At 71.0% G+C, this 228255-nt stretch carries 219 protein-coding genes, 4 tRNA genes and 1 pseudogene (1 of these 224 running past the window's edge); 96 read left to right on the top strand and 128 right to left on the bottom strand.

Going from position 1 to position 228255, the window contains the following annotated elements; translation table 11 throughout:
- A protein-coding gene (locus SOM35_RS03260) for a proline dehydrogenase family protein (protein ID WP_320514363.1) crosses the window boundary here: on the bottom strand, positions 1–2729 show its 5' portion. Its footprint begins 829 nt before the window's first position; the window shows 2729 of its 3558 coding nt (coding positions 1–2729); the start codon lies at positions 2727–2729; its stop codon lies off the left edge, out of view.
- Between the two features lie 118 nt (positions 2730–2847).
- On the opposite strand from SOM35_RS03260, the gene SOM35_RS03255 reads away from it, so the two are divergent.
- Together SOM35_RS03255 and SOM35_RS03250 are read left to right on the top strand one after the other, a co-directional pair.
- Positions 2848–3333, top strand: coding sequence for a MarR family winged helix-turn-helix transcriptional regulator (locus SOM35_RS03255; protein WP_181439376.1), 486 nt, complete (start codon positions 2848–2850; stop codon positions 3331–3333).
- A gap of 64 nt (positions 3334–3397) precedes the next feature.
- Complete coding sequence (locus tag SOM35_RS03250; protein WP_320514362.1) at positions 3398–4561, top strand: PP2C family protein-serine/threonine phosphatase; 1164 nt, start codon at positions 3398–3400, stop codon at positions 4559–4561.
- Between the two features lie 205 nt (positions 4562–4766).
- Here the strand turns inward: SOM35_RS03250 and SOM35_RS03245 are convergent, their stop codons facing one another.
- The 5 genes from SOM35_RS03245 to SOM35_RS03225 all read right to left on the bottom strand — a co-directional run bounded on the left by SOM35_RS03245 (position 4767) and on the right by SOM35_RS03225 (position 13206).
- The gene (locus tag SOM35_RS03245; RefSeq protein ID WP_320514361.1) at positions 4767–10280 is read right to left on the bottom strand and encodes a discoidin domain-containing protein; all 5514 of its coding nucleotides are present in this window, start codon (positions 10278–10280) and stop codon (positions 4767–4769) included.
- Positions 10281–10402: 122 nt separating this feature from the next.
- Positions 10403–11278: a serine hydrolase domain-containing protein gene (locus tag SOM35_RS03240; RefSeq protein WP_221849057.1), complete on the bottom strand. Its 876-nt coding sequence runs from the start codon at positions 11276–11278 to the stop codon at positions 10403–10405.
- A gap of 25 nt (positions 11279–11303) precedes the next feature.
- Positions 11304–12014 carry an anti-sigma factor family protein gene (locus SOM35_RS03235; protein ID WP_320514360.1) on the bottom strand — a complete coding sequence of 237 codons (711 nt, stop codon included), beginning with the start codon at positions 12012–12014 and terminating at the stop codon, positions 11304–11306.
- A complete protein-coding gene (locus tag SOM35_RS03230; RefSeq protein WP_253466101.1) occupies positions 12011–12520 on the bottom strand; it encodes a sigma-70 family RNA polymerase sigma factor in 510 nt (169 codons plus the stop codon). The genes SOM35_RS03235 and SOM35_RS03230 overlap by 4 nt, the downstream gene beginning before the upstream one ends.
- Before the next feature lie 2 nt (positions 12521–12522).
- Positions 12523–13206, bottom strand: a complete 684-nt coding sequence (locus SOM35_RS03225; protein ID WP_301221838.1) for a YceI family protein — start codon at positions 13204–13206, stop codon at positions 12523–12525.
- Positions 13207–13363: 157 nt separating this feature from the next.
- Between SOM35_RS03225 and SOM35_RS03220 the strand changes: the two genes are divergently transcribed.
- Positions 13364–14239, top strand: coding sequence for a DUF808 domain-containing protein (locus tag SOM35_RS03220; RefSeq protein ID WP_320514359.1), 876 nt, complete (start codon positions 13364–13366; stop codon positions 14237–14239).
- A gap of 19 nt (positions 14240–14258) precedes the next feature.
- Here SOM35_RS03220 and SOM35_RS03215 read toward each other — a convergent pair whose 3' ends face one another.
- The 3 genes from SOM35_RS03215 to SOM35_RS03205 form a co-directional block, all read right to left on the bottom strand.
- Positions 14259–14753: a hypothetical protein gene (locus tag SOM35_RS03215; RefSeq protein ID WP_320514358.1), complete on the bottom strand. Its 495-nt coding sequence runs from the start codon at positions 14751–14753 to the stop codon at positions 14259–14261.
- Positions 14743–15393 carry a hypothetical protein gene (locus tag SOM35_RS03210; RefSeq protein WP_320514357.1) on the bottom strand — a complete coding sequence of 217 codons (651 nt, stop codon included), beginning with the start codon at positions 15391–15393 and terminating at the stop codon, positions 14743–14745. The genes SOM35_RS03215 and SOM35_RS03210 overlap by 11 nt, the downstream gene beginning before the upstream one ends.
- A 444-nt stretch (positions 15394–15837) precedes the next feature.
- Positions 15838–16776, bottom strand: coding sequence for a helix-turn-helix transcriptional regulator (locus SOM35_RS03205; RefSeq protein ID WP_320514356.1), 939 nt, complete (start codon positions 16774–16776; stop codon positions 15838–15840).
- A gap of 207 nt (positions 16777–16983) precedes the next feature.
- Between SOM35_RS03205 and SOM35_RS03200 the strand changes: the two genes are divergently transcribed.
- On the top strand, positions 16984–18861 hold the full coding sequence (locus tag SOM35_RS03200; protein ID WP_320514355.1) for an adenylyl cyclase: 1878 nt from the start codon (positions 16984–16986) through the stop codon (positions 18859–18861).
- A 98-nt stretch (positions 18862–18959) separates the two neighbouring features.
- On the opposite strand, the gene aroQ is transcribed toward SOM35_RS03200, so the two are convergent.
- The 3 genes from aroQ to SOM35_RS03185 are packed head-to-tail and all read right to left on the bottom strand — an operon-like array spanning position 18960 to position 21575.
- Positions 18960–19643 carry a gamma subclass chorismate mutase AroQ gene (gene aroQ, locus SOM35_RS03195; protein ID WP_320514354.1) on the bottom strand — a complete coding sequence of 228 codons (684 nt, stop codon included), beginning with the start codon at positions 19641–19643 and terminating at the stop codon, positions 18960–18962.
- Positions 19640–19915, bottom strand: a complete 276-nt coding sequence (locus SOM35_RS03190) for a hypothetical protein (RefSeq protein ID WP_221849065.1) — start codon at positions 19913–19915, stop codon at positions 19640–19642. The genes aroQ and SOM35_RS03190 overlap by 4 nt, the downstream gene beginning before the upstream one ends.
- A gap of 7 nt (positions 19916–19922) precedes the next feature.
- Positions 19923–21575 carry a glycoside hydrolase domain-containing protein gene (locus SOM35_RS03185; RefSeq protein WP_320514353.1) on the bottom strand — a complete coding sequence of 551 codons (1653 nt, stop codon included), beginning with the start codon at positions 21573–21575 and terminating at the stop codon, positions 19923–19925.
- A 214-nt stretch (positions 21576–21789) separates the two neighbouring features.
- Here SOM35_RS03185 and SOM35_RS03180 point away from each other — a divergent pair, with 214 nt between their 5' ends.
- From SOM35_RS03180 to SOM35_RS03160, 5 genes are all read left to right on the top strand, one after another.
- Positions 21790–22500 carry a TetR family transcriptional regulator gene (locus SOM35_RS03180; protein ID WP_320514352.1) on the top strand — a complete coding sequence of 237 codons (711 nt, stop codon included), beginning with the start codon at positions 21790–21792 and terminating at the stop codon, positions 22498–22500.
- A 122-nt stretch (positions 22501–22622) separates the two neighbouring features.
- A complete protein-coding gene (locus tag SOM35_RS03175; protein ID WP_320514351.1) occupies positions 22623–23639 on the top strand; it encodes a 2-keto-3-deoxygluconate permease in 1017 nt (338 codons plus the stop codon).
- On the top strand, positions 23636–24814 hold the full coding sequence (locus SOM35_RS03170; RefSeq protein WP_320514350.1) for a four-carbon acid sugar kinase family protein: 1179 nt from the start codon (positions 23636–23638) through the stop codon (positions 24812–24814). The genes SOM35_RS03175 and SOM35_RS03170 overlap by 4 nt, the downstream gene beginning before the upstream one ends.
- Positions 24815–24822: 8 nt before the next feature.
- The gene (gene pdxA, locus SOM35_RS03165) at positions 24823–25818 is read left to right on the top strand and encodes a 4-hydroxythreonine-4-phosphate dehydrogenase PdxA (protein WP_320514349.1); all 996 of its coding nucleotides are present in this window, start codon (positions 24823–24825) and stop codon (positions 25816–25818) included.
- A 1-nt stretch (position 25819) separates the two neighbouring features.
- On the top strand, positions 25820–26599 hold the full coding sequence (locus tag SOM35_RS03160; protein WP_221849071.1) for a DeoR/GlpR family DNA-binding transcription regulator: 780 nt from the start codon (positions 25820–25822) through the stop codon (positions 26597–26599).
- Here the strand turns inward: SOM35_RS03160 and SOM35_RS03155 are convergent.
- Both SOM35_RS03155 and SOM35_RS03150 read right to left on the bottom strand, forming a co-directional pair.
- Positions 26596–26802, bottom strand: coding sequence for a hypothetical protein (locus tag SOM35_RS03155; protein ID WP_111075399.1), 207 nt, complete (start codon positions 26800–26802; stop codon positions 26596–26598). The two genes, SOM35_RS03160 and SOM35_RS03155, sit on opposite strands and share 4 nt — an antisense overlap.
- A gap of 125 nt (positions 26803–26927) precedes the next feature.
- Positions 26928–27977 (bottom strand): LacI family DNA-binding transcriptional regulator, encoded by a 1050-nt coding sequence (locus tag SOM35_RS03150; RefSeq protein WP_320514348.1) that lies wholly within the window; start codon positions 27975–27977, stop codon positions 26928–26930.
- A gap of 197 nt (positions 27978–28174) precedes the next feature.
- On the opposite strand from SOM35_RS03150, the gene SOM35_RS03145 reads away from it, so the two are divergent.
- The 7 genes from SOM35_RS03145 to SOM35_RS03115 all read left to right on the top strand — a co-directional run bounded on the left by SOM35_RS03145 (position 28175) and on the right by SOM35_RS03115 (position 34367).
- Positions 28175–29077 carry a polysaccharide deacetylase family protein gene (locus SOM35_RS03145; RefSeq protein ID WP_253466074.1) on the top strand — a complete coding sequence of 301 codons (903 nt, stop codon included), beginning with the start codon at positions 28175–28177 and terminating at the stop codon, positions 29075–29077.
- Positions 29077–29451, top strand: a complete 375-nt coding sequence (locus SOM35_RS03140) for a hypothetical protein (protein ID WP_320514347.1) — start codon at positions 29077–29079, stop codon at positions 29449–29451. The genes SOM35_RS03145 and SOM35_RS03140 overlap by 1 nt, the downstream gene beginning before the upstream one ends.
- Positions 29448–30509, top strand: coding sequence for an asparaginase (locus tag SOM35_RS03135; protein WP_320514346.1), 1062 nt, complete (start codon positions 29448–29450; stop codon positions 30507–30509). Before SOM35_RS03140 ends, SOM35_RS03135 begins: the two co-directional genes overlap by 4 nt.
- A gap of 80 nt (positions 30510–30589) precedes the next feature.
- Complete coding sequence (locus tag SOM35_RS03130) at positions 30590–31939, top strand: MFS transporter (protein WP_320514345.1); 1350 nt, start codon at positions 30590–30592, stop codon at positions 31937–31939.
- Positions 31936–32733: an SDR family NAD(P)-dependent oxidoreductase gene (locus tag SOM35_RS03125; RefSeq protein ID WP_320514344.1), complete on the top strand. Its 798-nt coding sequence runs from the start codon at positions 31936–31938 to the stop codon at positions 32731–32733. The genes SOM35_RS03130 and SOM35_RS03125 overlap by 4 nt, the downstream gene beginning before the upstream one ends.
- A complete protein-coding gene (locus SOM35_RS03120; RefSeq protein WP_320514343.1) occupies positions 32733–33479 on the top strand; it encodes an SDR family NAD(P)-dependent oxidoreductase in 747 nt (248 codons plus the stop codon). Before SOM35_RS03125 ends, SOM35_RS03120 begins: the two co-directional genes overlap by 1 nt.
- Positions 33480–33503: 24 nt before the next feature.
- Positions 33504–34367 (top strand): NAD-dependent epimerase/dehydratase family protein, encoded by an 864-nt coding sequence (locus SOM35_RS03115; protein ID WP_320514342.1) that lies wholly within the window; start codon positions 33504–33506, stop codon positions 34365–34367.
- A gap of 2 nt (positions 34368–34369) precedes the next feature.
- On the opposite strand, the gene SOM35_RS03110 is transcribed toward SOM35_RS03115, so the two are convergent.
- Entirely contained in the window at positions 34370–35344 is a 975-nt protein-coding gene (locus tag SOM35_RS03110) for a DNA-3-methyladenine glycosylase family protein (protein ID WP_320514341.1), read from the bottom strand.
- A gap of 72 nt (positions 35345–35416) precedes the next feature.
- On the opposite strand from SOM35_RS03110, the gene SOM35_RS03105 reads away from it, so the two are divergent.
- The 4 genes from SOM35_RS03105 to SOM35_RS03090 all read left to right on the top strand — a co-directional run bounded on the left by SOM35_RS03105 (position 35417) and on the right by SOM35_RS03090 (position 39146).
- On the top strand, positions 35417–36445 hold the full coding sequence (locus SOM35_RS03105) for a 6-phosphofructokinase (RefSeq protein WP_111075393.1): 1029 nt from the start codon (positions 35417–35419) through the stop codon (positions 36443–36445).
- A gap of 143 nt (positions 36446–36588) precedes the next feature.
- Positions 36589–37566 carry an MDR family oxidoreductase gene (locus tag SOM35_RS03100; protein WP_320514340.1) on the top strand — a complete coding sequence of 326 codons (978 nt, stop codon included), beginning with the start codon at positions 36589–36591 and terminating at the stop codon, positions 37564–37566.
- A gap of 87 nt (positions 37567–37653) precedes the next feature.
- Positions 37654–38322 (top strand): GntR family transcriptional regulator, encoded by a 669-nt coding sequence (locus SOM35_RS03095; protein WP_290158063.1) that lies wholly within the window; start codon positions 37654–37656, stop codon positions 38320–38322.
- 38 nt (positions 38323–38360) lie between these two features.
- The gene (locus SOM35_RS03090) at positions 38361–39146 is read left to right on the top strand and encodes an ABC transporter ATP-binding protein (RefSeq protein ID WP_320514339.1); all 786 of its coding nucleotides are present in this window, start codon (positions 38361–38363) and stop codon (positions 39144–39146) included.
- 39 nt (positions 39147–39185) lie between these two features.
- Here SOM35_RS03090 and hemL read toward each other — a convergent pair whose 3' ends face one another.
- The 11 genes from hemL to hemE all read right to left on the bottom strand — a co-directional run bounded on the left by hemL (position 39186) and on the right by hemE (position 49211).
- Positions 39186–40520: a glutamate-1-semialdehyde 2,1-aminomutase gene (gene hemL / locus SOM35_RS03085; protein ID WP_320514338.1), complete on the bottom strand. Its 1335-nt coding sequence runs from the start codon at positions 40518–40520 to the stop codon at positions 39186–39188.
- Positions 40517–41572: a porphobilinogen synthase gene (hemB, locus tag SOM35_RS03080; RefSeq protein ID WP_320514337.1), complete on the bottom strand. Its 1056-nt coding sequence runs from the start codon at positions 41570–41572 to the stop codon at positions 40517–40519. The genes hemL and hemB overlap by 4 nt, the downstream gene beginning before the upstream one ends.
- Positions 41569–42306 carry a uroporphyrinogen-III synthase gene (locus SOM35_RS03075; RefSeq protein ID WP_320514336.1) on the bottom strand — a complete coding sequence of 246 codons (738 nt, stop codon included), beginning with the start codon at positions 42304–42306 and terminating at the stop codon, positions 41569–41571. The genes hemB and SOM35_RS03075 overlap by 4 nt, the downstream gene beginning before the upstream one ends.
- A 76-nt stretch (positions 42307–42382) precedes the next feature.
- Positions 42383–43429 carry a hydroxymethylbilane synthase gene (gene hemC, locus SOM35_RS03070; RefSeq protein WP_320514335.1) on the bottom strand — a complete coding sequence of 349 codons (1047 nt, stop codon included), beginning with the start codon at positions 43427–43429 and terminating at the stop codon, positions 42383–42385.
- 29 nt (positions 43430–43458) lie between these two features.
- The gene (locus tag SOM35_RS03065) at positions 43459–44694 is read right to left on the bottom strand and encodes a ferrochelatase (RefSeq protein ID WP_181439292.1); all 1236 of its coding nucleotides are present in this window, start codon (positions 44692–44694) and stop codon (positions 43459–43461) included.
- Positions 44691–45461 carry a hydrogen peroxide-dependent heme synthase gene (hemQ, locus tag SOM35_RS03060; RefSeq protein WP_258376734.1) on the bottom strand — a complete coding sequence of 257 codons (771 nt, stop codon included), beginning with the start codon at positions 45459–45461 and terminating at the stop codon, positions 44691–44693. The genes SOM35_RS03065 and hemQ overlap by 4 nt, the downstream gene beginning before the upstream one ends.
- 141 nt (positions 45462–45602) lie before the next feature.
- The gene (locus tag SOM35_RS03055; protein WP_320514334.1) at positions 45603–45842 is read right to left on the bottom strand and encodes a DUF3618 domain-containing protein; all 240 of its coding nucleotides are present in this window, start codon (positions 45840–45842) and stop codon (positions 45603–45605) included.
- A gap of 50 nt (positions 45843–45892) precedes the next feature.
- Complete coding sequence (locus SOM35_RS03050) at positions 45893–46351, bottom strand: phage holin family protein (RefSeq protein WP_111075385.1); 459 nt, start codon at positions 46349–46351, stop codon at positions 45893–45895.
- Positions 46348–46614 carry a hypothetical protein gene (locus SOM35_RS03045; protein ID WP_111075384.1) on the bottom strand — a complete coding sequence of 89 codons (267 nt, stop codon included), beginning with the start codon at positions 46612–46614 and terminating at the stop codon, positions 46348–46350. The genes SOM35_RS03050 and SOM35_RS03045 overlap by 4 nt, the downstream gene beginning before the upstream one ends.
- A 117-nt stretch (positions 46615–46731) precedes the next feature.
- A complete protein-coding gene (locus SOM35_RS03040) occupies positions 46732–48084 on the bottom strand; it encodes a protoporphyrinogen/coproporphyrinogen oxidase (RefSeq protein WP_320514333.1) in 1353 nt (450 codons plus the stop codon).
- Positions 48081–49211, bottom strand: coding sequence for a uroporphyrinogen decarboxylase (gene hemE, locus SOM35_RS03035; protein WP_320514332.1), 1131 nt, complete (start codon positions 49209–49211; stop codon positions 48081–48083). Before hemE ends, SOM35_RS03040 begins: the two co-directional genes overlap by 4 nt.
- 74 nt (positions 49212–49285) lie before the next feature.
- On the opposite strand from hemE, the gene SOM35_RS03030 reads away from it, so the two are divergent.
- Together SOM35_RS03030 and SOM35_RS03025 are read left to right on the top strand one after the other, a co-directional pair.
- Positions 49286–50581: a glutamyl-tRNA reductase gene (locus SOM35_RS03030; RefSeq protein WP_320514331.1), complete on the top strand. Its 1296-nt coding sequence runs from the start codon at positions 49286–49288 to the stop codon at positions 50579–50581.
- A 29-nt stretch (positions 50582–50610) separates the two neighbouring features.
- Positions 50611–51024, top strand: a complete 414-nt coding sequence (locus SOM35_RS03025) for an NUDIX hydrolase (RefSeq protein ID WP_320514330.1) — start codon at positions 50611–50613, stop codon at positions 51022–51024.
- Positions 51025–51063: 39 nt separating this feature from the next.
- Here the strand turns inward: SOM35_RS03025 and SOM35_RS03020 are convergent, their stop codons facing one another.
- Positions 51064–51339, bottom strand: a complete 276-nt coding sequence (locus SOM35_RS03020; protein ID WP_320514329.1) for a hypothetical protein — start codon at positions 51337–51339, stop codon at positions 51064–51066.
- A 168-nt stretch (positions 51340–51507) separates the two neighbouring features.
- Between SOM35_RS03020 and SOM35_RS03015 the strand changes: the two genes are divergently transcribed.
- Entirely contained in the window at positions 51508–52257 is a 750-nt protein-coding gene (locus SOM35_RS03015; RefSeq protein WP_320514328.1) for a DUF4232 domain-containing protein, read from the top strand.
- 76 nt (positions 52258–52333) lie between these two features.
- The gene (locus SOM35_RS03010; RefSeq protein ID WP_320514327.1) at positions 52334–52837 is read left to right on the top strand and encodes a hypothetical protein; all 504 of its coding nucleotides are present in this window, start codon (positions 52334–52336) and stop codon (positions 52835–52837) included.
- A 75-nt stretch (positions 52838–52912) separates the two neighbouring features.
- On the opposite strand, the gene SOM35_RS03005 is transcribed toward SOM35_RS03010, so the two are convergent.
- Genes SOM35_RS03005 through SOM35_RS02995 form a run of 3 tightly spaced genes read right to left on the bottom strand, consistent with a single transcriptional unit; the run spans position 52913 to position 57392 of the window.
- The gene (locus tag SOM35_RS03005) at positions 52913–53896 is read right to left on the bottom strand and encodes a serine hydrolase (protein WP_253465987.1); all 984 of its coding nucleotides are present in this window, start codon (positions 53894–53896) and stop codon (positions 52913–52915) included.
- Positions 53896–55860 carry a M13 family metallopeptidase gene (locus SOM35_RS03000; protein ID WP_320514326.1) on the bottom strand — a complete coding sequence of 655 codons (1965 nt, stop codon included), beginning with the start codon at positions 55858–55860 and terminating at the stop codon, positions 53896–53898. Before SOM35_RS03000 ends, SOM35_RS03005 begins: the two co-directional genes overlap by 1 nt.
- Before the next feature lie 47 nt (positions 55861–55907).
- Positions 55908–57392, bottom strand: a complete 1485-nt coding sequence (locus SOM35_RS02995; RefSeq protein WP_320514325.1) for a hypothetical protein — start codon at positions 57390–57392, stop codon at positions 55908–55910.
- Positions 57393–57508: 116 nt separating this feature from the next.
- On the opposite strand from SOM35_RS02995, the gene SOM35_RS02990 reads away from it, so the two are divergent.
- The gene (locus SOM35_RS02990) at positions 57509–58861 is read left to right on the top strand and encodes a uracil-xanthine permease family protein (protein WP_320514324.1); all 1353 of its coding nucleotides are present in this window, start codon (positions 57509–57511) and stop codon (positions 58859–58861) included.
- 74 nt (positions 58862–58935) lie between these two features.
- Here SOM35_RS02990 and SOM35_RS02985 read toward each other — a convergent pair whose 3' ends face one another.
- Positions 58936–59601, bottom strand: a complete 666-nt coding sequence (locus SOM35_RS02985) for a GAP family protein (protein ID WP_320514323.1) — start codon at positions 59599–59601, stop codon at positions 58936–58938.
- A gap of 80 nt (positions 59602–59681) precedes the next feature.
- Between SOM35_RS02985 and SOM35_RS02980 the strand changes: the two genes are divergently transcribed.
- Positions 59682–60998 carry an MATE family efflux transporter gene (locus tag SOM35_RS02980; protein ID WP_320514516.1) on the top strand — a complete coding sequence of 439 codons (1317 nt, stop codon included), beginning with the start codon at positions 59682–59684 and terminating at the stop codon, positions 60996–60998.
- A 24-nt stretch (positions 60999–61022) separates the two neighbouring features.
- Here SOM35_RS02980 and SOM35_RS02975 read toward each other — a convergent pair whose 3' ends face one another.
- The 3 genes from SOM35_RS02975 to SOM35_RS02965 all read right to left on the bottom strand — a co-directional run bounded on the left by SOM35_RS02975 (position 61023) and on the right by SOM35_RS02965 (position 63763).
- Positions 61023–61718: a hypothetical protein gene (locus SOM35_RS02975; RefSeq protein ID WP_320514322.1), complete on the bottom strand. Its 696-nt coding sequence runs from the start codon at positions 61716–61718 to the stop codon at positions 61023–61025.
- A gap of 35 nt (positions 61719–61753) precedes the next feature.
- On the bottom strand, positions 61754–62224 hold the full coding sequence (locus SOM35_RS02970; protein ID WP_320514321.1) for a DUF2087 domain-containing protein: 471 nt from the start codon (positions 62222–62224) through the stop codon (positions 61754–61756).
- A gap of 294 nt (positions 62225–62518) precedes the next feature.
- Positions 62519–63763, bottom strand: coding sequence for a LacI family DNA-binding transcriptional regulator (locus tag SOM35_RS02965; RefSeq protein ID WP_320514320.1), 1245 nt, complete (start codon positions 63761–63763; stop codon positions 62519–62521).
- A gap of 54 nt (positions 63764–63817) precedes the next feature.
- On the opposite strand from SOM35_RS02965, the gene SOM35_RS02960 reads away from it, so the two are divergent.
- The 5 genes from SOM35_RS02960 (at position 63818) to SOM35_RS02940 (ending at position 70236) form a co-directional block, all read left to right on the top strand.
- The gene (locus SOM35_RS02960) at positions 63818–65161 is read left to right on the top strand and encodes an MFS transporter (RefSeq protein WP_320514319.1); all 1344 of its coding nucleotides are present in this window, start codon (positions 63818–63820) and stop codon (positions 65159–65161) included.
- A gap of 81 nt (positions 65162–65242) precedes the next feature.
- Positions 65243–65938, top strand: coding sequence for an endonuclease NucS (gene nucS / locus SOM35_RS02955; protein ID WP_320514318.1), 696 nt, complete (start codon positions 65243–65245; stop codon positions 65936–65938).
- A gap of 124 nt (positions 65939–66062) precedes the next feature.
- On the top strand, positions 66063–66737 hold the full coding sequence (locus SOM35_RS02950) for an HAD hydrolase-like protein (RefSeq protein WP_253465961.1): 675 nt from the start codon (positions 66063–66065) through the stop codon (positions 66735–66737).
- Positions 66734–68005 (top strand): MFS transporter, encoded by a 1272-nt coding sequence (locus SOM35_RS02945; RefSeq protein ID WP_320514317.1) that lies wholly within the window; start codon positions 66734–66736, stop codon positions 68003–68005. The genes SOM35_RS02950 and SOM35_RS02945 overlap by 4 nt, the downstream gene beginning before the upstream one ends.
- Before the next feature lie 137 nt (positions 68006–68142).
- Complete coding sequence (locus tag SOM35_RS02940; protein WP_320514316.1) at positions 68143–70236, top strand: ArnT family glycosyltransferase; 2094 nt, start codon at positions 68143–68145, stop codon at positions 70234–70236.
- A 15-nt stretch (positions 70237–70251) separates the two neighbouring features.
- On the opposite strand, the gene SOM35_RS02935 is transcribed toward SOM35_RS02940, so the two are convergent.
- The 7 genes from SOM35_RS02935 to SOM35_RS02905 form a co-directional block, all read right to left on the bottom strand.
- Positions 70252–71091, bottom strand: coding sequence for an SDR family oxidoreductase (locus SOM35_RS02935; RefSeq protein ID WP_320514315.1), 840 nt, complete (start codon positions 71089–71091; stop codon positions 70252–70254).
- A gap of 99 nt (positions 71092–71190) precedes the next feature.
- On the bottom strand, positions 71191–71847 hold the full coding sequence (locus tag SOM35_RS02930; protein ID WP_320514314.1) for a nucleoside/nucleotide kinase family protein: 657 nt from the start codon (positions 71845–71847) through the stop codon (positions 71191–71193).
- Positions 71844–72593, bottom strand: a complete 750-nt coding sequence (locus tag SOM35_RS02925; RefSeq protein WP_320514313.1) for an FAD:protein FMN transferase — start codon at positions 72591–72593, stop codon at positions 71844–71846. The genes SOM35_RS02930 and SOM35_RS02925 overlap by 4 nt, the downstream gene beginning before the upstream one ends.
- Positions 72590–73084 carry an FMN-binding protein gene (locus SOM35_RS02920; RefSeq protein ID WP_320514312.1) on the bottom strand — a complete coding sequence of 165 codons (495 nt, stop codon included), beginning with the start codon at positions 73082–73084 and terminating at the stop codon, positions 72590–72592. Before SOM35_RS02920 ends, SOM35_RS02925 begins: the two co-directional genes overlap by 4 nt.
- A complete protein-coding gene (locus tag SOM35_RS02915) occupies positions 73081–74550 on the bottom strand; it encodes a ferredoxin reductase family protein (protein WP_320514311.1) in 1470 nt (489 codons plus the stop codon). The genes SOM35_RS02920 and SOM35_RS02915 overlap by 4 nt, the downstream gene beginning before the upstream one ends.
- Positions 74551–74678: 128 nt before the next feature.
- The gene (locus SOM35_RS02910) at positions 74679–76097 is read right to left on the bottom strand and encodes a sensor histidine kinase (RefSeq protein ID WP_320514310.1); all 1419 of its coding nucleotides are present in this window, start codon (positions 76095–76097) and stop codon (positions 74679–74681) included.
- The gene (locus SOM35_RS02905; RefSeq protein WP_290157277.1) at positions 76094–76774 is read right to left on the bottom strand and encodes a response regulator transcription factor; all 681 of its coding nucleotides are present in this window, start codon (positions 76772–76774) and stop codon (positions 76094–76096) included. Before SOM35_RS02905 ends, SOM35_RS02910 begins: the two co-directional genes overlap by 4 nt.
- A 211-nt stretch (positions 76775–76985) precedes the next feature.
- On the opposite strand from SOM35_RS02905, the gene SOM35_RS02900 reads away from it, so the two are divergent.
- Entirely contained in the window at positions 76986–77450 is a 465-nt protein-coding gene (locus tag SOM35_RS02900) for a DUF2231 domain-containing protein (RefSeq protein ID WP_320514309.1), read from the top strand.
- A gap of 40 nt (positions 77451–77490) precedes the next feature.
- Here SOM35_RS02900 and SOM35_RS02895 read toward each other — a convergent pair whose 3' ends face one another.
- On the bottom strand, positions 77491–78009 hold the full coding sequence (locus SOM35_RS02895; RefSeq protein WP_320514308.1) for a hypothetical protein: 519 nt from the start codon (positions 78007–78009) through the stop codon (positions 77491–77493).
- A gap of 187 nt (positions 78010–78196) precedes the next feature.
- On the opposite strand from SOM35_RS02895, the gene SOM35_RS02890 reads away from it, so the two are divergent.
- Positions 78197–79525: a PP2C family protein-serine/threonine phosphatase gene (locus tag SOM35_RS02890; protein WP_320514307.1), complete on the top strand. Its 1329-nt coding sequence runs from the start codon at positions 78197–78199 to the stop codon at positions 79523–79525.
- On the opposite strand, the gene SOM35_RS02885 is transcribed toward SOM35_RS02890, so the two are convergent.
- Entirely contained in the window at positions 79509–79922 is a 414-nt protein-coding gene (locus SOM35_RS02885; RefSeq protein WP_320514306.1) for a MarR family winged helix-turn-helix transcriptional regulator, read from the bottom strand. The genes SOM35_RS02890 and SOM35_RS02885 overlap by 17 nt on opposite strands.
- 53 nt (positions 79923–79975) lie before the next feature.
- Between SOM35_RS02885 and SOM35_RS02880 the strand changes: the two genes are divergently transcribed.
- Positions 79976–80752, top strand: coding sequence for an alpha/beta fold hydrolase (locus tag SOM35_RS02880; protein ID WP_320514305.1), 777 nt, complete (start codon positions 79976–79978; stop codon positions 80750–80752).
- Between the two features lie 22 nt (positions 80753–80774).
- Here SOM35_RS02880 and SOM35_RS02875 read toward each other — a convergent pair whose 3' ends face one another.
- The 10 genes from SOM35_RS02875 to SOM35_RS02830 all read right to left on the bottom strand — a co-directional run bounded on the left by SOM35_RS02875 (position 80775) and on the right by SOM35_RS02830 (position 91014).
- Positions 80775–81215: an NUDIX hydrolase gene (locus SOM35_RS02875; RefSeq protein ID WP_320514304.1), complete on the bottom strand. Its 441-nt coding sequence runs from the start codon at positions 81213–81215 to the stop codon at positions 80775–80777.
- A gap of 149 nt (positions 81216–81364) precedes the next feature.
- Positions 81365–81775, bottom strand: coding sequence for a hypothetical protein (locus SOM35_RS02870; protein WP_320514303.1), 411 nt, complete (start codon positions 81773–81775; stop codon positions 81365–81367).
- 161 nt (positions 81776–81936) lie between these two features.
- Complete coding sequence (locus SOM35_RS02865; protein WP_320514302.1) at positions 81937–82773, bottom strand: alpha/beta fold hydrolase; 837 nt, start codon at positions 82771–82773, stop codon at positions 81937–81939.
- A gap of 70 nt (positions 82774–82843) precedes the next feature.
- A complete protein-coding gene (locus SOM35_RS02860; RefSeq protein ID WP_320514301.1) occupies positions 82844–83560 on the bottom strand; it encodes an alpha/beta fold hydrolase in 717 nt (238 codons plus the stop codon).
- A gap of 139 nt (positions 83561–83699) precedes the next feature.
- Positions 83700–86447, bottom strand: coding sequence for a LuxR family transcriptional regulator (locus tag SOM35_RS02855; RefSeq protein WP_320514300.1), 2748 nt, complete (start codon positions 86445–86447; stop codon positions 83700–83702).
- A 71-nt stretch (positions 86448–86518) separates the two neighbouring features.
- A complete protein-coding gene (locus SOM35_RS02850) occupies positions 86519–87382 on the bottom strand; it encodes a hypothetical protein (RefSeq protein WP_320514299.1) in 864 nt (287 codons plus the stop codon).
- 106 nt (positions 87383–87488) lie between these two features.
- Positions 87489–87833 (bottom strand): S1 domain-containing protein, encoded by a 345-nt coding sequence (locus tag SOM35_RS02845; RefSeq protein WP_320514298.1) that lies wholly within the window; start codon positions 87831–87833, stop codon positions 87489–87491.
- A 7-nt stretch (positions 87834–87840) separates the two neighbouring features.
- Positions 87841–88950, bottom strand: coding sequence for a chorismate synthase (gene aroC, locus SOM35_RS02840; RefSeq protein ID WP_290157270.1), 1110 nt, complete (start codon positions 88948–88950; stop codon positions 87841–87843).
- A 95-nt stretch (positions 88951–89045) separates the two neighbouring features.
- The gene (locus SOM35_RS02835; protein ID WP_221849375.1) at positions 89046–89633 is read right to left on the bottom strand and encodes a TetR/AcrR family transcriptional regulator; all 588 of its coding nucleotides are present in this window, start codon (positions 89631–89633) and stop codon (positions 89046–89048) included.
- A gap of 61 nt (positions 89634–89694) precedes the next feature.
- A complete protein-coding gene (locus SOM35_RS02830; RefSeq protein WP_320514297.1) occupies positions 89695–91014 on the bottom strand; it encodes a carboxylesterase family protein in 1320 nt (439 codons plus the stop codon).
- A 155-nt stretch (positions 91015–91169) separates the two neighbouring features.
- On the opposite strand from SOM35_RS02830, the gene SOM35_RS02825 reads away from it, so the two are divergent.
- The 3 genes from SOM35_RS02825 to SOM35_RS02815 all read left to right on the top strand — a co-directional run bounded on the left by SOM35_RS02825 (position 91170) and on the right by SOM35_RS02815 (position 93848).
- Positions 91170–91970: a sugar phosphate isomerase/epimerase family protein gene (locus SOM35_RS02825; protein ID WP_320514296.1), complete on the top strand. Its 801-nt coding sequence runs from the start codon at positions 91170–91172 to the stop codon at positions 91968–91970.
- Positions 91967–93076: a Gfo/Idh/MocA family protein gene (locus SOM35_RS02820; RefSeq protein WP_111075347.1), complete on the top strand. Its 1110-nt coding sequence runs from the start codon at positions 91967–91969 to the stop codon at positions 93074–93076. Before SOM35_RS02825 ends, SOM35_RS02820 begins: the two co-directional genes overlap by 4 nt.
- A 172-nt stretch (positions 93077–93248) precedes the next feature.
- Positions 93249–93848, top strand: a complete 600-nt coding sequence (locus SOM35_RS02815; RefSeq protein WP_320514295.1) for a hypothetical protein — start codon at positions 93249–93251, stop codon at positions 93846–93848.
- A 102-nt stretch (positions 93849–93950) separates the two neighbouring features.
- On the opposite strand, the gene SOM35_RS02810 is transcribed toward SOM35_RS02815, so the two are convergent.
- The 10 genes from SOM35_RS02810 to SOM35_RS02765 form a co-directional block, all read right to left on the bottom strand.
- Positions 93951–94613, bottom strand: a complete 663-nt coding sequence (locus tag SOM35_RS02810) for a hypothetical protein (RefSeq protein WP_320514294.1) — start codon at positions 94611–94613, stop codon at positions 93951–93953.
- Positions 94610–95476 carry an ATP-binding cassette domain-containing protein gene (locus tag SOM35_RS02805; protein WP_320514293.1) on the bottom strand — a complete coding sequence of 289 codons (867 nt, stop codon included), beginning with the start codon at positions 95474–95476 and terminating at the stop codon, positions 94610–94612. Before SOM35_RS02805 ends, SOM35_RS02810 begins: the two co-directional genes overlap by 4 nt.
- Positions 95477–95599: 123 nt before the next feature.
- A complete protein-coding gene (locus SOM35_RS02800; RefSeq protein WP_320514292.1) occupies positions 95600–96148 on the bottom strand; it encodes a hypothetical protein in 549 nt (182 codons plus the stop codon).
- 35 nt (positions 96149–96183) lie between these two features.
- Positions 96184–96834, bottom strand: coding sequence for a TetR/AcrR family transcriptional regulator (locus tag SOM35_RS02795; RefSeq protein WP_253465888.1), 651 nt, complete (start codon positions 96832–96834; stop codon positions 96184–96186).
- A 56-nt stretch (positions 96835–96890) separates the two neighbouring features.
- On the bottom strand, positions 96891–97901 hold the full coding sequence (locus SOM35_RS02790; protein ID WP_320514291.1) for a diacylglycerol/lipid kinase family protein: 1011 nt from the start codon (positions 97899–97901) through the stop codon (positions 96891–96893).
- 212 nt (positions 97902–98113) lie between these two features.
- The gene (locus SOM35_RS02785; protein WP_320514290.1) at positions 98114–98680 is read right to left on the bottom strand and encodes a MarR family winged helix-turn-helix transcriptional regulator; all 567 of its coding nucleotides are present in this window, start codon (positions 98678–98680) and stop codon (positions 98114–98116) included.
- Positions 98681–98769: 89 nt separating this feature from the next.
- On the bottom strand, positions 98770–98952 hold the full coding sequence (locus tag SOM35_RS02780; protein WP_111075333.1) for a hypothetical protein: 183 nt from the start codon (positions 98950–98952) through the stop codon (positions 98770–98772).
- Between the two features lie 201 nt (positions 98953–99153).
- Positions 99154–100035, bottom strand: a complete 882-nt coding sequence (locus tag SOM35_RS02775) for a manganese catalase (protein WP_320514289.1) — start codon at positions 100033–100035, stop codon at positions 99154–99156.
- Between the two features lie 52 nt (positions 100036–100087).
- A complete protein-coding gene (locus SOM35_RS02770) occupies positions 100088–100924 on the bottom strand; it encodes an SDR family oxidoreductase (RefSeq protein WP_320514288.1) in 837 nt (278 codons plus the stop codon).
- A gap of 108 nt (positions 100925–101032) precedes the next feature.
- The gene (locus SOM35_RS02765; RefSeq protein WP_320514287.1) at positions 101033–101773 is read right to left on the bottom strand and encodes a TetR/AcrR family transcriptional regulator; all 741 of its coding nucleotides are present in this window, start codon (positions 101771–101773) and stop codon (positions 101033–101035) included.
- A 99-nt stretch (positions 101774–101872) separates the two neighbouring features.
- Between SOM35_RS02765 and SOM35_RS02760 the strand changes: the two genes are divergently transcribed.
- The 3 genes from SOM35_RS02760 to SOM35_RS02750 all read left to right on the top strand — a co-directional run bounded on the left by SOM35_RS02760 (position 101873) and on the right by SOM35_RS02750 (position 104401).
- Positions 101873–102730, top strand: a complete 858-nt coding sequence (locus SOM35_RS02760; protein WP_320514286.1) for an NmrA family NAD(P)-binding protein — start codon at positions 101873–101875, stop codon at positions 102728–102730.
- 113 nt (positions 102731–102843) lie between these two features.
- Positions 102844–103542, top strand: a complete 699-nt coding sequence (locus SOM35_RS02755; protein ID WP_320514285.1) for an SDR family NAD(P)-dependent oxidoreductase — start codon at positions 102844–102846, stop codon at positions 103540–103542.
- 70 nt (positions 103543–103612) lie between these two features.
- The gene (locus SOM35_RS02750) at positions 103613–104401 is read left to right on the top strand and encodes an alpha/beta fold hydrolase (protein ID WP_320514284.1); all 789 of its coding nucleotides are present in this window, start codon (positions 103613–103615) and stop codon (positions 104399–104401) included.
- 127 nt (positions 104402–104528) lie between these two features.
- Here the strand turns inward: SOM35_RS02750 and SOM35_RS02745 are convergent.
- A tRNA-Leu gene (locus tag SOM35_RS02745) sits at positions 104529–104615 on the bottom strand.
- An 85-nt stretch (positions 104616–104700) separates the two neighbouring features.
- On the opposite strand from SOM35_RS02745, the gene SOM35_RS02740 reads away from it, so the two are divergent.
- From SOM35_RS02740 to pknB, 7 genes are all read left to right on the top strand, one after another.
- Positions 104701–105381 (top strand): DUF3662 and FHA domain-containing protein, encoded by a 681-nt coding sequence (locus SOM35_RS02740; protein ID WP_320514283.1) that lies wholly within the window; start codon positions 104701–104703, stop codon positions 105379–105381.
- The gene (locus SOM35_RS02735) at positions 105378–105944 is read left to right on the top strand and encodes an FHA domain-containing protein FhaB/FipA (protein ID WP_111075328.1); all 567 of its coding nucleotides are present in this window, start codon (positions 105378–105380) and stop codon (positions 105942–105944) included. The genes SOM35_RS02740 and SOM35_RS02735 overlap by 4 nt, the downstream gene beginning before the upstream one ends.
- A 6-nt stretch (positions 105945–105950) precedes the next feature.
- On the top strand, positions 105951–107321 hold the full coding sequence (locus SOM35_RS02730) for a Stp1/IreP family PP2C-type Ser/Thr phosphatase (RefSeq protein ID WP_320514282.1): 1371 nt from the start codon (positions 105951–105953) through the stop codon (positions 107319–107321).
- Positions 107318–108757 (top strand): FtsW/RodA/SpoVE family cell cycle protein, encoded by a 1440-nt coding sequence (locus tag SOM35_RS02725; RefSeq protein WP_111075326.1) that lies wholly within the window; start codon positions 107318–107320, stop codon positions 108755–108757. Before SOM35_RS02730 ends, SOM35_RS02725 begins: the two co-directional genes overlap by 4 nt.
- On the top strand, positions 108754–110208 hold the full coding sequence (locus SOM35_RS02720) for a peptidoglycan D,D-transpeptidase FtsI family protein (protein WP_111075325.1): 1455 nt from the start codon (positions 108754–108756) through the stop codon (positions 110206–110208). Before SOM35_RS02725 ends, SOM35_RS02720 begins: the two co-directional genes overlap by 4 nt.
- Positions 110205–111935: a protein kinase domain-containing protein gene (locus tag SOM35_RS02715; protein ID WP_320514281.1), complete on the top strand. Its 1731-nt coding sequence runs from the start codon at positions 110205–110207 to the stop codon at positions 111933–111935. Before SOM35_RS02720 ends, SOM35_RS02715 begins: the two co-directional genes overlap by 4 nt.
- 153 nt (positions 111936–112088) lie before the next feature.
- Complete coding sequence (pknB, locus tag SOM35_RS02710) at positions 112089–113939, top strand: Stk1 family PASTA domain-containing Ser/Thr kinase (protein WP_320514280.1); 1851 nt, start codon at positions 112089–112091, stop codon at positions 113937–113939.
- A 187-nt stretch (positions 113940–114126) separates the two neighbouring features.
- Here the strand turns inward: pknB and SOM35_RS02705 are convergent, their stop codons facing one another.
- The gene (locus SOM35_RS02705) at positions 114127–114765 is read right to left on the bottom strand and encodes an anthranilate synthase component II (protein WP_111075322.1); all 639 of its coding nucleotides are present in this window, start codon (positions 114763–114765) and stop codon (positions 114127–114129) included.
- 83 nt (positions 114766–114848) lie between these two features.
- Here SOM35_RS02705 and SOM35_RS02700 point away from each other — a divergent pair, with 83 nt between their 5' ends.
- Positions 114849–115103, top strand: coding sequence for a cell division protein CrgA (locus SOM35_RS02700; protein WP_110902913.1), 255 nt, complete (start codon positions 114849–114851; stop codon positions 115101–115103).
- A gap of 1080 nt (positions 115104–116183) precedes the next feature.
- On the opposite strand, the gene SOM35_RS02695 is transcribed toward SOM35_RS02700, so the two are convergent.
- Positions 116184–117035 (bottom strand): rhomboid family intramembrane serine protease, encoded by an 852-nt coding sequence (locus SOM35_RS02695; RefSeq protein WP_221849361.1) that lies wholly within the window; start codon positions 117033–117035, stop codon positions 116184–116186.
- Between the two features lie 5 nt (positions 117036–117040).
- Positions 117041–117580: a peptidylprolyl isomerase gene (locus SOM35_RS02690; protein ID WP_111043631.1), complete on the bottom strand. Its 540-nt coding sequence runs from the start codon at positions 117578–117580 to the stop codon at positions 117041–117043.
- 114 nt (positions 117581–117694) lie between these two features.
- On the opposite strand from SOM35_RS02690, the gene SOM35_RS02685 reads away from it, so the two are divergent.
- On the top strand, positions 117695–118270 hold the full coding sequence (locus SOM35_RS02685) for a hypothetical protein (RefSeq protein WP_111075320.1): 576 nt from the start codon (positions 117695–117697) through the stop codon (positions 118268–118270).
- Between the two features lie 526 nt (positions 118271–118796).
- Here the strand turns inward: SOM35_RS02685 and SOM35_RS02680 are convergent.
- From SOM35_RS02680 to dnaA, 10 genes are all read right to left on the bottom strand, one after another.
- Positions 118797–118869, bottom strand: a tRNA-Ala gene (locus SOM35_RS02680).
- A gap of 53 nt (positions 118870–118922) precedes the next feature.
- A tRNA-Ile gene (locus SOM35_RS02675) sits at positions 118923–118999 on the bottom strand.
- Between the two features lie 72 nt (positions 119000–119071).
- Positions 119072–119479 (bottom strand): DUF3566 domain-containing protein, encoded by a 408-nt coding sequence (locus SOM35_RS02670; RefSeq protein ID WP_110902908.1) that lies wholly within the window; start codon positions 119477–119479, stop codon positions 119072–119074.
- Positions 119472–122156, bottom strand: coding sequence for a DNA gyrase subunit A (gyrA, locus tag SOM35_RS02665; RefSeq protein WP_253465853.1), 2685 nt, complete (start codon positions 122154–122156; stop codon positions 119472–119474). Before gyrA ends, SOM35_RS02670 begins: the two co-directional genes overlap by 8 nt.
- A 112-nt stretch (positions 122157–122268) precedes the next feature.
- Positions 122269–124290 carry a DNA topoisomerase (ATP-hydrolyzing) subunit B gene (gyrB, locus tag SOM35_RS02660; RefSeq protein WP_320514279.1) on the bottom strand — a complete coding sequence of 674 codons (2022 nt, stop codon included), beginning with the start codon at positions 124288–124290 and terminating at the stop codon, positions 122269–122271.
- A 133-nt stretch (positions 124291–124423) separates the two neighbouring features.
- A complete protein-coding gene (locus tag SOM35_RS02655) occupies positions 124424–124924 on the bottom strand; it encodes a DciA family protein (protein WP_204610591.1) in 501 nt (166 codons plus the stop codon).
- On the bottom strand, positions 124924–126141 hold the full coding sequence (gene recF / locus SOM35_RS02650) for a DNA replication/repair protein RecF (protein ID WP_290157083.1): 1218 nt from the start codon (positions 126139–126141) through the stop codon (positions 124924–124926). Before recF ends, SOM35_RS02655 begins: the two co-directional genes overlap by 1 nt.
- Positions 126142–126178: 37 nt before the next feature.
- Complete coding sequence (gnd, locus tag SOM35_RS02645) at positions 126179–127063, bottom strand: phosphogluconate dehydrogenase (NAD(+)-dependent, decarboxylating) (RefSeq protein ID WP_204610594.1); 885 nt, start codon at positions 127061–127063, stop codon at positions 126179–126181.
- Positions 127064–127133: 70 nt separating this feature from the next.
- Positions 127134–128294, bottom strand: a complete 1161-nt coding sequence (dnaN, locus tag SOM35_RS02640) for a DNA polymerase III subunit beta (protein WP_320514278.1) — start codon at positions 128292–128294, stop codon at positions 127134–127136.
- Between the two features lie 456 nt (positions 128295–128750).
- Positions 128751–130208, bottom strand: coding sequence for a chromosomal replication initiator protein DnaA (dnaA, locus tag SOM35_RS02635; protein ID WP_414648538.1), 1458 nt, complete (start codon positions 130206–130208; stop codon positions 128751–128753).
- A gap of 471 nt (positions 130209–130679) precedes the next feature.
- Between dnaA and rpmH the strand changes: the two genes are divergently transcribed.
- The 8 genes from rpmH (at position 130680) to SOM35_RS02595 (ending at position 135749) form a co-directional block, all read left to right on the top strand.
- Positions 130680–130817 (top strand): 50S ribosomal protein L34, encoded by a 138-nt coding sequence (gene rpmH, locus SOM35_RS02630; protein WP_043595303.1) that lies wholly within the window; start codon positions 130680–130682, stop codon positions 130815–130817.
- Positions 130818–130835: 18 nt separating this feature from the next.
- Positions 130836–131186 (top strand): ribonuclease P protein component, encoded by a 351-nt coding sequence (gene rnpA, locus SOM35_RS02625; RefSeq protein WP_320514277.1) that lies wholly within the window; start codon positions 130836–130838, stop codon positions 131184–131186.
- On the top strand, positions 131183–131548 hold the full coding sequence (yidD, locus tag SOM35_RS02620) for a membrane protein insertion efficiency factor YidD (protein WP_253465848.1): 366 nt from the start codon (positions 131183–131185) through the stop codon (positions 131546–131548). The genes rnpA and yidD overlap by 4 nt, the downstream gene beginning before the upstream one ends.
- Positions 131549–131556: 8 nt before the next feature.
- Entirely contained in the window at positions 131557–132531 is a 975-nt protein-coding gene (yidC, locus tag SOM35_RS02615) for a membrane protein insertase YidC (protein ID WP_320514276.1), read from the top strand.
- Complete coding sequence (locus SOM35_RS02610) at positions 132528–133085, top strand: Jag family protein (protein WP_320514275.1); 558 nt, start codon at positions 132528–132530, stop codon at positions 133083–133085. The genes yidC and SOM35_RS02610 overlap by 4 nt, the downstream gene beginning before the upstream one ends.
- Positions 133082–133744 carry a 16S rRNA (guanine(527)-N(7))-methyltransferase RsmG gene (gene rsmG, locus SOM35_RS02605; RefSeq protein ID WP_320514274.1) on the top strand — a complete coding sequence of 221 codons (663 nt, stop codon included), beginning with the start codon at positions 133082–133084 and terminating at the stop codon, positions 133742–133744. The genes SOM35_RS02610 and rsmG overlap by 4 nt, the downstream gene beginning before the upstream one ends.
- Positions 133745–133839: 95 nt before the next feature.
- A complete protein-coding gene (locus SOM35_RS02600) occupies positions 133840–134772 on the top strand; it encodes a ParA family protein (RefSeq protein ID WP_166780580.1) in 933 nt (310 codons plus the stop codon).
- Positions 134772–135749, top strand: a complete 978-nt coding sequence (locus tag SOM35_RS02595; RefSeq protein WP_320514273.1) for a ParB/RepB/Spo0J family partition protein — start codon at positions 134772–134774, stop codon at positions 135747–135749. The genes SOM35_RS02600 and SOM35_RS02595 overlap by 1 nt, the downstream gene beginning before the upstream one ends.
- A 1606-nt stretch (positions 135750–137355) precedes the next feature.
- Here SOM35_RS02595 and SOM35_RS02590 read toward each other — a convergent pair.
- The 6 genes from SOM35_RS02590 to SOM35_RS02565 form a co-directional block, all read right to left on the bottom strand.
- Positions 137356–137865: an RES family NAD+ phosphorylase gene (locus SOM35_RS02590; protein WP_320514272.1), complete on the bottom strand. Its 510-nt coding sequence runs from the start codon at positions 137863–137865 to the stop codon at positions 137356–137358.
- Positions 137866–138002: 137 nt separating this feature from the next.
- Positions 138003–138965, bottom strand: coding sequence for a D-alanine--D-alanine ligase family protein (locus tag SOM35_RS02585; protein ID WP_221849353.1), 963 nt, complete (start codon positions 138963–138965; stop codon positions 138003–138005).
- Between the two features lie 45 nt (positions 138966–139010).
- Positions 139011–140312: an aminotransferase-like domain-containing protein gene (locus SOM35_RS02580; protein WP_111075306.1), complete on the bottom strand. Its 1302-nt coding sequence runs from the start codon at positions 140310–140312 to the stop codon at positions 139011–139013.
- Between the two features lie 220 nt (positions 140313–140532).
- Positions 140533–140859, bottom strand: a complete 327-nt coding sequence (gene trxA / locus SOM35_RS02575; RefSeq protein WP_110902894.1) for a thioredoxin — start codon at positions 140857–140859, stop codon at positions 140533–140535.
- Between the two features lie 83 nt (positions 140860–140942).
- A complete protein-coding gene (gene trxB / locus SOM35_RS02570) occupies positions 140943–141938 on the bottom strand; it encodes a thioredoxin-disulfide reductase (RefSeq protein WP_320514271.1) in 996 nt (331 codons plus the stop codon).
- A gap of 79 nt (positions 141939–142017) precedes the next feature.
- Positions 142018–146241 carry a DUF6049 family protein gene (locus SOM35_RS02565; RefSeq protein ID WP_320514270.1) on the bottom strand — a complete coding sequence of 1408 codons (4224 nt, stop codon included), beginning with the start codon at positions 146239–146241 and terminating at the stop codon, positions 142018–142020.
- 110 nt (positions 146242–146351) lie between these two features.
- Between SOM35_RS02565 and SOM35_RS02560 the strand changes: the two genes are divergently transcribed.
- The 19 genes from SOM35_RS02560 to SOM35_RS02470 all read left to right on the top strand — a co-directional run bounded on the left by SOM35_RS02560 (position 146352) and on the right by SOM35_RS02470 (position 166076).
- Positions 146352–147785, top strand: coding sequence for a CCA tRNA nucleotidyltransferase (locus SOM35_RS02560; protein ID WP_320514269.1), 1434 nt, complete (start codon positions 146352–146354; stop codon positions 147783–147785).
- A 145-nt stretch (positions 147786–147930) separates the two neighbouring features.
- Positions 147931–148320, top strand: coding sequence for a 30S ribosomal protein S6 (gene rpsF / locus SOM35_RS02555; RefSeq protein ID WP_110902892.1), 390 nt, complete (start codon positions 147931–147933; stop codon positions 148318–148320).
- 3 nt (positions 148321–148323) lie between these two features.
- On the top strand, positions 148324–148914 hold the full coding sequence (locus SOM35_RS02550) for a single-stranded DNA-binding protein (protein WP_111075302.1): 591 nt from the start codon (positions 148324–148326) through the stop codon (positions 148912–148914).
- Between the two features lie 47 nt (positions 148915–148961).
- The gene (gene rpsR / locus SOM35_RS02545; RefSeq protein WP_056121021.1) at positions 148962–149219 is read left to right on the top strand and encodes a 30S ribosomal protein S18; all 258 of its coding nucleotides are present in this window, start codon (positions 148962–148964) and stop codon (positions 149217–149219) included.
- 14 nt (positions 149220–149233) lie between these two features.
- Complete coding sequence (gene rplI, locus SOM35_RS02540; RefSeq protein WP_111075301.1) at positions 149234–149686, top strand: 50S ribosomal protein L9; 453 nt, start codon at positions 149234–149236, stop codon at positions 149684–149686.
- A gap of 228 nt (positions 149687–149914) precedes the next feature.
- On the top strand, positions 149915–150208 hold the full coding sequence (locus SOM35_RS02535) for a WXG100 family type VII secretion target (RefSeq protein WP_111075300.1): 294 nt from the start codon (positions 149915–149917) through the stop codon (positions 150206–150208).
- 75 nt (positions 150209–150283) lie between these two features.
- Positions 150284–150595 carry a hypothetical protein gene (locus SOM35_RS02530; RefSeq protein ID WP_221849349.1) on the top strand — a complete coding sequence of 104 codons (312 nt, stop codon included), beginning with the start codon at positions 150284–150286 and terminating at the stop codon, positions 150593–150595.
- Positions 150595–152034: a hypothetical protein gene (locus tag SOM35_RS02525; RefSeq protein WP_320514268.1), complete on the top strand. Its 1440-nt coding sequence runs from the start codon at positions 150595–150597 to the stop codon at positions 152032–152034. Before SOM35_RS02530 ends, SOM35_RS02525 begins: the two co-directional genes overlap by 1 nt.
- A gap of 317 nt (positions 152035–152351) precedes the next feature.
- The gene (locus SOM35_RS02520) at positions 152352–152645 is read left to right on the top strand and encodes a WXG100 family type VII secretion target (protein ID WP_111075297.1); all 294 of its coding nucleotides are present in this window, start codon (positions 152352–152354) and stop codon (positions 152643–152645) included.
- Between the two features lie 77 nt (positions 152646–152722).
- Positions 152723–153031: a hypothetical protein gene (locus SOM35_RS02515; protein WP_111075296.1), complete on the top strand. Its 309-nt coding sequence runs from the start codon at positions 152723–152725 to the stop codon at positions 153029–153031.
- The gene (locus tag SOM35_RS02510; protein WP_320514267.1) at positions 153031–154680 is read left to right on the top strand and encodes a hypothetical protein; all 1650 of its coding nucleotides are present in this window, start codon (positions 153031–153033) and stop codon (positions 154678–154680) included. The genes SOM35_RS02515 and SOM35_RS02510 overlap by 1 nt, the downstream gene beginning before the upstream one ends.
- A gap of 11 nt (positions 154681–154691) precedes the next feature.
- The gene (locus SOM35_RS02505) at positions 154692–155297 is read left to right on the top strand and encodes a hypothetical protein (protein ID WP_290157098.1); all 606 of its coding nucleotides are present in this window, start codon (positions 154692–154694) and stop codon (positions 155295–155297) included.
- Entirely contained in the window at positions 155294–156037 is a 744-nt protein-coding gene (locus SOM35_RS02500; RefSeq protein WP_320514266.1) for a hypothetical protein, read from the top strand. Before SOM35_RS02505 ends, SOM35_RS02500 begins: the two co-directional genes overlap by 4 nt.
- Positions 156034–156972 carry a hypothetical protein gene (locus SOM35_RS02495; RefSeq protein WP_320514265.1) on the top strand — a complete coding sequence of 313 codons (939 nt, stop codon included), beginning with the start codon at positions 156034–156036 and terminating at the stop codon, positions 156970–156972. Before SOM35_RS02500 ends, SOM35_RS02495 begins: the two co-directional genes overlap by 4 nt.
- Positions 156972–161714 (top strand): FtsK/SpoIIIE domain-containing protein, encoded by a 4743-nt coding sequence (locus SOM35_RS02490; RefSeq protein ID WP_320514264.1) that lies wholly within the window; start codon positions 156972–156974, stop codon positions 161712–161714. Before SOM35_RS02495 ends, SOM35_RS02490 begins: the two co-directional genes overlap by 1 nt.
- Positions 161715–162156: 442 nt before the next feature.
- Positions 162157–163521 (top strand): replicative DNA helicase, encoded by a 1365-nt coding sequence (gene dnaB, locus SOM35_RS02485; protein WP_111075290.1) that lies wholly within the window; start codon positions 162157–162159, stop codon positions 163519–163521.
- Between the two features lie 504 nt (positions 163522–164025).
- A complete protein-coding gene (locus SOM35_RS02480; protein ID WP_320514263.1) occupies positions 164026–165030 on the top strand; it encodes a hypothetical protein in 1005 nt (334 codons plus the stop codon).
- Positions 165031–165305: 275 nt separating this feature from the next.
- Complete coding sequence (locus SOM35_RS02475; protein WP_320514262.1) at positions 165306–165872, top strand: hypothetical protein; 567 nt, start codon at positions 165306–165308, stop codon at positions 165870–165872.
- 87 nt (positions 165873–165959) lie between these two features.
- Complete coding sequence (locus SOM35_RS02470) at positions 165960–166076, top strand: LPXTG cell wall anchor domain-containing protein (protein WP_146249867.1); 117 nt, start codon at positions 165960–165962, stop codon at positions 166074–166076.
- A gap of 176 nt (positions 166077–166252) precedes the next feature.
- Here SOM35_RS02470 and SOM35_RS02465 read toward each other — a convergent pair whose 3' ends face one another.
- The 4 genes from SOM35_RS02465 to SOM35_RS02450 form a co-directional block, all read right to left on the bottom strand.
- Entirely contained in the window at positions 166253–166951 is a 699-nt protein-coding gene (locus tag SOM35_RS02465; protein WP_111087044.1) for a hypothetical protein, read from the bottom strand.
- A 566-nt stretch (positions 166952–167517) separates the two neighbouring features.
- Positions 167518–168543, bottom strand: coding sequence for a toll/interleukin-1 receptor domain-containing protein (locus SOM35_RS02460; RefSeq protein ID WP_320514261.1), 1026 nt, complete (start codon positions 168541–168543; stop codon positions 167518–167520).
- A gap of 80 nt (positions 168544–168623) precedes the next feature.
- Positions 168624–169100: a GNAT family N-acetyltransferase gene (locus SOM35_RS02455; RefSeq protein ID WP_320514514.1), complete on the bottom strand. Its 477-nt coding sequence runs from the start codon at positions 169098–169100 to the stop codon at positions 168624–168626.
- Between the two features lie 51 nt (positions 169101–169151).
- Positions 169152–169673, bottom strand: a complete 522-nt coding sequence (locus SOM35_RS02450) for a DUF4265 domain-containing protein (RefSeq protein ID WP_320514260.1) — start codon at positions 169671–169673, stop codon at positions 169152–169154.
- A 152-nt stretch (positions 169674–169825) separates the two neighbouring features.
- On the opposite strand from SOM35_RS02450, the gene SOM35_RS02445 reads away from it, so the two are divergent.
- Entirely contained in the window at positions 169826–170326 is a 501-nt protein-coding gene (locus tag SOM35_RS02445) for a GNAT family N-acetyltransferase (protein ID WP_320514259.1), read from the top strand.
- 95 nt (positions 170327–170421) lie between these two features.
- Here SOM35_RS02445 and SOM35_RS02440 read toward each other — a convergent pair whose 3' ends face one another.
- Positions 170422–170952, bottom strand: coding sequence for a hypothetical protein (locus SOM35_RS02440; protein ID WP_320514258.1), 531 nt, complete (start codon positions 170950–170952; stop codon positions 170422–170424).
- A 382-nt stretch (positions 170953–171334) separates the two neighbouring features.
- Between SOM35_RS02440 and SOM35_RS02435 the strand changes: the two genes are divergently transcribed.
- From SOM35_RS02435 to SOM35_RS17380, 3 genes are all read left to right on the top strand, one after another.
- The gene (locus SOM35_RS02435; protein ID WP_320514257.1) at positions 171335–171847 is read left to right on the top strand and encodes a P-loop nucleotide/nucleoside kinase family protein; all 513 of its coding nucleotides are present in this window, start codon (positions 171335–171337) and stop codon (positions 171845–171847) included.
- A gap of 152 nt (positions 171848–171999) precedes the next feature.
- On the top strand, positions 172000–173436 hold the full coding sequence (locus SOM35_RS02430; RefSeq protein ID WP_320514256.1) for a carboxypeptidase regulatory-like domain-containing protein: 1437 nt from the start codon (positions 172000–172002) through the stop codon (positions 173434–173436).
- Positions 173348–173905: an allophanate hydrolase-related protein gene (locus tag SOM35_RS17380; RefSeq protein WP_414648547.1), complete on the top strand. Its 558-nt coding sequence runs from the start codon at positions 173348–173350 to the stop codon at positions 173903–173905. Before SOM35_RS02430 ends, SOM35_RS17380 begins: the two co-directional genes overlap by 89 nt.
- 909 nt (positions 173906–174814) lie before the next feature.
- On the opposite strand, the gene SOM35_RS02425 is transcribed toward SOM35_RS17380, so the two are convergent.
- The gene (locus SOM35_RS02425) at positions 174815–175342 is read right to left on the bottom strand and encodes a hypothetical protein (protein ID WP_320514255.1); all 528 of its coding nucleotides are present in this window, start codon (positions 175340–175342) and stop codon (positions 174815–174817) included.
- A gap of 107 nt (positions 175343–175449) precedes the next feature.
- Here SOM35_RS02425 and SOM35_RS02420 point away from each other — a divergent pair, with 107 nt between their 5' ends.
- From SOM35_RS02420 to SOM35_RS17370, 4 genes and pseudogenes are all read left to right on the top strand, one after another.
- Positions 175450–176550, top strand: coding sequence for a hypothetical protein (locus tag SOM35_RS02420; protein ID WP_320514254.1), 1101 nt, complete (start codon positions 175450–175452; stop codon positions 176548–176550).
- A 25-nt stretch (positions 176551–176575) separates the two neighbouring features.
- Complete coding sequence (locus SOM35_RS02415) at positions 176576–177007, top strand: hypothetical protein (RefSeq protein WP_320514253.1); 432 nt, start codon at positions 176576–176578, stop codon at positions 177005–177007.
- Positions 177008–177052: 45 nt separating this feature from the next.
- Positions 177053–177337 (top strand): restriction endonuclease, encoded by a 285-nt coding sequence (locus tag SOM35_RS17375; protein ID WP_414648537.1) that lies wholly within the window; start codon positions 177053–177055, stop codon positions 177335–177337.
- Positions 177316–177423 (top strand): annotated as a pseudogene (locus SOM35_RS17370) (transposase); the annotation flags it as partial. The gene SOM35_RS17375 and the pseudogene SOM35_RS17370, both read left to right, overlap by 22 nt.
- A 211-nt stretch (positions 177424–177634) precedes the next feature.
- Here SOM35_RS17370 and SOM35_RS02400 read toward each other — a convergent pair.
- Positions 177635–178204: a helicase associated domain-containing protein gene (locus tag SOM35_RS02400; protein WP_320514252.1), complete on the bottom strand. Its 570-nt coding sequence runs from the start codon at positions 178202–178204 to the stop codon at positions 177635–177637.
- A gap of 168 nt (positions 178205–178372) precedes the next feature.
- Here SOM35_RS02400 and SOM35_RS02395 point away from each other — a divergent pair, with 168 nt between their 5' ends.
- The 3 genes from SOM35_RS02395 (at position 178373) to SOM35_RS02385 (ending at position 182378) form a co-directional block, all read left to right on the top strand.
- Positions 178373–179233 carry a hypothetical protein gene (locus tag SOM35_RS02395; RefSeq protein ID WP_320514251.1) on the top strand — a complete coding sequence of 287 codons (861 nt, stop codon included), beginning with the start codon at positions 178373–178375 and terminating at the stop codon, positions 179231–179233.
- 74 nt (positions 179234–179307) lie between these two features.
- Positions 179308–180297 carry a tyrosine-type recombinase/integrase gene (locus SOM35_RS02390; RefSeq protein ID WP_320514250.1) on the top strand — a complete coding sequence of 330 codons (990 nt, stop codon included), beginning with the start codon at positions 179308–179310 and terminating at the stop codon, positions 180295–180297.
- On the top strand, positions 180294–182378 hold the full coding sequence (locus SOM35_RS02385) for a hypothetical protein (protein ID WP_320514249.1): 2085 nt from the start codon (positions 180294–180296) through the stop codon (positions 182376–182378). Before SOM35_RS02390 ends, SOM35_RS02385 begins: the two co-directional genes overlap by 4 nt.
- 101 nt (positions 182379–182479) lie before the next feature.
- On the opposite strand, the gene SOM35_RS02380 is transcribed toward SOM35_RS02385, so the two are convergent.
- The 3 genes from SOM35_RS02380 to SOM35_RS02370 form a co-directional block, all read right to left on the bottom strand.
- Positions 182480–182553 (bottom strand) — tRNA-Pro (locus SOM35_RS02380).
- Between the two features lie 138 nt (positions 182554–182691).
- Positions 182692–183294, bottom strand: coding sequence for a DUF2238 domain-containing protein (locus SOM35_RS02375; RefSeq protein WP_320514248.1), 603 nt, complete (start codon positions 183292–183294; stop codon positions 182692–182694).
- Positions 183291–184127, bottom strand: coding sequence for an endonuclease/exonuclease/phosphatase family protein (locus SOM35_RS02370; RefSeq protein WP_320514247.1), 837 nt, complete (start codon positions 184125–184127; stop codon positions 183291–183293). Before SOM35_RS02370 ends, SOM35_RS02375 begins: the two co-directional genes overlap by 4 nt.
- 70 nt (positions 184128–184197) lie before the next feature.
- Here SOM35_RS02370 and SOM35_RS02365 point away from each other — a divergent pair, with 70 nt between their 5' ends.
- Both SOM35_RS02365 and SOM35_RS02360 read left to right on the top strand, forming a co-directional pair.
- Positions 184198–185673, top strand: coding sequence for a hypothetical protein (locus SOM35_RS02365; RefSeq protein ID WP_320514246.1), 1476 nt, complete (start codon positions 184198–184200; stop codon positions 185671–185673).
- A gap of 71 nt (positions 185674–185744) precedes the next feature.
- Entirely contained in the window at positions 185745–187931 is a 2187-nt protein-coding gene (locus SOM35_RS02360; RefSeq protein ID WP_320514245.1) for a RecQ family ATP-dependent DNA helicase, read from the top strand.
- 80 nt (positions 187932–188011) lie between these two features.
- On the opposite strand, the gene SOM35_RS02355 is transcribed toward SOM35_RS02360, so the two are convergent.
- The 7 genes from SOM35_RS02355 to SOM35_RS02325 all read right to left on the bottom strand — a co-directional run bounded on the left by SOM35_RS02355 (position 188012) and on the right by SOM35_RS02325 (position 195042).
- The gene (locus SOM35_RS02355; protein WP_320514244.1) at positions 188012–188887 is read right to left on the bottom strand and encodes an oxidoreductase; all 876 of its coding nucleotides are present in this window, start codon (positions 188885–188887) and stop codon (positions 188012–188014) included.
- 40 nt (positions 188888–188927) lie between these two features.
- Positions 188928–189455 carry a hypothetical protein gene (locus tag SOM35_RS02350; RefSeq protein ID WP_320514243.1) on the bottom strand — a complete coding sequence of 176 codons (528 nt, stop codon included), beginning with the start codon at positions 189453–189455 and terminating at the stop codon, positions 188928–188930.
- A gap of 229 nt (positions 189456–189684) precedes the next feature.
- Positions 189685–190521 carry a hypothetical protein gene (locus tag SOM35_RS02345; RefSeq protein ID WP_320514242.1) on the bottom strand — a complete coding sequence of 279 codons (837 nt, stop codon included), beginning with the start codon at positions 190519–190521 and terminating at the stop codon, positions 189685–189687.
- Between the two features lie 57 nt (positions 190522–190578).
- Positions 190579–192099 (bottom strand): ribosome biogenesis GTPase Der, encoded by a 1521-nt coding sequence (gene der, locus SOM35_RS02340; RefSeq protein WP_221850587.1) that lies wholly within the window; start codon positions 192097–192099, stop codon positions 190579–190581.
- A gap of 72 nt (positions 192100–192171) precedes the next feature.
- Positions 192172–192867 (bottom strand): (d)CMP kinase, encoded by a 696-nt coding sequence (gene cmk / locus SOM35_RS02335; protein WP_111075528.1) that lies wholly within the window; start codon positions 192865–192867, stop codon positions 192172–192174.
- Positions 192868–193031: 164 nt separating this feature from the next.
- Complete coding sequence (locus SOM35_RS02330; RefSeq protein WP_320514241.1) at positions 193032–194171, bottom strand: prephenate dehydrogenase; 1140 nt, start codon at positions 194169–194171, stop codon at positions 193032–193034.
- A gap of 118 nt (positions 194172–194289) precedes the next feature.
- Complete coding sequence (locus tag SOM35_RS02325; protein WP_252727797.1) at positions 194290–195042, bottom strand: pseudouridine synthase; 753 nt, start codon at positions 195040–195042, stop codon at positions 194290–194292.
- 207 nt (positions 195043–195249) lie between these two features.
- Between SOM35_RS02325 and SOM35_RS02320 the strand changes: the two genes are divergently transcribed.
- Positions 195250–196683, top strand: a complete 1434-nt coding sequence (locus tag SOM35_RS02320; protein WP_320514240.1) for a hypothetical protein — start codon at positions 195250–195252, stop codon at positions 196681–196683.
- On the opposite strand, the gene scpB is transcribed toward SOM35_RS02320, so the two are convergent.
- The 9 genes from scpB to SOM35_RS02275 form a co-directional block, all read right to left on the bottom strand.
- A complete protein-coding gene (scpB, locus tag SOM35_RS02315) occupies positions 196610–197350 on the bottom strand; it encodes an SMC-Scp complex subunit ScpB (protein WP_320514239.1) in 741 nt (246 codons plus the stop codon). The two genes, SOM35_RS02320 and scpB, sit on opposite strands and share 74 nt — an antisense overlap.
- On the bottom strand, positions 197340–198233 hold the full coding sequence (locus SOM35_RS02310; RefSeq protein WP_414648546.1) for a segregation and condensation protein A: 894 nt from the start codon (positions 198231–198233) through the stop codon (positions 197340–197342). Before SOM35_RS02310 ends, scpB begins: the two co-directional genes overlap by 11 nt.
- A complete protein-coding gene (locus tag SOM35_RS02305) occupies positions 198217–199095 on the bottom strand; it encodes a ParA family protein (RefSeq protein ID WP_221850583.1) in 879 nt (292 codons plus the stop codon). The genes SOM35_RS02310 and SOM35_RS02305 overlap by 17 nt, the downstream gene beginning before the upstream one ends.
- Before the next feature lie 127 nt (positions 199096–199222).
- Positions 199223–200044: an SseB family protein gene (locus SOM35_RS02300; RefSeq protein ID WP_320514237.1), complete on the bottom strand. Its 822-nt coding sequence runs from the start codon at positions 200042–200044 to the stop codon at positions 199223–199225.
- 4 nt (positions 200045–200048) lie between these two features.
- Positions 200049–200795, bottom strand: coding sequence for a bifunctional 1-(5-phosphoribosyl)-5-((5-phosphoribosylamino)methylideneamino)imidazole-4-carboxamide isomerase/phosphoribosylanthranilate isomerase PriA (gene priA, locus SOM35_RS02295; RefSeq protein WP_320514236.1), 747 nt, complete (start codon positions 200793–200795; stop codon positions 200049–200051).
- A gap of 20 nt (positions 200796–200815) precedes the next feature.
- Entirely contained in the window at positions 200816–201454 is a 639-nt protein-coding gene (gene hisH, locus SOM35_RS02290) for an imidazole glycerol phosphate synthase subunit HisH (RefSeq protein ID WP_111075489.1), read from the bottom strand.
- A complete protein-coding gene (gene hisB / locus SOM35_RS02285) occupies positions 201451–202053 on the bottom strand; it encodes an imidazoleglycerol-phosphate dehydratase HisB (protein ID WP_111122092.1) in 603 nt (200 codons plus the stop codon). Before hisB ends, hisH begins: the two co-directional genes overlap by 4 nt.
- On the bottom strand, positions 202050–203156 hold the full coding sequence (locus SOM35_RS02280; RefSeq protein ID WP_320514235.1) for a histidinol-phosphate transaminase: 1107 nt from the start codon (positions 203154–203156) through the stop codon (positions 202050–202052). The genes hisB and SOM35_RS02280 overlap by 4 nt, the downstream gene beginning before the upstream one ends.
- 96 nt (positions 203157–203252) lie before the next feature.
- A complete protein-coding gene (locus tag SOM35_RS02275; protein WP_111075491.1) occupies positions 203253–203615 on the bottom strand; it encodes a LysM peptidoglycan-binding domain-containing protein in 363 nt (120 codons plus the stop codon).
- Positions 203616–203871: 256 nt separating this feature from the next.
- Between SOM35_RS02275 and lexA the strand changes: the two genes are divergently transcribed.
- The gene (gene lexA / locus SOM35_RS02270; RefSeq protein ID WP_111075492.1) at positions 203872–204516 is read left to right on the top strand and encodes a transcriptional repressor LexA; all 645 of its coding nucleotides are present in this window, start codon (positions 203872–203874) and stop codon (positions 204514–204516) included.
- 73 nt (positions 204517–204589) lie between these two features.
- On the opposite strand, the gene hflX is transcribed toward lexA, so the two are convergent.
- A complete protein-coding gene (hflX, locus tag SOM35_RS02265; protein WP_320514234.1) occupies positions 204590–206134 on the bottom strand; it encodes a GTPase HflX in 1545 nt (514 codons plus the stop codon).
- Positions 206135–206195: 61 nt separating this feature from the next.
- On the opposite strand from hflX, the gene SOM35_RS02260 reads away from it, so the two are divergent.
- The gene (locus SOM35_RS02260; protein ID WP_320514233.1) at positions 206196–206807 is read left to right on the top strand and encodes a class I SAM-dependent methyltransferase; all 612 of its coding nucleotides are present in this window, start codon (positions 206196–206198) and stop codon (positions 206805–206807) included.
- Positions 206808–207009: 202 nt separating this feature from the next.
- Here SOM35_RS02260 and dapF read toward each other — a convergent pair whose 3' ends face one another.
- The 14 genes from dapF to SOM35_RS02190 all read right to left on the bottom strand — a co-directional run bounded on the left by dapF (position 207010) and on the right by SOM35_RS02190 (position 221949).
- Entirely contained in the window at positions 207010–207900 is an 891-nt protein-coding gene (dapF, locus tag SOM35_RS02255) for a diaminopimelate epimerase (protein ID WP_111075494.1), read from the bottom strand.
- Positions 207897–208928: a tRNA (adenosine(37)-N6)-dimethylallyltransferase MiaA gene (gene miaA / locus SOM35_RS02250; protein ID WP_320514232.1), complete on the bottom strand. Its 1032-nt coding sequence runs from the start codon at positions 208926–208928 to the stop codon at positions 207897–207899. The genes dapF and miaA overlap by 4 nt, the downstream gene beginning before the upstream one ends.
- Positions 208915–210444 carry a tRNA (N6-isopentenyl adenosine(37)-C2)-methylthiotransferase MiaB gene (gene miaB / locus SOM35_RS02245; protein ID WP_320514231.1) on the bottom strand — a complete coding sequence of 510 codons (1530 nt, stop codon included), beginning with the start codon at positions 210442–210444 and terminating at the stop codon, positions 208915–208917. The genes miaA and miaB overlap by 14 nt, the downstream gene beginning before the upstream one ends.
- Before the next feature lie 142 nt (positions 210445–210586).
- Complete coding sequence (locus SOM35_RS02240; RefSeq protein WP_320514230.1) at positions 210587–211507, bottom strand: regulatory protein RecX; 921 nt, start codon at positions 211505–211507, stop codon at positions 210587–210589.
- The gene (recA, locus tag SOM35_RS02235; protein WP_110904761.1) at positions 211504–212556 is read right to left on the bottom strand and encodes a recombinase RecA; all 1053 of its coding nucleotides are present in this window, start codon (positions 212554–212556) and stop codon (positions 211504–211506) included. The genes SOM35_RS02240 and recA overlap by 4 nt, the downstream gene beginning before the upstream one ends.
- Positions 212557–212832: 276 nt before the next feature.
- Entirely contained in the window at positions 212833–213057 is a 225-nt protein-coding gene (locus tag SOM35_RS02230; RefSeq protein WP_111075496.1) for a DUF3046 domain-containing protein, read from the bottom strand.
- Between the two features lie 70 nt (positions 213058–213127).
- Positions 213128–213436 carry a helix-turn-helix domain-containing protein gene (locus tag SOM35_RS02225; RefSeq protein WP_110823882.1) on the bottom strand — a complete coding sequence of 103 codons (309 nt, stop codon included), beginning with the start codon at positions 213434–213436 and terminating at the stop codon, positions 213128–213130.
- A 154-nt stretch (positions 213437–213590) separates the two neighbouring features.
- Entirely contained in the window at positions 213591–214106 is a 516-nt protein-coding gene (locus SOM35_RS02220) for a CinA family protein (RefSeq protein ID WP_320514229.1), read from the bottom strand.
- The gene (pgsA, locus tag SOM35_RS02215) at positions 214103–214735 is read right to left on the bottom strand and encodes a CDP-diacylglycerol--glycerol-3-phosphate 3-phosphatidyltransferase (protein WP_320514228.1); all 633 of its coding nucleotides are present in this window, start codon (positions 214733–214735) and stop codon (positions 214103–214105) included. Before pgsA ends, SOM35_RS02220 begins: the two co-directional genes overlap by 4 nt.
- Positions 214736–214739: 4 nt before the next feature.
- Positions 214740–217754, bottom strand: coding sequence for an FtsK/SpoIIIE family DNA translocase (locus SOM35_RS02210; RefSeq protein ID WP_320514227.1), 3015 nt, complete (start codon positions 217752–217754; stop codon positions 214740–214742).
- A 102-nt stretch (positions 217755–217856) separates the two neighbouring features.
- Positions 217857–219533, bottom strand: coding sequence for a ribonuclease J (locus SOM35_RS02205; protein ID WP_111075499.1), 1677 nt, complete (start codon positions 219531–219533; stop codon positions 217857–217859).
- A 47-nt stretch (positions 219534–219580) separates the two neighbouring features.
- Entirely contained in the window at positions 219581–220558 is a 978-nt protein-coding gene (gene dapA / locus SOM35_RS02200) for a 4-hydroxy-tetrahydrodipicolinate synthase (RefSeq protein ID WP_111075500.1), read from the bottom strand.
- Between the two features lie 51 nt (positions 220559–220609).
- Positions 220610–221125 carry a dihydrofolate reductase gene (locus SOM35_RS02195; protein WP_221850571.1) on the bottom strand — a complete coding sequence of 172 codons (516 nt, stop codon included), beginning with the start codon at positions 221123–221125 and terminating at the stop codon, positions 220610–220612.
- Positions 221125–221949: a thymidylate synthase gene (locus SOM35_RS02190; protein WP_320514226.1), complete on the bottom strand. Its 825-nt coding sequence runs from the start codon at positions 221947–221949 to the stop codon at positions 221125–221127. Before SOM35_RS02190 ends, SOM35_RS02195 begins: the two co-directional genes overlap by 1 nt.
- A 41-nt stretch (positions 221950–221990) precedes the next feature.
- Here SOM35_RS02190 and SOM35_RS02185 point away from each other — a divergent pair, with 41 nt between their 5' ends.
- Entirely contained in the window at positions 221991–222893 is a 903-nt protein-coding gene (locus SOM35_RS02185; protein ID WP_320514225.1) for a TIGR01777 family oxidoreductase, read from the top strand.
- 54 nt (positions 222894–222947) lie between these two features.
- Here SOM35_RS02185 and SOM35_RS02180 read toward each other — a convergent pair whose 3' ends face one another.
- Positions 222948–223355 carry a tetratricopeptide repeat protein gene (locus SOM35_RS02180; RefSeq protein WP_221850595.1) on the bottom strand — a complete coding sequence of 136 codons (408 nt, stop codon included), beginning with the start codon at positions 223353–223355 and terminating at the stop codon, positions 222948–222950.
- A 47-nt stretch (positions 223356–223402) separates the two neighbouring features.
- Positions 223403–224149, bottom strand: a complete 747-nt coding sequence (locus tag SOM35_RS02175; RefSeq protein ID WP_320514224.1) for a 4-hydroxy-tetrahydrodipicolinate reductase — start codon at positions 224147–224149, stop codon at positions 223403–223405.
- Between the two features lie 22 nt (positions 224150–224171).
- On the opposite strand from SOM35_RS02175, the gene SOM35_RS02170 reads away from it, so the two are divergent.
- Positions 224172–224663, top strand: a complete 492-nt coding sequence (locus SOM35_RS02170; protein WP_320514223.1) for a GNAT family N-acetyltransferase — start codon at positions 224172–224174, stop codon at positions 224661–224663.
- A 72-nt stretch (positions 224664–224735) separates the two neighbouring features.
- On the opposite strand, the gene SOM35_RS02165 is transcribed toward SOM35_RS02170, so the two are convergent.
- Positions 224736–225338 carry a histidine phosphatase family protein gene (locus SOM35_RS02165; RefSeq protein WP_111075506.1) on the bottom strand — a complete coding sequence of 201 codons (603 nt, stop codon included), beginning with the start codon at positions 225336–225338 and terminating at the stop codon, positions 224736–224738.
- A gap of 8 nt (positions 225339–225346) precedes the next feature.
- Positions 225347–226681: a M16 family metallopeptidase gene (locus SOM35_RS02160; protein WP_221850566.1), complete on the bottom strand. Its 1335-nt coding sequence runs from the start codon at positions 226679–226681 to the stop codon at positions 225347–225349.
- 248 nt (positions 226682–226929) lie between these two features.
- Between SOM35_RS02160 and SOM35_RS02155 the strand changes: the two genes are divergently transcribed.
- Entirely contained in the window at positions 226930–227601 is a 672-nt protein-coding gene (locus tag SOM35_RS02155; protein WP_320514222.1) for a TetR/AcrR family transcriptional regulator, read from the top strand.
- Positions 227602–227685: 84 nt separating this feature from the next.
- Positions 227686–228213: a YbhB/YbcL family Raf kinase inhibitor-like protein gene (locus SOM35_RS02150; protein WP_320514221.1), complete on the top strand. Its 528-nt coding sequence runs from the start codon at positions 227686–227688 to the stop codon at positions 228211–228213.
- Positions 228214–228255 lie beyond the last annotated feature (42 nt).

Raw genomic sequence — 228255 nt, 5'->3', positions numbered from 1 at the left:
CCGCCGGCGGGCTGCCGGACGACGGTCGTGTCCGTGGTGGCCCTGTTCACCACCAGGGTGCCGGCGGCGACCTGGTCGGTCCAGCGGGCGACCTCGTCGACGTCGAGGGTGTGCAGCGCCTCGACCAACCCGTGGTCGCCGCCGTTCTGGAGCGCGATCGCCTGCTCGAGCGTCTCGACCTGCACCACCCCGAGGACCGGGACGCCGGCCTCCGGGTGGGTGGACGCGCTACCGGGACGGACGCCGACGCGGACGCCCGGGGACCAGAGTCGGCCGGACTCGTCGAGCGGCCGTGGTTCGACGAGCCAGGACTCCCCCGGTGCCAGCTCGGTCAGGGCGGCGCGTGCGGCCCCGGTCGGCTCGACGACCAGCGGCCCGAGCTGCGCCGCGGGGTCGGTCGGCCACGCGACCCGGAGTGCTCGGGTGGCGTCGGCGAGCTGGCGGAGGAAGCGGCTGTCGGCACCGTCCTCGCCGACCGAGCCGACGAGCACGACGAGCGAGATCGCTGCGCCGGCCTGCCCGGACTGGGTGAACGCCGAGGCGACGACGTCGCGGACGGCCTGGTCGACGTCGGCCGCGGGGGTGACGACGGCGGCCGAGACCGCTCCGGTGTCGGCGAGGAGGGGCAGACCGGCCCGCCACCACCGGAACGACCGGGCGGTGTCGGGCGAGCCGGTGAGCAGCACCCGGTCGACGGCGGGGTGGGCCACCAGGTCGCGGCCGAGTTCGCTGACGTCGAGGTCGACGAGCTGGAGCAGCGAGTGCGGGACGCCGGCGCTCCAGAGGACGTCGGCGAGCACCGCACCGGACCGCTTGGCGAGCGGGGACGGCTTGAGGACGACCCCGCTGCCGGCGGCGAGCGCCGAGAGCACGCCGTCCGCCGGGGTGGTCAGCGGCGAGTTCCACGGGGCGACGACGACCGTCAGCCGTGGCGGGACGAAGGTGGCCCCCACGACGTCAACCAGGTGACGTGCCCGGTCGGCGGCGTGGTGGGCAGCGTCGACGGCACCGCTGACCTCACGGTCCGCCTCGGTCAGGGTCATCGCGGTCTCGGCGACGACGACCTCGACCAGGTCGGCACGGCGGACCTCGAGCTCGTGCGCGACGAGGTCGAGCAGTTCGGCGCGGTCCTGTGGGTCCTGCCGACCCCAGTTGACGCCGGCCTGCGCGGTGCGGGCGATGGTGCGTTCGAGCCGGGGACGGTCGGTGACGCGGGCGCCGCGGATGGTGGCGGTGCCGAGCTGCGAGCGGGGCACGCGGCGGAGCAGGTCGGCGGCCCACTGCCGGTTCGCGTCCACCCCGGCGTCGGTGTCGACGGCGGGCGGGTGCACGGCGCGGATCTCGGGGGCGCCGAGGGGTGCTCGGCGGTCCTGGACGCGGAGGGTGACCGGCGCGGGTTCGTCGAGCGCGGCGACGGCGGCCACGAGCCGGTCGTGTCCGCGCTGCACGGCTGCGGCTCGGTCGTCGTCGCTGCCGCCCGAGGGGGACGGCGACGCTGCTGCACCCTCGCGCAACCGGCGGGCGAGGTACGGGATCGCGGCGTCGAACTGGTCGGGGTGCACGACGGGGGTGAGGAGGGTGACCGTGCCGACGTCGGCGCGGACGGCGTCGAGGACGGTGCCCGTCATGCCGAGGAGCATCTCGACCTCGAGCGCGTCGGTCACCCCACGACGGTCGGCGAGCACGCGGGCGGCTGCGAGCAGGACGGGATCGAGTCCGGCGAGCGCGATCCGGACGGCGTCGGTGTGCTCCGGCGTGAGCGCGGCGTCGAGCAGGCGCAGGAGTGCGGTGTCGATCTGCTGGCGGGTGGCGAAGAGGGCCGAGGGGCGGGCGTGCACGAGGGCGTCGGCGCGTTCCTCGGCCAGGTGGGCGCCGTCGACGAGCCGGACCCGGATGGGTGCGCCGCCGCGGAACCGTCGCGCGGTCGCCCAGTCGGTCAGGGACGCCAGGACGCCGAGGCTGTCCGGCAGCGACGCGGGCAGCGTGATGCCGGCGGTCGTGTGGGTGAACTCGTCCGTGTCGAGCAGCGTCCGGAACACCGCGACGGTCAGGTCGAGGTCGTGCGGGCCGTCGACGAGCAGCGTGACGGTGGTGCCCCCGGCGACGGCTGCGCGGAACACCGGGACGAGCCGGTCGACCGCCTGCACGGTGGCGTCCTCGAGCGACCACGGCGACGTGGGCGGGACGACGTCCGCCACCGCGAAGGACACCGCGGGCACGTCGTCGCGTCCGACCAGGTCGGTGGTCCACGCCAGTCGACGGTCGCTCTCGGCAGGACCGGACACGGTCGGGCCGAGGGGCAGGACGTCGAGGCGGGTGCCCGTGCCGGCGAGCTTGCCGAGCGCGGAGCCGAGTCGGGCCGACGGGGCGTCGACCACCAGGTGTCCGGCGAGTCGGCGGAGCACCCGCCGCGCGGACGGGATGACCGCCCACGGCGCCATCGTCGCGAAGCCCCCACCGACGGTGACGGCGCCGCGGAGGTACCAGGCGAGGAAGTCCGGCACGTCACGGCTGGCCTTCTCGAGGTTGCGGGCGGCGACCTTCGGGTCGTCGGGGCGGATCACCTTGTCGATGAACCCGCGGGCGAAGTCGAGGCCGCGCTCGTCACGCAGGACCTCGGCGAGCCGGGCCGCTCGGGCGTCGGGCTTCACCCCGCGGGAGGCGTCCAGCCAGCGGCCGACGAGGACAGATGCGTCGTCGGTGCAGTCCTGGAGGCGTGCGGGCGGCATGGACTCGATCGTAGGCCGCTCCCCCGACGTCTCCTCGGAGGCGGCCGTGTGCCGTCCAGGAGTCAGCCGAACGGATGATCCCGGGCCGACGAGCTGTGCTCACGGATACGCTGGCCGGATGGTGGAGCACGGCGCTGACGGCCACGACTGGGCCACGTGGGACGCGTTCCACGACGTCTGGCGCGGGCTGGACCGGGCGCTGGACGTGGCCGTGCAGCGGGACGCCGGCATCTCCATCCCCGAGTTCGAGATCCTGATCGGCCTGCACCGCGATCCCGACCACCGGCTGCGCGTCCGCGACATGGCCGCCGGGATCGGCTGGGAGAAGTCCCGCGTCAGCCACCAGGTCACCCGCATGGTCTCCCGGGGGCTGGTCGCGCGTGCCGACTGCCCCTCCGACGGCCGCGGCAGCTGGATCGTGATGACCCCGGACGGTCGGCGCGCGGTCCTCGCCGGCATCCGGGCACACACGGCGGCGCTGGAACAGCTGTTCTGGAGGCCCGTGGCCGGTGACGCGGACACCCTGCGGGCCGTCTCGCACCGGGTCCTCGACGCCCTCGGTCCGGTGGACACGGGCGCGGACGTCGTCCAGGGGGACGCCTGACCTGACAGCCGCGCCGCCCGTCGTGGGAGGATGCCGGGGACCGATCTGTGGGGGGGGAGAGCGCATGGACACCGACGGTTCACGCTCGGCGCGGGCGGCCCTCGTCGCCGCGCTCGACATCGTCGGACTCGCGCCGTCCGAGCGCTTCGACCGGATCGTCCGCATCGCCCGCGAGGTCTTCGACGTCCCGTTCGCGTACGTCAACCTGCTCGACGACACCCTGCTGCACACGCTGACGCCGAACCTGGCCGGCGAGCCGACGTCCGGGCCGCTCGAGTGGTCGTTCTGCCAGCTCACCGTCCAGCGCCCCGGGCCGACGGTCGTGCCGGACACGCTCGCTGACCCGCGCACCGCCGACCTGCCCGGTGTCACCAGCCGCGGCATCCGCTCCTACGCCGGTGTCCCCCTGACCATGCCGGGCGAGCTGACGATCGGCAGCCTGTGCCTGATGGACGTCCAGCCGCGGGAGTTCACTCCGCAGGACGAGGCCGCACTGATCGACCTGGGGCGGTGGACGGAGCAGGCCCTGGCGAAGGGGCTGCAGCACGACCGGCTGCTCGAGGTCGTCGAGGCCCTCACCCCGCCACCCGTCCACGTCCCCGGCTACACGCTGGCCGGACTGAGCGTGCCGTACGGCGACCTCAGCGGTGACGTCCACGACTGGACGGTCGCCGACGACGCCGTGACCTTCACACTCGCCGACATCATGGGCAAGGAGCAGCCCGCCGCGCTGCTCGCGGCCGGACTGCGGGCCGCGCTCCGACAGCACGAGGACCTGCCCCCGGTGGCGGCGGTCGGGGCCGTCGAGCCGCGGATGAGCGAGGACCTCGGTCGGGCCTCCGCGTTCGCGACGCTCTTCCACTCGCGCCTGACGCCGAGCACCGGGCGGCTCGACTTCGTGGACGCCGGGCACGGGCTCGTCGTGCACCTGCACGCGGACGGCACGTCGGAGATCCGGCGGTCGCGGGACCTGCCGCTCGGCCTGCACCCGCAGGGGGTCCCCTTCCGCCTCGGGTCCCTGGTGCTCGAACCGGGCGACGCGCTGCTCGTGGCCAGCGACGGCGCACTCGACCTGGGCGACGGGACGATCGACACCCTGACGGACATCGGGCGGACCTACCGTCGGGCGCCGAGCACGGCCGCGTTCCTCGAGACGGTCCGTCTGCGGGCAGCCGAGCAGGCGGAGGACGACGTCACCGTGACCGTTCTGGCACGCGACGCGCCCTGACCGTCCTGGCTCGCGACGCACACTGACCGGCCAGCGTGCAGGTGCTGGTACCCGAGACCAGGCACCAGCACGAGCGCTCGTGCTCCTGACCCGAACAGGTACAACGAACTGGCGTCAGCATGCCCCGCTCAGCTGGGAGGCGCGATGTCCGTTCACGATCAGCCCCCGAACTGTCCGCGGAACGCGTTGGTCGTCCCCGCCCGGGTCAGCGCACCTCGAACGCGAAGAGCGAGTAGCCGTACTCCGTCGCCCGGTGCACGCCCTGGAACCGCACGTGCCGCCAGGTGCCGGACAGGTCGACCGTGTCGGTCCCGCCGTCGCCGTCGCTGACGGTCGCGATCGTGGTCCAGGCGTCGTCGGCGCTGTTCCGCGCCTCGATCCGGTAGGCGGAGCCGTACGCGTCCTCCCACTGCAGGCTCGCGCGGTGCAGGGGCTCCGCCGAGCCGAGGTCGACGTCCAGCCACTGGTCGTCGGTGTGGCCGCTCGCCCAGCGGGAGCCCGGGTCCCCGTCCGTGGCGTTCCGCGCGGTGACACCGACCGCTTCGTCCGCCGACGAGGTCGTCGGGGCGTTCCGCGCCAGGTCGGGGGTCGGGGCGCCCTCGGTCGAGTCCACGCGGAACTCGTGGAGCGAGTACCCGAACTCCGTGTGTCGTTGCACGCCGAGCATCCGCACGTACCGCGCCCGGACCCCGTCGAGCTGGTGGACCGCGGTCCCGCCGGCCCCGTGGTCCTCGGTGGCGACGGTGCGCCAGACCTCGTCGGTCGTGGAGCGCACCTGGACCTGGTAGCGGTCGGCGTACGCGGCCTCCCAGTCGAGTTCCACCCGGTCGACGGGGACCACGGCGCCCAGGTCGACCGCGATCCACTGGTCGTCGGAGGCGCGGCTGGCCCACCGGGTGGTCCGGCTGCCGTCGACCGCCTGGTCACCGGACAGGTCACCGCGCTCGTCGGAGGACGTCGTCACCGGCTTGCCGACCGCGATGTCCCGCGAGGCGTGCCCGCCGTCGCCGGGCTCCGTTCCGGGGTCGGCACCCGGGTCGGAGTCGGCGGCGTCATGGTCCGCCACGGTCGTGACCGTCGCCTGACCGGACGCGCCGCCGAGCGTGGCGTGCACGGTGGCGGTGACACCGTCGGCCGGAGCGGCCGTGACCGTGCCGTCGCCCGCGACCGAACCGCCGCCGTCGATCGTCCACGTCGGCGCACCGTCGGTGCCGGCTGCCGCCGTCACCGGTCCGCCGTTGCCGTCCGCGTCGAACGCGTAGGCCGTCAACGTGGTGCTGCCGCCGGCCGGGAGGCGCGTGGCACGCGGTCCGACCAGCACCGTCGACGGGGTGATCGCCGAGACCGACGGGGTGCCGTGGACCTCGAACGACCAGATCGAGTAGCCGTACTGCGTGAGCCGGTCGATGCCGTGCATCCGCACGAACCGGGCGGTGCTGCCGACGGCGACGTGGTCGGCTGCCGCCGACGTCTTCGTCACGTCCCGCACGGTGCGCCAGGGGCCGTCAGCGGAGTCGGCGACCTGCAGGTCGTACTCCGCCGCGGCGGCGCCCTCCCACGTGACGTCGACGTCGGTGACGTCGGTCGCGCGGCCGAGGTCGACGGTGTAGTCGACGGCGTCCTGCCCGTGCGCGCTCTCCCACCGGGTCGTCGGGTCGCCGTCGAGCGCCTTGTCCGGCGTGTTCCCCCCGTCGCTCGAGGTCGCGACGGCGGTGGCGTGGCGCGCCTGGTCCGGGACGGTGGCGACCGCCGAGACCACGGCGCTGCCCTCCACCCCGCCGCTCGTGGCGGTGACGTGGCCGGCCCCGCTGCCGGCCGCACGGACGCTGCCGGCGTCGGTCGTGCCTCCCGGCAGGGTCGTGGCCCAGGTGACCGGACCGGACAGGTCGATCGGGTCGCCGTACTGGTCGTGGCCGGCGGCCGCGAACTCGGCCGGCGTGCCGACCACCAGCTGCTCGAACCCGGGCGTCACCGCGATCGACGTGAGCTCGGGAGCCGGCGCGACCCGGAACCGGTACGTGTCACGGACCGACCCGACCGAGGCGGTGACCGTGGCACTGGCGGCGCGTTCCGTGGCCTCGTACGTGCCGTCGGCGGCGATCCTGCCGGTGCTGGCGTCCCAGGACAGTCCGTCGAGCGGCATGGTCGCGCCGTACTGGTCGTACCCGGTGGCCGTGAACCGCGTGGTGGAACCGGGGACGAGCGTCGTCGGGCTGTCCGCCGTGTCGACGACGATCTCGGCCAGGTGGGCGTCGAGGTGGGACGTGATCTGGGTGTGCGCGGGGACGGCGATCTGGCCGATGACCCGCTGGCCGTCGTACACGTCGTACGAGTGCTGGACGTCGTCGGTGTTGTCGAGCACGTACGAGTAGGTGCCGTCCGCCGCGCGGAACACCTGGCTGAGCGGGTCGGAGGTGTGCCGGTCGGTGACTTCGGTGCCCACCGTGCGGTTCGACACGGCCTGGTGGTAGACCAGTCCGGCCATCGACTGGCCGGTGACCGCCGGGTCCTCCGCCGCCCAGAGCGCCTGGTGGATGTCGAGGTACGCGTCCGGGTCGTACTGCGCGAGGAAGCCGAGCACGACGTTGCCGAGTGCGTCCCCCATGTCGCTGAACACGGCGGCCGCGTGGGCGGTGTCGATGCCGGGCCGGTAGTGGGTCAGGTCGACCGAGTACAGCCGGTCGATCGTCGTCTCGTCCGCCGTGTAGCCCGTGGACAGGAACGACAGGAGCGGCGACTTCGTCGGCCAGTCCTTCGGCTGCCGGTCCGCGGTCGGCCCGTCGAGCTCCGCGGGCACGAGGGACGCGGGCAGGGTCGTCGGTGTCCAGTACTCCGCCGGGAAGACGACCTCGCCGTCCGCGTCGGTGCTGACGACGAGCGTGCCGGTCGCCTGGTCGTACAGCGGGTTGGCGGCCGTCTTCGCCGTGACGTAGCCGGGGTGGTTCCGCTCGGCGGCGCGGATCGCGTCCTCGAGCTCGCCGATGGCGGCGTTCCGGTCCTGCGCGATCACGTCGTTGCCGTAGGTCCCGACGCCCCACCACTTCTTGGTGAGCATCTGGATGTGCGCGGCGTTGCCCCCCACGACGCCGTCCTGCCCGACGACCGCCGGGCGCGCCTGCATCATCTGCCGCATGATCGCCTTCGAGAAGTCCGGGTCCCAGCCGAAGTAGTCGAACCAGGGAGCGGTCGGCATCCACTGGATGCCGTAGATCCACGCCGGGTCGCCGGAGAAGTACGTGGCCTCGGCCTGGCCGGAGTCGAACAGGATGCCCGCCTGGCCGTGCCGGTACGCGTCCGGGAAGGCACCGTTGCCGTCGTACGCCTTCGACGCCGGGTTGCCGTGGGCGTTCTGGTAGTAGTCGCGGACCGCGGCACGTTCGGTGACGTACTCCATCGCGCCGGTGGCCTGCATCTCCTCGTTGCCGAGGACGGTGCCGAGCAGGAACAGCCCCGCTTCGGACTGGATCGCCTCGGAGGACGACTCCTGGTTGTTGCCGCCCGGTGACGAGACACCGCCGGCGTTCGAGTGCCCCTCCCACACGCCGAACGTACGCAGGTGCGGGAACCGGTCGTCGTCGCGGTCCCAGTTGGCGTACTGCTTCGTCACCAGGGTGGCCATGCCCTCGTACCGCTTCGCCCAACCGGGATCGACCGCCCCGAGCAGCGCCGTGGCGACGGCGAAGTACCCGTAGTGGAAGTGGTTGTCGTTGAACTGCGCCGACCCGTACGAGTCGCCGAAGCCGATCAGGGCCTTCCACGTCGGGTACATGGCGAAGAAGTGCTCGCTCTCCCCCGTCGAGTAGGTGTACCAGTCGGTGAGCGCTTTCGTGAGCGTGGCCTGCAGCTCCTGCTCGTCGGCGGTGTCGCCGATCTGCTGCGCCACCGTCATGTACTCGGCGAGCTGCTGGACGTCCTTGCCGCCCCAGTAGGTGTCGCCGCCGTACGTGGTCTTCTCGGCGTAGTCGGCCAGGTACGTGCGGAGCACGTCCCGTTCGTCCTGACCCTGCGGCGGCGCACCGGTCGGGGTGAGGCCGGTGAAGGCGTAGTCGAGGGTCCAGCCGTCGTGCCCGATCGTGGTCTCCATCGTGCCGCGCGGGGTGGCGTAGGTGGCTCCGGTGAAGTGCAGGTCGTTCGTCGACTCCGCGTACTGGTGCTGCAGCCAGCCCTGCACGGTGTCGTGGTCCGAGCCCTGCAGCGTGTCCGTCTGCACGGACCACCGCTGCTCGACCTGCCCCGCCGCGGGGTCGTACGAGTAGTCCATCGTGGTGTTCCGTGGCACGGCGAACGCGGTCCGCTGCAGGTCGTCGAGGCTCAGCCCGCTCGTCGGCACAGCACTGAGCACGAGGTACCGGGTCCCGGCGGAGGGGTCGATGGCGGTGCCGCTCCGCGTGAAGGTGGTCTCGTCCGGTGCGTGCACGCCGTACACGTGGTCGCCCTGCCGGATCTCGAACCGGTCGCCCGTGAACGGGAAGCTGATCGGGTCCCCGTCACCGTCGGTGATCGTCGCGCCCGACTGCACCGTCAGCCGTGGGGTCATGCCGTGGTACTCGAACCACTCGTACGGGTTGCCCTGCACGCTCGTGACGTCCATGTACTGGCCGCCCGATCCGGCCTGCGGCATCCGCCAGCTGACGTTCCAGTCGCCCCAGCGGAGCGCGTCCGCCTCGGTCGCGGAGAACGCCGTCGAGAACCGCTGCGCGACCCCGTCCGGCTCGTCCGTCAGGAGCACCTGGTCGACCATCACGTGCGCCCAGCCGGCGGGCAACGAGTCGACGACCCGGAGCTGCGCCTGCTGCCCCGCCCACTTGCTGACGTCCCAGTCGACCCAGCGGAACTGCTCGCTGTCCGCGCCGGTGGCGGAGGCGACGACCTGCCCGCCGACGACGAGCTGCACGGCCTCCTGGTCGGCGTGCTGGCCCCCGGCGATCGTGAAGGCCAGGTGCGCGTGGTCGATCGCGAACGACCCGGAGGTCAGGGTCCCCGTGGCGCTGTCGCCGGCGGTGGTGCCGCTGGCGGCACCCCAGGAGGTCAGGTAGCCGTTGCCGAGCCACCCCGACACCTCGCTCTGCCCCGCCGGGGTCCCGGTCGCCCGGCTGAATGCCGTGCCGGTGCTCGTCCACCCGTCGGGCATGCCCTGCTCGAAGTCCGCGAGGAGCTCGTCCGAGGGGTCCGCCTCCGGAGTCACCGTGCCGCTCACCGTCACCGGCGACTCGAGCTGCATGGCGGTGCCGTCGCTGTTCCACCGCGTCGGGGACGTCAGCTTCGTGCCGTCCTTGCTGTTCGAGGAGACGAACGGGTACGCCCACATGTCGCCGGAGTACTTGCTCACGAGCAGGTCGGTCCACCACTGGTTGGTCGGCGCCGGCTTCCCTGCCTGCGACGGGTCGACGTACAGGTGCTGGTCCACGGTCTTCTGCACGTCGGCGCTGTCGCTGATCGTCGCGGGCGGGGTGGGTGCGAACGACCCGGAGCCGACCCGGGTGCCGTCGGCGGGCGGAGCCGGGACCGCGGCCGGGCTCGGCAGCGCGGTGCTGGCCAGCCGCGCCGCCGGGGTCGACTGCGCGGTGTCCGACGCTCCGGCCGCCCGATCAGCGGCATGCGCAGCGGTCGCGGGTCCGGTGAGCGCGATGACCGCCGCGATCACCAGGACCCCGGACGTCGCGATGGAGCGGGGCGAGGAGCTGCTTCTGCGCGGTCGTTCCGCGTGGCGTCGTGGCACGGAACGACCGTACTGACGGGGTCGCCGGCCGTCAGTCGGCGGAAGTGCGGACCTGAGCCGGATTCACGACCCCAGTTCGGGGGAAGGTCGGCGGGGGCGTCGGCGGGCGCGTCGGCGGGGGCTCAGGCGTCCGCGGCGAGCGCCGCCGCCACGAACACCGCCACCGCGTCCGCCCCGGCGTGGTCGTCCGCCGTGACGGTCACCACGGCGCTCCTGGCCTCGTCGAACAGCAGCATCTGCCCGTACGCGCCGTGCAACCGCCACAGCTGCGCGGGACCGTCCCACCCGGCGAGCGCGTACCGCTCGTACCCGGGGTTCCGCCCCGCGACGACCCAGTCGGTGTGCAGCGCGTCGACCCATCGGGACGCCACGAGCTGTCGACCGTCGACCTGGCCGCGGTCGCGGACGAACCGGCCGAGGCGCGCGAGTTCGGCGGTGTCCAGCCACAGCCCGCCGCCGGCCGCGACGAAGCCGAGCGGGCAGCGCTCCCACTCGGCGTCCGCGATGCCGAGCGGGGTGAGCAGCCGGTCCTGCACGAAGCGGCCGACGTCACCGACCCGGGTCTCGAGCACGCGCATCGCCGTGTAGGTGCTGGCGTTCGCGTACTGGAACACCCGACCGCGGGAGGGCCGCCCGATGAACTCGACGGCCAGGTCCGGCCAGTCGGTCAGGAGCGTCGGCGTCCACGGCAGGTCGACGCCGCTCGTCATGCTGAGCAGGTGCCGCAGGGTGACGGCGTCCACGCCGTCACCGGACCGCCAGCCGGGCAGGAGGGCCGACACCGGTTCGTCGAGGTCGACCAGCCCGTCGTCCGCCGCGATGCCGGCCGCCAGGACGCAGACGCCCTTCGCGACCGACTGCACGTCGCGGCGGACGTCGGGCACCCAGTGGTGCTCCGCGACGTCGTCACCGAGGCGCACGTGCAGGCCGTGGGCGACGAAGCCGGTGCGGGCGACCTCGTCGACGACGGCATCGCGGACGGTCTGCGCACGTGTCACCGGACCATCCTGCCGTGCCAGCGCGTCAGAGGTCGGTCCGCGCCAGCGTCCCCGTCTCGCCACGCAGCCGGACCTCGACGCTCGCGATGTCGGCGCGGGGCACGTCGGTCGTGGCGGACAGCCCGTGGGCCTCCCGCCCGGACGCCGTCCACGACGCGATCCGTTCGTCCGTCCCGTCGGTGCGGACGACCACCAGGTCGTACATCACCGAACCGTCCGCCGACCAGTCACGCCCGCCGTACGAGCAGCCCCAGTCGAACCGGGTGCCCCAGGCCTCGTTGCGCACCGCCAGGTCGACGTCGAACCCGGACTTGCCGGTCAGCGCGTAGCGGTCCGCGGTGGATCCGGTCGACACGGTCGGCGCGGCCGCCTCGGTGCCCGGTGCGTCGGCACGCAGGCCGACCCCGAGCCCCGCGACCACGGCGACGACGACGGCGAAGCCGGCGCTGACGGACACGATCGCGCGGCGCCGACGCCGACGACGCCGGACGCGGTGCGCGACCGAGGCGAGGGTGCTCTCGTGGCCGGTGACGGGCCTCCCGTCCGGTTCCGCGATCTCCACCGCGGCGTCGGCCGGGAGGCGCCCCAGCAACCCCGGCAGACCGGCCAGCTCGGCGACGGCCGAGCGACACGCATCGCAGTGCTCCAGGTGGCGCTCGTACTCCAGGCGTTCGGCCGGCGGCAGTGAGCCGAGGACGTAGGCCGCGTCCCACTCGGCGTAGCGGTCGTCGCTCATCGGGTGACGCCTCTCTCCTGCAGGGCCAGCCGCAGTGCTCGGAGCCCGTAGTGCAGCCGTGACTTCACGGTGCCCTCCGGGAGGTCGTGTCGCCGGGCGATCTCGGGCACGGTGTGCCCGAGCCAGTACGCGTCGACGACCACCCGGCGGTGTTCCGACGACAGCGACGCCAGGGCGTCGGCGACGACGATGCGGTCGAGGACCGCGTCGGTCCGGTCCGCCTCGACCCGGTCGACCGGGTGCTCGGTGCCGTGCTCCCGGCGGTTCCGGGCGGACCGGGCGTCGTCGACGACCAGGTTGCGCGCCACCGTGAACAGCCAGGCGCGGGCGGCGTCCGGTTCCCGTTCCAGCACGGTGGGCCGCTGCCACGCGCGGACCATCGTCTCCTGGACGATGTCGTCGACGTGGGCGGCGTCGCGGGTGAGGTGCCGCACGTACCGGAGCAGTGCGTCGCCGTGCTCGCGGTACAGCGCGCCGAGCAGCTCGTCCGGTCCCGATGCGGCCATCGTCACTTCGCGAGGTCGAGTGAGAACTCGACCGAGCCCTTCGGGTCCACCGTGACGAAACCGAGCGACGGTGCCGTGACGCCGTAGTCCTGGAACGTGACCGGGACCTTGCCGGCGACCTGGACGTCGCCGTCCTTGCCGACCGCGACCTGCGCGTCGGCGCTCACGGACTTCGTGACGCCGTGCATGGTGAGGTCGCCGCTGAGGGTGACGCTCTGGGTCGAGCCGCCCAGGGCGGTCGAGACGTCCACCGGCTTCGTGACGCGGAACGTCGCGGTCGGGAACTGGTCGGTCTGCAGGGCCTTGTCACGGAAGTAGGCGTCGCGCGCGGCCTCCGGCGTGCTGATCTTGCCGACCTGCACGGTGACGGTGGCGTCGGAGAGCTTGCCGTCGGCGACGGTCGCCGTGCCCTCCACCTGCTTCGTCCGTCCGACCACGGTGACATCCTGCCCCTGCAGGACCTCGTGCACCCGGTACCCGGCGTAGGAACCGGTGCCGGACTTCCACGTGCCGTCGGCCGACGCGGCGTCGAGCTTGCCCGCGGCGCTCGGGGAGAGCGACGGTGCGGCGGCGGCGGAACCGTTGACGGCGTCCGCGTAGAGGCGCGGGCCGACGACGACGCCGACCCCCGCGATGACGACGACGCCCGCCGCGATGCCGATGATGACCTTGGTACGAGTTCGCATTCCCATACCCATACCCAGGACACGAGACCGCCGTCGGGATCGTTCACGGATCGGTCGGCTCAGCGGGAACGCCCACCTTGGGCCCACTAGCCTGAGCGGTCGGACAGCCTGCCCGGACGCTGTCCGGACACCGCGCGGACGCTCGAGGAGACCACCCATGTCAGTCGGACTGCTCGCCGTCGTGGACGACATCCTCAGCGCAGCCCTCAAGGCCAGCGCGAAGACCGCGGGCGTCGTCATCGACGACGCCGCCGTCACCCCGCAGTACGTGCAGGGCCTGGCTCCGGCACGCGAACTGCCCGTCGTGGGCCGGATCGCCCTCGGCAGCCTGTTCAACAAGTTCGTCATCATCATCCCGCTGGCGCTGCTGCTGTCGGCGTTCGCCCCCTGGGTGCTGCCGTGGCTGCTCGTCATCGGCGGCACCTACCTGTGCTTCGAGGGGGCCGAGAAGGTCACCGAGTGGTTCGGCGTGCACCACGAGGCCGCCGCGGACGGTGCGGCGAGCGAACCGAAGCTGGTGTTCGGCGCGATCCGCACCGACCTGATCCTCAGCACCGAGATCATGCTCATCGGGCTCGCCAGCCTGGACACCGACCTGGGCTTCTGGCAGACCCTCGGGGCGCTCGCGGTGATCGGCCTCGGCATGACCCTGCTGGTCTACGGCGCCGTCGCGCTGCTGGTGAAGATCGACGACATCGGCCTGCAGATGATGAAGAACCCGGTCCGCCGCACCCGTCGTGCCGGCGCCCGGATCGTCCGCGCGATGCCGGCCGTGTTCCGCGTGATCAGCATCGTCGGCACGGTCGCGATGCTCTGGGTCGGTGGACACCTGGTGATCGCGAACCTCGCCGAGACGTTCTGGGCGGGGCCGTACGAGCTGCTGCACCACGTCGAACACGCGGTCGAGGGCGCTGGACCGGTCGTGACGTGGGTCGTGGACACCGCGGTCTCGGCCATCGCGGGGCTCGTGCTGGGCATGGTCGTCGTCGGGATCGTCCTGGGGATCGGACGGCTGCGGGGCCGCTCGCACTGAGCCGGACCGCGGCAGCGGGTCAGTCCGCAGCGCCGCCGGAGCCGCGGACGGTCAGCTGCCAGGCGCTGTCGGCCGTGCTGTCACCGGCACCGAAGGAGACCCGGTCGACGTGGTGGCGCCAGGTCGCCGGCACCCGCAGGCGGTGCGGACCATCGCCGCACTGCAGTGGTTCGAGTCCGAGGGACCGGGAGGTCGACCGGGCGTCGAGGAGCAGCATCCCGGACATCGTGCCGTCCCCGAAGCAGGAGAACTCCACCGCGTCGACCTCCGCCGGCGCCGCGAAGGTCATCGCGACCGACCCACGCTCGCGCTCCTCGGTCTTCCCGGCGCCGACCTGGGCACTGAGCACCGCGAGCAGGTCGTCGTCGTGCTCCACCGCGGCGTCACTCGAGGCGCTCCATCGATCGACGGCGGCCGGGTCGACCGGCTCCGGGGTGCAGCCGGCGAGGGCCAGCACACCCACCGCGGCGAGCAGCGCCACCATCGGTCGTCCGATCGTCCGCTCAGAAGACATGCGCGACCACGTCGTCGAGGAGCCGGTTCGTCGGGACGCTCGCCTGCGAGATCCGGACGGCGACGTCACCGCGGGTGAAGTACGTGTCGCCGTCGATCACCGGGTACTGCGGGTCCTGGGACGTCTTCTGGCACCTGCGCCCCTGGAGGACGTCGGTGCACTCGTACCCGCTCAGCGCGTCCAGCACACCGCGTGCGGTCGATGCGTCGACCTGGTCGACCTGGATGGACAGGTACGAGATGTCTGCCCGCGGGTCCCGCCAGACGCAGTACAGGCGCTTCCCGTTCGGCTGGAGCACGTCGGTGAAGCCGCTCTTCGGGATGGCGACCGGGTCGCCGACCACGGCCGGGTCGTTGAGCGGTGCGGATGCGAAGGAGTCGTCCCACCTGCCGGCGGTGAGCAGCCCCTGGCACGTCGCGGGGACCGTGCCGCTCGCGTCGGCGGCGGTCGTCGGGGTCGCGGCCGAGGTCGGAGTCGGGCCCAGAGTCGGGGTCGCGGCGGGGCCCGCCGTGACGTCCGGCGTCACGGTCGAGGCCGGAGTGGCGGCAGCGTCGGTCGCCGACGGGGTCCGGTCGGGCCCGGCCCCCTGGTCCTGGGTGCAGCCGGCGAGGGCGAGTGCGACGGCGAGGACTGCCGTCACGGTGCACACGGTGGTCCGGCGCATGTCTGGCTCCCCTCGTCAGCGGTGGTCGAGGGCGTCCAGCGCGGTACCCCCGTGGGGAACCTACCGAGCGACGCTCGTGTCCGTGCGGGAGTACGGGTACGAGCGGCGGAACGTTGCCGGATCGAGACGGATGCCGAGCGACGGGGCCTCCGCCCGCGGCCACGGCGGGGATGGGACACGGGAGGGGTGGGACGAGGTGGCGGATCAGGAGCCACCCCGCCCCGCGGACGCCTCGCCCGAGGGCCAGGACGTGACGCCGACGGTAGCACCTGGACACATCGGGCACGCGGTGCGCGCGATCGGTTCCTCTGGTGGACGAACACCCTGCGACGCCGTCGCCCTGCTGGCACGATGGGCATGCCCCAGAGGTCGGATCAGGGTCCTGGGACGAGAGGGCGGGGGCCTCACCGACCCCCGCCCTCAGCGCATCAGCGTCCGACGCGGCGGCTCGCCGTACGTCTGCCGGTACAGCGCCGTGAAGCGTCCGGCGTTGCTGAAGCCCCAGTCGGCAGCGATGCCCGCGACGGTGTCCCCCCGCGTCGGGTCCCCGGCGACCAGGTCCGCCCGGGCACCGTCGACGCGCGCCAGCCGGACGTACTCCATCGGCGTCTGTCCACGCTCCCGCCGGAAGGCCAGCGAGAGCCCCCGGGGCGACAGCCGTGCCGCGGCGGCGATGTCCGGCACGGTGATCGGCTCCCGCCGGTGCTCGTCCACCCAGGCGGTCGCGCGGCGGACGGCAGCACTCACGGACGCCTCCCGCCGGGGTTCGGTGACCAGACCGAACGCGGAGATCGCACTCACGACGACGAACCGTGACGCCTCGGCGCGGAGCAGCTCGTTGCCGTAGACGTCCGGCGTCTCGAGCACCTGGCGGCGGTACTCCTGCACGGTCCGGCGCCAGAGCCAGTGCCGACCGGCGTCCACCGGTCGCAGGGTGCCCTCCGCCAGGCAGACGCCGTCGTCGTCCCAGACCTCCCGGGCGACCCGGCGGAGCAGCTGCGCCGAGAAGGAGCAGGTCGAGGCGATGGCGTGGTCGACGACGAACTCGAGTTCCTGGTCGGGCGGCATCACGAACGCATCGCCCTCGCCGATGACCTCGTCGCAGCCCCAGGGGTTGAACGCGAAGGCACCCGATCGGACCTCGACGAACATGAGCTCGTCGGTGGCGTCGATGGCGACGTGCACCTCGGCGCCCCACTCGAACTCGGCGAGGGTGACCGGGTCACCGACGATGACGCGCTGCCGGTGCGAGACGACGTCCGAGGTCGCGACGACGCGGTACCCGAACCCCGCACTGATCGCTTCGGTGAGTTCGTCGGCATTCGTCGTCTCCACATCGAGGAACGAAGGACTGCTCATGGTGAGGGGTCTACCACAGGCCCGGGGCGGATGACGGGGCCGGATCATCCGCACAACGAAGGCGCCCGGATCCGTCCCCTGTGCAGTGCCTCGACGGCGTTACGCTCTCGCCACCCCAACCAGCGCGGCCGTCGTCGTCCGCCCCGGTGACAGCGACGTCGCCCCGGGCCCGACGGTGTCCGCACATCTGCAAGGAAGCAGGTCACGGTGAACCCCCTCTCCCCAGCGCCCCTCGGACGGGCCCGAACCCGCCGACGCGTCATCGGCGCGACGGTGGCGGTGGGCGCAGCAGCGCTCGGCGTCCTCGCCACGACCCAGACCGCCGTCGCCGCACCCCCGGCCGCTGCACCGACGACCGACCTCGGCCCGAACGTCCTCGTCTTCTCCCCGGACATGCCCCAGGCGGACATCCAGGCGAAGGTCGACGCCGTCTACGAGAAGCAGGTCGACAACGAGATGGGCACCGCACGGTACGCACTCTTCTTCAAGCCGGGCACCTACGGCTCGGCGGCGAACCCGCTCGACATCCGGGTCGGGTACTCCACCGAGGTCGACGGCCTCGGGCAGGACCCGAGCGGCGTGACGATCAACGGCGGTGTGACCGCGACCGGCCGCAACGGCAGCGGCTCGCTCGACACCTTCTGGCGGTCGGTGTCGAACCTGACCATCCACGTGGTGCCGACCGCCGACGCCTGCCACACCGGCAACGAGATGTGGGCCGTCTCGCAGGCCGCGCCGATGCGACGCGTGGACGTCAAGGACTACACGTCCTTCATGCCCTACTGCGAGGACCCCAACTACGCCAGCGGCGGCTTCGTCGCGGACTCGGAGCTCGAGGGCGGGGCGCTGAACGGCTCGCAGCAGCAGTTCTACGTCCGGAACACCGACCTGGGTGCCGGATGGTCGAACGGCGTCTGGAACCAGGTGTTCTCCGGCGACCTGAACGCCCCCGCGCAGTCCTTCCCGGTGCCGCCGTACACGACACTGACGGCGACCCCGGTCTCCCGCGAGAAGCCGTACCTGTACGTCGACGACAGCGGGGCGTACCGCGTGTTCGTCCCGAGCGCCGCGACGAACTCGGTCGGCACCAGCTGGGCGAACGGGCACACCCCCGGTCGGTCGCTGCCCCTCAGCGACTTCTTCGTCGCGCACCCCTCGGACTCGGTCGCGACGATCAACGCCGCCCTCGCGAAGGGCAAGCACCTGCTCGTCACGCCCGGCGTCTACGACGTCGCGAAGAGCATCTCCGTCAAGCGTGCCGACACCGTGGTGCTCGGCCTGGGGATGGCGACCCTGACCGCACAGGCCGGTGCCGTCCCGATGGTCGTCGGTGACGTCCGGGGCGTCGACATCGCCGGGCTGACCTTCGACGCCGGCCCCGTCAACTCCCCGACGCTGCTGCGCATCGGCAGTGGTCACCACAAGGTCGACCGCGACCCGGCCACCGCCGGCAGCGCCGCCGACCCGACCGCCCTGCAGGACGTGTTCTTCCGCATCGGCGGCCCGCACGTCGGCAAGGCCACGACGAGCCTCGAGGTCAACAGCAGCCACACGATCCTCGACGACATCTGGGCCTGGCGTGCCGACCACGGTGTCGCCGGTTCCGTCGGCTGGACGGTGAACACCGCCGACACCGGCGTGGTCGTGAACGGGGACGACGTCACCGCCACCGGCCTGTTCGTCGAGCACTACCAGAAGTACAACGTGGTCTGGAACGGCGAGCGCGGGCGGACCGTGTTCTTCCAGAACGAGCTGCCGTACGACGCTCCGGACCAGGCCTCCTGGCGCCACCAGAAGGTGAACGGCTGGGCCGCGTACAAGGTGTCCGACAAGGTGAAGACGCACGAAGCGTGGGGTCTCGGCAGCTACATCTTCACGAACGTCAACCCGTCGCTGCACGCGACGCAGTCGTTCGAGGTGCCGGACCGACCGGGCGTGGTGCTGCACGACATGACCACCGTCGCGCTCAACACCAACGCCGGCACGATCGACCACGTCGTCAACGGGCAGGGCTCCGCCGCCACCGGCGCGGTGTCCGGGCAGCCGCAGACCGTGACGCGGTACTCGGACAAGGCGGTGCAGTAGCGAACGCACGCCGACCCACACGACGCGAGCCGAGCCTCCCGTCCGTCATCACGACGGACGGGAGGCTCGGCTCGTCACCGCCCCGCGGCAGCCGTCGGTCAGGCGGTGCAGAACCCGGCGAGCGCGTCGCGGATGCCCTTGCGGTGCAGCGGGTCGAGGTCCGCCGACAGGCGCTTCCGCTCGGCGACCACGAGGTGCGCGCACTGCGGGCTGGCGGCGGTCGCCTGAGCGGCGCCGATCGCCGCGACCAGGTCGGTGTCGATCGCGTCGAGCTGCGGGCGGATCGTCGCCAGGTCCGGCGCGGTCGTCGGAGCGGTGGCGGGGTGGTGCGTCCACGACGTGATGAGGCCGCGCTGGACGACCTTGCTCGCCGCGATCTGCGACCGGACCACCCGGGTGACGAGGTCCGGGTCGACGCCCTGCTGTCGGGCGAGGGACACGGCCTCGTCGACGACCGCCTGCTCGCGCACCGGGTCGGCGATCGGCTTGCCGCTCAGCCACTTCGACTGCGCCACCGGGTCGGCGAGCAGCAGACGGCGGAGCACCAGGGAGCCGACCGCGTCGAGGTGTGTGGAGTCCGTCTGGTCCGCGGCGGCGACCTGCTGCTCGAACGTGGTCGTCGACGCACTCGTCATCGTGGCGGCGCTGGCGGGCGTCGCGGCGAGCACCGCGAGGACGCCGGTCGACGCCACCAGGGCGACGGCCAGCACGACGACCACGGCACGTTGGGTGCGGCTGCGACGGTTGGTGCCCAGCGGGCTCGGGGGCGTGATGGTGTTCATGGGGTCTGGCCTCTCCTGGGGCGGCGGCGGACGCGCCGGACGATGGTGTCGATGAGCGGACGGATGATCTCTTCGTGGAAGGGGTAGGCGTCGACGTGGTCACCGTCGTGGCTGCACCAGCAGTCGACGCGCACCATCTCCTGGAAGTCGGCGAAGACGTAGAGCACCTGGTGTGGGACCGCGGACGACTGCGACGGGCCGGTCGGCGGGCCGACGGGCGGGACCGCGGGCGGTCGGTCCTCGGGCGGGACCGGGGCGGGTGGGATCCGCATGGCCGTGTCAGTGTCCACGCAGGTGCGCGGCCGGCACGCCGGGGTCCCGGCCGGACACCACGACGGCGTCGATCTCGGTGGCCGAACCCCCCGAGCCGATCGTGCGTCCCTGGATCTGGTTGAACGACCAGTTGGACGGCAGCGGCTGGAGCTGGTTGCCGGTCCACCCGGTGGACAGCCCGCCGACGAACGAGAAGTGCCCGAGTCCGGCGTGGCTGACGGCGGAGCAGGTGGCGCGGGAGCCGTACACACCGGCCTTGTGGACGTTCCCGCGGTCCCGGAGGCCCGTGGCCACGCCCCGGAAGTACGGGAGCACCGCGTCGTCGATCTGGGCCGTGCTGGCATCGAGGTCGACGGCGAAGTACAGCGTCGTCTGCTTCGGGATCCCGAGGTGCTTCGCGGCGTCCTGGGCGCGGTGCGCGTCGACGATCCCCTGCGCGAAGGTGAACCAGGACGCCTCGTCGCCGCCCTCCTCGAAGATCGGCCACAGCCCGAGTCCGGCGTCGCCGATCACCCGCAGCTCCTCGGCCGTCAGCGCCTTGTCACGAGCACCGGAGGTCTGCGAGTTCGTCAGGTAGCGCCCGACCACCCGGACGTCGGCGGCGGCCAGCGCCGCGGCCCGGGGAGCGTCGAGCTTCGTGGCCATGTCGGCACCGGTCGTCGCGCGGCCGGCGTCGCCACTGCTCGCGGCCAGCGCGGCCCACGTGCCGAAGTCGCACGTGCCGGTCTGCTCGGCGACGGGGAACGCCTGGAACTGCTGGAACGCGCGGACCACGTCGGCGTCCGCCGCCGTGAAGACGTCGTCGAAGGGGACGCGTTCGCGGTTGAGCACGAGCAGCGCCGTCACCAGCTGGACCCACGGCCCGCTCGCGCCGACGCCGACGACGCTGGCGGACGCGGCGCGCAGACCGGCTGCGGTGCCCGGCCCCCACACCCCGTCGACCGACGCGGACCCGGACGCGATCTGGATCGCCCGGACGGCAGCGGACGCGGTGCTCGTGTCGACCAGGCCGCTCGTGCTGCCGTACGCCCCGCCGTCCGCCTCGGCGTACGTGCGGTTGAGGTACTGCTGGACGGAGCGGATGGTGGACGAGCCATCGGTGGCGAGCCGGATCAGGTCGGTGGTCAGCAGCGCACCGTACAGGTGGGGGGAGAGCGTCGGGACGCCGAGGGCCACACCGAGTTCGGTCCGGAGCTCCTGCACCGCGGCGACGGTCGGGGCGTCCCACGTGCCGGTCGTCGCGACGGTCGGGAAGCCCTTGCAGACGAGCCCGGCCTGGGCCAGCTTCCGCCAGGTCTCAGCGTCGGGTCCGACCTCGTGGCCGACGTCCCCGTGCTGCTCGAGACCCTTCCTGGTGGCCGGTCCCACCGTCGGCACGACGGGCGTGATGCCCAGGAGGGACTGGGTCGCCTGGGCGAGACCGGTGACGGTCCCGGCTCCGGTCTGGCCGTCCTCGGTGACGTGCACCCAGCCGGCGACGTGGCCGAAGGTCGTGTTGAGCCACTTCTGGACGGCGAGGACGCCGGGGTCGGACGCGGTGGTCGCCGCGGACGTGGCGGTCGTGGTCGTCGCCGCTTCGGCGGGGGTGGCCAGGACGGCCGAGGCGATCGGGACGGAGGCGGCGAGGCCGAGGAGCGCAGTGCGGCGGGAGATCTGCACGGTGTGCCTTCCAGGTCGACGGAGCCGCAGGGCGCGCGGGCGCGACGCAGCGGCTGAGGTGGCTGCCAACCTGGCGTCCGAACACGGGAAAGTGCCGAGTTCCACCAGACGATCGTCTGATGAACTGCTCAGTCGGGCCCGACCTGCGACAGTGGTACCGGGCTCGTAGTATCGAGCGGCACGAACCACCCGGGATCGTCGGGCGAGGAGCAGCATGAACCAACGCCAGGCCGCGAAGGCCCGCACACGCCAGCAGATCGTCGAGGCAGCCGCTGCCGAGTTCGCCGAGCACGGCTACGACGGCACCTCGTTCGCGAGCGTCGCCGCCGCGATGAACCGTCCGAAGTCGGCCGTCGGGTACCACCTGTTCCCGTCGAAGCTCGACCTCGCCGCGGCCGTCGTCGAGCAGCAGCAGGCGCGCTGGCTCGAGATGGCGGCCCGGACGACCGAGCCCGCGGGCCTCGCGAACCTGGTGACGATGCTGCTGTCCGCGTGCCTCGACGCACTGCGGTGCCCGGTCGCCGCCGGGGCGATCCGGGTCAGCCAGGAGCTCGGCGAGGCCGGGCAGCCGCTCCCCCGGGCCTTCACGTGGCGGGGGTACACGCTGGAGCACTTCGCCGTCGCCCGAGGACTGGACGTCGACGACCCGGAGGCCGTCCGCGCCGCCGACCTGGTGATCTCGTCGACCTTCGGCGTCCTGCGCACCCGGGCGAGCTCGCGCACGGTGGAGGCCACCGAACTCCAGCTCCGGGACCTCTGGTCGGCGCTCTTCACCGGTCTCGGGATCGCCGGCGCGGACGAGGTCGTCCGCCGCGTGACGCCGGTGTCGGTCGCGGAGCCGGCGAACCCGGCACTGGCCGAGGCGCCGGCGACGGGTGCGGCAGCGACAGATGCAACAGCCGAAGGTGGTGCGCCGACCGCCTGAACTGCGCACAACGAGCATCCTCTGCCTCGTTATCCGCACACAACACGCACGAAGATGCGCGTTGTGTGCAACTCTGGTTTCACCGGGCCGGAACGACCCGGAACGAAACGATGGAGTTGCGTATGTCCGTTCCGATCAAGGCCGCCATCGAGAAGGTCCCCGGCGGCATGATGCTCGTCCCGCTGCTGGCGGGTGCCGTCCTCGCGACCCTCGCCCCCGGCACCGCGGACTTCTTCGGTTCCTTCACCGGGGGCCTCCTCACCGGCAGCACGCCGATCCTGGCCGTCTTCTACGTCTGCATGGGCGCGAGCATCGACCTCCGGGCGACGCCGTACATCCTCAAGAAGGGCGGGGCGCTCTTCGGCTCGAAGGTGCTGCTCGCCGTCGTCATCGGCGTCGTCGCCGGACAGTTCATGTCCGAGCTCCCGGTGCAGGGCGGCCTCCTCGCCGGCCTGTCCGTCCTGGCCCTCGTCGCCGCGTTCAGCGACACGAACGGCGGCCTGTACATGGCGCTGATGGGGCAGTACGGCAAGCCCAAGGACGTCGCCGCGTACTCGATCATGACGATCGAGTCCGGCCCGTTCCTCACCATGCTCATCCTCGGCGTCGCGGGCCTGTCGGCGTTCCCGTGGCAGGCGCTCGTCGGTGCGGTGATCCCGCTGGTGCTCGGCATGGTCCTCGGGTCGCTCGACCCGGCGATGCGGAAGTTCCTCTCCGCGGCGTCCCCCGTCCTCATCTTCTTCTTCGGCCTGGCGCTCGGCTTCGGCATCAGCCTGCAGACCGTCCTCAGCGCCGGCCTGCTCGGCGTCCTGCTCGGTCTGGTCGTGCTGCTGCTCAGCGGCGGCGTGCTGTTCCTCGCCGACCGCCTCACCGGGGGCACCGGCCTCGGCGGCCTCGCCGCGTCGTCGACCGCGGGCAACGCCGCCGCCGTGCCGATGCTCGTCGCCGCCGCGAACCCGGCCTACGAGGAGGCCGCGGGACCCGCGACCGTCCTCGTCTCCGCCGCCATCGTGGTGACCTCGATCGGCACCCCGCTCATCGTCGCCTGGTACGCCCGCCGCCTCGCCGCGAAGCGGACCGGCGACGGCACGGCCACCACGGTCGCCGTCGAGGGCGCTGACAACGGGGCGTCCCGATGAGCCCGTCGGTCGGCCTCACGATCATCGCCGACGACCTGACCGGGGCCGCGGACGCCGCCGGCGGGTACGGGGCCGCCCGGACCAGCGCCGTCGTCCTCGGCCCGGACGTGCCGTGGCCCGCCGCCGAGGTCCTGGCCGTCGACACCGAGAGCCGGTACCTCCCCCAGGAGCAGGCCGCGGCCCTCGTCGCCGCCGTCACCAGCCGGTCGGTCGCGCTCGGCCGTCCGGTCTTCAAGAAGATCGACTCGCTGCTCCGCGGCAACGTCGGCGCCGAGGTCGCCGCGGCACTGGCCGTGGTCGCCGGCGCCGAACGCGCCCTCGCCGTCGTCGCCCCCGCCTTCCCGGGCACGGGCCGCACCACCGTCGACGGGCTCGTCCACGTCGACGGCGTCCGCAACACCGAGGGACCGTTCTCGGGTGACGTGGCCGCCTCGCTCACCGCCGCGGGCCTCCGGGCCGGGAGGCTCGCCCCCGGTCCGACGGACAGCCCCGCGGACCTCGCCGCCCGACTCGACGACCTCCACGCGTCCGGCACGGATGCCGTCGTGCTCGACGCGGTCACCGACGCCGACCTCGAGACGATCGCACGGGCCTCCCGGCTCGTCACCGGCCCCACCCTGGTGACCGGGTCCGGCGGACTCGCCGCGCACATGGTGCCGACGGACCCCGCGACGGTCCCGGCACCGTCCCTGCCGTCGGTCGACCGCGTGCTGGTCGTCGTCGGCAGCTACTCCGGACCGGCGCGGTCACAGATCGACGAACTCGTGCGCCGCGGCGCGGAGCACGTCGAGTTGCGGCACCGCGACGACGGCCAGCAGGCGGCGACGGACCAGATCACGAGCGCTCCCGGTGACGTCGTCGTCACACCCGACCTCGGCATCCCGGTGGACAAGGACAACGCCCTCGACGTCGCCGCGGCCCTGGCGGCCACCGTCGCCCGGAGCGCCCACCGGTTCGGCGCCCTCGTCCTCACGGGCGGCGAGACCGCCCGTGCCGTCCTGGACGCGCTCCACATCGACACCGTCCGCGTGCACGGCACCGTCGAACCCGGCGTCGTCATCAGCAGCCACCCCGACCACCGGCCGGTCCTCGTGACGAAGGCGGGAGCGTTCGGCGACGCCGGCACCCTCGCCCGTGCCGTCCGGGCCCTCCGACAGCAGCACAACGAGAAGTGAGGAACACCATGAAACCGATCATCGCGATCACGATGGGTGACGCCGCCGGCGTCGGACCCGAGATCATCGCCAAGGCGATGGCCGACCAGGCGACCCGGTCGCTGGCGACCATGTTCGTCATCGGCGACCTGCGCCGACTGCAGCTCGCCATGGACGTCGTCTCGAGCACGCTGACCCTGCACCGCATCAACGACCCGTCCGAGGTGACCGAAGACCCGTCGACGATCGACGTCCTGGACATCCCGTGCATCCCCGAGGACCTGGCCTGGGGTGCGCTCTCGGCCGAGGCCGGGCACGGCGCCTTCCTCTTCATCGAGAAGGCCGTCGAACTCGCAATGGCCGGCAGCATCGACGCCATCTGCACCGGACCGCTCAACAAGGCCGCGCTGCACATGGGCGGCCACCAGTTCCCCGGCCACACCGAGATGCTCGCGTCCCTCGCCGGCATCGACGAGGTCTCGATGATGCTGACCGCGCCGAACATGCGCGTCATCCACGTCACCACCCACCTGGGACTCGTCGACGCCGTCGCGGCGATCGACGGCGACCGCGTGTACCGCACCATCGCCCGCGGCAACGACCTGCTCGTCCGCTCCGGCAACGAGCGCCCGCGCATCGCCGTCGCCGCGATCAACCCGCACGGCGGCGAGAACGGCCTGTTCGGCAACGACGAAGAGGCGCAGAAGATCCAGCCCGGGGTCGACCGTGCCCGCGCCGAGGGTCTCGACGTCATCGGACCGCTGCCCGCCGACACGCTGTTCATGCTCGCCAGTCGCGGCGACTACGACCTGGTCGTCGCCCAGTACCATGACCAGGGCCACATCCCGGTCAAGGTGCTCGGGCTGAAGAACGGTGTGAACGTCACCGTGGGCCTGCCGTTCGTCCGGACCTCGGTCGACCACGGAACGGCGTTCGACATCGCCGGGAAGGACATCGTGGACCACGAACCGCTGCTCGAAGCGCTCCGTCAGGCCGCGGACCTCTCCCCGGAGCGCGCCGGCTGACGTGAACGCCCGCGACCGCCGACGCGAGATCGGCCACCTGCTGCAGGAGAAGCCCGTCAACGTCGACGAGCTCGCAGCGGTGTTCTCGGTCTCCGCGTCGACGATCCGGCGCGACCTCGACGCCATGACGCGGGACGGGGACATCGTCCGCACGTACGGCGGGGCGCGGACGATCGGCGGGCCGGAGCGCAGCCTCCAGGAACGCGAGTCCATCGCGATCCGACAGAAGGCCGCCATCGGACGACTCGCCAGCTCGTTCATCGACACCGGGGCCGTCGCCGTCCTCGACGCCGGCACCACGGTCGGCGCCCTCGCCCGCAACCTGGTCTACCGGGAGGGCGTCACCGTCGTCACCAACGGGCTGACCACCACCACCGTGCTCGAGCACAGCACGGGCATCGAGCTCATCGTCGTCGGCGGGCGACTGCGCCACATCAGCTCCGGGTTCGTCGGGCCCTTCGCCGAGCGGGTGATGGCGGACGTCTCGGCGGACGTGGCGTTCCTCAGCGCCGACGGGGTCTCGGCGTCGCACGGGCTCTGCGAGGAGACCCCCGAGCAGGCTTCACTCAAACGGGTGATGGTCGAGCGGGCGCGGGAGCTCTACGTGCTGGCCGACGCCTCGAAGCTCGGCGTCGCGTCGTCGCACTGGTGGACGCGGATCGAGCGGCCGTGGTCGCTCGTCACCGACGACGGAGCGACCGACGAGCAGTTGGCGGCCTTCCGGGCGTCCGAGTTCGTCACGGTGCACGTCGCCCCGACGGAACCGCCGGAGCTGCCCTAGGGGTGTTGCGGCCCGGTCCCCCACGCGGCCCAGGCGTCGAGCTGTGCCTGCGCGTTGCCGAGGGAGTTGTGCGATCCGTGGACCGTGCCGTCCGTGGAGTGCAACTCGAACCCCTGGCCCTGGTCGATCGTGCCGACGACGACCCCGTCGCGGCGGGCGGTCCAGTGCCCACCCGCGTCGTTCCGCCATGTGATGGCCTGCATACGATCCACGAGCGCCGACTTCCTGTTGCGCCGCTCACCGGGACCGACAACCAGTCCTGACGGTAGGCCCGCCACATGTGTGGTCGGACATCTGGACGCGGGTGGGTATGCCTGGACGTCGGTGCTCAGTGCGCCGGGGCCGCCGTCGAGGACCGCACCACGAGCGACACCGGGAGCACCGCGCCGTCCACCGCTCCGCCGCCGATCGCGGCGAGCAGCCGTTCCACGACCACGGCCCCCATCGTCGCCCGCGGGGAGTGCACGGTCGTGAGCGGCGTGGGGAGCTGCGCGACCACCGCGATGTCGTTGTACCCGACGATCGACAGGTCCTCGGGGACGCGCAGGCCGCGCTGGCGGGCAGCACCCATCACGCCGATGGCCGCGGTGTCGTTGACGGCGAAGACGGCGGTGGGTGGGTCGGCGAGCGAGAGCAGGGTGTGCGCCCCGACCACGCCGCCCTCGACCTCGAAGTCGGTGTGGACGACGAGCGCTTCGTCGATCGGCAGGTCCCGCTGCTCGTGCGCCAGACGGAAGCCGGCGACCCGCTCCACCGCGGTGCTGGCGTGACGAGGACCGGCCACGACGCCGATGCGCCGGTGTCCCAGGGCGAGCAGGTGCTCGGTGGCGAGGCGGCCGCCCTCGACGTCGTCGGCGACCACGGCGGGCAGCCAGTCGCCGGGGTGCCGGTTCGTCGCGATGATCGGCACCGACAGGTTGGTCAGCCGCGGGATCTGCGACGACAGGTGCAGGGAGCTGACGATGAGACCGTCGACCCGGCGGGAGAGCAGGAAGTCGACGGCTTCGAGCTGGGCGCCCATCTCGTCCGGCGGCGTCGTGAGCAGCAGCTGGTAGCCGGCGGCACGGGCAGCCGACTCGACGGCCTGGCAGATCGACGCGATGACGGTGTCGGCGAGCCGCGGCATGACGACGCCGATGGTGTTCGACCGCCGGGTGCGCAACGACGAGGCGAGCCGGTTGGGGCGGTAGCCGAGCTCCGCTGCCGCTGCGATCACGCGCTGGGCCGGAGCACTCCAGCCCCGGGCCGGCTCGGTCTGTCGCAGCACCCGCGACGCGGTCGAGACGTGCACCCCGGCGCGCCCCGCGATCGCCTGGAGGTTGACCTCGCCGCGACGACCCGGCGGCTCGTGCCCGACCTGGTCGTCCGTGCTGCCCATCCGCTCAGTGTAAGTGACACATCGTCGCGCCAGCGCCGCAGCGAACGGTTGCAACCGTGCACGTACCGTCCCGGTTGCCGATCTGGCGAAACACGTTCGTTACGTCCGCCGACGCTGACGGAAACAGTCGGATGGCACGCTCTCACCAGTTGCAAACGATTGCACATCTTGCAGAGCAGACGAGAGACGGGTGCCCCATGGTGAAAGAGATCTTCGTGTCCTTCGGCGTCGACATCGACGCCGTCGCGGGCTGGCTCGGTTCCTACGGCGGAGCCGACTCGCCGTCGGACATCCAGCGCGGGATCTACGCCGGCCGCACCGGCGTGCCTCGACTGCAGCGCGTGTTCGACCGTGCCGACATCAAGGCGACGTGGTTCATCCCCGGCCACTCGCTCGAGACCTTCCCCGAGCAGTGCCAGGCCCTGTTCGACGCCGGGCACGAGATCGGCGCCCACGGGTACAGCCACGAGAACCCCGTCGCGATGACGGAGGCGCAGGAAGACGCCGTCATGGAGCGCTCGGTCGAACTCATCACCCGGCTCACCGGCACCCAGCCGACCGGCTACGTCGCCCCCTGGTGGGAGTTGAGCGCGTACACGCCGACGCTGCTGGAGAAGTTCGGGTTCAGCTACGACCACAGCCAGCAGCACAAGGACTTCGTGCCGTACTACTCGATCGTCGGCGACTCGTGGACGCCGATCGACTACGCCCAGGACCCGCACACCTGGATGACCCCGCTGGTGCACGGCCACGAGATCGACCTCGTCGAGATCGCCGCGAACTGGTACGTCGACGACCTGCCGCCGATGATGTTCATCAAGTCGAGCCCGAACAGCCACGGCTTCGTCAACCCCCGCGACGTCGAGCAGATGTGGAAGGACCAGTTCGACTGGGTGTACCGCGAGCTCGACTACGCCGTGTTCCCGATCACGATCCACCCCGACGTGTCCGGACGACCGCAGGTGCTGCTCATGATCGAACGGCTCATCGAGTACATCGGCGGACACGAGGGCGTCCGGTTCGTCACCATGAACGAGATCGCCGACGACTTCCGCGTCCGCTTCCCCTTCGCCCGTCCCGAGCGTCCGCGCGAGTACTGATGTGCGGCGCATGCGGCAGCGCCGGCGGGACGCGCGACGGGTACGCCCGTGGTGTCGAGGACTCGCCGGCAGCACGCAAGCGGGCGCAACTGGCGCTGGTCGCCTGGGGTGCTCGCCTGTTCGCCCCGGAACACGTCCGGGTGCACGAGGCGCCCGGGACCGTCCGGGTGCTCGTCGTCGGACCGACCGGTCAGGGTGTCCTCGCGCAGGGCGTCGACGGGGTGCTGGACGCGGTCGACCGGGTCGGGCCGGGGACCACCGACTGGACCGTCGTGGCGGAGCGGCTGCGTGCCTCCCGTCCGGACGACGACGCCGACTGGACGTACCGGAGCCTCGCGTCGGCGGTGGCCCGACGGTGGGAGCCGGCGCTGTGATCGGCACCACGCTGCCGACGGTGACCTACCTGGCCCTCGGCGGGACCATCGCGAGCATCACGAGCGGAGGCACCGGAGACACGGGAGGCCCCGCTCACCGGCCCGGTGCGGTCCCGCGACTCGACGCCCACGAGCTGCTCGCAGGCGTGCCCGCGATCGCACGGACCGCCCGGGTCGACGCCCACCAGCTCACCCTGGTCCCCTCGCCGTCCCTGGGCTTCGACGACGTGCAGAGCGCCCTCGGAGCCGCACGGCGAGCGGTCGAGGCCGGCGCATCGGGTGTCGTCGTCTCGCAGGGCACCGACACCATCGAGGAGACCGCCTACCTGCTCGACCTCGGCTGGGACCGCCCGGAACCGCTCGTGGTCACCGGCGCCATGCGCCACGCGTCCGCTCTCGGCGCGGACGGGCCGGCGAACCTGCTGGCAGCGGTGCGCGTGGCCGCGGAACCGGCCGCACGGGGGCGCGGCGTGCTCGTCGTGCTCGACGACGAGGTCCACGCCGCCAGCACGGTCCGGAAGGCGCACACGTCCTCGACCGGGGCGTTCGCCTCCCCCGGGACCGGGCCACTCGGCTGGGTCGCGGAGGGGCTGCCCGTCTTCCACGCACCCGCACAGCAGGCACCCGCCGTCACCGACCACGTCGCCCCGCTGCCGCCGGTCGCCCTGCACCGCGTCAGCCTCGACGACGACGGACGCGTCCTCGAGGCGCTCGGGGACCTCGGCTACCGCGGCGCGGTCATCGAGGGCTTCGGCGGCGGGCACGTGGCGGAACGCACCCTCGACGCCGTCCGCACGCTGGCCCGGCGGATCCCGGTCGTCATGGCGTCGCGGACCGGCGCCGGGCCCACCCTCGCCGCGACCTACGGCTTCCCCGGCGGCGAGATCGACCTGCTCGCCGCCGGACTCGTCCCCGCCGGGTACCTGGACGGACTCAAGTCCCGTCTGCTGCTCGCCGTGCTGCTCGCCGTCGATGCTCCACACGACCGGGTGCACGCGGAGTTCCGCGCGCGCGGCCGGGGCTCCTCCCGCAGCACCGTTCCTGATCCCCGTTCCTGATCCCCGTTCCTGATCCACGGACGGAACCACCACGCACGGCCCACCCGATCCGCCAGCACCGCAGCATCGAGAGGAAGACCATGTCCACCACGACCATCCGCGAGCCGGAGGACGTCCAGCTCGACACCGGGACGTTCCCGGCCATCGGCGCCGCCGAGACCAAACGCGGTGCCACCCTGGCGTTCTTCGCCTGGACCCTCGCCGTCTACGACTTCATCATGTTCGGCACGCTCCTGCCCCGGATCGCCGAGGACTTCGGGTGGAACCAGCAGACCGCGCTGCTCGCGAACACCCTCGTCAGCGTCGGGGTCTTCGTCGTCGTCATCCTGGTCGGGCTGTTCGTCGACCGGCTCGGTCGCCGTCGCGGCATGATGGTCACGATCGGAGGCGCGGCGCTGTCGTCCCTGCTGACGGCGGCCTCGACCGGGGTCGCCTCGCTCGTCGGCTTCCGCGCGCTGAGCGGGTTCGGGATGGCGGAGCAGTCGGTCAACTCCACCTACCTCAACGAGGTCTTCGCCCTCACCGAGATCGAGGGCATCCGGAAGCGCCGCGGCTTCTTCTACAGCCTGGTGCAGACCGGATGGCCGATCGGTGCGCTGCTGGCCGCCGCGTTCATCGCCGGGATCAACGGGCTGTTCGGACCCGACTCGTGGCGGATCGCGTTCCTCGTCGCCACCGTCCCCGCGCTGTTCGTGCTGTTCCTCCGCAAGGGCATCAAGGAGACCCCGCAGCACCGTCTCAACACGTACCTGCGGCAGCTCCGGAAGTCCGGTCGCGCCGACGAGGCGAGCCGGATCGCGGCCCGCTTCGGGGTCGTCGAGGACGAGCGACCGTCACTGCGGGCGATCTTCGGCAAGCGCTACGCCCGCAACACCGTCGTGCTCTCGATCGCGTGGATCGTGAACTACTTCGGCATCACCACGACGAGCGTGCTGGGCACCACGATGCTCGAGGACGTGAAGGGCGTCGACACGAGCATGTCGCTGCTGATCATCGTGCTCTCCAACGTCGTCGGCGCCGCCGGGTACCTGTTCCACGGTTGGCTCGGGGACGTCATCGGCCGCAAGACCACCATCGTCGGCGGCTGGCTGCTCGCCGGGGTGTGCTGGACCCTGTTCGTCCTCGGCCCGGACGACTTCGGGTACGTCCTGGTCACGTACATGCTGACGCTGTTCTTCCTGCTGGGCCCGTACGCCTCCCTGCTGTTCCTGCAGGCGGAGTGCTTCGACTCCAGCTGCCGCGCCACCGGTTCGGCGTTCGTCACCGCCATGGGCCAGCCGGGATCGATCATCGGGTCCGCCGTGCTCACCGCCCTCGTCGCCGGGAACGTCGGTCTCGGACCGGCGGCCGTCGTCGTGGGCGCCGGCGGCATGGTCCTCTCCGGGCTGATCATGCTCGCGACCAAGCGCGTGGCGGTGATCGAGCATTGAGCACGCCGCCGTCGGAGGCCGTGTACTCCGAGTTCGCAGGACGGGTCGCCGTCATCACCGGCGCCGCGAGCGGGATCGGCGCAGCACTCGCCGTCCAGCTCGCCGAGCACGGGGCCGACATCGTCATCCCGGTGTTCGCCGGTGACCCGCACGACGCCTCGGTCGTCGTCGCAGCCGTCGAGGCGGCCGGGGGTCGAGCGCTGACCGTCCCCGCCGACGTCCGACGGACCGAGGACGTCGACGCCGTGTTCCAGGCGGCGCTCGACCGATGGGGTCGTGTCGACCACGTCGTCGCCGGCGCCGGCGTGCTCCGTCGGCAGCCGCTCGACACCATGACCGACGCCGCCTGGGACGACATGGTGCAGGTCGACCTCAACGGCGTGATGCGCACCCTCCGCGCCGGCGCGCGCCACCTCGGCGCCGGCGGGTCGATGGTGGCGGTCTCCTCGATCGCGGGCGGCATCTACGGCTGGGTCGCGCACAGCCACTACGCCGCGTGCAAGGCGGCGGTGATCGGGCTCGCCCGGAGCGCCGCCGCCGAACTGGCACCGCGCGGGATCCGCGTGAACACCGTCATCCCCGGCCTGATCGAGACACCGCAGTCGACGGACGCGACGAACTCGCTCGGAGCGGCGGGCCTCCAGGCAGCCGGCGCCCGCATCCCGTGGGGTCGTGTCGGGACCGCGGCGGAGGCGGCGGCCGTGATCCGCTTCCTGCTCAGCCGTGAGGCGCGGTACGTCACCGGACAGGAGCTCGTCGTGGACGGCGGGATGACCATCCTCATGGCCGACTGATGCGCGGCGACGTGTTCGACCTCGACGGAGCCACCGCGCTCGTCACCGGCGGTGCGAGCGGCATCGGGCTCGCGATCGTCGAGGCCTTCGTCACCGCTGGTGCACGGGTCGCCGTCGCCGACCGCGACGTCGATGCCCTCGAAGCGGTCGCCCGGCGGCTGGACGTCCTGACCGTCGTCCTGGACGTCACGGACGATACGGACGTCGAGGCCGTCGTCGCGACCGTCGACGCGGAACTCGACGGCATCGACGTCCTCGTCAACGCCGCCGGTGTCCTCTCCCAGGCGCCGCTCGAGGAGCTGTCCACCGCGGACTGGAACCGGATCGTCGCCGTCGACCTCACCGGCGTGTTCCTGATGATGCGCGCGGTCGGTCGTCTGATGCTCCGCGACGGCGGTGGGCGCATCATCAACCTGGCCTCGCAACTGGCGATCAAGGGCGGGTCCGAGATCGCGCACTACGCAGCCGCGAAGGCCGGCGTCATCGCGCTGACCAAGAGCGCGGCGATCGAGTGGAGCGGGCGGGGTGTCCTCGTCAACGCGATCGCGCCCGGTCCGGTCGTGTCGCCGATGACCGACCGGATGACGCCGCAGTGGCGGGCGGAGAAGGCAGCCGAACTCCCGATCGGGCGGTTCGGTGTCCCGCACGAGGTCGCCCCGACCGCCCTGCTGCTCGCTTCCTCACCAGCGGGCGACCTGTACACCGGGCAGACGCTCGGACCCAACTCCGGCGATGTGATGCCGTGACCGCATCCGTGGGAAGGTCGACAGATGTCAGCACACCAGACCGTCGTCATCGCCGGGTGCGGCGACCTCGGCACCGAGGCCGCCCTCCGCTTCGCCGACCTCGGGTACCGCGTCGTCGGCCTCCGTCGTCGCGCTGGACTCCTGCCGGCGCCGATCGAGGGCCGGAGCACCGACCTCCGGAGTGACGTCCCCGAGATCGACCCCGACACCGCGGTCGTCGTCGTGGCCCTGGCCGCGGGCAGCCGCGACCCGGACGAGTACCGCGCGACCTACGTCGACGGCCTGCGGAACGTGCTCGACGGCATCGACCGATCGGGGGCGAGCCCGCGGGTCGTCCTCGTGTCCTCGACCGCCGTGTACGACGTGTCCGACGGCAGCGAGGTCACGGAGGCGACCCCGGCCGCTGGCGGTACCCCGACGGCGAGGGTCCTGGTCGAGGCCGAGGCACTGCTCCGCGAACGGGCCGCCGCCGCGGTGCTGCTCAGGCTGTCGGGCATCTACGGCCCCGGCCGCGAACGGCTGATCGACCAGGTGCGCTCCGGCAGCGCCCGGCTCGCTCCGGCTGATGCCGCGTCCCCGCACACGAACCGCATCCACCGTGACGACGCCGCCGCCGCGATCGTGCACCTCGCGACGCTGGACGACCCGGCGCCGACGTACCTCGGCACGGACGACGAGCCGGTCCGCCTCGACGACGTGCTGCGGTTCCTCGCCGACGAACTCGGTCTGCCGACACCGGAGCACGGCCCCGCATCGGACCGGCAGGCGGGTGGTGACAAGCGCCTGTCGAACGCGCTGCTCCGCTCGGCGGGCTTCGCGTTCCGCTACCCGACCTTCCGCGAGGGCTACCGCGCGGTGCTGGCCGGCGAGGGCACCCACCACCCCTGAGTTCAGTGGCCCCGGTGGTCCTGGATCGTCATCCGCGGCCCGAACGTCGGCTTCCGGAAGCCCGAGCCCGCGATCAACCGCACGACCCGCTCCCGGTGCCCCCGCCAGGGTTCGAGCAGCTCGAGCATCCCGTCGTCGTCCACCGGTCCGCCGGTGAGCGCCCACCCGACGAGGGCGGGCACGTGGTAGTCCCCGACACTCGGTGAGTCCGGATCACCGTGCGCCCGTTGCGCCGTCTCGGCAGCGGTCCACGGCCCGACGCCCGGGATCGACTGCAGCCGGCTCGCGACGAGTTCGCCGCCCCGGCCCAGGGTCAGCGTCCGCTCGAGCGCCGGCGCGACCTGCACGACGCGCATCACCGTCGCCGACCGTCCGGGTTCGATGCCGGCCTTGTGCCACTCCCAGCTCGGGATCCGCGCCCAGGTGTCGGCGTCCGGCGGGACGACCATGCCCGCCGGAGCCGGTCCGGGAGCGGGCGTGCCGAAGCGCTGCACGAGGTACCGCCACGCCCGCCAGGCCTGGCGGGAGGTCACCTTCTGCTCCATGATCGCCGGCACGAGCATCGCGACGACGGTGTTCGTCCGCAGCAGCCGTAACCCCGGCTGACGGTGTCGAGCCCGGGCGAGGAAGGCATGCGCGGACACGTCGAGCTCGGTCCAGTCGTCCCCGCGGCCGACCAGGTCCGGTCCGTGCGCGACCGCCCACGACGCTCCGGCACCCCAGGCACTGATCGCGACGGTGTCGCCGACGGGGCGCACGAGCACCGACGAAGGCCCATCAGGCGTCCGGAGCGCGAGCCACACGTCGGAGCCGACCACCCGGTGGGCCGGGTCACCGGAGCCGCGCGACAGGGGCCGCAGCGTCGCGACCACGTCCACCGGGCCTCCCGGCCGGTACACGGTGTCCACGCGACCCGCACCGTCGTCCGCGCCGGGACGGACCGCCGGAGCGGCGGCGACGGGACGGACGGAGGGCATGCAGGGATGGTAAGCGGAACCGCCGTCAGACATGATGGGCACGTCCCTCCGGACCCGACCACGGGAGTCACCATGCGCATCGGCATCCTCACCTCCGGCGGCGACTGCCCCGGCCTCAACGCGGTCATCCGCGCCATCGTGCTCAAGGGCATCGCCATCCACGGCCACGAGTTCGTCGGCTTCCGCGACGGCTGGCGGGGTGTTGTCGAGGGCGACATCGTGCCGCTCGGCCGCAAGGACATCCAGGGCATCGCGAAGCAGGGCGGGACGATCCTCGGCACCAGCCGGACGAACCCCTTCGAGGGTCCGAACGGCGGCGTCGAGAACATCACGAAGACGCTGGAGCGGCACGGCATCGACGCCGTCGTCGCGATCGGCGGCGAGGGCACCCTGGCCGCGGCGAAGCGCCTCACGGACGCCGGCCTGCAGATCGTCGGCGTGCCGAAGACGGTCGACAACGACCTCGGCGCCACCGACTACACGTTCGGGTTCGACACCGCGGTGGCGATCGCGACCGAGGCGATGGACCGCCTCCGCACCACCGGCGAGTCCCACTCCCGCTGCATGGTCGCCGAGGTGATGGGCCGCCACGTCGGCTGGATCGCCCTGCACTCGGGCATGGCAGCGGGCGCGCACGCGATCCTCATCCCCGAGCAGAAGACGTCGCTGGCGCAGATCGGCGAGTGGGTGCAGGCCGCCTACGACCGCGGACGCGCACCCCTGGTCGTGGTCGCCGAGGGCTTCGTCCCCGACCACGAGGACACCGCCCACACCGAGCGCGGCCTGGACGCGTTCGGCCGGCCGCGCCTGGGTGGCATCGGCGAGCGCCTCGCCCCGCTCATCGAGGAGATGACCGGCATCGAGACCCGCGCGACGACGCTGGGCCACATCCAGCGCGGTGGCACCCCGACGGCGTACGACCGGGTGCTGTCGACCCGGCTCGGGCTGGCCGCGATCGACGCGGTCGTCGAGGAGCGCTGGGGCCGGATGGTCGCCCTGAAGGGGACCGAGATCGTGCACGTCTCGTTCGCGGACGCGCTCGGCGAGCTGAAGACCGTGCCGCAGGACCGGTACGACGAGGCCGCCATCATGTTCGGCTGATCGCGGGCGGCCCGCGGGCGGGCGCGTCTCGCGCTCAGCGACACTGCTCGGGCGAACGGGCGCGAACGGTGTCGCTGAGCGCGAACCGTCCGGCACGCACCAGGCCCGCACCCGGCCGGGAGGCCCGGGGTAGCGTCGCGCGCATGACCCGCGCCGTCCTCGTGTCCCGTTCCGCCGCCCCCGCCGTCACCGATGTCGACCTGCCCGCCCCCGGCGCCCGGGAGGCCCTGGTCACCGTCACGAGGTCGAGCGTCAACTACAAGGACGGCCTGGCCGTCGCCGGCGACCCCGGCGTGGTGCGGACCGATCCGCTCGTGCCGGGCATCGACGTGGTCGGCACCGTCGCCGCGGTCGGGTCGGACGTGCGGGACGTGGCCGTCGGTGAGCGCGTGGTCCTCACCGGCGCGGGCTCGGGCGAGACCCGACACGGCGGCTGGGCGGAGCAGTGCGTGGTCCCGGTGGACTCGCTCGTCGCGCTGCCGGACGGCATCGACGACGACCTGGCGGCGGCGATCGGCACGGCGGGCTTCACGGCGATGCTCAGCGTCCTGGCGCTCGAGCGGGTGGTCGCGCCCGAGGACGGACCGGTCCTGGTGACCGGGGCCTCCGGCGGGGTCGGCACGGTGGCGATCGCCCTGCTCGCGGCTCGTGGGTACCGGGTGACGGCGTCGACCGGTCGGCCGGAGAACGGCGACTCGCTCCGGGCCCTCGGCGCGACGGACGTCGTCGACCGTGCGCAGTTCGCCGACCCCGGCAAGCCGATGCAGCGGGCGGTCTGGGCGGGTGCGGTGGACAGCGTCGGCGGTGCGACCCTGGCGAACGTCCTCGCGGCGACGCGGTACGGCGGGGCGGTCACGGCGTGCGGGCTGGCGCAGGACACCACACTGTCGACGACGGTGCTGCCGTTCATCCTGCGCGGGGTGTCCCTGCTCGGCATCGACTCGGTCGCGGCGCCACTCGACCTGCGGCAGCGGGCGTGGGCACGGCTGGGGACGGACCTCGACCCGGCGCTGCTCCGGGCGGTGACGCGGACCGTCGGGCTGGCCGAGGCGATCGAGGTCGGCGCTGCCGTGGTCGCCGGACGGGTGCACGGGCGGACGGTGGTCGACGTGCGGCGGTGATCCGCGCCTCCCGCCCGTGAATTTGCAACCGTTTGCGCAATGTCACGTTAGGATTTGAATACCGAACACCTTCTGAAGGAGACCCGGATGCCGGTACCCAAGTCGACCGTCGAGAACTCGCCGCGCAAGCTCCTCCGGGACGTCGTCCTCGAGAAGATGCTCGCGGCCATCCAGGACGGGACCCTGCAGGCCGGCGAACGCCTCAACGACGACGAGCTCGTGGCCTGGCTGGGTGTGAGTCGCACCCCGATCCGCGAGGCGATCGCGAAGCTCGTCGACTACGGCCTGGTCGAGATGGAGGCGAACCGGTACACCCGCGTCGCCTCCCCGACCCGCGAAGCCTACGACGACGCCTTCCAGATGCTCTTCGGCTTCGGTGAACTCGCCGCGCGCTGGTCCTTCCCCCGCTTCGAGGACGCCGACGTGAAGGCGTTCGGCGCCATCCTCGACGACATGCGCGCCCACGCGAAGGCCGAGGACCGCGCCCTCAACGACGACATCGACCGCGCGATCGCGTTCATGGTGCAGAAGTCCGGCAACGAACTGCTGCTCAAGACGAGCGAATCGCTGCTGAACCGGGCGAAGTTCGTCCGGATCGGCGAGCCCGAGTTCGTCTTCTGGGACGTCGAACAGGCCCTCGACGGCTTCCGCGCCGCCGCGAAGGGTCGCGACGGGGAGGCCGGCGGAGCACTCGTCCGCGGACTCGGTCGCGGGATGGCCGAGCACCTCGCCACCGCCCGGGCCGCGAAGGCCTGACCGCCGTCGGGTCCACCGGGGTGCGCGAGGATGACGGGATGACCGACGCTCTCCTCCGCACCTCCGGACTCCGCGTCACCCGCGGCGGCCGCGACCTGCTGCACGACGTCGAGCTGACCGTCCGGGCTGGCGAGCACTGGGCACTGCTCGGCCCGAACGGCGCGGGCAAGTCGACGCTGCTCGCCGTCCTGGGCGCGACCGGACACCCCTCCGCGGGCACCGTCGAGCTGCTCGGGCACCGCCTGGGGCGGGTCGACGTCCGGGAGCTGCGCGAACACATCGGCCACGTCGACCCGCGGCACCGGATGCTCTCGCCGCTCACCGTCCTGGAGACCGTGCTCACCGGGCTGACCGGCACGACCGACCTCATGGTGCGGTGGGAGCCGAGCGCCGAGCAGGTCGCCCGTGCCGAGCAGCACGTCGCCGACGTCGGACTGTCCGCCCGCCGGGACGCCCGCTGGCCGGTGCTGTCGCAGGGTGAACGGGGTCGGGCACTGATCGCCCGGGCGCTGATGGCCGAACCGCGGCTGCTGCTGCTCGACGAACCGGCGACCGGGCTCGACGTCGCGGCGCGGGAACACCTGCTCGAGACCGTCGACGCGCTGCGGGTCCGGCAGCCGGAGCTCGGCAGCGTGATGGTCACCCACCACCTCGAGGACCTGCCAGCGTCCACCTCGCACGCCATGCTGCTGCGGGACGGCGCGGTCGTGGCACAGGGGCGCGCGGACGAGGTCATCACCTCGGCGCGGGTGTCGGCGGCGTTCGACTTCCCGCTGGCCGTCGAGCGCAGCGGTGGGCGCTGGCACGCACGCCGAGCGGACTAGCCGCCCCGCGCCTCCCGCCCGTCCGACCGTTCCGGGGACTCAGGCGGCAGCAGCGGCCTTCGCGGCGGCGGGCAGGGCGTCGAGGATCTGCGACACCGCACGCTCGTCGTGCGCCGCGGTCAGGAACCACGCCTCGAACACACTCGGCGGCAGCGTGATGCCGGAGTCGAGCATGCTGTGGAAGAACGGCGCGTAGCGGAAGACGTCCTGCGCGCGGACATCGTCGTAGTTCCGCGGCGGGGTGTCGGTGAACGCGAACGAGAACAGGTTGCCGGCGTGCTGCACGGTGTGTGCGACGCCCTCGGCCGACAGCGCCTCGCTCGTCGCCCGCGACACCACGTCGGCGGTGCGGTCGAGGTGCGCGTAGACGTCCGCCGTCGCAGCACGGAGCGTGGCGATGCCGGCGGCGACCGCCAGCGGGTTCCCGGACAGCGTGCCCGCCTGGTACACCGGGCCGAGCGGGGCGAGGAAGTCCATCACCTCGCGGCGACCACCGAGTGCGGCGAGGGGCATGCCGCCGCCGATGACCTTGCCGTAGGTGACCAGGTCGGGCTTCCAGCCGGCGCCGTCGGGGACGGTGTTCGACGCCTCGAGACCCCACCAGCCGGCGGGTCCGACGCGGAAGCCGGTGAGGACCTCGTCGACGATGAGCAGCGCACCGTTCGAGCTGGTGATCTGCGACAGCGCCCGGTTGAAGCCGCGGTCGGGAGCGAGGACGCCCATGTTCGCGGCGGCGGCCTCGACGATCACGGCGGAGATGCGCTCGGAGTGCTCCTCGAACGCGCGGCGGACGGCGTCGAGGTCGTTGTACGGCAGCACCAGGGTCTGCGCGGCGGTCTCGGCGGTGATGCCCGCGCTGCCGGGCAGGGCGAGCGTCGCGACACCCGAGCCGGCCTCGGCCAGCAGCGAGTCCGAGTGGCCGTGGTAGTGCCCGGCGAACTTCACGAGCAGGTCGCGGCCGGTGTACCCGCGGGCCAGGCGGATCGCGGTCATCGTCGCCTCGGTGCCGGTGGACACCATGCGGAGCTTCTCGATCGGACCGTCTCCGTCGACCTGCACCCGCTGCTTCACGAGCTCGGCCAGCTCGGTCTCGCCCGGGGTGGAGGCGCCGAACGACAGCCCGCGGGCCGCAGCCTGCTGCACGGCCTCGACCGTGCCGGGGTGGGCGTGCCCGAGGATCGCGGGACCCCACGACGCGACGAGGTCGACGTACTCGCGACCCTCGGCGTCGGTGACGTACGCCCCCTTCGCGTTCACGAGGAACCGCGGGGTGCCGCCGACGGAGCCGTAGGCACGGACCGGGGAGTTCACGCCGCCCGGGATGCTGTTCTTCGCGCGGCCGAACAGCTGGTCGTTGGTCGTCGTCGGGGTCATTCGGGTGCCTTCCCGGTCGTGGCGATGCCGGCGACGTCCGCGGTGCTGCCGGAGGCGCGCAGGCCCGCTTCGTCGTTGAGCTTGCGGGCGATGTCGACCGCGAAGTAGGTGAGGATCGCGTCGGCCCCGGCGCGCTTGATGCCGATGAGGGCCTCCATCGCCGCGGCGTCCCGGTCGATCCAGCCGTTCTGGGCGGCTGCGGTGATCATCGCGTACTCGCCGGAGATCTGGTACGCCCAGACCGGCACCGGCGACGAGTCAGCGGTGCGGGCGAGGACGTCGAGGTAGCTCATGGCGGGCTTCACCATGACGATGTCGGCGCCCTCCTCGATGTCCTGCTCGACCTCGCGCAGCCCTTCACGTCCGTTGCCGGAGTCGAGCTGGTAGGTGCGGCGGTCGCCCTGCAGGGTCGAGGCCACGGCCTCCCGGAACGGCCCGTAGAAGGCGGAGGCGTACTTCGCGGCGTAGGCGAGGAGCGCCGTTCCGGAGTGGCCGGAGCCGTCGAGGGCATCGCGGGCGGCGGCGATCTGACCGTCCATCATCCCGCTCATGCACACCAGTTCGGCGCCGGCCTCGGCCTGCGCGACGGCCATGTCCCGGTACCGCAGGAGGGTGGCGTCGTTGTCGACCGAACCGTCGCTCGCGAGCACGCCGCAGTGGCCGTGGTCGGTGAACTCGTCGAGGCACAGGTCGGACTGCACGACGAGCGCGTCCCCGACCTCTTCCTTCGCCACCCGGATCGCGACGTTGAGGATGCCGTCCGGGTCGGTCGCGCCGGACCCGACGGCGTCCTTGTGCTCGGGCACCCCGAACAGGTTCACGCCGCCGACGCCGACCGACGCGGCCTCGTTGAGCGCGCGGCGGAACGAGTCGAGGGAGTGCTGCTGGACCCCGGGCATGCTCGTGATGTCGATGGCGTCGGTGGCGCCTTCGCGGATGAACATCGGCAGCACGAGCTCGGCGGGGTGGAGCCGGGTCTCGGCGACGAGTCGACGCATCGCGGGGGTGGTCCGGAGACGTCGGGGGCGGACCTGGGGGAAGCGTCCAGTCACGAGTGACCTTCCTGTTCGGGGTGTGGGGTGAGGGTCTCGACGACGGCGTCGAGCAGGGATTCGGCGGACCGCTCGGCCGCGACGACGTGCACGGGCAGTCCGGCATCGCGGGTCTCGGTGGCGGTACCCGGGCCGATGCAGGCGATCCGGGTCCGCGGGTCCAGTGGGGTGAGGCGGCGGGCGACTTCGCGGGCGACGCTGCCGCTCGTCACGAGGACGACGTCCGGCGCCGGGTCGAGGGTGATCGGCCTGTCGCCGGTGCCCACGGTACGGTACGCGACCACATCGACCACCAGGATGTCCCGCTCCCGCAGGCCGTCGACCAGGGTCGGGGCGGCGAGGTCGGAGCGTGGGTGCACGACCAGAGAGTCGGTGTCCGGCAGGGCGGCCACGAGTCCCGCTGCCGAGGCGTCGTCCGGAACCAGGTCGACGGGCCAGCCGGCCGCGCGTGAAGCGCGTGCGGTCGCCGTGCCGACGGCGGCGACGCGGACGCCGGACGGGAGGCCCGCCATCCGTCCCACGAGCACGCGCACGGTGGTCGCACTGGTCACCACGAGCCAGGGGCCCGTACCGGCGGCGGCTGCCGCGCGGAGCTGCGCGATCGCCGCGTCGAGCGGACCGGTGTCGGCCGGCGGCTCGTCCGTGATGAGCGGCACCAGCACGGGCTCGAGTCCCCGCGCCCGAGCGGACTCGGCGACCCGGGTGCCCCAGCCACCGCCACGCGGCACCAGCACGACAGCGCGGTCGGTGGCAGCGGTGTCCGTGGCAGCGGTGTCGGAGGAGCTCCGGGTGTCGTCCGTGGTGCCCGCCCTACTCGGCCGGGCTCGCCAGCCCGGGGCCGGCGGTGTGCCCGGTGTCCGGTTCGTCCGTGCCGGGGCCGCTCGTCGCGGGCAGGTCGGCGAGTTCGGCGGCACCGTGCTCGAGGAGTTCGTCGGCGACCCGGCCGGCGACCGACAGCGCTTCGTCGAGCCGGTCCTGCGCGGAGCCGTCGAGCATCGCCGCGTGCGAGGCCGTGCGGTACTCGGACCCGTCCGGGCTGTACACGGTCGCGGACACCAGGAGCATCTCGGCGTCGATGACGGCCGTCGCCCCGATCGGAGCGGAGCAGCCGGCCTCGAGCTTCGCCAGGACCTCGCGCTCCGCCGTGACGGTGAGCCGGGTCGGGGCGTGCTCGATCTTCCGCAGCGCGGCGAGCAGGTTCCGGTCGTCCTCGTCCGCACGGATCTCCACGGCCAGGGCGCCCTGTCCGGGAGCGCTCGGCCAGAAGCCCAGGTCGAGCAGCTCGGTCGCGGCGTCGAGTCGACCGATGCGCCCGAGTCCGGCGGCGGCGAGCACGATGGCGTCGAGGTCGTCCTCGACCCGCGCGAGCCGGGTGTCGATGTTGCCGCGGATGTCCACGACGTCGAGGTCCGGTCGGTCGGCACGGAGCTGCGCGGCCCGGCGGGGTGACCCCGTGCCGACGGTCGCACCCTCGGGCAGGGTCTCGACCGTCGCACCGTTCCGCGCGACCAGGACGTCACGGGCATCGGCACGCTTCGGCACGGCCCCGATGGTCAGGCCCGGGTACGGCGCGGTGGGCAGGTCCTTGAGGGAGTGCACGAGGACGTCGACCTCGTGCGCCAGGAGCGCTTCACGGAGAGCCGACGCGAAGACGCCGGTGCCGCCGAGGGACGCCAGGGAGGCACGGTTCGTGTCGCCCTCGCTGGTCACGGTGACGAGTTCCACCGGCCGACCGGACGCCTTGGCGAGCCGGTCGGCGATGTCCTGCGACTGGGCGACCGCGAGCCGGCTGGCACGGGTGCCGAGCCGGATCGCGGGCCTGTCACCCGGGGTCTTCGGTGTTGCGGGGTCCTGCACTGCTGGGTCCTTCGATGTGGAGCCGTCGGTCACGGAGCGACGCCGGCGGCGGCGGGCTTGAACCCCGCTCGCACGTTCTCGCAGCAGCCCGGGCGGCACACGTCGTACCAGGGGCCGATGTCGGTCATGTGCGGACGCTCGGCCTTCGGGGTGCCGTTGACCCGCTCGAGCACGAGGTCGACGAGTCCGGAGACGTACGCGGGGTCGATGCCGGGGGTCTGCGTGCGGAGCGACCAGTAGCCGAGCTCGCCAGCGGTCTCGGTGGCTTCCTCGTCGAGGTCCCACATGACCTCCATGTGGTCGCTCACGAAGCCGAGCGGCACGATGAGGACGGCGCGGGTCGGGCCGCCCTTGAGGTCCTCGTTCATGTAGTCGTTGATGTCCGGCTCGAGCCACGGCTGCGTCGGGGGGCCGGAGCGCGACTGGTAGACGAGCTTCCAGGCGGGCTTCGACGTGCCCTGCAGGTGGGCGTGCTCGGGCTGCTCGAGGAGCTCTGCCCACGCCTGGTCGAGGACGACCTCGCCGACGGCCAGGTGCTGGGCCTCGTACGCGCCGTGCTCGTCGAACCCGCGGAAGTCGGGGCCGGACCGGGCGGCGTCGGTCGAGGGGATCGAGTGCGTGGAGAACAGCACCTGCAGCTCGGTCGCGACGTCGAGGCCGTCGTTCTCGGCGATCGCCCGGGCCATGCCGTCGCGGACACCGTCGATGAACGGCCGGACGAAGCCGGGGTGGTCGAAGAACTGCCGGATCTTGTCGATCTGGATGGTGTCGATCAGGCCGGTCTCGTTCAGCACGCGGGCGTAGTCCTCGCGGTACTGACGGCAGCTGGAGAACGACGAGTACGCGCTCGTGGCGATCGCGACGAGCTTCGTGTAGCCCTTGTCGGCCGCCTCCGTGAACGCCTCTTCGAGGTAGGGCTCCCAGTTGCGGTTGCCCCAGAGGACGGGCATGTCGATGCCGCGGGACGCGAGCTCGGTCTCGAGCGCGGCCTTGAGCGCACGGTTCTGCGCGTTGATCGGGCTGACGCCGCCGAAGTGCCGGTAGTGGTGCGCGACCTCTTCGAGGCGCTCGTCCGGGATCCCGCGGCCGCGGGTGACGTTGCGGAGGAACGGGATGACGTCGTCCTGGCCCTCCGGTCCGCCGAAGCCGGCGAGCAGGATCGCGTCGTACGCGGTCGGCTCCTCGACGTGCTCCGGGCCGGACGCCGCCGCAGGGGTGGCGGCGAGGACGGTCTGTCCGTTCGTGATCATGCTGGTGTCGGTCATGACAGCACCTCCGGGAGTTCGGCGGTCGTCACGCGACGACCCGTGTAGAAGGGCACTTCTTCGCGGACGTGCATGCGGGCCTCGGTGTAGCGGAGGTCGCGCATCAGGTCGACGAGGTCGACCAGGTCGGGGCTCTCGAGCGGCAGGATCCACTCGTAGTCGCCGAGGGCGAAGGAGGCGATGGTGTTGGTGAGCACGCGCCGGTACTTGGCACCGGCGACACCGTGGTCGCGGAGCATCTTCGACCGCTCGTCCTCGGGCAGCAGGTACCACTCGTAGGACCGGACGAACGGGTACACCGTGATCCAGGCCTCGGGGTCCTTGCCGCGCAGGAACGCCGGCGTGTGCCGCTTGTTGAACTCGGCTTCGCGGTGCATGGCCATCGCGTGCCAGACCGGTTCGGCGTCCTGGAACAGCGCCGTGCGACGGATGTCCCGCAGCACCGCCTGGATCGCCTGCGCGTCGTCGCCGTGCAGCCAGATCATGACGTCGGCGTCGGCGCGGAAGCCGGAGACGTCGTAGAAGCCACGGATGGTGACACCGCGCTCGGCACCGGCCGCGACGACCGCATCGAGTTCGGCGACCGAGTCGTCACCGCCACGGGCAACCGCGCCGACCGGACGGCGGAACACCGCCCAGAGCGCGTAGGCAGTGAGCAGGTTCGGGTCGATTCCGGAAGCGGGATCCGTCTCGTGCGCTGCGTCGGTGTGTGCCGCGGCGCTGTGCGCGGCGGCGGTTCCTGCTGGTGTGGGCACGTCAGTGCTCATGGATCGGTCGTCCTCCACGGTGGCCGCGAGCACGATCGCCAGCGGCACGGTTGCCAGGGGTGTGGGTCGCCCGTCCCCGTCGCCGAGCGGGCGTCCGGGGCTGCGTTCCACAGTGGCTCGCGGTGGCTCGCCGCCTGTGGTTCACCGTCGTCGGAGCGCCGCTACGACGATACCCCCGACCACTGCCACTCCCGCTGCGAGCCCGGCCAGGTACGGCACCGGGTTCTCGTCCACGCCACGCTTGACCTTCGACGCCGCGATGCCGAGCTGCTTCGGGACGTTGAGCTTGTCCTCGATCGCGTCGAGGGTGTCGAAGAGCTGGGCACGGGTGGCGGCGACGCGGTCGGCGATGGCGCCGTGCTCGTCCTTGGGGTCGGTCACTGGTCCTCCGGTGGGGTCGTGGGGATGACGGGGGTCAGAGGACGACGGGGTCAGAACCGGCCGTCGACGTCGGGCTTGCGGGAGCCGCGCTGCGTCTCGGGGGTCGGCTTCTTGCCGAGGCCCTTGACGGCGTTGACGTCGTTCTTGACGCTGGCGATCGTGCGCTTCGGCGTGATCGGCAGGCCCTTCTTCAGGCGCTTCCAGCCGACGAGACCCAGGATCCCCGCGACGATGAGCATCAGCACACCGAGCAGCAGTGCCGCCAGCCACGCCGGCATCACGGTGGCGAGGCCCATCACCGCGGCGGTGAGGAGCACGCCGATCGCGTACAGCACGACGACGAGGGCGGCGACGAGGATGCCCGCGGCGATGCCGAAGACCTTCGCCTTGCCGATCATCTCGGCCTTGAGGAGCGAGATCTCGCCCTTCACCAGGTCCTTGACGAGGTCGGGCAGGTCCTTGACGAGGCCGAACAGCGACCGCGACTTCCGGTCGCGTGTGTCGGTCATGAGATCTGCGAGCCCTTGTTGGACGACGCCTTCGAGCTCACCTTGCGGACGACCTTCTTGGTCTGCTCACCGATGAAGTCGGCGACGTCGGGCGTGCGGTCCTGCACGAAGCCCTCGACGTCGTGCACGCTCTTCTGCACGCCGTTGCTGTTCCAGACCTTGCCGCTGACGGACTTGATCTGCTCGTACCGCGCCCGTCCGGCTCGCGATCCCAGGACGTACCCGAGTGCTGCGCCGGCGACGAACAGGAGCTTTCCACGCATGAGCGTTTCCTCCGTTGGGTCAGTGTGCTTGGTGATGCACCGTTGCGGGGTCATGCACCGATCGGCATGTGTCCGACGGTTCCCCCAACAGTAGCCCTCGGCGGGTCGGCGGTCCGCTCAGGAATCCAGGATGCGCTCAGCCGCGGCGCGGGCGGCGGTCACGATGCCGGAGAGGCCCCGGCCCGACGACGCCTCGCCGATGCCGACGACGCCCTCGGCCAGTCCGGCCGCCTCGGCGTCCGGCCCGTGCCAGAGCACGCGTGCGGCGCCGACCACGTGCTCCGGTCCGACGCGGAGGCCGAGCAGGGCGGACGCGTCGGTCGTGGCGCGCGTGCTCACCGGTCCGGTGGGGTCGACCGGGAGGCTCGTGGCGACCGGGTCCGCACCCGTCGCGTCGGCAGCGCCGGTCGCCTGGCCGGCACCTGCCGGGGGCAGGGCGTAGCTGAGACGGAGGACGTGCCTCCCGGCCGCACGCTCGGCCAGCCACGGCCACTTGACGGTCGCGTGCGTCAGCGCCTTCGCGGCGACGCCGGCGGCTGCCGGGTGGACGAGCATGCCGGTCCCGCGGGGGGCGTCGTCCAGTTCCGGCCGGTCGACCACCAGCGTGAGCAGCTCGATGCCGGACCGCCGGGGCGCCGCCGTCCGGGCCGGGTCGGCGACCGTGGCGAGGACGTGGTCCGCGGCCAGTCGTTCGGTCCGGCCGTCGGCGGAGGTGGCCTCGACCGCGGCACGTTCGACGCGCGTCGCCCGGGTGTGCAGCCGGACGTCGACGCGGTACGTGTCGAGGTCGGCGACGAGTTCGTCGACCAGGCGGGCGATGCCGCCACGCAGGCCCTGCACGGCGGAACCCGCGACGGCACGCTTCCGGAGCGCGAGCACCGCACGGGCGAGCGAGCCCTCGCGCTGCAGTGCCGCACGCAGCCCCGGGGCGACCCGGTCCGGGTCCAGGTCGTCGGGGTGGGTGGAGTGCACGCCGGCGACGATCGGCACGACCAGGTCGTCGAGGACCTTCGCGCCCATCCGCCGCCGGACCAGCGTGCCGAGGGACGTCGCACGGGCACCGACCGGCGAGGGCAGCAGGGCGTCCATCTGGGCACGCAGCGCCGCCGGGCCACCGACGACGGCGATGACGTCCGCGGCCATCGGGGTGCCCGGGATCCCGAGCAGTCCGGTCGAGGGGATCGGGGCGGTCCGGCCGTCGCGGGTCATCAGCCAGGCCCCGCGGGGGTCCGGCGAGACGATGTCGTTGCCCAGGCCGAGCTCGATCGCCAGCGAGGACACGGCGTCCGTCCGGGTGGCGAACGAGTCCGCGGCCATGTCGAGGTCGAGCCCGGCGACGGTGTGCCGGCGGATCATGCCGCCGAGCTCTCCGGACGCCTCGAGCAGCACGACGTGTGCGCCGCCCTTCGCCAGGTCCCGCGCGGCGACGAGCCCGGCGACTCCGCCACCGACCACGACGACGTCGGTCATGCCGCGGCGCTCCGGGCCTGGTCCGTCCCGTCGGTGTCGCCGGTACCGTCGCCGAGCGAGTGCACGAGTTCGACGACGCGGGTCAGCACGTCCGGGTCGGTCTCCGGCGGCACCCCGTGGCCGAGGTTCACCACGTGCGCCCGGGCCACCCCACCGCGGCGGACGACCGCGCGGACGTGGGCCTCGAGGACCTCCCACGGTGCCGCGAGCATCGCCGGGTCGATGTTGCCCTGCACGGTGACGCCCGTGCCGACGCGCCGCACGGCCTCGTCGAGCGGCAGGCGCCAGTCCACGCCGACCGCGTCGACCGCCTCGGCGTGGCCGCCGACGGTCGCCATGTCGGCCAGGACCTCACCGCTGCCGACACCGAAGTGGATGCGCGGGACGCCGAGGTCAGCGACGTGGGACAGCGCGGTCGCCGAGTGCGGTGCGACCCGCTCGACGTAGTCCGCCCGCGACAGGGAACCGACCCACGAGTCGAAGAGCTGCGCGGCCGAGGCACCGGCGAGCACCTGGGCCCGGAGGAACGCCCCCGAGACGTCGGCGGCCCAGTCCAGCAGGCGCGACCAGGTCTCCGGGTCGGCGTGCATCATCGTACGGGCTCGGATGTGGTCCTTCGACGGACCGCCCTCGACCAGGTAGGCGGCCAGGGTGAAGGGGGCACCGGCGAAGCCGATGAGCGGCGTCCTGCCCAGCTCGGCGACCGTGCGGGCGACGGCCTCGGAGATCGGTGCCAGGGCCTCCGGCTCGAGGCGACCGAGGGCGTCGACGTCGGAGGCGGTCCGGACCGGGGAACCGAGGACGGGGCCGCGACCGGGGACGATCTCGACGTCCACGCCCGCGAGCTTGATCGGCACGACGATGTCGCTGAAGAAGATGCCGGCGTCGACCCCGTGCCGGCGCACCGGCTGCAGGGTGATCTCCGACGCCAGGGCCGGGTCGAGGCACGCGTCGAGCATGGCCGTGCCGACCCGGAGGTCGCGGTACTCGGGCAGCGAACGGCCCGCCTGGCGCATGAACCAGACCGGCAGCGTCTCCGGGCGGTCGCCCCGGAGGGCCCGGACGAGCCGCGAGCCCGCGGTGCGGCCGTCGGCGAGCGGATGGGTGGTCGGGAGCGCGTCGGTCACCCGGTGATTCTCCCACCGCGAACAGGGCGGATCTCCGATCTGGCACTCGGGACGGCGGGGTTACGATTGAAGACGTGCTCATCTGTCTCACGGCGTCGCATCGCAACGCCAGCTTCGACCTCCTGGAGCGTCTGAGCATCGGAGCACCCGCGGCGGCCAGCCACCTCGTCACGGACTCGGACGTCCTGGACGGCGCCGTGGTCCTCGCCACGTGCAACCGGTTCGAGGCCTACCTCGACATCGCCGGTGACGACGAGGCCGCCGTCCGCGCCACGGTCGAGGCCGTGTCGGCAGCGAGCGAGCTGCAGGCGGACGAGGTCCTCGACTCCGTACAGGTCCTGGGCGGCGGCGACGTCGTGCAGCACCTCTTCGCCGTGTCGAGCGGGCTCGAGTCCGTCGTCGTCGGCGAGACCGAGATCTCCGGCCAGGTCCGACGGGCCCTCGAGGACGCCCGCCGCAACGGCACCACCACCTCGGAGCTGGAACGCCTCTTCCAAGAGGCCGCGCACACCTCACGCGGGGTCAAGACCCGCACCCGCATCGGCGCCGCCGGCCGGTCGCTCGTCCGTCTCGGACTCGAGCTCGCCTCGTCGCGGATCACCGACTGGGCCGCCACCCGCGTGCTGCTCGTCGGCACCGGCAGCTACGCCGCGACCACCATCGCCGCCCTCCGCGACCGCGGTGCCGAGCAGATCCAGGTCTTCTCGCCCTCCGGCCGCGCCCCCTGGTTCGCCGCCAAGCACGACCTGGTCGCCGCCACCGACCTGCGCACCGCGATCGGTGCGAGCGACGTCGTCATCACCTGCACCTCGAGCGAGGTCCCGGTGGTCGAGGCGTGCGACCTCGACGACGGTGCCCGACGGATCGTCATCGACCTCGGGCTCCCCCGCAACGTGCACCCCGACGCCGCCGACGTCGAGGGCGTCGAGCTGCTCGACCTCGAGACGATCAGCATCCATGCGCCGATCGCCGAGCTGAACGCCGAGACCGAGGCCCGCGCCATCGTCGACGACGCCGTCTCCCGGTTCCGCGCCCAGGCCCTCGAGCAGTCGACCACCCCGGCGCTCGTCGCCCTGCGCAAGCACGTCTTCGGCATCCTGGACGACGAGATCGACCGTGTGAAGCGTCGCGGCGACACCACCCCCGAGTCCGCGGAGCAGACCGAACGGGCGCTCCGGCACCTGGTCGGTGTGCTGCTGCACCGCCCCTCCGTGCGGGCCCGGGAACTCGGCCGTGCCGGTCGCGGCGACGACTTCACCGGGGCGCTGGACGCCCTCTTCGGGGTGCGCCCGGAGCCGGTCGCGGACGTGCCCTCGGCGGTCGTGCCGCTGGCCTCGCGCGTGCGCGACGACGAGGCGGACGCGAGCTGACCGGCTCGGGTGGGGCGGGCCTCCCGGCCGTGCCCGTCCTGGACGTCAGCGCGCTCCTGCTGGTCCGCGACCGCCGCGTCCTGATGGTGCGCGCCCGTGGGCGCGACGTCCTGTACCTGCCCGGCGGCAAGGTCGAACCCGGCGAGTCCGCCGTCGACGCCGCCGTTCGCGAGGCGTACGAGGAGACCGGCCTGCGGCTCGCCGCCGACGACGTCGACGAGTTCGCCGTCGTCACCGAACCGGCCCACGGGCAGGCACCCGGCACGATCGTCGCGATGACGCTCTTCCTGGCACGGCCGGGAGGCACGCTCGACACCGCCACGCCCGTCGCCTCCGCAGAGGTCGACGAGGTGGAGTGGGTCACCTCCGACGACGCCGGACGCTGCCCGCCGGCCGGGGTCGAGACCCTCCGCCTGCTGACGCAGGCGGGACTCGTCGACTGACCGACCGGCGGGGTGGCCGAGTTACCGGGTGACCGGCCGCTACTGGTCGCGGTCGGTGTAGTGCCCGGTCTCCTCCGGTCCGGCCGGCTGCGACTCGCCGGGGATGTCCGACTCGACGTACTCGCCCGACTCGCCGTCGGGCTCCGGACGGGCCTCGCCGGGGATGTCGCTCGACACGAACTCGCCGGCCGGCTCGTCGTCGGTGACGCGGTGCTCACCGGGGATGTCGCTGTCCACGAACTGGCCGGCGCGTGCGTCCACGCCGTCCGCCCGCTCGTCGTCGCCGCGTGCTGCTTCGTGCTTGCCTGCTGCCATCGGTCTGTGCCTTCCGTGTCCGCACGTCGTCGTCGACGTGCACGATGCCGATCCTGCCCGAACTCCCTGGAGGGTGGTGCGTCAATGGGAGGACGTGCGAGACAGTTCCACGATGGAAGTGGTTGTGTGGCGCCCATGGGACAGAGCAGTCGAGACATCACGAGGAACGTGACCGGATCGCGCCCGGTGCGCGCACTGGTCGGGACGGTGGGTCTGGCGGGGGCGGTCGTCCTCGCGCTGACCGGGTGCACGGGCGGGTCGGGTGGCGGTGGGGGTGCGTCCTCGACACCGGTGTCGACCATGGCGCCGTCCTCGTCGTCGGCACCCTCGTCGTCGGCACCCTCGTCGTCGGCGCCGCCGGTGTCGACTGCGCCGTCGTCGTCCCCTGCGGCGTCGTCTCCGGCCGCGTCGGGCGGTGCCGGTTCGACGGGTGCTGCCGCGGCCGGTCCGGCGGACGGTGGCACGGCCTCCGGGGCGGGGACCTGCGCGGTGTCGACGCTGGCCGGGTCGATCGTCGACGGCGGTGGCGGTGGTGCCGGCAGCGTGTACCTGAACCTGGCGCTGCGGAACACCGGGAACGCCTCGTGCACGCTGCAGGGCTGGCCGGGGGTGTCCTTCGTGGGCGACGGGAACGGCACGCAGATCGGGGCATCGGCGAAGCTCGACCGCAGCGGGGCGAACCCGACCGTCACCCTGGCCGCCGGGCAGACGGCGTACGCGCCGCTCCGCATCGTGCAGGCCAGGAACCTCGAGCCGGGGAACTGCACGACGCAGCAGCCCGACGGGTTCCGCGTCTACCCGCCCGGGTCGAAGCAGTCGCTGTTCGTCGCGTCGACGGCGTACACGGCGTGCCGACAGCAGTCCGCGGAGTTGCTGTCCGTGCGGGCGTTCGTGCCGGAGGGGCAGCAGCAGCGGTAGTGCTGGCGGTGGGCTGGTCGTGGTCCGCGGGCTCGTCGCGGTCCGCGGGCTCGTCGCGGTCCGCCATCATGGGGCGGTGAGCAGCCACCGCATCGTGACCGGGCCCGATGACCTCGAGGGCGGGTGGTTCGTCATCGACGACGAGGTCGAACACCTGGAGGACGTCGACTGGCAGCGCCCGCGCCGCGGACGGCCGGCCGTACCGGACGACGAACGCACGGTGCTCCGGGCGGGTGCGCACACCTTCACCGTCGGGGACACCGTGCAACTCGCCGAGGGCACGGTCCTGGACACCGGGTTCCGCGACGCCGTCCGTCGGTACTGGCGGACCAGCATCGTGACCGTCGTCTCGACGCTCGCCTTCCTGCTCCTGCACCTCGTGCACGTCGGGTGGCTCGACGACGGTGGAGCGGTGGCCCGACGCATCGTGCTCGCCGCGGCGACGGTCCCGATCGTCCTCGTCGTGCTGGCGCTCTGGTCCGTGCTGACCCGCTCACCACACGGGAAGGTCACCCGCGCGATGGCCGGGTGGCGGATGCGTGGGGACTACGACCGGCAGCGCGGGGACGCGGCGTCCTGAACGCTGCTGTGCTGGGGGCGCCGCAGTCGGTGGGTCTGCGTTGGGCGGGCGGGTCTGCGTTGGGCGGGTCTGCGCTCAGCGCTCGGCGGGGGCGTGCACGACCTCGAGCACCTCGGTGCCCATCGTGCGCATCGCCTCGACCACCGCCAGTCGACGCTGCAGCGAGTCGTCCTCGAACCGCACCGTCACGGCGTAACAGACCGACGAAGCCGGGCCACGGAGCACGCCCGCTTCAGCCCGGATGCCCGGCCCGGACCCGGTCACCGCGACGGACTGGAGGCCGTGGTCCAACGCTCGGTGCGCCAACGGATCGAGACCGAACGACCCGGCGACGAGCGACAGGTCCGCCGCCAGCGACAGCCACCCGAGGACCCGGTTCGACACCGTCTGGTCCACGACCTCGCCGAGCGCCAACCCCCGGAACAGCCAACTGAGCTCCCCCGAGGCAGCGACCGACACGTCCGGGGCGTCGTCCGGACCGCGGCGGTCCCGCACCCGGTCGATCAGGGCGGACCGTTCGACACCCAGCGACTCGGCACGGGCACGCACCGCGTCGATCCCGACCGTCGTGAGCAGGGCGTTCGTCGCCCAGGCGTCCGCGGTCGCACCGACCAGCGTGGCGAGGTCCGACACCTGCATGGTCGGTTCCTGCAGGAACTGCCACAGGCCGGCCCCGGTCGCGGTGTCCCGGGCCATGCGCTGCAGACGGTCGCCGTGCAGCCGACCGTCCTCGAGCTGTGCCGCGACCTCGATGAGGAGCAGCACGCGTCCGAGCCCGGAGACCGGTTGCACGAGCCGGTCGTCGATCGCCAGCAGGGCACGACCGGTCGAGGTGTCGATGATCGAGGCGCTGACCCCGGCACCGTCCTGCGCGATGGTGCCGAGCGCCTCCGTCGTGGCGGTGAAGCGCTCGTCCGCCCCGCCGCGGTGCTTGCCACGGCTCCGACCGCCACCGCCGGCTCGACCACCGCCGACGGGACCGTTCCCCGCTGAGCCGTCGTCAGCGGGGCGTCCGGGGCGGCGCCGGCGCGACGAGTGCGGCGCGTCCGGCTCCGTCATCACCAGATGGCGACGCGCTCGGCCGGGGCCAGGTACATCGCGTCACGGTCCGAGACGTCGAAGGTGTCGTAGTAGACGTCGATGTTGCGGACGATCTGGTTGCAGCGGAACTCGTTCGGCGAGTGCGGGTCGATGCTCAGCAGCCGTGCGGCCTCTTCCGGGCGGATCGCCATCCGCCAGGCCTGCGCCCAGCTGAGGAAGAAGCGCTCGGCACCGGTCAGACCGTCGATCACCGGCGGCTCCGCCCCGTCGAGGGAGATCAGGTAGGCCTTCCACGCGATCGACAGCCCACCGAGGTCGCCGATGTTCTCGCCGATGGTGAGGGCACCGTTCACGTGGCCGTCCGGCACCTCGGTCGGCACCAGGGCGTCGTACTGGGCGATGAGGGCCTTCGTGCGCTCCTCGAACGCCTGCCGGTCGGCCTCGGTCCACCAGTTCTGCAGGCGACCGTCGCCGTCGTACTGCGAGCCCTGGTCGTCGAAGCCGTGCCCGATCTCGTGGCCGATGACCGCACCGATGGCGCCGTAGTTGGCGGCGGCGTCACGGCTGGCCTCGAAGAACGGGAACTGCAGGATCGCGGCCGGGAAGACGATCTCGTTGAAGCCCGGGTTGTAGTACGCGTTGATCGTCTGCGGGGTCATGAACCACTCGTCGCGGTCGATCGGCTTGCCGATCTTTCCCAGCTCGCGGTCGACCTGGAACGACGCGATCGCCCGGACGTTGCCGAGCAGGTCGTCGGCGGTGACCGGCAGGGCGCTGTAGTCGCGCCACTTCACCGGGTAGCCGATCTTCGGCGTGAACTTCTCGAGCTTGTCGAGCGCGCGGGCCCGGGTCTCGTCGGTCATCCACTCGAGGCCCGCGATGCTCTGGCGGTAGGCCTCGACCAGGTTGGCGACGAGGTCGTCCATCGTCGCCTTCGAGGTCTCGTCGAAGTGCTCCTCGACGTAGATGCGACCGACCGCTTCGCCCATCGCGCCCTCGACCAGCGAGACACCGCGCTTCCAGCGGTCACGCTGCTTCGGCGCACCCGTGAGCGCGGTGCCGTAGAAGGAGAAGCTCGTCGCCGAGAACGCACTGGTCAGGTAGGGCGCCGACGCGCGGATGACCTGCCAGCACAGCCAGTCCTTCCAGACCGGCAGGGGCTGCTCGCGGAACAGCTGCGCCAGACCGGTGAGGAACGACGGCTGGCGGACCACGACGGTGTCGAACGCTCCGGCAGGTGCGCCGATGGCCTGCCACCAGAGCCGCAGGTCGACGCCCTCGGCGAGCGCCGAGACCTCGTCCCACGGCAGCTTGTTGTAGGTCTTCTGGCTGTCGCGGGTGGCGACGTTGTCCCAGTGCGCCGACGCGATGGCGGTCTCGAGGGCGATGACGTGCTCGGTGCGGTCGCCGCTCTCGTCGTAGCCGGCCAGCGGGAACATCGAGCCGACGAACTCGCGGTACTTCTCGCGGATGTCGGCGAAGCGCTCTTCGCGGTAGTAGGACTCGTCGGGCAGACCCAGGCCGGACTGCTCGAGGAACACGACGTAGGCGTCCGGGTCGCCCGGGTCGTTGTCGACGAAGAGCTGGATGAAGCTCGGCAGACCGAGTCGTTCGAAGCGGCCGACCATGCGCAGGACGTCGTCCTTGTCCTCGATCGCGGCGATGTCGGCGAGGAGCGGTTCGATCGGGGCGGACCCGAGTGCCTCGAGCGCGGTCTCGTCGGTGAAGGACGTGAAGAGGTCGCCGACCTTGCGCTGTTCGGTGCCCGGCGCGGCGCTCTGTGCGCGCTCGATGATCGTGCGCACGGCGGCTTCGGCTTCCTCGGCCAGGACGGTGAACGAGCCGTAGCGGGCCTTGTCGTCCGGGATCGGCGTCTCGTCGATCCACCTGCCGTTGACGTGCCGGTAGAGGTCGTCCTGCGGCCGCACCGACTCGTCGAGTTCGTCGGTACGGATTCCGGTGGTGCCTGCGACGTCGGTCATGCTCACCACGATAGCCACCGAGGCACCGTCCGCCACCCGGTCGGCGCTCATCGGTGTCGGGCTGCGCGTCGGCGGAGCACCCCGGCACACGGCAGCGCGAGCACGCCGAGGAGGACGAGCGCGCCGGCGGTGACCGTCGGGCGGACGAGTTCGGCGCCCGTGTACGCGAGTCGACCGGCGGCAGTGCTGTGGACGTCGGCGTGCAACCGGCCAGCGGTGGGCCGGCCGACACCCGGGCCGGTGACCACACCACCCCCGGCGCCCGTGCCGACACCCGGCCCGCTACCGGCCCCGGATCCGGCCCCGGATCCGGATCCGGGGCGTTCGGGCAGCGCGGGCAGGACCAGGCGGAGGGCACCCTGTTCGACGCCCCCGACCCGCTGCCGTGCGATGACGCTGCCCGCCGGGAGCTCCGCTCGGGGCACGACGAGTTCCCACGCCCGCGCGATGTCGGTCCGGATCGGCGCTCCGGCCATGTCGGTGATCGCGGTCCCGGCCTGGTCCTCGAGCGTCACCGTCCCGCCGGGCTCACCGGTGCCGTGCAGCCGCACCCGACCGTCCGGCAGTTCCTCGACGCCGCCGGCGAGCGCGATCGGGATGGTCACCCGGGTCTCGGTGCGTCCGAGTTCGTCGTCGCCGTCCGCGGTGACGACGGTGATCCGGTCGAAGCGGACGTCGTCCGGGATCGGCAACGAGGCCCGCCATCCGGTGTCGCGGCCGGGCTCGACGACGAGGGGTGAGCCGTCCCCGTCCGTCACCGGGCCGGCGGTGTCGGCGAAGGTGAGGGTGGTACCGACCGGGGCGCGGCCGGCCAGCGTGATGCGCCCGGTCTCGCGTGAGACCGAGGTGGTCTCGACGACCGCGGCACCGGACACCTGGTAGACGTCGTCGACGCCGCCGTTCTGGGTCCCGTCGAAGTACTGCGCCACCTCGATGTGGTGCGCGCCGAAGGCCAGGTCACGGAGGACGACCTGCCAGGAGCCGTCCTCCGCAGCATCGGTCTCGGCCAGGACGGTGTCGGACTCCCGGACCACGAGGTGCGCGTCCGGGTACGCGAATCCCTCGAGCGCGATCGACCGGTCGATGCCGTCGACGGTCGCCAGCATGTCGGGCGGCAACAGGATGAGCAGGTCGACCGGGACCTCGAGGACCTGCCCGGAGACCGCCGAGGTGACCCGGATGACGTGTTCGCCACGGCGGACCCGGACCTGCGCCTCCCAACGTCCGTCGGCGTCACCCTCGGTCCAGACCGGGTCGACGACGTCACCGCCCACCTCGACGCTGGTGCCGCGGTCCACCGTCCCCCGGAGGGTGACGATGCCGGGGCCGTGCGCGATCGAGTGCACGGCCGCCGTGAAGTCGGTGGTGACGCCGACGGCCCCCTCGTGGTGCTGGGCCCCGGACGTCCCCGGAGCACGCTGCCCCGCTGCGGCCGCCGGCTCCGCGGCGAGCGCCGGCAACGCGGTGAGCGCGCCGAGGGCGAGGACAGCAGCGACCGCGGTCGGGGCCAGGACAGGGTGGTTCAGACGCATGGTGCTCCTCGTGACGTTCCACACACCATATCTGGCACGTCGGTTGCCTCGAGTCGTTCTCCACAGCGGTCGAACCCAGACCGCCGCGCTGGCCGTCTGCCCGCTACGGTCATCGCATGGGACTTCCGTGGAAGCTGCACGGCGACGGCCGCACCGTCTCCGCTGCGACGATCGTGGCGCCGGACGAGCGCCTCACCTGGCCCCGCACGATCGGGCTCGGGGTGCAGCACGTCGTCGCGATGTTCGGCGCCACGTTCCTGGTGCCGCTCATCACGGGCTTCCCACCGTCGACGACGCTGCTGTTCAGCGGCATCGGCACGATCCTGTTCCTGCTCCTCACCGGCAACCGGCTGCCGAGCTACCTCGGCTCGTCGTTCGCCTTCCTCGCGCCGGTCGGGGCCGCGACGAAGATCGGCGGCATCCCGCTCGCCCTGTCCGGCATCATCGTCGTCGGCGCACTGCTGGCCGTCGTCGGGCTCATCGTGCACCTGGCCGGCGCCGGCTGGATCGACCGCCTGATGCCACCGGTCGTCTCGGGTGCGATCGTCGCCCTGATCGGCTTCAACCTGGCTCCGGCCGCGCGGGAGAACTTCGTCGCCGCCCCGGTGGTCGCGGTGATCACGCTGGCGGCCATCGTCCTCTGCACGGTCCTCTTCAGGGGACTGCTCGGCCGGTTGTCGATCGTCGTCGGTGTGGTGGTCGGCTACGTCGCGGCACTGATCGGCGGACAGGTCGACCTCAGCGCGGTCACCAAGGCGGACTGGGTCGGCCTGCCGACCTTCACGGCACCCGCGTTCGACCCGTCACAGATGGCCGTGTACCTGGGGTTCCTGCCCGTGGTCCTGGCCCTGGTCGCCGAGAACGTCGGCCACGTGAAGGGCGTCGGGCAGCTCACCGGACGCGACCTCACGCCGCTGACCGGACGCGCACTCTTCGCCGACGGCATCTCGACTGTCCTGGCCGGTGTCGGTGGCGGATCGGCGACCACCACCTACGGCGAGAACATCGGCGTGATGGCGGCGACGCGGGTGTTCTCGACGGCGGCGTACTGGGTCGCTGCGATCGCCGCGGTGCTGCTCGGACTGTCGCCGAAGATCGGTGCGGTCATCTCGACCGTCCCGGCCGGTGTCCTCGGTGGTGCGACCACCGCCCTCTACGGTCTGATCGGCGTGATCGGCATCCGGATCTGGGTCGAGAACCGCGTCGACTTCGCCAAGCCGAAGAACCAGCTGACCGCGGGCATCGCGCTCATCATGGGCATCGCCGACTTCACGTTCCACTTCGGTGGTGCCACGTTCGGCGGCATCATCATCGGCACCATCGCGGCGATCGTCGTCTACCACCTGATGGACCTCATCGGTCGGGCTCGTGGCACCGACCCGGCCAGCCCCGCGGCGACGGACACCGAGCGGGCGGCCACCGGCGGTGTCCCCGTCGAACCCCGCCCGGACAACGCGAAGCGCGGCTGACCGGCCGGAGACGACTGGCCCGACACGACGGGCCAGGCGCGACGGCTCAGATGCGACGGCCCAGGCACGACCACTCAGAGGAGCCCGACGACCCCGGTGACGAGCTGCACCACGCCGAGCACCACGAGGACGACGACGAGGGCGACGGAGCCGCGCTTCGCGATGAACCGCCTCGTGGCCACGAGGACCGGTTCGGCTCGGCGCCCGAGCGCAGCCGCGACCGCGATCGGCAGCACGGCCGTGGACCCCGCGAGCACCACGTAGGCGGTCCCCGCGACGACCAGGCCCGCCACCGACGGGTCCGCGTCGCCGACCACGAGACCGGCCGTCAACGACAGCACCAACGCCTTCGGGTTCGTCACGAACCAGGCCACACCGACGCCGAAGGCCCGCGCCGGCCCGATCGCCGCCATCAGGTCCGACCACCCGGCGCTGCGCGGACGGCCGTCGGGCAGCCGACGCACGGTCCACTGCCACAGCGCGAGTCCGAGGAGCAGCACACCGGCGGCGACCTCGATCACGGCTCGGACGTCGGTCTTCCCGGCTGTGGGAGACGGCAGCCGTTCGCCGAGCAGGACGGCGACGACGAGCGCGGTGGCCACACTGAGGACCCACCCCGTGGCGCACGCGGCAGCGGAGGAGTACCCACCCCGGTGGCCGAGCAGGAACACGACCGAGGCGATCACGAGCGGACTGAGTGCGATCCCCACCACGGCGGGGACGAGTGCGACGACGTCCACACCTCGACCGTAGCCATTGGCAGGATGTCCTGGTGCCCCCTGACTCCGAGGACGAGACCGCGACCGTCGTCGTGACGGCGATCGATGCGCGCCGGGATCGTCGTTCGGTCGACCGTGACATCGTCCGGCTCGCCCTGCCGGCGCTCGGGGCACTCGTCGTCGAGCCGCTCTTCCTGCTCACCGACACGGCCCTCGTCGGGCACCTCGGGGCGACGTCACTGGCGGCAGTCGGCGTGGCGAGCGCGGTCCTGCAGACGGTCACGGGCCTCCTGGTCTTCCTGGCGTACGCCACCACCCCGGCCGTCGCACGCGCTCTCGGGTCCGGTGACCGCCGCGGCGCGGTGCACGCCGGCATCGACGGGATGTGGCTCGCGCTCGGCCTCGGTGTCGTCCTGGCGCTGGTCGGCTGGCCGCTCGCCGGTCCCCTCATCGACCTCTTCGGCGCCGCGCCGGAGGTGTCCGCAGCCGCGACCACGTACCTGCTCGTCTCGCTGATCGGCCTGCCCGGCATCCTGGTCGTGACCGCGTCGACGGGGTTGCTCCGCGGACTGCAGGACACCCGGACCCCGCTCGTCGTCGCCACCGTGGGCTTCATCGCGAACGGCCTGCTCAACGCCCTCCTCATCTACGGGCTCGGGTGGGGCGTGGCGGGGTCCGCGGCCGGCACCGTCGTCGTGCAGTGGGCGATGGCCGCCGTGTACGTCTGGATCGCGATCCGGGCAGCGCGCGCCTCCGGTGCGCCGCTGCGACCGGGTGCATCGGGTGTGGTCCGGGCGCTGCGCTCCGGCGCCTGGCTGTTCCTCCGCACCGCGTCGCTGCGGATCGCGATGCTCACCACGATCGCGTCCGCGACCAGCCTCGGCACCATCGGGCTGGCGACCACCCAGATCGGGCTGACGGTGTTCAGCACGCTCGCGTTCGCGCTGGACGCGCTGGCGATCGCCGGCCAGGCACTGGTCGGTCACGCGCTCGGGGCACGGGACGCCGAGCGCGTCCGGCTGGTGACCGGGAGGCTCGTCCTCCTCGGCATCGCCGGTGGCGTCCTGCTCGGGGTACTGACCCTCGCCGTCAGCGGCATCCTGGGGCCGGTGTTCTCCGACTCCGGTGCGGTCCGGGCAGCGTTGCCGCTCGTCCTGGTCCTCCTGGCGGCCGGGCTGCCGGTCGCCGGGTACGTGTTCGTGCTCGACGGGGTGCTCATCGGCGCCGGGGATGCCCGGTACCTGGCCCTCGCCGGTGTCGTGAACCTGGCCGTGTACCTGCCGCTACTGTGGTGGCTCGGGGACGACCTGGCGTCGCTGTGGGCGGTCTTCTCGTTCGGCTACATCGGCATCCGCGCGGTCACGCTCGGGGTCCGGGCACACCGGCCGGGGTGGATCGCGGCAGCGCTCGCCCGCTGAACCGGAGTACGCCGGACGGCAGGTCTAGGCCTCCGGACCGGTGGCCGGAGCCGTCGATCGATCCGTCGACGGCGACGAGTCGGGCAACGACCGGAGGACACGTTCCGCGCGACGTGCCTCGACCGCGCCCATCGCGCCGATGAGCACGGCCACCACGATCAGGAACGCGAGGAGCCACACGTCGCCGGACGACAGAGCGAGGCCCCAGGCCGACCCGACCATGACGGCTCCGAGGGCGACGAGACCCGGCACGGCCGCCCGCGATGACCGCCGCTGCCACTGCAGGAAGGCGCGGACGAGGGGCGCGCTGTCCGCCGACACCGGCTCGCGACCGGTGATCTGACGCCCCGTCCGTTGCCGCTGCTCACGGTCGAGGACCGCGAACGGACGCTCGTCGGCGGCGGTCCGGAACGGCTGCAGGGTGTGATGCCGACGGGCGACGAACCAGTTCCGCACGGCGAGCACGGTGCCGAGCACCGCAACCGTGACCGGCCCGGGCCACCAGCGTTCGCCGAACACGATGACGGGTACGGCGAGGGTCAGGAGCACCGCGCCGACGGCGATGACACCCGTGGCAGACGGCCCGTGGACGGTCGGCCCGTGCTCGGCGAGCCGATCGGCACGACGGGCCGCTTCGAGCATCGCGGCGTCGGAGGTCGCCGCGGGAGGGGCGCTCGCGGTCGTGGTCACGAGCCCGACCAACCACACCCACCGCGGCATGGTCGGGCCGTTCGCTCCGTCACTCCGTCACTCCGTCACTCCGTGCGGAGCGCGTACGCCGAGCCGTCCGTCGTCCGCGTGAGGACACCCGCGTCGACTGCGTCCCGCCGGACCAGCGCCACGTCGGCGACGAGCATCGCCAGCGCCGCGTTGAGCGTGCTCTCCGGGACACGGCGTGACGGCCCGAGTCGGTCGAACACGAGCCGGACGACTGCGGTCGACACCTGCTGACGCGCACCGGCGTCCAGCGGCAGCGCGGTGATCCGGCCGACGTGCAACACCGCCCGGTCGGACCGGAGCAGCTCGACCGCGTCCTTCGCCTGGCCGAGCAGTCGGGCGTCCACGGCTCCGTCCGCGCCGATCCAGTCGAACCGGGCCACAGCCTCCCGGGTCCGTTCGTCCCCGGGCTCGTGGGCGCGATCGTTCCCGATCCCCGCCAGGAGCTTCGGGGTCATGACGACCGCGATCACCTGTCGCGCCCGTCCCAGCGCCGCCTGCACGTCCATCTCGGTCCCCTCCGTCGTGTGGCTGCGAGGGTACCGAAGCCGCTCCCAGGGCCGACCGCCGCCGGAGGGGAGGCGCGTGTCCAGCCCGGTCCGCGCCTCCCGTCAGACGCCGCGGCCCGCGCGTGAGCGGCTGTGCCGCGCCCCGCGGCCGGCAGCGCCCGCGGTCAGGGCCGCGGTTCGGGGCGGACCCGCACAACCGTCGCCCGCGCGAACCGCGGCATCCCGCGGTTCGGGGTGGCTTCGGTTGGGCGCAGCCGGACGGAACCACGGGCGCGAAGCGCACGCGCCGCGCGCCTACCCCCGCGGGGGCGCCGTCGTGTCGCCGATCTGCAGCTCGGAGCGGAACGAGGCCGGCTCCGGCGCCTCGCCCTCGAGCATCGCGAGCGCGGCCCGGGCGGCCGCCTCGCCCTTCGGTACGAACGGCTGCACGAGCGTCGTCAGCTGCCGGATCGGCGAGCGGTGCAGCAGGCTGTCGTCGACGTGGATGCCGTCGAAGCCGACGACGCTGACGTCCTCGGGGACGCGGAGACCGGCCTCGAGTGCGGCGGAGATCACCCCGACGGCGAGCAGGTCGCTCTGCGCGACGACGGCGGTGGGGGCCTCGAGTCCGGCGGCGAAGAGCGCGGCGCCGGCGATCCGCCCCTCCTCGACGGAGCTGCCGGTGGTGACGACGGCCGGTGCCCAGGGGTAGACCTCGCGGACGCCACGGAGGCGCTCCATCGTGGTGAAGGCGGTGGACGAGCGCTCTCGCTCCGCGTCGACGGGTCCGCGTTCGCGCGAGCTGTCGAGCGGCAGAGCGACGACGGTGACGGCTTCGTGGCCGAGCTCGCGGAGGTACGCGGCCGCCCGGCGGGAGGCGTCGCGGTTGTCGAGGTGGATCGGGACGGCGCCCTCGATGACGTCGGCCTCGATCGCGACGACGGGGATCGCGCGACGGCGGAGGACGGCGACCGCGGGGTCGATCCGCACGTTGCAGCCGATGAGGATGACGGCGTCCATGGGTGCGTCGACGAGCGGGGCCATGCCGCGTTCGTCATCGAGGGGGCTGCGGACCAGGAGGAGCGAGACCCCGGCGGCCCCGGCGACCTCGGCGATGCCGTCGAGCGTCAGGACGTTCACGGGGTCGCGGAAGGCGTCGCTCAGCCGGTCGTCGAGGACGACGCCGATCACGCCGGACCGTCCGCGGCGCAGCGATCGGGCCCGGGGGTCGGGGCCGTCGTAGCCGAGTTCGGCGGCGACGGCGAGGATGCGCTGGCGGGTGTCCTCGGACACCGGGCCGCTGCCGCTGAACGCCAGGGACGCGGTGGACGGGGCGACGCCGGCAGCGCGGGCGACGGCGGCGAGCGTCGGCCGGGAGGCACGCCCCACCCGGGTCCCGCCCGTCGCGTCCGACCGCGGCGGGCGGGGAACGCCGGCCGGGCTGGCCGGGCTGGCCGCGAGGGTCAGGCTGGCCGCGCCGTCCGGGTTGGTCGGGCTGCTCGCGCCGGGCACCGGGGCGCGGTCGTCCGACTCGCCGGGGTCGCTTGCCGTGTCGTCCATCGCTGGTTAGCGTAACGGGCAGACCAGCTCGAATCGATTCGATCGGACAGACCCATGACGACGGCCGTCACCCGCACCGCACCGACGACGCGCGCCTGGCGCAACGCGGTGTTCGTCGTGTTCACGCTCTCCGGGCTCGACATCGCCACCTGGCTCGGCCGGATCCCGAGCGTCCGCGACTCGCTCCACGCCTCGCCCTCGACGATGGGGCTGCTGGTCCTCGGCATGTCCGTCGGGTCGATCGGCGGGCTCACCTTCGCCGGCCACATCGTCGCCCGCCTGGGTGCCCGGCGCGGGGTCCTCGTCGCGTCGGCAGCGCTGGCGCTCGGCCTGGTCGCCGCGGGCGTCGCCGTCACCCTGGGCTGGGGCTTCGCCGCGATCTGGATCTGCCTGATCGCGTTCGGCTTCGGCAACGGCCTGTGCGACGTGTCGATGAACGTTGCCGGTGCGACGGCCGAACGGCTCGGCGGCCGGACGATCATGCCGCTGTTCCACGCCGCGTTCAGCGTCGGCACACTCGCCGGCGCCGGCCTCGGCGCCCTCGCCGAACGCCTGGAGATCCCGGTCGCCCTGCACTTCATCGTCGTCGGGATACTGACCAGCCTGGCGATGATCGTCGCGATCCGCTGGTTCGGTGACGACCGACACGTCGAGCCCGAGGCCACCGACACCAGCCCCGTCGCCCTGCCGGTCTCGCGCTGGGCGGTCTGGCGGCAGCCGTCGACGCTCCTCATCGGCGTCATCGTGCTCGGCATGGCGCTGGCCGAGGGCTCCGCGAACGACTGGCTGCCCCTCGCCATGATCGACGGGCACGGCCTGGAGAACGACGGCGGCTCCGCGGTGCTGACAGTGTTCCTCGCCGCCATGACCGCCGGGCGGATCGCCGGCAGCCCGCTCATCGACCGGTTCGGCCGCGTGCCGGTGCTCCGCGTCAGCGCGGCCGTCGCCGTGGTCGGCCTCGGCATGCTCATCTTCGTGCCGAGTGTCCCACTCGCGATCGTCGGCGTCGTGCTCTGGGGGCTCGGCGCGTCCCTCGGCTTCCCGATGGGCATGTCCGCCGCGGCTGACGACCCCCGCACCGCCGCGGCCCGGGTCAGCGCGGTCGCGACGATCGGCTACGTGGCGTTCCTCGCCGGGCCGCCGATCATCGGGTTCGCTGGGGACCACGTCGGGCTGCTGCACGGGCTGCTCATCGTGTTCGTGTTCATCATCGCGGCGGGCCTGGCGTCCGGCGCAGCGCGCGAGCGGACCGGGGTGGGTGCGGTTGCCACGCCGACCGCCCAGGCAGGCGACGCGCACGGTGGGAGTAGGGCGCGCCTCCCGTCCGACGCGGACCCGAAGACCGAGTCGGCCGACGCGGACCCGAAAGCGGAGACGGCAGACGCCGACCGCCGCTGACACGGGCCCCGCCCCGTGAACCGACCGCCACACGCACCCGCAACCCGCCGGGCAGCACCGGATCCCGGTTAGGCTTCCCGGGTGCGTCTCGTCATCGCCCGCTGCTCCGTCGACTACGCCGGTCGCCTGTCGGCACACCTGCCCCTCGCGAACCGCCTGCTCATGCTGAAGGCGGACGGCTCGCTGCTCGTCCACTCCGACGGCGGCAGCTACAAGCCGCTGAACTGGATGAGCCCGCCGTGCTCCGTCGCGATCGCCGAGCCCGACGAGGACCAGGCCGCCGCCGGCATCACCCAGGTGTGGACGGTGACGCAGAAGAAGACGCAGGACCGCCTGATCGTCAGCATCCACGAGGTGTTCGCCGACGAGTCCCACGACCTGGGCGTCGACCCGGGTCTGGTGAAGGACGGGGTCGAGGCGCACCTGCAGCAGCTCCTGGCCGAGCAGATCGAACTCCTGGGCGACGGGCACACGCTGGTCCGCCGCGAGTACATGACCGCCATCGGACCGGTCGACATCCTGGCGCGGGACGACGCCGGTGCGAGCGTCGCGGTCGAGATGAAGCGCAACGCCAACATCGACGCGGTCGAGCAGCTCACCCGCTACCTCGAGCTGATGAACCGCGACCCGCACCTGCGACCGGTGCAGGGCGTGCTGGCGGCGCAGTCGTTCGCCCCGCAGGCACGCACCCTGGCCGAGGACCGCGGGATCCGCTGCCTGGTGCTGGACTACGACGAGATGCGCGGCATCGAGGGCGGGCACGCCCGCCTGTTCTGACGGGAGGCCCGTCCCGGCCCCGCCCCGCACGCCCGGCCCGGCATCCGGCTGCGGCCCGACCCCGCGTCGCGGCCCGGCCGTCCGTCGCGGCCTGACGGTCCGCCGCGGTTAGGCTGGACAGGTCATGACAAGCAGCCCGGAGCGCCCCTTCACCGCCGTCCTGTTCGACCTCGACGGCACCATCAGCGACTCGGCGCCGGGCATCCTGGAGAGCCTGACGTACACGTTCCAGCAGGTCGGCGTCCCGGTGCCGGACCACGAGACCCTGCTGTCGTTCGTCGGGCCGCCGATCCTCGACACGTTCCGGATCGCGATGGGCATGGACGACGAGCTCACCGAACGCACCCTGTCCGTGTACCGCGAGCACTACCTGTCGCACGGGGCCCTGGACAGCCTGATGTACCCGGGCATCGACGTCGTCCTGCACACCCTGCACGAGGCCGGCGTGCCGATCTCGACCGCGACGAGCAAGCCCGAGACGCCGGCGACGTACATCCTCGAGCACTACGGCCTGACCGGGGACATCGACGTCATCACCGGAGCGAGCGACGACGAGGTCCGCTCCGCCAAGGCCGACGTCGTCGAGGAGGCCCTGCGTCGCCTGCGTGCCCGCGGGTTCGACGTGTCCCGCCCGGTGCTCGTCGGCGACCGGCTGCACGACGTCGAGGGCGCCGCGGCACACGGCGTCCCGACGGTCTTCGCGGAGTGGGGCTACGGCTCCCCCGCCGAGGCCGCGGACACCATCGCGCAGGCGGCGACCCCGCTCGACCTGTTGCCGATCCTGCTGCCGACCGCATGACCACCGGCAGGGTCCGGTCCGGCCTGCGCGGAGCCGCCTGGCTGCTGCCGGCCGCGATCGTCCTGGTCGCCCTGAACTTCCGCGGGCCGATCGTCGCCCCGGCGCCGGTGATCGGCGACGTCCGCGCCGACCTCGGCATGAGCGCGACGGTCGCCGGGCTCCTCACCACGATCCCGGTGCTCTGCTTCGCCCTCGCGACGCCGTTCGCCAGCTGGGTGATCGCCCGCTTCACCGCGGAGCGTGCGGTGTCCCTGTCGCTCGTCATCGTGTTGGTCGGGACCGTCGTCCGGTCGATCCCGCACGAGGCCGCGCTGCTCATCGGCACCGCGGTGATCGGTATCGGCATCACGATCGGCAACGTGGTGATCCCGGTCGTGATCCGCCGCGACACGTCACCGGAGCGGGTCGGCCTGGTCACCGGTGTGTACACGTCGGCGCTCAACGTCGGGTCGATGATCACCTCGCTGGGCACCGCACCGATCGCGGCCGCCTGGGGGTGGCCCGTCGCGATCGCGGTCTGGGGTGTCCTGGCCATCGTCGCGGCCGCCGCCTGGACCTACACGGTGGGCGCGGGCGCTGCCTGGCGCGGCACCGATCACGACCCGGAGCCACTGCCGGTCACCGGGCCGATCGACCAGGTGCTCGACACCGGGTCGGTGCGGACCGTCACGTCGCACGGGGGTCCGGCCGAGGTCGAGACCCTGCCGCACCCCGCCAAGCGCTGGGTGACGTGGGGGCTCATGCTCGCGTTCGGCGGGCAGGCGTTCTCGTACTACGCCCTGACCGCGTGGATCCCGACGCTGCTGCACGACGAGATCGGCTTCGACACGGCGTCTTCGGGCGCGAGCTCGTCGGTGTTCCAGATCCTCGCGGTCGTCGGGGCGCTCGGGGTCCCGGTGCTCGCCAACCGGTTCCGGCCGCGGGTCATCATCGTCCTGGTCGCGTTCTTCTGGCTGGCGATGCCGCTCGGGCTCCTGGTCGCCCCGCAGCTCTGGCTGCTGTGGTCGGTGCTCGGTGGCGCGGCCCAGGGTGGTGGCATCACGATCATCTTCATCGTCATCGTCCGGCTGGTGTCGAACGACGACGACGCCCGCCGGATGTCCGCGTTCGTGCAGGGTGGCGGGTACCTGCTCGGTTCGGCTGGGCCCCTCGTCGCGGGCGCGCTGCACGGGGCCACCGGCGGCTGGACCGCGCCGCTGCTGACCGTGCTGGTCGCGGTGCTGCTGCTGGGCGTCGTCGGGTCGGTGGCGGCGCGGAAGGTCCGCTGACCGGGGCGACCGGGCTGGGAAGACCGGTCCGTCGCTCGGTGTCCGCTGGGTGTCGTCTCAGTGTCCGCCGATGATCAGCAGCGATCTGACGGCACCACCGCGGCTGGTCCATCGACTGGACCGACAGCCTCCCGGACGTGGACGACACGACGAGACCCGCCCGGTGGCGCGACCAACGCCCGAGCGCACGCTGGACCCTCGTCGGCATCCTGGTCGGCGCCCTCGTGCTGTTCTGCTGGAACCTCGGCCGCGGCGGTGACTTCACCTTCTACCAGTCGGCCGCGCGGTCGATGTCCGAGTCCTGGGCAGCGCTGGCCTCCGGTGCCTTCGACCCCGGTGCGACCGTCACGCTCGACAAGCTCAGCGGCTTCGCGGTCCCGCAGGCCCTGAGCCTGCGGCTGCTCGGGGACTCGACCGCCGCACTCGCGTTCCCCCAGGTGGTCGAGGGGCTCGTCACCATCTGGGCGTGCTCGCTCGTCGGACTGCGCTGGGCGGGTCCGGGCACCGGCCTGGTCGCCGCGGCCGCAGCGGCGACGACGCCCGTGTTCGTGTCGATGTTCGCGCACCCGATGGAGGACGCGATGGTCACGGCGGCCCTGGCGGTCGCGCTCTGCTGCTGGCAGCGCTCGGTGCTGACCGGGAGGTGGTGGCCCCTCGTCGCCGCGGGCCTGGCCGTCGGCGTCGGCTTCCAGGCGAAGATGCTGCAGGCGTGGTTCGTCCTCCCCGCCCTGCTGCTCGGCACCTGGCTCGGCTCCGCCTCTGGACGACGGGTCGTGCGGACGTCGGTCCTGGCGGTCGTCGCGGTCGTGTCGTCGCTGTCGTGGACGGTCGCGTTGGCGCTCGCGCCCGCGGGCCAGCGGCCGTGGATCGACGGCACGACGGACGACGACCCGTTCGCCATGGTGTTCGGCTACAACGGGCTGGGTCGGTTCCTGCCCGGGCTGGTCCCGGGTGCGGTGCCCGCCGAGGGTGGCGGCTCCCCGTGGATCCACCCCATCCCCGGCGCGGGCCACGGGACCGGTCTGACGAAGCTCGTCGACCCGCAGTACGCGACGCAGATCGGGTGGCTGCTGCCCGCCGCGGTCCTCGGTGCGGTGCTCGCGCTCGCCTCGCTCCGGCCCCGCACCGGCGCGGTCGGGACCCGTCACACCGGCGCGGACGGGACGCGTCACACCGGCGCGGCCGGTCGGGCCGCCCGGGCGACGGCGGTCACCGTGCTCGTCTGGACCGTCACGGCCACCGCGGTCCTGTCGGTCATGCACCTCCCGCACACCGCGTACGTCGCCGCGGTCGGGGTCCAGCTGTGCCTGCTGGCCGCCTCGGGGTGGCGCGGGGCGGTCGGACTGCTCCGTGCCTCCCGGCCGGTGCCCCGGTACACGCTCGCCACACTGCTGCTGGTCGAGACGGTCTGGTGGCGGTGGCTGGACCGGACCGGCGGGACGCCCGAGGTCCTGGCACTGCCCGCGGTCCTCGCGGGCCTGGCGGCCGCCGCCGTCGCACTGGTGCTCGCGGTCGTCCCCCCGGACCGGTGGTCCGCACGCCGTGCCGGCACGGAGGGCCGGCCCGTCCGTCGGCGCGCGCGGAGCCTGGTCGCCGTCGCGACCGCCGCCGCACTGCTCGCCGGACCGGCCGCGTTCTCGCTGCAGGCCCTGGACGCCCAGCGCGACGGTTCCGGCGAGGACGCGTCCGTCGGGACCGTCGACGGCCTGGCGGCACGCGGCACCCACGAGGACCGCGAGGTCTTCCACGTGTCGGCACCGGCGGTCACCGGAGGGACGACACCGGTGCCGTCGGACACCCGCGTGCTCGTCCGGACCGCGCTGGCGCTCGGCGGCGGGCGGGACGGTCGGCCGCTGTTCCTGTCCGACTCGTGGCGCGTCTCCGCCGGGGTGATCGCCACCACCGGTCGGGCCGTGCTCACCGACGGCGGCTACTCCGGACGCGTCCCCGTCTTCACGGTCGGGCAGGTCGGTGCCGAGGTCCGCTCGGGAGTCCGGCTGCTCGTGGAGCGCACCGGAGCCTCCGCGGACGACCCGGTCCGCCAGTACGTGGCGCACGACCCCTGCCGGCTGGTCCGGCAGGACGGGCCCGGTGGGCGGCCCGGGTCGTTCGATCCGTCGCACCTCCGGTCCGGCGGACACGCGGGTCCGGCCGACCGGGAGGCCCGCCACCCGTCCGGTGCTGCGGCCCACCACCGGCAGACGGGCTGGACCCTCTGGCAGTGCGGCTGACGGGACCGGCGCGGATCAGTCCTCCCGGGCCTCCAGGACCTGACGGAGCGTCATCGGCGGACGGCCGGTGACCCGCTCGACGTCACCGGACACCTTGCGGAGCGACCCGTCCGCGATCGCCGTGTAGGTGCTGACCCAGGCGTCGGCCTGCCACGGCTCGGGCTGCCAGCGCTGCCGGGAGGCGTAGGCCTCCTCCAGGGACTCGCGGTGGTACGACACCGGGCGCCCACGGACCTCGCTGACGACCGACGCCGCCTGCTCGAGGGTGATCGCGGCCGGACCCGTCAGGTCGTACGTGCGGTCGAGGTGCCGCGACGGCTCGCGGAGGACGGCCGTCGCCACGCGTGCCACGTCGGCACGGGCGACCGCGGCCATCGCACCCTCGCCGGCCGGACCGCGGATCACGCCGTCCTCGCCGACCAGGTCCTCGACGAAGTCCAGGTAGAACGAGTCCCGCAGGAACGTGTGTGCCATCGAGGTGTCGCGGATCGCCTGCTCGGTCCAGAAGTGGTCACGACCGAGCGTGAAGGTGGCGTCGGCGGCCGCGCCCTGGAACGACGTGTAGACGACGTGCCGGACCCCGGCGTCGGCCGCGGCCCGGATGACGGTGCGGTGCTGGTCGAGCCGGTCACGGGCCTCCGCCCCGGACACCAGGAACAGGACGTCGATGCCCCCGAACGCGGCGCGGGCCGCCTCGGCGTCGGCGTAGGTGGCGACCGCGACGTCGGCGCCGGGCAGCTCCGGGGCACGGGCGGCGTCACGGACGACCATGCGGAACGGCGTGCCGTCCGCGGCGAGCGCGCGGGCGACGGCGCCGCCGATGTTGCCGGTGGCCCCGGTGATGGCGATGGTCACGTCGTGCTCCTGTCGGTCGGGCGGTGCGGGGGTCGGGCGGTGCGGGGGTCGTGCGGTGCGGGGGTCGTGCGGTGGTGTGGGTCCGTCTCGTGCCCGGCGTCAGGTCCGGACCAGGACGGAGGCCCGGTGCAGGTCCGCCGTGACGCGTGCGGCGTTGACGCCGTCCACCTGCACGGCCCAGGCCCGGGCGGACTCGTGGTCGCGGCCGTGGCGCATGTGCCGGCCGACGAGGCGGTCGATGCGCACGTCGTCGTCGACCACGCAGGCCCAGGTCTCGGTGAACAGTCCGGGCAGCTCGCGCCACGGGGCCGACTGGTCGAGCAGGTAGTTGCCCTCGGAGACGACGAGCACGGTCTCCGGCGGGACGGCGATGCTGCCGGCGACGGGTTCGTCGACGCGGCGGTCGAAGTCCGGCGCCCAGATCGTCTCGGCGCCCTCCGCGTCCGGACCTCCGACCAGCCGTCGGACCAGCGCCACGTACCCGGCCGCGTCGAAGGTGTCGATCGCGCCCTTGCGGTCGTGCCGGCCCAGGGCGTCGAGTGCGGCGTTCGCCAGGTGGAAGCCGTCCATCGGGACCTGGACGGCGACGCCCGGGCCGAGCTGCTCGGTGACCGCGGTGACGACACGGCGGGCGAGTGTCGACTTGCCCGCGCCGGGAGCACCGGCGATGCCGAGCACGCTCCGGCCACCCGCCCCGGCGAGCGCCACCGCGCGTGCGACGGCCTGGTCGGCGGACAGCGGCTCCGGCGTGCTCACGCCCCCATCCTGCTGCATGACCGGGCGGTGAGTCCGGGTGTCGCCCAGGCGCGGCCGTCGACGCCGAACGCCAGGACGTCGACCTTGCCGTCGGCGGTGGTGCGGGCGAGGTCGGCCTCGTCCCCGGCCAGGACCGCGGTGGCGAGGACGTCGGCCGTGACGATGTCGTCGGCCACGACCGTGACCTGCGCGAAGGTCGGGACCGAGCGGCGCCAGACGTGTTCCCCCCGTTCGGCGGTGCCGGAGGTCGCGACCGCACGTCGGGGCGCGTCGAGCTGCACGACGTCGGCCAGGGCGTCGCGCCGGTCCGGGTCGACGACGCCGACCCGCCAGGGTGCACCGTCGTGGGTGCCGCGGACCAGGACGTCACCGCCGGCGCTGAGCATCCAGTCCGGGGAGACGGCGTCGAGCAGCACGCCGGCGTCGCGGACGGCGAGGGCCTTGACGACGCCGGACAGGTCGATGGTCCCGTCCGGGCGGTGCGGGGTGAAGGCACCCGCGGTCCGGTCCCGCCAGGTCAGGGCCAGCGCGTAGACGTCACGGACCTCCTCGGGGGTGTCGGCGAGGCGGAGGGTCCCGGCGGCGACCCGGCTGAGCACCGAAGCGGGGTCGTACCGGCTGTACCGGTGGTCGTACCCGGCGAAGACCGCCCGGACCCGCGCGGCCGTCTCGGCGTCCGCGCCGCGCAGGCTCACGACGGTGCCCATCGTCGGGAAGGTCCGGACCGGGACGGCGGGGACCGTCACAGTCCGGCCTGGTCGATCGCGGACTGCAGGGACGTCGTGTAGCCCTCGCTGGTGAAGGTCGCACCGCTGACGGCCTGGATCTGGGCGGACTGCGCCTGCAGGGCCTCCTGGCGGAGGACCGGGGCAGCTTGGGCGCTGATCGCCACCGATCGGCCGTCCGCGTCGGTGAGCTGTGGTGCGGTGACGTCGGTGATCGTGCCGTCACTGACGACGATGCGCACCTGGAGGGGTCCGTAGCGGGTCTGGGCGACGGCACCGAGGAAGGTGCCGGACGTCGTGGACCCGGACGCTGCCGACCCGGAGGTCCCGCTCGTGCCCGACCCACTCGTACCCGACCCGCTCGCGTCGGTCCCGCTCGTACCCGACCCGCTCGTGTCCGAGGTCGACGTCGGCGGGCTCGCCGTCGTCGCCGTCTGCCCGCCGACCTGCCACCCGATCACGAGCACGGCGACCGAGGAAAGCACGCCGCCGAGGACCGCCCGGGCCCTCATGCGCCGAACCGCTCGTGGTGGATCCGATGCGCGGGCACCCCGGCTCGTCGGGCGTCCTGCACGACCAGGTCGGCCCAGGACTGCGGGCCGCAGACGTACAGGTCCGACTCGAGCAGGTGCGGGAACACCGAGCCGAGGGTGACCCCGCGGCGCAGGTCCTCCTCCGTCATCCAGCTGGGCCGGGACCGGGCGCGCGGCCCGACCATCGCGCAGACAGCGCTGCCGGAGGCGTCGGCGAGCGCCGCGGTCTCCCGCCACAGGTACTGCTGCCGGTCGTCGCTGCCACGCAACAGCACCGTGGCCTCGCCGGGCCGCAGGTCGGTGTCCTCGAGCAGGGCACGGACCGGCGTGATGCCGATGCCGGACGCGACGAGCGCCAGGTACGGCGCGGTCCGGGCGTGCGTCGTGAAGAGTCCGTACGGGCCCTCGAGCGAGACCGCGGCACCCGGTCGGATCCGACCGAGTCGCGCCGAGCCCGCACCGAGGTCGCGGACGGTGATGCGCGCGCGGTCAACGGTGGGGACCACCGAGAACGACACCGGGTGGGCGTGCCACCACGTGGTGCCGGTCCAGAACCGCCACACGCCGTACTGCCCGCCGCGGGCGCCGAGCCGGTCCAGGTCCCGTCCGGCGAGGTGGATCGAGACCACGCCGGGGGCGATGGGTTCGACGGCGACGACGCGGATCCGGTGCCGCAGGCTCACGACGACCGGGACGACGAAGCGGTAGACCGCGATGAGCCCGAGGGACAGGACGTACAGCGCGATCCAGTACGCCCGCTGCCAGGAGCCGTGGGCCAGGACGCTGCCGGCACTGAGCATGTGGGGCAGGGCGACCAGGACGGCGGCGTAGCTGAGCAGGTGGATGCCGTGCCACACCTCGTACGGCAGGCGTCGACGGACGGCGACGAGCGAGCTGACGACCACGAGCACGAACAGCCCGAGGCCCAGGTACGCCAGCGGCATGTCCGGGCTCGAGAACAGCGCGATCGTCTCGGCGACCGGACCGGACCCGTCCGCCGCCGCGTACCCGAGGGTGAGCAGCGCCCCGTGTCCGAGCAGCAGGAAGAGGACCGGCTTGCCGAGGGAGCGGTGCACCGCGATCGCCCGGTCCTGGCCGACGACGCGGTCGAGCAGCGGGACGCGGGCAGCCAGGACGAGCATCACGAGGACCAGGTCGGTCGCGACGAGGCCGGCGACGATCCCGGCGTCGGTCAGGACGCCGCTGACGCCGGTGACGGTGTGGGAGCCCGGTGACACGAGCCACAGGGCGACGGCCACCGCGGCGGAGGCCCAGGTCGCCACCACGAGCAGGTCCGCCATCGCCAGGCGGCGGCGTCCGGAGCGGCGGCGGCGACGTGCGGCGACGTCCCACGGCTCGACGACGGCCGGCGGGTGCGGTGTCGATGGGTGCGATGACCGTGGGACCGGGGCGGTCCTCGGTGCGGGGCGAGCGGTGTCGATCATCGGCTCGTTCCTCTCCAGCGTGTGATCAGGTGCCGTTCAGCATCGGCACCGCCCCTCTCGATCTACCCGGAACGAGCACTGGGGATCGCTCGAGATCTCGAGTGATCGGGGGTGGACGCACCACGTGGTCAGGCCGGCGGGACCACGACGGCGGCGGACGCGCCTCCCGTCCGGCGGTTCGTCAGCGTGGCCGTCCCGCCGGCCTGCCCGGCCAGCCCGCGCACCAGCGCGAGGCCGAGGCCGGCGCCACCCGCCCCGCCGGTTCCGGCTCGGCGGGCGGTGTCCGCACGGGCGAAGCGCTCGAAGGCGACCGGCAGGAACGTCTCGGGGACACCGGGACCGTCGTCCTCGACCACCAGGCGCAGCGCCCGGTCCGGCGTCTGCGCCAGCTCGATCGTGACGGCGGTCGCCGCGGTGCCGTGCGCGAGGGCGTTCGTCACCAGGTTGTCGACGATGCGCCCGAACGCGGCGGGGTCGATGCCGTACCCGACGGTCGGGTCGAGGAGGTCGACCGTGAAGTCGACGTCGACCGGCGCGGCACCCACGCCGTCCCGCGCACCGCCACCGGCACCGGCGGTCATCCGCGCCCGGTCGACGCCCTGCATGACCTCGGTCACGAGCGCCTCGGCCGTCGTGGTCACGGCGGGTGCACGGCCGGTGTCGGTCGCTTCGTCGAGCCGACTGAGCTCCAGGAGGGTCTGCGCGAGTGACGTCAACCGCGCCACGTCCGCCTCGGCTGCCGTCAACGCACCCTCGAGCGCCACGGCGTCGCCGGCGGACCGGTGGGCGAGCTCGAGGCGCGCGGTCAGGGCGGCGAGCGGGGTGCGGAGTTCGTGACTGGCGTCCGACACGATGCGCCGCTCGCGCTCGGTGTTCTCGCGTTGCCGGTCGATGAAGGTGTTCAGCGTCCGGGCGAGGTCCGCCAGCTCGTCGTCCGACGGCCCGACCGGCAGGTGCCCCGCGGTCCGCCCGACGCTGAGGTCCTCAGCTGCCCGACGCATCCGTGACACCGGGCGGAGCGCGATCGTCGACAGCAGCCACGCGGCGAGGCCGAACGCGGTCAGCGCCAGGAGCGTGCCGACGACGAGCGACCGGTCGATGCGCTCGAGCGTCTCGTGCCCGGCGCGGCCGTCCCGCGCCGCCCAGACCACGGAGGTCCGATCGGCGCTCCGGACCGGGACGCCGACGACGGTGACCGGGCCGCGCGGGGTGCGGAGGCGCAGGGTGACCTCGTCGCCCGGCACCGTCGTCGGCAGGGCACGGCTGACCGCGCGGGGCAGGGCGTCCACGACCCAGTCGCCGTCCGCCGAGCGGATCCCGACGAGGACCCCCGCGGCCGGCCGGTCCGGCGCTTCCCCGGGGTTCCCGCGCAGGTCGGAGACGAAGGGTGCGGCGTCGGCGGCGGCGAGCGACCGGTCCGTCTCCAGCGTGGCGTGTGCGATCTGCAGGTGCAGCGCGACCGCGGCGCCGGCGAGGACGACCGCGCCGACCAGCAGGCTGCCCAGCGTGATCCGTGCCCGGACCGACAGCCGGCGCAGCAGTCTCACCCGGCGGTCCCGAGCTCGAGCGCGTACCCGACACCGCGGACGGTCCTGATGCGCACCCCGGCACCGGCCGCGAGCAGCTTCTTGCGGACGTAGCTGACGTACTGGTCGACGATCGTGGGGTCGAAGTGGTCGGCGCTCCCCCAGACCTCGTCGAGCACCTCACGGCGGCTGCGGGCCTCGGGCGAGCCCTGGATGAGGTACCGGAGGAGCGAGAACTCCTTGACGCTCAACGGCAGGTCCCGGCCACGGACGCTGGCCCGGACGGTGACGACGTCGAGCCGGACGTCGGCGGCCTCGAGGACCGTGGCCCCGGCGGCACGGCGACGCAGGTGGGCACGGATGCGGGCGTTGAGCTCGGCGATCGCGAAGGGCTTGGTGAGGTAGTCGTCCGCGCCGGCGTCGAGTCCGAAGACCCGGTCGTCGACGGCGTCCCGGGCGGTGACGAGGATCACCGGCAGGTCCTGTCCCATCTCGCGGAGCCGCCGGCAGATCTCGAACCCCGACATCTCGGGCAGCATCACGTCGATGGCCGCGGCGTCGAACGGTTCGGCGCGTGCGGCGGTCAGCGCGGCGATGCCGTCGGTCACCACCGTGACGACGTGCCCTTCGTCGCCGAGGCCCTGTGCCACGAGGGCACCCATCTCCGGGTCGTCCTCGACCACCAGGATGTTCGCCACGTGGATCCCTTCCGCCCGGTCGGCCGCGCACGGTCGCCCGCAGCACCATCATGCGGCAGCGGCAGCCCGGACCGCACCCACCCGAGCGCGGACGGGTGTTCGTGTGTGGTCTCGAACGAACCGACCCTCCGGCGCGCAGTCCACCAGCGGCGGGCTCCGGTTGCCTGGAACGGCGCGGCCACCCTGGTCGCCCCGGCACGGAAGGTCTGACATGGACTGGCAACTCGGCGGACTCCCGCTCCACCCCCTCCTGGTCCACCTGACCTCGGTCGCGGTCCCCGTGGCCGCGCTGGTCGCGATCGCCGTCGCGGTCTGGCCGGCCGCGCGACGGTGGCTGACGGTCGGCGCACCGCTGATCGGTCTGGTGGCGTTGGTCTCCGTGCCGCTCGCGACGTCGTCGGGTGAGTGGTTGGAGTCACGCGAGAAGGAGACCGCACTGCTCGAGCGGCACACCGAACTCGCCGACGGCCTGCTGCCGTGGTCGATCGCGGTCTTCGCGCTGCTCGTGCTGTGGTGGGGGTGGCACCGCTTCGGCACCGAGCGCATCACGAACCGCGGTGCGGTCCGAGCGGTCGCGGTCGTCGGCCCGGTCCTGCTCGTCGTCGTCGGCGTGGTCTCGCTGATCGAGGTCGTGGTGATCGGGCACGCGGGCGCCGTCTCGGTGTGGAAGGGCTGACGCCGCGCTGACACCGCTCAGCCGCCGTGGCTGACGCCGGTCAGCCGCCGTACTGCGCCGACACGACGATGTTGGAGCCGGACTCGGTGCAGGCGGTCCTGATCGTCCGGACCCGGAGGTCCCAGTCCGCCGTCGTGTCGTCGATCGTCGGCCCCGGGTGCTCCTCGAGGTACCGCTGGGCCCAGTCCACGGCCGGCGACACCTTCACGTCCGAGGTGACGAGGTGCTCGAACCCGAACCGCACCGACGCCGCCAGCGCGTCGAACTGCGCCTGCGTGAGTTCCCCGCGGGACAGGCCGACGTGCGCGTTGTGCGCGACGGTCTCGAGCGCGCTGACCTGGCCGCACGTCGCGGCAGCGCTGTCGTCCTGGTCCATGTCCATGGGCTCCGGGGTCGCCTGCTCCGGGTCCACGGCCGCCGCGGCGGCGGAGGGTGTGCGCGACGGGCTCGGCGCCGCGCCCGCTCCGTCGTCGGCGGAGCACCCGGCGAGGGCGGTCGTCGCGAGCAGTGCGACGGTGACGGCGACGACGGACATCCGGACGGTTCGGTGGTTCCCCATGCGGACGATCCTGGCGGACCGGCCGGGGCCGTCGACGGCTCGATGCGGGATCGAGACCGGTACGAGACCGACTCGTGACCCGTCGGCGACGAGCCAGGAGGCCCGTGGCACGCCGCTCGGACCGGCCGTCTGCCCCACGAACGGGCGCGTTCCCACGGGCCCCTGCTGCCGGTAGCGTCAGCTCCTGATGACGAAGACGCCAACCGGTCGGACCGTCGTCCCGGACACCGCGGTCGACCGAGCGGACGCCGCCTCCGGGCGGACCGGGGCGAGAGCGAACCCGGTGGTCAACCAGGCGGTCATCGTCGTGGTGTCCGTGATCGCCGCTGTGTGCAGCGTGCTGCTGCCCTGGCTGACGGTGACCAACGCGACGAGCATGTGGACCGGGACGGCTCTGGCGGTCGTCGGGCTGGCGTTCGCCGGACTGCTCGCGGCCCGACCGACGCTGATGCGCTTCGAGCTCCTGGTGCCGGCGCTCGACTTCGTCGCGATCGGCCTGCTGCGGTACGGCACGGGTGACGCGCGGTCCCCGTTCCTCGCCGCGGTCCTGCTGCCGGTGATCTGGATCGCCGCCCGACCCGGCCGGCAGAACGTCCTCTTCCCCCTGGTCGGGACCGCCGCGACCTTCCTGGTGCCGGTGCTCCTCGGGCACGCCGACCTGGGCGCGAGCGAGGTCGTGCGGCTCGTCGTCGTGCTCGTGGTCTTCACCGCCGTCGCCGGGGTCACCAACGAGCTCGCCCGGCAGGGCTCCGTCCGCCTGCAGACCGTGCAGGAGCTCCGACGGCAGGCCGAGGCGGAGATCTCCCAGGCGGCCCTGGTCCAGCGGTCCCTGCTGCCCGTGTCGACGGCGGACCTGCCCGCGGCGTTCACCGTCCGGGCCGTGTGCCTGCCGACGCGCTCGGTCGGTGGCGACTTCTACGACTGGTTCCCGACCACCGCGGGCGCGGCCTTCACCCTCGGGGACGTGATGGGCAAGGGCGTCGGTGCCGGGATGATCGCCGCGGTGGTGCGGTCGGTCCTCCGCTCGTCGGTGCGCGAGGGGGCGCCGGACGAAGCGGTGAGCCGCACGGCGACCGGCCTGGACGTCGGTCTGGACGCGCCGGCGACCGAGCAGTTCACCACGTGCTTCCACATGCACCTCGACGTCCGCGGGGTCGCCCGGTGGGTCGACGCCGGGCACGGCCTGGCGCTGGTGCTCCGAGCGGGCGGGGGCCACGAGTGGCTGCGGGGCACGGACACCCCGATCGGCGTCGGGACGAGCTGGACCACCCACGAGACGGTGCTCGACCGCGGCGACGTGGTCCTCGTCGTCAGCGACGGCGTCCTCGACCTCTTCGGCGACGGGCTCGACGCGCTGGACCGGTTCGAGGCGTTCACGCTGACCGAGCCGGACCCGGAACGCCTGGTGTCCCGCCTGGAGGAGCTCGGCCGTGCGGGCCACCACGCCGACGACGTCACGGTGCTCGCGGTCCGCTACGACCCGCAGCCGACCGAGGTCGTCACTCCCCCACGGTGAGGGTGGTCAGCGCGGCCATCAGTGCCGCGCGGCCCGGTTCGTCGAGCGGGGCGAACAGCTCGTCGAGCACCCGGGCGGCCACCCGGTGTCCGTCGTCGAGTGCTTCGCGCCCGGTCGGGGTGAGGGTGTGCACGAGCCGACGCCCGCGTCCTGCCGACCGTTCGATGAGCCCGCGCTCGACGAGTCGGGACGCCAGCGTGCCGAACGCCTGGTCGCTCTGGAAGGTGGCGACGGCCAGGTCGTGACCGGACGCCCCCGGCATCCGGTCGACGGCACGGAGGGCGTCCCACTGCACCAGGCTCACCCCGACGTCCTGCAGGGCGAGGTCCATCGTGCGGTGGTTCCGGTACTGCGCGCGTTTGACCGCCTGGCCGAGGCGTTCGAGGTCCGTCGTCATGGTGCTACGGTATCAACACGTTTAGATCAACATGTTGATTCAGGAGTCCCACCATGCCGAACACCCTCCCCGACGACCTGCCCGTCCTCCGCGCCGGCGACCCCGCCGCACCGACCGCCCTCGTGCTGCACGGTGGCGGTGGACCCCGGACGGTCGCCCCGATCGTCGGGCACCTCGCCGCCACCCGACACGTCCACGCCCCGACGCACCCGGGCTGGGACGGCACCGCGCGGCCGGAGTCGATCGCGTCGATCGCCGACCTGGCGTCGGCCTACCTGACCCGGCTCCTCGACCACGGCGAGCGCGACGTGCTGGTGGTCGGGTCCTCGATCGGCGGCTGGACCGCCCTCGAGATGGCCGTCCAGGCCGCGTCGGACGACCGGTACGCCGGGGTCCTCGGCAGCGTGGTCGTCATCGACACCGTCGGGGTCGTCGTCGACGGGGAACCGATCGCGGACTTCTTCGCGCTCGACGCCCGCGGACTCGCGGAGGTCGCCTGGCACGACCCCGAGCGCGGCCACCAGGACCCGGCACTCGTGACCGAGGAGCAGCGCGCGGTCCTGCAGGCGAACGGGCAGACGATGGCCGTGCTCGCCGGCCGGGCGATGAGCGACCCGACCCTGCTCGGGCGCCTGTCGGCGGTGACCGTGCCGACCCTCGTCGTCTGGGGCGCCAGCGACCGCGTCGTCACCCCCACCTACGGCCGAGCGGTCGCCACGGCCGTCCCCGGTGCCGTGTTCGCCGAGGTCCCCGCCGCCGGACACCTGCCGCACCTCGAGGCGCCCGAGGCGACCTGGGCCGTGCTCGACCCGTTCGTCGCCGGGCACTGACCGACCGGACAGGAGGCGCGGCTCACTCCGTCGTGACGCCCGCCCACCGCAGGGCCTGCGCCACGAGCAACCCATGGCGGTGCGACCCGAGTTCGGCGATCGGGACCCAGGCTGCCTGGTCGGTCGTCCCCTCGGCCTCGTGGCGCAGCGAGCCCCCGACGACCCGGGCCCGGTGCACCACCTGCACGGCCTTCATCGGTCGGCCGTTCCGGGTCTTCCGACGCTCGGGCGGGACCACGTGGGAGCGCACCCCGAGCAGCTCCTCGACGACCACGTCGTACCCGGTCTCCTCGAGCACCTCGCGGACGGCGCCCTCCTCGACGGTCTCGTCGAGCTCCACCCCGCCGCCCGGCAACGTCCAGAGCCCGGCGTCCGGCCAACTCAACCGGGCGAGCAGCACCCGGTCCCCGTCGGTGACGACGGCGTAGGACGCCAGCCGGGTGTCGTAGTCGGTGTACTCCATGACCCGACCATCCCAGGGACCGGGCCGATGCCGGAGCGCCGCGCCGGGCCTCCCGTCCTGGCGACCCGCCCGGCCGGTCCTCCGGGACGCGAGCCACGGGCCGGGCGGCGAGCGAGCGGCTGGTCAGCGAACTGGAGTGATGCCGGCGGTCAGACGACGAACAGGGCGGTGACCAGCGACAGCAGCAGCAGGCACGAGGCCAGGACGGTCGCGACGACGGTCGTCACCCGTGACCGGTCCGGTCCACGCGTGCGTCGCCAGGCGACGACCGTGCACGCCCCGGCGACCAGTGCCAGCGGGAGCACGACGAAGAGGTCCCCGATCCGAGTGATCTCGCGGAACAGGCCGCCGTGTCCGGCTTCGCCCTGGCTGGCGGCGTAGACCAGCCCGGCACCCAGCAGCGCCGACACTCCCAGCACCGCGCCGATGAACGAGGCCGCGAACCCCACGGAGGCGACGACGATCCCCGCGACGGCCCAGGCCGAGCCGCGACGACGCGGTGGTGCGGCCGGCGGTGCGCCCCACACCGGTGCTCCGCTCGCGTTCCCCCACTCCTGCATGACGCCACCCTGCCACGCCGACGACCTGTCACGTCGACGCACGTCGGCGACGAGGTGACGGACGGGAGGCGCGGTGCCGGTGCGCTGGTCGGCCCACCGGTACCGCGCCTCCCGTCCGGTCCGCTGCGGACGCAGCGTCGGCGACGTCAGCCGCAGCGACGTCAGCTGCGGATGAACGCCAGGATGTCCGGGTTGATGACGTCCGCGTGCGTGGTCAGCATCCCGTGCGGGTAGCCCTCGTAGACCATGAGGGTCGCGTCGCTCAGGAGCTCGGCCTGCTTCAGGGCCGCTGCCTGGTACGGGACGACCTGGTCGTCGTCGCCCTGCAGGACCAGGACCGGAACCGTGATCGCCCGCAGGTCCTCGGTCTGGTCGGTCTCCGAGAACGCCTTGATGCCCTCCAGGTGGGCGATCGCACTGCCCGTCATGCCCTGGCGCCACCAGTTGGCGACCACCGGCTCCGACGTCGTCACGCCGGGCCGGTTGAAGCCGTAGAACGGGCCCGATGCGACGGCCTGGAAGAACTCGGCGCGGTTTGCCGTGAGCGCCGCTCGGAACCCGTCGAAGACCGAGATGTCGGTGCCCTCCGGGTTGGACTCCGTCTTGAGCATCAGCGGCGGCACGGCGGACACCAGGACGGCCTTCGCGACCCGGCCCTGCGGCTGGCCGTAGCGGGCGACGTACCGGGCGACCTGGCCGCCACCGGTGGAGTGACCGATGTGGACCGCGTCGTGCAGGTCGAGGTGCTCGACGACGGCGGAGACGTCGCTGGCGTAGTGGTCCATGTCATGGCCGGTGCCGATCTGCGACGACCGGCCGTGACCACGCCGGTCGCTCGCGACGACGCGGTAGCCCTCGGCCAGGAAGTACAGCATCTGCGCGTCCCAGTCGTCCGAGGACAGCGGCCAGCCGTGGTGGAACACGATCGGCTGCGCGTCGGGGTTCCCCCAGTCCTTGAAGTAGATCTCTGCCCCGTCGTCGGTGGTGATGTAGCCCATGTGTGGTGCCCTCCTGTGGTGGTCGTGCGGTGTGGTGGTCGTGCGGTGTGCTGGGTGGGTCGGTGTGGGGTCAGGCCAGCTCGGCGACGGCGTCGGTGATGACGGCGGCCACCTCGGCGGGGTGGGTCTGCATCACCAGGTGCGGTGCGTCGATCTCGACCACCCGGCGGACCCCGGCGCGCTGGTACCCGAACCGCTCGACGTCCGGGTTGATGGTGTGGTCGGCGCTGGAGACGATCCCCCAGGACGGGCGGCTCTTCCACGCGGCGACGGACGCGGGCTCACCGAACGCGACCGCGGACAGCGGGCGTTGCGAGACCGCCAGGACCTCCGCCGTCTCCAGGTCGAGGCCGCCCGCGAAGACGGCGGGGAAGGCCTCGATGGCCACCGAGACGTCCGTGCCGCGCTCGGCACCGTCCACCGGGTACGGCGCGTACACGAGGGCGGCGGCGAGGTCGCTGTCCGGGAAGCCGCCCTGCAGCTCGCCGAGGCTCTCGCCCTCCTCGAGTGCGTACGCGGCGACGAACACCAGCCCGACGACGTTCTCGGCGGCACCGGCGACCGTGACCACCGCGCCTCCGTAGGAGTGTCCGGCGAGCAGGACGGGACCGTCGACCTGCTCGACGACGGACCGGATGTACGCCGCGTCGGCGGACAGGCTGCGGTTGGAGACCGGCGGGACGAGGACCCGGTGGCCCTGCTCGAGCAGGAGCTTCGTGACGGGTGCCCAGCTGGCGGCGTCGGCGAAGGCGCCGTGGACCAGGACGATGGTGGGGGCTCCGGACATGGTGCGTTCGCTCCTTCCCGGTCCGCAGCCCGTGGCGCGGCCCGGCGTCGGTGGTGACCGTGGGGTTCCGCTCAGAAGGTACGAGCGGGCACGACCGGTGCACATCGGTCACGATGACCGAGATCCGCAGCCGGATGACCTAGGGACGAGCGGCCCGGTCCACGGCGTCGCCGTCGTCCTCGGTCGGCAGCACACCGGGCAACTGCTGGCGGGTCGAGATCCCGAGCTTCTGGAACGCCGCGTACAGGTGCGCGCCGACCGTCCGGGGTGAGACGAACAGGTGCTCACCGATGGCCCGGTTGCTCATCCCGCGCGACGCGAGGGTGCAGACGCGGAGCTCCTGCGGGGTCAGCAGTTCGACGTCACGTGCCCCGGCGGCCGGCAACCGCTCGCCGGCGGCACGGAGGGCGTCGCGCGTCCGTTCCTCCCACGTCGGTGCCGGCATCGCCGCGAACAGGTCGAGGGCCGCGTGCAGCACCGCCCGGGCGAGCGTCGTCCGGCGCGCTCGGCGCAGTCGGCGGCCCAGCCGGAGGAGCGCACGCGCCTGGACGTACGGCATCGCCCAGCGCTCGTGCTGCAGTGTCACCCACGCCGACTCGAGCTCGTCGTCAGGGACCAGCGCGAGCCGGGTGTAGTCGACGGCGGTCCGGACGATCGGTGCGTGCCAGCGCGCGTGGAGCTGCTCGAGGTCCGCCAGCCGCTGCTCGACGTCGCCGCGTCGGCCCGACTCCAGCGCGGCGTCGACGAAGTCGTGCGAGGTCGCGACGCCGAACCACGGGTGGTACCCGTCGTGAGCCGGGTCGGACAGGCCACGGAGGCGCTCGAGGGCCTCCGTGGCACGGCCCGCGAGCAGGTCGACCAGCCCCGCAGCCCCACGCAGCGTCGCACGCATCGCCCCGGACCGGAGGACCTGCGCACCCGCCTGGGTCCCGCCGGCGATCTGCTCGGCGTCGGGCATCACCCCTTCGAGGGCGTCGAACCAGGCGAGCGCACAACGAGCCGCCGCCGAGAAACCGGCGTCACCGAGGTCACGGCCGAGCGACTCGGCCTGCTCCGCGAGGGACCGGGCCTTCGCGACGTCCCCGGCCAGGTACGTGGTCATCGAGGTGCCCATCAGTGCCTGCGGGAACGTCCGCAACTCACCACGAGCCCGCATGCTCGCGAGGGCCCGGTCGAGCAGGACCCGGGCGGTCTCGACCTCGCCGACGAGGTTGAGCGCGTAGCCGAGGAGCCACGCCGACTCCTCGTCCTCGGCCGTCGGAGCCGCTGCGAGCGCGCGTTCCATGACGTGGTCGCCGCGGACCACCGGTTCCGTCCGCGCGGCCAGGAGGATCGCCCGCGGGTCGTCGTCGGGCAGCGCGAGTGCCTCGACCACGACGAGCATCGGGTCCCCCGGGTCGGGCTCGGCGGTGTGGTCCCAGGCGATCGCGGCGAGGTGCAGCAGGGCGGTGGTGGCGTCCTCGACGCCGCCGGCCGCCTGCATCTCGGAGACCGCGCGGAGTGCCGGTCCGAGGTCGCCGACGGCGAGCCCCGTCCGGCCGGTGGGCAGGATCTCGGCGAGCCAGGTCGCACGCGCCGCGAGCAACCGGTCCGGCGCCTCGTCGCGGGCTCGCTGCACCAGGAGCGCCGCGTCGGCGATCCGGCCGGACAGCCCGGCGAGTTCCGCCGCGGTGATGCGTCGCTCGACGCGTCGGACGACGTCCGACGTCAGTTCGGCGGCTCGCTCGTAGGCGCGGCTCGCGACGAGCGGATCGGACATCGCCGTCCGTCCCGCACCGAGTGCGGCGATCTCCTCGGCCAGGGCGTCGTCGTGTCCGGTCGTGAGCTCGGCACGCCACCAGACCGTCCGGGTCGGATCGTCCTCGTGTTCGGTGACGAGCGACCGCAGGACCGCGGTGCGCTCGGTCGGCGACGCAACGGCGAGGACCGCCGACTGGACGAGGGGGTGCCGGAACCGGATCGCGCGCGGGGCCTCCCAGACCAGGAGCGACGACGCCGACGCCTGCTCCGTCCAGGTCGGCGGTGGGAACCTCCCGAACGCCCGGGCAGCCACCCGTGCCGTCTCCTCCGCACCCGTGCTGCCGGACAGTGCCACGGCGAGGACCGCCAAGCGGACCGACTGCTCGAGTCCGGCGAAGCGACCGGCGAACTCCTGCTCCACCCGGCCCACCACCGGACGGTCGCGAGCGTGCTCCTCCGACGCCGACCGGCCCAGTTCGCGCAGCGCCAGCGGGTTGCCCTCGGCGCGGAGCACGAGGTCTCGCCGAGCCTGCCCCCGCGGCGCTCCGGGGACGCCGTCGAGCAGCAGGTCGGCGGCCGGCGCGTCCAGCGACGCGAGGTGCAGCCGTCGGACGCCCGGGTCCTCGGCCGCGTCCGAGTCCCGCGTCGTCATGACGATGACCATCGGGTCCTCGCCGACCCGGCGGGCGATCATCCGGAGTGCCCACCGCGACGGCACGTCCATCCAGTGCAGGTCCTCGACGACGACCAGGAGCGGACGTGCCGCGGCGGCGTCGGAGAGCAGGGTCAGCGCCGCCAGTCCGGCGAGGAGCGGCGAGGGCTGCACCCCGGACGTGACCCCGAAGGCGACGTCGAGCGCCCGTCGCTGCGGCTGCGGCAGGTCCGGGATGCCCGCCCGCAGGGGGTACAGGAGCAGGTGGAGCGCGGCGTAGGGCTCGCTGGACTCGGCCAGGGTGCCGGTCGTCGTCAGGACCCGGAGACCTCGACCGTCCGCGTACTCGACCAGGTCGGCGACGAGGGACGACTTGCCGATCCCGGCTTCCCCGTCGACCACGAACGCGGCACCGCCGTCGGTGACGTGACCGACGGCATGTCGGAGGGCGGCGGTCTCCCGCTCACGCCCGATGACGGGCTGCGCCGTCGTCATGGGGTCAGTATGGCAGCGGCACGGTCAGCTCGCGGAGCCGTCGTCGCACCTGATCGTGAGGATGCTGCCCGTCACGCCGGTGGCACGCCCCGGTCCGCCGCAGACAGGTTGTACACGGTGCCGTACCGCAGTGCTCCATCCGAGGCGTCCGCGGTGAACGGGTTGAGGTACTCGAAGTCGTCCTTGGTCAGGGCGAAGCGTTGCCGGATCGCCGGGAACGCGTCGCCCGGAGCGACGGTGTAGGTCGACGGCACACCGTTCGTCGAGGTCGTCGTCCCGGTCGCGTCAGCGCGGGCGCCGTGGTCGGCCACGACGAGACCCGCGCGGGTGTCCGGCACGTCCCAGGTCAGCGGTGCCGCCGCGAGGACGGGGGTGATGCACCCGTCCGGTCCGGCGGTGCCCGTCGCCGAGTCGACGTGGACGACGGCGCTGCGGAGGTAGGACGGGTCGACCTCGAAGGGACCACCCTCGATGCTGATCGGGAGGGACCAGGTGTGGGGCTCGGCGTCGACGCCGTTCATGACGAACCGCCACGAGTCGCTCGGGCAGGTGGCCGTCGTGGCGTACGGCGTCAGGTCGAGGTCGAGCTGACCGGTCGCGGTGGAGTGGAAGTCGTCGATGGTCGCGGTCACCACGCCGTCGGCGGCGGTGAGGACGATCGTCCCCGACGTGCTCCCGTCCGACGAGGCCAACGTCCCCGTCGCGATCACACCCGAGAGCGCCGGGGGCGCCGCAGCCGCGTCCGCGGTCGGCGTCGGCGTCGGCGTCGGCGTCGGCGTCGGCGTCGGCGTCGCCTGCGTCCGTGTCTGCACGTGCGTCGCGGACGGTGCCGGCTGCTCGGCACCGGGCGAGGCCCCGGCGACCGCGCAACCGGTGGCCAGGAACACGATCGCAGCGGAAGCGATGCCGACGGCGGTGACTCGAGTACCCCTCATGCTGGGATGCTCGCAGATCGGATCCCGGTGGCGACACCGGTGCGGGCAGTCGTGACCAACCTGGGACCAGGACGACGCGTCCGAGGACGACCGGTCGGACCGCCGGTCAGCTCGTCGAGCCGTCGTCCCACTTGATCGTCAGGATGCTGCTCATCGCGCCGGGGTCCGACGCCTCGATCGGCCCGTCACCCGACCCGCCGTCGGCCACGACGACCGCGCTCGCCTGCCTCCCGTGCGGCGAGTCCGGGACCTCGTCCCACACCACGGACACCCGCTCGCCCGGTACCAGGTGCCCGAAGTCGCGCCCGACGACCGCGCTGAAGTGCACCCAGACGTCACGCACCACTGCCGGGAGGCCCGGGTCGCCTCCGACGTCCGGGTCCAGGTCGACGACTCCCCACCCCTCCTCGCCGTTCCAGCTCCGGACCGTCCCGGGCGTCGTCGTCGTCATCGGGTCGTCATGCGCTCGGCCAGACCGGGCCCTCGATCGGCGGGACCGGCAACGACACCGCCCCGTCGTACGCCCGGTGGAGCAGCATGTGGTCCATCAGCACGAGCGCCAGCATCGCCTCGACGACCGGCGTGGCCCGGATCCCGACGCACGGGTCGTGCCGGCCCTTGGTCTCCACGACGGTCGGTGTTCCGTCGCGGTCGATCGAACGGCGCGGGGTCCGGATCGAGCTCGTCGGCTTGATCGCGATCGAGACCCGCAGCTCCTGACCGGTCGAGATCCCACCGAGGACCCCGCCCGCGTTGTTGCTCGCGAACCCGTCCGGAGTCAGTTCGTCGCCGTGCTCGCTGCCGCGCTGGCTGACGCTGTCGAACCCGGCACCGATCTCGACGCCCTTGACCGCGTTGATGCTCATCATCGCGCTGGCGATGTCGGCGTCGAGCTTGCCGAACAGCGGCTCGCCGAGACCGGCCGGGACGTTGCGGGCGACGACGTCGATCCGCGCACCACACGAGTCACCGGCGGCGCGGAGTTCGTCCATCCGCTGCTCGAGCTGCGGCACGACCGCGGCGTCCGCGGCGAAGAACGGGTTCAGCGGGATCTGCGACTCGTCGACGAAGGGCACGACGATGTCGTCGAGCTGGCTCATCCACCCGACGATCTGCAGGTCGCACTCGCTGCGGAGCCACTGGCGGGCGATGGCACCGGCCGCGACCATCGGCGCCGTCAACCGGGCGGACGAACGGCCCCCGCCGCGAGGGTCGCGCAGGCCGTACTTGCGCCAGTAGGTGTAGTCGGCGTGGCCCGGACGGAAGGTGTCGAGCAGGTCCGCGTAGTCCTTGCTCCGCTGGTCCTCGTTCCGGATCACCAGCGCGATCGGCGTGCCCGTCGTCCGCCCCTCGTAGACCCCGGACAGGATCTCGACCCGGTCGGGCTCCCGTCGCTGGGTGACGTGCCGGGACGTCCCGGGGCGCCGCCGGTCCAGGTCGTGCTGGATGTCCGCTTCGGTCAGGGGGATCCCCGGGGGGCATCCGTCGACGACGCACCCGATGGCAGGACCGTGTGACTCGCCGAAGTTGGTGACGCGGAACAGTTCTCCGAACGTGCTGCCGGACATGGGTCCTCCAGATCAGTGGTCAGGTGCGCGGTGGCCGGGCGACCCTCGACCGTAGCGCGACGAGCCTGATCGTGGGGCACCCGATCGCGCAGAACTCAGACGAGCGCGACCGCACCCCACCCGGCGCGCATGCGGGCGACGGCCCGGTCCCACCCCGACAGCAGGTCGTTGTCGTCGCGCATCAGCGACTGCACCTGCAACCCCTCGTAGAGGGCGACCAGCTGCTCGGCGGCATGCCGGGGCGACGTCCCGCGCGGCTCGCGACCGGCGACGACGTCCCGCACGAGGGCGAGGGTGATGTCCTCGAACGAGTGGACGTACTGGCTCCGGAACCACCCGGCGGCCGGGTGCGACGGCGCCGAGGCCGCACTGAGCGTGGCGATCCGGATGCGGACGAGCCCCGGATCGGCGAGCCCGGACTGCAGGCGGGCGCGGAGGTACGCGGCAGCGCCGTGCTGTTCGGCGATCGGCCACAGGGACGCTCGGTCGCCGTTGTTCCAGCGGTTCATGACGGCGACGACGAGCAGTTCCCACACCGGGTAGGCGTCGGTGACGTCTGCGGGCGTGAGGTCGGCGAGCGCCGCGACCTCGGCGGGCCCGACGGCATGGAAGTCCGAGCGCCGGAAGGCCTCGATCGCCGCCTGGACGATGCGGGGACGGAGGTCGGCATCGGGCGCGGGCATGAGGACGATCATCCGGCCCGGGCCCGGGTGGCGCGACCGCCAGTTCGAGGGGTGTGGACCGTCAGCCTCGGTCGAACGTCAGCGTCTCGTCGTCGACCGCGGTGACCTGCCCGGTGCGCGCGAACTCCGCCCAGATCGCCCGGTGACCCGGCCCGCGCCGTTCGACGGCGGCCCAGTCCTGCTCCGGCACGAAGCGGCTGCCGGCCCACGCCGCTCGGTCGCCGAGCAGCAGTGGCACGTCGCTCATGTGCACCGCCCCCGTCGGCCGGACGGTCACCCCGCGGTGCAGCCGGTAGACCACGGCCCGACCACCGGCGGCGCGGTGTCGGGCGGCGAAGGCCCGGGCGTCGCGGCCGTAGATGACCTCGCTGAGCGGACGGACGAGCCACCACCGGAGCAGCGCCCGGCCGATCCGGGTGCGCGCGACGGCCGGGAGGCCCGGGATCATCGGCACGTAGAGGGCGGCCTCGTCGGTGGCGGACCCGATGAGCACCTCCACGTGCGGGGCCGCGCGGCGCCAGGCGTCCGGCAGGTCGCGTTCGGCGGGCAGCGGTGCGTGCCCGTACTGCGTGCCGAAGGGCATCCCGCCGCGCAGCCCGTACGGCAGTGCCACCTTCTCGGCGGCCGCCTGCAGCGCGAGCACGTCGTCCAACGCGGTGTCCGGTGCGACGGTCCCGACCGCGCGGAGCATCGCCCGGTTCATCCGCGCTCGACGGCGCGAGAGCCCGAGCGGCGCACTCTGCACGATGGCCCGCTGGAACAGCCCGGCCGTGCCCTCGGCGACCATCAGGTGCGCGATCGCGTCGCCGCCGGCCGACTGCCCGAACAGGGTGATCCGGTCCGGGTCACCGCCGAGCCCCGCGATGTTGGCGTGCACCCAGCGCACCGCCTCGACCAGGTCGAGCAGCCCGAGGTTCGCCGGCACCCGCTCCCCGTCGCCGAGGAACCCGAGCACACCCAGTCGGTAGGTGACCGCGACGACGACGACCCGCTGCTCCTCGGCGAGCGCCCGCGGGTCGTGGATCGGGATGTCCCCGCCACCGACGACGTACGAGCCGCCGTGGATCCACACCATCACGGGCAGCAGTTCGTCCTCGCCGAGGTCCGCGGGCACCGTCACCGACAGGGCCTGGCAGTCCTCGGACACCTCGGCCTCGATCGGGTGGATGAGCTCCTCGAGCACGGGCGTCGCCGGCTGCGGCGGCACCGGCGCGGGGGTGTCGGCGACGAAGTCGGTCGTGAACGGCGGGACCGGCTGCGGTCGCCCGAACCGCTCGGCGCGGGCGTACGGGATCCCGAGGGCGCGCACCACGCCGCCGTCACGGTGGCCGACGATCCGGCCGACGGGCGTGCGGAAGGTACGGGTCGTCGCGGCGGTCACCAGGCAACCGTACGACGGTCCGGGAGGCACGGATCACGTCACACGGGGATGAAAACTACACAGCGGGTGGTTTCTGCGGTAGCGTCGGATCGTCTCGCCGTGGAGCAGTGTCTCCGTCGGCCGCACACCACGTCAGGATCGAAGGAGCCTCTGCAATGCCCACCACCTCTGTGCAGCTGTACTCACTGCGCGACGCGATCGCCGAAGACCTCGACCAGGCCATCGCCCGGGTCCGCGAGATCGGCTACGAGAACGTCGAGCCCTACGCGTTCGTCGAGCGCGCCACCGACCTCGAGCGTGCGTTCGCGGCCACCGGCCTGAAGGCCCCCTCCGGCCACGTCGCCGTGATCGACGCCGACGACACCGCCCCGATCTGGGACGCCGCGGAGCGCCTCGGCATCCACACGGTCATCGACCCGTTCATCCCGACCGACCGCTGGCAGACCGCGGACGACGTCGCGAAGATCGCCGAGCGCGTCAACGTCCTCACCGCCGAGGCCGCGTCCCGTGGCCTGCAGTTCGGGTACCACAACCACCAGTGGGAGTTCACGAACAAGGTCGACGGCCGCACGGTCTACGACCTGTTCGTCGAGCAGCTCGCGCCGGAGACCGTCCTCGAGCTCGACACCTTCTGGGCGACCGTCGGTGGCGCGGACGCCGCCGCCGTGCTCCGTGGCCTCGGCGACCGCGTCGTCGCCATCCACGTCAAGGACGGCAAGGTCGACGGTGACATCCGTACCGCACTGCCCTCGTCCGAGAGCGCCCTCATCGTGCCCGAGGCCCTGCAGCGCGCCTTCGAGAACCAGACCCCGGCCGGCCAGGGCGATGTCGACGTGGCGGGCATCCTCGCCGCGGCACCGCAGGCCATCCGCGTCGTCGAGTTCGACGCGTACAAGGGCGACGTCTTCGAGGGCATCACCGAGTCCCTCACCTGGCTGAAGGACAACGACAAGTGAGCCGCACCGGCATCGGCATCATCGGCGCGGGGAACATCTCCACGCAGTACCTCGAGAACCTGACCCAGTTCGCCGACGTCGAGGTCCGCTTCGTCGCCGACGTGCTGCTCGACCGGGCCGCCGCCCAGGCCGAGAAGTACGGCGTCGCCGGTTCCGGCAGCGTCGACGAGCTCCTGGCCCGTGACGACGTGCAGATCGTCATCAACCTGACGATCCCCGCCGTGCACGCCGAGGTCGACCAGCAGATCATCGACGCCGGCAAGCACGTGTGGAGCGAGAAGCCGATCGCCACCGACCACGACTCGGCCGCGGCCGTGCTGGCGTCGGCGCAGGCGAAGGGCCTCCGTGTCGCGACCGCTCCGGACACCGTGCTCGGCGCGGGCATCCAGACGGCGCTGCGGGCCATCGCGCGCGGGGACATCGGCGAGCCGCTCACCGCGACGACCCTGTTCCACGTGCCCGGACCCGAGGCGTGGCACCCGAACCCGGACTTCCTGTTCGCCACCGGCGCCGGCCCCCTGTTCGACATGGGCCCGTACTACGTGACGACGCTCGTGCACGCGTTCGGCACCGCTTCGCGCGTGCAGGCCGTTTCGTCGAAGTCGCTCGACCGCCGCACGATCGCCTCTGGTGACCGTGCCGGCGAGACCTTCCCCGTCGAGGTCCCGACGCACCACGCAGCGCTCATCGAGTTCGCCGGCGGGCAGTCCGCCCAGTCGACGTTCTCGTTCCAGCACGCGCTGCCGCGGATGGGCTTCGTCGAGATCAACGGCACCCTCGGCACCATCTCGCTGCCGGACCCGAACACGTTCGAGGGCGAGTCGACCCTCTGGCGCTACGGGCACGACGAGCCCGAGACCCTGCCCGCCGTCGGTTCCACCTGGGGCCGTGGCACCGGGGTCGTGGAGCTCGCCCGCGCGATCGCCGAGGACCGACCGGAACGCGCCTCCGGTGCCGTGGCCCTGCACGTCCTGGACGTGCTGCTCGGCATCCGCGACGCCGCCGAGTCGGGTTCCGCCGTCGAGATCACGTCGTCCGTCGACGCGATCCCGCCGCTGCCGGAGGACTTCGACCCGGCCGCCGCGGTCCTGACCGCCGGCGAGTAGCCGCAGCCCCACCACCGGAACGGCCGGCCCTCCTGCAGGGCCGGCCGTTCCGTGTTCCCCGGCGAGGGAGCAGGATGACGGCATGGGCAACGCGTTCTCGACCGGCTGACGCATCGCGCGCGCACGGCGGTCGGAGTTCCTCGACCCGGCGCGGCTCCGACGCCGGACCGTCGTGACCGGCACGGTCGCCGTCGTCTCCGGCACGATCATGGTGATCGCCGATCTGCTCTGGGGCGTCTTCGACGGGCCGTTGCCGCTGCGCCTCCTGGCGATCCTCTGCTTCGCGGCCGCACTCGGGTGCCTGGTCGGGGTGTTCGTCCGGGTCGATCGTCGAGATCTCGACCTCCGAGGCACCGCCACCGGGACCGGCGACTGGCGCCGTGACGAGCGCATCGACCGGCAGTTCGCCGCTCGTCCTCCGGCGATGCTCCCGGAGGACCGCGACGAGGTCCTGGCTCGGGCCGAGCGCACCCTCGGACCGTCGGTCGCCCTCGCGGCCCGGTTCGTCCTGCTGCCGATCGCCTGGGCGCTCGTCTGGGCGGGGGCGCTGCTGTCGGGGCTCGGCTCGCTCGACTCCCCGCTCGTGTTGTTCTGGCCACCGATGCTCATGCTGCTGCAGTCGGCGTCCTTCATCGCCGCGGTGACGGGGATCGGGAGGTCCGACGCCGCACACCGTCGTGCCCTCGCGCTCGAGCCGGCCCCGGTCGTCGACACCCCGGCACGCCGCAACCTCGACCCCCGCGGCTCGAAGATCGGTCTCCCCGGCGACTGACCCCGCGCTCCCACCCCACCTGCCGGCGCTCGGGGCGGAAGCGAACGCGCCCTCGCCGCTGGAGCCGGAGGGCGGACTCCGCCGGTCGGGTTCGCCGTGCGGTCAAGGAGATCGGCGGCGGTACGCCCAGAGGGTCAGCCCGAGGAGGAGCACGTCACCCACGACGAGGAACCCGGCAGGCGGGAGCGCCTCCGACCAGGGCGCTGTCTGCCCGGCCCCCGACAGTGCGGCCAGGACGAGGATGAGCGGGGACTTCGGGATCGCGATCAACCCGATGGTGACGCCCACTGCGAGGGTCCAGGAGAGGCCGGCGCGTGGGATCAACGGTCGGGCGCACGCCTGACCGAGTGCGACTCCGGACAGCGCGCTCAGCCCGTTGATGAGCAGGAGCCCGGTGAGGGTCCTCCCGACGCCACCAGCAGCCCCGTGTGCGGGGTCCGTCGCGATCACACTTCCCACGCTCAGGACAGCGAGGGAGCAGGAGCACCCGAAGGACGTCAGCAGTGTTGCGATCCGGGCCCGGACCATGCTCCCGTGGCTGACGCCGACGACGGTGATCTGACTGATGTCGTCCACGTGGAGCGCGGAGATCGTGATCCAGGTGGTGGCGGGGAACAGGATCAGCGCTGCGATGGACCCGGTTCCGATCGCGTCACCTCCCGCTGAGGAGAAGACACCGACCGTCAAGGCGAACAACACGATCGGAGGTACCCAGCGTTGCGACACCAGGCACCGGGCCAGGACGTACCGGGCCAGTGCGATCACCGTCTGCCTCCCGTGGGTGGGACCGGACCGACGGCCCGCACCGACCAGCCGTCATCGAGCGCCGTCCGCAGGAAGTCGTCGACACGGCCGGCCTCCACGGTGAACGAGACGTCGTCGTCGTGCACGTCCTCGTCCCGGTGCAGCGACACGGTCGCCGCGACCGCTCGGAGTCGATCCCACGAAGTCCGATCAGACGGACGGAGGGTGATGAGGGCGGCGCCGGTCGACGACGCTCGCTCCGGAGTGACCTCCGTGAGCCGCGCGTCCTGTAGTCGGTACTGCACGTCCGGTCGGATCGTCCTCGTCAGCTCGTGTTCGGTGAGGATGATCGCAGTACCCGACGCCACCGCCCGTTCGATCATCGCGTTGACGACCACCGTCGTGTCGTCGTCCAGACCGGTGTTCGGTTCGTCCAGGAAGCACAGGGACACGGGGCTCAGGAACGCCTGCGCGATCGCCACCTTCTGGGCGTTGCCCTTCGACAGCTCATCGAGCATCGACGAGCGCGCGTTCGCCACCCCGAGCTCGTCGAGGAGGGCGAGCGCCCGCGGCTCGGTCTGCCCCCGGCGCTGCCCCCGGAGCCGTCCCATGTGGACGAGGTAACTGAGGGGTGTCAAGTGGTCAGGGGGGACGAACCGCTCCGGGACGATCGCCTTCGGAGCCGTGGTGGTGCGCAGCACTCCTGCCGTCGCGGAAGCGGTTCCGCTCAGCACCCGCATCAACGTGGACTTCCCGGACCCGTTGCCACCGGAGATCCCCACCACCTGCCCCGGCCGGACCTCGAGGTCCACGGCAGAGAAGACGTCGCGTCGGCCGAGGCGCTTGCCGAGCCCGACCGCGGTGAGGACGGGCTCGTGGCTCACTCTGGTTCCCCATCGACTCGACGAGTCCGGACCGTCCCGAACCCGGTCATCAGCGTGCCGCGAAGACCGGCGACACCGCAACCGCACTCGGACACGTGGCCCTCGTCGGGCCCGCAGGAGCGCTCATCGGGGCAGCGGCGCCTCGAGCGGCCGGTCGCCGCCGTACTCCACCACCACCCGGCTCCCGTCGACGTGCAGGTGGAAGACGCCACCGATCGACGCAGGGTCCGTCCTGACCTGGTTGCTGTTCGCCCAGGACCGCTCTCCCGCGGCGGCGCGGAAGGTCCACCCGTCGCGGAAGCCGAGCTGGAGCTGACGTCCGCCGAGGGACCGGTAGTCGGCGACGGTCACCGTGCGACCGGAAGCCGAACCGACGTCGACGTACCGCACCGACCCGCCGAGGGACGAGAGCGCGACGTAGCCGAGCGCGCACGCCACGAACCCGACCGACAGGAGCACCGCCGCCGCGCGAACCGGCGTCCTGCCCGCCCGGCGTGCCGCCCGCGTCAGGTGCCACGCCCAGGTGCAGGCGGCACAGGCCGCACAGAGTGCGCCGACCGACCAGCAGGCCGCCCTGATCGTCTCGGCCCCACGCCCGGCGATGACGAGCTGTGCGTCCGCACCGTCGGACTGCCCGAGGACTGCGCCGCCGACGAGCGCGACGACTGCCATCACGAGAGCGGCCCACCGGATCAGCGCCGACCCGTTCACGTCAGAGCCGAGTTCGCGGTACCGCCACTCCGCGACTCCCCCGCCGGCACGATCCGCTCCAACAACCGCAACACCCGCTCCCCGTCGACCGCGTCCGGGTCCAACAGCCACTGCACCTGCAACCCGTCCGACACCGCGATGCTCAGGCTCGCCAGGTCCTCCGCGTCCAGGTCGTCCCGGATCCGGCCCGACGACTGGTCCCGCCGGATGAGGTCGGCCAGGTCGGCCCGCAGCCGGGTGAACCGCTCGCGCATGAACTCCCGCGTCGCCGGGTGCCCCTCCTGCACGGCGTCGGCCGAGAGGGTCGTGTACAGCTGCACGAGTCCCGGCACGGCGCGGTTGCGGGCGGCACTCTCGCGCATGTCCCCGATCGCGGACTTCATCCGCTCCGGTGCACCCTGTTCGCGCACCTCGTGCTCGCGGTAGACGGCGAGCAACAGTTCGTCGCGGCTCGGGAAGTAGTGCCGGAGCGCCGCGTGCGTGATCCCGAGGGCGTCCGCCACGGACCGCAGCGAGGACGCGTCGACCCCCTGCTCGGCGACCATCCGGATCATCTCGTCGAGGATCTGGGCCCGCCGCTCGGTGCCCTTGCGGTAGCCGCCGCGGCGCGACGGCGTCACTGCGTCGTCGTCCACGGGGTCGGTCATCGTGCCAACTTACCGCTGGAAGGTTTTCGCGGCCAGTAGCGGACGGGAGGCCGGACTCATGCGGGCGCACCGGTGCCGGACGCCGTCCCTCCGCTCCCCGACTGCGCGGAGCGGAGCAGGAGGCCGTGGTGGTGCGTGGTGAGCGTGGCTGCTCGGACGGTGCCGAACGGGTCGCCGTCGAGTTGGATCCGCTCCGGGGTCTCGAGCTCCACGTGCAGGGTCCGAGCGCGGGTCGTCGGGAGCGCTCGGGAGGTCGGGAGCACCCGGGCGATGACCCGTCCGAGCCGGGTGCTGGAGAAGAACCGGTTGAGGGAGAGCGTGTACCCGATCTTGGTCCACCCGAGCCAGCCCTCGGGGCGGAACGCGACGGCGTCCAGGACGCCGTCGTCGGGTTCGGCCCGGGGCAGCAGCAGCACGCCCGCGGTGAGGCTGCCGCAGTTCCCGACGATGACGGTGTGGGCGTGCATCGTCCGGGTCGGTCCGTCGTCCAGCGAGTAGTGGACGGGGATCTGCCGGTTCCCGACGATCGACCGGGCGATGGGGTCGGAGTACGCGACCCATCCGAACCGCTTCTTCACCCAGGCGTTGGTGTCCGCCGCCATGCTGGCGTCGAGACCGATGCCCGCCATCACGAGGAACGCGTGCGTGCTGGTCGCTCCGTCGGCGTCGGTGAGTTCGGCGATCCCGACGTCGATCGGCCGGTCGGAGCCGGTGAACGCCGCCCGCACTGCGCCGGCCATGTCGTTGCGGTGCAGGCCGATGTTGCGGGCGAACAGGTTGCCGGTCCCGCTCGGGACCAGCGACACCGGGATCCCGGTCCCGCGCAGTTCCTCGGCGACCACACGGAGGGTGCCGTCACCGCCCGCCACGAGCACCACGTCCGGCGCGGCGCCGACGGCAGCGCGTGCAGCAGCACGCCCGTCGTCGTCGGCAGCGGTCTCGAACCACCCGGTCTCGGCCCAGCCGCTGCGGGCCGCCTCGGCATCGACGAGCGTCCGGAGTCGTTCCGGGTTGCCCTTCACCGGGTTGACGACGACCGCCGCGCGCAGCGGTGCCGGAGCGTTCATCCGGCTGTCGGCGCTCAGTTGGTTCCTTCGATGGGTGCTGACTCCGGTGCCGGAGCCCCGGGGGCAGGGGTGCGCTCAACGCTAGGGCGGCGGCGGCATCCTGAGCAACTCCACGCGTGGGCAACTCGACGCGTCAGCTTGGCGCGTCAGGTCGCGGTGGCGGACGGGAGGCCCGGATCACCACCCGTGACGCGCCTCCCGTCCGGCGGGTGTCAGGAACCGGCGGCCGGCCCGCCGGCGTCAGCCCCGGTCTCCGGCACCGTGTACTCGTCCACCGGTGTCGGCAGGCCGGCGTCGAGCGCGGCCGTGATCTGCGCGAGGCAGCGTGCCAGGACCTCGTTGTCCTCGGCGGAGAGGTGGTCGATGACCTCGACGACGGCCTCGTGGAAGACCTCGTACGACCGGTCGATCTTGCGGGCGGCCTGCACGGTCGGCTCGAGCACCTGCGCCCGTCGGTCGGTGGGGTGCGGTACCCGGAGCAGGTCACCCTTCTCGACCAGGCCGTCGACGATCTTGGTGACCGAGGCGTTCGAGACCGACAGCATGACGGCCAGGTCCTTCGGGCCCATGCTCCGGCCGTCGCGGTGTGCCTGCAGCATGTAGCGGACGGAGAGGAACTCGTTCTTCGTCAGGCCGCTCTCGCCACGGGCACGTTCCAGCTGGTCCTCTTCGGCGTGCTGCAGCCGGAGCAGGGCGTCGACGGCGGTCTTGGCGGACCGGGTGCGGGGCTCGCGGGCGTAGAGGTGGACGTGCTCGCGGCGGACGACGGTCAACGGCATGGGTCGGTGTCTCCCTCACCCGTCCGGGCGGGTGGTCGTGCTGGTGGGGCGGACGCGGTGGCTCCGGCGCCTGCGGTCAGGCGGTGGGGTCAGGCGGCCGGCGCGACGAAGAAGTCGGCGTAGGACAGTTCGGTGCGGCGGGACAGCAGCGACGGGTCCTCGATCCGCTGGGCGACCCAGGCCTCGATGACGGCCGGGTCGGTCAGTCCCACGCGCGGGTGGGAGCCGCCGAACCGGGTGTCGTGCGACGTGCCGTGGTACGTGCTCTGCATGGGTGCGCCTTCCTCGTCGAGGGTCTGCCGTCGGTCCGTCCGTCCGTCCGGACGTGAGAACTATTTCACGACGTGAACAATGAGGGCAACAAACAGTTCGTCGAGTTGTACAGTTCGCGCATCGAACGACCGCGGAGCCCGGTGGACGCGAACGAGCCCCTCCTCCGACGGAGGAAGGGCTCGTGCGTGGAACGGGTCGGACTACTCCTTGTTGAGCTTGTCCTGCACCGTGCCGGCGATCTTCTCGACCGTGTTCGGCAGCTCGGTCGTGCCGTACAGACGCGAGTCCGCGTGGGTGGGCGGCGGCATCGGCACCGAGGTGGTGGGGCCGTCGTGGTACGAGTACTCGCCCTTGCCGTCGAACGACGGGCCGCTCGCCCAGGAGCCCTCCTTCGCCTGCGCACCGTCGGAGAAGTTGAGGTATTGGTAGTTGACCTCCTGGTTCTCCTTGTGCTGCGGGAAGTTGCTCGGCACCGGCATGGTCTCGAGGCCCTGCTCACGGAGCTCGGCGGCGGCGGTCGCCCACATGTTCTGGTGCATCGTGTCGCGGGCGATGAGGAAGCTCAGCAGGTCCCGGACGCCGTGGTCGTCGGTCATGTGGTAGAGCCGCGCGGCCTGCACGCGGCCCTGCATCTCGGCGTTCTCGTTCGCCGTGAAGTCGGCCAGCAGGTTGCCGCTGGCCGTGATGTAGGAGCCCTGCCAGGGGTTCCCGTTGCTGTCGACCGGACGCGCACCGGCGCCGGCGACGATGGCGTGCTGGACGTCCGTGCCACCGACGATCGCGGCGACGGTGGGGTCGTCCTGGAGGGCGTCCTCGGTGATGCCGAGCGGGGACTTCTCGAGCAGCTGGGCGATCATCGTCGCGAGCATCTCGACGTGGCCCATCTCCTCCGCGCCGATGCCGAACACCATGTCGCGGTACTTGCCTGGGATGTGCATGTTCCACGCCTGGAACTGGTACTGCAGGGCGACGGAGATCTCGCCGTACTGGCCGCCGAGCACCTCCTGGAGCTTCCGCGCGTAGACCGCGTCGGGCTTGTCGGGGGTCGCCTTGAACTGGAGCTCTTGCTTGTGGAAGTACAAATCGTTCTCCTGTTTCCGTGTGGGTTCAGTCGGGCGGGTCAGAGGTGTCAGCTCAGAGGATCGGCGTGCCACCGGTGACGGCGATGCGCGCACCGGAGACGTAGCTGCCGTCGTCGCTCGCGAGCAGGACGTAGACCGGGGCCAGCTCGGCCGGCTGTCCCGCGCGACCCAGGGGCGTCTGCGTCCCGAACTGCTCGACCTGCTCGGCGGGCATCGTCGACGGGATGAGCGGCGTCCAGATCGGGCCGGGCGCGACGCTGTTCACCCGGATGCCGCGCTCCCCGACCAGCTGCGCGAGCGCGGCCGAGAAGTTCGCGATGCCGGCCTTCGTCACGTCGTAGGGCAGCAGCGTCGGGACGGGGTCGTCCGAGTTCACCGAGCTCGTGCCGATGATCGATGCACCGGCGGACATGTGCGGCAGCGCGGCCTTCGTCAGGTGGAAGTAGGCGCTGAGGTTCGTGGCGAGGGTGTGGTCCCACTCCTCGTCGGTGATCTCCTCGAGCGTCTCGTGGGTCATCTGGTACGCCGCGTTGTTCACCAGGACGTCGATGCCGCCGAGCTCCGACACCGCGGTGTCGATGACGCTCCGGCAGTACGCCGGGTCGCTGACGTCACCGGGGAGCAGCACGGCCGTCCGACCGGCGTCCTCGATCCAGTGCCTGGTCTCCTGCGCGTCCTCTTCCTCCTCGGGCAGGTAGGAGATGAGGACGTCGGCCCCCTCGCGGGCGAAGGCGATCGCGACCGCCTTGCCGATGCCGCTGTCACCACCCGTGATGACGGCCCGCCTGCCGGTGAGCTTGCCGGAACCCCGGTAGCTGGTCTCACCGTGGTCGGGCTTCGGCCCCATCGCCTGCTCGGACCCGGGCGGTTGCTGCTGTTGATCGCTCATGTCGCTCCCTGGACGAAGGTCGTCGTGCAGGGGCGATGGTCGGCGCGGGCCGCTGGACGGCCGTCCGGAGTGTTCAGATCACGCGGACGGGTCTGCCGTGCCCGCCGGTCAGGAGGCCGTGGTCACCCGTCCGAGCCACTCCTGCAGCAGCGCCCGCTCCGGGTCCGTCAGCCCGGGGAGCGCGGGGGCGGCGGCACGCACGGCCTGCAGCGCGCCGAGGGGCACCGCTGTGCCGTCGGCACCCTCGTCGTCCGCCCAGGTCGGCGGGTCGGTGACGATGGCTGCCAGGACCGTGTCGAGCATCAGCTCGGGCAGCGAGGACCCGGCGCCGGGCGAGCCGCCCTCCGGTGCACCGCTGGAGAGCATCGTCAGCATCGAGCCGGCACCGGCCGCGCGGATCATCGCGACCGCCTGCTCCTCGGGCACCCGGAGGCGTCCGGCGGCGGCGACCCGGTGCACCCGCGCGCGGAGGACCTCCAGGCCGGCGGCGACCGCCGGGGAGTCGTCGTCCCGGTCCGAGGCGTACAGCAGCCGGAACAGTGCGGGGTTGGCGAGCCCGAAGGCCACCTGCACGCGCCACGAGTCGCGGAGGTCCTCCACTGGGTCCCCGCCACTGCTGGCCTCGGCGGCAGCGTGCTCGGTCTTCGCGGCGACGAACTCCGCCAGGACGTGCTCGGCGACCGCGTCCAGCAGGCCGTCCTTGTCCCCGAAGAGACGGTAGATCGCCGGGGCCTGGACGCCGGCGGCGAGCGCCACGCTCCGGGTGGTGACCGCGGCGGCGCCGTCCTCGGCGAGCAGACGTGCGGCCGCGGTGACGATGCGGGTACGCGGGTCGGGTGCGGCACTCATGGTTCCGATGCTACCGATCGGGCAGTAGCGGTGGTTTCGTCCCCGTGATTCCAGTGGTAACTTCATCGTGTTATCACTGGAAACACGATCGGAGCAGCCATGATCATCGTCACCGGAGCCACCGGACAGCTCGGCGGAGCCGTCGTCGCCCACCTCCTCGAGCAGGTCCCCGCGCGCGAGCTCGCGGTCAGCGTCCGCGACCCGCACTCGGACGCTGCACGTCGTCTGGCCGACCGGGGCGTGCAGGTCCGCCGGGGTGACTTCACCGAGCCGGACACGCTCCCCACCGCGTTCGCGGACGCCAGCCGGGTGCTGATCGTCTCCGGCCCGGCCGACCCCGAGCCGCACCGCATCGCGGTGGAGGCCGCGGTCACCGCCGGCGCCGAGCACATCGTCTACACCGCACACATGGCGACCTCGCCCGACTCACACTTCGGCCCGGCACGACAGCACGCCGTCACCGAGCAGGACCTCGCCGCCACCGGGATCGCCACGACGTCCCTGCGGAACGGCTTCCACGCCTCGAGTGCGCCGTTCATGCTCGGCGCGGGCCTCCGGACCGGCGAGCTCCGGCTGCCCGCCGACGGTCCGGTCGCCTGGACCGCACAGGCGGACCTGGCCGTCGCCGCCGCGATCGCCCTCACCGACCCCGACCGGCTGCACGGCACCACGCCGCCGCTCACCGCGTCCCGTGCACTGGACATGGACGAGCTCGCCGAGGTGGTCTCACGGATCACCGGCAGCACGGTCACCCGGACCGTCGTCGACGAGGACGAGTACCGCGCCGCACTCGTCGCGGGTGGACTCCCGGAGGCATTCGCCCCGATGATGACCGGGTTCTTCGCGGCCGCACGGGACGGCGAGTTCGCCACCGTCGACTCGACGCTCGCCGACCTCCTCGGCCGTGAACCGCGCAGCATCGAGGACGTCCTCACCGACACCCTCCGTGCGCACTGACGGGCGGGTCACGTCGGTCCGATGCAGGCACGCTCCGGACGGGAGGCGCGGGGCGGCCCCGCCACGGGCCTCCCGTCCGACACCCGGCCGGCCACCGGCGTACCGTCACCGACGTGGATCTCCAGCTGCAGGACCGTGTCGCACTCGTCGTCGGCGGGAAGGGGTACATCGGCACCGCCGTCGTGGACCGCCTCCGCCAGGAGGGTGCGACCGTCGTCGTCGCCTCCCGCACCGCCGACACGACCGACGGCCCCACGACGGGCAGTGTCGCGATGGACACCGCCGACCAGGCCGCCGTCGACACGGCGGTCGCCCACGTGCTCGAGCAGCACGGACGGATCGACGTGCTGGTCGTCACCGCGGCCCCGGCGGCGAACACCCTCGACCCCGAGCGCCGTTCCGACCCGGACCAGGTCGCCGCGGCCGTCGACGGCAAGGCCCTGGGGTTCCTCCGGGTGGCGAACGCCGTCCTGCCCGCGCAGCGTCAGGCCGGCTTCGGCCGGGTCGTCGTCGTCAGCGGGCAGAACGCCTACCTGTCGGGGAACATCACGACCTCGTTGCGCAACGCGGCCACGAACGTGATCGCGAAGAACCTCGCTGACGAGACCGCGGGCACCGGCGTGACCGTGAACGTCGTGAACCCGGGGACCGTGCGGGACGAGCCGAACGCCGAGGTCCGGCCCGGCGCCGGCGGCGAGTCCAGCCCGCAGCAGATCGCGGACCTCGTGGCCTTCCTGTCGTCACCGCTGTCGGTGGTGTCGGGCGAGTCGATCTCGATCGCGCACCGCGTCCTGGGCAGCGTCACCGTCTGATCCCCGGGCGCGGACGACATCGCGTCCGTCCCCGCTTCCACTGCGCTTCGGGCGGGTGTTGACTGCCGCCATGCAGCAGGCCCACTCCGCCGACGGAACGCCCATCGCCTGGGAGGCGATCGGCTCCGCCGACGCACCCGGTGTGATCATCACCGGCGGTGCGTTCAGCACCGCCGACGCCGCCCGTCCGCTCGCGCAGGCCCTCGCCGACGTGGGACTCCGCGGAGTGGTCCTCGACCGGCGCGCCCGAGGTGGCTCCGGCGACACCCGGCCGTACGCCCCCGAACGGGAGGTCGAGGACCTCATCGCCGTCGCCACCGCGGCCGGGGGTGTCCGGGCTGCGCTCGGACACTCGTCGGGTGCGGTCCTGACCCTCCGGGCAGCGGCCGGCGGGCTGGACGTCGACCACCTCTTCCTCTCCGAACCGCCCTTCGCCTTTGACGGGTCCCGGCCACCGCAGTCACCGGACCTGGTGGACCGCCTGCAGGCGCACGTCGACGCCGGTCGGCCCGAGGACGCCGTCGTCCTCTTCCAGCGGGAGGCCGTGGGCCTCCCCGACGAGGTGATCGAGCAGATCCGGCACGCACCGATGTGGCCCGCCCTCGTCGACGTCGCCCAGTCGACCGTGTACGACGCGACGATCACCGGCGAGACGCCCGTGCCCTCCCCCGCGATGGCAACCGTGTCGATGCCGGTGACCGTGCTGCGGGGTGGGCGGACCTGGCCGTTCCTGGTCACCGCGACCGACCGGCTCGCCGCGCTGCTGCCGACCGGGAGGCTCGTGGTCGTCCCCGAGTCGCAGGACCATGGTCTGCACCCGGCGGGCACGGCGCGGGAGGTCGCGGCCGCCCTCGGGTGAGCCGGGTGGCCTGGGCGGGCGTGGCTGGGCTGGCTGGGCGTGTCGGCGGATGACCGACCGCCGGAACGACGAAGGCCCCGATCTCTCGATCGGGGCCTTCGTCTGCTCGCTCTTGCGTGAAGAGCTCTGGTGCGCGAGGGGGGACTTGAACCCCCACGCCGTTTCCAGCACACGGACCTGAACCGTGCGCGTCTACCAATTCCGCCACTCGCGCCAGCGACGAGAACACTACCACGCACAGACGGGGCCAGGAGCCAACCACTACCATGCAGAGGTCAGCGACCGAGAACGTGGAGACCATGGGCTTACTGGACAACTTCGAGCGAGGGTTGGAGCGCGCCGTCAACGGCGCCTTCGCGAAGACCTTCCGCTCCGGTGTGCAGCCGGTCGAGATCACCGCGGCCCTGCGGCGTGAACTCGACACCAAGGCTGCCGTGGTCTCCCGCGAGCGCATCCTCGTACCGAACGAGTTCACGGTGCGACTCGCGCCACCGGACCACACCCGCATGCACGACGTCGGGCAGCCCCTCATCGACGAGCTCACGCAGCGGGTGCAGCAGCACGCGGTGGCGCAGAACTACTCGTTCTCCGGCCCGGTCACGATCCGCCTGCAGCAGGACGGCACCCTCTCCACCGGCATCCTCGAGATCGACTCGACCACGGTGCAGCGCGACCTGGCCTGGGTGGCGGTCCTCGACATCGGGTCGCAGCGCCACCACCTCAAGCGCGGACGCACGATCATCGGCCGCGGCACGGACGCCGACATCACGGTCGCCGACACCGGGACGAGCCGGAAGCACGTCGAGGTCCTCTGGGACGGCAAGCACGCGCAGGTGAACGACCTCGGGTCCACCAACGGGTCGAAGCTCAACGGCGAACGCTTCAGTCAGGCCATCCTCGAGCCGGACTCAACCATTGAGATCGGTCGGACCCGTATGGTGTTCCGGGTGATCCCGGAGAACGACGGAGGTGCGCGATGACCACGGGCCTGACCCTGCTCGTCCTGCGCTTCGCGTTCCTCGCGGTGCTGTGGCTCTTCGTCTTCGTGATCGTCTTCGCGTTGCGCAGCGACCTCTTCGGCCAACGCGTCCGTGCGATCCCCACCGACCCCAAGTCCGGCCCGTCGACCCCGACCACTCCGCCGATGCCGGCCGGTGCCGGAACCGCAGCCGCAGCCTCCGGGGCGTCTCCCGGTGCGTTCACCGAGCTGATCGGTCAGGCCAGCGCACCCACCGCCTCCACCGCGGGTCCGGTCGCCACCCGTCTCGTCATCACCGAGGGTGCCCGTGAGGGCATGGAGATGCCCCTCGGCGGCGGCCCGATCACGATCGGCCGCTCCAGCGAGAGCAACGTCGTGATCCGCGACGACTACACATCCACGAACCACGCCCGCCTCGACCTGCAGGGCGGTGCCTGGGTCCTGACCGACCTCGGATCGACCAACGGCACCTTCGTGGGCGGCCAGAAGGTCACCGTCCCCACCACCGTGGCGGAACGCACCCCGATCACCATCGGGACGACGACGTTCGAGCTGCGGCGGTAGTCCCGGATGACGGCTCGCACGCTGAGCGCCGCTGTGTCCCACGTCGGACGCATCCGCGCGAACAACCAGGACTCCGGCTACGCCGGGCAGCACCTGTTCGCGGTGGCCGACGGCATGGGCGGGCACGCCGGCGGCGACGTCGCCTCCGCGATCGCCATCCGGCGCATCCGAGAGGTCGACCGCGAGTTCCCGTCGGCACACGACGCCGAGTTCGCACTGCAGTCGGCACTGATCGCCGCGAACCAGCTCATCACCGAGACGGTGTTCGAGCACCAGGAGCTCACCGGCATGGGCACCACGGTGAGCGCCATGATCCGGGTCGGCGACCAGCTGGCGATCGCGCACATCGGCGACTCCCGCATCTACCGCTGGCGCGACGGCGAACTGCAGCAGATCACCTCCGACCACACGTTCGTGCAGCGTCTCGTCGACAGCGGGCGGATCACGCCCGAGGAAGCCGCGGTGCACCCGCGCCGCTCGGTCCTCATGCGGGTGCTCGGCGACGTCGATGCCGCGCCCGAGGTCGACACCGCGATCATGGACATCCGCCCGGGCGACCGGTGGCTGCTCTGCTCCGACGGGCTGTCGTCGTACCTGGCAGAAGAGCGCATCCGGCACGCGCTCGCGTCCACGATGGACGCCAACCAGGTCACGCAGCGTCTGGTCAAGGAGACGCTCGACCACGGCGCCCCCGACAACGTCACGGTCGTCGTGCTCGACGTCACCGACTCCGAGCCGGGCGAGGACGACGACGCGGCCACCACGGTCGGGTCGGCCGCTGCCCCGCTGACCTTCGAGGCGTCGACCGGCCGCAAGCCGATCCGCCTCCCCACGATCCTGCTGCACCCGCTCAAGGTCTCGGCCGCTCCGGAGGACTCGCACTTCGAGCCGGAGTCGGACCAGTACTTCGCTGAGCTCATCGCCGAGGACCGCCGCCGCCGGGTGCGTCGTCGGGTCTCGTGGTCGATCGCACTCGTCATCGCGATCCTGGCGCTGATCGGCGCCCTCTTCCTCGGCTACCGGATCGTGCAGGACCACTACTACGTGGGCACGGACCGCGGCTCGGTGGCGATCTACAAGGGCGTGCAGCAGTCGATCGGGCCGGTCGCGCTGTCCGACGTCTACGAGGACACCGACATCTCGCTGACCGAGCTCCCCGACTACACGCGTGAGAACGTCCGCTCGACGATCAACGCGACGTCCCTGCAGGACGCCCGCGCGATCGTCGACCGGCTGCGCACCGCCGCCGAGACCGGCCAGGACCAGAGCGGGACGGGAGGCTCGGGAGACTCCCCGACGTCGTCACCGTCCGCCTCCCCCTCGGGGTCCGCAACGCCCCGGTCCCCGTCACCCTCCCCGTCGAGGAGCGCACGATGAGCGCCACGGCCGCACCCTCGTTGACCCAGGCGATCACGATCAAGCTCCGGGAGCCCGCGCGCGCCCGGAACCTCGAGCTCGTGCTGCTCGTCATCGCCTGCGGCATCTGCGGCGGTGCGATGGTGCTCGTGCAGCTCGGCACCAAGGGCCGCGTCTTCGACACCTCGGTGCTCTGGACCGCGGCCTCGATCCTCGGCCTGGCGCTCGTCATGCACGTCATCCTGCGCGTCGTCGCAAAGAACGCCGACCCGTTCATCCTGCCGGTGGCCCTCGTGCTCAACGGCATCGGGATCGCCGAGATCTACCGGATCGACATCCACAACGGCGTCTCCGGGTGGGCGGCGATCGGCGTCAAGCAGATCGCGTGGACCCTGCTGGCGATGGTGTTCGCGATCATCACGATCCTGCTCGTGCGCAACCACCGGTTCCTGCAGCGCTACCGCTACATCTTCATGCTGCTCACCATCGTGCTGCTCCTGCTGCCGATGCTGCCCGGCATCGGCACGAACATCGGCGGTGCCCGGGTCTGGATCCGGATCGGACCGTTCTCGTTCCAGCCGGGTGAGCTCGCGAAGATCACGATGGCGCTGTTCTTCGCCGGCTACCTGGTCACCGCGCGGGACAGCCTGTCGATCGTCGGCCGGAAGTTCCTCGGCATGACGTTCCCGCGTGCCCGTGACCTCGGCCCGATCCTCATCATCTGGGGTGTGGCGATGAGCGTGCTGGTCTTCCAGCGCGACCTCGGCACCGCCCTGCTGTACTTCGGCCTGTTCCTCGTGATGATCTACGTCGCGACCGCCCGGCTCAGCTGGGTCGTGATCGGCCTGGTGCTGTTCATCGGCGGTGCCCTCATCGCGGCGAGCGTCCTGGTCTACGTGCAGGGTCGGTTCGAGCAGTGGCTCGACCCGTTCGACCAGCAGATCTTCCTGCGGCAGACGCAGGGCAGCTACCAGCTCGTGCAGGGCCTGTTCGGCTTCGCCAACGGCGGGATCACCGGCACCGGGCTCGGGCAGGGCCGGCCGTACATCACGCCGGTCGCCAACGCGGACTACATCATCGCCTCGCTCGGTGAAGAGCTCGGGCTGATCGGGGTCTTCGCGATCCTCGGCCTCTTCGTGGTCCTGGTCTCCCGGGGCATCCGCGTCGGCTTCATGGCGCAGGACGACTTCGGCAAGCTGCTCGGCATCGGGTTCGGCTTCACGATCGCCCTGCAGGTCTTCGTCGTCGTCGGTGGCATCACCCGGATCATCCCGGTCACCGGACTCACCACGCCGTTCATGGCGGCAGGTGGTTCGTCCCTCGTGGCGAACTGGATCATCGCGGCGATGCTGCTGCGGCTGACCGACTCGATCCCCGCCGAACAGCGCGTCCAGCAGGGTGCGCTGTCGGAGCGGGGCAACACCGGCCGTGGCCGGTCCAGGAAGGAGCGCCGGTGAACCGCCAACTCCGCGGCGTCTCGACCGTCGTCGTGCTCATGTTCGTCGCGCTCTTCGTGTCGACGACGTCCATCCAGTTCTTCGCGGCGGACTCGCTCCGTGCCGACAGCCGGAACTCCCGAACCATCCTGGACAGTTACTCCACCAAGCGTGGGGCGATCCTGGTCGACGGCAAGCCGATCGCCGAGTCCACCGCGGTGGACGACCAGTACCAGTACCAGCGCAAGTACAACAACGGCGCGCTCTACTCGGCCGTCACCGGCTACTTCACGATCGGCCAGGGCAACTCGGGCATCGAGAGCGCCGAGAACGCCGTGCTGTCGGGCAACAGCGACGACTCGTTCTTCCAGAACCTCAACGCGATCCTCACCGGACAGGACGTCCAGGGCGACAACGTCAACCTGACGATCGACCCCGACGTGCAGCAGGCCGCGTACGACGCCCTCGGCGCGAACACCGGCGCGGTCGTCGCGATCCAGCCGAAGACGGGCAAGATCTTGGCGATGGTGTCGAAGCCGGGCTACGACCCCAACACCCTCACCTCGCACGACACCAAGGACGTCATCGCGCGCTACCAGGCGCTCGAGGCCGACGCCTCGAAGCCGCTGGCGAACCGTGCCATCGCCGGCGACCTGTACACGCCCGGATCGGTGTTCAAGCTCGTGGTCGCCTCCGCGGCCCTGGCGAGCGGCGACTACACGCTCGACTCGACACTGCCGAACCCCTCGACCCTGACCCTGCCGGGCAGCAGCTCGCGGATCAACAACGCCGAGGGTGGCAGCTGTGGCGGCGGCGACCAGGTGAAGCTCCGCGTCGCGATCCAGTACTCGTGCAACATCCCGTTCGCCGAACTCGGCCGGAAGCTCGGCTACGAGACGATCAAGAAGACCGCGGACGAGTACGGTTTCGGCAACGTCATCGACGTGCCGACCTCGGCGACCCCGAGCCAGTACCCGGAGCCCGAGTCGACGGCCGAGCTCATGCTCAGCTCGTTCGGCCAGGCCAGCGACCGCGTGACCCCGCTGCAGATGGCGATGGTCTCCGCCGGCATCGCGAACGGCGGGCGTGTCATGCAGCCGTCGCTCGTCGAGTCGATCGAGACGAGCGACCTGAAGACGGTCGACTCGTTCTCGCCGAAGCAGTACAGCGCCCCGCTGTCGTCCGACGCGGCGTCCGACCTGACCGAAGCGATGCAGAGCGTCGTGAACGCGGGGACCGGAACGAATGCGAAGATCGACGGTGTCGACGTCGCCGGCAAGACCGGCACGGCCGAGGGCGGCACGGGCGATCCCTACACTCTCTGGTTCACGGGCTTCGCCCCGGCCAAGGACCCGGAGGTCGCGGTCGCCGTGGTCGTCGGGAACGGCGGCGGGCTCGGGCAGTCCGGAGTCGGCAACACGGTCGCGGCTCCCGTCGCGAAGAAGGTCATGGAGGCGGTGCTGAACAAATGAGACCCACCAGCGGACTCACCTTCGGTGGGCGGTACCAGCTCTCCTCCCGAGTCGCCATCGGCGGCATGGGAGAGGTGTGGCAGGCGACTGACCTCGTCATCGGGCGCACCGTCGCCCTGAAGATCCTCAAGGACGAGTACCTCGGCGACCCCGGGTTCCTCGAGCGCTTCCGCGCCGAGGCTCGGCACGCCGCACTCGTCAACCACGAGGGCATCGCCAACGTGTTCGACTACGGCGAGGAAGACGGCAGCGCCTACCTCGTGATGGAGCTCGTCCCCGGCGAAGCCCTGTCCACGATGATCGAGCGCGAGCACACCCTGCCCGTCGACAAGGTCCTCGACATCGTCGCCCAGACCGCGAACGCCCTGCAGGCAGCGCACGCCGTCGGCCTGGTGCACCGCGACATCAAGCCGGGCAACCTGCTCATCACGCCGGACGGCCGCGTCAAGATCACCGACTTCGGGATCGCCCGGATCGCCGACCAGGTCCCGCTCACCGCGACCGGCCAGGTCATGGGCACCGTCCAGTACCTGTCGCCGGAGCAGGCGAGTGGCCACCCCGCGTCGCCGTCGACGGACGTGTACTCGCTCGGCATCGTCGCGTACGAGTGCCTGGCGGGTCGTCGACCCTTCACGGGCGAGTCGCAGGTCGCCATCGCGATGGCACACATCAACGACCAGCCGCCCGCGCTGCCGGGGACCGTCCCGGAGCCGGTGGCCGCCCTCGTGATGTCCTGCATCGCGAAGAAGCCCGCCGACCGACCGGCGACCGCGGCGAACCTCGCCCGCGCAGCACAGGCCCTCCGTCGCGGTGACGTCGCAGCGGCGACCGTGGCGGTGCCGGCCATCGGCGGCGCCGGGACGGTCGCGTTCAACCCGCCCCCGGGCAACGACGCCGCCACCGCCCTCATCGGTACCCAGGCGAACGCGCCCGTCGTCGGTGGTGGTGCGCCGCACAGCCCCGCCGGTCCCGAGGACGACACCGAAGAGAAGAAGAGCCGGGCCTGGATCTGGTGGCTCGTCGGCGCCGTCGTGCTCATCGCGGCGATCGTGATCGGTGTGCTCGTCTTCGCGAACGCAGACCAAGACCCCGACCCGTCCGCGTCCCAGAGCAGTGCTCCGTCGCAGACGAGGTCGCAGGCGCCGAGCCAGGAACCGTCGGCAACCCCGACCGAGGCCCGGACGACGATCAACCCCGCCGACTACATCGGGCGGGCGACCGACCAGGTCCAGACGGAACTGCAGAGCATGGGCTTCGCCGTCCAGGTGCAGGACGGCGACCCGGCCGAGACCGCCGAGCAGGCGAACACGGTGCAGTCGATCAGCCCCACCGGCAGCCTGTCGGACGGCGCACTCATCACCCTGCGTGAGTACACCGCGCCGCCGTCGGTCAACAAGCCGAACACCCCGAGCGCCGGCGCGGTCTCCGCCACCGGAGCCGTGACGTTCAGCTGGTCGACCGCCACCTGCCCGACCGGGTACACCGTCTCGAAGTACTCGTGGACGGTCTCCGGCGGCAAGGACTCCAGCGGCGCCACGAGCGGTGACACCTCGGAGACGTCGGTCGACATCCAGGCCGACCAGGCCGGCGACGACGTCACCCTGTCCTACACGGTGACGTGCGGCAACCTCGCCGCGTCGAGCACCTCGGACCCGGCCACCGCCACGTGGGTCGCCCCCGTCGAGCCGACGGACGCGCCGACCTCGACGGCGACGCCGCAGGACTGACGCACCACCTGCACCACCCCCGCGAGGCCCCGGCACGGAACGTGTCGGGGCCTCGCCACGTTCCGGTAACGGTTGCTCGTGGAGCACGGCCAGCCAGCGTCCCCCCAGAGACCCCTGCCGTACACTTGCCCGGACGGACATTCGGAGGAGTACGTGCCTGAAGGTGTGACCGCGGGGATCACGCTCCTCGCCAACCGGTACGAGATCGGTGACGTCATCGGACGCGGCGGCATGGCCACCGTGCACGTGGGTACCGACACGCGACTGGGCCGGCGAGTGGCCGTGAAGCTGCTCAAGCCGAGTCTCGCGAACGACCCGGCGTTCCGCACGCGCTTCCGGCAGGAGGCGCAGGCGGCGGCCCGCATGGCCCACCCGACGATCGTCCGTGTCTACGACGCCGGCGAAGAGACCGTGCGCGAGTCCTCGGGCGCCGAGGTGCAGGTCCCCTTCATCGTCATGGAGTACGTCGAGGGCCGCCCGCTGAGCGAGATCGTCGCCGAGGGTCCGGTCGTGCAGGAAGAAGCCGCGCGCATCGTCGAGGGCATCCTCACCGCGCTCGAGTTCTCCCACCGCGCCGGTGTCGTCCACCGCGACATCAAGCCCGCGAACGTCATGATCACCCACTCGGGCCAGGTCAAGGTGATGGACTTCGGCATCGCCCGCGCCATCACGGACACGTCGGCCACCGTGGCGCAGACGACGTCGATCCTCGGCACCGCGTCGTACTTCTCCCCGGAGCAGGCCCGCGGCGAGGTCGTCGACGCCCGCACCGACCTGTACTCGACCGGCATCGTGCTGTTCGAGCTGCTCACCGGACACCCGCCCTTCCGTGGCGCCTCCCCGGTCGCCGTCGCCTACCAGCACGTCAGCGAGCAGCCCGTCGCGCCGTCCACGATGACGTCGACGGTCTCGCCGGCACTCGACGCCGTCACCCTGCACGCCCTCGTGAAGGACCGCACCCGTCGGTTCCAGAACGCTGCGGAGTTCCGCCGCGACCTGCAGCAGGCCGCCGCCGGACACGTCCCGATCTCGAAGAAGAAGCTCGCGGCCGCGGCGGCGGACGACGCCGCCCTGCTGTTCGGGGTCAACCCCCGTGCGGCAGCCAACGCCGACGTCGCCTTCCGCGAACTCGACGACACCTCGGAGCGCCGACCCCAGCGGACCCAGAACCGGCCTCCGGTCGCCTGGATCTGGCTCGGGATCGTCCTCACCATCGCGGTCATCGCCGCCGTCGCCTACTTCGTCGCGAACCTCGAGCCGGGCAAGCCGCCGGTCAGTTCGTCGATCAAGGTACCGAGCGTCGCCGGCCAGACCTACGACCAAGCCCAGGCGACACTCGAACGTCGCGGGCTGAAGGCGGCGCGCGACGACGAACCCTCGGACAGCGTCGACAAGGACGACGTGATCCGGACCGTCCCGGACGCCAAGACCTCCGTTGCTCGTGACCAGGAGATCCGGGTCGTCGTGTCGACCGGTCCGGAGCAGATCGCCGTGCCGGACGTCCGGTCGCAGACGCAGGACGCCGCGACCAAGGCCCTGGACGCTGCGGGCTTCTCGGTCGGCGCGGTCAGCTCGGACTACTCGCCGACGGTGCCCGAGGGCACGGTCCTGAGCAGTGACCCGGCGTCCGGCGTCACCCAGGCCAAGGGCTCGGTCGTGAACCTCGTCGTGTCGAACGGCAAGGTCCAGCTGCCGGACGTCACACAGCAGCCGTTCGACACCGCCCGGTCCACGCTCGCCGGCAAGGGACTCACCGTGCAGCCCGCGCCGTCGTACGCCTGCACGGGCACCACGGTGACGCAGCAGAGCGTCCCCGCGGGCGACGTCCCCCAGGGCACCACGGTCACGCTGACCTACTGCGCAGCCTCGGCACAGCCGCAGCGGCAGCCGTCGCGCCAGCCGGCACCCGGTGGCGGCACGTCGAACGGCGGCGGTGCGGCCACCGGTGGCGGCGCGACGAACGGCGGCGGCGGATCGCTGAACCCGGGCGACGGCGGCAACTGACCACTCGGGTCGGACGTCCTGACGGCGGCCGATCAGGCCGAGGCGAACAGCGGGGCCGACACGACCGGCGCGCCGCGACCGGTCAGCCGACTCGGCTCGTCAGGCCGGAACGGCCGGTCGGGCCGACTCCATCGACCTGGCCGGAGCGTGCCGATCGTCAGCCGTCGGGCGGTCAGCCGTCGGCTGGTCAGCGTCCGGAGATGAGCGGGCCGAGTCCGGCAGCCCGCTCGGCGGCGCCACTGAGGCCCGCCGTCTCGAGCCAGTTGCCGACCATCCGGTAGCCACCCTCGGTGAGGACGGACTCCGGGTGGAACTGCACGCCGTAGACCGGTGCGCCACGGTGCTGCACACCCATGATGACGCCGCCCGCGGTCCGCGCCGTGATCGTCAGCTCGTCCGGGACCGTGCCGTCGACGATCGCGAGCGAGTGGTACCGCGTCGCCGTGAAGGGGTGGGGGACACCGGTGAACAGCACGCTGTCGTCGTGGTCGACCTGCGACGTCTTGCCGTGCATCAGCTCGTCGGCGTGCGTGACCGTGGCGCCCAGGGCCTCGGCGATCGCCTGGTGTCCGAGGCAGACGCCCAGCAGGGGCTTGTCCGCCGCGATGGCGGCACGCACGGTCGGGATCGAGACGCCGGCGTCGGCCGGGGTGCCCGGGCCGGGAGACAGCAGGACGCCGTCGTACTCGGCGATCCGGTCGGCGATCTCGCTCTCCGGGAAGGCGTCGTTCCGCACGACGTCGGTGTCCGCGCCGAGCTGCTGGACGTAGCCGTTGAGGGTGTACACGAAGCTGTCGTAGTTGTCGACGACGAGGATCTTGGTCATTGGCCGTTCACCGTACTCGTGGGGGATGTGAGTCACGTCCGACGAGGCCGGAACTCACGCATGGTGACGGTAGGATACCGGCCATGGCCATGGACAAGGACCGCACCAAGCCCGCCCGGACGACCCGAGCCGACTCGGTCGACACCGCGGGGGACCAGCCGAACCCCGTGTGGTTCAAGCCCGTCATGTTCGGCTTCATGCTGATCGGACTCGCATGGGTCATCGTCTTCTACGTCTCCGGCGGCACGCTCCCGGTTCCGTCGCTGAACTCCTGGAACATCCTGATCGGCTTCGGCATCATGTTCGTCGGCTTCCTCATGACCACGCGGTGGCGCTGACCACCCGCTCGAACGCTTCCTCGACGCCCGTCGCACCGGTTCCGGTGCGGCGGGCGTCGTCGTTCGCGCCAGCACCAGCTCTGGTCGGCTCTGTCCACAAGCAACCGGCGCGAGGGCGTCCCGGTCGGGAGGCTCAACCCCGTTCTCCACAGATCCGTATGTTCTCCACACGGTTGTCCCCACCCCCGCCCCGGAGTTCTCCACAGGCTCCTCCACAGTGGGGATAATCACACGCGTGTAACTCACCGATCTATCCCCAGCTGTGGACAACTCGGCGGAGGGGTGTGGAGAACGAGGCGGTGGGCACGGGACCTGCCGGATCTCGTCGTGGTCGGGACGCCATTCGAACGCTGGTCTGCTCTAGGCAAGCGTCACTCGCGCCCAGCCGGCGCCGCACCGCTGCAGGGCACGGCGCGTCCCACCGTCGCAACCTGCACGGCTCAGCTCGCCACCGCGCAACCCGCACGCCACCGCAACACCGCACGGCGCGACTCGGTGCGTGTCAGCACCACACGCCACGGCACGGCCCAGCCCGCATGGCGCCGGAACACGGCACGGAACGAGACGGGACGGAACGGCGCGCCGAGGCAAGTCTCGGCCCGGGACGGGACGGGACGGTACAGCGAGACTCAGCGGGTCTCGCACGATGCGGCACGCCCATCCCGACACAGGAGGGGACCGCGGGTCTCGGCACCACACGGCACACCCATCCCGACACAGGACGGGACCGCGGGTCTCGGCACCACACGGCACACCCATCCCGACACAGGACGGGACCGCGGGTCTCGGCACCACACGGCACACCCGCCCCGGGACGGGAGGGGAGGGCGAGCCTCGGCACACCCAGCACGGCACAGGAGGGGACGGCGAGCCTCGGCATCACGGCACACCCAGCACGGCGTGGCGTGGCATCACAGCCAGGCACGTCACGGCATCGGCGTTCGGCGTTCGGCGTTCGGCGTTCGGCGTTCGGCGTTCGGCGTTCGGCACGGCATCGGAGCCCGAGACGGATCAACATCACGCACCAACGACAGAACGCCCCGTCGCGAGAGCGACGGGGCGTTCTGGTGTATCCAGGCGTCAGCCGGTGGTGACCGCGTACCCGACGAAGCAGAGCGCGATGGCGACCACGGCCTCCAGGGCGAGCAGCGTCATCTGCAACCCGCGCTGCCGGACGTTGCGCGTCCGCGAGAACACGAACCCGGTCACGAAGCCGGCGAGCACACCGCCCACGTGGGCCTGCCACGAGATGTTCGTGCCGGGCAGGAACCCGATCACCAGGTTGAGCCCGATGATCACGAGCAACTGCACGGCATTGTTGCCGAGGCTGCGCTGCAGCACGAAGAACGCCGCGAACAACCCGAAGATCGCTCCCGAGGCGCCGACGACCCATGTCCCCGGAGCCAGGAACGTCACGAGCATCGAACCGGCGATGCCCGAGATGAAGTAGAGCGCCAGGAACCGCCACGTCCCCAACATGTTCTCGAGCATCCGTCCGAAGATGAACAGCGCCCACATGTTGAACAGGATGTGGAAGACGCCCGAGTGCACGAACAGCACGGTGACGATGCGCCACGGCTGGGTCGGCAGCAGGGCCGAGTTGTACGCGAGCCACTGGCTCAGGAACCCACCCGACAGACGGTCGAGCAACCAGATGGCGACCGAGACCGCGATGAGGACGACGGTCCCCTTCTGGTCGAGCATCGCGAACCGGCGCCGAGCGACCGTCAGGCTGCTCGGACCGGAAGCGCGACGGTTCTCGGTGAACTTCGCCCGCTGCTCACGCACGCACTCGGGGCAGTGCACCCCGACCGCTGCCGGCGTCTGGCACTCCGGGCAGATGGTCCGCCCGCAGCGCTGGCAGAGCACGAAGCTCTGCCGGTCAGGGTGCCGGTAACAGGTGTTGGACGAAGCCGAGGTGGAGTCGGTCACTCGGTTCAGACGTCCTCGACGTCGATGCTCTGGATGACGACGTCCTCGACCGGCTTGTCGCGACCGTCGGTCGGGACGCCCTCGATCGCGTCGACGACGGCACGGGACTCGTCGTCGGCGACCTCACCGAAGATGGTGTGCTTGCCTTGCAGCCAGGGAGTCGCCACCGTGGTGATGAAGAACTGCGAGCCGTTGGTGCCACGGCCACCCTGCAGGCCGGCGTTCGCCATGGCGAAGATGTACGGGTTCTGGAACGTGAGCTCCGGGGAGATCTCGTCGTCGAAGCGGTAGCCCGGGCCGCCGATGCCCTGGCCGAGCGGGTCGCCGCCCTGGATCATGAAGTCCTTGATGATGCGGTGGAAGACGACACCGTCGTAGAGCTTGTCGGTCGACACCTTGCCGGTGCCGGGGTGCGTCCACTCCTGGGTGCCGGTCGCGAGACCGACGAAGTTCTGGACGGTCTTCGGTGCGTGGTTGCCGAACAGGTTGACGCGGATGTCGCCCTTGTTGGTGTGGATCGTTGCGACAGCGGTGTGCAGAGACATGACCCGATTCTCGCATGTGCCGCTGGATGTGCACGGGACCCACAGCCGGGGTTCTGTGACCTGTCAGGCGCTCGGGTGGCAGGATGGGGTCACGTCGAGCCATGGAGGTACCGAATGTCGATCGAGATCCCGCGCAAGCGCCGGAAGCAGATCAAGAAGCTCAAGGGCAAGACCGCCTCACTGCTCGGTGAGCAGCGGAAGGTCCTGGAGCACGCGAACGCCATCCTGACCGAGGCCCGTGAGCACGCAGCAGATGCTGCGCGCAAGGACTTCGCTCCCCGAGTGCAGAACGCGATCGACAACGGGCTTCGTCCCGCGGTCGCGACCGGGGTGCACGCTGCGACCTCGGCAGCACAGAACGCCTCGCACCGGTTCCAGTCGGAGGTCGTTCCCGGCCTCATCTCCACCGCTGGCTCCGTGCTCAGCGTCGGGGACTTGGCGAAGGACCCCCGCGTGCAGAAGATCGTGAAGGAAGCACAGAAGCGCAGCAAGACCGCGCGCAAGGCTGCCGGCAAGTACGTTCCGGCCGTCGCACCGAAGAAGGGCATCGGTTTCGGTGGGGTCGCCCTCATCATCGTCGGTGTCGTGGCAGTCGCCGGTGCTGCGTACGCCGCGTACCAGACGCTCCGTGCCGACGACGACCTCTGGGTCGCCGATGACGCGGACAACGCGGGCAAGCCCGCCGCCTGATCTCCTGGTTCGCTCGAAGGGCCCCGGCACCGCGCCGGGGCCCTTCGTCGTCCCCGGGGTGCGCGTGCCTTCGCCCGCCGGACCCCGCCCACTCCCCTTGCCCCTCGCCGCGAGGTCGCACAACACGCCGCTTCCCACCCGCCGACGTCGCACAACGTGCCGCCGCACGTCGCCGGCCCCGGCAGATCAGGCGACCTCGGCGAGGCCACACTGCAGGTCCTGCGACCTCAGCGCCCCGCGATAAGCGCCGCCCGACCGGTCAGGACACCCCGCAGGAGATCCGCCCACCGGTCACAAACCGTCGCCTGGAGGCCCGCCAACCGACGACTCGTGACCGCTCGACGCCAGACCCACGGCGAGTCGGCAGGACGGGGAGCACGCCGACCACCGAGACCGGCGAAGTGCGGGCGACCTGACCCACCGGACGCACGCAGCCACGACGACCGCGCCGCAGGGGCGGCGGCGCGTATGGGCACAGAACGAAGCCCCTGGGCAGCGACACAGTCGCAACCAGGGGCTTCTCGAGTGGAGCCTAGGAGATTCGAACTCCTGACATCTGCCTTGCAAAGGCAGCGCTCTACCAACTGAGCTAAGGCCCCGAAGCGACCGAACGGGCCGCAACGCCGAGACTTCCGACGCGGGAGTTGAATTGTGGTGGGGCTACAAGGACTTGAACCTTGGACCTCTTCGTTATCAGCGAAGCGCTCTAACCGCCTGAGCTATAGCCCCTCAGACCGGATGAAAGCTTACCCCACGATCGCGCCGGAGCGAAATCGAGCGAGTCGGCCCACCCGGACCGGGTCAGTTGTTGGTGAAGCCCACGAGCACGCCGCCCGTGATCCGCACGCTGAGGTTGTACAGGACGCTGACGATGGCGCCGAGCACGGTCCCGACGACGACGTTGAGGATGCCGACGACGATCGAGAACCCGAGGACCTGGCCCAGCGAGAACTGGTCCATGATCGAGTAACTGTTCTGACCGGTGACGTCCTTCAACAGGCTGTCGATCTGGTCGAACACACCGGTCTGGTTGAGGATGACCCACACCAGCGCCGTGGCGACGACGATCACGATCGAGCCGGCCAGGGCGATGAGGAAGGACAGCTTCACCATCGACCAGAAGTCGACGTAGACCAGGCGGAGTCGGACCTGACGAGTCCCGACGGGCCGCTTCGCCTTCCGCTGGAGCTTCTCGGCGACACTACTCATTGCTTGACTCGTCCTCTCCGGCCTCGACAGGCGCGGCGTCGGTGGGCAGTGCGTCGGTGGAGACTTCCTCCACGAGCTCTGCGTCGGCGGCGTCGGCGACCGCTTCGTCCGGGCTGACGGTCTCGACCGGGCCTGCAGGCTCGATCTCGGCGTCCTCCTGGTCGTCCAGGTTCCGCTCACTGTTGCGGGCCACAGCGATGATCCGGTCGTTCTCCGCGAACCTCGCGAAGACGACCCCCATCGTGTCCCGGCCCTTGGCTGGGACCTCGGCCACGGCAGACCTTACCACCTTGCCCGATTGCAGCACGACGAGCACCTCGTCGTCCTCACCGACGATCAGGGCACCGACCAGGTCGCCTCGATCGGCGGCCAGACGGGCCACCTTGATGCCGAGACCACCACGGCCCTGGATGCGGTACTGGTCGACCGAGGTGCGCTTGGCGTAGCCGCCCTCGGTCATCACCCAGACGAAGCCGTCGTCCGAGACGACCGATGCCGACAGCAGCGAGTCGTCCCCGCGGAAGGACATGCCCTTCACGCCGGAGGTCGAGCGACCCATCGGGCGGAGCGTGTCGTTCGTCGCGGTGAAGCGCAGCGACATGCCGTGGCGCGACACCAGGAGCAGGTCGTCGTGCTCGTCGACGAGCAGTGCGGACCGGAGCTTGTCTCCCTCGCGGAGGTTGATCGCGATGATGCCGCCGGTGCGGTTGGTGTCGTACTCGGTGAGCGCCGTCTTCTTCACGAGACCCTGCTCGGTGGCGAGCACCAGGTACTGCGCCGCCTCGTAGTCGCGGATGTCGAGGACCTGCTGGATCTTCTCGTCCGGCTGCATGGCCAGGAGGTTCGCCGAGTGCTGGCCCTTGGCGTCACGCCCGGCTTCCTGCAGCTCGTACGCCTTGGCCCGGTAGACGCGGCCCTGGTCGGTGAGGAACAGCAGCCAGTGGTGCGTCGTCGTCACGAAGAAGTGGTCGACGACGTCGTCCGCGCGGAGCTGGGCGCCACGGACACCACGTCCGCCGCGGTGCTGCGAGCGGTACTGGTCGCTGCGGGTGCGCTTGACGTACCCACCGCGGGTGATGGTGACGACGACCTCTTCCTCGGGGATGAGGTCTTCCATGCTCATGTCGCCGTCGAAGCCGAGCATGATCTCGGTGCGACGGTCGTCCCCGAAGCGGTCGACGATCTCGGTGAGCTCGTCGATGATGATCGTGCGCTGGCGCTCCGGTCGGGCGAGGATGTCCTCGAAGTCGGCGATCTTCAGCTCGAGGGCCTCGGCCTCCTCGTGGATCTTCTGGCGCTCGAGGGCGGCCAGACGACGCAGCTGGAGTTCGAGGATCGCGCGTGCCTGAATCTCGTCGACGGAGAGCAGCTCCATCAAGCCGTTGCGGGCCTCCTCGACGTCGGGCGACCGGCGGATGAGCGCGATGACCTCGTCGAGGGCGTCGAGCGCGGCCAGGTAGCCGCGCAGGATGTGCGCACGCTTCTCGGCCTCGCGCAGACGGAACTGGGTGCGGCGGACGATGACCTCGACCTGGTGGTCGACCCACGCGCTGATGAACCCGTCGAGCGCCAGGGTGCGGGGCACCCCGTCGACGATCGCGAGCATGTTCGCGCCGAAGTTCTCCTGCAGCTGGGTGTGCTTGTACAGGTTGTTGAGCACGACCTTGGCGACCGCGTCACGCTTCAGCACGATGACCAGGCGCTGCCCGGTACGACCCGAGGTCTCATCGCGGATGTCGGCGACGCCGGCGAGACGGCCGTCCTTGACGAGCTCGGCGATCTTGATCGCCAGGTTGTCCGGGTTGACCTGGTACGGCAGCTCCGTGACGACCAGGCAGGTGCGGCCCTGGATCTCCTCGACGCTGACGACGGCGCGCATCGTGATCGACCCGCGACCGGTCCGGTAGGCGTCGACGATCCCGCGGGTGCCGAGGATCTGCGCGCCGGTCGGGAAGTCCGGGCCCTTGATGCGCTGCATCAGCGCTTCGAGCAGCTCTTCACGCGTGGCGTCGGGGTGCTCGAGCGCCCAGACCGCACCGGAAGCGACCTCGCGGAGGTTGTGCGGCGGGATGTTCGTGGCCATGCCGACCGCGATGCCGACGGAGCCGTTGACGAGCAGGTTCGGGAACCGGGCCGGCAGGATCGACGGCTCCTGGGTGCGACCGTCGTAGTTGTCCTGGAAGTCGACGGTCTCTTCCTCGATGTCCCGCACCATCTCGAGGGCGAGCGGGGCCATCTTGGTCTCGGTGTACCGCGGGGCCGCGGCGCCGTCGTTGCCGGGCGAACCGAAGTTGCCCTGGCCGAGCGCGAGCGGGTACCGCAGCGACCACGGCTGCACGAGGCGCACCAGGGCGTCGTAGATCGCGCTGTCACCGTGCGGGTGGAACTGCCCCATCACGTCGCCGACCACACGCGAGCACTTCGAGAAGGCCCGGTCCGGACGGTAGCCACCGTCGTACATCGCGTAGATCACGCGGCGGTGCACCGGCTTGAGGCCGTCGCGGACCTCCGGCAGGGCACGACCGACGATGACGGACATCGCGTAGTCGAGGTACGAGCGCTGCATCTCGAGCTGCAGGTCGACCTGCGAGATGCGGTCACCGGAGACGACGATGTCCCCGCTGTCGCCGTGCACGATCTCGGGCTCGTCGGCGCCGTTCTCGTTGTCGTCAGCCATGTGCTTGCGTTGCCTTCCTTGACAGCCTGGAGGCTCGTCGTCCGTTGGTCGCGCCGGGCGCGACCACGAGGGGTCGGGTCGGGTCGACGCGGCTCACGCCGCGCCTCCCGGCCTAGATGTCCAAGAAGCGGACGTCCTTCGCGTTCTGCTGGATGAACTGGCGACGGGCGTCGACGTCCTCACCCATGAGCGTGGCGAACACGCTGTCCACCGCGGCGGCGTCCTCGAGCGTGACCTGCAGGAGCGTCCGGGTGTCCGGGTTCATCGTGGTGTCCCACAGCTCCTTGTAGTCCATCTCGCCGAGGCCCTTGTAGCGCTGGATCCCGTTGTCCTTGGGGATGCGCTTGCCCGCGGCGATGCCGGCCTGCAGCATGGCGTCGCGCTCCCGGTCGCTGAACACGTACTGGTCGGCCGCGTTCGTCCACTTCAGGCGGTACAGCGGCGGCTGCGCGAGGTACACGTAGCCGCGCTCGATCAGCGGACGCATGTAGCGGAACAGCAGCGTGAGCAGCAGCGTGGTGATGTGCTGGCCGTCGACGTCGGCATCGGCCATCAGCACGATCTTGTGGTACCGGGCCTTGTCCGGGTCGAAGTCCTCACCGATGCCGGCGCCGAACGCCGTGATCATCGACTGGATCTCCTGGTTGGCGAGCGCGCGGTCGAGCCGGGCCTTCTCGACGTTCAGGATCTTGCCGCGCAACGGCAGGATCGCCTGCGTCATCGGGTTGCGGCCCTGCACGGCGGAACCACCGGCGGAGTCGCCCTCCACCATGAAGATCTCCGACAGGGTCGGGTCCTTCGACTGGCAGTCCTTCAGCTTGCCGGGCATGCCGCCCGACTCGAGCAGGCCCTTGCGCCGCGTGGTCTCGCGCGCCTTGCGGGCGGCGAGGCGCGCCTGGGAGGCCTGGATCGCCTTGCGCACGACGTCGCGCGCCTGCGTCGGGTTGCTCTCGAACCAGTGCGTGAGCTCGGCACCGACGACGCGCTGCACGAAGCCCTTGGCCTCGGTGTTGCCGAGCTTGGTCTTCGTCTGGCCCTCGAACTGCGGTTCGCCGAGCTTGATGGAGATGACGGCGGTGAGCCCTTCGCGGATGTCGTCACCCGTGAGGTTGTCGTCCTTCTCCTTGATGATCTTCGCTTCGCGGGCGTACTTGTTCACCAGGTACGTCAGCGCGGAACGGAAGCCCTCTTCGTGGGTACCACCCTCGTGCGTGTTGATCGTGTTCGCGAAGGTGTGGACGCTCTCCTGGTAGGAGGTGTTCCACTGCATCGCGACCTCGAGCGCGATCTTGCGCTCCGGGTCCTCGGACTCGAAGCCGATGACGTCCGGGTGGACCAGGTCGGCCTTCTTCTGGGCGTTGAGGTACTCGACGTAGTCGGCGAGACCACGCTCGTAGCGGAAGGAGTCCTTGCGGGCCTCTTCGCCCTCGGCCGGGGTGCGCTCGTCGACGAGGGTGATGCGCAGGCCCTTGTTGAGGAAGGCCATCTGCTGGAAGCGGGTGCGCAGCGTCTCGTAGTCGAACTCGACCGACTCGAAGATCTCGGCGTTCGGCCAGAAGGTGATCGTGGTGCCGGTCTCGTCGGACGCTTCGTCCTGGGACAGCGGCGACACCGGGACACCGTCGGTGTAGCTCTGGCGCCAGACGTGTCCCTGACGACGGACCTCGACGTCGAGCTCGCTCGAGAGCGCGTTCACGACGGAGGAACCGACACCGTGCAGACCACCGGAGACCGCGTACCCGCCGCCGCCGAACTTGCCGCCGGCGTGCAGGACGGTCAGGACGAGCTCGACCGTCGAGATGCCCTCGTTGGGGTGGATGTCGACGGGGATGCCACGGCCGTTGTCGATGACACGGACGCCGCCGTCTTCACGGATGGTGACGTCGATGGTGTCGCAGTACCCGGCCAGGGCTTCGTCGACGGAGTTGTCGACGATCTCCTGCACCAGGTGGTGGAGACCACGTGGGCCCGTTGACCCGATGTACATGCCCGGGCGCTTGCGGACGGCCTCGAGGCCCTCGAGCACCTGGATCTGGTCTGCGCCGTACGATGGTTCGCTCTGCGGGGCCTGCTCCTGCGGCTGGGCCTCGTCACTCTGCGGGTCTCGCTGGTCGTCGTCAGATTCAGGTGTCATGTCGGGAGTGCTCCTGCCTGCGCGCGGAACGCCCGCACACTGCACTCCCCAGTCTACCGCAGCGAGGCCCGGGTCCGGGGGCCGTACGCCCCACAGAGCGACGAATCTCAGACGGATGGATGATTTCGTCTGGTCAACCGTAGGTATCGCGAGGGCCGCGCCCCTGGACCGACCTGAGGCCGCGTTTCCATGTGGGGGCGTCGGGTCCGGAAACCCGGATCGACTCGACGCCCGCCGCCGGGTACCGCTGGGCGATGGTCGTCGTGACCGTCCCGCGCATGAGTCGCAGCTGCGTCGCCCAGGCCGTCGAGTCGCACCGGATGACCAGGGCGCCGTCCTCGATCGTCACCGGGGTGGAGTGCTTCGCGAGCTCGTCGCCGACCACGCTCGGCCAGTCCACGAACAGTTCGGAGCGTGCCAGCGGCTCGGTCCAGCCGAGTTCGGCGGTGAGCGCGCCCATCACGTCGCCGAGTCCGGTGGGCTCGCGGCCCTTGCCGTACGGCACCGAGTCCGGGTCCTGGCCGGCGGCTCGGCGTCGGCGCGCGTCGAGGCCGCGCTTCGACGGGTCGCCGAAGACGGCCTTGAAGTGCTGGTAGACCCGCGACGGTTCGGCGGGCTTCCGGGGCGCGGGCATCAGGACGCCGCCGGGGTCGGGTCCGGACGGGAGGCCCGGTCAGCGTCCGTCTCGTCGGTCACGATCGTGCCGGCTTCGATCCGCACGGTGTGGGCGGCGAGCTGGCCCGGGACGTCGCCGTGCACCGCCGCGGTGATGAGGACCTGCTCGTAGTCCGCGACCGCTCCCGCCAGGCGTTCCCGGCGGGATTCGTCGAGTTCGGCGAACACGTCGTCGAGGATGATGATCGGGTCGCCGAGCGCCGACTCTGCGCGGAGGATCGTCGCCGATGCCAGCTGCACCGCGAGCGCGAAGGACCAGGACTCGCCGTGACTGGCGTACCCCCGGGCCGGTAACCCGTTGAGCTCGAAGAGGACGTCGTCGCGGTGCGGGCCGGTCAGGGTCAGGCCACGGTCGAGCTCATCGCGTCGACGACGCTCGAGGGCACCGCGGAACGCCTCGGCCGCGGACGCGATCGAGACCGGCTCCTCCGGGGTACCGAGCACCGGGTCGGTCGCGGCCGCGTCCTCGGGGTCGGCACCCCGGACACTGAGCACGCCGGCGATCGACGCCTGGTGCCGCTCGCCCGCGACGGTCGCGTACGACTCGGTCACGAACGGGGCGAGACGCCGGGTGAGGTGGTCGCGGGCCGCGATGATCTCGGCACCGAACTCGACGAGCCGGTCGTCCCAGACGTCGAGCGTCGAGAGCGCCCCCGCCTTCGCACCGGTCGCCCGCGCCGACTTCAGCAGGGTGTTCCGCTGCCGGAGCGTCCGGTCGTAGTCGGCCAGGACGCCCTGCATCCGCGGCGCGATCTGGACCAGGAGCTCGTCGATCATCCGACGGCGACCGGACGGTTCACCGCGGACGAGGGCGAGGTCCTCCGGCGCGAAGAGGACGCTCGTGCAGTAGCGCGGGAGCTCGCGGGGCTTGATCGCCGAGCGGTTCACCTGCGCGCGGTTCGAGCCGGTCCGGTTGATCTGCACCTCGGCGAGGATGCTCCGGTCTTCATGCGCCAGTCGGGCGCGGACGATCGCGGAGTCGCAACCCTGCCGGACGAGGGCGGCGTCGGTCGGCACCCGGTGCGACCCGAGGGTCGAGAGGTACGCGATGGACTCGACGAGGTTGGTCTTGCCCTGGCCGTTGCGGCCGACGAACAGGTTCGGCCCGCGTGCGAAGTCGACGTCCGCCTCCCGGTAGTTCCGGAAGTCGGAGAGCTGGAGATGGTCGACGTGCACGCGGGCCGAGACGGGTCGAGGGGGTTACCTCGACCGACTACGCCTTCTTGACGGCGTGGCCGCCGAACTGGTTGCGGAGTGCGGCGACGGCCTTCATCGTCGGGGACGCGCTGCCCTGACGCGAGACGAAGCGCGCGAACATGGCGGCGGAGAGCGCCGGCATCGGCACCGCGAGCTCGATGCCCTCTTCGAGGGTCCACCGACCCTCGCCGGAGTCGTCCACGTAGCCCTCGAGCGCGTCGAGCTTCGGGTCCTCGTTGATCGCGAGGACGAGGAGGTCGAGCAGCCAGGAGCGCACGACGGTGCCGCGCTGCCATCCGGCGAAGACGGCGGGGACGTCCGTGATGATGTCCTTGGCCTCGAGGAGCTCGTAGCCCTCGCCGTACGCCTGCATGATCGCGTACTCGATGCCGTTGTGGACCATCTTCGCGTAGTGGCCGGCACCGATGCCGCCGGCGTGCGAGAAGCCCTCTTCGCGCGGGCCCTCGGGACGGAGTGCGTCGAAGACGGGCATGGCGCGCTCGACGTCGGCCGCATCGCCGCCGGCCATCATGCCGTAGCCGTTGTCCTTGCCCCAGACACCACCCGAGACACCGACGTCCATGTAGCGGATGCCCTTGGCGTCCAGCTGCTTGGCGTGGATCTCGTCGTCGAGCCACTTCGAGTTGCCGCCGTCGATGACCAGGTCGCCCGGCTCGAGGACCTCGGCGAGGTCGGTGATGACGTCGTCGGTGATCTTCCCGTGCGGGACCATGACCCAGACCAGACGCGGGCCGGTGAGGGCCTTGGCGAGTGCGCCGAGGTCGGGGACGTCCGAGACGGCGGGGTTGGCGTCGTACCCGACGACGTCGATCCCTGCGTTGCGCAGACGCGCACGCATGTTGTTGCCCATCTTCCCGAGGCCGACAAGACCGATCTGCATGATTTCCTCTTCTTCGTCGATGTCGCGCTGGTGCTGGTTTCCACCCGCCAGCGCTGGATGTCTGTTGCGCTCAGCGCAGCAGCAGGTTGGGCTGCAGCAGGTACCGGTATCCGTCCGTGGCCAGTTCCTCTCGCGAGGACTGTCCGGTGATCAACACCGGGCCCGGCTTGTTCGGGTTCTCCGTCTTGGTGAAGGAGATCCGGACGAACTCGGAGTGCACTGCATTCAACCCGTCCAGGAGGAAGGCCGGTTTCAGGGAGACAACCGTTTCCTCACCGGTCAGCAACGCATCGATCGACTCTGACGCCTGCGCTTGTTCGGAACCGATCGCCTCGAGCGTGAGCCCGTCGACCGTGAAGGAGAACCGGAGGGCTGCTTCGCGCTCCAGGACGAGGGAGACCCGTCGGACGGCTTCGACCAGTTCCGCGGTGTTGATCACCGCGTGGTCCTGGACCGCCTCGGGGAAGAGCCGTCGGACCGGCGGGTAGTTGCCCTTGATGAGCAGCGACGTCACGGTCTTGTCGTCGGCGTGGAACGCGATGAGCTCGCGGTCCGAGCCGCCGCTGATCGAGACCGAGACGGTCGTGGCCGACCCGAAGGTGCGGCCGACTTCCTGCAGGGTGCGGGCCGGGACGAGGGCGTGGAGGGTCGTGGCTGCGTCGCCCTCGTCGCCGGCACGGCCCGAGTCCCACTGGATCGTGCGCACGGCGACGCGGTAGCGGTCCGTGGCGATGAGCGAGACGTCGTGCTCGCCGACCTCGAGCTGGACGCCGGTGATGACCGGGGTGACGTCGTCACGGCTGGCGGCGACGGCCACCTGCGAGACGGCTTCGGAGAACGAGTCGCCCGGGATGACGCCGGTCTGCGGACCGATCTCGGGGAGGGTCGGGTACTCCTCGACGGGCATCGACAGCAGCGTGAAGTGCGCCGAGCCGCAGGTGACCGTGATGCGGGAGTCTTCGGTCGAGAAGCTCACCGGGGCGTTCGGCAGTCGGCTCGCGATGTCGTTGAGGAGCCGGCCGGAGACGAGCACCGTGCCCGGGTCGTCGATCTGCGCGGCGATCGATGTCTGCGCCGAGACCTCGTAGTCGAACGACGACAGCGTCAGACGATCGCCGTCGGCGTGGATCAACACACCGGACAGGATCGGCAGGGTCGTTCGCTGAGGGAGGAGCTTCACCGCGAAGGAGACGGCTTCGGAGAAGACGTCCCGGTTGACCTCGAACTTCACGGCGTGGACCCCTGTCGATCGGTTGACTGCCCGGCGGCCCCCATTGTGGCACAGCGGCGGCAGACCACCGATCCGTGTCATTCGCCGTCCCCAGAGGTTGGCCCAGGGAGAAGGAGAGAGAAGAGAGGAGTAATGGTCTTAACGCCTGTGCACACTGTGGACAACTCTGGGGATGCCGCTTCCCGACTGGGAACTACAACCGTGTGACTTGTTGGTGGCGTGTGAGCGACCTCTGGATGAGCAAAGTTCATCTATCCACTTCTCTCCCCAGTTTCCACAGGCACCCCTCCAGCTGTGTACAAGCGGGCGGCGTGTCCTCCACAGTTATCCACAGGCTTTCCACACTGTGGGGAATTCGCCGCATGGAACCGTCTCAGATGGTGGACGCACGCAGAAGGAGGCCGATCCCGAGTGTGGGACGGGCCTCCTGGACGGGGGGTGGCGGGCTGGTGCGCGCTACCGGTACCGACGGTCCTGCTTGATCCGGCTGGTCAGTTCGGTGACCTGGTTGTAGATCGAGCGACGCTCCTTCATGAGCTCCGCGATCTTCTTGTTGGCGTACATCACGGTCGTGTGGTCGCGGTTGCCGAACAGCTGACCGATCTTCGGCAGCGACAGGCTCGTGAGCTCCCGGCACAGGTACATCGCGATCTGGCGAGCCGTGGCGATCGCCTGCGACCGGGACGAGCCGTAGAGGTCGTCGACCGAGAGCTTGAAGTACTCCGCGGTGTGGTTGATGATGTCCGTCGGCGCGATGACGTTGTCCTCGTCCAGCGTGATCAGGTCCTTGAGGACCGTCTGCACCAGCGCCATGTCGACGGCCGTCCGGTTGAGGCTCGCGAACGCGGTCACCCGGATCAGGGTGCCCTCGAGCTCGCGGATGTTGCTGGACACCTTGGACGCGATGAACTCCATGATGTCGTCCGGCACCTGCAGGTGGTCGGACTGCGCCTTCTTGCGGAGGATCGCGATGCGCGTCTCGAGATCGGGCGCTTGGACGTCCGTGATGAGACCCCACTCGAAGCGGCTGCGCATCCGGTCCTCGAACCCGGTGAGGTGCTTCGGCGCGACGTCCGAGGTGATGACGACCTGCTTGTTGTGGTCGTGCAGCGTGTTGAACGTGTGGAAGAAGGCCTCCTGCGTGGAGTCCTTGCCCTGCAGGAACTGGATGTCGTCGATCAGCAGGATGTCGATGTCGCGGTACCGCTGCTGGAACTGGTTCGACCGGTTGTTCGCGATCGAGTTGATGAAGTCGTTCGTGAACTCCTCACTCGACACGTAGCGGACGCGGATCCCCGGGTAGAGGCTCTCGGCGTAGTGCCCGATGGCGTGCAGCAGGTGCGTCTTGCCGAGGCCCGAGTCGCCGTAGATGAAGAGCGGGTTGTAGGCCTTCGCCGGCGCTTCGGCCACCGCGACCGCCGCCGCGTGGGCGAACCGGTTGGAGGCGCCGATGACGAAGTTGTCGAAGTTGTACTTCGGGTTGAGCCGGGATTCCGGACGGCCGCCCGTGCCGGGCGAGTCCACCGGGCTCGGGACGAACGGCGCCTCGATGTACTGACGCGGAGCGGCGGTCTGCGGCACGTGCTCCTGCACCGGCTCGGCGTAGGAGGGCATGGCGACGGCGTCGACCCGCGGCTCGGAGGCCATGTCGGGGTTCACGGTGATCGCGAAGTTGGCGACCGAGTCGTCCCCGATGCGCGCAACGGCCTCGGTGATGGGCACCCGGATGCGCTGCTCGAGCATGCCGCGGGTCAGGTCGTTCGGGACCTCGAGGTAGAGCGTCCCGGCGAGGACGCCCTTCGGCTCGACGAGGTTCAGGAACCCGTGCAGCTGCGGCGTGATCCGGTCGTCGTCGGCGAGGATCCCGAGCACTGACGACCAGAGCTCCTGGACGGGGTCGGCCGGCATCGTCATGGCGTGCTCGTCTCCTGGTCTCACTGCTCGGGTGCGTCACTCTGCGGGCGCAGAAGGTCCGGGTTCGGTACGAGCCACGCCGGGGCCGACCCGCGCCTCCTGGATGGCCGGAGGCGATCGGCACGGTGTTCTGGGCGCCGTTCCCCGTCGAGCTTCCCACAGGGTTGTCCACAGTCTGCTCCACGGCCGCGCGGACCGTGGTCGAGGCGGTACTCCCCCGTACTACCGGGCTTCCGGCGGTGCGGTGACACAACTGTAAAGGACTGGAGCGCGTGGTACCCAACGGAAGTTCTCCCCAGTGTGGAGAATCGGGAGGCCGTGGTCACCACGGCCGCGCGGGACCAGGGGTGTTTGACCTGGCAGCCCTCGTCACGTACCGTTGTCCAGTTGACTGCGGCCGTTCGGTCGCGCCTTCCGTGTCAACCAACGCATACGTGACGGCTCGCCGCGAGCAGCCGTGTGGAGATCATCATGAGCAAGCGCACCTTCCAGCCGAACAACCGCCGCCGCGCCAAGAAGCACGGTTTCCGTGCCCGCATGCGCACCCGCGCCGGCCGCGCCATCCTCGCCGCACGCCGCGGCAAGGGGCGCACCGAGCTTTCCGCCTGATCCGCGGGGGTCCTCGTCGTGTTGGCCCGAGCCAACCGCATCGTCCGAGGCGACGACTACCGGATGGTCGTGCGTCGTGGTCGCAGAAGCGCCACGGCACACGCCGTCGTGTCGGTGGTCCGTCGCCTCGATGACGATCCTGGTCCCACCAGGTTCGGGTTCATCGTGGCGAAGACCGTCGGGAACGCGGTGACACGCAACCTCGTGCGTCGCCGTCTGAAGGCGATCGCGCACGGAGTCCTCCCGAGCGCGCCGCTCGGGTACGACGTGGTGGTGCGTGCACTGCCAGCCGCCGCGCAGGCCCCATGGCCTACCCTGCTCGAAGACATCACGCGCTCCTTCGCGCGCGGTGTGGAGAAGGCAGCATGAACCGGTTCCTCTGGGTCGTCGCGTTGCTCCCACGCAACGCGTGCGTCGTGGTGCTCCGGGCCTACCGTGCGGTGATCTCACCGCTCTACGGCAACGTCTGTCGGTACCACCCCTCGTGCTCGCGCTACGCGCTCGAGGCGATCCAGCAGTACGGCGTGGTCCGCGGATCGGCGATGGGCGCTTGGCGCATCGCTCGGTGCAACCCGTGGGCAGCCGGCGGGATCGACGACGTCAGGGAACGTCGCCGCCCCTTCACCGTCAGTCGGTTCGGGTTCGTCCTCGCGCCGATCCCGCAGCAACAGCAGACCTCGGCCGGCACGGTCCGTCCGGTGCTGCTCCCCCAGCGCACTCGAAAGGCGTGACCGTCCCCATGGACCTCATCGGTACGATCCTCTGGCCACTCAAATGGGTGGTGTCCGCGATCCTGGTCGGCTTCCACTGGGTCTTCGAGAACCTCGGGATGGACCCCTCTGCGGGTATCACGTGGGTGCTGTCGATCATCTTCCTGACCTTCGTGGTCCGGGCCGCGCTGATCCCCATCTTCGTGCGACAGATCAAGTCGCAGCGACGGATGCTGGAGGTCGCGCCCCAGCTGAAGAAGATCCAGGACAAGTACAAGGGCAAGAAGGACCAGTTCTCGCGCGAGGCCATGTCCCGCGAGACCATGGCGCTGTACAAGGAGACCGGGACGAACCCGCTGAGCTCCTGCCTGCCGCTGCTCATCCAGATGCCGATCTTCTTCTCGCTGTACTCGGTGCTGCACGAGGCGCAGATCAACAAGACGGGCATCGGCCTGCTCACCGGCGACCTCGCCAAGTCGTTCGGCAACGCATCGCTCTTCGGAGCCCCCCTGCACGAGACGTTCACGAACGCGTCCGGCTGGGAAGTCCGCATCATCGCGGGCATCATGATCGTCGTGATGACCGCCTCGCAGTTCATCACCCAGCTGCAGCTCGTCGCCAAGAACATGTCGCCGGAGACCAAGGAGTCTCCGATGTACCGCCAGCAGAAGATGATGCTGTACGTGCTTCCCCTGGTCTTCGTGATCTCGGGTCTGTCGTTCCCCCTCGGCGTCATGTTCTACTGGCTGGCCTCCAACCTCTGGACGATGGCGCAGCAGTACTTCGTCATCCGCAGCATGCCGACGCCGGGCTCCGAGGCAGCCCTCGCTCGTGAGGTCCGTCTCGCCAAGAAGGCCCAGCGCCGCGGAACCCCCGCGACGACCGGTGTCCTCACCGACGCCGGGACCGGTGCCTCCATGGCCGAGGTCGAAGCACGTGTGAACAACCAGCGCCAGCAGCCGGTCGGCAAGTCGCGCGCCAAGAAGAACGGGAAGACCAAGTGAGCGAGCAGGACACCGCTGCGGTCGTCGACACGACGGACGACGAGCAGCACCTCGCCCCCACCGACGCGACGGTCGACGTCGACGGCGATGACGTGGACGGTGACGACGAGAGCCGCGACGAAGCGGACATCGCTGCCGATTACGTCGAAGAGCTGCTCGACATCTGCGACCTCGACGGAGACATCGAGATCGAGGAGCGCGCCGGACGCGTCTACCTGACCGTCACGGACGACGGAGCCGCCCTGCGCGTGCTCGCGAAGCCGGACACGGTCACGGCCCTCCAGGAGCTGACTCGCATCGCGGTGCAGGCCGAGACCGGAGAGTTCAGCCGACTCATCCTGGACATCGGTGGATCCCGCGACGCCCGTGCGACGGAACTGCAGCGGTTGGTCGACACCGCCGTCGAACGCATCGAAGCCGGTTCGACGACGGCAGCACTGCCCCCGATGTCGTCCTACGAGCGCAAGCTCGTGCACGACCTGGTCGCCGAGAAGGGCTTCCACTCGGAGTCCGAGGGTGAGGGTCGCGACCGTCACACCGTCATCACGCGATGACGGACGCCCACGTCACGGCCGGTTCGGAGCCTCCTGTCCTGGAGGCCGAGCCGGCCGTCGCCGCGTCGCTCTTCGGTGACGAGATCGACGGAGCCCGCTCGTTCGCCAACGAGCTCGCCCGCCGCGGGGAGGAGCTCGGGCTGATCGGCCCACTCGAGCTCCCGCGGTTGTGGACCCGACACATCCTCAACTCTGCGCTCGTGGCACCGCTGCTCCACGCCGGAGCTTCTGTCGGTGACGTCGGGTCCGGAGCTGGCCTGCCGGGCCTGGTCTTGGCGATCGCGCGACCGGACGTCTCCATGACGCTGATCGAGCCGATGGAGCGTCGGACCGACTGGCTCCGTGCCGAGGCTGACCGCCTCGAGCTCGAAAACGTCACGGTCCTTCGAGCCCGCGCGGAGGACGCTGCAGACGCACTCGTGCTCGACCAGGTGACCGCGCGTGCAGTGAGTGCGCTCTCGAAACTCATACCGCTGACGGTGCCCCTCGTCCGGTCCGGTGGGCAGCTCATCCTCATGAAGGGTGCGCGCGTCGACGACGAGGTCGCAGCCGCGCGCAAGGTCATCCTCCGTAATCGTCTGGAAGACGTCGAGGTCCTCGAGCTCGGAGTCGGAGTGGTCGAGGAGACCACGCGCGTCTTCCGGGCTACAGTTGACTGACGCCACCGATCCGGTCTGATCGGGTTCCGTCGTAGCGTGTTCGCACGGCTGCACAACGGAGCGCGTCGAGGGGCGACGGCCGTGCCGACCGCCCGATGTTCCACGTGAAACACAGACCGGGGAAGAGGCACTCGTTGAGTTCGTCCACTGACTACGACGCGTCGACACCCCTCGCGCGCGAGATCGCCGACCTCAATCGACGCCGGCGCGCGATCGCGACGCAGCAGTTCCCGTTGCCGGAGAAGACCCGAGTCTTCACGGTGTCGAACCAGAAGGGTGGCGTCGGCAAGACGACCACCACCGTGAACCTCGCCGCTGCCCTGGCGCATGGTGGGGCGCGCGTGCTGGTGATCGACCTCGATCCGCAGGGCAATGCGTCCACTGCACTCGGCATCGACCACCAGGCGGAGGTCGCCAGCATCTACGACGTCATCGTCGACGAGGCCCCGATGGCGGACACCGTGCAGCGGTCCCCCGAATCCGAGACGCTCTGGTGCGTGCCGGCGACCATCCACCTGGCAGGCGCCGAGATCGAGCTGGTGTCGCTCGTGGCCCGCGAGCAGCGTCTCCGCACCGCGCTGGACGAGTACCTCGCTTCCGTCGAGGAACCGTTCCACTACGTCTTCATCGACTGCCCGCCGTCCCTCGGCCTGCTGACGATCAACGCCTTCGTCGCGGCCAAGGAAGTCCTCATCCCGATCCAGTGCGAGTACTACGCGCTCGAGGGTCTCAGCCAGCTGCTCCGGAACATCGAGCTCATCGAGCGGCACCTCAACCCGCACCTGGCTGTGTCGACGATCCTGCTGACCATGTACGACGGGCGGACGAACCTGGCGAACCAAGTCGCCAACGAGGTCCGTACCCACTTCGGCGACCAGGTGCTGCAGGCGATGATCCCGAGGTCAGTCCGGGTCAGTGAAGCGCCCAGCTACGGGCAGAGTGTGGTGTCGTACGACGTCAACTCCACCGGCTCGCTCTCCTACCTGGAGGCCGCGGCCGAGATCGCAGAACGAGGAGCAAAGGCCTGATGGCACCCAAGCGGACCGGACTCGGGCGTGGCATCGGCGCGCTGATCCCCACCACGAACGAGCAGCAGGAGCGGCCCGTCGACGTCTTCTTCCCGTCGGGTGGGACCTCGGCGTCGGAGGCGACCGGTGGCGGCACGGCAGAAGAGCTGCTGGCCGTTCCGGGTGCACGGCTTGCGAACCTCAACCCGCTCGACATCGTGCCGAACGCCCAGCAGCCGCGGAAGGAGTTCCGCGAGGAAGAGCTGCAGGAGCTCGTGCACTCCATCCGTGAGATCGGTCTGCTGCAGCCGATCGTGGTGCGACCGATCGTTGGTGCTGCCGGGACTGCGCCGCAGTACGAGCTCATCATGGGTGAGCGACGACTCCGCGCCACGAAGGAGCTCGGGCTCGCGACGATCCCGGCGATCGTGAAGGAGACTCCTGACGACGCGATGCTCCGGGACGCGCTCCTGGAGAACCTGCACCGCGCCCAGCTGAACCCGCTGGAAGAGGCGTCGGCGTATCAGCAGCTCCTCGCCGACTTCGGCATCACCCAGGAGCAGCTCGGGCAGCGGATCGGTCGGTCGCGTCCGCAGATCACGAACACCATCCGACTGCTGCGACTGCCCTCTCCCGTGCAGCGCCGCGTCGCCGCGGGTGTCCTCTCTGCAGGGCATGCTCGCGCGATCCTCGCTGCCCCGGACGCCGAGGCGATGGAGTACCTGGCGGAGAAGATCGTCAACGAGGACCTCTCCGTTCGCGCTGCCGAGGCGATCGCGCAACAGCTTTCCACGAAGACGCCAGCAAAGACTCCGGCGGCGCCGTCGAAGCGCCAGGTCCACTTCAACGACATGGCCGAACGTCTCGGCGACCGGCTGAACACGCGGGTGAAGATAGCGGTCGGTGCCCGGAAGGGTTCGGTCACGATCGACTTCGCCAACCCCGACGATCTGTCCCGGATCCTCGGAGAACTCGGCATCCAGGACGTCGCTGGCTGAGAATGGTTCGGTACGAGCGCTGTGCGCCCGTCTGAGCGCCCGAGATCGCGCAGATGGGCACAGATGCCACCCTTTAGCTCCCGGGGGCCTCAGGGGGTATCAGAAGCGGTGCCCGGGCCCCGGTCGGTTGTCCGGGCGAGGGCCCACCCGCTCTCCTCCGGTCCGAGGGCTGAGCGTCCGGCGCTGTCTTGACGGTTGGGCGTCCGAATCGCTGTGCTCGCAGGTCTTCGGCGTTCGGCGGGATGCAATCGGCGGCCCGGTTCGCCTCCTTGCCGCTCTGTCGCCGGCAGTGTCGCTGAATCGCTTCCCGGAGCAGAGGTGCTCAGACGGACAGTCGGCGATGTTCCACGTGGAACATCGACTCGATCGCGGGAGGTAGCGGTCGTATCGCAGCCGGGCGCCGCGCTCACCGTGGGGAGAGAACTGTCTTCCACTGGGCTAGGTCAGTGCTTGCCAGGCCTTGGGAGGACAGGCTTGGTGGTGACGCCATCGATTCGCTGATGGGAGGCTCTGTCGCGGCGGACGGTGCCAGGAAGCTCGCATCGTCAGGGTCCTCTGTGGCTCGACCGTCTCTGGCTTTCTCCGGGTTGCCGGGTCTGCTTGACGATGTTCCACGTGAAACCACAAGGGACCCATCACCTCCCGCGGTGCCGTCCTGAGGGAGACCGTTCGCGTGATCTTGCCTATCGGCTTCCGGCTGTCCGGTGACGATGCGGCGGCGCGCAAGTGGCGGTGATGGTTCACGCCGGGAGCCTGTGATCCTGCGCTGGTGCGCTGGTGCGCTGGTGCGCTGGTGCGGTCGGGTACGTGGGCTCGTGGTCCGGCGGCAGAGTGACCGAATGCTCAGGGGCTCGCGGGATCAATCAACAGCGTCCCACAGCGTTGTGCTCGCTGAAGGGCCGCGATCCCGGGTGCCCGCGATCCCGCGTGCCCGGGATCCCGCGTACCCGCGTGCCCTCGTTCCCGCGTGCCCGCGTTTCCGCGTTTCCGCGTTTCCGCGTTTCCGCGTACCCGCGTACCCGCGTGCCCGCCTTCCCGCATGGCCCCGTGGCCGCGTTTCCACGACCCCGCGTTCCACCGTTCCCATTTCCCGCATGTCCGCGTTTCCGCGTGGAGGTCTGCCCGGTCCGGTTGCCCGTGTACGAGAGCCCTGAGCCCTGAGTCCGGCGCCCTGAGCGCCGATTGCCCGACTACCCCTACGCACGGCAGCCCAAGTCCCCGGCCACCCGATCGTCCGGTTCCCGGTTCCCGGTTCCCCGGTTCCCCCGTCGTCCGACGCCCCACTTACCCGGTTGCCCGGTTGCCCGGTTGCCCGGTTGCCCGGTCTCTGGGTAGCCCGGTTGCCCGGTTGCCCGGTTGCCCGGTTGCCCGATTCACCGAGTCACCGAGTCACCGAGTGCCCCGCTCCCCCAGTCGATGAGCTCCCTGGCCCTCAGGCCCCGAGATGCGGAGTTCCCGAGCGGACTACTTGCTGAGTGGTTGCGGCTGCGTGTCCAGGTGCTGGAGCGGCGGCGCGACGATCAGGCGACCGGTACCGGCGCCGTGCCGCGCTGCATCGCTACCCGAACTGACGGATCTGGTGAGTGCGTGTGCAGCCCTCGCGGCATCACCGAGCTTCGACTGTGTCGGAGTCACCCAGCCGCACTGACAGCGCGTCACCGTCGTTCCACCGGAAGAGCACGAGATGCCACTGGCCCGGGTCCCGTCGGGACGGATCGATGAGACCCGCGGCGCCGACCTCGAGGGCGCGGTTCCGTACAGCCCACGAACGCGGTGACCGACCGGCAGCGACATCGTCCTGCCACGGAGCGACCGCGTCAGCGACGTCGATGCCGATCGCTCGCAGTACCTCGGTGTCGCGCAGATCGATGATCCCCTGCGCCTCGACCTCCACCCGGACGACGTCGAGCCGCTCTGCTCGCGCCCCTCGGTGCGCGATCATCGCAGCGTTGACCCCGGCGATCGACGAACTCAAGTGAGGCGTTGGCTCGTGTGCCCGCGAGTAGCGGCCGGCTGAACGTGATCCGGCGAGGGCGAGCTCGCGGAAGGCAGGGTTGACGGCTCTGAAGAACGAGCCCCGGATCGTCGTCGTGAAGGTCCATTCGGCGTCTGCCACACGCTCAGGATCCCACCGGGAGGCCCGTCCAGCGCCGGGTAGCGATCCAGCAGCGATGTTCCACGTGGAACAATCCACGGAGTCCACCAGGAGCGCACCACCCTCCGGAAGCAGAGGGACCCGACTGGCTACCGACCTCAGGCCGAGTGGTCCCGGATCGCCTGCTCCGCCAGCTCGGCGTAGGTCCACCCGAGGTCGAAGCCCGACGCGGACAGCGCCTGCGGCACGAGCGACGTCTCGGTGAGCCCCGGCAGCACGTTCGCCTCGAGGAACCACGGCGTCCCTGCACCGTCGATGATGATGTCCACGCGAGACACATGGCGCAGCCCGAGGGCACGGTGCGCCAGGATGGCAGCGGCGGAGGCAGCCTGTGACTGCTCCTCGCTCAGCCGCGCGGGGGTGAAGAAGGTCGTCTCCCCCGCGTTGTACCGCGCCTCGTACCCGTAGAACCCGTTGCGCGGCACGATCTCCACCGGCGACAGTGCCAGTGGCCCGTCCCCGGTGTCGATGATCCCCACGGCGATCTCCGTCCCGCGGATCAACTGCTCGACGACCGCGTCCTCGCAGTACGTGTAGGCCGCGACCATCGCCCGCGGCAGGTCCTCGACGTTCTCGACGAGGGTGACGCCCTGCGCGCTGCCACCCCGGGCCGGCTTCACCGCGAGCGGCACCGGGTGCTCGGAGGCGATGGCCTGCAGGACCCCGACGGCCCCGAGTTCGCGGAAGACGTCGTGCGACAGCGTGATCGAGCGCGGCGTCCGGACGCCCGCGCGGGACACGAGCGCAGAGGCTGTGGGCTTGTCCCATGCCAGGCGAGCGGATGTCGAGCGTGAGCCGACGTACGGGATGTCGAGGGCCTCCAGGATGCCGCGAAGCGCGCCGTCTTCGCCGGAGGCGCCGTGCAGGGCCGGCCAGACGACGTCCGGTCGGTCCGCCGCGAGTGCGGGCAACAGGGAGGCGTCGGCGTCGCGGAGGTCGACCTGCCACCCGTACCCGGTCAACGAGTCCGCGACTCGACGACCGGAGCGCAACGAGATGTCCCGTTCGTGGGAGATCCCCCCGGCGACGACGACGACGTGACGGCGGGCGAACTCAGCCATGGGCGGGATCCTCTACGGACGGGGTCAAACGGGGGAAAAGCCTGATCAGGGCATGTTCGGCTGCGGTGAGCTGACCGACGACGTGCTCACCGACGTGCTCGACCGGCTGGCGGACCCGAAGGTTTCGACCAGTTCAAGCTCGTCGTTCACGACCGATGCCAGCCGCTTCACGCCGACGCGGATCTGCTCCGGCGTGGGGTAGCAGAACGACAGGCGGATGTTGCCGGCGCCGCGGCCGTCGGCGAAGAAGGCGGTGCCCGGGGTGTAGGCGACGAGCTCCTTGACGGCCCGGGGCAGCATGCCCTTCGAGTCGAGCGACTCCGGAAGGGTCAGCCAGATGAAGAACCCACCGTTCGGGACCGTCCAGCTGAGGTCGGGCAGGAACTCCCCCAGTGCCGAGAGCATGGCGTCCCGGCGCTCGGCGTAGATGCCGCGGAAGGTGTCGACCTGACCCTTCCAGTCCGCGGCGTCGAGGTACGCGTTCACCACGTACTGCCCGAATGAGTTCGGGGCGAGGACGGCGGATTCGTTGGCGAGCACGAGCTTCTCGCGGATGGCGTGCGGCGCGAGGGCCCACCCGACGCGGAACCCGGGCGCGAGGGTCTTCGAGAACGAGCCGAGGTAGACCACGCCTTCGTCGTCGATCGAGCGGATCGCCTGCGGCGCCGGCTCGTCGAACCAGAGCAGTCCGTAGGGGTTGTCCTCGAGCACCAGGATGTTGTTCGAGCGGCAGATGTCGAGCACCTCGATGCGGCGCTCCCGGCTCATCGTGACGCCGGCGGGGTTGTGGAAGTTCGGGATCGTGTAGAGGAACTTCATCCGCTTGCCAGCGGCCCGAAGACGGGCGATCGTCTCGCGCAGGGCCTCCGGGACCAGACCGAGCTCGTCGGTCGCCACGTGGACCGTCTCGGCCTGGTACGAGCGGAACACACCGATGGCGCCGACGTACGACGGGGACTCGGCCAGGACGACGTCGCCCGGGTCGATGAACAGGCGTGTGACGAGGTCCAGGGCGTGCTGCGACCCGGTGGTCACCACGACGTCCTCGGCGCTGGCGCGGATGCCCTCGAGGGACATCACGTTGACGATGTGCTCGCGGAGGGACCGCAGGCCTTGTCCGCCGCCGTACTGCAGCGCCATCGCGGCGTCCTCGGCCATCACTCGGTCGAGTGAGCCGGTCACGAGCTCACGCGGCAGCGCGGAGACGAAGGGCATGCCGCCGGCGAGCGAGACCACCTCGGGCCTCGACGCGACGGCGAACAGAGCTCGGACCTCGGAGGCGCTCAGCCCGGCGGTGCGCTGGGCGTAGGAGTCGTACCAGGGGTCGAGACTGTTGCCGTTCGTCATCGAGTTTCCTCCACTCGGTCGTTCTCGCCACAGTACGACATGCAGCCGGGCATCCGTCGTTCCGCGTCACAGGCCGATCGGCGATCCGTGGCCTGTTGCCGGCCGGGAGGCCCATCCAGCGTCAGCAGGGCGGCGGACGGTGGGCGGGCCTCCAGACAGACGGACGCCCCGCCCTCCGATGGAATGGAGGGCGGGGCGTCCGCGTCTGTGTGGCGGATCCCTACGCGAGGAAGTCCGCGAGGTCGGCCTCGAGGGCCGGCTTCGGCTTGGCGCCGATGACGGTCTTGACGACCTCGCCGCCCTTGAACACCTTCATCGCCGGGATCGACGTGATCTGGTAGTTCATGGCCGACTGGGGGTTGTCGTCGACGTTGAGCTTGACGATCTCGATCTTGTCGGCGTGCTCCGCGGCGATCTGGTCGAGGATCGGCGAGACGGCGCGACACGGGCCGCACCACTCAGCCCAGAAGTCGACGAGGATCGTCTTGTCGGACTTGAGGACTTCGGCCTCGAACGTGGCGTCGGTCACTGCCTTTGCGCTGGACATGTTTGCTCCTTCGACGGGAAGTCGGTTCGGTGTGGTGAACGGGGACGCAGCGATGCGCATTCCCGTGGTGTGCAGGGCCGGGGTCAGACCCGGGCGGTGACGTCGATGATCGCCTCGGCCGGGGTGACACCCTCGGCCTGGTCGGTCAGGTCGTGGTCGAGGTCGGCCAGGTACTTCTCGGCGTCGAGCGCTGCGACCGCACCGGAGCCGGCGGCGGTGATCGCCTGGCGGTACGTCGGGTCGAGCACGTCGCCGGCGATGAAGACACCCGGGACGCCGACGGCGCGGGAGGTGCGACCCTCGACCGCGAGCGTGCCTTCGGGAGCGATCTCGAGCTGGCCGTGGACCAGGTGCGTGCGCGGGTCGTTGCCGATCGCGATGAACAGGCCGTCGAGGGCGAGGGAGGACTCTTCGCCGGTGACGGTGTCCTTGAGCGTGACGCCATCGACCGCGGAGTCACCCGTGATGCCGGTGACCTCCTTGTTCCAGGCGAACTCGATCTTCGGGTCGTTCATCGCGCGGTCCTGCATGATCTTCGACGCACGCAGCGAGTCCTTGCGGTGGATGACCGTCACCTTGTCGGCGAAGCGGGTGAGGAACGTGGCCTCTTCCATCGCGGAGTCGCCACCGCCGACGACGGCGATGTTCTTCTGGCGGAAGAAGAAGCCGTCGCACGTGGCGCACCAGGAGACGCCGTGACCGGACAGGCGCTCTTCGTCCGGGAGGCCCAGGTGGCGGTACGCCGAACCGGTGGCGTAGATGACCGTGAGGGCCTCGTACGTCTTGCCGGAGCCGACCGTGACCTTCTTGACCTGACCGGTGAGGTCGACCGAGACGGCGTCGTCGTAGAGGACCTCGGCACCGAACTTCTCGGCCTGTTCCTGCATCTTGATCATGAGGTCGGGGCCCTGGACGCCCTCGGGGAAGCCCGGGAAGTTCTCGACCTCGGTGGTCTTGGTGAGTTCACCGCCGGTCTCGACACTCGAGGCGACGATGAGCGGCTTCAGCTCAGCGCGCGCGGCGTAGATGCCGGCCGTGAACCCGGCAGGACCGGAACCGATGATGATGAGCTCGCGCATGCGTGTTTGCCCTTCCGTTGCTTGCTGACCGGGTCAACCAATGGTACCGGCGCGCCATTCCCGCGGCCTGGCTGTGCGGTCAGCGTCCGAGGCGTGCGCGGACGAGGTCCACGGCACTGCGGATCTCGGCGTTCCGCAGGATCACCAGACCGCCGAAGTAGACCGCGACCATGACGACCCCGCCGAGCACGACGGTGATCGCCGCACCGGTGAAGTCCGCCATCGCGAAGCCGTCTTCGCTGAAGGCACCGAAGAAGTTCACGACGACCAGGCCGACGGCACCGGCGACGACCGCCGCGACGACGAACTGCAGGTGCGAGCGCGTGACGATCGGTCCTTCGATGCCGTCGAGACGACGACGGACGATGACGAGTGCCACGACGGTCTGGGCGGACCCGGCGACGGTGGTGCAGGCGGCGACGGCGAGGCCGATGACGTCGCCGGGCAGGGTCGTGACCGCGAGGGCCCCGATGACGAACAGCCCGGACTGCACGAGCTGCATGAGGAACGGCGTCCGGTGGTCGTGCATCGCCCAGAACACCCGCTGGATGATGAAGAGCATGCTGAACAGCACGAGGCCCGGCATGTAGGCGAGCAGGACCGCGCCGATCGACAGCGCCCCGTCGAAGGTGTTCGAGAACATCCGACCGAACGGCACCGCGACGACCATCAGCGCCACCGACGAGAACACGGTGAACAAGCCGACGATCCGGAGCGACAGCGACAGGTTCCGTCGGACGGCCGCCAGGTCCCCGCGTTCGGCGTCGTGGCTCATGCGCGTGAAGTACGCGGTGGCGATCGACACGGCGATGATCGAGTGCGGCAGCATGAACAGCAGCCAGGCGTTCTGCAGCACGGCGTTGCCGGCGTTGCCGGAGCCGAGCGAGGCGACGCGGGACTGCACGATGCCGGCGAGCTGCGTGACGAGGATCATCGCGAACAGCCAGCCCGCGGCGGTGCCGGTGGCCTTCAGGCCGACGCCACGCCACCGGAAGTCGGGGCGGAAGGTCAGGCCGGCACGCTTCCAGAAGAACGGCAGGAAGGCGGCCTGTGCGAGCACCCCGAGCGATGCGCTGCCGGCGAGCACCGCGATCTTCAGCGGTGTCCAGTCGTCCGTGCCGGAGTTCACGGCACGGTTGCCGAACAGCGCGATGAAGACGACGAGGCCCGAGACCGCGATGACGTTGTTGATGAGCGGTGCCCAGGTGAACGGACCGAAGACCTGCTTGGCGTTCAGGACCTCACCGAGCAGTGAGTAGATCGCGTAGAAGAGGATCTGCGGCAGGCACCAGAACGCGAACGCCACGGCCAGGTCGGTGGTGGCGGGCGAGAAGCCCTTGCCGTCGTGTGCCTGCGAGGAGTACAGCCGCACCAGGAACGGTGCGAGCAGGGTCGCGATGATCGTGATGACGATGAAGGCCGAGCCGCCGAGCGTGACGATCTTGTTGACGTAGGCACGGCCGCCGTCGCTGTTCTGGGACATCGAGCGCACGATCTGCGGGATGAGCACGGCGGACAGCAGGCCACCGGCGATGAGCGCGTAGATGTTGTTCGGCAGCTGGTTCGAGACCGCGAACGCGTCGGCCGACGGCGAGTTCGTCTGGCCGATCGCGTAGGCGAGCACGAACGTCTTCGCGAACCCGAGCAGGCGCGAGATCATCGTCCCCGCCGCGAGCATGGCGCTGGCCCGGCCGAGGCCACGCCCCTCGCCCTGCTCGGCGTCGACCTCGGCGCTGGGCTGGGTGGTGCTGATGGTCGGCTCCTCGGGGCGGTGGTCGGACGGGAGGCTCGACTCGACCCCGGCACGCGCGATCGCGTCCTCGAGACGGTCGCCGTCCCCACCGACGGTGTCGGTGCCGGAGCTGGCCGCGGCGATCGCGGAGGCGGCGCCGGGGACGGTGGTCGGGCCTCCAGGCTGTGAGACGTCGGCGGCCCGGGAGCGGTCAGTAGCCCGGGAGGCGTCGGCCGACGGTGCGGCGTCGGTGTCCACCGGACGCTCGCCCGGCCCGGCGGGCTGGACCTCGAGGGGACGGTTGGGGTCGTCGTCCTCCTCCGGCTCCGGTTCGCCGTTGCGGCGACGCAGACGGCGGCGGACGTTGCGGAGGATCCCGAGGCCGAAGACCACGACGACGGCGATCGCGGCGAGGGCCGTGATGACGGTCTCCCACTGCGCCTGCACGTTGATCTCGACCGTGGCGGGGGTGGCGATGCGGGCACCGCTCGCGCTCGTCAGCGCCATCGACAGGGCGACCTTGCCGTTCGCGACCGACTGCACCGGGAACGTGGTGCGGGTCGAGGAGCGGGGTTGGATCGTGACCTCGACCGCGTTCCGTTCGATGCGCAGGAACGAGTTCGACGGCGTGACGGTCAGGAACACCGTGACCGGCCAGTCGGACCGGTTCCGGACCGAGATCGGCAGCGAGGACCGGTCGCCGAGCAGGGTGATGTCACTCGAGTTCACGATGCCGACGCTGGCGATGGTCTTCTGGTCGTCCGCGGTGATGCGGTCCACGACGGTCGTGAGGCCGTCGGTGTCCGCACGCCAGGCGTTCGACGCCGCGGCGAGGGTGCGCAGTCGGGCCGGGGCGGTGACCTCGACCGGGTCGGCGACGGCGCTGGCGAAGCCGACGAGGGCCTGCTCGGAGCGGACCAGGCGGCGGAGGACCGTGAGCCGGTCGGAGCCGTCGTCCTTGCTCTGCAGGGTCAGCGACCCGGGCTTGGCGTCGACGACGGTGGAGAAGTCCGTCGGCGAGATCCAGGCGGTGTCCTCGAGGGCGTCCAGCGCCTGGTCCAGACGCGCGGAGTCGGTCGGCCAGGACCGGTCGAGGGTCAGCAGGACCGGGCCGGTGGCGCTGCCCTGGACGGCGACGGTGGCGAGGGTCGCGCGGAGGGTGGCCATCGCGCGGTCGGTGGCACGGGCGGACTTCGCGTCGGCGGCCTGGCGCAGCAGGTCGGACATCCCCTGGTCGGCGACGAGGGCCTTGGTGGAGGAGACCTGCTCGGCCGCGGCGACCGTGGTGTCCTGGCCGGCCGAGGTGTTGCCGCTGGACAGGATCGTCGAGGTGTAGCCGGCGGTGCGGAGGGCGGGGAGGTCGTCGGAGGAGACGGTGCCCTCGACCGGCCAGGCGACGGTGTCGACGGTCCAGGGGAAGGACACCAGCGAGGCCGAGGTGGGGATCGTGGCGGGGTCGGTCTCGTCGGTGTTCCCGGTGCCGTTGCCGGTGCCGTCGGCGGCGTCCGTGGTGGCGGTGTCGGTCGGCTCGGTCGCGGTGTCGCCCGGGGTCTGGGTGGTCGAGCCGGCGCCGTCCGTGGGGTCCGTCGCCGGGTCCGTCGCCTGGTCGGTCGGCTCCGGCGTGGTGGTCGGGCTCGGGGTGGCCCCGGGGAACCGGTCGGCGTCGACGGCGGCGGCGATGGCCTGGTCGAAGGAGATCGGCGCCGCGATGCCCGACAGTCCGGCCTGGCGCAGCCCCGTCACGTCGGCGTCGGCGTAGGACAGCGGGAACTTCTCGTTCCGGAGGCCCTCCAGCCGCTCGAGCCACGCGGTCGCCGAGCTCGGGGCGTCGTCGCCGAGGATCCGGATGGACGCGATGATGCGTGGGTCGACGGCGAGGGCGACGCTGTGACCCTCGGCCGCGTCGAGCTGCTGGGTGAGGGTGCCGTCGACGGCGGTGTCGGCAGCCAGGGTGTTGGCGCTGAGCAGGCCGTCGTCGGTCGCCGGCACCGTGACCGGCATCGCCACCGCGACGTCGACCGGCGCGGGGTCGGGTCCGGGGTTCCACGTGAAGGCGGAGCGTCCGACGGCGAGGGTCGAGCCGGCGGAGTACGAGGCCGCGATGCGTCGGGCACCGAAGGGGTTCAGCGTGCCGAGACGGACGTCGGCGAACGGCACCGAGATCGAGTCGACCGTGACGGATCGGTGCGCCGGGACCTCCGGGATCGTCACCCGGTCCATCGGATCGCCGGGCCAACCGTCCGGGGAGGTGTCGTTGATCCAGTCGGTGAGGATGTCGCGTGTGCCCACGACCGGCCGGATGATGTCCAGGTCCGCGCGGCCCGCGGGCAGTGCCGAGTCGGTGTCGTTCGTCACCGTGACGGACAGCGAGAGGTCGTCACCGAGGTTCATCACCCCGCTTCCGGACGGCGTCACCTGGACCGACGCGGTGCCGGCCTGGGCCGCGGCCGGCGTCGCGGGCTTCGAGGTGGTGGCGGCGTCGGCGACGTCCACCGCGGCGGGCGCGATGACCAGACCGGTGGCGACCAGGGCGGACGCGGCGGCGGTGAGCACGGTACGGAGAATCTGCATGTGGGAGGGCCCTGGTCGGGGCGGGCCACGACGAGTGTATGAGCCACGACCATGACAGCAGGCGAGCGCGCAGGTGCTCGGGCCCACTATCTGGGATGATCGTGGGCGTCATGCAGTCCGTAGCCCAGGCCGTCGAGCGACTCGACGCACTCGCCGCCACCGACACCGTCGACGTCCTCGCACGGGCGTTCGCCGCTGCCGGTCACGAGCTCGCCCTCGTCGGCGGGCCCGTCCGCGACGCCTTCCTCGGCCGTCCGGTGACCGACCTCGACTTCACGACGGACGCCCGACCGGACGCCGTCCTGGCGATCGTCGAGCCCCTCGCCAGCAACACCTGGGACGTCGGGCGCCAGTTCGGCACCATCGCCGCCATGGTCCGCGGCGAGCAGGTCGAGATCACCACGTACCGCAGTGACGTCTACGACGGCGAGACCCGCAAGCCCGAGGTCACGTTCGGCGACACCATCGAGGCCGACCTGCTCCGCCGCGACTTCACCGTCAACGCGATGGCGCTCCGACTCCCCCAGCGCGAACTCGTCGACGTGCACGGCGGTGTCGAGGACCTGCTCGCGCAGCGCCTGGCGACCCCGCAGGCGGCCCGGGTGTCCTTCCGCGACGACCCGCTCCGGATGATGCGCGCCGCCCGGTTCACGGCCCAGCTCGGCTTCACCGTGTCCGACGACGTCCGTGACGCGATGACGGACCTCGCCGACTCGATCGAGAACATCTCCGCCGAGCGCGTGCGGGACGAGCTCGTGAAGCTGCTGAACACGAACGACCCGGTCGAGGGCATCCGGCTGCTGGTCGACTCCGGCATCGCCGAGCTGGTCCTGCCCGAGCTCCCCGCGATGAAGCTCGAGATCGACGAGCACCACCACCACAAGGACGTGTACGAGCACTCGCTCACCGTCCTGACGCAGGCGATCGGGTACGAGGCCGAGCGGCACCCCGGCGAGGCCCCCGACACCGTCCTGCGCCTGGCCGCACTGCTGCACGACATCGGCAAACCGGCGACCCGGAAGCTCGAGCCGGGCGGGGCCGTCAGCTTCCACCACCACGACCTGGTCGGCTCGAAGCTCGCGAAGAAGCGGCTGCGGGCCCTGCGCTTCGACAACGACACGATCGCCTCGGTCTCGCGACTGATCGAGCTGCACCTGCGGTTCTTCGGCTACACCGAGGGCGCCTGGACCGACGCCGCTGTCCGCCGCTACGTCCGTGACGCCGGCGACCAGCTCGAGCGGCTGCACGAGCTCACCCGCTCGGACGTCACCACCCGGAACCGTCGGAAGGCGGACCGGCTCGGGTTCGCGTACGACGACCTGGAGGCCCGGATCGCCGTCCTCGCAGAGCAGGAAGAACTCGACTCCATGCGTCCCGACCTCTCCGGGGACGACATCATGCGGATCCTCGACATCCCGCCGGGGCGCGCCGTCGGCGACGCGTACCGCTTCCTCCTCGAGGCGCGGATGGACGAGGGCCCGCTCGGGCCCGAGGACGCCGAAGCGCGCCTCCGCGCCTGGTGGGCGTCCCGCGAAGTGGGCTGATCCGCTCGACGGTGGCGCGCCTCCAGGCCGTCCGCTACGATGGGCAGGTTGTCTCGCGCGCCTTCTGCGTGCCGGGGCACATGCATCAACCCTCCTGTCCCGGGAACTGCCCGGGGCCGCTGAGACCAGAGGAGGTGGGTTCCGCATGCACCAGTACGAACTGATGGCGATCCTCGACCCCGAGATCGATGAGCGCACCGTCGCTCCCAGCCTGGACAAGTTCCTCGCGGTCATCCGCAACGACGGTGGCACCGTCGACAACGTGGACGTCTGGGGCCGTCGCCGGCTCGCTTACGAGATCGCGAAGAAGAACGAGGGCATCTACGCCGTCGTGAACTTCACGTCGTCCGCCGACTCCGCCAAGGAGCTGGACCGCCAGCTCGGTCTCTCCGAGGCCGTCCTGCGCACCAAGGTCCTCCGCGCCGAAGAGGGCATGGCCCAGGTCGCCGCGCAGAAGCAGCGCGACGAAGCCCGTGCCGCCCGCAAGGCCGCCAACGCGTCGGCCTCGGCCGCCACGACCGCGAGCGCCGAGTAGCCCGTGGCCGGCGAAACCGTCATCACGGTGGTGGGCAACCTCACCGCGGACCCGGAGCTGCGGTACACGCAGAACGGGCTCGCCGTGGCGAACTTCACCATCGCGTCGACTCCTCGCACGTTCGACCGTCAGGCGAACGAGTGGAAGGACGGCGACGCGCTGTTCCTCCGTGCGAGTGTGTGGCGCGAGTTCGCCGAGCACGTGGCGGGGTCGCTGACGAAGGGCTCGCGCGTCATCGCGCAGGGTCGTCTCCGTCAGCGTTCCTACCAGGACCGTGAGGGTCAGCAGCGGACGAGCATCGAGCTCGAGGTCGACGAGATCGGCCCCTCGCTGCGTTACGCGACCGCCCAGATCACCCGTGCACCGGGTGGCAGTGGTGGTGGCGCCGGTGGTGGCCGTGGCCAGGTCGGTGGGGGCAACTCCTCCGGCGGTGGCAACGGCGGCTACAACGGTGGCGCGTCCGGTGGCAACGGTGGCGGTCAGTCCGACGCCCCGTGGTCGCCACAGGGTGGTCAGCAGGGTGGCGGGAACGCACAGTCGAACGACGTGTGGTCCACCCCCGGCGGCACCTACGACGACGAGACCCCGTTCTGATCCTCAGCGGTCTGACGACACAACTTCTTCTTCTCTAAGGACACACAATGGCTGGAAAGAGCACCGGCGACCGCCGGAAGCCTCGCGGTAAGGGCGGCAAGAACGCCGCTCCCGCGAAGGCGATCAAGGTCGGCGTCATCGACTACAAGGACGTTGCGACCCTTCGCAAGTTCATCTCGGAGCGTGGCAAGATCCGCGCCCGTCGCATCACCGGCGTCTCCGTCCAGGAGCAGCGCCTCATCGCCCGTGCCGTGAAGAACGCCCGTGAGATGGCGCTCCTCCCCTACGCCGGCTCCGGCCGCTGATCGGAGGTCGACGAATGTCGAAGCTCATCCTCACCCACGAGGTCTCTGGCCTCGGTTCCGCCGGTGACGTCGTCGACGTCAAGAACGGCTACGCCCGCAACTACCTGATCCCGCAGGGCTTCGCCGTGTCGTGGTCGAAGGGCGGCGAGAAGCAGATCGAGTCGATCCGTGCAGCTCGCGCCGCACGCGAGCTCGCCACCATCGAAGAGGCCCAGGACCTCAAGATGAAGCTCGAGAACGCCACCATCCAGCTGTCGGTCAAGGCCGGCAAGGACGGTCGTCTCTTCGGCTCCGTCCGCCCGGGTGACGTCGCTGACGCCGTCCAGGCGCAGGGCGTCGGCTCGCTCGACAAGCGCAAGGTCGAGGTCCCCGCGACCATCAAGACCGTCGGTGACCACGAGGCCACCGTGCGTCTGCGCGAGGACATCGTCGCGACCATCTCGCTGAAGGTCGTCGCCGCGAAGTAGTCCGGTCGCTGCTCCGGCAGCACCAGCACCGCCGGAAGGGCGGGTCTCCCCCAGTGGGAGGCCCGCCCTTCTGCGTTCCCCGGCGCGTGGTGCGTGTCACGGAACGCATTCCTGACGAACGCTCGGTGAACAGGAGTTGAAGCCCCTCGTCCGGGGGTCGACCGCTCGGTACGTTCGTCGAGGCCTCCAGTACCGGGGGTGAACGAAAATCGAGATCAGGAGCACGACATGCCCAACTTGAACGTCACCTACGGCGAGATGCAGGATGCCGCGACCCGTCTGGTCAACGGCGAGCAGGACATCACCTCGAAGCTCCGCGAGCTGAAGTCGCTGGTCGACTCGCTCATCTCCGGCGGCTACGTGACCGACCAGTCCTCCGTCGCGTTCGGCAACTCGTACCAGGAGTTCAACGACGGTGCCACGAAGACCATCGAGGGTCTCGAAGGCATGTCGATGTACCTGAACAAGGCCGCCGAGGCCCTGCAGCAGACCGACACCGAGCTCGCCAACGCCATCAAGTAGCGCGGGACACCGGGCGGCCCGACGACGGGCCGCCCGGTCCACCTCCACCGGCACGGGCATCGATCGGGAGCACCCATGGCAGACCTCATCATCACCAGAGCCGTCCTCGAGGACTCAACCACCAAGTTGCAGCACATCTCGGACGAGCTCGAGCACCAGAAGTCGGACGACCGCGCCCTGACCGAGGTGTACGGCCAGCACGACGTGCAGAAGGCGATGCACGACTTCTCCGGCGACTGGAAGATCCACCGGAACAAGATGAAGGGCGCCGTCAAGGACCTGCACGAGAAGATGCAGAAGGCGACCGAGAACTTCACCGACCTCGAGCACGACCTGACCGAGAAGCTGACGACCGAGTCGCAGCCGACCGACGGCGGGGCCGCCTGATGCCCGCCCGTGGTGGCAACTGGGCCCTCGTCGGCGAGGCGTCGGACCCGATGGTGGCCGACGTCTCCGTCGTGCAGGAGCTCGTGACCTACTACTCGACCATGGCGCAGGAGATCACCTCCGAGGCCGCGGTCCTCAAGAGCATCGGCGACGGCGAAGACAGCCAGTTCAAGGGCGCGACGGCCGACGCGGTCCGCAAGAAGAGCGGCGAGGTGGCCGGGTCCCTCACGAAGCTCTCCGGACGCTACGACGCGATCCGGGATGCGCTGAAGGGGTATCTGCCGGAACTCGAGCGGGGGCTCGCCGAGTCCGCTGCCGCGCTGCAGGACGCCGAGAACGCCCAGGCGTCCGGCAGCCGGGCGGGCTCGATGCCCGACCCGTCGCAGAACCGGGCCTCGGACGCACCGGCGATCACGAGCGACGAGCAGGGGCAGATCGACGCGAAGCACCGGGCGGTGGAGGGTGCGAAGGCCGACGCCGACGCCGCGACCGCTCGCCTGCGTCGCTCGGTCGACGCGCTGAACGGTGCCGGCAAGGCCGCTGCGACGACGATCCGCGCGGCCTGGGACGACGGGCTGCACGACACCCTCGGCGACAAGATCAAGGCGTTCTTCTCGAAGCTGCTGAAGATCCTGGTCAAGATCTTCACCTACATCGGCATCGCGCTGGCTGCCCTGGCGATCCTCATCCCGGGCGTCGGCATGATCACGTTCATGGCGGCGGTCGCGGCCTCGGTGGTCCTGGTGGCGAACATCACCCTGGCCGGCATGGGTGAGGGCTCGTGGCTGGACGTCATCACCTCAGCCGTCGGGCTCGTGCTCGTCGGTGCCGGTGGTGCGCTGACGAAGGCCGTGTCGACGATGAAGACCGCGGGCATCGCGAAGAGCTCGGTGGGGTTCCAGAAGAACGCGACCGCCTCGCTCGAGAAGCTCGGCACGGCCCGGTCGGCGGCACTCGAGCGGGCGTTCAACCCGCGGTACGGCGCGAAGGGCTTCCCCGAGCGGCTCGCGTCGCTGCGTGCGGTGCAGAAGGAGATCGCGGAGACCCAGAAGGCGCTGGGCAACGCGAAGAGCCTGACCAGCATCGGCAAGTTCCGCGAGAAGCCCAACTGGTGGCACCCGAACAAGACGCTCTGGGCCGAGGACAAGGTGAAGATCGCCGACGTGTTCAAGCGCGGCGACTGGCGTGCCGAGCGGCTGTTCAGCGTCGACCGTCACCACGAGATGGCGGCCATGCAGAAGGAGATGTGGTCGAAGTACGGCGTCGAGATCGCGACGACGCCGGCCTGGCACAAGTGGGCCTCCGGCGGCCGCGTGATCGCGAGCTGGGGCAACACGATCGTGTACGGCCAGGGCCTCAAGCCGACCGGTTTCGGCACCGACCAGCAGCGTCTCCCCGGGTACAACGAGGCGGCGAAGACCCTCACGCACGGGTTCTGAGCCGGGCACGGGTCCTCTGTTGGGAGGACCCGTGCGCTTTTCGTACCGGGGCGACACGCCGAGGGCGAGAAGATTGTTTGTCGGGTGACATGACAATTCTGCGCGACGGGCGTTGCGGACGCACCCCCGCTCCTCCAGGCCGGCCGGACCGGCATGCTGGAATGTGCACATCGGTGTGTAGCAGCCGATCGCACGGGGGTGGGGAAACGTACCCCGCCGGGTCGTACCGTCCCGGAATAACCTCTCGGCAGTCCCTCATCCGGGGGGTGCACCCGACCGAGCGACACCGGGTGCGAAGCGACTGACAGGAGCACGCAATGCCCAACTTGAACGTCACCTACGGCGAGATGCAGGATGCCGCGACCCGTCTGGTCAACGGCGAGCAGGACATCACCTCGAAGCTCCGTGAGCTGAAGTCCCTGGTGGACTCGCTCATCTCCGGCGGCTACGTCACGGACCAGTCCTCCGTCGCGTTCGGCAACTCGTACCAGGAGTTCAACGACGGTGCCACGAAGACCATCGAGGGTCTCGAGGGCATGTCCACGTACCTGAACAAGGCCGCCGAGGCCCTGCAGCAGACGGACTCCGAGCTGGCGAACGCGATCAAGTAGTCCGCTTCCGGACCGGGGCCCCGCCGTTCGGTGGGGCCCCGACCCGTTCACCTCCGGCACGACTGATCGGGAGCACCATGGCAGACCTCATCATCACCTCGGCCGTCCTCGAGGACTCGGCCACCAAGCTGCAGCACATCTCCGACGAACTCGAGCACCAGAAGTCCGACGACCGGGCGCTCAGCGACGTCTACGGCCAGCACGACGTGCAGAAGGCGATGCACGACTTCTCCGGCGACTGGAAGATCCACCGCAACAAGATGAAGGGCGCCGTCAAGGACCTGCACGAGAAGATGCAGAAGGCGACCGAGAACTTCACCGACCTCGAGCACGACCTCTCCGAGAAGCTCACCACCGAGTCCCACCCGACCGACGGTGGTGCCTGATGCCGGCCCGCGGCGGGAACTGGGCCCTGCTCGACCAGTCGTCCGACCCGGTCGTCGCCGACGTCCCCGTGGTGCAGGAACTGGTCACGTACTACAAGACCATCGCCGAGGAGATCACGTCGGAAGCCGACGTGCTCCGGCGCATCGGTGACGGCGACGACGCGCAGTTCAAGGGCGCGACGGCCGACGCCGTGCGGAAGAAGAGCAAGGAGGTCGCCGCCTCGTTGACGAAGATGTCCGGCCGCTACGACGCCATCCGCGACGCCCTGACGGCGTACCTGCCCGAACTGCAGCACGCCCTCGACGAGAGCGCCGGTGCACTGCAGGACGCCGAGGAGGCCGACGCCGCGGGGACCCGTGCCGCGTCGATGCCCGACCCGTCGAAGGACCGCGCGCAGGACGCCCCGCCGATGACGACCGAGGAGCAGGACGCCGTCAGCGCCAAGGGCCGGGCGTCGTCCGCCGCCCAGGGGGACGCCGACGCGGCGAAGGCCCGACTGCACCGGGCGCTCGACGGCATCACTGCCGCAGGCAAGGCCGCCGCCGCGACGATCCGGGCGTCGTGGCACGACGGACTGCACGACACGCTCGGCGACAAGATCAAGGCGTTCTTCTCGAAGCTGCTCAAGCTGATCGTCAAGATCTTCACCTACATCGGCATCGCCCTGGCGGCGCTGGCGATCCTGATCCCGGGCGTCGGCGTCCTGGCGATCATGGGTGCGGTCGCCGCCGGCGTGGGGCTGGTCGCCCAGCTCGGGCTCGTCGCACTGGGCGAGGGCAACGTCTTCGACCTGGTGATGGCCGTCGTCGGCGTCGCCACGCTGGGGATCGGGTCGGGCATCACGAAGGCCACGTCCGTCGCCGTGAAGAGCGGGCTCAAGGCCGGCAAGACCTCGATGACCGCCAAGCTCGGCGAGCGTCTGGCGCCCCTCAAGGAGTTCCGATCCGACGCGATCCAGCGGATCAACAGCCTGAAGACCCAGATCGGCGGCAAGACCGGAGCGGTGCAGCACGTCGACGGTGCGATGTCCGGCTTCACCCAGAACGCGCTCCGGGACGTCGGGACGAAGGGCCTCGGCGCGGCGAAGACCATCTCCGACCAGCTCCGGCGGAACCTCGAGCCCCTGGTCGAGCAGAAGGGTGCGCTGCAGGGCGGCATCAAGTCCGCCGAGACGCAGATCGCGAAGGAAGCGGGGCTCGTCCGCGGCGCCGACGACCTGATCGCCGCGAACATGAAGGACGTCGACCGGGCCATCGGGGCCTTCACGAGCAAGTTCCCGGACAACCCGAACTGGTGGAACCTGCGCCAGGTCAGCACCACCGCGAAGAACGACTGGAGCACCATCTCGAAACAGTTCGGTTCCGATCTGTTCACGAAGAGGGGCTTCGATGGGTGGGCGGAACGTCTGGCCGGCATCGACGGGCAGCTGAACCGCGCGGACATCGACAAGTGGCTGGGTGCGCGCGGCTTCGCCGGCGTCGGGTCATCGGCGCCGAAGTGGCACACCTGGGTCAACGGCGGCATGAGTGCGCAGGGCAAGGCGTGGTCGATCACCGGCCTCGTCATCAACCCCACCATGATCGGCAACGACCAGCAGCGCCCGTGGACCGAGTCCTACGGCGAGTTCAAGCACCCGATCACGACCTGAGAGCACATCCCATGAGCGCTGTACCCGTCCTCACCTCGACGATCGACGTCGACGCCCCGGAGTGGCTGGTGGTCCCCGGCGCCGACGAGCTGACGCCCGCCTGGCGAGCCGACGTGCTGGCCCTGTTCGACGCGGTCGCGGACATCGACCGGGAGGCGCAGGGTCCCGACCGGCTGTTCGCCGACGGTCCGTCGGTGGACCCGGAACACGCCGTCGACACCCTGCTGGAGTTCCGCGCCTCGCTCGACGGCGACGAGCGTCTGGTCGCGGCCCTGACCGTGCCGAACCGGTGGCCGCTGCCGGTGATCGTCTCGGTCGGGGTGGCGGACGAGTCCGGCCCGGACCTGCTCGAGCTGGCCGGCGCGACCGGTGGCGCTCCGTCGGATCCCCCGGCGGTGGACGAACTGCCCGAGGACGTCGGCGGCGAGGGCCCGGTCGTGACGCGCTTCGACGTGGACGACGAGGGCGTGATCTGGGCCACGGTGTGCGCCGTCCGACGGCAGGACGGCGTGGACACCCGGGTGCTGTGGCGGACGCGGGAGCTCGACGTCGTGCCGGTCTTCGCTCCCGAGGTCGTCGCCCTGGTCGGCCGCGTCCGGAACGAGGTGTCCGCATGACCGCCCCGATCTCGTCGTTCCTGATGGTCGTCCCGCCGGGATGGGCCCGCCTGCCCGCACGTGAGGAGGACCGACAGGTCCTCGCCGCCACGGTCCGCGAGGTCATCGCCCGCGCACTGCCGGACTCGCTGCCGCGCGACCGTGCCGACCCGCTCCGCCAGGAGATGCAGAAGCGCCTGATGTCGACCGTCGTCGAGGCGGGCGACAACGGCGCGACCGCGGTCTACCTGCCGGTGCAGCCCGTCGACGGGTTCACCCCGCCGGTGTCGATCATCGAGAGCGAGGTCGACGACGAGTCCGACCAGGCGCCGGAGGAGGTCATCGCCGAGCTGCTCGCCGACGCCCTGCCGGACCGGCACGACCAGCAGGATCCGGGCCTCCGCCAGGTCGACGGCGGCATCGCGGCCCGTACCGAGACGCAGCTCCGTCGGGCCGTGCCGGACGAGGTGGCGGGCGAGCTGCCCGCGGTCGACGACCGTCAGGTGGTCTACACGATCCCGGTGCCGCACCGGCCGGGCCGCTGGGTGGTGATGTCGTTCTCGGCGATCAGCGCCCCGGCGGACCAGGACGCGACCGAACCCGGTGCCGAAACCCGGGACATCGGTACCGACGAGCGGATCACCGACGCCCTGGTGATGCTCTTCGACGCCATGATGACCACGTTCCGCTGGACCGACGTCCCCGACGCCGAGCCGACCCCGCTCGAGCTCCGTCTGGCCGAGATCGGTGGCACGGCGTGAGCTGGGACTTCCTGCACCCGGCGTCCCACCTGGTGCTCACCTGCGCGGCCCTGCTGTTCGTCGCGACCCTGGCCTTCGTGGTGCCGGTGATCGTCGCGCTCCGCCGCCGGACCGCGACGGACGCCATCGCCTGGGCCGACCGGGTCCGCCGTGACGACGCCACCGCGTGGTCGCTCGACCGCGTGCTCCGGAGCGTCGAGGCCTCGTGCCGGACGGCCGGCGTCGTGTTCCCCGGCTTCGTCCGGGCGTCGATCGGCCACACCGTGCGGCTCGACCTGACCGCCCCCACCGTCGCCCCGCCGGAACCGTGGACCGCTACCCCGGACGGGCACTCGTGGTCGGCACCGATGCAGGCGCTGCAGGCCGTCGCGCTGACCGAGGACGCCTCGGTCCGGTTCGCGACGGTCGTCGGCCTCGGCACCGACCAGGACGGCAGCGTCCTGGTCGACCTGGCCGCGGTCGGCGGGGTCGTCGCCCTGGGTGGGGACCGTGCCGCCCGCACCGCCATCGCCCGCCGGGTCGTCGACCAGGTCCGCACCGACCCGTGGTCGCGCACCACCCCGGTGCTGACGGTCGGCATCCGGGGCGACGAGTTCGGCACCGTGGCGTCCGTCTCGGTGGCCGAGGCGGTGGCGACCGTCTCGGCGGACGCGACCCCGGGCCTCCTGGTCGTCCAGAGCCTGCCGGGCGGCGCGGACGGTCGTGAACTGGTGCGGCTGCTCGAGCGGCCGAGCGGCCGCTGGGCCGTGATCGCGCTGCAGCCGAGCCCGCTCGCCCGCTGGACGCTCGAGTGCCGTCGTGACGGTACCTCGACCTCGGCGGAGCTCGGGTCGGTCCGGTGGATGGACCTGGGGCTGTCCGAGCCGGTCGTCGACGAGGCCGCTCCGACCGCAGCGCCGACCGAGACCGCTCCGACACAGACGGCCGGCGCCTGATGCAGGTCGTCGTCACCGTCGTCGACGACGTCACGGGCGTGCGCTCGGACGTCCTCATCGACGCACCCGGATCCGCCACCATGCGCTCCGTCGTCGACGCGTTGTCGCGCCGGACCGGCGGGACGCCCCTGCCCGCCGAGGCCGGTGACGCCGACGTGCGCTTCGCCGACAGTGGCCTGGTCGACGGCGCCGTCCTGCACATCGGCGCCGATGCCGACACCGGTGCCGGACGCGGCCTGGTCGACCTGCTCGTCGCCGGTGGCGTCGGCGCGGGCCGGTGCGTCCGGGTCGGCGTCGGGACCGTGCGCCTGGCGTTCACCCCGGACAGCGACACGCTCACCGGTTCCGAGACGGCGGGGCTGCCCGGCCTGGAGGCACGGATCGCCTTCGACGGGACCGTCACCGTCCGCCTCGCCCCGGCCTTCGTGGCCGAGCCGTCGCCGGACCCGGCGGTCGTCGCGGACGCTCCGGAGGGCGCCGGAACGTCCGGCGACCCCGCTGCCGCCCTGCCGGGTGCGCTGCCGCCCGGTGCCCTGCCGCCCGTTGCCCCAGCTGCGGGAGCCCTGTCCTTGGAGTCCCTGCCCCCGGGTGCGCTGCTGCCCGGGGCCCTCGACCCCGCCGCCGGCCACCCCGACACCGACCCGTCCGCGCTGCCCGAGGTCACCGTCGACGGCGAGCACGTCGGCGACGAGTGGACCGCGTGGGAGCCGGGCGCGGTCCTCCGGGTCGCCGAGACGGCGCTGACCGTCCGCCCGGTGGCCGTCGTCGACCGGATGCTGCTGCGTCCGCCGGACTCCGGCCAGCTCGACTTCAACCGGCCGCCCCGCCTGCTGCCGCCCCTGCGCCCGACGTCGTTCCGGATCCCGAAGCCGCCCGTGCCGCCGCAGCGGTCCGCACTGCCGTGGATCATGGTGTTCGTGCCGGCGATGTTCGGCATCGTGATGGCGACCGTCTTCCACTCGCCGTTCTACCTGCTGTTCGCGTTCATGACGCCGATCATGGTGATCGGGCAGACGATCACCGCACGGAAGACCGGCAAGAAGAGCCACCGCAAGGCCCTCGCCGACCACGCCGACCGAGTGCGGGCGATCGAGGACGCGGTGGCCGGGGCCGTCCTGGCCGAACGGGACCAGCGTCGGGAGGACTCCCTCGACGCCGCCGCACTGCGGATCACCGCGACGACCCCGACCCGGCGCCTGTGGGAGCGCCGCCCGACGGACGCCGACCACCTGCACGTGCGGGTCGGCATCGGGGACCTGCCCTCCACCGTCACCGTCGAGGACGACCGCGACCAGGACCGCCTGGACCAGGAACCCCGCTGGACGCGGGGGGTGCCCGTGACGGTGCCGCTCGCCGAGGTCGGTGTCGTCGGCATCGCCGGACCCGGCACCTGGCCCCGCTCGATCGGCCGTTGGCTGCTCGGCCAGCTCGCCGTCACGCAGTCCCCGCGCGAGGTGCAGTTCGTCGTGCTGACCGCGCAGTCGGCCGTGCCGGACTGGGCGTGGACCGTGTGGCTCCCCCACGTGCGACCGACGGACGGGCAGGAGGCGCTGGCCCTTGTCGGGTCGGACGCCGAGACCATCGGCCGCCGCCTGGCCGAACTGACGCAGATCCTGGCCGAGCGTCGGGCCGAACGACAGAAGAACGTCAACAGCCGGCGTCGGTTCTCGCCCGAGATCGTCGTCGTGCTCGACGGTGCACGCCGACTCCGTGCGATGCCCGGTGTCGTCGGCCTGCTCCGTGACGGACCGGCCCTGGGCATCCGGCTGATCTGCATCGACGAAGAGGAGTGGCAGCTCCCCGAGGAGTGCGTCGCCACCGTGCTGCACCGCTCGCCGACGCAGCTGGTCCTCCGCCGCCAGATGTCCGCGCCGGTCGACCTCGTGCTGGCCGACCGCATCGAGGACGACTGGTTCGACGAGGTCGCCCGCGCGCTCTCGCCGCTGCGCGACACCTCCGGCTCGGACGGCGACGGCCTGGTGCCGGACAGCGCCCGGCTGCTCGACGTGCTCGACCTGCCGCAGCCGAGCGGTTCCGTGATGGCCTCGCGCTGGCGGTCCGGCTCCCCCACCACCTCGGCGGTCGTCGGGGTCGGCATCGACGGGCCGTTCGCGCTCGACCTGGTGCGGGACGGCCCCCACGGGCTCGTCGCCGGCACCACCGGGTCGGGCAAGTCCGAGTTCCTGCAGACCCTGGTGGCCTCGCTCGCGGCGGCGAACCGTCCGGACCGGATGACCTTCGTGCTCGTCGACTACAAGGGCGGTGCGGCCTTCAGCGTCGCCTCCGACCTGCCGCACACCGTCGGCCTAGTCACGGACCTGGACCAGCACCTGGTCGAGCGGGCCCTGCGGTCGCTCCGCGCCGAACTGACCCGGCGCGAGCACATCCTGGCCGCGTCCGGGGCGAAGGACATCGAGGACCACGAGGCCCACCTGGCCCGCGGTGGGTCCGGCGAGCAGATGCCCCGACTGGTCCTGGTGATCGACGAGTTCGCGGCCATGGTCACCGAGCTGCCCGACTTCGTCGCCGGGTTGATCGGCATCGCCCAGCGCGGTCGGTCCCTCGGCGTGCACCTGATCCTGGCCACCCAGCGCCCCGGCGGTGTGGTCGGTCCGGACATCCGCGCGAACACGAACCTGCGCGTCGCCCTCCGCATGACGGACGGCGGCGAGAGCACCGACGTCATCGACGTGGCCGATGCGGCACGTATCCCGAAGAGCGTGCCCGGACGGGCATACGCCCGACTGGGGCACTCGTCGGTCGTGCCGTTCCAGTCCGCCCGCGTCGGCGGTCGGTGGGCCGGTGAAGCGGACGCGAGTGCGGTCCTGCCGTTCGTCCGCGTCCTGGAGTGGCGGGACTTCGCGATGTCGCCGCCCGAGCGCCCGTCGAAGTCCGGCCCGGGCTCGGCAGCGACCGACCTGTCCGTCCTGGTCGGGGCGATGCGGGACGCCCGAGAGCAGATGGGCATCGGACCGCTGCACTCGCCGTGGCTGCCGCCGCTGCCCGAGCTGCTCCCCCTGTCCGCGGTGGCCTCGGCGACCGTCGGCGGCTCCTCATCCGGCCCTTCTGCTGGTGCTGACGTCAGTGAAACCCCCGTCGGGGGTTCGGGTCTGACCTTCGCCTGGGGCCTGGAGGACCTGCCCGACACCCAGCAGCAGCGTGCCGCGACCGTCGACCTCGAGCGCTTCGGCCACCTCTACGTCGTCGGCGCCCCGGGCTCCGGCCGGTCCCAGGCGCTCCGCACCCTGGCCGCCTCCGCGGCCGGGTCGATCGCCTCCAGTGACCTGCACCTCTACGTCGTCGACTGCGGCAACGGCGCCCTGGCGTCGTTGCAGTCCCTGCCCCACTGCGGGGCCGTCGCCCAGCGCACCCAGGTGGAGCGCGCCTCCAGGCTGATCGAACGCCTGACCCGTGAGATGGCGCGACGCCACGACGTGATCGCCGCGGCCGGGGCCGCGAACATCACCGAGCAGCGGATGCTCGCCGCCGAGGCGGACCGCCTGCCGCACGTGCTGGTCCTGGTCGACCGGTGGGAGAACTTCACCACCACGCTCGGGGAGGTCGACGGCGGGTCCCTCACCGAGGCGATCCAGTCGTTGCTGCGCGACGGCACCGGTGCGGGCATCCACGTCGTCATCTCCGGCGACCGCACGCTGCTGACGTCGCGGATGTCGACACTGACCGACGACAAGATCGTGATGCGCCTGACCGACCGACTGGACTACTCGCTCGGCGGGATCAACCACCGACAGCTGCCGGCGACCATCCCACCGGGGCGCGGCTTCCGTGCCGACAGCGGGACCGAGCTGCAGTTCGCGACCCTGGGTGAGGACGTGTCGGGCCAGGGGCAGACGGCCGCCGTCCAGGCGCTCGCACGGCGGGTCCGGGCCGACGAGGAGACGCTCGGACTCCCCCGGATCCGGCCGTTCCGCGTCGATGCGCTGCCGAAGGACCTGGACCTCGACGGCGCGCTTGAGCTCGACGGAGCGCCCGCACCGGCGTCGATGGTCGCCGTCACCGGCATCGGTGGCGACGACATGTCGCTGCAGACCGTGGACCTGCGCGAGGGCGGCGGCACCTTCATCGTCGCCGGTCCCTCGCGGGCCGGGCGTTCGACGATGGTCGCCGCGATGGCGCGCTCGCTGCTGGCCGGCGGGACGCCGATCGTGGTGTTCGCACCCCGGCCGGGAGCCGTGCGCGACCTGGCCGGTCTGCCCGGCGTCCTGGCGACCGTCACGGGCGACGACGTCTCGGCGTCGGACGTCGAGGACCTGCTCGGCCGGCCCGGGGTCGTCCTCGTCGTCGACGACGGCGAGCTGCTCATCGACTGCTCCGCGAAGGCCGAGCTCCGCACCTTCGTGCGCGGGTTGGCCGACAACGGGCAGGGGCTGGTGCTCGGCGGCAACACGACCGGGCTGGCCGCCGGGTTCGGTGGGTGGCAGGTGGACGCGAAGAAGAACCGTCGTGGGGCGCTGCTGTCGCCGCAGGACACGCTCGCCGGTGACCTGGTGGGTGTGCGGATCTCGCGGTCGTCGATCTCGTCGCGGGTGCAGCCCGGCACGGCGCTCGTGCACCTGGGGACGGGCATCGCCTCGACCGTGCAGGTGCCGATGGTCACGGCGGCGACCCGGACCGGGTCGGTCGCCGTGCCGTCTGCCGCCGGGCCGTCCGACGTGGTGTCTTCTGCGGATGACGGCGTGTCGGCGGGTGTCGGTGACGTCCTGGAGGCGCGGGCCGGCTGAGCAGGTCCGGCACCCGAAACACGGTTGGCTGGTTACGTCCTGCCCCGCTCTGCCCACCTGGGAGCCAGCCGAGTGGAACGGGACGATGCGCCCGTTTGTCAAGTCGGTTCTGCACAGTGGGGGCAGTGAACGGGAACCTTCGACTCCCACTTGAAGCCGAGTTCTCCACACATGGTGTGGAACAGGAAAGCCCTGGTCAAGAGTCGAAAGTGTGTTCCCCAGGGGAGTTGTCCACAGCTGAGTGCACAACCCTCCACACAAGAGCCCGGCGTGTTCCACGGTCTCTCCACAGAGTTGTCCACAGGGCCGTTTGCTGGGGATAACTCCGTACCCGTAGCTTGAGCCAGCGACTCGGGGATGTCGGTCGCCCGGGGTAGAACTGCTCGGTGGGGAGCGGTTCAGTGAGCCGTCCGCCAGCACCGCCAAACACTGAGGAGCACGTGTGTCGATCGCGCATCTGGACCCGGCCCCCCGGGAGTACGCCGAGCGGAACAACGACCGCACTCCCCCGCACGACATGCTCGCGGAGCAGTCGACCATCGGCGGCATGATGCTGTCGAAGGACGCCGTCGCCGACGTCATCGAGACCGCCCGCGGTGTCGACTTCTACATCCCCAAGCACGAGGTCATCTTCGACGCGATCCTGTCGCTGTACTCCCACGGTGAGCCGACCGACGTCATCGCCGTCACCGACGAGCTGACGAAGACTGGCCTGCTGTCCCGTGGTGGCGGTGCCGAGTACCTGCACAGCCTGACCAGCATGGTGCCGACCGCAGCGAACGCCGGCTACTACGCCGCCATCGTCGCCGAGAAGGCCGTGCTGCGCCGCCTGGTCGAAGCCGGCACCCGCATCGTCCAGATGGGCTACGCCAGCGAAGGCGAGGTCACCGACCTGGTCAACAGCGCCCAGGCCGAGGTCTACAACGTCGCCGGCGGCGTGCAGACCGAGGACTACGTCCCCCTCACCGAAGCCATCGGCACCGCCATCGACGAGATCGAAGCCGCCAAGGGCCGCGACGGCCAGATGACCGGCGTCCCCACCGGCTTCGCCCAGATGGACGCCCTGACCAACGGCTTCCACCCCGGACAGCTGATCATCGTCGCCGCACGACCCGCACTGGGCAAGTCGACCCTGGCGCTCGACCTGTGCCGCTCGGCTGCGCTCAAGCACAACCAGACCGCCGCGTTCTTCTCGCTCGAGATGGGGCGCGCCGAGATCGCCATGCGTCTGCTGTCCGCCGAGTCCAGCGTCCCCCTGCAGAACATGCGCAAGGGCACCGTCGACGCCCGCGACTGGACCACCATCGCGCAGACCCGCGGGCGCATCAACGACGCCCCGTTCTTCATCGACGACTCGCCCAACATGACCCTGGTCGAGATCCGCGCCAAGTGCCGCCGACTCAAGCAGCAGCACAACCTGAAGCTCGTCGTCATCGACTACCTGCAGCTGATGACCTCCGGCAAGAAGGTCGAGAGCCGCCAGCAAGAGGTGTCGGAGTTCTCGCGTGCGCTCAAGCTCATGGCGAAGGAGCTGCAGGTGCCCGTCATCGCGCTGTCGCAGCTGAACCGTGGACCCGAGCAGCGTGCCGACAAGAAGCCGATGATCTCCGACCTGCGTGAGTCCGGGTCGATCGAGCAGGACGCCGACATGGTCATCCTGCTGCACCGTGAGTCGGCGTACGAGAAGGACAACCCGCGTCAGGGGGAGGCGGACCTGATCGTGGCGAAGCACCGTAACGGGCCGACGGACACGATCACCGTGGCGTTCCACGGGATGTTCTCGCGGTTCGTGGACATGCCGCAGTAGGGGAGTTCGTGTCGTCGGCCAGCTAACTTGTCCGACTGCCACTCAACGTGTCTGAAATACGGTCACGGACACGTTGTTTGGCAGCACGGACGCGTCACGTTGACCAGGGGTCGGCTAAGTCTTCGTACATGGGGAGGTGTCCGTATGGCGTGCGTGAACTGAGATAGTTCGCGGACCACCTATGCGAGACGGGGTGCGCCCCGGAGCGAGCTATAGGAGTCCGGGGCCGCCCGTAAGCACCCGGGGGTCCACTGGAGGCCCGGCATCCGGGACGCACGAAATGAGAATCCGACGCGGCGACAAGCAGGCAACCAGTCTGGCTGATTCGGGTCCGGGTCTACCCGACATCGTGGAAGTAGCGACCAGTAGACCGCCCGGGTGTCCCAGGTAGGTCGATGCGAGAGTTACGCCTCGCCAAGTTACGTCCTGCAAGACAGGCAGTTCCGAATCCGCGATGTCAGATGTGTGCGCAAGACTGTCTGAGTGATTAACACTCAGGCTCGAGTGACCTTTTGGGTCCCACAACTGTGGATCGGTATGGACGCAATCGGCGCAACGTTCAATTACGAATTCGGTGGAAAACGCGTAACACTGAGCCTGCCGACGGATGGCGACGCGTTTTCGAAGTTGCCCGATCGCTTCCTGCATTCCCCCGTTCCGTCGCTCGTGCAGGCAGGACCTGTCTTCCAGGAGGAGAATCGGGACTCTGCTACTGCTGCTCTCGTGCTCTTCCAAGTTGCGATTGAAACTGAACTGGAGTTCCCGGCTCAAAAGCCGGCAGAACTCGACGAGGGACAACGGCAGGCGGTGGAGACCTGCCTCCGCGAGGCGATTGACCGTGCATCCAACGTCGCGGGTCGGTTCGTGCGTCACGTACGAGCAGCCGCCCCGGCGCAGTCTTGGCTAGGTCTGTCCAGCCATACGCCGAAGCAGTATGGCGTGGCCTCGCTGGAGTACCTGGACACTGGTGAGTTCATCTTCGGCCTTGGCGAGGAACAGTCCGTTACTGTCCGCTCCTCCCGGCTCCGACTCGACAGGGCAGACCTGGATCGCATCAGTGTGGACATTGCTTCCGAGACTGAGCCGCCAGTCGCTGAATCACTTTTGGCCGACGCCTGGCATCTCGATGACGCGACAGCAGCAAATGATCAGGATCGCGCGGTGCTAGTCGCCGCTGTCGCTTGCGAAGTGAAAAGCAAGCAAGCTATCCGTCGGTCAGTGGGCAAGGACCGAGTCCCCCTTGCGGAAATGATCCTCAAACGGCGCTCAAATCTTCCAGAACTCCTCGATGAGGTACTCGAGGCCTGCTGTGACATATCGCTCCGGCGGGCCGATGCGGAGCTCTACCAGCGCGTCAAGGCCCTCTCTTACCAGCGCAATGCGATAGTGCACAGTGGTCGGCGGGACGAGGGCGGCCCAGCGATGGCAATGCCAGCGGCCACCGCGTCCCGCATCTTCGAATGGATCGATACGTTCGTCCCTCCAGCAGACGACCCGGACGTCGATTAGGTGTCAGCTCATCCCGCTGCAACCGTCGAGTGGCTAATCGATATTCGTGGCAAGCAATCGCATTGGCTTCCGACACCGTTCCTCTCTCGCGCTCTCGCAACGAGGCGTCGCCGCCCGCGCGGCACGGCTCTCTCACCTGCCGTACAAGCGGCGGAGTCAGTCACTCGGAGCCGTCCCGATAGCCAGTCCCCTCGACGACCACACATGTCGCGGCGTGCAAGTCTGTGCAGGTGAATCTCGAAGGCCTACCCCGCCTATCCGCGTCTCATCGATGGGTGTACGTCGTCGGCAAGATCGTCGTTGAGTCCGTGAGCATGGACGCGCGGCTGCGAGCACTTCTCGCAGTCATGCGCGGCGACATCGAGCCGGACGCCGCTCTGGAAGCGGCACCGGCCTGGAACAAGAGCATCACCGACTGCCGAGAGCTTCTTCCCAGCATCGCGGATGACACCACTCGAACCGCCATCGCGGCCGTCCTAGACGAGGCTGACCATGCCTGGAACGAGCGGAACCGGTACGTCCACGACATGCTCGTCGACAAGATCGCAGCAGACGACGAGTCGTACCCGACAGTGGTCGGATCGAAGGGCGAGGACCAGCGGCTGCGTAGGCGACTCGCGCGCGACAAAAAGCGGGGCGCGCCAGCCGCTGAGGTCGTCTCTCTCGATCACGCCGTCGAACTGGTTGAACAGCTTGTGGCGGCCACCTGGCGCCTGCAAGCTGCGCGGGGCTACCTCCTCGGCCGAATTAGCATGTGGCGTCCTCTGCTCTTTGGACACGTCACCGGAGTCTGGGACGGATCGGTCGAATCGATTTCTGCCGATGATGACGAGGACGCCTGAGCCGTCTCGGTAGGCGATCCGCTGACGAGACAGCGGTCGCCCTCTAGTCGCAGGCGCACGAACGCACTCGTCGCCACCGTGGTGGTGATGCTCGCTGCTGTCAGTCCGAAGTCGGGCGCCACGATTCCTCTGTGGGCGTTCGTCCTCGTGATCGTGGTGATCGTCGCTGTCGGACTCACGATGTTTCTTCGCCGCAAGCGCTGACTGTCCTTTGGAGAGCTGGGGCGTCTCGTTCGGTAGCGGATCGCCTACCGAGAAGGCCGGAACGTCGGCGAAGGGCGACAAGATATTCGACCGACTCGAGCGATGAGCGCACTGCCAGGAGGCCTGGCGAGCCCACATCGGCGACGCGCTGCGGGTCGGTCGACAGCTGGCGCGGGTCAGTCTTCGAAGGGGTCCTCGAGGTGGGTCAGGAAGCGCTGCCCGAAGTCTGAGATGACGTGCAGCGACTGGTTCGGGTTGTGCGTGACGCCGTCGAATGCGTCTCGGTACCGCTGGGCGACATCGGTCGTCTCCTCAGCGAGGCCGAGCGTGACGAGCCGATTGATGCGCGGGCTCAGGGGCCCAAGTTCGGGTGCGAGCCGGTCGTTGGTGTCGCTGTCGCCGTAGCTCAGGCCGTAGACATGCGAGTGCTGCGAGAGCTCGAGGAGGAGCACGAGGTCGCGCGGCATGAGCCGGTCAAGGGCGTCGTCGAAGTCGTCAAAGTCGGCCGCGTCCGGTGAGTCGGCGTTGGCGCCGCGGCTCATGAGTGCATGACGCAGAAGCCGGCGCTTGTCCTCCGTGCCGGCCTCAAGGAGTTTCCGTGCGGTGCTGTTGGTCGCGGCGATGAACGCGTCGTCCGCGGCGAGCTCCTCGAACCGTCCGTGCACCTTGGCGCTGAGGCGCGTGAGATCCGCCTGCAGCTGCTCGAGGACGGCCGCGTTCCGCCGACCGGCGGCCGAGCCAAGCATGCGCGAGGTCAGCGTTCCGAGGAACGGGAGCGGGCTCATCGCGAGCTCGAGCAGCAAGCCGCCGGCGTCTTCGACGACATCCTTCGACTGCTCGCTCAGCCGCTTGCCGTCGGAGAACTCGTCGGACACGCTGTGACGTCCCAAGTGGTGATCGCTCTCGTGGTGGTGCTGCGCGGAGGGGGCCGAACGAGTATCTCGCGTCCGCGTCGCGACGATCGCAGCATGGCCGTGCCGGTGCATAGCAAGAAGCGGATCCCAAGCAGGAAGGACAGCCATGCCGGAGCGCGCCACAAGAGAAGGCTCCTGATGCCGATCGGTCAGCGGGACAGGTGCCTGAGTCCGAGGCTGACGACGCAGGGGTCAAGAGGATGCAGGCGTGGTGATGGCGTAGGCGATGGTGGCAGTCATGATGAGCCCGGCCGCGCAGAAAGTTCCGATCGCTCGACGAGACATTGACCGGCTTGCTCGGACGTCCCTGAGAGTGAGGACGATCGCGGCGGTCGCCACCACGCATCCGACGGCAACTCCCACCAGGATCACTGCTCGCATCATCTGTTGACCGTAACGGCTCGACGATCAGGGAAACGGATAGTGCCCAGGACTGAGCCGAACCCCGTCCGGTCGCCGGTCCCCATTCGGGGCGCGCTGGGAGTCTCGTGGCTTGCCTACACACCAGTGGTGTTTTAGCCGAACCGTCATGCGTCTTGTTCAACCCTGGGCGGTAGATCGTCAGGCGTAAGAGTGGCGCCGCGGTCGGCAGCGATGACGTAGCGCAGCTGAGCCGCGGCTTCGAAGCCGTTAAAGCCCGGCCGGAAGACCACGTCATCGTGCGTGAGGAGCGCCCAATAGCCCTCGCGGTTGACCATGACCAACGCGTCGCCGGGAGCGGTTGCCTCCACTCGGTTAGACATTGGCAGGGCGGCGAGGTCGACGAACGCCTTCGTTTGGTCTGCATCCGCGGTGATCAGGCCGATGTTGCCGATCCGATCGTTGTAGTGGCGCACACGCTTCTCTCCGCCCGGTCGGGGACCGCCGCCAGACAGGTACTCCATCTGGAGCTCAAAGCGGGCCTCATCGCTTCCGATGGCGAAGTGGCCAGAGTTCTCGTTTAGGTTCACCTCGATCGCCGCGCTGGTCCGCCCGTCGTGCCAACGAGCGGGATCGTTCCGGATCGCAGTCCTGGCTTGTGCTTCGGTTGCACCGACGAACGGGTTACGTCCCAACGCAGGAGCAACTTCGATTGGGACTCCGTGTAGTTCGCGGAGCAGCCGCTCATAGGCGTACTCGTGATCGTCCCGGAAGTCAATCCATTGTCTGCCGTCCAGGTATGCGGGTGGGACAGGCTGCCCCGCCACAGTCCCAGAGTCCGGGACGACAGCGATTACTCGATTGCCTCCTAGGTCGCGGTAGACGGTCGGGGAGACGATGGTCGTCTCCGTGCCAACACCAGAAGGCTGCTCGCCGCGATTGTCTGCCTTCGGGCCGTAATCATCGGAGAGCACGACTAGAACTCGGGCCGACGGAGCGCGATACCGCTCCATGAACAAGTTGAGATCGTGTCCGAGACGCACGTCCCAACGGTCGAGATGGACGTCAACTCCATTGGCACGCAACCGCCGAGCTAGCTCCGCAACCCAGGCGACATGCTCTTCGGAGGCCCAGGAATATGAAACGAAGGCAACCGGCGGGTCGGGCTGCTCTGAAGCTGGAAAAGTGTGCACATCTAAGTGTGGCCGCCAGCGAGACCACGACGAGCCTGAACGCGCCGGGTCACCTCACCCGACGTCCGGAGCAGGATCGGCTATCGGACATGGGTCGCCAGGTTCAACGTCATCGCGAGAGTCCCGACATCGTCCTGTCGACCGGTCTCGACGAAGCCCGCGCGTTCGTATGTCCGTACGGCTGGACGGTTGCCCGCCACGACGTTGAGGCCGATCGAGGTCGCACCGAGTGCATGAGCTCGGGCGACGGCGAGCCGCACCAAGTCATGGGCCAAGCCGCGGCCCCGCACGGCGGGGTCGAGCAGAACCCGTCCGAGGTGAGCATGGCCATCGTGCATCGTGAGTTCGAACTGGCCGATCGGTTCCGGACCCGCGTCAACGGCCACCCAAGCCGTTCGTTCAGGGCTCTGTTCGTCCACCGTGAGCTGGTCGAGAGTCAGAGGCCATCGCAGGCGGGGGCCGGCGAAGAGGTACAGCGCCTCGGCGTCCGGCACCCACAACACGATCAGATGGCAGTCATCACTGGATCGCGGTCGAATCGAGAGCACGTCGCACATCATCCGCGCGATTGGTCACAACGGCCAGAGGCAGGTCCGTTGACCGATCGGCTAACGGACGGAGCTGGCAGGGGTGCCGTCTTCCCACATCAGTGCTGTTGCCTGCTCCTCGTGGATGAGCAGGTCGCGGATCAGGGGCGCGTTCTCGACGGGGCAGGACAGGGCGATGAGGTTCTCCGAGATCGCGTCGACGAGACACCCGCGCTGGGCGTAGCGTCCTGCGATCGACCGCCACGCCGCGGCGAGGTCCGGATCTTCGCCGAGCCAGAGTCGGAAGGTGGCCTGGTTGCCGTGCTCGCTGACGCTCGTTGCCACGAGCGATCCTTCCGCGGATCTGACGGTGGCTACTGTGTCGTCGTAGTTCACGCCGTACACCCATGCGGGTACTGCACGAACCTGCACCAGGTCCGGCCCGATCGTCTTTGCGTTCAACGCTTCCCAGAACACGTCACCAGATTCGGAGGGAAGCGCGAACCAGACTTCAGTGTCCGCGTCGGACGCCGATTGCGTCGGCACAAGCGAAGATCCCGCCCATTCGGCCGGCCGACTGGGGTGCTGCCGGTACTCGCTCATGGCGGCAATCTATCCTCGCCATGCACCCGACCGCACTCGGTTTCGGTCGACGACACCGCCCGACCTCGAGCCCGGTTGACGATCGGGTGCCGGACGGGGCGATATACTGTCAGCGACGAAACCTCCGCCGACCACGGCGGAGGTTTTCTTGTATGAGCACCCCAACACCCCTGACCATCACCACCGCCGACGAACGACACCGCCCTCAGCTCGAACAGCTCTGGACCATGTTCCGGCACGAGATGTCCGCGTTCACCGGCACGCTCCCCGATGAGCGCGGCCGCTTCCGCCAAGAACGACTCGACGCCGGCCTTGCGGAGCCGGGCTGGTCGGCACACGTATTCCACCTCAGACCGCACCCGGTCGGACTCGCGGTCCTCCGCGGCCTCGACGAAGAGGAACACATCATCAGTAGCTTCTTCATCGCGCACGGAGTACGACGCTCTCGCATCGGACGTGCCGCCGTGACGGAACTGACCGCTGCGCACCCGGGGAGATGGGCGGTGGCCTACCAGGACCGCAACGAAGTAGCAGCGAAGTTCTGGCGCACGGTCGCGACCGAAATCGACCCGACGTGCACGTTCGAGCACCACGCCGTCCCAGGCCAGCCGGAGCTACCCGCCGACTCCTGGGCCCGATTCGGTGTCCGATAGCCGACTGGCTACCGGACGCGCTCTGAAGCTCCGCGGAGCACCTCGGGGGCCGCCGGCCCAAGTCGCAGATCGAGTGGTGCGCCGCCTGAGATTGTCTAGCGCTGACTGATTCGAGCGTTCGCTTCAGCCCAACGATTGGCCTGCTCGGGTGTGATCGCGACGTACAGGGGGCCGACCGGCTCGCCGATGTTTCGTCCGCTAGCTGTGGCGAGCGGCCAGGACGTCTCGTCCGGGTAGGTGGCGCGCTGGTGGACCGTCATCTTTCGGCACGCCGACCGCCACACGTTCACCAACATGCCTGATTCCGCTGCGATCGTTTCGGTCGGAAGGAACTCCCCGACGTGGCTTGCGCAGACATCGATCGCCTTCCTCCAGCGCTGCGAGGTTGCGGTCGGATTCTCGATCAGCGCGGTGAGGTTCTCCACCGACCACGGCGTGTGCTCATCGAGGGCTGCTTGGGTGCCGGGCACGGCCTGGTCAGTTTCGGGCGCACCCGTCGTCACCCTGATCTCTACAGTTCCGGGGGTCGGTTCGAACCCGAGAGCATCAAGCCGTTCCTGGATGAGTTCAACGATGCCGCCGTAGTGTTCGGCGGGGATGAGGTGGGGGATGTACGTCGTTGGCATGTCGCCTCCAGTCGATCTTCTGTTGCAACGCAGCTTACTCCACTTGCTGACTGGATTGCAATAGAGGGGCTAGCTGGCGAGCCACACAGGACACTCCCAACTCGGCTCCTCCACTGGGCCGACTGACCACCTCCGTGCCACGCGACCGGTCTGCGTGCCGGCACGATCTGGTCGCGGCTAGCCAACGTTCTCGGTCGTCGCACCGTCTTCTTCGAGGGTGCCGGGGACGGCGAGGAGTTCCGGGAGGTCTGCTGCGTCGATGTCGCTGTTGTCGATCGGCTTTCGGACACGTCATCGGAGGTGTGGCGGACGTATCCACTTCGCTGGTGCCGCGCGTCCAGGACCGATAGACAAGGAGCTACGGCCAACGAAGGAGTTGTCGATGCTGGTTCAGGTTTGTGGTCTTCCCGGTGCGGGGAAGTCGACGCTGTCTGCTGCGATCGCGGAGTTGACGCCCTCGCTGACGCTTCGCGTTGATGCGATCGAAGGCGCGATGTGGAAGTACCAGATCTCGCGCGAGCAGTCCGGGATCGCCGCTTACTCGATCATGCATGCCATCGCGGTACCGAATCTGCGGCGAGGACAGATGGTCATCGCAGACGCGATGAGTGGTGTGGAACCCGCTCGGGCTGGATGGGCGTCGACAGCAGAAGCCGCTGGGGTAGCGCTGCGCGTGATCGAGGTCGTGTGTCCGGACGTTGACGAACACCGTCGCCGCGTGGAACAGCGTGCGAACGACCTGCCAGGGTTCACCTTGCCGACGTGGGACGAGGTACAGCGCACCGCCGACGAGTACGAGCCCCGCACGGACGATCGCCTCGTCATCGACAGCACCCGCCCTCTCGGAGAGACCGCACGCCAGGCCCTCAACTACCTCGGACTCCACGCCCGCTAAAGGATCCACCACCGCACAGGTCGCGGGACGTTCGTCTCTTACCCCACCGTGCAGCGGGGCCCTTCAGTCGTGGGGTTGTCATGCGCGCGCCCCTGACTAGGCTCCTCTTCGGGGGGAACGGACGGTTCCTCGACCGAACTCGGAGGAACCTCGTGCAACGACAGACCCGTTTCTCTCGCACGCTGGCGATGATCGCGATCGCTGCAACAGCCATGGTCGGAATGCTCGGCATGGCTGGTCCAGCGCAGGCCGACACCGCGTTCTCAGTGTCGGGGACCCTCACGGGCAAACCGTCCGCCACCGCGGCTGCCGTGCCACTGGCGGGCGTCCGGGTGTTCCTCAGCGGCACCGCGGGGAACAACATCGGCGCCTACGCGTACACGGACGCGTCGGGGCACTGGTCGATCTCGAAGGTGAACGACTCGTCCAGCAGTGCAAGCGACGTTCCGCTCACCGCGGGCACCTACGCGGTCCAGTTCAACTGCAACGACGCGAACAGCGGGAGCTGCAACCACGACTACGTCGTCGAGTACCTCGGCCACACGTTCCAGTCGAGCGACTCGACCAAGGTCACGCTGACGTCGGCCAATCCGACCGCGACCGCCGACGATGAACTCGCTCGCGGTGCTGCGGTCTCGGGCACGGTCACGACCGCGACGGGCGGGGCGGTCGCCGGCGCCTATGTCTCTGCGAACCCGAAGGGCGGTTTCTCCAACGCCTACACGACCACAGCCGCCGACGGCAGCTACACGCTCGACCAGCTGGCCACGGCCAATGAGGTCATCAGCGCGGACTTCACGGACTACGTGCATCGCGACGAACACGGTTTCCCAGTCACCTACAGCACCCAGTGGTTCAACCACGCCGCGACGGAGAGTGCTGCGACGCCTCTGACGCTTGTCCCGTCGGCCACGAAAGCCGGCATCGACTTCGCATTGTCCGTCGCGCCGTCCGTAATCGGTCGGGTCGTCGATGCTGCGGGGAACGGTGTACCCGCCCTCGGCATGGATCCGCTTCGCTTCGATCCCGCCACCGATCAGTTCGTCAGCCCGAACTCAGGCCCGTACGACACCAACGATCAGGGGTACTTCAAGCTCACGGGGAACCCGGGCTTCAGCTTGGACCAGGGCGTCGCTCAGTACAAGCTGCTGTTCTCCGACTATCTCGGCAACGATAACGGCAAGCCGCAGACTCGAACCCCGTTCGAGACGACCTGGTACCACGACGCATCCTCGTTCGACGACGCGACCGTCATCACCCTGCCGACAAGCGGGAACACCGACCTCGGTACGGTCACCGTCGTCCCGCACACGGGTGCGTTGCGCTTCATCGGAAACCCGGTCATCCAGGACAGCCAATCCCAGGACGGCTCGCTCACGATCAATGGCGACGCCCCCTCCCCCGGCACCGCGACACGGACCGCGCAGTGGAACCGCAACGGCACCCCCATCAGCGGAGCAACGACCTTCTTCTACGCGCCGACCGCAGCGGACCAGGGAACTGTCCTCACCGTCACGGTCACCGCGAAGCTCGGCGCCGAAACGGCCACGGCAACGTCCGCGGGCTACAACGTCCCGTCCGAGAAGTAACAGGGGCAACCAGGCCACTCCGACGGCCAGGAGCTGCATCGAACCCTGCAATCATGAGAGCAGATCCGTAGCGATATCCCAGTATCCCTGTGAGGGCGGCGAGCCCTCGCGCCGGCCGACTCGGTCGCGGTCAGCTTCCACGTCCGACCGAACAGGAATCACCGGACGGCGATGGTCGATACCGGCCGCGCCCGTCGGCGGGTTACTCAACCAGCTCACCGCGCCCATGGCCATCGGCATCGTTGCCCTCGACACCGGCGAAGAGGTGCTCGGCTCCCTCTGGGGGCCCGCCACCATCATCGGCGCACCCGACATCACGCGCACCGGCTCGTGGACGAGATCGCCACCGAGGACCTCATGGACCGTCCTGTGGACCGTCGGGATAGCCAGCCAGGACCCGGCTGCCCCAGACGGATGGCTTCGCGTCGTCGACCGAAGCATCTCCGCAGCCTGGACTACCCAGAGCTGACGCCGCGTCGTGCCTCTGCGTCACCGGTAATGCCGCTCCCGTTTCGCTGGTTTGTAACGCACCGAAACGATCCGTCTCAACAGCCGATCGACTATCGGACGCAGCAGCGACGTCGGTGGACCGGGACTTCGCCGCAAGCTGTTTGCCCATTCGAAAACGGCCGTCGGGACGGATGCACGCGCAATCGACACCTGAAACCGGGGACACGTCGCTGTTACCGCGCTTCTACTATGGGCTCCGTGCGCCTCATGCTGAAGACCGTGTTGCCGACCGTCATCGCGATCACGATGCTTGCCGGTTGCGCTGGCACTGCACCTGACGACGACGCTGCGATCGGCCGCTGGCAGACTCGACAGGAAGCAGCGACGGGGGGGGGGGGGGACGATGGCGACCTCCTTGGCGTCCTTTCCGGCCGCGTGGGAGCGGGGCAAAGCGGCAACACTGAGGACGTTGCCGGACGTGTCAGGATGAAATTCGCGAGTCCTACTGAACTTCGGAGTGTCACCCTCTGGTGCTTCGGGCACGGTACGGTCCGCGGCTACCTGTCTATCGACGCGGGTGCTACGTCCCGGAGCGAAGGCGTCGACGTGAGATGCGATACGAAGCCGCGGACGCTCAGGCTTCCGCACACGTGGCGGACAGGTGTCCAAGGTGTGGGCTTTAGCGCAGTGGCTGCGTCAAACGACAGCGCTTGGCAACTGACTATTCGCTAGGACCTACGGGTACCCGGCCATGGGTCGTCCCCGAGATGCACGTGCGTATCGCGGGACGAGCGGTGCTCTAGTGGTGCTTGATCCGCTGACCCGCTGAAAGCTCACCCTCGCTGCTGCATCCCGTGGCCCTCGACGGGCGACCAGCATGGTTCCTCTCGAGACCGTTGAGCCAGGGTTCAGGGAGACCAGGGCGCCCTCACTTGTCGAGGTAGTACCCCAGATAGACGTACGAGCCTTGGTCGCAGCGTCCCCCGAGATCGATCCACTGATCTCCGTCTGACTGCGTGGTCCTGCGGAGCTCAAGCGACACCGGTCCCTTGCCTGACCAGTCGTTGCGTGAGGGCGAGAACGCCGAATCTGCGTCGACGAACCCGCTGCGTCTCGCCTCCTCGAACAAGCGCGGTGCATCGGGGACACACGCCACAGCCCACGCTTCGAATGACTTGAGCGTATGCCGGGTGCCAGAGGCGACGAGGTGGGCGCCTCGCGGGAGCACCGTGCCGGTTTTCTCCTCGACAGCCGACCGAGAGAGACGCACGCAGTCGCCGCTCACTGGCTTGCACGTGCTGCCGTCGGCGACCTGGACTGGTGCCAGCGAGCGTTGGATCGCGGTACCCACTATCACCGACACAACCGAGGCGACCCCGCCCAGCAGGAGCACCAGAGCGACGAGCGCGCCGAGCAGGCGGAGCACGCTCGGCGATTTATCAGTCCCTTCCCCCATGCCATCAAACGTAACCGAGTTGTATCTCGCGCAGCCCGGCATGCCAAAGTTCAGGTGCCAACGCGGCCCGCAAGCCCGTCTCGATAGCCGATCGGCTACCGAGACACGTGGGCATCGTCGAGGTGCTCGGCAGCATCGCCAGTCGGCGGCCGCGGGTCGTCTCAGCGAAGGACAGCACCTACGACACGTGGTCGGTGGTTCTCCGGAACCCAGCAGTCCTGCAGGCGGCGCCGTTCACCATCACCGGCGCCGACCACCTCCCTGCCGTCGTGCGATCCGCAGCCGCCCCGTGGACGCCTCGGGAACAGTCAGACGTCACGGCCGCTCCGGCCCTGCAGCCGTCGTTACCGGCGGACCTGAGGGTGAAGCGCGGCTCGGCGCGGCGTGGGCGGGTCTGGCTGCTTCGTTTGGTTGATGACCTGTGCCGCGACTGTTGTTTTGCGATTGGGGGTTATGCGACTGTGACTTTACTATGTAGAACGATGGGTCTATGTTTCGGGTACCTGGACAACGATGTGCAGGTTCCGAATCAAGGGGGATTCATGCGTAAGCATTCGTACGTTCGTGTTGCGGCTCTGGGTGGGGCGATGACGCTCGCGGCTCTTACCATTGGAGCTGCCGCGCCGGCGCAGGCAGACACGACCGCTGCCACTGGGACCCAAGTAATCGACCAGACATCAACCGCGATGCCCGTCGACCACGCAGCAATGTCGGCGCTGAAAGCACGCCTGGACGTGTCGCCGTCATCGACGAGCCCCCGCGTCGCCAGTGCCGCACCGAACAGCATCAAGTCCTCCGAAGAGGTTCCGCTCCCAGCAGGTGTCTCCCTCGAGCCGGGACAGAGCGTGCAGGTCAACTACGCGGATGGCACCGCGATCCACACGGCAATCAGCGCGGCGTGCACGAGCTCCTCCACCGCGGAGAAGCCCTACAAGGAGTCTGGGTACGCGTGGAGCTACCACTCGCACCACTTGAGTGCCGGGTGCCCCGGTTCCACCTCCGTCAACGGCCTTCTCGAGACACCAGCTCTTCTCGGATGGAAGGCTCAAGACTTCGAAACGGTGACCGTCACGCCGAACTCCACCCTGTACTGGGCAACCGACAAGAAGTGCAAGGGGACGTCGAGCACCAGGTGGCACGGACTCAACTCGATCGGGGCATCTGTGACCGCTCAATCCGCCGAAGTGAAGCTGGCCTGCAGCGTCTAAGCTGCAGCCAATCTAGGGAGGCATCATGGCAATCTCGGATCTTCATCCGCCGACCACGGAAGTGCGCCGGCCGGCACGGCACCGGATCGCGTCCGTTGCGCTCGGAGTGGTGTTCGGGCTGGTCGCTTACTACGCCATCGCGGTAGTGTCGACCGCTCCTTCGTCCGGAGGGTTCTTCATCAGCCCTCTGATGCTGGTCCTGATCGGCGTGGTCGCCGCTGTCGCGGTGCTGGTAGCTGATCAGTGGCCGACTCTTGGACTCACCGCGGGGATCGTCATTCTCGCCATCGTTGCGTACGCGGTGTTCCAGCACGTCACGTGGACGTCGAACGATGCCGGTTCCCTGAACCCAGGGGCGCTCCTCGGCGTCGGCGCGGCGACTGGATACCCGATGATGCTCGGAGCGGCGATGATCGCCGCGTCTGCACGGAAACTGGTGAAGAAGCCCCTGGACTAGCCGACGGGGTGTCGTGGGTGGTTCCGCTTCCCTCGAACTCGCCAAATGGCGATGGCCCTCGACTGCTCCGGCGGTCGGGGGCTTTCGTCATCTCCGCTGCAGATCCCACGCAGCGCCGGTGTGACGACGGTCCGACAGCTCAACGGCGTCCTACCGATTCATCGTGCGCAGCTCGGCATCGTGGTGACAACGGGGACGTTCACCCGGGGAGCGGTCACGACCGCCCGCCAGCTCGGCATCATCGACCCCACCCCGAACCGCACCGACACCGGGCAGGCCAAGCTGCTGGACATGGCGCCCGGCCGCTGCTCCCGGACGCGGTCCCGGTGATAGATCCGTTCCACGTCGTCAAGCTCGCCGGCGACGCGTTGGACCAGTACCAGCGCCGAGTGAAGCAGCACCTCCCCGGCCGCCGTCTACTGCTCGGTAGCCCGTCGCCGACCGAACTCGGCATCAAGCACTTCGTGCACTGGGAGACGCGGTACGAGAGTCGTCTCACATACCTAGTCCGCTGATCGTCGCGCTGACCGGGCGCTATCCGGACATGCGCCCCGACACAGTGTGCGGTCGTTCCTGGCTTTCGCCGGGAACGCGTTGACCTCGTCCACGCTCCCCTACGTACTCGACTCACAACACTCTGAATTGTGCTGATAGGAGGCGCGCACGCCGCTCTGCGGGCAGGGTGCCTGCTCGCTCCGATGCGCGCTGGTGTGCGACCCAGCGTGCGATGCTCGCCTCCTGAGAGTCGGGCGCTCGTCGACGAGGAGGCCGCTGCTCTCGGTTCCAGAATGCTTGATGCTGCTCGAGCCAGGCATCCCAGCGATCGTTCTGCGGCTCCCATTGAAAGCCCGGGAGGACTTCCAGGCGTGCGCGTTGGTATTCGACCATCGCCGCACGCGTGGACCGGCGGCGCTGGTACGCGAGTTGATCGACGAGTTGCTGCTCAGGCGTGCGCGGTCGAGGTCGCGCGGCGCTCGCCAGCGGTAGGCGACGATGGGATCTGATGAACTCGTCGAGCTCGTGGGCCATCGAGATCCAGCGGAGCACGTGCGGTTCGGCGCTTTCATCCCGCTCGATGTCGGCGAGGTAGAACTCCACGCTTAGCCGCTGATCTGTCGTGAGTGCGGCTGCGGATAGAGCGGCGATCGCGCCCCATCGGGCATGCAGTTGCTCGAGCACGCTGTGGTGATCCGGCACGGGGTTCCTTCCCGAGGCCGGATGTCGGCCTCGGGACGCCTATGCGCGGACGGATCGCGGTTCGTGCTGCCGCCCCACTGGACTCGGACCCGAGGCCAGAAACAGGACGACTTCCGTCGTTGCGATCACTACCGTTCCGCAGGTCGCACTACGAAAGGGCTGCATATCGTGACTTCGGACTCCTCCTCGTCCTCGACCTACACACCGTTGCTTGCGTTGCCGTGGTGGGATCGGATCGGCCCATTTCTCACCGCGCTCGTGGACGACGTCAGCACTGAGCTCAGTGTCGAGCCTCGGTCGCTGTACCCGTTCCTGACTCCGTTCGTATTGTGGTGCTGGCAGACAAAGGCGCTCGACCTAGACCGGCAGAAGATGTTCCGGCGGAGCCGTATCGAGAGCTTCGTCATCAACGGCATGCCGGGGATGAGCCGAGGCACGAAGAACACGATGCGGGGCAAGCTGCTCCGCGTCAGCGAAGCCGTCACCACTGAGATACCGACGACGCCACTACACGGCATCGGCAGGTCGACACCGACCCCTCCCTACGATGCGAAACAGCGTGCAGAGCTGTACTCCTGGGCCAGGACTCGTGGGACCGCTACTGCTCGGCGCGACGCAGGCGTTTTGCTCGCTCTTGGGTTCGGCGCTGGACTTCCGACGCGTGAGCTACTGGCGGTGCGGCACCAAGACGTCGCACTCGATGGCAGCACCGTGAGAGTCCGGGACGCCCGTCGGCGGACAGTCCCCGTCGAGGACGATTGGCAGCCGGTCCTCCGTCGAGCCATCCAGACTCTCGACGAAGACGACTGGGTCTTCCGAGCCGGACGTCACTCGGCGGCATCTGGTCAAGTCGCTGACTTCGTCCGCCGAACCGCGACCGACCTCGACATCCGGCCCGCACGGATGCGCTCGACATGGCTGTGTGGACGACTCGTCAACAACACGCCCGTCGACACGCTGCTCTTGGAGTCAGGTGTTCAGACGTACGCCTCGCTCGACCGCTACCGGCGGTTCCTCCCCCTGCACTAGCGGAAGCCGGGCCCTTCCGACGGCCCAGTTCCAAAAGTCCCAGCTGGTCCGAACCGGCCCGCATAGGGCCCCTCGTGATCAAGAACACGACCAAGTCCCAGGCTCCGCACTCGTCCCGACCGCAGCCGCCCATCAACCCGACCGACGCTGCCGTGGCGAAGAAGATCGACGACGCGATCGAGAACTACATGCCCAAGATCAACCGCGCCGCCTACGCAACCACAGGGCCGTTCGTCCGCGAGGTGCTCCGCGCAGTGGCACCGACCACGTACTCAAACACACGTCGGCTGCTGTCCATGGTGGCGGGGCTGGTGTCGTGGCGTTGGCTGCACACCGGCTGCGACCTCACCCCCGAGCGCGTCTTCCGCGACTCCACCATCTCGCTCTACGTCAACACGGTCCTCAAGAGCCACTCCGCCGTGTACCGCTTCGACACCACTCGACACCTCGGCGCGGTCACAACCCTGCTCACCGGAGAACGCACCAGCCGCCTCGCACCGCCCGCATCGCGACGCTTGGCGCCCTACACGAGTGCGGAGATGGCCCAGCTGCACTCGTGGCAGATCGCGCTTTCCACTGCGCAGGCCCGACGCAACGGCGCAACCCTCCTCGCGCTCGGTGCCGGCGCCGGCCTGACCCCGGCCGAGATCATCACCGTCCGCACCAGCGACATCGTCGTCGACGGCGACCGCCGATGGGTGACCGTGCGCGGCGCCTCCGAGCGCAACGTCCCAGTGAGCGCGAACTGGATTCGCACACTTGACCAGGCGCTCAGCACCGACGAGGACCTCCTCTTCCACGGCTACAACTTCGAGGAATACGCACCGCGCCCGATTCAGTCGTTCATTAGCGCGCACCCGGGACCAGTTCGACTGACCCCGGCTCGTCTCCGCTCCGGCTGGATCGTCGGCCTCCTCAATGCGAACGTTCCGCTCGACGTCATCGCAGAAGTCGCCGGCTTCAGCTCACTCGCCTCGATCGCCGACTACTACGCCCACGCCTCCTCGACGAACATCAGCGACCACCTCGACGCCATCACGGGCATCTCGGGAGCTTCCCGATGAGCGACTACGGCATCAGCAACGGTGAGGCGATGCGGTTCTTCGAGACAGACGGCCGCAAGAACCCGTCGGTGCAGGAAAGCGCGGTCTACGACATCGCGAAGGAGAAGACCTTCTCGAAGATCCGCCTCCGCGACAACGAAATCGCGGACACCCGCTCTGGCTTCTCCGTCTTCAACCGGAAAACCGTGAAGCTCGCCAAGGCCCGACTCGAGGCCACCGGCGTCATGGACGCCTACGCGATCTGGCGCCACGAGGACGGCTTCCGGCAGTCGAACGGCGGCGCACCCGCGCTGATCTCCGTCGAGAACTTGCTCATCGGGTGGATGCTCGTGACCACTGCGGGACAGCCGCAACTGATCCTCCAGATCGGTTCCGTCTTCTACGGCATGCTCACCAACGGAGCACGTGAAGAACTCGGCCTCCCCAAGCCGAACAGTAAGAAGTCCCTCATGAAGGTCGAGAACTGGCAGCAGAACGTGGGCAACGCACACCGACGCTTCATCGCCATCGTCGACCCCCACCTTGGAGAAGACCGCTACACAGCGAAGACCGTCGAGCAGAACGCCGCAACCATGGAGAACCTCGACAAGGAGCGGGAAGCCATCGGCATGGCGCGCCTTGCCGAGTTCATGACTCGATTCCTCACCATGTCGTTCTACCTCCAGCCGCGCGCCATCCGCAACGCGCCTGACCGCAAGGAGGTCGACGTCAGCTTCGACGGCACGCACATGAGTGCTCCCTTGACCACGGGCATGTCGCACAACAAGGACAAGATCGCCAAGCGCATCGAGAAGGACCGTGTACTGGCAGCCGCCGGTAAGCCACGCTCGGGCCCGGTGTCCCCCTTCGCGGCATGGAAGGTCACCGAGACGTCGAAGCGCATCGACGCTCCCCCGGGTCAGATGGCGCAGTACGAGACTGAGGAGGACTACCTCTGGGGGTGGAACGCCACGATCGCACGCCGCGTGTTGCTCAAGACGGACGACCGATGCAAGGCTCCACAGCTCATCCTCGGCGCTACCTTGAGCATCCCGGGCAGCGGCAACGTCGAAGCCGCCGCGTTCGTCCTCGAGCAGATCGTCCGCGCCGGACACCTGCCTGGCATCGCGGACGCCGACATGGAGTACTTCGCCAATGCAAAGCCAGAGCGGCTTTACGACCCGGTCCGGAAGCTCGGCTGGGAGGCCAGCACCGAATGGCGTGACGACCGCCTCGGTCCCCGAGGCGGGTATGCCGGAGCGATCTTCATCGAAAGCGCTGCCTACTGCCCAGCGATGCTCATGTCGCTCCAGATGGCCAGTAAGCACGTCAAGGACGGCGAGATCGATGAAGTCACCTACCGTGCGCGCGTCGACGAGCGGGAAAAGTGGGAGGTGCGACCGAAGTCACGTCCCAACGCCGACGGCAGCATCACCATGATGTGCCCCGCATCCGGCGACAGCCCTCGTATCAAGTGCCCGCTCAAGAAGACTCGAGCACGGGTATCCGAAGCAAAGCTGCTGACGATGGACGAGGTGGACCCAAGCGAACCCGGTTACCCGGTCGGCGACGACCTTCCCCTCATCTGCTGTCAGGACTCCGTCAAGTTCCCGAAGGAGCACCTGCCACCGCTCACCCAAGCCCTGCGGTACAAGTCCCGCGAGTGGACCGACTTCCACGGCTACGCGCGCAACCTCATCGAGAACGGAAATTCGATGCTCAAGGCTCCGAAGTACGGGTCTCTCCACGACCACCTGAACAGACAGTCTCGCGGCTTCGCATCCGGCTACGTCTTCCTGACGTTCCTGCTCGTCGCGCTCAACATCAAGCAGATCTGCGACTTCCTGAAGGCGAAGGAGATCGAAGACCGCCGAGCAGCCGAGAACCGTCCCCCTCGCAAACCGCCGATCCAGCGGCGCAGAGACCGTGAGTTCTTCAACGAGTACACAGGCACTCTTCCGGGTGGAGTTCCGGACCTCGAGGTCCGCCAGGCGCGCGCCAAGGCTCGACGGGAGAAGGCGGCGAAGGTCGCCGCCGAGAGAGCAGCCGCCACGAAGACCAGTCGGTCGAAGCGAGCGAAGGCGGCAACCAGGCCCGCCTGAGCCCGGAGACCCCCAACAACGAAGAGAGGCCCGCAGCCTTATGGCTGCGGGCCTCTCTTCGTTGTTGGGTTCTTAAGACGGTTCTTAAGACACCCCTTCGGTCGGGCTGACAGGATTTGAACCTGCGACCCCTTGACCCCCAGTCAAGTGCGCTACCAAGCTGCGCTACAGCCCGCGAGCCCCGGAGGACCCAGACCCCGTCTCCACCAGGGAGACCGCGAGCCCTGCTCCACACCCGACCGAGCGTGGAGCAGCCCGTCAAGCATAGCGGAAGCGCGAGCCCCACCGCGCCACGGGACCGGACTCGGGCGCGTCACCCCCGCAGGTGCATCGGCTGGACGACCCGCCGCTCCCGCGACAGCCACGGCAGAGCGAACCCGGCGAGCAGCGCCCCGAGCCCGTCCGCCGCCAGGTCACCGATCGTGTCGTCGTAGCCGACGACGATCGTGTCGTCGACGAAGTTGTGACCGAGCCACTCGCCGATCTCCCACACCGACCCGACCGCCATCCCCGCAGCGAGCGCGACGAGGGCGGAGAGCAGCACGCCGGCACGTGGGGCCGACGCGACGACGCCGAGGTCCGAGGCGATCACGACGAACAGCGCCGCGAGCAGCCCGACCAGGATGACGTGCACGACCTTGTCCCAGAGGAACACGGTCGTGTACCAGTCGAGCGCGCTGCTCCACGCGGCGACCAGGCTGAGCAGCACGACGGCCGTGTCGAACGTCGGTCGCAGCCCGAGCATGCGCGGGACGACGGCGCCGAGCAGCGCGAGCGACATCACGGCGAACGCCACCCCGCCCCACACGGCCGTGGCGACGGGCACGCTGACGAGCGTCAGGACCCGCAGCACGTCGGCAGCCCAGACGGCACCGTGCGGCCGACGCAGGAACGTCGTCCCCAGGGTCGCGATCACGCGGTGGTCCCGAAGGACAGCACGGCGTGCACGGCGAGGTGGTCGGACGGCCACACTCCCCCGGGTCGCCGGGTGGAGACGGCGACGCGGGACACGACGGCGTCCTCGGTGGCGAGCACACCGTCGATGCGCGGCTTGTCGGCACGCGGCTCCCGGTAGGCGGCGTACGTCCCGAGTTCCGCCGTCTCCTGCCGGGAGGCCCGCCCCCAGGTGTCGGGGACGCCCGCCTCCGCCAGTGCGCGCCAGGGCACCGACCCGGCGGGCGCGTTCCAGTCCGCCATCACGACGGCGGGGAGGCCGGACTGGGCGACGATCCGGCCGAGCAGCTGCGCCGAGCGGAGGCGTGCCCAGGGCGATGCGACGTCGAGGTGCGTGGCGAGCGCGAGGAAGCGACGACCGGTGGCGTGGTCGTCGAGGACCGCCCCGACGGCGTGCCGGGGGAAGGCGGTCGCCCACGAGCGGGAGCCGGGGCGGAGCGGCGTGCGGGACATCGCCCAGGACCGGCGCTCGACGACGGAGCAGCGCTCCGTGTCGACCAGGAGCCCGACGGCCTCGCCGTCGCCGTACCGATCGCGTCCGAGCAGCAGGGCTTCCCAGCGCGACCCGATGCCGGTGGCGAGGTCGACCGCCTGGGGGCGGAGGGCCTCCTGGACGGCGAGGACGGTGGGCGTTTCGGAGGCGACGAGCGCGACCACGGCGTCGCGGCGGTGTTCCCAAGAGTCCGGGTGTCCCGCTGGTCGGTGCACGCTCCGGCGCAGGTTGAGGGTCATGCAGTGCAGGTCGGGAGCCGCCACCGGCCCGATGATCGGTCGGTCGTCGGCCTGTCGGTGCATGCTCCCGTTCTACGAGCCGGCACGGATGCGGTTCTCAGGGTGACGACCGCTCGGCTCCTAGGGTGGGCCGATGCGTTCTCGTCCTGCCCGTTCCCTGCTCGCACTCGCTGTGGCCGGTCTCGTGCTCGGGGTGGCCGCCTGTTCGGGTGCCACGCCGGCCCCGCGCCCGACGCTGACCCGCGCTGCGTCGGACGCCGTGACGGTGGTGGCACAGGAGTCGGCCGCAGAGCGGTCGGTCCGGGTGAGTAGTGCCCTGTTCCGGTCTGCTCCCGGGGCCGTCGTCGCGCCGGCCCGTGACGCCGACGCCGTCCGGAAGGCAGCGAGTGCCGCGGTCCGCGCGCACGTGCCGGCCCTCCTCGTCGACTCCGGCACGACGGCGTCGAAGAAGGCCGTGACCGACGAGCTCGAGCGGCTCGGCGCGTCCTGGTACCAGTCGGTCGGGAGCGTGACCCTCGACACGAAGGTGCCGGAGCGCGACGCACCGGAGGCGGGCCAGCGGGCGGAGGCGGGGCGGGCCTCCCGGCAGACGGTGCTCGTCGCGGACCGGTCGTCCGACGCTGCCGCGGTGGCGACCGCCCGGGCTGCCGGCGCTCAGCTGGTGGAGATGCCCTCGGGCGTGTCGGACCCGGCTGCGTCGGGGTCGGTCGTCCGGGCGATGCACCGGGCGGCGGGGCATCCGACGCTGCTGCTCGGGGCGTCCTTCGCCGGTCTCGGGGACCCGGAGTGGGTGGTCCGGGCGGCACAGACGGGGTACCGGATCGGCTCGGGCGGGCAGCGGCCGTTCGACGGACACCGGTACACGGCCCTGTACGGCGCGCCCGGGGCTCCGGTGCTCGGCGTCCTCGGCGAGCAGGACGCGGCCGCGAGTGTCGAACGGGCGCGGAAGCTCGCTGCGGAGTACCGCGGGCTGTCGGACGTGCCGGTGACGCCCGCGTTCGAGGTGATCGCGACGGTGGCGGCGGGCGAGGCCGGGGACGACGGCGACTACTCGCGCGAGCTCCCGGTGTCGACCCTCGAGCCGTACGTCGATGCCGCGCACCGGGCCGGCATGCCGACGATCATCGACCTGCAGCCCGGACGCAGCGACTTCCTGTCGCAGGCGAAGCGGTACGAGTCGCTGCTGCAGCGTCCGGACGTGTGGCTGGCGCTCGACCCGGAGTGGCGGCTCGGCCCGGACCAGGTGCCGCTCAAGCAGATCGGCACGGTCAGCGCCGCAGAGGTGAACGGCGTGTCGGAGTGGCTCGCCGGGCTCGTCCGACGCGAGGGGCTGCCGCCGAAGGCACTCGTCCTGCACCAGTTCCGGTCCTCGATGGTGTCCGACCGTGGCGCGCTGGCGTCCCACCCTGAGCTCGACCTGCTCGTGCACGTCGACGGGCAGGGGTCGCAGCCGGACAAGCAGGCGACGTGGAAGGCGCTGCACGCCGGCGGGCCGGACGGACTGCACTGGGGCTGGAAGAACTTCTACGACGAGGACAAGCCGATGCTCACGCCGGAACAGACCATGTCCGAGGTGCAGCCGACGCCGTCGCTGGTCACCTACCAGTGAGCGGGCGCGGGTTCTCCACAGCCGGAAGGCCCGTGGCCGGGTTCGTCGGTCGGTCCTGACAGCATGGGGGCATGAGTTCACCTGCTGCCTCCCCCGTCCCGCCGGCTGCGACCGTGCCTGCGGCCGCGGTGCCGTCGACCACGGCACCGTCCGCTGCCGTCGCGGCCGAGGCGCAGGAGGCCCTGCAGGCCCTGACGGGTCGGGTCGACGCGGTCTTCCACCCCGGGCAGCTCGAAGCCATCTCCGCACTGGTCGAGCACCGGCAGCGGGCGCTCGTCGTGCAGCGCACCGGGTGGGGCAAGTCCGCCGTGTACTTCCTCGCCACCCTGCTGCTCCGTCGTCGGGGCGGCGGGCCGACCGTCCTGGTGTCGCCGCTGCTCGCCCTGATGCGCGACCAGGTCGCCGCCGCGGCCCGTGCCGGGGTCCGAGCGGTGTCGATCAACTCCGCGAACGCCCACGAGTGGACCGAGACCCAGGCCGCCCTCGCCCGTGACGAGGTCGACGTGCTGCTGGTCTCCCCCGAACGGTTGAACAACCCGAAGTTCCGCGACGAACAGCTGCCGGCGCTGATCGGCCGGATGGGCATGCTCGTCGTCGACGAAGCGCACTGCATCTCCGACTGGGGCCACGACTTCCGGCCGGACTACCGACGCCTCGCCGAGCTCATCCGGTCCCTGCCGCACGGCGTCCCCGTCCTCGCGACGACGGCGACCGCGAACGAGCGCGTGGTCGAGGACGTGGCCGAACAGCTGACCGCCGGCCCCGAGGACCCGGTGTTCACCATCCGCGGCTCGCTCGCCCGCGCCTCGCTGCGGCTCGGGGTGCTGACGCTGCCCGACGCCCGCGCCCGTCTCGGCTGGCTGCTCGCCCACCTCGGCGACCTGCCCGGTAGCGGCATCATCTACACGCTCACCGTCTCGGCGGCCGAGGACATCGCCCGGCTCCTCCGCGAATCCGGGTACGCCGTCCGCGCCTACACCGGCCGGACCGACAACGACGAACGCGAGCAGCTCGAAGGGCAGCTGAAGAACAACGAGCTGAAGGCGCTCGTGGCGACCAGCGCGCTCGGCATGGGGTTCGACAAGCCCGACCTGGGCTTCGTCGTCCACATCGGCGCACCGTCCTCCCCGGTCGCGTACTACCAGCAGATCGGTCGCGCCGGGCGTGCCACCGACAACGCCGACGTGCTGCTGCTGCCGGGGCGTGAGGACCAGGAGATCTGGCAGTACTTCGCCAGTGCGTCGATGCCGACCGAGTCCCGCGCCTCCGCCGTGCTCGGAGCGCTCTCCACCGACAGCGCCATGTCGACCGTCGCGCTGGAAGGGCTCGTCGACATCAAGCGGTCGACGCTGGAACTGCTCCTCAAGGTGCTCGACGTCGACGGCGCCGTGCGTCGGGTCGGTGGCGGCTGGGTCGCGACCGGTCGACCGTGGGAGTACGACGCCGCACGCTACGAGCGGGTCGCCGCTGCCCGCGCTGCCGAGGCCGCGTCGATGCTCACCTACGAGTCGACCAGCGCGTGCCGGATGCAGTTGCTCCAGCAGGACCTCGACGACCCCACCGCCGAACCCTGCGGGCGGTGTGACAACTGCGCCGGTACCTGGTACCCGACCGACGTCTCGGACGCCGACCGCACGGGGGCCGCGAACGCCCTCGACCAGGTCGGTGTCGAGATCGCCCCGCGTGCGCAGTGGCCCTCGGGCATGGCGTCGCTCGGCGTCGCGGTGAAGGGCAAGATCCCGGCCGGTGAACTCGTCGCCCCGGGTCGCGCGGTAGCCCGCCTGACCGACCTCGGGTGGGGTGGGCCGCTCCGCGCTCTGTTCGCGAACGCCACCCCGGACGCACCGGTGTCCCGCGAACTCGTCGACGGCTGCGTCCGCGCGCTCAAGGACTGGCCGTGGGAGACCCGGCCGACCGGGGTCGTCGTGATGTCCTCGCGCTCCCGGCCGCAGCTCGTCGCGTCGCTCGCCCAGGCGCTGTCCTCGATCGGGCGGCTGCAGCACCTCGGCACCCTCGACCGCGACGGTGGGACACCGCGGGGCGACGGTGCGACGAACAGCGCCTACCGGCTGTCGGGCGTCTGGGACACCTTCGTGGTCGGCCCGGAACTCGCGGCCGCTCTGCAGGCGCACCAGGGGCCGGTCCTGCTCGTCGACGACCTGGTCGACAGCCGGTGGACGATGACGGTGGCGGGGCGGGAACTCCGACGGGCCGGAGCCTCGGCCGTGTTGCCGTTCGCCCTCGCCACCGTCGCCTGACGGCCGGCGGCCAGCGGCCGGCGGCCGGCGGCCAGCGGCCAGCGGCCAGCGGCCGGCGGCCGGCGGCCGGCGTCTGAGCCTTACGCGGCGGACCCGATCGCGTCGAGCTCGGCGACGGCGTCGTCCGGCAGTACGAACCCGGCCGACGCCACGTTGTCCCGCAGGTGGTCCACCGAGGACGTCCCCGGGATCAGCAGCATGTTCGGGGACCGCTGGAGCAGCCAGGACAGCGCCACCGTCAGGCGCGACACCTCCAGGCGTTCCGCGACCCGGTCGAGCGCGCCGGACTGGATCGGCGAGAACCCACCGAGCGGGAAGTACGGCACGTACGCGATCCCCTGCGACGCGGTGAGGTCGACGAGGGCGTCGTCCTCACGACGGGCCACGTTGTACATGTTCTGCACGCAGACGATCGGCACGTAGCTCTGCGCCTCGGCGAGCTGCTCGGCGCTGACGGTCGACAGTCCGATGTGGCGGACGAGCCCCTCCTCCTGCAGTCGGGCGAGCGCCTCCACCTGCGGGGCGATCGAGCCGGACTCCGGGGCGTCGAACCCGCCCATCCGGATGTTCACGACCTCGAGCTGCTCGAGCCCGAGCGTGCGGAGGTTCTCGTGCACCTGCGCCACCAGGTCGTCGGGCTGTCGGGTCGGCACCCAGTTGCCCTTGCCGTCCCGCACGGAGCCGACCTTCGTGACGAGGTGCACGTCGTCCCCGTAGGGCGCGAGCGCTTCGCGGATGAGCTCGTTCGTGACGTGGGGGCCGTAGAACTCGGCGGTGTCGATGTGGGTGATGCCGAGCTCGACGACGGTCCGGAGCACCCGGAGCGCCTCGTCGCGGTCGGCGGGCGGACCGAACACGTTGGGTCCGGCGAGCTGCATGGCGCCGTACCCGACGCGGGTGAGTTCGAGGTCGTCGGCGAGGCGGAACGTGCCGCCGGGGAGCGATGTCGTGGTCATGGACCCCACGATGCTCCTCGGTGCTGCATCTGCCCGGGGCCTACGGTTGCCGGCGCACCGGCTTCGGGAAGGTCAGTCGCATGTGGTCGCTGGTCAGCACGTCGCCGATCCCGACCATCAGCACCGAGAACACGATCTGCTCGATGACCATCCAGAACGGGTAGAGGCCCGGGATCGCCGCGATCACCAGCGTCACGATCGGGAAGATCCGGCTGAACAGGCGCAGCCGCTGGTACGCCCAGTAGTAGCCGAGCTGCGCCCGCCACGCGAACACGTAGAGCGTCAGGGTGATGAGCAACACGACCGTCGCTCGGAACCAGACCGCCCACGGCACCGTCTCTCCGGCGCGGGTCAGCAGCACGGCGACGACGATCGCGGTCAGGCCGACGATGGTCTCGGCGACGAGGAGCCACCGGATCCACCGGAACGAGCGGACCGTGTCGGGGTGGGCGAGCATGTCCTCGCGGATGACGTAGCCGCCCTGCCGGCCGCCGGCCAGGCGGTCCAGGCGGAGCCGGTTCCACGCCCGGTCAGCGGTCGCTGCCAGGCCGGAGGGTCGCTGCGTCACCGTCCCATGGTGCCGTATCCGGCGGCGCGGCGCTGCCACGGGCCTCCCGGACGGCTGAGAGTCCCGCCGGTTCACCGGCCCGACACCGGTCCGGCACGACACCGGTCCGGCACGACACCGGTCCGGCACGACGCCGGTCCGAGCCGCCGACCGACGTCGGCCCGCCTCGCCGGTCCGACTCCGGTCCGGTCGGCCTGGAGGCACGCCCTCCCCCGCCACACGTCCTCGGTCAGAAGACGGGCAGGAGCTCGGCGCCGCCGAGCAGGTCTCCGGTGTCGGCGTCGACGAGGAGCACGGAGTGCACCACGGGTGGCAGGTCCTGTGGGTCGACGATGACCAGCACGGGGTGTTCGCCGTCCGGAGTGAAGGAGCCGAAGTCGGCGGGGACGTCGGCGCCGGTCCACTGCGCCCGTTCGGTGCCGATCACGTCACCCGAGGACAGCTCGACGCGCACCGCGCCGATGTGCGAGCGGGTCGAGGCAGCCGACCCGGTCGTGGTTGACCCGGTCGTGGTTGACCCGGTCTTCGTCGACCCGGTCGGGTCGGGGCTCGCCGTCACCTGCACGCCGGTGAGGACGACCTGGACGACCTGCTCCCCGACGACCTCGAGCCGGACGTTCCCGCGGACCTCGCCGCGGATCGGGACGAGATCCCCCGCGATCGGCAGGGCGCGTCGCCACCAGGGACCGACGGCCTGTGCCGCGTCGACCGGGAGCCCGTTCGCAGCGTCCACCACGCTCGTGGTGCCGGTCGGGTCGCTGCTCGGGCTGCCCGCGCCGTCGTTGTCGACACCGGTCGCCGGGGCGACGTCGCTCGACCGGCCGTCGTCGAGTGTTGTGCCGCCGTCGACCGCCGAGCGGCCCCGGGCCGACCTGTCAGTGGCGGGTGTCGTCGGCTCGTCGGGGATGAACCCGTGGCCGATCGACATCCCGGCGTCGTCCGCAATCCCCGTGTCGTCCGCATCCGAGGACGGGTCAGGAGCCGACGCCGACGTCCCGCCGTCCGGGGCGGACCACTGCGCGACCGCTCCGGCCGCGACCACGACGAGCAGCACGAGCCCGGCCACGAGGGGCCATCGACGTCGTGACGTCGATCGCTCCCCTCGTGGCGCGGACATGGCCGATCAGCGCTTCCGGCGCTCGCGCACTCGCATGTTGACCACGATCGGCGTGCCGTCGAAGCCCCAGACCTCGCGGAGACGCCGGGTGATGAACCGGCGGTACTGCGGGTCGAGGAACGCCGAGGTGAAGAGCACGAACGTCGGCGGCTGGCTCGACGCCTGCGTGGCGAACAGGATGCGGGGCTGCTTGCCACCGCGGACCGGGTGCGGGTGCTCCTGGACCAGTTCGGCGACGAAGGCGTTGACCTTGCCGGTCGGGATGCGGGTGTCCCACGACTCGAGGGCGGTCTCGAGGGCGGGCACGAGCTTCTCGAGGTGACGGCCGGTGCGGGCGGAGATGTTCACGCGCGGGGCCCAGGCGACGTGCGCCAGGTCCTGCTCGATCTCGCGCTCGAGGTAGCGGCGGCGCTCGTCGTCCAACAGGTCCCACTTGTTGTAGGCCAGCACCAGCGCACGACCGGACTCGAGGACCAGGTCGATGATGCGGAGGTCCTGCACGGACACCGGCTCGGTGACGTCGAGGACGACGACCGCGACCTCGGCCTTCTCGAGTGCGGCGGTGGTGCGGAGCGAGGCGTAGAAGTCGGCACCCTGCTGCAGGTGCACGCGCTTCCGGATGCCGGCGGTGTCGACGAAGCGCCAGGTCTTGCCGCCGAGTTCGATCTGCTCGTCCACCGGGTCACGGGTCGTGCCCGCGAGCTCGTTGACCACGACGCGCTCTTCACCGGCGGCCTTGTTGAGCAGCGAGCTCTTGCCGACGTTCGGTCGGCCGAGGATGGCGACGCGACGGGGGCCGCCGATCTCCTGCTTGGCGACCGCGGACACGTCCGGCAGCGTCGAGATGATGAGGTCGAGGAGGTCCGCGACGCCACGGCCGTGCAGGGCCGAGACGGGGTGCGGCTCGCCGAGACCGAGGTTCCAGAGCGAGTACGCCTCGAGGTCGCGGCGCTCGTCGTCGGACTTGTTCGCCGCGACGATGACCGGACGGTCGGTGCCGCGGAGCATCTTGACGACGTGCTCGTCGGTGGCGGTGATGCCGACCGTGACGTCGACGACGAACAGCACCGCGTCGGCGAGGTCGATCGCGACCTCGGCCTGGGCGGCGACCGAGGCGTTGATGCCCTTGGCGTCGGGCTCCCACCCACCGGTGTCGACGATGGTGAAGCGCTTGTCGTTCCACTCGGCCTTGTAGCTGACGCGGTCGCGGGTGACACCGGGGGTGTCCTGCACGACGGCTTCACGGCGGCCGAGGATGCGGTTCACGAGCTGCGACTTGCCGACGTTCGGGCGGCCGACGATCGCGAGCACCGGCAGTGCCGGCAGGTACGCGACCCCGTCGACACCGAGCTTGCCGGCTTCGAGGAGCGCGAGGTCCTCGTCGTCCAGGTCGTACTCGTCGAGACCGACGCGGAGCGCGCTTGCACGCTGGTCCGCTTCGGCGTCGTCGATGCCGGCGAGCCGCTCTCCGAGCGAGTCGTCGTACTCGGGGAAGTCGTCGTCGCTTCGGTCGTCCAGCTGCGCCATGGTGGTTTCCTTGCCGGCGGCCGGTGGGCCGCGTGTTCGTGGTTCAGGTGCGGCCGTGTGGCCGGGTTGCTGTCAGTTCGTGGCCGAGCGGGCCAGGTCGACCACCGCCTGCACGGTCTGGTCGAAGTCGAGGTCGGTGGAGTCGAGGGTGGTGACGCCGTCGGCGGCGTTCATGAAGTCGACGACCTTCGCATCGGCAGCGTCCCGACGGGCGAGGGCAGCCGAGGTCTCTTCGGCCGACTGGGTCGTGACCTCTGCCGACCGACGTGCCATCCTAACGGATTCGTCGGCCGTCAACAGGATCCGGACTTCGGCGTCAGGTGCGACCACCGTGGTGATGTCGCGTCCTTCGGTGATGATGCCCTGTCCCTCGGCCATCCGCATGACCTGGCGGAACAGCGAGACGAGCTTGGCCCGGACCTCCGGCAGCTTCGCGATGTGCGCCACCGCAGCGGTGACGTCGGGGGTGCGGATGGCGTCCGTCACGTCGACACCGCCGACCCGCACGAAGTAGTCGTCGGGGTCGGTACCGATGGCGTAGTCGAACGAGTCGAAGGCGGCGACGACCGCGGCGGGGTCGTCCAGGTCGACGTCCTGCTGCAGTGCGTGCCAGGCGAGTGCGCGGTAGGCGGCACCGGTGTCCTGGTAGCCGAAGCCGAGCGCGCGGGCGGCAGCACGGGACACGCTGGACTTGCCGCTGCCGGCGGGACCGTCGACGGCGATGACGAACTTCGCCACGAAGGCGCCCGCGGGCAGACCGGCCGGCATCGGGTCGCGCGTCGAACCGAGTTCGCCGCCGCCCTGTCCGCCCGGGCCGCCGGTGACGTCGCCGCCGCCGAGGGGTCCGGGCTGGTCGGCCGGCGTCGGCAGACCGGAGTCGGGGGCGTCCGGGCCGCCGGTGACGCCGGACTCGAGCGTGGTGTCGTTGTCGTTCAGGCCCATGCTGCTGCGATCCTCCATCCGCGACCCTCGAGTTCCTCGACGAGTCGCTGTTCGTGCTCCGGGACGACCGACACCTCGACGATGCCGATCTGCGCTCCGGGCGAGTGCTCGAGGCGCAGGTCCTCGAGGTTGATGCCGAGTTCCCCGATGGTGGTGAGGAGTTCGGCGAACTGCCCGGGTCGGTCGTCGATCAGGACGACGACCTGGGCGAAACGTGCGGTGGACCCGTGCTTGCCGGGCAGTCGCTCGACGCCGCGGTTGCCCGACGCCATCGTCTCGGCGATGGCGCGCGGGGACCCGGCCGCGGCGGGGTCGGCGAGCGCGGTGAGCACCCGGTCGAGTTCGTCACGGAGGTCGGCGAGCACCGGGCGGATGTGCTCCGCGTTGGCACCGATGATCTGCACCCAGAGGCCCGGGTCGCTCGCGGCGATGCGCGTGACGTCGCGGACACCACCGCCGGCCAGGCCGAGGGCTTCGCCGGGGGCGTCGCGGAGGCGCGAGGCCATCAGCGTCGCGACGAGCTGCGGCGCGTGGGAGACCACCGCGACGGCCCGATCGTGCGACTCGGGGTCCATCGGGACGACGGTCGCGCCGAGGTCGAGCGCCAGGTGTTCGACCACGGCTGCACGCTGGTGGCTGATGTCGTCGTGGCCGGCGATGACCCAGGGACGACCGATGAACAGGTCGGCGCGGGCGGCGGTCGGACCACTGCGTTCGCGGCCGGCCATCGGGTGCGAACCGATGTACCGCGAGACGTCCGCACCGACGGCGCGGAGGCGGTCGAGCGGCCCGGACTTGACGCTGGCGACGTCGGTGACGACGGCGTTCGGGTGGTTGCGGAGTTCACGCTCGACGACGGTCGCGGTGACGTCCGGCGGCACGGCGACCACGATCAGTTCCGGTTCGTCCCCCGCTGCTGGAGGTCGTCCGGCGCCGTAGTCGACGGCGAGCGCCAGCGCGGCCGGGGAGACGTCGTCGAGGACGACCTCCACCCCCTTGTCGCGCAGCGCCAGGCCGATCGAGGCACCGAGCAGGCCGGTCCCGACGATCCGCACCGGCCCGCGCACACGGCGGTCGATGTCGGCGCGCAACGGTTCTCCGTCGGTCGCGGTCGTGCTGGCGTCGGTCACCCGGCAAGCCTATCGAGCGCAGGTGCCCGGCAGCAGGACGGCGCCGGGCCTGTGGAGAAGTCCCCACCGGGCCCGGCGCCGTCCGTGTCGCGGTCGGTCCGCGACGGTCGACCGATCGTCAGTCCGTGCTCTCCGCGTCGTCGTCGCCGGTTCGGGTGTCCGCGGTCCGGGCGATGCCGAGCAGCTTGCCGAGCTCGACCGTGGTCAGCTCGCGCACCTCGCCGGGCGCCAGACTGCCGAGCTGCAGCGGTCCGAACGACCGGCGCACGAGCTCGAGGACCGGGTGCCCGACCGCTTCGAGCATGCGGCGGACGATCCGGTTGCGTCCGGAGTGCAGCGTGATCTCGACGAGCGACTCCCCACGCGAGGACTCGAGCAGCCGCGCCTTGTCGGCGGCGATCTGACCGTCCTCCAGCTCGATGCCCTCGAGCAGCATCTGCAGCGTCGAGGGGACCATGTTGCCGTCGACCTTCGCGACGTAGGTCTTCGTCACGCCGAACGACGGGTGCGCCAGGACGTGGGCGAGCCCGCCGTCGTTGGTCAGGATGAGCAGCCCGGCGGTGTCGAAGTCGAGTCGGCCGACGTTGAACAGCCGCTCCTCGAACTGGTCGACGTACTGCGACAGGTCGGGACGGTCGTGCTCGTCCTGCATGCTCGAGACCACACCGGTCGGCTTGTTGAGGACCACGTACCGCCGGGAGGTGTCGGTCTGCACCGGCACCCCGTCGACCGCGACCTCGTCGGTGTCCGGGTCGACGCGACGACCGAGCATGTCGGCGACCTCGCCGTTCACGGTCACGCGGCCCTCGGAGATCAGGTTCTCCGCGACTCGACGGCTCGCCACACCGGCAGCGGCGATCACCTTCTGCAGGCGCTCACCGCCTTCCTGGAGGTCCGGCTCGCCCCCGGCGGTCGTCGTCCCGTCCGCCGGGTCCCAGTCGGGGATGATCGGGCGTTCGGGCGTGCCCTCGGCGGGCCGCCCGGCGTCGTCGCGCTCCCCGGCCGGGAGGGGCGTCGTCCGCTTGCGTGCGGGGTCGTTGCGCGGGCTGGTCGTGCCACCGACGTAGCGGCGGCCGTTGTGCCACACGCTGCTCGGGGCACCGTCCGGGCTGCGACGGTCCTCGCGGCGGGGGTCGGTTCCGCGCTCGGCGCCACGGTCGTCCGGACGACGGGAGGCTCCGCGGTCGTCACGCCCGCGGTACCCACCGCGCTGGTCGTCACGGCCGCCGCGGTCGTCACGGCCGCCGCGGGAGTCGCGTCCCTGGTACCCGCCACGCTGCTCGTCACGGCCACCGCGGGAGTCACGCCCCTGGTACCCACCACGGTCATCGCGTCCACCGGTCCGGCTGTCACCGGTCCTGCTGTCACTGGTCCGGCGGTCGCCGGCGTCGTCGCGGCGCACGAAGCGGCCGCGGTCGTCGTCACGGCTCACGAAGCCGCCACGGTCGTCGCTGCGTCGGTCGGCGCCGCGCGTGTCGCGCTCGGGACGTCCGCGGTACCCACCGGCAGCGCGGTCGTCGTTGCCGCGGTACCCGCCGGAGGGACGGTCGTCCCGCCCGCGGTACCCACCGCTGCTGCGGTCGTCGCCGCCGCGGTACCCGCCGGTCGGACGGTCACCGCCGCGCTCGTCGCGCCCACGGAACCCACCGGTCGGACGGTCCCCACCACGGTCGTCACGCCCACGGAACCCACCGGTCGGACGGTCTCCGCCGCGGTCATCGCGGCCACGGAACCCACCGGAGGAACGGTCGTCACGACCGCGGTACCCACCACTGCTGCGGTCGTCGCCGCCACGGAAGCCACCGGTCGGGCGGTCTCCCCCGCGCTCGTCACGCCCGCGGTACCCACCGGTCGGACGGTCCCCACCACGGTCATCGCGCCCGCGGAACCCACCGGTCGGACGGTCCCCACCACGGTCATCGCGGCCACGGAACCCACCGGAGGAACGGTCGTCGCGACCGCGGTACCCACCACTGCTGCGGTCGTCACCGCCACGGTACCCACCGGTCGGACGGTCACCGCCGCTGCGCTCGTCGCGCCCGCGGTACCCACCGGTCGGACGGTCACCACCACGCTCGTCACGCCCGCGGAACCCACCGGCCGGACGGTCCCCACCACGGTCATCGCGCCCACGGAACCCACCCGTGGGACGGTCACCGCCACGCTCGTCACGCCCGCGGTACCCACCACGCTCGCCGCCACCGGCCCGGTCGTCGCGCCCGCGGTACCCGCCGGAGGAACGGTCGTCTCCCCCGCGGTACCCACCACGGTCGCCGCCACCGGCGCCACGGTCGTCGCGTCCGCGGTACCCACCGGAGCCGGCCCCGTCGCGTCCGCGGGGTGCGTCGTCGCGGCGACCCGCGCCTCCCGGCCGGTCACCGCCCGGACGTCCGGACCCGCCGCGGCGGTCGTCGTCTCGTCGTGCACGGTCGTTCTGGTCAAACCCGGCCATCGGGGATCCTTCCGGTCTGCCCGAAACCGTCCGCGCCGTCCTCCAGGAGGGGCGAGATGAGCGGAAGCTCGTCGAGCGAGTTGATGCCGAGCTGCTGGAGCAGCAACTCGGAGGTGACGTAGTTGATCGCGCCGGTCTCGGAGTCGGTGAACGACTCCTCGATGAGGCCGCGCGCGACGAGCGTGCGGACCACGCCGTCGACGTTGACGGCCCGGATCGCGGCGATCTGGGAGCGGGTGATCGGCTGCTTGTAGGCGACCACGGCGAGGGTCTCGAGGGCCGCCTGCGACAGGCGCGCGGGACGTTCCGCCTCGACGAACTGCTCGACGACGGCGTCGAGTTCGGCACGGACGTAGAAGCGCCAACCGCCGCCGACCTCGCGGAGTTCGAAGCCGCGGCGAACGGTGCCGTCGACGCCGTCGAAGTCGGCGACCAGGCGGTCGACGGCCTGCCGGACGACCGGGACCGGTGCACCGACGGCGGCGGCGAGGGCGACGAGGGACTGCGGCTGGTCGGCGATCATCAGGATCGCTTCGAGCTGCCGGTCGACGGGAACGTCGGCGGGCCGGTCTGCGAGCGCGTCCGCGGCGGCTGCGGCCGGGGCGGCTGCGGCGCCGCGCAGATCGACCTCGATCGCACGGGCGTCCTCGATCTCGTCCGCCCCGCCCGGCTCGGCGGATCCCCCGGCGCGCGACCGAGCGCCGTGCGCGTGCACGTCATCCGTCATAGTCGGCTCCCAGGTTCGCGAGGCTCTCGTCCGTCCAGTCGAGCGCGGTCCACCGGAGGACCAGTTCCCCGAGCGGTTCGAGTTGTTCGAACGAGATGGAGGCGTTCCGGTACAGCTCCAGGATCGCGAGGAAACGAGCCACCACGATACCCGCCTGGTCGACCCCGGCGATGAGTTCCCGGAACGTGACGTCCGGCGTGCCCTCGTCGGCGCGGGTGCGGAGGACCGACACCACGATGGCCGCCTGCTCCCGGATGCTGACCGCGGGGGCGTGCAGGTGGTCGAGTCCGACGGTCGGGATCTCTCTCGGTGCGAAGGCCAGCGCCGCCATCGCCGCGAAGTCCTGCACGGACAGCGTCCAGACGAGTTCGGGCGTCCGGGCGCGGAACCGCTCCTCGAGCCGGACGCTCCGCACGTGGCGTCGCGACTCGGCACCCCAGCGGTCGCCGAACCAGTCCGCCGCCTGCTTGAACGCCCGGTACTGCAGCAGTCGGGCGAACAGCAGGTCGCGGGCCTCGAGCAGGGCCACGTCCTCGGCGTCGACGAGTTCACCCTGCGGCAGCAGACCGACGATCTTCAGGTCGAGCAGGGTCGCGGCGACGACCAGGAACTCGCTCGCCTCGTCGAGTTCCTCACTCGACGAGGCCTGCCGCACGTACGCGATGAACTCGCCGGTGACGACGCTGAGGGCGACCTCGGTGATGTCCAGCTCGTGCTTCGCGATGAGCGACAGCAGCAGGTCGAACGGTCCGTCGAAGTTGCTGAGACGGACCCGGAACCCGGGTGCCGTCGTGGTGCCGACCGGCGCGTCGGTCGCACTGTCGGCGTGTCCGGCCGATGCGGACGGGAGGCTCGTGGCCGGGTCCTCAGGCGACGGCGCCACGCTGGACGAGCTCTCGGGCCAGCTGCCGGTAGGCATGGGCCGCAGCGTGGTCCGGAGCCGTCTGCGTGATCGGTCGCGCCGAGACGGTCGCGTCCGGGAACTTCACGGTGCGCCCGATGACGGTGTCGAGGACCCGGTCGCCGAAGGTCTCGACGACGCGCTCCATGACCTCCCGCGAGTGCAGGGTGCGCGAGTCGTACATGGTCGGCAGGATGCCGTCGAGCAGCAGTGCCGGGTTCAGCCGGTCCCGCACCTTGTCGATCGTCTCGATGAGCAGGGCGACACCGCGCAGGGCGAAGAACTCGCACTCGAGCGGGATGAGCACGCCGTGCGCCGCGGTGAGGGCGTTCACGGTGAGCAGGCCGAGCGACGGCTGGCAGTCGATGAGGATGACGTCGTAGTCGTTCGACACCTTCCGCAGCACGCTCGCCAGGATCTGCTCGCGAGCGACCTCGTTGACCAGGTGCACCTCGGCCGCGGACAGGTCGATGTTGGCGGGGATGACGTCGAGCAGCGGCACGTTCGTCGGCTGGATGACCTGGTTCGGGTCCTTCACGGCGCCCATCAGCAGGTCGTAGACCGTGGGGATGTCGTGCGTCCGGACACCGAGGCCGGCGGACAGGGCACCCTGCGGGTCGAAGTCGACGGCCAGCACCCGGCGGCCGTACTCGGCGAGCGTGGCGCCGAGGTTGATGGCGGTGGTGGTCTTGCCGACCCCGCCCTTCTGGTTGCACAGGGAGATGATGCGTGCGGGACCGTGGCCGTCCAGCTCTTCCGGCACGGGGAACGCCCGCACGGGCCGACCGGTCGGACCCGTGACGATGTCGCCGGTGCCGGAGGCTGTCGTCGGGATGCTGCTCACCGGGCCATCGTACCGGCGCGCTCGCACGGGGTCGGGCCGCACCGCCGCGCGGGGTGCGGGTCGGGGCGGACGGAGGGCGCGCCTCCCGGCTGTGTCCGACCGCGCCCGGTTCCGGTCCCGGTGCCGTTCAGGCGGCGCGGAGGGCGACGCGCATGCTGTCGACCCGTTCCGCGATGACCGGGTCGCTCGCCCACCGCTGCTGCAGGCGGCCGACCAGCTCGGCGATCTGCTCGCGGTCGAGGCCGGCGATGAGTCGGAGGCCGACGGTCAGCTCGGGCCCGGCGAACCGCGACAGCGGGTCGCCCGGGGACAGCTCGATCCGGACCACGGCGGGCTCGGTCTCGATCGTGCCGGCGAAGGCCCGCGCGACCTCCGGGTCCTCGGAGCACGGCGTCCACGGCAGGTCCTGGCCGAGCGCCCACACCGCGGGACGGCGGAGGACGAACTCGGTCGCTGCCGTCGGGTCGAGCACGACGAGCTGCGTGTCCTCGCTCGCGGCGGCCATCGCGACCCGACGGGACTCGACCGGGATCGGGCGGGCGTCCGCGTCCCACGAGCGCATCGCCTCGACCGAGGTGAAGGCGGGCATCACCGCACGACCGTCGGGACCGGCGACCGTGATGATCGAGAGTTCCTGGGTCTTGTCGACGATCCGGCCGTCGGGGGTCTCCCCGACGTCGCCGGCCTCGGCGACGAGCGGGATGAGCAGGCGGGCGGTGCGGAGGGCGTCGACGACCGCCGCGTGCGGGCCTCCGGACGCGACCGCGGTGATCGCGGCGACGACGGCGGGATCGGCCAGGCCGTCGTCCTCGGTGAAGGTCGTGTCGTGCGCGTCGAACGTGCGGCCGGCCCACGGGTTGCCGGCGGAGTCGCCCGCGTGGTCGTGGGCAGGCGCTGCCTGCTCGTCGGGGTCCGGGCCGGCACCCCGGCCGTTCGAGATGCCCGCCACGCGGCTACTCCGACGCGATGTCGAGTGCGGCCGGCAGCGTGAACGCCCCCGCGTACAGGGCCTTGCCGATGATCGCGCCCTCGAGCCCGTGCGGCACGAGTTCGCGGAGCGCACGGAGGTCGTCGAGCGTCGAGATGCCGCCCGAGGCCACCACGGGCTGGTCGGTGCGGTCGCAGACCTGGCGGAGCAGGTCGACGTTCGGGCCCTGCAGCGTGCCGTCCTTGGTCACGTCGGTGACCACGTACCGGGCACATCCGGCGTCCTCGAGCCGGTCGAGGACCTCCCAGAGGTCGCCGCCGTCCTCGGTCCAGCCGCGGGCGGCCAGGGTGGTGCCGCGGACGTCGAGGCCCACGGCGATCTGCTCGCCGTACTGCCCGATCACCCGGGCTGCCCACTCGGGGTTCTCGAGCGCCGCGGTGCCGAGGTTCACCCGGGCGGCACCGGTCGCCAGGGCGGCCTCGAGCGAGGCGTCGTCGCGGATGCCACCGGAGAGTTCGACGGAGACCCCCTCGACCTCCCGGATGGCGTGCGCGATGACGCGACGGTTGTCACCGCGACCGAACGCAGCGTCGAGGTCGACGAGGTGGATCCACTCGGCGCCCTGGTCACGCCAGGTGCGGGCGGCGGCGACCGGGTCGCCGTACCCCGTCTCGCTGCCGGCTTCGCCCTGGGTGAGGCGCACCGCCTGGCCGTCGACGACGTCGACCGCGGGCAGGAGGACGAGGGGCTGGGTGGTGGAGAGCTCGGTCATGGTCCCGTCGGGATCGGGGGTCACAGCGACGAGACCCAGTTGCGGAGGAGGCGGATGCCGGGCTCGCCGGACTTCTCCGGGTGGAACTGCGTCGCGCTCAGCGGGCCGTTCTCGACGGCGGCGATGAAGCGTTCCCCGTGCTCGGCCCATGTCAGCTTCGGCGCGCGGAACGGACCGTAGGCGTCGAGCGGGAAGTCGGTGACCCCGTAGGAATGCACGAAGTAGAACCGCTCGTCGCGGAGGCCGTCGAAGAGCACCGAGTCCTGGGGGGCGTCGATCGTGTTCCACCCCATGTGCGGCAGCACGTCGGCCTTGATCGGCTCGACGACGCCCGGCCACTGCCCGAGGCCCTCGACGTCGGCGCCGCGCTCGACACCACGGGCGAAGAGGACCTGCATGCCGACGCAGATGCCGAGCACCGGGCGCCCACCGGCCAGACGGTGGTCGACGATCTCGCCGCCGCGCACCCCCTCGAGCTGGTCGACGACGGCCGCGAACGCGCCGACGCCGGGGACCAGGAGTCCGTCGGCGGCGAGAGCCGTCTGCTTGTCGTTCGAGAGCGTGACGTCGGCGCCGGCGCGTTCCAACGCCTTCGCCGCCGAGTGGACGTTGCCGGAGCCGTAGTCGAGGACGACGACGTTCGGGCGGGTGGAGCTCACAACGTGCCCTTCGTGGACGGGATGCCGTCGACGCGCGGGTCGAGTTCGACGGCACGGCGCATCGCGCGGGCGAAGGCCTTGAACTCAGCCTCCGCGATGTGGTGGGGGTCGCGTCCGTCGAGGACGCGGAGGTGGACGGTGATGCCGGCGTTCATCGTGATCGCCTCGAACACGTGACGCACCATCGAGCCGGTGAAGTGCCCACCGATCCGGTGGAACTCGAAGCCTGCGGGCTCCCCGGTGTGCACGAGGTAGGGCCGGCCGGAGACGTCTACGACCGCCTGTGCCAGAGCCTCGTCGAGCGGGACCAGGGCGTCGCCGTAGCGGCCGATGCCGGCACGGTCGCCGAGTGCCTGGCGGAGCGCCTGCCCCAGGACGATGCCGGTGTCCTCCACCGTGTGGTGCACGTCGATGTCCGTGTCGCCCGAACTCTGCACGCGCAGGTCGATCAGCGAGTGCTTGCTGAACGCGGTCAACATGTGGTCGAAGAACGGCACGCTGGTCGAGATCTCGGACGTCCCGGTGCCGTCGAGGTCGAGCGACAGGGAGACGGTCGACTCACTCGTCGAGCGGGTGATCTCGGCGGTGCGCGCGGTCATGCTGCAACCCTAACGGGCGGCTGCTCGGCGGCGACCGCACGCATGGCGTCGAGGAACGCGGTGGTCTCCTCGGTCGTGCCGGCGCTGACGCGGAGGTGGTTCGGGATGCCCAGGTCGCGGACGATCACGTCGCGCTCGAGCAGCGACTCGAACGCCGCACGTGGGTCGGCGACGCCGCCGAACAGGACGAAGTTCGACCACGTCTCGTGCGGCTGGTACCCCATCGCCCGCAGCTCGGTGACCATCCGGTCCCGCTGTCCGCGGATGTCGTCGACCATGCGGAGCATCTCCGGGGCGTGCCGGAGGGCCGCGACCGCCGCCGCCTGGGTGAGCGCGGACAGGTGGTACGGCAGGCGGACCAGGCGCAGGGCGTCGATCACCGCGGGGTCTGCTGCGAGGTACCCGACGCGGGCGCCGGCGAACGCGAAGGCCTTGCTCATCGTCCGGGAGACCACCAGGCGCGGGCGACCCGGCAGCAGGGTCAGTGCCGTCGGCTGGCCGGCGGGCATGAACTCGGCGTAGGCCTCGTCCACCATCACGATGCCGTCGGTGGCGTCGTACACGGCCTCGATCGTGGCGAGGTCGAGCGGCGTGCCGGTCGGGTTGTTCGGGCCGCAGAGGAACACCAGGTCGGGCTGGTGTGCGCGGACGGCGGCGACGGCGGTCTCGGGAGAGATGCGGAACTCGGCGTCGCGGTCGGCGGCGATCCACCGGCTGCCGGTGCTCGAGGCGATGATCGAGTGCATCGAGTAGGTGGGCGGGAAGCCGAGCACACTGCGCCCGGGGCCGCCGAACGCCTGCAGCAGCTGCTGGATGACCTCGTTCGAGCCGTTCGCCGCCCAGATCGACTCGGCACCCAGGCCGTGGCCCAGGTACCCGGCGAGGGACTGCCGCAACTCGGTGAACTCGCGGTCCGGGTACCGGTTCACGGTCGTCAGGGCCTGGCGGATCGAGGCGACGATGTCCTCGGCCACGTCCTCCGGCACCGGATGGGTGTTCTCGTTGACGTTGAGCTGCACGCGGACGTGCTTCTGCGGGGCGCCGTAGGGGCTCTGCCCGCGCAGGTCGTCGCGGATGGGGAGGTCTTCGAGCGTGGTTGCCACCGATCCATCGTAGGCCGCGCTGCCCGCGTGGGGACCGGCCGTCCGGACGGTCATGCCAGGGGCGAACGCCGACCTGCCCGGTCCGTCAGGAGCAGATCAGTGCTCGTACTGCGTGGGGATCGAGATCTCTTGCCCGGCCTGCACTGCGGAACCGTTGAGCGCGTTGAGGCTCACGACGTCCTGGATGAAGTCACGGGGGTCGGTGTTCGGCGCGGTGTCCTCGGCGACCTGCCACAGGGTCTCCCCCGGCTGGATCGTCACGGTGTCGAAGTGCACGTTCGCCGCCCGGTCACCGGCCGAGGCCTGGCCACCGTTGAGCATCGCGATGCCGACGCAGAGCAGGACGGGCACGGCCGCGAGGGTGGTGAAGACCACTCGCCCGCGACGGGTGAGACGGAGGCGCGTGCGCGCTGCGGGTGCTGCGGTGTGCTGCATGTCCGCGATGGCGTTGGTGCTCATGTCGTTGCCTTCCTGCTTGCGTTGGTGCCGGTCCGACCGTGTTGGTCGTCCGAAGCCGTGTACCGAACATACGTTCGAGTCAGAAGTTGCACAACCCCCAGGACGGGATTTGTGGGGAGTTTTCTTGCGACACGCTCGAACAGGTGTTTGTCCGACATGTCACGGTCGGATACTGTTTCGATCGACTGGAGCAAGTCTCGCGGGGGCCACTGACATTCCTGCGAGTCGCTGTTCCACTCCGGACGAAGGGCGTGACGTGGTGGACGAACTGCGCGGACAGAAACCGTTGACGGCGAAGCAGCAGTCGATCCTCGACGCGATCCGAGCGTCGATCGCGAGCCGGGGCTACCCGCCGAGCATGCGCGAGATCGGCGACGCGGCCGGGCTCTCGTCACTGTCGAGCGTGTCCCACCAGCTCGGGCAGCTCGAGCTCGGTGGCTGGATCCGCCGCGACCCGAACCGCCCCCGTGCGCTCGAGGTCCTGGTCGACGAGCCCACGCCCGACTCCGACGGCCCCGACGTCGACGCCACGACACTCGTGCCCCTGGTCGGCCGGATCGCCGCCGGTGTCCCGATCACCGCCGAGCAGCACGTCGACGAGATCATCCCGCTCCCCCGTCAGCTGGTCGGGACGGGTGACCTCTTCATGCTCAAGGTCGTCGGCGAGTCGATGATCGACGCCGCCATCTGCGACGGCGACTGGGTCGTCGTCCGGTCGCAGCAGACGGCGGAGAACGGTGACGTCGTCGCCGCCATGCTCGACGAGGAAGCGACCGTCAAGGTCTTCCGCCAGCGCGACGGCCACACGTGGCTGCTCCCCCGCAACACCGCGTTCGAGCCGATCCTCGGTGACGCGGCGACCGTCCTCGGCAAGGTGGTGGCGGTCCTCCGCTCCCTCTGAACCCGCAAGACAGCAAGACGACGGGAGGCGCGGTGCCAGCTGGCACCGCGCCTCCCGTCAGTCAGGCCCGCCGTCAGGCGGAGGCGACCGGCGCGACCACGTACGGGTCGAGCTCCGCGACCTCCCGCTGGAAGACGCGCACCCGGAGGCGCGTGCCCTCCTCCACGTAGTCGAGCGACTCGACCGCCCCGGAGTCGTGCAGGTGCGACACGAGGTCGCCGCGCGAGAACGGCACCACGACCGTGAGCTCGACGTCCGGCTCGGGCAGGCGCGCCTCGATCGCCTCGAGCAGGTCCGGGATCCCCTCGCCCGTGCGGGCGGAGACGAACACGGCGTCCGGCGCGAGCCCGAGCAGCAGCATCCGCTGGGTGTCGTCGACCAGGTCGGCCTTGTTGAAGACGACGACCTCGGGGACGTCCCGGGCACCGACGTCGCCGATGACCTCGCGCACCGTGGCGATCTGCGCTGCCGGGTCCGGGTGCGAGCCGTCGACCACGTGCACGATGACGTCCGCGTCGCCGACCTCTTCGAGGGTGGAGCGGAATGCCTCGACCAGCTGGTGCGGCAGGTTGCGGACGAACCCGACGGTGTCGGTGAACGTGAATTCGCGGCCCTTCGCGGTGTTCGTGCGGCGGACCGTCGAGTCCAGCGTCGCGAACAGCTGGTTCTGGACGAGCACGCCCGCGCTCGTCAGGCGGTTGAGCAGCGAGGACTTGCCGGCGTTGGTGTAGCCGGCGATCGCGACGCTGGGGACCTCGTTGCGGTTGCGCTCCGCACGCTTGGCTTCACGCGCGGGGGTGAAGCCGGCGATCTGTCGTCGGAGCTTCGCCATCCGCGTGTGGATCTTGCGGCGGTCGAGCTCCATCTTGGTCTCACCGGGGCCACGGGAGCCCATACCTGCACCGCCGGAGACCTGACCACCGGCCTGTCGGGACATCGACTCACCCCAACCACGCAGACGCGGCAGCAGGTACTGGAGCTGCGCGAGCTCGACCTGCGCCTTGCCCTCTCTGGTGGAGGCGTGCTGGCTGAAGATGTCGAGGATGACGGCCGTGCGGTCGATCACCTTGACCTTCACGACGTCCTCGAGCGCACGGCGCTGCGAGGGTGCGAGCTCGGTGTCGGCGATGACCGTGTCGGCTCCGGTGGCCTTGACGACCATCGCGAGCTCCTGGGCCTTGCCCTTGCCGAGGTAGGTCGCCGGGTCCGGGTTCGGACGGCGCTGCAGCAGCCCGTCGAGCACCACGGCGCCGGCGGTCTCGGCGAGGGCCGACAGTTCGCGGAGGGAGTTCTCGGCGTCCGTGGCGTCGCCCTGGGGGTACACGCCGATCAGGACGACCCGCTCGAGCCGGAGCTGCCGGTACTCGACCTCGGTGACGTCCTCGAGTTCGGTGGAGAGGCCGCCGACCCGGCGCAGTGCCGCGCGGTCCTCGCGGTCGTACTGTTCGCCGTCGCCGTCCCAGCCCTGCTCGTCGATCGAGCGGGTCTGGATCGCCTGTGCCGGCGCGAAGATGGAGGAGGCGGCGCGCTGGTCGGCGTTGCGCAGCACTCGTTCGACGACACCGTCGGCGCTGTCGTCGTGGATGGTCTGTTCGTCCTGCTGATGGGTATCCGTCATGCTGTCCACAGGGTACCTCCGGAGGCCTCGGGACACACGGGGTTCCCGGTACGGTTCTTCCATGGCGAACGACCACTACTTCTCGGCCACCCCGGAGAGCGCGGCACGACCGCGGCAGATCCGGGTGACCCTCGCCGGTCGGACCCTCGAACTCACCACCGCGGCGGGCGTCTTCAGTCCCGACGGCATCGACCGCGGCACGAGCGTGCTGCTGCAGAACGTGCCCACTCCGGCTGTCGACGGTGACCTGCTCGACGTCGGCTGCGGCTGGGGTCCGCTGGCGATCACGATGGCCCTGCAGTCGCCGGACACCCACGTGTGGGGCGTCGACGTCAACGAGCGGGTCCTCGACCTGGCGCGGACGAACGCGGCCGCCGCCGGTGCCGACAACGTCACCGTCGGGCTGCCGACGGAGATCCCGGCGGACCGGACCTTCGCCACGATCTGGTCGAACCCGCCGATCCGGGTCGGCAAGGACGAACTGCACGACATCCTCCGCACCTGGATCCCCCGCTTGGCGGTGGGCGGCGACGCCTGGCTGGTCGTCTCGAAGGACCTCGGTGGGGACTCGTTGCAGCGCTGGTTGCAGCAGATGCTGGGCGACGGCTTCACGGTCACGCGGGCGACGACCGACAAGGGCTTCCGCGTCATCCAGGTGCACCGCACGGCCTGACGGGGCGTCACGCGGTCATGCGCGCACGCGGTCGCGTGGTCACGCGGTCACGCCCTGGAGGCGCGGATCACCGCAGCGACGTCGGCCAAGGTGATCCGGGCCTCCCGTCCGGCGTCACCGCCACCCGACGTCAGCACGGCGGCGCCGCCACCCGACGTTGAGACGGCCGCGCCGCGGGCTGTTGCTCTGGGCGGGACGGGACTCAGACCGTCAAGTCCCCCGAGAACACCAGCTCGGCCGGCCCGGCGAGCGACACGTGCTCGCCGTCCTCCGTCGCCGTCATGCGCACCGTGAGCACGCCACCCGGCACGCGGACCCGCCACGTGTTCGGCGCCGACGCTCCGGCCCAGTACCGCGTGGCGAGCGCCGCGGCCACCGCGCCGGTGCCGCAGGACAGCGTCTCCCCGCTGCCGCGCTCGTGCACGCGCATGGTGATCTCGCCGACGCCGTCGGTGACCAGCGGGTCGCCGGGCAAGACGAACTCGACGTTCGCCCCCGCGGCCGGTGCCGGGTCGAGGACCGGGATGTAGGTGAGGTCGATGCCGGCGAGTTCGTCCTCGCTGGCGACCGCGACGACGACGTGCGGGTTGCCGACGTCGATGCCCAGGCCGGGTCGTGCGTTCGGCAGGGCCTTGGCCCGGACCAGGACGTCGTCCGATCCCCCACCCTCGATGCCCAGGCCCCAGCGTCCGAGGTCCGCGGCGAACCCGTTCGTGGAGCGCTGGATGTCGACGACGCCCTTCCGGCTGCCGACCGTCAGCGTGCGCCCCGGCTCGAGGTCGACGAGCCCCGCTTCGGTCAGGTAGCGGGCGAAGACGCGGATGCCGTTGCCGCACATCTCCGCCACCGAGCCGTCGGCGTTGTGGTAGTCCATGAACCAGGTCGCGTCGGGGTCCTCGGCGAGGATCGCCCGCCCCTCCGGGATCGCCTCGGAGCGCACGGCACGGATGACGCCGTCGGCCCCGACTCCGAACCGCCGGTCGGCGATGGCGCGGATCCGGTCAGGGGTCAGGTCGACCGTGGCGTCGGGGTCGGCGAACAGGACGAAGTCGTTGCCGGTCCCGTGGCCCTTGGTGAAGTGCAGCTCGGTCACGGGACGATCCTACGGGCCAGCTCGGACAGCTCCGCCGTGCCGGCGCCGGTGACGTCGAGCGTCTCGACGTGGGTGGTGTCGCCGTCGGCGTAGCGCTTGAACCAGGACACCTGCCGACGGGCGTACTTGCGGGTGGCGATGCTGGTCGCCTCGATGGCCTGTGCGACGCTCGCCTCGCCGCGGAGGACCTGGAGCGCCTGCGCGTAGCCGATCGCGGCGCGGGCCGTGGGGCCCTGCTCGAGCCCCTCGTCGCGGAGTGCGGCGACCTCGTCGACCAGTCCGTCGGCGAACATCCGCTCGGCCCGCACGCGCAGCGCCTCGACGAGCTGTTCACGGTCGCGGCGCAGGTGCAGGACGTGGGCCGGCCGCCAGGACCGCGGGGCGGACGGGAGGCTCGGGGTGACGCGGTCGGACCGGCTCGCGATCTCCACGGCGCGGATCAGACGGCGTGGGTTCCGCGCGTCGATGACGGCGGCGGCCTCCGGGTCGAGGGCTCGGAGCCGCTCGAGGAGGACGTTCGGCCCACGCTCGCGGTGCTCACGTTCGAGTTCTTCGCGGAGGACGGGGTCGGTGCCCGGGAACGCGAGGTCGAACAGCACCGACGAGACGTACAGCCCGCTGCCACCGACGAGGACCGCGACCCCGCCGTCCTCCGTGATGTCGGCGATGACGGCGCGGGCGTCGCGTTGGTAGGCGGCGACGCTGGCCTCGTCGGTGACCCGGAGGACGTCGAGCATGTGGTGCGGGATGCCCCGTCGCTCGGACTCGGGGACCTTCGCCGTCCCGATGTCCATGCCGCGGTAGAGCTGCATGGCGTCGGCGTTGACGATCTCCGCCCGTCGTCCCTGCGCTCGGTACCGTTCGGCGATGTCGAGGGCGAGCTCGGACTTGCCGGTACCGGTCGCCCCGACGACCGCGACGAGGGGCGCGACCGCGACGAGGGGGGCGACCGGGACGAGGGAGGCGACCGGGACGAGGGAGGCCCCGGGGACGGCCGGGACGTCGCCGCTCAGGTCAGCGGCCGACACGGAGCGTGGGGAGGCCGAGCGACACCGGGCGGGGCCCCTCGCCGGCGACGGTCGGGGTCGGGACGCCGCAGGACTCGGCCTGCGCGGTGTCCCAGGCGTCGCCGGCCCGGGTGCGCCGGATGCGGAGCGGTGCGTCCGAGTCCGCGAGGAGGAAGTGCGGCGCCGCTCGGGTGATCTCCACCGAGACGACGTCGCCGGGCCGCGGGACGTCGGACCCGGCCGGGACGGCGAAGTGCACCAGGCGGGAGTCCTCCGCGCGGCCGGACAGCCGGTGCGTGGTCTCGTCCTTCTTGCCCTCACCCGTGGCGACCAGGACCTGGACCGTCCGGCCGACCTGCCGGGAGTTCTCCTCGGCGGTGATGCGCTCCTGCAGGGCGATGAGTCGCTCGTACCGTTCCTGCACGACCTGCTTCGGCAGCTGCTCGTCCATCGTCGCCGCCGGGGTGCCGGGGCGGATCGAGTACTGGAACGTGAACGCCGTCGCGAAGCGGGCCTGCTCGACGACCCGGAGGGTGTCCTGGAAGTCGGCTTCGGTCTCGCCGGGGAAGCCGACGATGATGTCGGTCGAGATCGCGGCGTGCGGGATGGCCGCCCGCACCCGGTCGAGGATGCCGAGGAACCGCTCGCTGCGGTAGCTGCGGCGCATCGCCTTGAGCACCCGGTCGGACCCGGACTGCAGCGGCATGTGCAGCTGCGGCATCACGTTCGGGGTCTCCGCCATCGCGGCGATGACGTCGTCGGTGAACGCGGCGGGGTGCGGGCTGGTGAAGCGCACACGCTCGAGACCGGCGATCTGCCCGGTGGCGCGGAGGAGCTTGCCGAACGCCTGGCGGTCGCCGAACTCGACGCCGTAGGAGTTCACGTTCTGTCCGAGCAGGGTGACCTCGATCGCGCCGTCGTCGACGAGTGCCTGGATCTCGGCCAGGACGTCACCCGGGCGGCGGTCCTTCTCCTTGCCGCGCAGGGAGGGCACGATGCAGAACGTGCAGGTGTTGTTGCAGCCGACGGAGATCGACACCCAGCCGCTGGAGGTCGACTCCCGCTTGGTGGGCAGCGTCGACGGGAAGACCTCGAGCGACTCGAGGATCTCGAGCTGTGCCTCGCCGTTGTGCCGGGCACGCTCGAGGAGGGTCGGCAGCGACCCCATGTTGTGCGTACCGAAGACGACGTCGACCCAGGGCGCCTTCTCGAGGATGACGTCCTTGTCCTTCTGCGCCAGACATCCCCCGACGGCGATCTGCATGCCCGGGTGGTCGCGCTTGATCGACGCCAGGCGGCCGAGGTTGCCGTAGAGGCGCTTGTCGGCGTTCTCGCGGACCGCGCAGGTGTTGATGACGACGACGTCGGCCTGCTCGTCCGTGTCGCCGTCAGCACCGGAGCCGGCGGCCACGGTGCCGGCGGCCACGTAGCCGGCAGCACGGAGGGAGCCGCTCAGACGCTCGGAGTCGTGCACGTTCATCTGGCACCCGTACGTGTGCACCTCGTAGGTACGCGGGCGCGAGGCGACGGTCTCCATGATCGTCCAGTGTAGGTCCGGACCGGTCCGCTCCCGGAGGCACTGCGGGCCCGATCAAGCCAGGCCGGCCCGGCCCGGCACGAAGAAGGCCGGAGCGCGTCCGCTCCGGCCTTCCTGGTTCGTCGAGCTCGATCGCCGCGCTTCACTCGAAGCGGACGGTCCCACCCCCGGTCGTCGGACGTCGCGGTCCGTCCAGGGCTCGCTCGACGGCGACGCGGACGACGCCCCCGTTGTAGCCCTTGCGCATCAGGAACCCGGACAGCCGACGTTCGGCGGTCGCCCGGTCCAGGCCACGCATCTGCCCGGCACGCTTGGCAGCCAGGTCGAGCGCGCGGACGAACTCGTCGTCCTCGTCGTCAGCGGCGGCTTCGAGCGCGGCGTCGATCGCCGTCTGGTCGATCCCCCGGCGCCGGAGGTCGGCGACGATCGCCTGCCGGCCCAGGCCCTTCCGCGCGTGCATCCGGTCGACCAGGTCGGTCGCCAGTGCCACGTCGTCGAGGAGCCCGACCCGCGTCAGCCGTTCGATCTCGTGCTCGATCACGTCGGCATCGAACTCGTCCTGCTTGACGAGCATCGTCCGGAGCTCGGAGGTGCTGACCCCGCGACGACTCAGGGCTCGCATGCTGATGCGCTCAGCGTCCGCACGCTGTTCGTCCAGCGGCCGCGGGGCGTCGGCGGGGTCGATCTCCCCGCCGGTGATCGAGAAGACCGAGGCGGTCGGAGCGTCGGCTTCCTCACCGTCGTACCCGCTCTGCTCGGCACGAGCCGTCCGCCCCGAACCGTCGCCGACCACGGGAGACAGCCACTCGGACTGTGCCCCGCGGATCGGCAGCGGCACCGGGGTGTCCGCGTCGGCGCTGTTGACTTCCGCGCCAGCGCCGGGGTCAGCGCCAGCACCGACGTCAGCACCAACGGTGCTGTCGGAACCCGGAGACGCGTCTGCGGGACCGGTCGGCTCCGGGCCTGCGGCGCGGGACCCGGCAGCGGACGAACCGCGACGGGACCGCGCACCGAACAGGTCGGTGACCGGCGCGAGGTCCGCGTCGTCGTGTCCGGCCGTCACGCGCCCTTCGCGACCTTCGGCGCGATGGACTCGACCGGTGCGGCTTCCTTGGCCCCGCCGACGCCGAGCTTGGCGAGGATCTTGCCCTCGATCTCAGCGGCGATCTCGGGGTTCTGGATCAGGAAGGCGCGGGAGTTCTCCTTGCCCTGCCCGAGCTGGTCGCCGTCGTACGTGTACCAGGCACCGGACTTCTTGACGATGTTGTGGTCGACACCGAAGTCGAGCAGCGAACCTTCGCGGGAGATGCCGACGCCGTACAGGATGTCGAACTCGGCCTGCTTGAAGGGCGGTGCCATCTTGTTCTTGACGACCTTGACGCGGGTCCGGTTGCCGACGGCTTCGGTACCGGTCTTCAGGGTCTCGATGCGGCGGATGTCGAGGCGGACGGAGGCGTAGAACTTCAGCGCCTTACCGCCGGACGTGGTCTCCGGCGAACCGAAGAACACACCGATCTTCTCGCGCAGCTGGTTGATGAAGATCATCGTGGTCTGCGTCTGGTTCAGCCCACCGGCGAGCTTGCGGAGGGCCTGCGACATCAGGCGGGCCTGCAGACCGACGTGCGAGTCACCCATCTCGCCCTCGATCTCGGCGCGCGGCACGAGTGCTGCGACGGAGTCGATGACGATGAGGTCGATGGAGCCCGAACGGACGAGCATGTCTGCGATCTCGAGCGCCTGCTCGGCAGTGTCCGGCTGCGACACCAGCAGTGCGTCGATGTCGACGCCGAGCTTCTTGGCGTACTCCGGGTCGAGCGCGTGCTCGGCGTCGATGAACGCTGCGATGCCACCGTTGCGCTGGGCGTTGGCGATGGCGTGGATCGTCAGCGTCGTCTTGCCGGAGGACTCCGGGCCGTAGATCTCGATGATGCGGCCACGGGGAAGTCCGCCGATGCCGAGCGCGACGTCCAGCGCGACGGAGCCGGTGGGGATGACGGCGACCGGAGCGCGCTCGTCGGTACCGAGGCGCATCACGGCACCCTTGCCGAACTGACGGTCGATCTGGGCGAGTGCGGTCTCGAGGGCCTTCTCGCGGTCTACTGCTGATGGCATGGGATGCTCCTTCGTGCTGGTGACGGCCGCCTGTAGGCTGTCGCGTCCGGACCGGCCGATGGTGCAAGGCCACTCGTTCTGCGACAAGGCTTCGGACGTGTTCCGATGTCCATGAACCTACGGCCGCCCACCGACATCACTGCCGTGGCGAGCGTCGGTTGTGGATGGAGCATCCGGTCAACGTCGCTGTGCAGGAACGTAGCACCGACCGAACACGTGTTCGAGCGACACGCCGAACAGGTGTTCCCATCGAGGTGGGCGGAACAGACCCGCTCGTCAGTCCCGCGGGTCCTGCAGACCGCGCCCGTGCCGACGCGCTTCCGGGACGTCCTGCGAGTCGCACAGCGCTTCCCAGACCGTGCGGGCATCGATGCCCGCGGCCAGGGCGTCTGCTGCCGATCGACCGCCGAGCTGCTCGAGCACGACGTCCCGCGCGACGACGGCCCCGTAGGCATCCCCGAACACCTGGTCGACGGCTCGCCAGAACTCACTCACGCGCATCGGACCACCCTAACAACGGGGAACGCCCCCGCCGGCGGACCGGCGAGGGCGTTCGTTCGTGCGATGGGCCTCAGCGCACCGCGAGGTCGTTGTCGAACTCGGCGACGAGTTCATCGGGAAGCGTGTCCGGGACCCGGGTGAGTCCTTCGACCACCGCGAGGCGGTCGCCCACTTCGCGCATGATCGTCGAGATGGGGGTGTCGAGAGCATCCGCAACCGAGGCGAGGATCTCCGAGCTGGCTTCTTTCTGACCACGCTCGACCTCGCTGAGGTACCCGAGGGCAACGCTGGCCTTGGACGCGACCTGACGGAGGGTCCGGCCCTTCTGCAAGCGGAAGTCCCGCAGCACATCGCCGATTTCCTGACGAACGAGAACCATGAGAACTCCTCCTTCCTGTCATCTCCGCGCCCGCTCGGTCGGGATGACCGAGCTCGGGTTCGGCAACGATGAGGTTGCCGGTTGCAGCATGTTAGCCAGTGCGGCTGCCGTCCTGCTGGAGATTGCGTGAGATGTAACCTGACGGTCACGCCGCCTATTCCACGCCCTGCAGTCTGGATCGCAGTCGTGCCAGGAGTTCGGAGACGACGGCCCGACGGATTGCTCCGCGGTCCCCGTCCAGGTGCAGTTCGACCGCTTCCGCACCGGCCGCGCTGGCGATTCCGACGAACACGGTCCCGACCGGCTGACCGTCCTGGGGATCCGGTCCGGCGACACCCGTCGTGCTGATGCCCCAGGTCGCCGGGACGTCGTCGACCGCCAGCGCCATCCGGACACCCGCGGCCATCTGGCGCGCGACCTCCGGATCGACCGCACCGTGTTCGGCGAGCAGCTCGGCATCGACGCCGAGCACGGTCGCCTTCACCGGGGTCGCGTAGGCCACGACTCCCCCACGCACGACCGCACTGGCTCCGGGGACGCCGACCAGCTCCGCCACGACGAGTCCGCCGGTCAGCGACTCCGCCACCGCGACGGTCTCACCGCGAGCGGTCAGCTCCGCGACGAGCGCACGAGCGACGTCAGTGACCGGAGCGGAGGCCGGGAGGGTCACGCTGCGGTCCGGTTGTGCCGCCACGCCTGCACGAGGTAGTCCACCCCGCTGGCGACCGTCGCGACGACCGCTGCGGTCATGAAGATGCCGTTGACCCAGTGCGCCAGGTCGCCGACGAGGTTCCACCACGGGAACAGCGCGAGCGTGAGCGCGACGGCCTGCAGCACCGTCTTGATCTTGCCGCCGCGGCTGGCCGGGATCACCCGGTCGGACAGCACCGCGAACCGGAAGACCGTGATGCCGATCTCGCGCACCATGATCAGCACCGTCACGTACCAGGGCAGTTCACCGAGGATCGACAGGGCGACGAGCGCGCCGCCGATCAGCACCTTGTCGGCGATCGGGTCGACGAGCTTGCCGAAGTCGGTCACCAGGTTCTGTCGGCGGGCGATGATGCCGTCCGCGCTGTCGGTGACGATCGCCACGACGAAGAGCACCGCGGCCCAGATGCGCACCGGGCCGTCCGCACCGGCGTCGGCCAGCAGCAGGACGAAGAACAGCGGCGCCATGAGGATGCGCACCACGGTGATGATGTTGGCGACGTTCGCGGTGGACGCGGGGCCGGGACCCTTGCGGAGGATCCGGCCACGCCACGGGAACCGGTTCGTGTTGCCGTCAGAGGCGGTCATGGTCTCACTCCCTGCCCGTCAGGCCCCAGGCGTCTTCGTCGTCGTCATCGCCTGTCACCTCATCGTACCCACGCGTCATGCCGGCGACCGGGTCGTTGCCGTACCGGTCGTCGGACTCCGTGGCCGAGGTCGGCACCGCGGCGGACGACGACGGCAGGGCGGCGGTCGGTGCTGCCGCGGCAGGTGCCGGCGGCTCCTCACCGCGGAGCTTCGCGAGCACCGACGGCAGCTGGTCCCCGGTGACGAGGACGTCGCGCGCCTTCGACCCCTCGGACGGACCGACGATGTCGCGGGACTCCATCAGGTCCATGAGACGCCCCGCCTTCGCGAAGCCGACACGGAGCTTCCGCTGCAGCATCGACGTCGACCCGAACTGCGTCGAGACGACCTGCTCGACCGCCGCGAGCAGCAGCTCGAGGTCGTCGCCGATGTCGGCGTCGATCTCCTTGCGCTCGACCACGGCCGCGACGTCCTGGCGGTACTCGGGCTGTGCCTGCCGGGTGACGTGCTGGACGACCTCGGCGACCTCGCTCTCCTGCACCCAGGCGCCCTGCACGCGGACGGCCTTCGAGGAACCCATCGGCAGGAAGAGCGCGTCGCCCTGGCCGATGAGCTTGTCGGCACCCGGCTGGTCGAGGATGACGCGGGAGTCGGTGACGCTCGTCACGGCGAACGCGATCCTGGACGGCACGTTCGCCTTGATGAGGCCGGTGATGACGTCGACCGACGGACGCTGCGTGGCGAGCACGAGGTGGATGCCGGCGGCGCGGGCGAGCTGGGTGATCCGGACGATCGACTCCTCGACGTCGCGCGGGGCGACGAGCATGAGGTCCGCGAGCTCGTCGACGACGACGAGCAGGTACGGGTACGGCTTGAGCTTCCGCTCGCTGCCCGCCGGCAGGACGATCTCCTCGTTCTGGACGGCCTTGTTGAAGTCGTCGACGTGGCGGAACCCGAAGGACGCCAGGTCGTCGTACCGCATGTCCATCTCCTTCACGACCCACTGCAGCGCTTCGGCCGCCTTCTTCGGGTTCGTGATGATGGGCGTGATGAGGTGCGGGACCCCGGCGTAGATCGACAGCTCGACGCGCTTCGGGTCGACCAGGACCATGCGGACCTCGGACGGCTTCGCGCGCATGAGCAGCGAGGTGATCATCGAGTTGATGAACACCGACTTGCCGGAGCCGGTGGAGCCTGCGACGAGCAGGTGCGGCATCTTCGCCAGGTTCGCGACGACGAAGCCGCCCTCGACGTCCTTGCCGACGCCGATCGTCATCGGGTGCTTGGACTTGGTGGCTGCGCTCGAGCGGAGGACGTCACCCAGGGACACGATCTCGCGGTCGCTGTTCGGGATCTCGACGCCGATCGCGCTCTTGCCGGGGATCGGCGAGAGGATGCGGACCTCGTTCGAGGCCACCGCGTACGACAGGTTCTTCGACAGGGCGGTGACGCGTTCGACCTTGACGCCCGGGCCGAGCTCGATCTCGTACCGCGTGACCGTCGGCCCACGGGAGAACCCGGTGACCCGCGCGTCGACCTTGAACTCGGTGAGCACACCGGTGATCGCCGCGACGATCTCGTCGTTCGCCTGGCTGCGCGCGACCGAGGGTGTGCCCGGAGTCAGCGTGGACGCGGCGGGCAGGCGGTACGGGTGGGCCGGGTCGTCGGTGCCGGCGACCGGCAGGCCCTCCGGCTCGTCCTCGACCCCGACCTCGCCGAGGTCGGACGCACCCGACACGACGGGCACAGACGGGACCGGCGCGACGGCCGGCGCTGCAACGGCGGCAGCGCTGGACGGGAGGCCCGTGGCCACGGCCGCCGCGACGTCGCGGTCCGGACGGAACGCCTCGGTCGGTGCGGCCGCGGCCGCGGGCGACCCGAAGTCGCGGAGCGCCTGCTCCGCACGGTCGAGGTCGTCGGCGACGTCCTGCTCGAGGGAGTCGTTCAGGTTGACCGATTCGGGCTCGGCCGGCGTCAAGTCGCGGAGCCCGGCGGCAGCACCGGCAGCACCCGCACCGCGCGGACCGGCACCGGCGGCAGCCGCACCGGCCGGCGGGATGACCGGGCTGTCGAACGCCGGGTCCTCTTCGCGCCCGGACTTGTTGCGCCGCCACCAGGGCAGGTGTTCGTCCGCGCCCGGGTCGATCGGAGCGCCGTCCTCGTCGAACCCGAGGTCCTCGAACAGCGGGAAGTCCTGGGACTGCCCCTTCGCGCCACGCTTCCGGGTCGGCTTCGTCGCGACCGCCCCGGTCTCGGCAGCACTCGGGGTCTCGTCCGTCTCCGCCGCCGGGCCGGGAGCCCCGAACAGGTAGGCGTAGAGCTCGTGCAGACGCCGACCGAGCTGGTTCGGCGGCGTCTTGGTGATGATGAAGAGCGAGAGTGCGAGCAGCACGACCGCGACCGGGACGGCGACCCAGGCCGTGGCGACCGCGACGAGCCAGCCGATGACGACCCAACCGAGCACCCCACCGGCCGCGGCGAGGGCGGGCATGCCGTCCACCGCGCTCGGCTGCCCACCGAACACGTGACACAGCGACGCGATCGACACGAGCATCAGCCCCAGGCCGATGCCGATCCGGGTGTTGTCGTGCACGGACGCCGGGTGCCGGAAGAGCCAGCCGGCGAACACGACCATGATCACGGGCAGCGCGAACGCCAGCCGACCGAACAGCCCGCCGAACGTGTACGCGTCGAGGGCGATCGACACGGCGTTCGTCGGGTTCAACCACTCGACGACCCCGCCGGCGATGGCCAGGACGAACAGCAGGAACGGGAACCCGTCGCGGCGCTGGTCCTTCTCGAGGGACTCCTTGCCGAGCAACCGGAAGCCGGCACCGACGCCGTGCGCCATGCCGAGCCACGCCGTCACGAGCGGGTTCTGCTCGCGGAACACCGGTGTCGGTGCCGCCTGCGGCAGTTTCTTCGTGGCCTGGGTACGCGACGTCCCGCGCGACCCGCCTCCACGGGTCGACGATGACGACGCGCGCGTGCGCGTGGTCGACTTGGTGCCTCCGGCCATGGGGACGACCCTAACGCCAGCCGACGACGAAGGACGAGAGGCCCGCCGCAGCGTCCGTGGCGGACGTGCGACGGGCCTCCCGTCAGTCGGGTCTGCGAGGCGTCAGGCCTCGATGACCACCGGCACGATCATCGGACGACGACGGTGCTTGGTGTTCACCCAGCGACCGACCGTGCGGCGGACCACCTGGCTGAACGCGTGCGCGTCACGCGTGCCGTTGCCCGCCGCGTCGGCCAGGGCCTTCGCGATCTGCGGACGCACGTCGTCGAACACCGAGTCGTCCTCGGCGAACCCGCGCGACTGGATCTCCGGGCCGATGACGCACTGGCCGGTCGTGAAGTCGACCGCGCAGAAGACGGTGATGAAGCCCTCTTCGGCCAGGACGCGGCGGTCCTTGAGGTCGGCGTCGGTGATCTCGCCGACCGTGGAGCCGTCGACGTACACGTACGCGATGTCGAGCTGCCCGGCGACCGTGACCTGGCCGTCCTTGAGGTCGACGACGGTGCCGTCCTCGCCCAGGATGACGTTGCGCGGCGGGACACCCGTCTGGATCGCCAGGTCGGCGTTCGCGAACAGGTGGCGGTGCTCGCCGTGCACGGGCATGACGTTGCGCGGACGCAGGATGTTGTAGCAGTAGAGCAGCTCGCCGGCGGAGGCGTGTCCGGAGACGTGCACCTTGGCGTTGCCCTTGTGCACGACCTTCGCGCCGAGCTTCGTCAGACCGTCGATGACGCGGTAGACGGCGTTCTCGTTGCCCGGGATCAGCGACGAGGCGAGGATGACGGTGTCGCCCTCGCCGATCTCGATCTGGTGCTCGAGGTTCGCCATCCGCGCCAGGACGGCCATCGGCTCGCCCTGGGACCCGGTCGACATGTAGACGATCTGGTCGTCGGGGACGTTCTTCGCCTTCTTCGTGTCGATGAGCACGTTCTCCGGCACGCGGAGGTACCCGAGCTCGGCGGCGATCGTCATGTTGCGGATCATCGAGCGCCCCATGAACGCGACCTTGCGGTTCGCGGCCGCGGCGGCGTCGAGGACCTGCTGCACGCGGTGCACGTGGGACGAGAAGCTCGCCACGACGACCTTCTTGCGGGCCTTCGTGATGATGCTCTCGAGCACCGGGCCGATGTCGCGCTCCGGTGCGGTGAAGCCCGGCACGTCGGCGTTCGTCGAGTCCGGCAGGAACAGGTCGACGCCGAGCTCACCGAGGCGCGCGAAGGCACGGAGGTCCGTGATCCGGTCGTCCAGCGGGAGCTGGTCCATCTTGAAGTCGCCGGTGTGCAGCACGCGGCCGGCCGGAGTCGTGATGGCGACGGCGAGGGCGTCCGGGATCGAGTGGTTCACGGCGACGAACTCGAGGTGGAACGGACCGATCTGCTCGGTCTGGTCCTCGGCCACGTTCAGCGTGTACGGCTTGATCCGGTGTTCCTTGAGCTTCGCCTCGACGAGCGCGAGGGTCAGCGTGGAGCCGATCAGCGGGATGTCACCGCGGAGCTTCAGCAGGTACGGGACGGCGCCGATGTGGTCCTCGTGACCGTGCGTGAGCACGACACCGAGGACGTCGTCGAGGCGGTCCCGGATCGGCGCGAAGTCCGGCAGGATCAGGTCGACACCGGGCTGGTGCTCCTCGGGGAAGAGCACGCCGGCGTCGACGATGAGGATCTTGCCCTCGAACTCGTACACGGTCATGTTGCGACCGATCTCGCCGAGTCCCCCGACGGGGATGACTCGGAGGGTTCCGGGTTCGAGCGGCTGGGGAGTCGAGATCTGTGTGGGCATTCGGTCCTACGGATTCGGGCGACGCGCGGTGAGCGCGCCACGGTTCGTCAACGGGTGGTGCCTGGCACCTTCGGTAGTGCACCGCCGGCCGCTGCGTTGCGGTCGGGGCGGAAGTTGGAGAAGTCGGCGCCCGGGACGTCGACGACGGCTTCGAGCGAGGTCTCGATGGCGTACGCCTCGGAGTCCTCCGGGCCGACGAGGGGCAGCCGGACGCGCGGGCTGCCGATGCGCCCGAGGCCGTGCAGCACGTACTTCGCCGCCACGGTGCCGGGCACGTGGGTCATGACCGCGCGGACGAGCGGCTCGAGGCGCTTGTGCTCGGCGGTCGCGGTCGCCAGGTCGCCGCGGTTCACGGCGTCGACGATCGTGCGGTACGGGGCACTCGTGATGTTCGCGGTCACGCCGATGAGCCCGGTGGCGCCGATCGACAGGTGCGGGAGCACGTTCGTGTCGTCGCCGGAGAAGTACATGAGGTCGGTGTTGTTGAGCACGCGGGACACCTCGGCGAAGTCGCCCTTGGCGTCCTTCACGGCGAGGATGTTCGGGTGCTTCGACGCACGGAGGATCGTGTCGTACGTGATCGGGATGCCGGTGCGGCCGGGGATGTCGTACAGGATGACCGGCAGGTCGGTCGCGTCGGCGATCATCCGGAAGTGCGTGAGGACACCGGCCTGGGTCGGCTTGTTGTAGTACGGCGTGACGATCATGACGCCGTCGGCGCCGGCGCGCTCGCTCTGCTTGTAGAGGTGGATCGCGTGGGCGGTCTCGTTCGAGCCACCGCCGGTGATGATCTTCGCGCGGCCCGCGGCGACGGACTTGCCGACCTCGACCAGCCGGAGCTTCTCCGGGTCGGTGAGGGTGGAGGTCTCGCCGGTGGTGCCGGTGACCACGATGCCGTCGGCGCCCGCAGTGATGCAGTCGTCGATGTGCTGCTCGACGCCCGGCCAGTCCACCTCGCCGTCGGCGGTGAACGGGGTCACGAGCGCGACGAGGACCTGGCCGAAGGGATTCTCACGCGTGGACACGGAGACCAGCGTACCGGGCCGAGCGCGCACGGCGTCCGTCCACCCGGACGGTCAGCGGCGGCGCCACTCCAGGAAGCGGTAGCGGGTGCCGGTCCGGGACTCCTGCCAGGGGCCGTCCTCGACGAGCTCCCACGCGTCGTCGATGGTCGGCGCGCGGGTGTCACCGGCGACCACGACGTCGACGATCGTCTCGGCGATGCGGTCGGCACGCGCCAGGGCGTCCTGGTAGACGGCACCACCGCCGATCACCCAGACCGGTCCACCGGCCGACTGCGCCTGTCCGATCGCCGCATCGAGGTCGTGGACGACCTCGGCGCCCTCGGCGTGGAACGCCGGGTCGCGGGTGAGCACGAGGTTGCGGCGACCGGGTAGCGGGCGGAACCGCTCCGGCAGGGACTGCCACGTCCGCCGGCCCATCAGCACGGTGCCGGTGCCGGTCACGGTGCGGAAGTGGGCGAGGTCCTCCGGGACGTGCCACGGGATCCCGCCGTCGGCGCCGATGACGCCGTCCGTGGAGCGGGCCCACACCAGACCGACGGAGCCCGGACCACCAGCCCCGTCCGCCATCAGACCGCGACCTTGCCCGAGATCGCCGGGTGGTGCTCGTAGCCGACGACGGTGATGTCCTCGTACTCGTAGTCGTCGATCGAGTCGCGCGGGGCGAGCTCGAGCGTCGGCAGGGGGAACGCCGTGCGTGACAGCTGCTCCCGGACCTGCTCGACGTGGTTGTCGTAGACGTGGCAGTCGCCGCCGGTCCAGATGAAGTCGCCGACCTCGAGCCCGGTCTGCGCGGCGACCATGTGGGTGAGCAGGGCGTACGAGGCGATGTTGAACGGGACGCCGAGGAACATGTCCGCGCTCCGCTGGTACAGCTGGCACGAGAGCTTGCCGTCGTTGACGTGGAACTGGAAGAACGCGTGGCACGGGGCCAGCGCCATGTTCGGGATGTCCGCCACGTTCCAGGCCGAGACGATGAGCCGGCGGGAGTCCGGGTTGCTCCGGATCTGCTCGATCACCTGGGCGATCTGGTCGACGTGCTCGCCGGACGGGGTCGGCCACGAGCGCCACTGCACGCCGTAGACCGGTCCGAGGTCGCCGTCCTCCCCCGCCCACTCGTTCCAGATCCGGACACCGTGCTCCTGCAGCCAGCCGACGTTCGAGTCGCCGCGGAGGAACCAGAGCAGCTCGTACGCGATCGACTTCATGTGCACGCGCTTGGTGGTGATGAGCGGGAAACCCTGCGACAGGTCGTAGCGCAGCTGGGCACCGAACAGGCTGCGGGTCCCGGTGCCGGTGCGGTCGCCCTTCGGCGAGCCCTCCTCGAGCACTCGGCGCAGCAGGTCTTCGTACGGCGTGGGGTTCTCGGTCACGACGTCGAGCCTAAGCGACATGGTCCCGGGCTCACGGTCAGCTGACTGGGTACCGTGGCGGCATGACCCAACAGTCGCTCTCGATCCTGGTCGCCGGCGCATCCGGCTTCATCGGGACGCCCCTGGTCCGTGCCTTCCGTGACGCCGGCCACCACGTCTCGACGCTGGTCCGCCGGGAACCGCGCACCCCGACCGAGTTCCGCTGGGCCCCGGGCGAGCGGCCGCTCGACCCGGCCGTCCTGGACGGCGCGGACGTCGTCGTCAACCTGGCCGGGGCGAGCCTCGGCAAGCTGCCCTGGACGGCCTCGTACCGTCGTGCGATCCGGTCCTCCCGGATCGACTCGACGACGACCCTCGTCGAGGCGATGCGCGCCGCGAGCACCCCGCCGCGGGTCTTCCTGTCCGGCTCGGCGTCCGGCGTCTACGGCGACCGTCCCGTCGACGTGCTCGGTGACGACGCGGCCGTCGGCACCGGGTTCCTCGCCGACGTCTGCCGCGCCTGGGAGGCGGCGGCCGAGCGGGCACCGGAGGGCGTCCGTGTCGTCCTGCTCCGCACCGGCATCGTCGTCGGCCAGGGCGGTGGCGCGCTCGCGCCGCTGGTCCCCCTGACGAAGGCCGGCGTCGGCAGCCGGCTGGGCACCGGTGGCCAGTACTGGCCGTGGATCGCCCTGGAGGACGAGGTCGGCGCGATCGTGCACCTCGCCACCGCCGACGATGTCTCCGGTCCGGTGAACCTGGCCGGCCCCGAGCCCGCCGTGGCCGAGCGGATCACCAGGCGCGTCGCCGAGGACCTGCACCGCCCGTACCTGTTCCGGGTGCCGGCGTTCGCGCTCCGTGCGGTCCTCAAGGACGCAGCCGACGAGATGCTGCTGTCGAACCAGCGGATGGAGCCGACGAAGCTGCTCGAGTCCGGCTACACGTTCCGGTACACCCGGGCCGAGGACGCCGTCGACGCGGCGTTCTGAGCGTCGGCGACGCTGAGAGTCGGCCAAGGGGCCGGGCCCGGGGCCGGGACGGGGTCACCGCGCGTGGGTCAGCGCCGTCCGCATCGCGGCCCGGGCCCGCTTCCGGTCCCCCGCGGCGTCGTAGACCACCCCGAGGCGGTACCAGGCGCGCCAGTCGTCGGGTGCCGCCTCGACCGCTGCCCGGTACTCGGGGAACAGCTCGTCGGCCGCCGCGCGCGCGGGGCGTCCGGAGGGCCGGACGTCCACCACGTCGTCCGGCGCACCGCCCTCGCGCTCGAGTCGGGTGCCGAGCCGGGTGATCCGCAGCCCGAAGCGGAGTTCGAGCACGAGGAGCAGCGCACCGATGACGGCGATGACGATGAGCGCGACGCCGATCCCGATGCCGACCGGGATCCCCGTCGACAGGAACGCGACCGCCCGCTGTCCGACGAGTACGATGTAGACGACGAGCAGGACGGTCATCAGCAGCACGCCCCAGAGCGGTGACCGGAGGCCTCGCACGACCGCCCCTAGCCGATGCCGAGGACGGAACCGAGCCCGACCGTCAGGCCGCGCATCGACCCCACGGCCTGCAGCGCCGCGCGGATGCCGGGCAGGTACGCGGTGTCGTCGCCGGTGTCGTGCCGGATCGTCAGCGTCTCGCCGGGGCCGCTCAGCACGACGTCCTGCACGGCCTTCACGCCGGGCAGTCGGAGCGAGTGGATCGGCACGCTCGCGACCTGCTGGCCGCGGGCCCGCTGGTCCACGTGCGGCGCGTCGACCGGACCGACGTCACGACGGGCGTCCGCGATGAGTTCGGCCGTCCGGACCGCGGTGCCGGACGGTGAGTCGATCTTGCCGGCGTGGTGGCTCTCGACGATCTCGACCGAGGGGAACCACGGAGCCGCGATCGTGGCCAGGTGCGTGCCGACGACGGAACCGATCGAGAAGTTCGGGACGACGAAGGCACCCTGCTCGGGGCGTGCCTCGAGCGCCGTCCGCAGCGTGCCGAGCCGCTGCCCCGACCACCCGGACGTGCCGACGAGCACGTTCGCCCCGGTTGACAGCGCGTTCTCGACGATCGCCGGGCTGAGTGCCGGGACCGTCACGTCGACGACGATCCGCGCCCCGGCGAACACCGCGCCGTCCGCCTCGTGTGCGCGGTCGGCGGACGACAGCCGGGCGACGAGCGCGAAGTCGGGCAGTTCCTCGACGACGGCCGCCACGAGGGCACCGAGCCGACCGGAGGCGCCGACGACGGCGACGGGAGTGACCATGCCTCCATCCTAGGATCGGGGCATGCCCGAGGATCGCAGCCAGGTCACCGTCCGCACCGTCAGCGCCGGCGCTCCGGAGGTCGACGTCCTGCTCGACCGGTACCTCGACGAGCGCGAGGCGACCTTCCCGAGCACGCAGGGCACGTACACCCGCAAACGCACCCCGACGCCGGAACTCACCCCGCCGAACGGCACCTTCCTGGTCGCGTACGACGGGGACACGCCGCTCGGCTGCGGCGGGCTCCGGCGCATCGCCGACGACGGCGACGACGTCCGCTTCGAGGTGAAGCACGTCTTCGTCCTGCCCGAGGGGCGCGGCCGTGGGGTCGCGACCGCCGTGATGGACGTGCTCGAGCAGGCCGCGGTCGACCTCGGCGCGACGAGCATCGTCCTCGACACCAACGACGCGCTGGTCGCGGCCGGCGCGATGTACCGCAGTCGCGGCTACGACCGGGTGCCGGCCTTCAACGACAACCCGAACGCGACCGCCTGGTACCGCAAGCCGGTCCGCTGACGCATCACGGGCCTCCCGGGAGGAACGGTGCCGGGCCGACCCGCCGGTCGCGACCCGCAGACCGGAACGGCCCTAGAGCGGCTGCGGCACCGGCAGGCCGGTGCGGAGCTCGACCGGCAGGTGCGCGAGGTCGTTGAGCGTCACGAGCTCGGCGGGCTTCGCCGAGCGGATCCGGATGATCGTCAGCGAGCTGTGGGCCACGTTGGTGCCCATCCAGCGCCACTCGGGGGCCTGGAAGACCTCGCGGACGAACCAGCCGATGACGGCGTTGTGGGTGATGAGCAGGTCGTGCCGGTCCTCCATCGCGGGGGTGAACCACTCCGCGACGGCGTCGCCCATCTGCGCCTGACCGGCGACGATCTCCTCGTCGGTGATCCCGCCGTACCAGCCCTTGTACGCGTGCGGCATGTCGGGCGTCGGGCCGGACGGGATGCAGTCGAACAGCAGGGTGGACGGCTCGGGCTGGATCGCCGGCAGACGCTGCTGCAGGAAGGACGCGGTCTCGCTCGGCGCCTCGAGCGGGGAGTGCCAGACGCCGTCGAAGGGCACACCACCCAGGCGGTCGGCGATCAGCATGGCCTGGCGCTTGCCGCGTTCCGAGAGCTTGCCGTCACGGAGGCCGTGCTCGGCGTCCTGGTGTTCGCCGTGGCGGACGAGGTAGAGGTAGTGCGACATCGTGGAGGTCAACCGTCGATCCCGAGCGCCACTGCCAGACGCTCGCGCTGGACGTCGCCGACGACGGCGGTCACCGTCGGTCGGGTCAGGAGGTCGCGGGACAGGTCGAGCACGTCGGCGGCGGTGACGCGGTCCACCCGCTCGAGCGCGGTCGCCAGGTCGGTGAACTCCCCGGTGCCGAGCTCGGCGCGACCGAGGCGGGTCATCCGGGCGTCGGAGTCCTCGAGCGAGAGCGTCAGCGCGCCTTCGATCTGGCCCTTCGCGCGTCGGAGCTCTTCGTCGGTGATGCCGTCGTCGGCCATCCGGCGGAACTCGCCGTCGATGATGTCGATGACCCCGGCGACGTTGTCCGGAGCACAGCCCGCGTAGACGCCGAAGGCACCGTTGTCGAGGTAGGCCGGGGCGAAGGACGACACGGCGTACGCCAGGCCGCGGCGCTCGCGCACCTCCTGGAAGAGCCGGGAACTCATGCCGCCACCGAGCACGGCGTTGAGCACGCTGAGCACCGGACGGCGGTCATCGCGGAGGTCGAGGCCCTGCGACCCGCGCAGCATGCTGACCTGTTCGGTCGGCCGGTGCACGACCGCCAGCGACGACTCGACCGGGTCGGCGGCGGGACGGGCCTGGCGACGAGCGAGGGGCACGGCCGGGGCCGCGTCGGCGAAGACCGCCTCGACCAGGGCGCAGAAGTCGTCGTGGTCGACGGCGCCGGCGGCGGTCACGACGATGCCGTTCGGCTCGTAGTGCTCGGCGTAGTGCGCCATCACCTCGTCCCGCTGGACCTCGCGGATGCTCTCCGGGGTACCGCCGATCGGGCGTCCCAGGGCGTGCCCGTCGAAGGTGGCGGCGAAGAAGGCCTCGCCCGCGACGTCGGCCGGGTCGTCCGCCGCCATCGCGAGCTCTTCGAGGATGACCCCGCGCTCGATGTCGAACGCCGAGTCCTCGAGCGTCGAGTTCGTCACCATGTCACCGATCACGCCCACGGCCATCGGGACATCGGTGTCCCGGACCCGGGCGTAGTAGCAGGTGTACTCCTTCGCGGTCGCGGCGTTGTGCTCGCCGCCGACGGAGTCGAAGGCGACGGCGATGTCGAGGGCACTGCGCTCGGTCGTGCCCTTGAAGAGGAGGTGCTCGAGGAAGTGCGTCGAGCCGAACTGTCCGGCTCGTTCGTCACGTGATCCGACACCGACCCAGTACCCGATGCTCGTGGAGTGGACGGACGGGACGGCTTCGGTGAGCACACGGACGCCCGAGGCGAGAACGGTGCGCCGGACGAGGGCTCCACCGGACGTCACGAAGGACGTTTCCGGAGCCTCGAGCGGCAGCGGCACTGGGCGGTTCATCGTCATGACTCTACTGAAGCGCGGACACCCGTCGCCCAGTTTGACGGGCTTGCGGGGCACGCCACTCGAAGTGGGGTACAAGAATTGTGGACAGACCGACTCGTCTGTCTGTCCTCCTCGTGCTACAGTGAAGTCACCGGGTCGAGAGCCCCCCTAGATCTCGACCCGGTGGCTCGGGACATCAGTCCTGCGCGGCAACGAGTCCCCCCACTCCGCCGCGGAGCCGATGACCCAAGGAGAGCCACGCTGTGACGGTCGATTCCCCCCAACCGACCGTCCAGCGTCTCCTGGGTCAGCGTCTGCAAGGACCGGCCCCGAGCACCCAGAACCTTCCGTCGCCGGACGGGTCGAGCGTCCCCCCGGCTCCCCGTACCGGCGGCGCGAAGGTCCGGATCCTCGAGACGGCCCTCCGGCTGTTCTACGAAGAGGGCATCCACGGCGTCGGCGTCGACCGCCTCATCTCCGAGGCGAGCGTCACGAAGGCGACGTTCTACAAGCACTACGGCTCGAAGGACAACCTGATCCTCGCCTACATGCACGAGCAGCACGCTCGTGTGCAGGCCCGCATGGACCGGATCGTCGCCGGCGCGGACGCCCCGGAGTCAGCGGTCCGCGCCTGGGTCGACGCCCTGGCCGCCGAGGTCAACCAGGCCGAGTTCCGCGGCTGCGCGTTCCTCAACGCCGCCGCCGAGTACCACGACCCCCGCGACCCGGTCCGTCAGGTCGTCGCCATGCACCGCGACTGGTACACCGAACGCCTCGGCGACCTGCTGCAGGACTCCGGTCACCCGCTGCCGGGCGACGGCGCCGACGAGCTCATGCTCGCGCGCGACGGGGCGATGAGCGGTGCCTACGCGGGCGACGCGATCGCCGCGACGGCAGCACTCGGTCGCGTGGCCGAGCGCGTGCTCGCCGCCTGACCGCAGCCGCCTGACCGCAGCTGCCTGAGCACTCCCCCGGGTCGTTCCCCGGTTCCGTCGGGCCGGTGGGTGTTGGCTCGGAGCATGACCAACGACCCCAACTGGAACCTGCCGGACGTCCCGACCTTCGACCTCACCAGCCCCGAGTTCACCGACGGCGGCACGCTGCCGCAGGAAGCCCGTGGCGTCGACGCCGGCGGCGCGGACCGCTCCCCCGAACTGACCTGGTCCGGCGCCCCCGAGGGCACCCAGAGCTTCGTCCTCACCGTGTACGACCCTGACGCCCCGACCGGCTCCGGCTTCTGGCACTGGACCCTGTCGGACATCCCCGCCTCGGTCAGCTCGCTGCCGCAGGGCGCCGGCACCGACGACGCCCTGCTGCCCGCCGGCGCCACACGCCGCCGCAACGAGTTCGGCACCGACACCTTCCTCGGTGCCGCTCCGCCCGCCGGCCACGGCCCGCACCGCTACGTCTTCACGCTGAGCGCGCTGGACGTCCCGACGCTCGAGGTCCCCGCCGAGGCGACCCCGGCCGTCGTCGGCTTCATGTTCCGCGAGCACCTGCTCGGTCGCGCGCAGCTCGTCGGCATCCAGGAGACGCCCGCCTCCTGACCGCACGACAACGGCCGCCGTCCAGCAGGACGGCGGCGGTTG

The sequence above is a fragment of the Curtobacterium sp. CFBP9011 genome (genome assembly GCF_034045095.1).
GTDB lineage: Bacteria > Actinomycetota > Actinomycetes > Actinomycetales > Microbacteriaceae > Curtobacterium.
This window is presented reverse-complemented; position numbering and strand designations above follow the sequence as displayed.

Bases quoted from the DNA above. Each gene is read 5' to 3' on its own strand.
- SOM35_RS02210 (WP_320514227.1), bottom strand. From the start codon at position 217,754: ATGGCCGGAGGCACCAAGTCGACCACGCGCACGCGCGCGTCGTCATCG.
- SOM35_RS02685 (WP_111075320.1), top strand. From the start codon at position 117,695: ATGTCGATCGAGATCCCGCGCAAGCGCCGGAAGCAGATCAAGAAGCTC.
- aroQ (WP_320514354.1), bottom strand. From the start codon at position 19,643: ATGAACACCATCACGCCCCCGAGCCCGCTGGGCACCAACCGTCGCAGC.
- SOM35_RS02865 (WP_320514302.1), bottom strand. From the start codon at position 82,773: ATGGGCTACATCACCACCGACGACGGGGCAGAGATCTACTTCAAGGAC.
- SOM35_RS02670 (WP_110902908.1), bottom strand. From the start codon at position 119,479: ATGAGTAGTGTCGCCGAGAAGCTCCAGCGGAAGGCGAAGCGGCCCGTC.
- trxB (WP_320514271.1), bottom strand. From the start codon at position 141,938: ATGCGCGAGCTCATCATCATCGGTTCCGGTCCTGCCGGGTTCACGGCC.
- SOM35_RS02785 (WP_320514290.1), bottom strand. From the start codon at position 98,680: ATGCCGTTGACCGTCGTCCGCCGCGAGCACGTCCACCTCTACGCCCGC.
- yidC (WP_320514276.1), top strand. From the start codon at position 131,557: ATGGACCTCATCGGTACGATCCTCTGGCCACTCAAATGGGTGGTGTCC.
- SOM35_RS02370 (WP_320514247.1), bottom strand. From the start codon at position 184,127: ATGCACCGACAGGCCGACGACCGACCGATCATCGGGCCGGTGGCGGCT.
- SOM35_RS02740 (WP_320514283.1), top strand. From the start codon at position 104,701: ATGGGCTTACTGGACAACTTCGAGCGAGGGTTGGAGCGCGCCGTCAAC.
- SOM35_RS02895 (WP_320514308.1), bottom strand. From the start codon at position 78,009: ATGGGGAACCACCGAACCGTCCGGATGTCCGTCGTCGCCGTCACCGTC.
- SOM35_RS02835 (WP_221849375.1), bottom strand. From the start codon at position 89,633: ATGCCCGCGCCCGATGCCGACCTCCGTCCCCGCATCGTCCAGGCGGCG.
- SOM35_RS03120 (WP_320514343.1), top strand. From the start codon at position 32,733: ATGCGCGGCGACGTGTTCGACCTCGACGGAGCCACCGCGCTCGTCACC.
- recA (WP_110904761.1), bottom strand. From the start codon at position 212,556: ATGCCATCAGCAGTAGACCGCGAGAAGGCCCTCGAGACCGCACTCGCC.
- SOM35_RS02995 (WP_320514325.1), bottom strand. From the start codon at position 57,392: ATGCGTCTGAACCACCCTGTCCTGGCCCCGACCGCGGTCGCTGCTGTC.
- SOM35_RS03150 (WP_320514348.1), bottom strand. From the start codon at position 27,977: ATGGGCAGCACGGACGACCAGGTCGGGCACGAGCCGCCGGGTCGTCGC.
- SOM35_RS02455 (WP_320514514.1), bottom strand. From the start codon at position 169,100: ATGTGCGACGTGCTCTCGATTCGACCGCGATCCAGTGATGACTGCCAT.
- hemL (WP_320514338.1), bottom strand. From the start codon at position 40,520: ATGACCCCGACGACGACCAACGACCAGCTGTTCGGCCGCGCGAAGAAC.
- SOM35_RS02705 (WP_111075322.1), bottom strand. From the start codon at position 114,765: ATGACCAAGATCCTCGTCGTCGACAACTACGACAGCTTCGTGTACACC.
- SOM35_RS02920 (WP_320514312.1), bottom strand. From the start codon at position 73,084: ATGAGGGCCCGGGCGGTCCTCGGCGGCGTGCTTTCCTCGGTCGCCGTG.
- SOM35_RS02530 (WP_221849349.1), top strand. From the start codon at position 150,284: ATGGCAGACCTCATCATCACCAGAGCCGTCCTCGAGGACTCAACCACC.
- SOM35_RS02275 (WP_111075491.1), bottom strand. From the start codon at position 203,615: ATGAGCACCAACGCCATCGCGGACATGCAGCACACCGCAGCACCCGCA.
- cmk (WP_111075528.1), bottom strand. From the start codon at position 192,867: ATGCCGGCCGGTCTGCCCGCGGGCGCCTTCGTGGCGAAGTTCGTCATC.
- SOM35_RS03040 (WP_320514333.1), bottom strand. From the start codon at position 48,084: ATGACCGACGTCGTCGTGGTCGGTGGCGGAGTCGCCGGGCTCGTCGCC.
- rpmH (WP_043595303.1), top strand. From the start codon at position 130,680: ATGAGCAAGCGCACCTTCCAGCCGAACAACCGCCGCCGCGCCAAGAAG.
- SOM35_RS02500 (WP_320514266.1), top strand. From the start codon at position 155,294: ATGACCGCCCCGATCTCGTCGTTCCTGATGGTCGTCCCGCCGGGATGG.
- SOM35_RS02355 (WP_320514244.1), bottom strand. From the start codon at position 188,887: ATGACCACGACATCGCTCCCCGGCGGCACGTTCCGCCTCGCCGACGAC.
- SOM35_RS03250 (WP_320514362.1), top strand. From the start codon at position 3,398: ATGGACACCGACGGTTCACGCTCGGCGCGGGCGGCCCTCGTCGCCGCG.
- SOM35_RS03045 (WP_111075384.1), bottom strand. From the start codon at position 46,614: ATGCGTGGAAAGCTCCTGTTCGTCGCCGGCGCAGCACTCGGGTACGTC.
- SOM35_RS02725 (WP_111075326.1), top strand. From the start codon at position 107,318: ATGAGCGCCACGGCCGCACCCTCGTTGACCCAGGCGATCACGATCAAG.
- SOM35_RS02790 (WP_320514291.1), bottom strand. From the start codon at position 97,901: ATGAACGCTCCGGCACCGCTGCGCGCGGCGGTCGTCGTCAACCCGGTG.
- SOM35_RS02965 (WP_320514320.1), bottom strand. From the start codon at position 63,763: ATGGACGACACGGCAAGCGACCCCGGCGAGTCGGACGACCGCGCCCCG.
- SOM35_RS02225 (WP_110823882.1), bottom strand. From the start codon at position 213,436: ATGGTTCTCGTTCGTCAGGAAATCGGCGATGTGCTGCGGGACTTCCGC.
- SOM35_RS03175 (WP_320514351.1), top strand. From the start codon at position 22,623: ATGTCCGTTCCGATCAAGGCCGCCATCGAGAAGGTCCCCGGCGGCATG.
- SOM35_RS02435 (WP_320514257.1), top strand. From the start codon at position 171,335: ATGCTGGTTCAGGTTTGTGGTCTTCCCGGTGCGGGGAAGTCGACGCTG.
- SOM35_RS02565 (WP_320514270.1), bottom strand. From the start codon at position 146,241: ATGCAGATTCTCCGTACCGTGCTCACCGCCGCCGCGTCCGCCCTGGTC.
- SOM35_RS02595 (WP_320514273.1), top strand. From the start codon at position 134,772: ATGGCACCCAAGCGGACCGGACTCGGGCGTGGCATCGGCGCGCTGATC.
- SOM35_RS02885 (WP_320514306.1), bottom strand. From the start codon at position 79,922: ATGACGACGGACCTCGAACGCCTCGGCCAGGCGGTCAAACGCGCGCAG.
- SOM35_RS02700 (WP_110902913.1), top strand. From the start codon at position 114,849: ATGGCCATGGACAAGGACCGCACCAAGCCCGCCCGGACGACCCGAGCC.
- SOM35_RS02195 (WP_221850571.1), bottom strand. From the start codon at position 221,125: ATGGCGGACGGGGCTGGTGGTCCGGGCTCCGTCGGTCTGGTGTGGGCC.
- gyrB (WP_320514279.1), bottom strand. From the start codon at position 124,290: ATGACACCTGAATCTGACGACGACCAGCGAGACCCGCAGAGTGACGAG.
- SOM35_RS03000 (WP_320514326.1), bottom strand. From the start codon at position 55,860: ATGACCGACGTCGCAGGCACCACCGGAATCCGTACCGACGAACTCGAC.
- SOM35_RS02960 (WP_320514319.1), top strand. From the start codon at position 63,818: ATGACGACGGCCGTCACCCGCACCGCACCGACGACGCGCGCCTGGCGC.
- SOM35_RS02915 (WP_320514311.1), bottom strand. From the start codon at position 74,550: ATGATCGACACCGCTCGCCCCGCACCGAGGACCGCCCCGGTCCCACGG.
- SOM35_RS02845 (WP_320514298.1), bottom strand. From the start codon at position 87,833: ATGACGACGACGACGCCCGGGACGGTCCGGAGCTGGAACGGCGAGGAG.
- SOM35_RS02715 (WP_320514281.1), top strand. From the start codon at position 110,205: ATGAGACCCACCAGCGGACTCACCTTCGGTGGGCGGTACCAGCTCTCC.
- SOM35_RS03050 (WP_111075385.1), bottom strand. From the start codon at position 46,351: ATGACCGACACACGCGACCGGAAGTCGCGGTCGCTGTTCGGCCTCGTC.
- SOM35_RS02505 (WP_290157098.1), top strand. From the start codon at position 154,692: ATGAGCGCTGTACCCGTCCTCACCTCGACGATCGACGTCGACGCCCCG.
- SOM35_RS02730 (WP_320514282.1), top strand. From the start codon at position 105,951: ATGACGGCTCGCACGCTGAGCGCCGCTGTGTCCCACGTCGGACGCATC.
- SOM35_RS02205 (WP_111075499.1), bottom strand. From the start codon at position 219,533: ATGCCCACACAGATCTCGACTCCCCAGCCGCTCGAACCCGGAACCCTC.
- SOM35_RS03110 (WP_320514341.1), bottom strand. From the start codon at position 35,344: ATGCCCTCCGTCCGTCCCGTCGCCGCCGCTCCGGCGGTCCGTCCCGGC.
- SOM35_RS02185 (WP_320514225.1), top strand. From the start codon at position 221,991: ATGACCCAACAGTCGCTCTCGATCCTGGTCGCCGGCGCATCCGGCTTC.
- SOM35_RS03155 (WP_111075399.1), bottom strand. From the start codon at position 26,802: ATGCAGGCCATCACATGGCGGAACGACGCGGGTGGGCACTGGACCGCC.
- pgsA (WP_320514228.1), bottom strand. From the start codon at position 214,735: ATGACCGCCTCTGACGGCAACACGAACCGGTTCCCGTGGCGTGGCCGG.
- SOM35_RS02515 (WP_111075296.1), top strand. From the start codon at position 152,723: ATGGCAGACCTCATCATCACCTCGGCCGTCCTCGAGGACTCGGCCACC.
- SOM35_RS02490 (WP_320514264.1), top strand. From the start codon at position 156,972: ATGCAGGTCGTCGTCACCGTCGTCGACGACGTCACGGGCGTGCGCTCG.
- SOM35_RS02735 (WP_111075328.1), top strand. From the start codon at position 105,378: ATGACCACGGGCCTGACCCTGCTCGTCCTGCGCTTCGCGTTCCTCGCG.
- SOM35_RS02525 (WP_320514268.1), top strand. From the start codon at position 150,595: ATGCCCGCCCGTGGTGGCAACTGGGCCCTCGTCGGCGAGGCGTCGGAC.
- der (WP_221850587.1), bottom strand. From the start codon at position 192,099: ATGGCGCAGCTGGACGACCGAAGCGACGACGACTTCCCCGAGTACGAC.
- SOM35_RS03100 (WP_320514340.1), top strand. From the start codon at position 36,589: ATGACCCGCGCCGTCCTCGTGTCCCGTTCCGCCGCCCCCGCCGTCACC.
- SOM35_RS02990 (WP_320514324.1), top strand. From the start codon at position 57,509: ATGGGACTTCCGTGGAAGCTGCACGGCGACGGCCGCACCGTCTCCGCT.
- SOM35_RS02950 (WP_253465961.1), top strand. From the start codon at position 66,063: ATGACAAGCAGCCCGGAGCGCCCCTTCACCGCCGTCCTGTTCGACCTC.
- SOM35_RS03190 (WP_221849065.1), bottom strand. From the start codon at position 19,915: ATGCGGATCCCACCCGCCCCGGTCCCGCCCGAGGACCGACCGCCCGCG.
- gnd (WP_204610594.1), bottom strand. From the start codon at position 127,063: ATGCAGATCGGTCTTGTCGGCCTCGGGAAGATGGGCAACAACATGCGT.
- SOM35_RS02780 (WP_111075333.1), bottom strand. From the start codon at position 98,952: ATGCAGAGCACGTACCACGGCACGTCGCACGACACCCGGTTCGGCGGC.
- rpsF (WP_110902892.1), top strand. From the start codon at position 147,931: ATGCACCAGTACGAACTGATGGCGATCCTCGACCCCGAGATCGATGAG.
- SOM35_RS02385 (WP_320514249.1), top strand. From the start codon at position 180,294: ATGAGCGACTACGGCATCAGCAACGGTGAGGCGATGCGGTTCTTCGAG.
- SOM35_RS02795 (WP_253465888.1), bottom strand. From the start codon at position 96,834: ATGACCGACCCCGTGGACGACGACGCAGTGACGCCGTCGCGCCGCGGC.
- SOM35_RS02900 (WP_320514309.1), top strand. From the start codon at position 76,986: ATGGACTGGCAACTCGGCGGACTCCCGCTCCACCCCCTCCTGGTCCAC.
- pdxA (WP_320514349.1), top strand. From the start codon at position 24,823: ATGAAACCGATCATCGCGATCACGATGGGTGACGCCGCCGGCGTCGGA.
- SOM35_RS02535 (WP_111075300.1), top strand. From the start codon at position 149,915: ATGCCCAACTTGAACGTCACCTACGGCGAGATGCAGGATGCCGCGACC.
- SOM35_RS02260 (WP_320514233.1), top strand. From the start codon at position 206,196: ATGGCGAACGACCACTACTTCTCGGCCACCCCGGAGAGCGCGGCACGA.
- SOM35_RS02415 (WP_320514253.1), top strand. From the start codon at position 176,576: ATGGCAATCTCGGATCTTCATCCGCCGACCACGGAAGTGCGCCGGCCG.
- SOM35_RS03170 (WP_320514350.1), top strand. From the start codon at position 23,636: ATGAGCCCGTCGGTCGGCCTCACGATCATCGCCGACGACCTGACCGGG.
- SOM35_RS02875 (WP_320514304.1), bottom strand. From the start codon at position 81,215: ATGGAGTACACCGACTACGACACCCGGCTGGCGTCCTACGCCGTCGTC.
- SOM35_RS02425 (WP_320514255.1), bottom strand. From the start codon at position 175,342: ATGGGGGAAGGGACTGATAAATCGCCGAGCGTGCTCCGCCTGCTCGGC.
- SOM35_RS02440 (WP_320514258.1), bottom strand. From the start codon at position 170,952: ATGCCAACGACGTACATCCCCCACCTCATCCCCGCCGAACACTACGGC.
- SOM35_RS02970 (WP_320514321.1), bottom strand. From the start codon at position 62,224: ATGGACGTGCAGGCGGCGCTGGGACGGGCGCGACAGGTGATCGCGGTC.
- SOM35_RS02600 (WP_166780580.1), top strand. From the start codon at position 133,840: ATGTTCCACGTGAAACACAGACCGGGGAAGAGGCACTCGTTGAGTTCG.
- SOM35_RS02445 (WP_320514259.1), top strand. From the start codon at position 169,826: ATGAGCACCCCAACACCCCTGACCATCACCACCGCCGACGAACGACAC.
- SOM35_RS02165 (WP_111075506.1), bottom strand. From the start codon at position 225,338: ATGTCGCACTACCTCTACCTCGTCCGCCACGGCGAACACCAGGACGCC.
- SOM35_RS02765 (WP_320514287.1), bottom strand. From the start codon at position 101,773: ATGAGTGCCGCACCCGACCCGCGTACCCGCATCGTCACCGCGGCCGCA.
- SOM35_RS02850 (WP_320514299.1), bottom strand. From the start codon at position 87,382: ATGAGGGGTACTCGAGTCACCGCCGTCGGCATCGCTTCCGCTGCGATC.
- SOM35_RS03145 (WP_253466074.1), top strand. From the start codon at position 28,175: ATGGTGAAAGAGATCTTCGTGTCCTTCGGCGTCGACATCGACGCCGTC.
- SOM35_RS02560 (WP_320514269.1), top strand. From the start codon at position 146,352: ATGCAGTCCGTAGCCCAGGCCGTCGAGCGACTCGACGCACTCGCCGCC.
- SOM35_RS02855 (WP_320514300.1), bottom strand. From the start codon at position 86,447: ATGACGACGGCGCAGCCCGTCATCGGGCGTGAGCGGGAGACCGCCGCC.
- SOM35_RS03090 (WP_320514339.1), top strand. From the start codon at position 38,361: ATGACCGACGCTCTCCTCCGCACCTCCGGACTCCGCGTCACCCGCGGC.
- SOM35_RS02585 (WP_221849353.1), bottom strand. From the start codon at position 138,965: ATGGCTGAGTTCGCCCGCCGTCACGTCGTCGTCGTCGCCGGGGGGATC.
- miaB (WP_320514231.1), bottom strand. From the start codon at position 210,444: ATGGAGACCGTCGCCTCGCGCCCGCGTACCTACGAGGTGCACACGTAC.
- SOM35_RS02860 (WP_320514301.1), bottom strand. From the start codon at position 83,560: ATGTCCGGAGCCCCCACCATCGTCCTGGTCCACGGCGCCTTCGCCGAC.
- yidD (WP_253465848.1), top strand. From the start codon at position 131,183: ATGAACCGGTTCCTCTGGGTCGTCGCGTTGCTCCCACGCAACGCGTGC.
- SOM35_RS02975 (WP_320514322.1), bottom strand. From the start codon at position 61,718: ATGCCGCGGTGGGTGTGGTTGGTCGGGCTCGTGACCACGACCGCGAGC.
- SOM35_RS02760 (WP_320514286.1), top strand. From the start codon at position 101,873: ATGATCATCGTCACCGGAGCCACCGGACAGCTCGGCGGAGCCGTCGTC.
- hflX (WP_320514234.1), bottom strand. From the start codon at position 206,134: ATGACGGATACCCATCAGCAGGACGAACAGACCATCCACGACGACAGC.
- SOM35_RS17375 (WP_414648537.1), top strand. From the start codon at position 177,053: ATGGCGATGGCCCTCGACTGCTCCGGCGGTCGGGGGCTTTCGTCATCT.
- SOM35_RS03180 (WP_320514352.1), top strand. From the start codon at position 21,790: ATGAACCAACGCCAGGCCGCGAAGGCCCGCACACGCCAGCAGATCGTC.
- SOM35_RS03130 (WP_320514345.1), top strand. From the start codon at position 30,590: ATGTCCACCACGACCATCCGCGAGCCGGAGGACGTCCAGCTCGACACC.
- rplI (WP_111075301.1), top strand. From the start codon at position 149,234: ATGTCGAAGCTCATCCTCACCCACGAGGTCTCTGGCCTCGGTTCCGCC.
- SOM35_RS03220 (WP_320514359.1), top strand. From the start codon at position 13,364: ATGTCAGTCGGACTGCTCGCCGTCGTGGACGACATCCTCAGCGCAGCC.
- SOM35_RS02690 (WP_111043631.1), bottom strand. From the start codon at position 117,580: ATGTCTCTGCACACCGCTGTCGCAACGATCCACACCAACAAGGGCGAC.
- SOM35_RS02190 (WP_320514226.1), bottom strand. From the start codon at position 221,949: ATGTCGCTTAGGCTCGACGTCGTGACCGAGAACCCCACGCCGTACGAA.
- hemQ (WP_258376734.1), bottom strand. From the start codon at position 45,461: ATGAGCACTGACGTGCCCACACCAGCAGGAACCGCCGCCGCGCACAGC.
- dnaA (WP_414648538.1), bottom strand. From the start codon at position 130,208: ATGACGATGCCGGCCGACCCCGTCCAGGAGCTCTGGTCGTCAGTGCTC.
- SOM35_RS02170 (WP_320514223.1), top strand. From the start codon at position 224,172: ATGCCCGAGGATCGCAGCCAGGTCACCGTCCGCACCGTCAGCGCCGGC.
- hisB (WP_111122092.1), bottom strand. From the start codon at position 202,053: ATGACCGCGCGCACCGCCGAGATCACCCGCTCGACGAGTGAGTCGACC.
- SOM35_RS02230 (WP_111075496.1), bottom strand. From the start codon at position 213,057: ATGCGCGTGAGTGAGTTCTGGCGAGCCGTCGACCAGGTGTTCGGGGAT.
- SOM35_RS02800 (WP_320514292.1), bottom strand. From the start codon at position 96,148: ATGGCAGTCGTCGCGCTCGTCGGCGGCGCAGTCCTCGGGCAGTCCGAC.
- SOM35_RS02450 (WP_320514260.1), bottom strand. From the start codon at position 169,673: ATGAGCGAGTACCGGCAGCACCCCAGTCGGCCGGCCGAATGGGCGGGA.
- gyrA (WP_253465853.1), bottom strand. From the start codon at position 122,156: ATGGCTGACGACAACGAGAACGGCGCCGACGAGCCCGAGATCGTGCAC.
- SOM35_RS02365 (WP_320514246.1), top strand. From the start codon at position 184,198: ATGCGTTCTCGTCCTGCCCGTTCCCTGCTCGCACTCGCTGTGGCCGGT.
- SOM35_RS03225 (WP_301221838.1), bottom strand. From the start codon at position 13,206: ATGCGAACTCGTACCAAGGTCATCATCGGCATCGCGGCGGGCGTCGTC.
- SOM35_RS02770 (WP_320514288.1), bottom strand. From the start codon at position 100,924: ATGAGCGATCAACAGCAGCAACCGCCCGGGTCCGAGCAGGCGATGGGG.
- SOM35_RS03205 (WP_320514356.1), bottom strand. From the start codon at position 16,776: ATGAGCAGTCCTTCGTTCCTCGATGTGGAGACGACGAATGCCGACGAA.
- SOM35_RS03065 (WP_181439292.1), bottom strand. From the start codon at position 44,694: ATGACCGACACCAGCATGATCACGAACGGACAGACCGTCCTCGCCGCC.
- SOM35_RS03115 (WP_320514342.1), top strand. From the start codon at position 33,504: ATGTCAGCACACCAGACCGTCGTCATCGCCGGGTGCGGCGACCTCGGC.
- SOM35_RS02655 (WP_204610591.1), bottom strand. From the start codon at position 124,924: ATGCCCGCGCCCCGGAAGCCCGCCGAACCGTCGCGGGTCTACCAGCAC.
- SOM35_RS03095 (WP_290158063.1), top strand. From the start codon at position 37,654: ATGCCGGTACCCAAGTCGACCGTCGAGAACTCGCCGCGCAAGCTCCTC.
- SOM35_RS02750 (WP_320514284.1), top strand. From the start codon at position 103,613: ATGCAGCAGGCCCACTCCGCCGACGGAACGCCCATCGCCTGGGAGGCG.
- SOM35_RS03005 (WP_253465987.1), bottom strand. From the start codon at position 53,896: ATGACGGAGCCGGACGCGCCGCACTCGTCGCGCCGGCGCCGCCCCGGA.
- scpB (WP_320514239.1), bottom strand. From the start codon at position 197,350: ATGACGGATGACGTGCACGCGCACGGCGCTCGGTCGCGCGCCGGGGGA.
- SOM35_RS02470 (WP_146249867.1), top strand. From the start codon at position 165,960: ATGCTCGCTGCTGTCAGTCCGAAGTCGGGCGCCACGATTCCTCTGTGG.
- SOM35_RS02825 (WP_320514296.1), top strand. From the start codon at position 91,170: ATGCCCACCACCTCTGTGCAGCTGTACTCACTGCGCGACGCGATCGCC.
- SOM35_RS02180 (WP_221850595.1), bottom strand. From the start codon at position 223,355: ATGACCGTCCTGCTCGTCGTCTACATCGTACTCGTCGGACAGCGGGCG.
- SOM35_RS02150 (WP_320514221.1), top strand. From the start codon at position 227,686: ATGACCAACGACCCCAACTGGAACCTGCCGGACGTCCCGACCTTCGAC.
- SOM35_RS02360 (WP_320514245.1), top strand. From the start codon at position 185,745: ATGAGTTCACCTGCTGCCTCCCCCGTCCCGCCGGCTGCGACCGTGCCT.
- SOM35_RS03255 (WP_181439376.1), top strand. From the start codon at position 2,848: ATGGTGGAGCACGGCGCTGACGGCCACGACTGGGCCACGTGGGACGCG.
- SOM35_RS02580 (WP_111075306.1), bottom strand. From the start codon at position 140,312: ATGACGAACGGCAACAGTCTCGACCCCTGGTACGACTCCTACGCCCAG.
- SOM35_RS02870 (WP_320514303.1), bottom strand. From the start codon at position 81,775: ATGCAGGAGTGGGGGAACGCGAGCGGAGCACCGGTGTGGGGCGCACCG.
- SOM35_RS03020 (WP_320514329.1), bottom strand. From the start codon at position 51,339: ATGGCAGCAGGCAAGCACGAAGCAGCACGCGGCGACGACGAGCGGGCG.
- SOM35_RS02945 (WP_320514317.1), top strand. From the start codon at position 66,734: ATGACCACCGGCAGGGTCCGGTCCGGCCTGCGCGGAGCCGCCTGGCTG.
- SOM35_RS02510 (WP_320514267.1), top strand. From the start codon at position 153,031: ATGCCGGCCCGCGGCGGGAACTGGGCCCTGCTCGACCAGTCGTCCGAC.
- rsmG (WP_320514274.1), top strand. From the start codon at position 133,082: ATGACGGACGCCCACGTCACGGCCGGTTCGGAGCCTCCTGTCCTGGAG.
- SOM35_RS02890 (WP_320514307.1), top strand. From the start codon at position 78,197: ATGACGAAGACGCCAACCGGTCGGACCGTCGTCCCGGACACCGCGGTC.
- aroC (WP_290157270.1), bottom strand. From the start codon at position 88,950: ATGTCCGGCAGCACGTTCGGAGAACTGTTCCGCGTCACCAACTTCGGC.
- SOM35_RS02880 (WP_320514305.1), top strand. From the start codon at position 79,976: ATGCCGAACACCCTCCCCGACGACCTGCCCGTCCTCCGCGCCGGCGAC.
- rpsR (WP_056121021.1), top strand. From the start codon at position 148,962: ATGGCTGGAAAGAGCACCGGCGACCGCCGGAAGCCTCGCGGTAAGGGC.
- SOM35_RS03105 (WP_111075393.1), top strand. From the start codon at position 35,417: ATGCGCATCGGCATCCTCACCTCCGGCGGCGACTGCCCCGGCCTCAAC.
- SOM35_RS02175 (WP_320514224.1), bottom strand. From the start codon at position 224,149: ATGGTCACTCCCGTCGCCGTCGTCGGCGCCTCCGGTCGGCTCGGTGCC.
- trxA (WP_110902894.1), bottom strand. From the start codon at position 140,859: ATGTCCAGCGCAAAGGCAGTGACCGACGCCACGTTCGAGGCCGAAGTC.
- SOM35_RS02160 (WP_221850566.1), bottom strand. From the start codon at position 226,681: ATGAACCGCCCAGTGCCGCTGCCGCTCGAGGCTCCGGAAACGTCCTTC.
- priA (WP_320514236.1), bottom strand. From the start codon at position 200,795: ATGACCGAGCTCTCCACCACCCAGCCCCTCGTCCTCCTGCCCGCGGTC.
- SOM35_RS02520 (WP_111075297.1), top strand. From the start codon at position 152,352: ATGCCCAACTTGAACGTCACCTACGGCGAGATGCAGGATGCCGCGACC.
- SOM35_RS03140 (WP_320514347.1), top strand. From the start codon at position 29,077: ATGTGCGGCGCATGCGGCAGCGCCGGCGGGACGCGCGACGGGTACGCC.
- SOM35_RS03230 (WP_253466101.1), bottom strand. From the start codon at position 12,520: ATGGCCGCATCGGGACCGGACGAGCTGCTCGGCGCGCTGTACCGCGAG.
- SOM35_RS03235 (WP_320514360.1), bottom strand. From the start codon at position 12,014: ATGAGCGACGACCGCTACGCCGAGTGGGACGCGGCCTACGTCCTCGGC.
- SOM35_RS03215 (WP_320514358.1), bottom strand. From the start codon at position 14,753: ATGTCTTCTGAGCGGACGATCGGACGACCGATGGTGGCGCTGCTCGCC.